We start from the raw sequence: 229633 nt of genomic DNA on the forward strand, positions 1-229633 counted from the left end.
GCTGAACCCCATCAAACTGGTCGGGTTCGTTCCCGAAACCGAAGTCAATCGCGTGTACCCTGATGCCGAGGCCGGTGCGCGGCTGGTCACCGGTGAGACCGTGGCCGGAAAAGTGACCTTTATCAGCCGCTCGTCCGACCCGACGACACGCACCTTTCAGGTCGAAATCGAAGTGCCCAACCCCGATCTGAGCATCCGTGACGGGCAAACCGCCACCATCATGATCTCCTCGAAAGGGGCGAAGGCGCATCGCCTGCCGCAATCGGCGCTGACCCTGAACAACGAGGGCCAGCTGGGTGTACGCGTCGTCGGACCGGGCAACGTGGTGGAGTTTGCCCCCGTTAAACTGCTGCGGGACGAGGTCGGTGGCGTCTGGGTTTCGGGCCTGCCTGAACAGGCGGACGTGATCGTCATGGGGCAGGATTTCGTGACTGCGGGCGTGAAGGTGACGCCAACCTATAGTGAGGCCGAACAATGACCGGTATCGTCGACTGGGCCGCCGAACGGGCCCGAATGGTTCTGGCGTTCATTGCGCTGTCGCTGATCATCGGCGGCTTTGCCTATTGGAGCCTGCCCAAGGAAGGCGAGCCGGACATCGAAATTCCGGCCCTTTTCGTTTCGGTCCAGTTTCCCGGCATTTCCGCCGAGGACAGCGAAAGCCTGCTGATCAAGCCGATGGAAACCGAACTGGCCGATCTCGACGGGTTGAAAAAGATGACGTCCACGGCGGCGGAGAACTATGCCGGGATCGCGCTGGAGTTCGAGTTCGGCTGGGACAAGACGGCGATCATGGCCGATGTGCGCGACGGCATGAACGCCGCACAGGGCAAGTTTCCGGACGGCGCAGAACAGTATTCGATCAAGGAAATCAACTTTTCCGAATTTCCCATCGTCATCGTGAACCTGACCGGCGCCGTGCCCGAACGCACGATGGCGCGCATCGCCAAGGAACTGCAGGACGATCTGGAATCGCTCGATGCGGTTCTGGAGGCCGGGATCGCTGGCAACCGCGACGAGATGCTGGAGGTGGTGATCGACCCCCTGCGTCTGGAAGCCTATAATGTCACCGCGATCGAGTTGATCAACGTGGTCCAGAACAATAACCAGCTGATCGCCGCCGGTGAGGTTGAAACCGATCAGGGGACGTTCTCGGTCAAGATCCCCTCCTCCTTCAAAACGCCGCGCGATGTCTATGCCTTGCCGGTCAAGACCAACGGTGACCGGGTGGTCACCCTGGGAGAGCTGGCCGAGATCAACCTCACGTTCGAGGACCGCAAGGGCACGGCGCGGTTCAACGGTGAAAACACGGTTGCCTTGCAGGTGGTCAAGCGCAAGGGGTTCAACCTGATCGACACCGTCGCGCTGGTCAAAGAGACCATCGCCAAGTCCGAATCCAAGTGGCCGCCCGAATTGCAGGCCGCCGTCGAACTGGGCACGTCCAACGATCAGAGCCGCGTTGTCGGATCCATGGTGAGCCAGCTGGAAGGATCGGTTCTGACCGCCATCGCGCTGGTGATGATCGTGGTGCTGTCGGCCCTGGGCAGCCGGGCGGCGTTGCTGGTCGGGTTCGCGATCCCCACATCGTTCCTGTTGTGCTTTGCGTTCCTGGCGGTGATGGGCGTTTCGATTTCCAACATCGTGATGTTCGGCCTGATCCTTGCCGTGGGCATGCTGGTCGACGGGGCCATCGTTGTCGTTGAGTATGCCGACAAGCGGATCAAGGACGGTATCGGGCCGATGCATGCCTATGTCGAAGCGGCACAGCGGATGTTCTGGCCGGTTGTCTCGTCGACCGCCACAACGCTCTGTGCGTTTCTGCCGATGCTGTTCTGGCCCGGTGTTCCGGGGCAGTTCATGGGCATGCTGCCTGTGACGCTGATCTTTGTCTTGTCGGCCTCGCTGGTGGTGGCGCTGGTGTATCTGCCGGTGATGGGCGGTGTCACGGGCCGGATGAGCCGCGTATTCGGCAATATCTCGGACGCCCTGCGCCGGCGCCTGCCCTGGGTGGCGCGGGCCGCGCTGGTGCCGGTGGCCATGTACACCATGTTCGTGGGCGCGATGCAGGTGTTGAACCCGGCATATATTCTGCCGGCGGGCACCGGGGCGATGCCCGGATCGCTGATCGGAGCGATGATCTTTCTCTTCGGCTCGTTCGCGGCGTCGGTCACGCTGGGCGCCGCCAAGATCGAGCGAAAGCCGCGGGAAATCCGCTCGGGCCATCAACTGACTCCGTTTGGCTGGATCATTCAGACGATTGCGGGCAATCCAATCATGCCTCTGGTCTCGATCGCCACGGTGTTTGCCGGGGTGTTCTATATTGCGTTCATCCTGTTCCCGGCCAATTCCAAGGGGGTTGAATTCTTTGTGGAATCCGAACCGGAACAGGCCACCGTGTTCGTGCGGGCCCGGGGCAATGTCTCGCTTGCTGAATCCGACCGAATGGTGCGCCAGGTCGAAGACGTGATCCGCGCCCACCCTGCCGTGATCAACGTCTTTGCCTTTGCGGGCGATGGCGGTCTGGACACGGCTGGTCCCGGCGGCAGCCAGGCCCCGCCCGACACCGTGGGCCAGGTGCAGTTCGAAATCATCCCGTGGGAGGACCGCCCCAAGGTAGACGAACCGTTCCTGAACGGGCGGTTCAGCCGTGCCGTGACCGCGCCCGATTACGACGGCGATTTCGTGATCGACCAGCTGACCGCCGAACTGGTCAAGCTGCCCGGCTTCGAGGCGGAGATCCTTGCGCTGGAACAGGGGCCCGGGTCGGGCAAGCCGGTGCATCTACGGGTCAAGGCCGATGGCTGGGACGATCTGACGACGGCGGCGGAACTGGCGCGCGCGCAGTTCGAAAAGACACCGGGCCTGATCCTGATCGAAGACAGCCTGCCACTGCCCGGGATCGACTGGCAGATCGACGTCGACGTGGAACAGGCCGGGCGCTATGGCGCGGATGTGGCCACGGTGGGCGCGATGGTGCAACTTGTCACGCGCGGCATGTTGCTGGACACCATGCGCGTGGACACAAGCGACGAAGAGATCGAAATACGCGTGCGCCTGCCCGACCAGGACCGGGTTTTGAGCACGCTGGACACGCTGAAGGTGCGCACGTCGGACGGTCTGGTGCCGCTGAGCAATTTCATCACCCGCCAGCCGGTCAAGAAACTGGAATCGATCAGCCGTGTGGATCAGCAGCGGTATTACGATGTGAAGGCGGATGTCGTTAAAGGCGTGTTGTTGTATTCTGCGGTTCCATTGGATGACAATGAACAGCCTAATGACGACGGCGCCATTTCGCTGGGGTTCGGCTATCAGCTGACCGATGAAGACATTCAGAACGGTGAGCCAAGCAATCTTGTCATCACGCGCAAGCTTCCGTGGTATATGGCCTGGTTCTCCGAACCGCAGAAGACATATCACAATGTTCCCAATGCCGGTGCCGACATTTCGCTGAGCGAGATCGCCAAGACGATTTCCGAAGGCAAGGCACAGCTAAAAATCGTTCCTCTTAACGCAAACGAGCGTATCGCTGCCCTTACCGAATGGCTGGATACCAATCCCCTGCCCGCAAGCGTGACATGGGAATGGACCGGCGATCAGGAGGAACAGGCGGAATCCGGTGCCTTCCTGCAGAACGCGTTTCTGGGTGCGCTGGGTCTGATGTTCATCATCCTGCTGGCGCAGTTCAACAGCTTTTACAACGCAACGCTGGTTCTGCTGGCGGTGGTCCTGTCCACTACCGGTGTTCTGATCGGCATGATGGTGATGAGCCAGCCGTTTTCGATCATCATGACGGGCACCGGCATCGTTGCCTTGGCCGGGATCGTGGTGAACAACAATATCGTTCTGATCGACACCTACCAGGAATACGCCCGCTATATGCCCCGGATCGAGGCCATCGTGCGCACCGCCGAGTCGCGTATTCGTCCGGTGCTGCTGACGACAATCACCACGATGGCGGGTCTGGCCCCGATGATGTTCGGGCTGAGCCTTGATTTCATCGGCGGCGGCTACAGCATCGACAGCCCCACGTCGCTGTGGTGGAAGCAATTGGCGACCGCTGTGGTGTTCGGTCTGGGCATCGCGACGGTTCTGACGCTGGTGGTCACCCCGTCGTTCCTGGCGCTGCGGGTGTGGATCACGACCTACATTGGGTGGTTCGCGCGAATGATCGCCCGCATCACCGGCGGCGCCACGAGCCGCACCGCCCGTGACATGCGTCTGCGCCGGTCGGCCAGCAACCTGCCGGCGACCGAAATTATCTGGGATCTGGATGAGCCGGTCGTGGCTGACGAGGACGCGACACCCGGTCCGGACGATCACAAACCCGAAGCAACGGCCCCGGATACGGCGCAGAACGAAGACACCCCGCCGCCGGGCGCGATCAAAGCCGCCGAGTAAGCGCAACGGCCCAACGCGGGGGCATTGGCCCCCTGCGTTGGGTCGTCAGGCCGCTTCGTCCGCCTGCTGACGGCTCCACAGATGGGCATAGCGGCCATTGCGGGCCAACAGTTCGTCATGGGTGCCCAGTTCGACGATTTCACCCTGATCCAGAACGACGATCTGATCGGCCTCGGCAATGGTGCTGAGCCTGTGGGCGATGGTGATGACCGTGCGCCCTTCGCCCGCGCGTTCGAGGGCTGATTTGATTTCTTGCTCGGTATCGCTGTCGAGCGCGCTTGTCGCCTCGTCCAGCAGCAGGATAGGCGGGTCCTTGAGCAGGGTTCGGGCGATGCCGACACGCTGTTTCTCACCGCCCGAAAGTTTCAGACCGCGTTCGCCAACGGCGGTGTCATACCCCTGGGGCAGCGACTGGATAAAGTCATGGATCTGCGCGGCGCGGGCCGCGTTTTCGATGTCGTCCTGCGTGGCGCCATCGCGGCCATAGGCGATGTTGTAGCGGATCGTGTCGTTGAACAGCACGGTATCCTGAGGCACCACACCGATCGCGGAATGCAGACTGTCCTGTGTCACGTCGCGCACGTCCTGCCCGTCGATCCGCAAGGCGCCGCCGGTCACGTCGTAAAAGCGGAACAGCAGCCGCCCGATGGTGGATTTACCCGATCCGGTCGCCCCGACGATGGCGACGCTTTTGCCGGCGCCAACATCAATCGAGACCCCTTTCAGGATTTCCCGGTCGCTGTCATAGCCAAAGCGCACGTTGTCCAGCGTGATATTGCCGCCATTGACCACGAGGTCCGGCGCGCCGGGTTTGTCCGAGATCTCGGCCGGCTGATCCAGCAGATCGAACATTTCGCCCATGTCGATCAGGGCCTGACGGATTTCGCGGTAGACGGTGCCAAGGAAATTCAGCGGAATCGTGATCTGCATCATGTAGGCGTTGACCATGACAAAGTCGCCCACGGTCAGCGCGCCCTGCTGCACCCCCAGCGCGGCCAGGATCATGACCCCGACCAGACCCGTGGTGATCAAAACAGATTGACCAAAGTTCAGGAACGCCAGCGAAAACGCGGTTTTCAGCGCCGCGCCCTCATAGCCCTTCATCGCGACGTCATAGCGGGCGGCCTCGCGTTCTTCGGCCCCGAAATACTTGACGGTTTCATAGTTCAGAAGGCTGTCGATCGCCTTTTGATTGGCGTCGGTGTCCTGGTCGTTCATCTCGCGGCGCAGTTGCACGCGCCATTCGGTGACCTTGAAGGTGAAGGCCACATAAAGCGTGATGGTGACAAGCACGATGGCCAGATACCAGGCATCGAACAGGACCGTCAGAATGCCCGCGACCAGCGCCAGTTCCAGGAACAGCGGGCCGATGTTGAACAGCAGGAATCGCAGCAGGAATTCAACACCCTTGACCCCGCGTTCGATGATGCGCGACAGGCCCCCGGTCTTGCGCGTGATGTGATAGCGCATCGACAGGCGGTGAATATGGCGAAAGGTTTCCAGGGCCAGCTGGCGCAGCGCGCGTTGTGCGACGGGGGCAAAGACCGCATCGCGCAATTGCTGGAACCCGACCGACATCATGCGTGACACACCATAGGCCACGGTCAGCCCCACCGCCCCCAGCAGCAGCGGGGAAACGCCCTCGCCCGCCAGCGTATCGACCGCGCCCTTATAGAGGATCGGCGTATAGACGGCGATCAGCTTTGACGCCACCAGCAGAACCAGCGACACGACCACGCGAATGCGCAGTCCCCGATTGTCCTTGGGCCAGAGATAAGGGGCAACTTTGCGCAAGGTGCGCCATCCGGACTTGCGGGCGGTCCGGTCAGTTTCTGGGTCGGCTTGGGTCATGCGAAATCCTTGGCGTCCGCCTTTCACATAATTCGCGGGCTCGACGTTGACCAGTGCCGGGCACACAAAGTTTTCACGTCATCGCAACAGGGCGTGAGATCAGTCGGGGATTAAAAAGACCTGACCGGGATAGATCAGATCGGGGTCGCGGATATTGTCGCGGTTGGCCTCGAACACCCGGACATAGAGGACCCCGTCGCCATACCTTTCACGCGAGATCGCCCAAAGCGTATCGCCTGCCTGAACGGTGACGGCGCGCACCGGCGGTGTTTGTGTTGCCCCCGCCTCGACCGAGGGCGGGTTCAGCACCTCGGGCGCTTCGCGTTTGAAAGGGGTTTCAAGCCGGCTGAGCACCGCGCCCGTGGCGTCCAGCTCATCCAGCCGCAGGGTATAGACCCCCGGCGCAATACCAACGAGTTTGCCTTGCCATTTGCCCGCCGCATCGGCATCGACATCGGCAACCGGGTCATTGTCCAGATAGACCCGCACGAGGGCGCGGCCGGTGGCGCGCCCGCTGAGCAAAACCGCCCCGGTCTCCGAATAGCCGATGGTGTCCAGTACGACGCGGTCCATCGCCTCGGGGGGCTGGGGCGTAGCCGGTTGTACCAGTTCCACACCGTCCTTGCCCGCGCGCAACACGGCGACAGGGGCCGGGGTGGGATCGATCGCGCGCGGGGTATCCACCGCCGGAATGGGCTGGGGTTCATCGACCGTGGGGGCCATTGCCGTGACCACGGGCGGTTGGGCACTCTCCGCGGCCGGCTCGGCGGATGTCTCAGCCATGTCGCGCGACACAACCGGTGCACCTTCATCTTCGGTCTGGACCAGCCCGGACACTGCGGCGGCCCCAACCGCCGCGATGGTCGCGGCAACGCCCGACCCTTCCTCAGGTGACGGCGCAGGCTGGGGCGTTTCAGCGGCTGGCGCGACCTCGGCCAGGGTCTGGTCGGGGCCTGCCTCTTGGGTTTCGGGCATGTTGGGCGGTTCAGGGGCGGTTTGGGCGACCGGCTCGGAAACGGGTGCTGCGGTCACGGTGTCTTGTAGCGGGGCGGCAGGTTCAGGAGTCGCCTCGGCCACTGCGGCGATCGGGGCGAGGATGATCTGATCCTCGGACATCGCGGTTTGATCGCCCAAGGCGGACGACAGGGTCAGAACACGCGCGGTTTTGACGGGCGGCAAGGACAGGAAGGCAACGAATTTGCCGGTGCTGTCGGTAGTGGCGGTGCCGATGGCATCGCCGTCCGACAGGATCGTGACACCAGAACCGGGCGCGGCGGTGCCTGCGACCAGCGTTGTGCCATCGGGTTCGACGCGTACCACATCAAACCCCGGGATCGCCAGATCTGGCAGGGCAGCCGGGGCTGGTACCGGATCCACTGTCTCGACCGGGGCTTGCGTCTCGGTGGGCTCCTTGCGGGCCTCCGGTTCGAGCGTGGCTGCGGCGGGTTCGGTGGCTGGCGCAGGTTGCGCAGCATCGGGCGGGACCGGGGCAAGCGCCTGCACGGCGGGGGCCTCGTCGTCGGCCCGGTCACCGGGCAGAAGGCCCGCGTAATAGAGCCCGCCGCCGATCACAGCCACGGTCGCCCCGGCTGTCAGCCACAGCCAGATTGCCTTGCCACCATTGGCACTGAATGCCATGTTTTCCCTCCCCAGGAGCGGTCATTCCAACCGCATAGTTGAGCAAGTCTAGCAACCGCGCTATCAGGGGTCAAAGCACCTTAGCGTGCCCCCCGACACCCCAGCGAAAGGTTCGCCCATGAACGTCAAATCCATCTGTGTGTATTGTGGATCGCGGGTCGGGGCAATGCCGGGCTATGCGCAGGATGCAACCGCGCTTGGCACCGCGCTGGCGCAGGAAGGCTGGCGGCTGGTCTATGGCGCGGGCGACATCGGGCTGATGGGCGAAGTGGCGCGCGCTGCACAGAGTGCGGGCGGCGACACGTTCGGCGTGATCCCGGCGCATCTGGTGGCTTCGGAAGTCGGGAAAACCGACCTGACCCAGTATATCGTTACTGAGACCATGCACGAGCGCAAAAAGGTCATGTTCATGAACGCCAATGCGGTTGTCGTCATGCCCGGCGGCGCCGGATCTCTGGACGAGCTGTTCGAGGTGCTGACATGGGCGCAGCTGGGCCTGCATGCCAAGCCGATCTTGATCCTGAATTCGAACGGGTATTGGGATCCGTTGATCGCGCTGATTAATCATGTGATCGATCAGGGGTTTGCGGATGCCTCGCTGGTGGATTTCCTGACCGTCGTCGACACGCCCGAGGCGGCCATGGCAGCCCTGCGCGCAGCCCTGTCCTGACGCAAAAGCGCCACCGAATAGAGGGCAACCGCGGTCCAGATCATCAGAAACGTGGCGGCGTGCCACGTGGTGAAAGGTTCACCAAACAGCACCACGGCGGTGAGGAACTGAAGCGTGGGGTTGGAATATTGCATGAGACCGATGGTCGACATGCGCACCCGGCGCGCCGCATAGGAAAACAGGATTAGCGGCAGGGCCGTCACCGGACCGGCAATCATGATATAGATGCTATCAAAGGCGTCGTGACCGAAAGTGGCCTTGCCCTGCCCGTAAACATAGGCAAAGATCAACGCCACGACCGGCAGGAACATTACCAGCTCTGCGGTTACCGACACCAGTGCATCCGCGTTCATCCGTTTCTTGATGACCCCGTACCAGGCAAACGACACGGCCAGCACCACCGATATCCACGGCAGCATGCCCATGCCCACCGTCAGCACCAGAACGGCAAGACCGGCCAGCAGCACGGCGATGGTCTGAAGCGTGTCCATCCGCTCTTTGAAGAGAACCCGGCCGAGCAGAACCGCCAGAAGCGGGTAGATGTAGTAGCCAAGGCTGCCTTCGGTATTGCGCCCGACGGCGGTGGCGAAAATGATCAGAAACCAGTTCAGCGATATGGCGCCGGCAGCCAGCGCCACGTTGCCCGCGTTGCGCGCCCCGCGCATGGTGTCGCGGACCCGACCCAGGCGGCCCTGGATCAGCAGAATGCCGGCATAGAACACCAAGGACCACATCACCCGGTGGGCCAGGACCTCTTCTGACGGGATATGGGCCAGAGGTTTGTAGATCAGCGGCATGCAGCCCCAGATCGCGCAGGCACCCGCCATTGCCAGAATGCCCTTTTGCGCCTCGCCCATGCCCTGCCCCTTGCCCAGCGGATGGGCAAGCCTTGGCACCGGGGTGTCACAGGGTCAAGCGGTGAGAGTCACAAGAGTGATTTCTGGCACCACGCGAAAACGGACCGGCAGGACGGAACAGCCGATACCGCCAGAGGTGACCCGGTGTTCGCGCGTCACGAACGGTTCGCCCATATGCCGGGCCGCGACGACGGCAATGCGCATCCGCAGGCCGGGTTCAACGAAGACCCTGCAAAGCGTAGCAAAAAGGCCTGCCAGGATCACTCCCAGCAGGCCCTTGATGAATTTACGTCTACTCAGTACGCGCTTACATGCGCGAGGCAACGTTTTCCCAGTTGACCAGATTGTCGAGGAAGTTGGTCAGATAGGCAGGACGCTTGTTGCGGAAATCGATGTAGTAGGAATGCTCCCATACGTCACAGCCCAGCAGCGCGGTCTGACCAAAGCACAGCGGGTTCACACCGTTTTCGGTCTTGGTCACCTTCAGGCCACCGTCGGTGTCCTTGACCAACCACGCCCAGCCCGACCCGAACTGACCGGCACCAGCGGCCGAAAAGTCTTCCTTGAACTTGTCGACCGAGCCAAAGCTTTCGGTCAGCGCCTTTTCCAACTCGCCCGGCATCGCACTGTTGCCCGGCCCCATCATTTCCCAGAACTGGTTGTGGTTCCAGAGCTGGCTGATGTTGTTGAAGATACCATTCTGGGCGACCGCGCCCTTGTCATAGGTGCCGACGATGATCTCTTCCAGCGACTTGCTGTCCCATTCGGTCCCTGCGATCAGCTTGTTGCCGTTATCGACATAGGCCTTGTGGTGCAGGTCGTGGTGGTATTCCAGCGTCTCTTTGGACATGCCTTTGTCGGCCAGAGCGTCATGGGCGTAAGGAAGATCAGGTAGTTCGAATGCCATTGTTTGGGCCCCCTTGGACTTGCTTGAATTGACTGAGATGTAACTGAGCGCGTTAGCGCCCAGCGTCAAGTCTCTTAGTCAGATGTTCTGCCATGTTGGCAGTTCTGTTATGACACCGTACCCGCGGCAATAGCTTTGTGGGCAGGTGTGGGGCCGTTCATTTGAACAAGCTGTTCTTAATTATCTTGCACTTGCCCTGTGCGCGGGGGCGATTGTCGAAAAAATGCAAAAAAGCCTTTTCAACTACAACCAGAGTTCTTTGATTCATTGTCAAGGTATAGCTGACATGTTCCTTCATGTTCACGTTCCCTACATCAAGGTTTCTAATTTCCCAATCGAGCCGAATTGATTTTTCACTGTGCCTGGAAAATTTTGCGGCGATTGGTCTCTGGAACTGATTATGAATGATGCCGTCGAGAACCAGTGCCTTTCCTGCTTTTTCATCTATGGAAAAAATGACCCTTTTGGGAATCCAGTTCGATCCATCATCTTTCACAGTGCAGTCATAAGTTTGCGCAAGTCCGGCGTTTGCGAATGAAAACAGTGATATAGCGGCTACGGCAGCTAGCAGTTTCAACTTGACATTCTCCTTAAAAATCACAGCCAGATGTTTACGTTTCGACCACGTAAACACTGGTTTCCTTGTCATAGGCTGATGGATGGTTTTCCCTTCAAACTCCTGAAAGGAGCAGGATTTCTGGAGCCATTCATCGCTGACATCATCGCAACGCCCATGAAACAGCGCTAAAAAACTCCACAATACTCGCCTCACTGTATTCCCTTGACGCACAATAGCAACAGTTGAATATGGAGACAACAATTACCCCGAATTAAACTCTACCCTTGATTGAACACCTCAACCTCTGATCCCGGCTGTGCTGCCATTTTCAGAATCCCTATCACATAGGCTGCGACTGAATGGAAACAGACGATGCAAAAGGTATCGGCGCCTCCATCCAGAAGGCGGCAAGCACCTGTGCGATGCGGGTGCTTAGCATCACGCCGGACGGCTCAGGCCGCTCTATTTTTGCCGGATGCATTTGCCTTCGCCCTGCGGGGAAGAATTGCCATTTTCCGCAGGCACGGCCGTATAGATGATCTTGCCGGTCTTGAAATTCAGCAGGGCCCGGTATTGGGCTGCATTGTGAGCGCCTGACTCCGCACCAGTCCTTTTTCTTACTTCCCAGATGAATTGGTAGGTCCGGGCGCTGCTTTGGGAAAAGCCCACCTTGATCGGTTTTCCATAGGACTTGTGAATGTAATCATCATAGGCCTCGGCCGATTTCCGGTCCGGCGCGATTTCCAGGACGATCTCATTCGGGATCCAACCCACGTGGGAATGCGAATCCAGATCGCATCGATAGATTTCCGAAGCGGCCGAAGTCGCCCCAAATGACACTGCGAAAGATGCCAGAATATATAATATTTTCAAACCAGTACCCTCAATCAAAACAACATCACGCCAGCGATAATGGGTTCGCAAACGTCGCATAGGCCCGGGCCTGTTTCGTCCACAGTTAGCAGGACACAACAGACCAGACGGTACCCCGGTCAGGTTTCATGAGAAGATGACGTCTTGGATGCGGCAGGAAGACCGCGAGATCCGGTCACGCGGAAATGGAAATATTATTCCGGTGGATTGGACCCTTCATACTCAACAAAACACTGAACTTAAGGCAATTGTCGCAAGCCTAGGTACAATACTGTGCCAAGACAAGCCTGCTGATGAATTGGTTCACGTGATCCGAAGAAACGCATGCATTTCGGTCACTTTGGGTTTTCGAATGGAACAGGAACCCAATGCGCAATCGAATTGGAAAAATCCGGTTTGATTATCCGGCACTTCGATGGTGTGGATCAGAACGCACCAACCTCGCTCCCCTGCTGTGCGGCGACCTTGAGAATGCCGAAAACATACTCCGCGACCGAGCGGAAACAGACAATGCGGAACGTCTGGTCATCCTCCATCCAGAATGCGGCAGGCACCTGGGCCATGCGCGTGCGGCGCATCATGCCGGGCGTGAAAGCATCCGGCGACAGGTCCACGGGGCAAAGCTTGGCCACCACCTCGCGGGCATGGGGGCCCGACACGCGGAACATGGCGCGCGCGTCCGAGACGTTCACGGCCAGCGCATGGGTCACGGCCAGCGCGGCACTCAGGGTCGCCAACCGGGTTTCGACCTCACCGTATGGGCACAGCACCAGCAACTCGTCAGGCGACATCCAGCACAGGGCGCTGTCGCCCTTGAGCGAGCAGGCGTTCATCTTGGGCAAGGCCGCGCCATCCGCAGCGGCGCTGGCGGCCTTTTTGACGGCGGCAACCGACATATCCCCGCGCAGGGTGATCATGCCCTGAAGGCCAGTTTCCTCGACATGGGCGATCCCGTTAAACCGGGCATGGTTCAGGGCGCTGATGGGTTCAGACATTCTGTTTCTCCCCGTCCTTGTCATAAAACACCGGATCGACGATCCGGGCGGTGTACACGGTGCCGTCGGTGCCGGGGAACTCCAGCACCTCGCCCATGCGGTCGGGTCCGTGCAGGACCAGCCCCATGGCGATGCCCTTGCCCAGCGTCGGGGAGTGGTAGGTCGAAGTCACCCGCCCTTGCATGTTGCGCTGACCGTTGGCATTGCGCCCCTCGGCCACCGCATAGGCGCCGTCCGGCAGGACCGACCCGTCCAGCGTTTCCAGCCCCACCAATTTCCAGCGGTTGGGGTCTGTCATATGGCTGCGCGCCTGGGCGCGTTTGCCGATATAATCCTCTTTCTTCTTCGATATCGCCCAGTTCAGGCCCAGATCCTGCGGGATCACGGTGCCGTCGGTTTCATCCCCGATCATGATGAACCCCTTTTCCGCCCGCATGATATGCAGCGCCTCGGTCCCATAGGGCATAACGCCAAACCCCTGCCCGGCCTCAATCAGCGCCTTCCAGAAGGCGAGGCCCTGCGACGCGGGCACGGCGATTTCGTAAGACAGTTCACCCGAGAAGGAGATGCGATAGACCCGCGCGTCAAAGTCGCCGATCTTGCCGTCTTTCCATTCCATGAAGCCAAGCGCCTCGGCGCTGAGATCCATGCCGCCCAGCTTTTCCAGAACCTTGCGCGCATTGGGTCCGACAACAGCGACCTGCGCCAGTTGTTCGGTCACGTTGGCGACATAAACCTTCCAGTCCCACCATTCGGTCTGCAGCCATTCCTCCATATGGGCATGGATGCGGTCGGCCCCGCCGGTGGTGGTGTGGCACAGGAACGTGTCCTCGTCGATCCGGGCGACAACGCCGTCATCGCTGAGGAATCCGTTTTCGCTGCACATCAGGCCATAGCGGCATTTGCCCGGTTTCAGCGTCGACATCATGTTGGTGTAGAGCATGTCGAGGAACTTGCCCGCGTCGGGCCCCTTGACGATGATCTTGCCCAGGGTCGAGGCATCGAGCAGGCCAACGTTCTCGCGGGTATTGGTCACCTCGCGCATGACCGCGTCATGGGTGGATTCCCCGGACCGGACATAGGCATAGGGACGGCGCCAGTGGCCAACCGGTTCCCAGTCTGCGCCGTTGCTTTCATGCCATTTGTGCATCGGCGTCTGGCGTACGGGCTGGAACACCTGGCCGCGCGCCTCGCCGCCGATCGCGCCCATCGAGATGGGGGTATAAGGCGGGCGAAAGGTGGTCGTTCCAACGGCCGGGATGTCCGCATCCAATGCATTAGCCAAGGTCGCAAGACCATTGATATTGCTGAGCTTCCCCTGATCCGTTGCCATGCCAAGCGTTGTGTACCGCTTGGTATGCTCGACACTTTCATAGCCTTCGCGGGCGGCCAGTTGAACATCCGTGACCTTCACGTCGTTCTGATAGTCCAGCCAGGTTTTCGAGCGCAGATCCTGCTTGGCATGTCTGGGCATCAGCCAGACGGGTTCCATCGCGGTCTCGGGGGCCGGATCGGCGGACACGGCCTTGGCACGGTTCAACTTGTACCCGGCGGATTTGGCCGCGTTGCGCCCTGCGGTGACCGCATCGGGCAGGATCGCGTCCAGCGTCATATGGCCGTTGGACGCGCCTGCGGCGGACACGAACCCCTCGCCCTGCGCGCCAAGCGGCGGGCGGTCGGGATCGGGGCGGAAATGGGCCTGCGCCGCATCCCACAGCAGTTTGCCGCCGCAGTGCGACCACAGGTGAACCACCGGCGACCAGCCGCCGGACATCGCCACGGCGTCGCAGGCCACCTCTTCAAGGGCACCGCCGGCGCCGGTTTGTGCACAGATCTGGATTTTGCGCACCCGTTTGCCGCCCGTGACCTTGCCGACGGCGCGGCCACAGTCGATGCGGATGCCCAGATCGCGCGCCTCGGACATCAGCACGCCGCCACCCGAGTCGCGCGCATCAAGGATGCGCAGCACATCGACCCCGGCACGTTTCAGGCAGATCGCGGTGCGATAGGCATCGTCGTTGTTGGTGGCGACAATCACACGCTGCCCCTGCGAAACACCATAATTTACGGCGTAATCGCGCATGGCCGAGGCCAGCATGACGCCCGGAACATCGTTCCCGGCAAAGGACAGAGGCCGCTCAATTGCACCAGTGGCGGTGATCACCTGCGCCGCGCGGACCCGCCACAGACGGTGGCGCGGACCTTGCATTTTCGGCGCGTGGTCGGTCAGGCGCTCGTAGCCCAGAACATATCCATGGTCATAGACCCCCGCCCCCATGCAGCGCGTGCGCATCGTGACATTGGGCATTGTCGACAGTTCGGAAACAGTTTGTTCCACGAACTTATCCACGGGGCTGCCGTTAACCATTCCGCCGTCAACCGGTGCGCGCCCGCCCCAATGGGCGGTCTGTTCCATCACTGTGACGCGTGCGCCCGTCTCGGCGGCCGCCTTGGCCGCCTGCAGCCCGGCAACACCGCCGCCGATCACCAGAACATCGGTAAAATGATAGAAATGTTCATAGGTGTCGCCATCTCGATCCTTGGGCGCCGCACCCAGTCCGGCCGATTTGCGGATGAAGGGTTCATAGACATGTTTCCACAGCGGGCGCGGATGGATGAACATCTTGTAATAGAAACCCGCAGGCAGGAACCGCGACAAGTGTGTGTTGATCGCGCCCACGTCGAATTCCAGCGATGGCCAGTGGTTCTGGGATTTCGCGGTCAGACCATCAAACAATTCGGTCGTGGTCGCGCGCTGGTTGGGTTCAAAGGAGGCGCCCTCGCCCATGTTCATCAGCGCATTGGGCTCTTCCGCCCCGCTGGCCACCACGCCGCGCGGTCGGTGGTATTTGAACGACCGCCCCATCAGCATCTGGTCATTGGCCAGCAACGCCGAGGCAAGCGTATCACCTGCAAAGCCCTGCAACACCTTGCCGTTGAAGGTGAAAGTCATCGGTGTGGACCGGTCGATCAGACGGCCCATTTCGGGCAAACGGACGCTCATACGCGGCTTCCTTCACATGTCTCGAGGGTCATCCGAACTGTCTCCAGGTCCAGCCGGGAACCTTGGCCGAGATTTTCTTGCAGATGTCCTTGGGCGGTTCGGTGGTCTGGGCGGGATAGGTGCCATAGACCTCAAGCGTCACGGTATTGCGCGCGGCGTGAAACCACTTGCCGCACCCATAGCTGTGCCGCCAGCGTTCGAAATGCACGCCCTTTGGGTTTTCGCGGGCGAACAGGTAATCGTGAAAATCCTCGTCCGAGGATCCGGGGCCGTGGCGCGTCAGATGCGCCTCGCCGCCAGCGCCCAGTTCGGATTCATCGGCCTTTACGCCACAATAGGGGCATTTAAGGATCAGCATGGCAAGGTCCCCTGATCTGCGCGCACACAAAAGGCGGACGCCAGAAAGCGCCCGCCCAAGGTGGTGTTGCAATCGTGAGTGGAGTTATTCGGAAACCGTCCCTGCGGGGACAGCCGGTTCGGCCGCGGGGGCCGTTGTTTCGGCAGATGGCGCGACAGCGTCGGACGCGGTGCCGGAGTCGATCGGTGCAGGCGTATTTCCTGCCGACACAATGAGGAACAAAAGCACCGCGGCAACGGCAATTGCACCGATAATCCAACCGGCGCTGCTGCTTTTCTGGACGTTCGTGTAATCAGCCATATCTGGCCCTCCTTGGTGTGTGAGGTCAGATTGGACGATGACGAATTAAGAACAATATCGGCGGAAAACCCCGCATTGTTTCGGCAATCCATGGCCGGAACAGCGTGCCCGCCCCGGCCATTTCCAGCCGGTTCCGAGTCAAAAGGACGGTCCGAACACATATCGGAGGCCCGCTTCCGTGGAGAAAATTGCGACGGGCACGAAAAAAGATGGGCACGAGGCGAGCCCATCTTGAACCGTTTACCATACGTTTCGAGCGCACCGCTGGGTGCGCCGAAATCTGTGTCAGTTGCCTGAAACTTCGCCTTCGATGGCTTTGCCGCCGGGCAGTTCGATGCGGATGTCAGGCTGGTCGGCCGCAGGAATGCCGCCGCCAAAGATGAACCACGCGAGAACGCCCAACGCGACGACAACACCGCCGAGGATGAACGCGAGCGCGCCGTTACCGGAGTTCGATGTGTTGCTTGTTTGGTCAGACATTGTGATCCCTTTCGATTGTTGATCTTCGACAAGACAACATTCGAAAGGTCAAAATGGTTCCCGTATTTTTCCGGTGCCATCAATGCGCCACCCCTGCCGCGACGCTTTCGTCGATGAAACGGCCCTCGGCAAAACGTTCCAGACCAAAGGCATCGGTCAGCGGCGACTGGCCCTTGGCCATCAATTCGGCCATGCCCCAGCCTGACCCGGGGATGGCCTTGAACCCGCCGGTGCCCCAGCCGCAGTTGATGAACACGCCCTCGACCGGGGTTTTCGACAGGATGGGCGAGCGGTCACCGGTCATGTCCACGATCCCGCCCCACTGACGCAGCATTTTCAGGCGTGAGATCATCGGGAAGGTTTCGATCAGAGCGCGCACGGTTTCCTCGATATGATGAAAGCTGCCCCGCTGGGTATAGTTGTTGAACCCGTCGGTGCCGCCGCCGATGACCATTTCGCCCTTGTCCGACTGGCTCATGTAGCCGTGCACGGTGTTGGCCATGACCACCACATCCATGCAGGGTTTAATCGGTTCGGACACCAGCGCCTGCAGCGCAAGGGATTCGATGGGCAGACGGAACCCGGCCATTTCGGCCAGATGCCCGGAATGGCCCGCCACAACGATGCCCAGCTTGTCACAATCGATCGGGCCCTTGGTCGTTTCGACCCCGCGCACGGTGCCGTTTTCGGTGCGCACGCCCGTCACCTCGCATTTCTGGATGATGTCCATGCCCATGTCGGAACAGGCCCGCGCATAGCCCCAGGCCACCGCATCATGGCGCGCGGTGCCGCCGCGCGGCTGCCAGAGCGCGCCCAGAACCGGATAGCGCGGCCCGTCGATGTTGATGATCGGACACAGCTCCTTGACCCGGTCGGGACCGATGAATTCGGTTGCCACCCCTTGCAGGGCGTTGGCATGGGCGGTGCGCTGATAGCCGCGGATTTCATGCTGGGTCTGGGCCAGCATCATCACGCCACGGGGGCTGAACATCACGTTATAATTCAGGTCCTGGCTCATCGTTTCATACAGGCTGCGCGACTTTTCGTAGATCGCGGCCGACGGATCCTGAAGGTAGTTCGAGCGGATGATCGTTGTGTTGCGCCCGGTGTTGCCGCCGCCCAGCCAACCCTTTTCGATCACCGCCACGTTGGTGATGCCGAAATTCTTACCAAGGTAATAGGCAGTGGCAAGGCCATGCCCCCCGGCCCCCACGATGATCACGTCATAGCGGCGGCGCGGTTCGGGGCTGCGCCACGCGCGTTCCCAGCCCGTGTGATGGCGCAAAGCTTCGCGCGCGATGGCAAAGGCGGAATAGCGTTTCATCTCAGAGGCCCCCGGGGTTGGATTCGCTGCATTATGATCATACCTAGCGTTCTGAGCGACACCGCCAAAAAGAGGATACTCTCGGCGGCGTTTTTTGTCGGGTTTGCGACATGCGGCAATTTTCGCATGCCAAACCGGCAACTGTGGTGCTAGTCGTGATTTTCCGGTGTCACCAAAGGCTGCGACACCGCCAGAGCAGGAGAGATGATGTCATTCTGGATCGTAGCGTCGGGCATGGCGTTGATTGTTGCGGCCCTTTTGGGCCTTGTTTTGTTGCGCGGACGCGGTGCGGCCGCACCGGCGGCGGCCTATGACATTCAGGTTTACAAGGATCAGCTGAGCGAGGTCGACCGCGATCTGGCCAGTGGCGTGATCGGCGAGGCAGATGCCGAACGCGTGCGCACCGAGGTGTCGCGCCGCATTCTGGCCGCCGACGCGCAATTGCGCGCCGCCGAAACCCGCGCGGGCGGAACACCGGGCGGCACCGCAGGGCTGGCGGTCCTCGTGGCCGCCCTGCTGATCGGCGGCAGCCTGTTGATGTATCAGCGCCTTGGGGCGCCGGGCTATGGCGATCTTGCGCTGGCATCGCGTATCGAAATGGCGGAAGAGGCACGGGTGAACCGCCCCGATCAGGCCACCGCCGAAGCCGGCCTTCCGCCCCAACCGATGCCAGAGAACCTGCCCGAGGATTACCTGGCCCTGGTTCAGAAATTGCGCGACACGGTGGCCGAACGGCCCGATGATGTGCGCGGACATGCGTTGCTGGCCCGGCACGAGGCCGCCACCGGCAACCTCAAGTCGGCTTATGAGGCGCAGGGACGCGTTCTGAGCCTCAAGGGCGATGAGGCCACCGCACAGGAATACGCCGATTACGCGGATATGATGATCCTGGCCGCGGGCGGATATGTCTCGCCCGAGGCCGAAAATGCGCTGCGTGCCACCCTGACCCGCGACCCCAAGAACGGGATCGCTCGGTACTACTGGGGTCTGATGATGGGCCAGACGGGCCGCCCGGACATGGCGTTCCGGGTCTGGAACGCCTTGCTGCGCGAGGGTCCGGCGGATGCACCGTGGATCGGCCCGATCCGCGAACAGATCGAAGGAGCAGCACAGCTGGCCGGCGTGGATTTCGAAATGCCCTCCGAAGACGCCCCGTTGCGCGGCCCGTCGGCGGCCGAGATCGCGGCAGCGGGCGACATGTCGGGCGACGAACGCCAGCAGATGATCCGTGGCATGGTGCAGAACCTGTCGGACCGGCTGGCCACCGAGGGTGGACCGCCCAACGAATGGGCGCGGCTGATTTCGGCACTGGGGGTTCTGGGCGAAAAAGACCAGGCGCAGGCCATCTATGACAACGCACGCGAGGTGTTCGCCGGGGATGATTCCGCGCTGAGCACGGTTGCGGATGCGGCCGAACGCGCGGGGCTGGGCCAGTGATCCACGACTCGTTCGAGGATTTCGCCGCCGCCTGCCCGCCCTATGCCGCCCTGATCGGGCTGGATCTGGGCGACAAGACGGTGGGCGTGGCGGTGTCGGACCGGATCGGCGCCGTGGCCACCCCGCTGGAAACAATCAAGCGGCGCAAATTCACGCTGGACGCCGCGCGCCTGCAGGAAATCATTGCCGAGCGCGAGGTCGGCGGCATCCTGTTGGGCTTGCCCCGCAACATGGACGGCTCCGAAGGCCCCCGGTGCCAGTCCACCCGCGCCTTCGCCCGCAATCTGGACCGGCTGGTGGACCTGCCGATCGGGTTCTGGGACGAACGGCTGAGCACGGTGGCCGCCGAACGGGCGCTTCTTGAGGCGGATACGTCACGCAAACGTCGCGCCGAGGTGATCGATCACGTCGCCGCCAGCTATATCCTGCAGGGGGCGCTGGACCGGATGCGCCATCTGAAAACCCAAGGTCACAGCGCATGAGCACACCTGTCTGGAAACGCAACGAGATTGAATCGCCCTGCGTGCAGATCTGTGTCGTGCACCCGACCGAGCGGATTTGCACAGGCTGTTACCGCACCACCGACGAGATCGCCCGCTGGTCACGTATGACACCGCAGGAGCGCGCCGAGATCATGGCCGCCCTGCCCGAACGCGCCCCGCGTCTGGCCAAACGCCGCGGCGGGCGGACAGGACACATCGAACGATCAGGGCGAAATTGATCGAAGCCTCAAATCGTGCTATGATTAAGTTTTAATATCAACCATTTTTGACAAGTTTCCAATGGCTGGAATCCCGGCCTGTTGGTGTATTTAACGTCAGCTTTTCTGACGCAAAACAGCATTGGAGAAATCATGACTTGTGATTGCAGCAACTTTGAACGAGGGCGCTGGAGCAACGGTCAGCAAACGATTTTCTGGGCCGTTAATTCCCGCTGCAAGAAACGCACGATTGAATGGCCAGTCGGATTCAGCAGCAGCGATCTTGAGGCCATTGAATTTGACGAAATCGGCGGCGGCGAAGTTCAGGATATCCCATCGGGAGAATTCGGGCAGGCTTTGCTTTTTGAAAAGCTTGCCAAGGTCCTGGATGAGACACCGATTGACGGCGAGGATCCGGAACTTGTCCGGGCGAGTCTTGCCGAGTTTCTGAAGGCTCCAGGAGGCAATCGCGTTTCAATGTGCTGTGTCAAATATTCGCTGCGCTGGTTGCCCATCGGGTTCCGGGCGGGCGAATTGGTGCGGCTTAAAAAATTCACCGTCGGGGGTGACAGTTTTGGTCCCTACCCGGCTTATGGCATCCCGGGCCCGCCCGCCCGACCGGTCGCACAGACCCACGTTGGTGACCTTTGCAAATCGAACGCTGACTGCGACACGATTACAACGCCGGTTCTTGAATTTGACGTGACACGGGGCGGTGCGGGAGCCGCAGGCGCAACGACACCTTTGGGAACTGTCAGCGGCTTTAAGACCTGTCGGCTAAGCGCAACGGAATGAAACCGGGCGACCAGCGAGTTCAGGATTAGTACCCCAGCGCCTTGCGCAGCATGTTGATCGCAACCAGCGTCAGGAATACGGCGAACACGCGCTTTAGTGGTTTGGGGTCCATCGAATGGGCCAGTTTCACACCGATGGGTGCGGTGATCAGTGTCATGCAGATGATCACGAAGAAGGCAATGAAATTCACTGCCCCAACGGTCATAGGTGGCCGGTTGGCCGGATCAATCGGCAGGAACAAAAACCCCAGAACAGACGGCACGGCAATCAGAACGCCAAAGCCTGCCGCCGTGGCCACGGCGCGGTGGATCGGGACGTTGAACAGGCTCATCAGCGGGACGCCGAAACTGCCCCCGCCAATGCCCATGAGGACCGACATGAACCCCATCAGCGGGGACATGAGGATCCGTCGTATCCCGGTTGGCATGGCATTGCCCAACCGCCATTCGGATTTCCCGAACCCCATATAAAGCCCAACGATGATGCCCAGCACGCCAAACACCGCCTGCAAAGTGGTCGAGCGCAGTGACGAGGCCACCAGCACCCCGACCAGCGCACCCAGCGCGATGCCCGGGGCCCAGGTGCGCAGGATGTCCCAGTCGACCGCGCCTTTCTTGTTGTGGCTGTGAACTGATCTGAGCGAGGTGACGATGATCGTGGCCAGCGAGGTGGCCAGGCACATCTGCATCAGTTGATCACCCTCATAGCCGAGCGTCTGAAAGGCATAGAAAAAGGCCGGGACAAGAACGATACCACCGCCCACGCCCAATAAGCCCGCCAATACGCCGGCAACCGCGCCGATGATCAGCAACAACACCAGCATCTGCACCAGCAACATGGTTTCGGGCATAAGGACCTCCTGCAAAGTTTTGGGTATCTACACCGCCTGCGCCTGTCCCGCCAGTGGCGGCACCAGTGCCAGCGCGGCCAGCACCAGATCAGGCCCGGCATCTGGTTTATGGGCGCCCTCGGACAGCATCCGACGCCAGGCCCGCGCGCCGGGGCGTCCGGTGAACAGGCCCAGCATGTGGCGCGTGATCTGATGCAGTTTTCCGCCCTCTGTCAGGTGTGCGTCGATATAGGGGATCATCTGATGCACCACGTCATGGGCATCGCGCACTTCGCCCGTGCCAAAGATCACCGGATCCGCGGCCGCCAGAATCGTCGTCGGATCGTGATAGGCCGCGCGCCCGATCATGACGCCATCCAGACTGGCATCCAGAAACGCCTTGGCCTGATCCAGCGAAGTGATGCCGCCGTTGATCGAAATGTGCATCGCCGGGAACAGCCCTTTCATCTGCATCACGAGGTCATAATCCAGCGGCGGGATATCGCGGTTTTCCTTTGGGCTAAGCCCCTGAAGCCAGGCCTTGCGCGCATGGATCGTGACCCGGTCGCACCCGGCGGCCCCGATACGGGCCAGAAATTCGGGCAGCGCCTCGGCCGGGTTCTGATCGTCCACGCCGATGCGGCATTTGACCGTGACATCCACATCCACCGCCGCGCGCATGGCCGACACGCAATCGGCCACAAGGCCGGGCCGTTCCATCAGCACCGCGCCAAAACTGCCCGATTGCACCCGGTCCGAAGGGCAGCCGCAGTTCAGGTTGATCTCATCATATCCCGCATCCGCCCCGATTTTCGCAGCCTGCGCAAGTTCCTTCGGGTCCGACCCGCCCAGTTGCAGGGCCACGGGATGTTCTTCGGGGCTATGATCCAGCAAATGCAGCGCCCCACCCCGTACCAGAGCGGGCGAGGTTACCATTTCCGTATACAGGAGCACCTCGCTACTCAGCAGCCGATGCAGATAGCGGCAGTGCCGGTCCGTCCAGTCCATCATGGGGGCAACGGACAATCGCGCTGCCACAGTGGCTGCGGTGTTGGGCATTCTTGGGTCTCCTCGGTCCGCGAACAACTCCTTCGCATCCATGTTGTGCATACTATGCACACGAAAAGCCGCAGACCATCCCCCCAAGAGCAAATACAAGCTAACGGCGGCAATCGGGAGGGTTGGCCCTAAATCAATTGTTTTGAACGTCACAAGAAGCCAGATACTAGGATTCTCAGAAGTCTTTGATGGTCGCACACAATTGTTTTGCTCAAGGCATGTGTTCGCGTACCGCTGACCTGTTAATCCAGGGGCAAACTGTTCGTAATCCTCCAGCGACAAAGCTGGAAGTGACAAGGCCAGACGCAAATGCTGACATTCCTGCACAACCCGGCGAATTCTCGGATAGAGAACACTCAATTGGTTTTCGCTGGCGCGACGAAAAATAGAAATGGTCCGTTTTATTGGACGGTCTCGCGGCGTTTCCAGAGTGTATCCGGGATGGGTTTCACGCTGCCTTGAATTGCTCTTGTTCATCAAGCGTTTGGACTATTGCTGAATGAGCCATCTTTAGCACTCTCATTTTCTGATCGTCTTGATGGTAACAATGCAAAGATTTTTGTCAGTATATCACTTCAGCGTACCCGTCGCGGAACCTGTCAACCACCATCCGCAACAAATCCGGCTTTCTCGATCGCTGCGATCGCACAGGCCTCATCATTGTCGGAATTGTCACCCGTAATGCCAACCGCGCCAAGAATGACACCATCTTGCTTTATCAGAACGCCGCCCGCCACAGGCACCAACGACCCTTCCGACAAGGCATTCATTGCTTGGATGAAGAACGGTTCGACCTTTGCTCTTTCATACAAAGCCCGCGACCCAAGCCCCATAGAAACAGCGCCACGCGCCTTGCCCTGTGCGATCTCTGGTCTGAGGTTGCTGGTTTTGTCCTCACGCGCCAGCGCCAAAAGGTAGCCGCCACTGTCCAGCACAGCGATAGTGAGAGGTTTCAGACCGTTGTTTCTGCGCCATTCAAGGCAATCACTGATGATGGTTTGTGCCTGCTGCAAGGTGAGGGTCATCGGAATCGTCCTTTCTCGGGATCGTTTCAAGAGGTGAAATTCACGGTGCCAGGCATCAAGGCCATAGGGCTTTTCGCTTGGTGTGTCGCTTATGAAGCAATAACAGTTCGAGACTGGATGAGCGCCTCAATCTGCGCAGTTTCATAGCCCATCTCGGCCAAAACTTCTCGACTGTGTTGACCCAATAGAGGGGCGGCATGATCTACGCTTGCAGGTGTGCGGCTGAACTTCACCGGATGGCCAATCGTTTCAACCTTACCTACGGTCGCATGATCCACTTCTACAATCATCTCACGGGCGCGGGCCTGTGGATCCGCATGCATTTGCAGGATATCATTGACCGGTCCGGCGGGAAGCTGCGCCTCTTCCATGCGGTCTAGCCAATTCTCGGTTGTATCCTGCATCAGATATCCGTTCAGGATCTCGATCAGTGCAGGCAGGTTGCGGGCGCGGTCTGCATTGGACGAGAACCTCGGATCGTCGTTCAGCTCAGGGGCTGAAATCACATCGAGAAAGCGAAGCCAGTTGCTTTGGTTCGCGGCCCCTACGTTGATCCACCCATTGCTGGTCTGAAACGCTTGATAGGGCGCGTTGAGAGGATGCGCAGACCCAAGGGGTTCAGGTTTTTCACCGGTCGCAAAAGCGATTGCAGACTGCCAATAGGTCTGCACGATGGCCGCTTCGAACAACGACGTGTCGACCTTTTGGCCCAGCCCGGTCTGCAGCATGTTCGCATAGGCTGCAGACACGCCCATCGCCCCCAAAATTCCAGCATTGATGTCAGAAATAGGCGCGGCGACTTTGACTGGGGGACGGCCCGGTCCCTCGCCCGTGATCGACATCAAACCAGACATACCTTGGGCGATCAGGTCAAACCCCCCGCGCTCCGCGTAGGGGCCGGTGCGGCCAAAGCCTGAGATTTCGCAGTAGATCAGTCGCGGATTGACCGCTGCCAAATCCTCGTAGGACAGCCCCAACTTTTCCATCGTCCCTTTGCGGTAATTCTCGATCACAACATCAGCATTAGCCAGAAGCTTGCGCAAGATGTCGACGGCCAGCGGGTCTTTCAGATTGAGCGAGATGCCGCGTTTGTTTCGGTTCATCATCATGTAGGCCGCTGCTTCGCCACCAATCTCGGGCGGCACGAAGCGCCTGCTGTCATCGCCGGTGGGTTTTTCCACCTTTATGACATCCGCGCCCATATCGGCCAGCATCAGCCCGCAGACCGGCCCAGCCATGATATGGGCCAGCTCAATGACACGCATACCTGTGAGCGGCCCCGACTTCGTGCTCACTTGCCCGTCCATACCGGTTTCTTCTTTGCCAGGAACGCTTCCATGCCGATGCGGAAATCATCGCTCATGTAGCAGGACACGATCAGATCGGAATCTTCGACTTTCGACGCGGCCCGATTGCGACGCAGCGCTTCCTTGGTCGCGCGCAGGGTCAAGGGCGCCATCCCGCCGACCCTGTCGGCCAGTTCGGCGGCGCGTTTCATCATGGCGTCTTCATCTTCGAGGACTTCGCTCACCAGCCCCACGCCGAGCGCCTCATCCGCCTCGATCAGCCGCGCGGTAAAGATGATCTCGCGGACCCGTCCGGCGCCGATCAATTCGGACAGGCGCGCAAGGTTTCCGGCCGCCAGGCAATTGCCCAAGGTGCGGGCGATTGGAAACCCGAACTTCAAGCTGGCCGAGGCAATCCGAATATCGCAGGCCGCAGCAATGGAGCCTCCGCCTCCCGTGCAGGCCCCGTTTATCGCGGCGATGGTCGGCACAGGACAGCGCTCAACAGCCTCCAGAACAGCATCGATCTGGTGTTCATAATCCAGCGCGTCCTGCGGTTTATCAAAGGCGCGAAACTGCGTCATGTCGGTCCCTGCCGCAAAGGCCTTGCCCCCTGCGCCAGAGATCACCACTGCGCGGACGGACCCGTCGGTGGGCATCTCACTGCACAGTTGGGCGAGCCGTTCGTACATGCCAAAGGTCAGCGCATTGCGGGCTTGAGGCCGCTGGAAGGTGATCCACAGGATACCATCGCGCAAAGCGTCCGTGATTTCGGCGGGTTGGTCATTCATCTGTAAAAATACTCCACAAGGAACATCGGTACCGACGGCACGTAGGTACACAGCATCAAGACCGCCAGCAGCACGCCGACGAACCAGATATTCACCTTGGACACTTCCCAGATGTTGGCACGTGCCACCGAACAGGCGGTAATCAGGACCGATGCCACAGGCGGCGTTTGCTGCCCGATTGCAAGATTGAGGGTGACCACCAGCCCGAAATGCACCGGATCAATGCCAGCGGCTGTGATCAACGGGATCACGATCGGGATCACCAGAATGATGGCTGCGGCAGAATGCAAAAAGAACCCGATGACCAGGAAAAAGAAATTGAGGATCAGCAGGATCGCCCATTGCTGGGTGGTGATCGACAGGATGCTTTCGGCCAATTGTTGTGGAATTTGCGCCCGGGTCAGGAACCCGCCCATCAGCACCGATGCCGCCACAAGCAGCATGACAACCGCCGTCTGGATCCCGCCATCCAGCATCGCGCGGCGCAGGTGACCGAAGTCGAGGTTCCCGTACCATGCAGAGACAACAAGGGAGGCCAAGACTGCAAGCCCTGCCGCCTCGGTCGCGGTGACATAGCCGCCAAAAATCCCGCCCAGGATGATCACCGGCAGCGTGAAGGCGGGCAGCGCGTCGATGAACGTCTCGCGAAGGCGGGAGAGACGGAAAGCTTCTTCGGTGGGGAAATCGTACCGCTTGGCAAAAAGGTAGGCCACCAGCATCAGGCCCCCTGCCCCCAAAAGGCCCGGCACGACGCCCGCGACGAACAACTGCTCAACCGATGTATTGGCCGAGGCGGCATAGAGGATCATTGGGATCGAAGGGGGAATAATGATGGCAAGTGACGCGGAGGATGACGTGACAGCGGCGGAGAATTCTTTGCTATAACCGCGCTTTTTCATTTGCGGGATGAGGATCGACCCCATTGCCGCCACATCTGCCACGGCAGAGCCCGAGATTTCCGCGAAGAACAGCGAGACCCCGATGTTGACCATGGCGAGTCCGCCACGGATGAACCCGATGATCGCGGTGACGAAATTGATCAGCCGGTCAGTGATCCCGCCCGCGTTCATGATGGCCCCCGCCAGCACGAACATCGGGATCGCAATGAGGGAAAACTTGGTCGAACCGTCGTACATGTCCAACGCGATCGTCACGAGACTGTCCGGCCCTTCGGTGAAGAGCAGACCGAGGACACCGCACATGGCCAAGGCGACAGCAATCGGGATGTTGATGCAGATCATGATCAGCATCGACGCGAATATGGTGGCCATCAACATTAGACGCGATCCTTGTTCTTTTCGAGTTCGGCTTCGACCTCTTCCTCAATCTCGGCATGCTCAAGCGAAATGCCCGCAGCGGTGAGTTTGAGGTATCCGGGAAGGCTCAGGATTTGACAGATCATGAAAAGGATGGCGCCGATCGGAATGACGGATTGAGTAAACTGAATGGGCACCCATGTGAGCGAGATCAGCGTGTCACCAGCGAGAACCTCAAGCACCTGAAGACCGGCGCGCGCCATCAGAAAGAAGAAGATCAGGACAATGACTTCGCCCAGCAACAAAGCCGCAACGCGGAGTTTTGCCGGCAGGGCAAGCAGAACAGTGTCAAAGCCGATGTGACGCCGATGCAGGGCCGCAAGGGCCGAGCCATAATAGGTAATCCACGCCAGCATGATCGCGGCAACCTCGTCATACCAGGAAAAACTTTGCCCCATAAGCCGCGCCAGAACCGCCACCGTGACGACCAGCGTCAGAAGGACCATCAGGCTGATGGTGATCCATTCTAGAACCCTGCTCAGCGCACGGTTGATCCGTGACAGCGTTGGGTAGGCTTCATTTTCCATGCCGACTGACCTGTTGGATAGCGCACATCCCGCCCGTGCACGTTATCGGCCGGAGGGAGCACCTTTTTATTTTTTAAAGAAGAAACGTGCGGCGGGTGATGTCCGCCGCACAGCCGATAATCAGCCGGACTTGCCAAGACCGAGGACGGTGTCGATCATTTCCTGACCGCCTTCGACTTCATCTGCGAACTGCTTGTAGATCGGCGCGGATGCCTCGATGAACGCCGCCTTATCGGCTGTGTTTACTTCCACGCCCGCATCTTCAATGACCTTCAGCAGGCTCGCTTCCAATTCGGCCGCCTTTTCGTAGGTGAAATCCTGCGTCTGGTTGGCGCAATCTGTCAGACCTGCCTGCATCTCGGGGGACAGGCCATCGAATTTCTTCTTCGACATCAGAATGTATGCCGGGGTGTAGACATGGCCTGTGACCGACAGGTACTTTTGAACTTCCTGAAACTTGGCCGAAGCGATCTGTGCATAAGGGTTTTCCTGACCGTCTATCACGCCGGTCTGCAAAGCGGTGAACACGTCGGAAAAGGCCATCGGCGTCGGGTTGGCGCCGTATTCCTGGAACATCTTCAGGCGCCATACACCGTTTGGTGTACGCAACTTGATACCGGCAAGATCGGCCGGCACGTTGATGGGGCGCACGTTGTTGGTGATGTTCCGAAAGCCGTTTTCGGCCAAACCCACGATGTGATAGCCATTTGCGTGTGCCGCGTCCTGAAACACATTCATCATTGCGCCCTGGACCCGGCGCATGTGGTCACGGTCGGAGATGATATAGGGCATCTCGAAAATACCGAAGGCATCGTCGACCGACGACATCACCGAGGAGGGCAGCGAGAAATCGACCTGACCCAGTTTCAGCTTTTGCAGAAGTTCCTTGTCTTTACCCAATTGCGATGAGCCGAAGGTCTGAACTTCGACCTTGTCGCCCATCGCGCCGTTTACGCATGCGGCGAAATTGTCGACCGACGCCTCAAACAGCGAGCCCGGCGCGCCGACGTGTCCGAATTTCATGGTCATATCGGCCGCAAAGGCGCTGGTGGCCATACCAATAGCGGTTGTTGCGGCAAGAAGTTTTGCGATTACTTTCATGAGGTTCTCCTCCCAGAGATCTAGCTGTTGTAACTGTTTCTTCTTATTAATTGCCCAATTTTTAGGGGCTTTGATCCTAGTCCAGTAGGGCCATCGCCGCTTGGACCCCGCCCGTCTCGTGCGGCACATTCGCCTTTTTGAGACCCATTTCGACCCCTCCCAGAGTTGCAATCAGCATCAGATCGTTGAAGTCGCCCAGATGGCCAATACGAAAGACCTTGTCGGCCACTTTGGACAGCCCGTTCCCCAACGATATATCATAATGCTCCAGAGTCGTCGCACGGAAGGCATCCGCGCTGTGCCCTTCTGGCAGCTTGACCGCTGTCAGCACTCCGCTTTCCTCACCTTGAGTGGCGCAAAGCACCTCAAGCCCCCAAGTCCGCACCGCCGCACGGGCCGCAGCACCGTGGCGCGCATGGCGGGCAAAGACATTCTCCAACCCTTCCTCGTGCAGCATATCAACGGCCTCGTTCAGGCCGTAGAGCAGGTTTGTGGCGGGCGTATACGGGAAATAGCCGGTCTTGTTTGGCCCCACCATGTCGGCCCAATCCCAATAGGACTTTTGCAGCTTTGACGTTTTGTTCGCCGCCAACGCCTTGGCACTGGCTGCATTGAACGACAGGCCCGGTGGCAGCATCAGGCCCTTTTGCGAGCCGGACACCGTGACATCCACACCCCATTCATCGTGCCGGTAGTCCAACGAGGCCAGACCGGAGATCGTATCCACCATGAACAGTGCAGGATGACCCGCATTGTCGATGGCCTTGCGTACGGCCGCGATGGGCGACACAGAGCCGGTCGAGGTCTCGTTATGCACGACGCAGACCGCCTTGATCTGGTGTTCTCTGTCTTCGGCCAGATAGGCTTCGATCTTGCCTGGCTCCGCCCCGCCCCGCCAATCGCCTTCAATGAATTCAGCCTGCAGCCCCAACTTTTCGGCCAACTTTTTCCACATGGTCGCAAAGTGACCCGTTTCAAACATCAAGACCCGGTCCCCGGGTGAAAGAGTGTTGACTAGCGCAGCCTCCCAAGCACCTGTGCCAGAGGCTGGGTAGATGAACACGTTCTCCTTCGTCTTGAAAATCGTCTTCAGACCATCCAACGCCCGCAAGCCCACCTTTGCGAAATCAGGACCACGATGATCGATGGTTTGCTGCCCTATCGCGCTCAGAATGCGGTCGGGTACGGCGCTTGGCCCGGGAATTTGCAGAAAATGGCGGCCAGCTTTTCTCATGACACTCCGTCCCTTGTCCTAAGTGCTCAATGTCGACCAGGGCAGCTGCCGTCGCATTGCACTTTTGCTTTTCGGTTGCCCCAGCGTAATTTTGAATTCATAATTAAGTCAATTGAAATAATCGCACTCACACCCAACAAAAACAGTGGATAGGACATGCCTCAGTTCGCCGAAGCCCTGAAGAAACGCGTTCAGGGTGATGTCATGTTCGACAGCTTTTCACGGGGTCGCTATGCGACGGATGCGTCGCTTTACCAGATGATGCCGCTTGCCGTTCTGTCGCCGAAATCAGAAGATGACATCAGCGCGGCCATAGACATCGCGGGCGAACAAGGCGTGCCCCTCCTGGCGCGTGGCGGCGGGACTTCGCAATGCGGCCAGACTGTGAACGAAGCGTTCGTTCTGGATAACACACAGTATTTCAATAATATTCTTGAGCTGGACGTCGAAGGCCAAAGATGCGTCGTGCGGCCTGGCATTGTGCTTGACGACTTGAACCGCGCTCTGAAACCGCATGGCCTGTGGTTTCCGGTCGATGTCTCGACAGCCTCTCGCGCGACCATCGGAGGTATGACGGGGAACAACTCCTGCGGGGGCAAATCCCTGCGTTACGGCATGATGCGCGACAACGTTTTGTCCATTGACGCCTTTCTGGCTGATGGCAGCAAACATCACTTTGGGCCTGTCGATGCGGCCCCCTCCCCTGGCTTGGCAGCGCTGACCGAGGATCTGCTCAAGCTGGGTGCACGCGAAGCCACCGAGATTGACGCGCGATTCCCGAAAGTCATGCGCCGCGTGGGCGGGTACAATATTGACGCTTTGGTGCCCAAGAATACGAACAACAACCTTGCCCATCTTCTTGTAGGCTCAGAAGGGACGCTGGCCTATTCCACAGCGATTGAGCTGAAACTCTGGCCGATCCTCTCCGAGAAAGTTCTGGGTGTCTGTCACTTCCCTACCTTCCATCAAGCGATGGATGCCGCCCAGCATCTGGTTACGCTGAACCCTCAGGGTGTTGAATTGGTCGATGCCACGATGATCGCACTGGCCCGCGACATCCCGATGTTCCGCGAGACCATCGAAGAATTCGTGACAGGCAAGCCCGACGCCCTCCTTCTGGTCGAGTTCGCCGAAGAGGACCAGAGCCTGCATGTTCAGAAGCTCAAGCAGCTTGAAGAAATGATGGGCGATCTTGGGTTTTCATGGTCCGGCAGCGGCAAGGGCTGGGGCGGCGTGACCGCTGTGCCCGACCCCAAGATGCAAGCGCGCATCGCTGATCTGCGCAGTTCCGGCCTGAACATCATGATGTCGATGAAGTCCGAAGGCAAACCCGTGTCCTTTGTAGAAGACTGTGCCGTCGAATTGCCCGACCTCGCCGCATACACCGCCGGCCTTACGGATATTTTCGAGAAACATGGCACGCGCGGCACATGGTATGCGCATGCGTCGGTCGGATGTCTTCACGTGCGTCCTGTTCTGAACCTCAAGCTTGATCAGGACGTCAAGAAGATGCGCGCGATTGCCGAGGAATGCTTTGATCTCGTTGCAAAATATAAGGGTTCGCACTCGGGCGAGCATGGCGATGGACTGGTTCGGTCAGAATTCCACGAAAAGATGTTTGGCGCGCGCATGGTTGCCAGCTTTGGCGAGGTGAAAAAGCGCTTTGACCCCAAAGGACTTTTCAACCCCGGCAAGATCGTCGACGCCCCCAAAATGGACGACCGCAGCCTGTTTCGCTATGGCCCTGCCTATCGCGTGCCGGATTTCCAGACAGGCCTCGACTGGTCTGAATGGCCAGGCAACGGAGGTGGGTTTCAGGGCGCCGTCGAGATGTGCAACAACAACGGCGCATGTCGCAAACTCAAGGGCGGTGTGATGTGTCCGTCGTTCCGGGTGACCCGAAAGGAACAGGATCTGACCCGCGGACGCGCAAATACCTTGCGGTTGGCCATATCGGGACAATTGGGGCCAGATGCGCTGACATCGGATCAGATGGCCGACACGATGAAACTCTGTGTCTCCTGCAAAGGCTGCAAGCGTGAATGCCCCACCGGAGTTGACATGGCCCGGATGAAAATCGAGGTGCAATCCGCACGGGCCAGGAAGAAGGGGATCAGCCTGCACGACCGGCTGGTCGCCTATTTGCCGCGCTATGCCCCCTGGGCTTCGCGACTGTCTTTCGTGGCAAACCTGCGCAACAGCCTGCCGGGTCTTGCCAAACTGACCGAGAAGGTCACCGGATTCACAGCGACACGGGACCTGCCACGATGGAGCGCACGACCCTTCAAGGACGCGGAAGTCGTGCAAGCGGCCTCTCCCAAGGCGGTCCTGTTCGCTGACAGTTTCAATCGGTACTTTGAGCCGGAAAACCTGCGCGCGACCGTCAAGGTTCTTGAGGCGGCAAATGTCCCTATTCACCTGGCTGCAGCGCCCAAAGGCGAGCGGCCATTGTGCTGCGGCCGCACGTTCCTGTCTGCAGGTCTGGTGGATGAGGCAAAGCAAGAGGCGCAGCGGCTGGTCGATGCCCTGCTGCCCTATGCGCAAAAAGGAGTCCCGATTATCGGACTGGAACCCAGCTGCCTGCTGACCCTGCGCGATGAAATCCCCGCGCTGCTGCCCGGCAAGGACACAGAGCTACTCGCCCAGCATGCGCGTATGTTGGAGGAATACATCGCCGATCAGGAGGACAACCCGGATTTCGAGCTTCCACTGACCTCCCCGGCCCCCAAGGTCCTGTTGCATGGCCACTGCCATCAAAAGGCGATGGGTGTGATGTCCAGCATCGAGAAAACACTTTCTCGGCTGCCTGATACTGAGGTCGAAGTGGTCGAGACAAGCTGCTGTGGCATGGCTGGCGCATTTGGATACGGCGTGGAGACCCACGAAGTTTCGCGCAAAATGGCGGAGCTGGATCTGGCACCCGCGGTCAGGAAAGCGGCAGAAGATACATTGATCGTTGCAGATGGAACATCCTGTCGCCACCAAGTGGCCGATACGACCGCGCGCAAACCAATCCACGTTGCGCGCCTTCTTGAACTGGCCCTGCAAAGGTGAGGTAAAGCCCCCAATGATGCGAGCGACACAAGACCAAACAATCACGCGTAAGTCGTTGCATCACGAGTTGGTGGACCGTCTTCAGACACTGATTATCAATGCGGAACTGGAACCGGGCAGCAAAGTACCTGAAAAACTCTTGTGTGATAAGTTTGGCGTCTCCCGGACCCCGCTCAGAGAGGCCCTGAAGGTTCTCGCCTCAGATGGATTGGTCCGGCTTGAACCTAACCGCGGGGCGTGGGTCACTCAGGTCACGAAACAGGAAGTTGAAGAGGTTTTTCCCGTCCTTGGCGCGCTGGAAGCTTTGTCTGGCGAACTGGCCTGCAAGCACATCACCGACACCGAAATCGAAGAGGTGCGTGCCCTGCACGACCAAATGATGCAAAGTTACCGGAACCGGGACCTGAATACCTATTTCAGCATCAATCAGAAGATCCATCGCGCCATTCTGCTTGCTGCCAGAAACAAGACTTTGACCACCTCCTGTCAGGCGCTGTCGTTACGCATGCAACGGGCACGCTATCTGGCGAACATGACGGAAGGGCGATGGTATGATGCGGTGCAAGAGCATGAAAAGATATTGGAGTATCTCGTAGCGAAGGATGGCCCAAAATTGGCATCAACCCTGCTTCATCACATGGATGCCAAGCGTGCTTCCGTTGTGAGATGGCTTCAAACGCGCGAGGCGACAGACAGTCCGTAAGGAACGTGTCTGTGTGCCTGGTTCAGAGTCTATGGTGATAACAAGCCACTTGATGCTTGCCCCTTGCAACGGCGAAACGTTCGCCAAAGCGCGACGCGATGCGATCCCGGGATGCACATATGCTGCACACAGCGGCATTTTAGCTAGTTGAAATAAATATAGCCGCCAAATCCATCATCGAGGCCACGGACAGGCGGAGTAATCCCCCATATTTGCGGGGGCTTGGTCGCAGAATTTGCGCGGCCAATCTCAGTTTCTGGGCGGGGGTTATCCCGCCGTTACCCATGTTGGGGCGCTCGTTGTTGTAAGCCCAGAACCACTGGGTGGCACTCTGCTGCACCTCCTCGATGCTTTCAAATATGTAGAGGTCCAGCCATTCGTGCCGAACAGTCGGTGACATCAAGAAGAACGGGTTCGGTCATAAGCATTCCTCCGCGGCGTCCACCGCCAGTCTGACCAGTTTTGGGAAGTGCTGCACCCGGGCCATCGAATGGGCCGAGGCCGCCTGACCACGGATCACACGGCCCTTGATCCCGTGAAAGATGGCCGCCAGCCGAAAGAAATTGAACGCGACGTAGAAAGGGTAATCCGGAATCGACCTGCGGCCCGTCGCAGCGCAGTACTGCGCAACGTAGTCGACCTCGGTCGGGATGTTCAGGCGGGCAGGATCTACGTTCCCGAGCCCGGCGACGATCTCGGGCGGCATCCGGTACATCATCGCGTGATAGGTGAAATCCGCAAGCGGGCACCCCAGCGTCGAAAGCTCCCAGTCCATAACCGCAATCACGCGCGGCTCGAAGGGATGAAAGATCAGGTTGTCACAGCGATAGTCACCGTGGACGATCCGGGTTTGCGTGGTTTCGGGGATCGCCGAGGGAAGCCAGTCGACCAGCTTGTCCATGCCAGGATCGCGCCCGGCATCGGTATCCGCCAGATAGGAACGGCTCCACCGGCTGATCTGCCGCTCAAAGTAATTGCCCGCACGGCCGTAATCGCCCAGCCCGACAGATTCGGGGTCGATCTGGTGGAGCCGTGCCAGTGTCTGGTTCATCGCCGAGAAATACGCGGGCCGCTCTTCGGCAGGTACCTCCGGAAAGGTCGCGTTCCAGAAAATACGTCCCTCCACCATGTCCATGACGTAGAACCAGCTGCCGATGACGCTTTCGTCGGTACAGAGCCCATGCACCTTGGCGACCGGGAAATCGACGCGGGAAAGAGCGGTTAGTACGCGGGCCTCGCGGTCGACGGCGTGCGCGCCCTTGGCCAACGCGCCTGTCGGCTTGCGGCGCAACACGTAGGTCTTTCCCGGCGTCGCGAGTTGGTAGGTGGGGTTTGACTGCCCACCCTTGAACTGGCGCACGGACAAGGGCCCCTTGAACCCTGCGACATGTGTCTCCATCCACTTTGTCAGAGCCGCCACGTCAAAGCCGAAACCCTCGCGCACGGGCGTGGTTCCGGTATTGGCTGCAGCGCTGACGGCAGAGGATGTCATCCCGCGTGCTCTGATTTCCAGTCCCGCTTGATCTTCTTGGCAAGGCTCCATTTGTGAACCTCGGTCGGGCCGTCGTAGATCCTGAACGCGCGGATTTCGCGGAATACCTGTTCGACGATGGTGTCGGCCGTGACGCCCTGCCCGCCCATGCACTGCACACAGCGGTCCGCCACGCGCATCAGCGCCTCGGACACCGCGACCTTGGCCATCGAGCTTTCCGGCCCGCCCTGCGCGCCGCTGTCAAGAACATCCGCACACCAGTAGATCATCAGTTCGGCCTGTTTGAGGTCCATGAGGTTCTCAGCCAGCATGAAACCCACGCCTTCGTGGTCGATCAGCTGCTTGCCAAAGGCCATGCGCCGGTTGGCGTAATCTGTCGCGATCTCATGGGCGCGGACGCAGGCCCCCAGCCAGCGCATGCAATGGCTCAGCCGCGCCGGCGCAAGGCGGACCTGCGCGTATTTGAACCCCTCGCCGGACTCGCCCAGCATCTGGGTGGCGGGAATGCGCAGGTTGTCGATGGTGATCACGGCATGACCGCCGGGCATGGAGCTGTCGATGGTATCCATCACCCGATCGATCCGGATCGCGGGGTCGGGCAGATCGACAAGGAACATGCAGGCACCATCATCGGATTTGGCCATGATGATCCCCATCCCCGCGCCATCCGCGCCGGTGATATAGGTCTTGCGACCGTTCACCACCCAGTGATTGCCGTCCATTTGGCAAGTGGTCAACATCATTGAAGGATCGGAGCCCGCGCCGCCGTCCTCGGCGGGCTCGGTCATGAAAAAGGCGGTGCGCATGCTCCCATCTACCATTCTGGTCAGAAATCGCTCTTTCAACTCCGGCGAGGCGACCTTGCCCAAAAGGTACATGTTGCCTTCGTCCGGGGCGCAGGTGTGGCAGGCCAAGGGCCCCAGCGGCGAAAGGCCCGAACGCATCAGAACGGCGGCGGTTTCGCGCTGTGTCAGATGCCCGCCATCGTCGAGGATGTGCGGGGTCATGACCCCCGCCTCGCGCGCCAGAGCCTTCATCTCGTCCGCCAAGTCCTCTGACGGGCCATGGCCGCCAAGGCGCGGATCGCGCTCAAAGGGAACGACAGTCTCGCGGACGAAGCGTTCGACCTTGTCGGAAATTTCGAGCGCCCGGGCCGATACCCCCTCTCGTTGCAGCAGTTTACTCATTCGGATCAATCCCGTTCTTTTGCGCCGAGCGATACGTCCGGCCGGTTGGTTTCAGGTTTCTGGCTTCACTGACAAGACGCACGATCACGGGTCCGCAAAGCCCAGGTCTTCCTTGATCTGACGTTTGAGGATCTTGCCGTTGGCGTTGCGGGGCAAAGACGTCTCAAGCAGGGTGTAGCTTTCCGGGCATTGGTAGTCGGCCAGTTGAGCCGCGCATGCCGCGGCCACTGCCGCCTCGTCGGCCTGTCCCGGCTTAACCGACAGAACGGCATGCACACGCTCGCCCAGAATGGGACAGGGCTTGGCGACCACGGCGGCCTCGATCACGCCGGGGCATGCGGTCAGCACGCTTTCCACCTGCGCGGTGAAAATCTTGTGTCCGCCGCGGTTGACCATGTCCTTTTTCCGGTCATGCACATAGACGAAACCTTCCGCGTCCACCGCCCCGATATCCCCGGATTTCCAGAACCCGGATACAAATTCGCGTGCGTCCGCCTCGGGGTTGCGCCAGTACCCCGGCACCACCATTGCGCCCCTGATCCAGAGCTCTCCATCCTCGCCTGCAGGCGCCTCGCGCCCGTCCTCGTCCATGACACAGATCTCGGCCCCGGGCACGGGGCGTCCGACCGAAAGCCGCCGCGCCGCCGTCTGATCCGCAGGCATCACCGTCGCCGGCGAGGTCAGTTCCGTCGCCCCATAGGCGTTCATCAGTCCCAGACCCGGCAATGCACTGGCTAGCCGTTCGATCGTCGCGGCGGGCATGGGCGCACCGCCGTATCCGCCGACCCGCCATGCCGACAGATCATAGTCGCTCAGATCGGCCTGATGCAGGCAAAGGTTGTACATCGCAGGCACCATAAGGGAACAGGTCATCCCCTCTCGTTCCGCACAGTCGAGAAACTTGGCGGCCTTGAACTCGCGCATCACCGTAATGGTGCCCCCGGCACGCACCAGAGTGTGAATTCCCGCGACAAGCCCAGTCACGTGGTTCATCGGCACCACGACAATGGTTTTGTCGCTTGGACCCAACTGCATCGTGGTAACGAAATTCGTCGCAGAGTGAACGATCCCTAGGCCCGTCAGCATCGCGCCCTTGGGTACGCCGGTTGTGCCTGAGGTATAGAGAATGGTCGCGACCTCGTCTTCTGAGACATCGACGGGTTTTGTCAGCGGGTCAGACCGACGCAGGTCTTCGTAATCGGCAAAGCCCTCGGCCTGCCCGACTGAAATACGCCGCTTGAGATTTGGGGTTTCGTCCGGTCGTGGCACCAAATCGGCGAATTCAGCTTCCACCACCAATGCGATGGCGTCCGAGTTCAAAAGCGCGTGCCGAATGCCGGGCATCTGGTCTCGGATGCTCAGCGGGACGGTGACCGCGCCCAAACGGGCGGCGGCAAATGTCAACACAACGAACGGCACGCCGTTCCCAAGCAGCATCGCCACCCTGTCGCCCTGTGCCACGCCCTGCGCGGCCAGACCTGCGGCAACCCGCCCGACCTCCTCGTCAAACTGTGCATAAGTCATCCGAGTGTCGTCGCAGATCAGAGCTTCATTATCTGGATGGTGTGTTACTGCCTCTTGCAGGAGCCCGTGCACATTGCGCGGACGTTCCGCGTAGCAATCGACCACCCGGTCACCATAGTGGAGCTCACGGCGCAATCGCATTTGCGTAGTCATACAGCAGGTCCCCTTCGTTTCGATCCAGCCCGAAATCCTTTACCTTTTGCGCAGGTTTGAACAAATCTCATTGCACCTGGCTTTGTTCGACCAGCCGACCGGCCGCACCCGCGATGGGTTTGTCCAGCGGCAGGCCTGCGAGAATATAACCTCTCTTGAAGTCGTCGATGTGCCGCGTCATCCAATCGCGCGCTGTTTCGGCATCCCTGGCGCGGATCGCCTCGATAACGTGATGATGCGCAACCACCTGACGTGACATCGCCTGCGGAAGTTTGGGGATCAGCGCGTCGATTCCGCTGTAAAGGAGGAAACCGATGGGCTCACGTGCAAGCTGCAGCACCCGGTTCTTGCTGGCCGCAGCGACACGCGAGTGAAAGGCCGTATCGATCTCGACAGAGGCATCCCCCTGCCCCTCAGCGGCCATGAGATCGCGCTGTATCCTGTCCAGTTCGGCGATGTCATCTGCATCCGCATGGCGTGCGGCCAGTTCCGCGGCAAGCGGTTCAGTCGCAATCGCGACACTCCATAATTCGTCGAAGGTGACATCCAGCATGCTGAGCGCCCGGGTCTGCCGGGAGGAAAGCTCTGCCATATGCGGGATGCTGACCACCATTTTGCGCGGCGAAACCCGGCGCACGAAGCCTTCGCTCTCCAGCCGACGTATCCCCTCGCGGACGGTGGAGCGGTTGACGTTGAACATGCTTGCCATCTCGACCTCTCCAGGAAGCCGGTCGCCCGGCTTGATCGAGCCGCTGAGAATCTGCGCTTCGATTTCGCTGGATACCTGTTCGTAGGCATGTTTGACACGCAATGTTTTCGGTTTGAGTGGCATGAGTGACCTATCACTGCGCGCGATGACGCGAATACCGATGACTGATTGGGATAGGTGCGGCTATAGGCATCCTTATGACGTCTCTGCCAGTGTTTGATCGATGACATTCACCTTGATGATCTCACCGCGCTCAATGACGCTCTCCCGTTGAAGAAGCTGGAGCGAATGGCTGAGTTCCGACTGTGCTATGAGGACGGAGAGCCCCTCCCCTTTCAAGGACGTGATGACTTCCGAAATGCGCTTGGCCAAAGCGGGGGCGACACCCTCGAAAGGCTCATCAAGGAGCAGTAGTTTTCGACCGGCGATCAACGCCCGACCGAGCGCCACCATCTTCTGCTGCCCACCGGAAAGAAGCAGCGCCTTGCGCGGCGCCATCTCGGTCAATTCGGGCATCAGATTATAGACAAACGCCAGACCTTTCTGACCGTCGATCTCCTTGTTCACCCACGCGGGCAAAAGCATGTTCTCCTCAACAGTGAGATCAGGCACCAAACGACGGTCTTCCGGCATATAGCCAAACCCCAGTTGCGCACGTTGGCGTGGCGGCATGTTCGAGATGTCCTCACCATTCCACAGCACCCTGCCCGCTGCCAGGTTGGCCAGCCCCGTGATAGTGCGCATGACCGTGGTCTTGCCTGCCCCGTTTCGCCCGACAAGCCCCATGCGTTCGCCGGTACCAACCTCCAGACTGACACCACGCAGGATCGGCGCGGCCTGGATGCTTACTTCTACGTTTTCAAGCTTCAAGGTCATGCGGGCGCCCCCGTCACATAGCGTTGCACTTCAGGATCTGACAAGACTTCGTCCGGTGCATCGTCCGCGATGATCCGTCCGTCATAGAACGCCAGCACGCGTTCGGAGTAACGTGTCACGATGTCCATGTCGTGCTCGACGAAAATGACGGTCACGCCAGCCGATCGGAGCGCCTCCATCACCAGATCCATGATCGGAAATTTCTCGTCCGCCGCGACCCCGGAGGTTGGCTCATCCAGCAGCATGAGCTGCGTGTCCCCCGCCATGGCCATGGCAATATCGAGCAGCTTCTTGACACCGCCCGACAGTTCCGGGATCAACCGGTCACGATGCTCAGCGATATTGAAGCGTTCCAGCGTCGCGATGGCCCGTTCGCGCGCGTCCCGGTCGTGCGCCTGCCGCAGAAACGATGGCCCCTTGGGACCGTGGATGGCGTCGGCCACCAGCATGTTTTCCTCTACGGTCAGTTCGTTGCACAGCTGCGCGATCTGAAAAGAGCGATGGATGCCCATGCGGGTGATCTGCCGCGGGGCCATGCCGATGATATTTCGGCCACCAAAGTTGATGGTGCCTGCGTCGGGCCTGATATAGCCCGTCACCATGTTGACGAAAGTGGTCTTGCCCGCCCCATTGGTCCCGATCAGCGAATAGACCGCGCCTTCGGGCACCGTTACCGAGATATCTTTGGCAGCAGTGACCGCCCCAAAAGACTTCTGGACGTCACGAACCTCGAGAACAACGTTGCTCATGCCTTGTTTCCTTTCGGACGGCTGACAAGGGATCCCAATCCGTTGGGCAGCACGACGATCACCGCAAGCAGGAATATCCCGAGCGCCAGTTGCCATGTGTTGGGAAAGTAGAGGTTGGAGAACGACCGGACGAGTTCAAGAATGATCGCCGCGACAAAGACCGCTGGCACGGAGAGGTATCCCGCGAGAATGGCGACAAAGACGAATTCGCCCGACGTGGTCCAGAAGGCGAGTTCCGGGTCCACATGGCCCAGCGCGAGCGCCGCAATGGTGCCGCCAACGCCGCCAAGGACGGCGCCAAAGACATAGTTGTACGTCATGATGTTTCGCACCGACGCCCCAAGATATTCTACCCTGAGTTCATTGTCCCGGGTCGCAAGCGTGAGCAATCCGCGCTCACTGTCAAAATAAACGCGCATCAACGTACCGGCGATGACCACGATGACCACCACGTAGAGGTAAAGCGCTGTTTGCAACGGGCGGCCTTCCGGGGCCCAGCCCAGGAACGTCGGTGCCGCGATATTCAGCCCGTCGGTCCCCCCGATAAAGCTCATCTTGGAAAGTGAACCGTATAGCACCATCGACAGGGCCAGTGACAGCATCGCGAAAAAAATACCTCGGTAATTGGACAATAACGGCCCGAAAGCGATCCCGACCAGCAGGCAGATCGCGGCGCTGAGCAAGGTCAGCAGGAAGATATCGGACACCCCGAAATTGTTGGCGACAAGGGTCGCCGTGTAGGCACCAAGGCAATAATAAAGCCCCTGTCCGAATGAAACCACGCCGCCCCGCATCATCCCGACGATACCGAGGCAAACCAGCCCTTTGGCCAGGGCCATGGCGCAAAGGAACATTGCCCAGTCGGGCAAGACCACCGAACCTGCGGCCAGAACGGCAAGGGCGACGATGGCGCTGATGATAAGATTGGACTGCATCAGATTTTCCTCGCCTGGGTTTTAGCGAACAGCCCCTCGGGCCGGAACAGCAGGACGATGGCCATCACGAAGTAGATGATGAACAGCTCGGCCTCGGGCAGCAGGTGCACGGATGCCGCCCGGCTGATACCCACCATCAACGCGCCGATGGCGGCGCCAGGCACGGAGCCCAGGCCTCCGATGATGACAACCGCAAAGGCCACGATGATAACGTTGACCCCCAGACCGGGTGTCACCGAAATCATCGGCGCGGTCAGCGCGCCCCCCAGAGCCGCCAGAAACGCGCCTGCCGTGAAGGCCCCAAGATAGATGCGCTGAACGTTCACACCCATGGTCTGGCTCATCTCGGAGTCGTGGATCACTGCGAGGACGACCTTGCCGATCTGCGTGCGATTGAGCGTCAACCACACCGCCAGACCCACGATAATGGCCGCGGCGATCACCGCGAAGTCATAGCCGACGTAGAACAGCGGCCCGATCTCGACATCGCCCAAGAGCGTATAGGGCTCATATACGAAATAGGGGTTCACGCCCCAGATCAGCTTCATCACGTCCTCAAGGATCAGAAAGACCGCATAAGTCACCAGAACGTTCAGCACCTCGTCGCGGCCGTAGAAGAACCGCAGGAGACCCCGCTCCAGCAGGGGGCCGAGGACGAGGGCAACCAGCACAGCGGCAAGGATCAGGGCCGCATAGCTGCCGTAGGGAAACACCTCGCCCCCAGAGGCGAAATAGGCCCCGACGAGTGAGGCGGATGCATAGGCGCCGATCGCATAGAGGCTGCCATGCGCAATGTTGAGAATATTCAGCACGCCGAAGACGAGCGTCAGGCCGACGGAGACGATAAACAGCCAGCCAGCGTAAATCAGTCCATCGACAAGGATGGTTGCCGCAAGATCCATGGGTCGGGTGTCCGTGCGTTTTTCATGAAATGACGGCCCGCCGCGGGGCTGCGGCGGGCGGTTTCAGTTTCAGTGGCTCAGTCGCACTGCGCGCCAGGGAAACCCTGTGCGATCCACTCTTGGGACTTCATGCCATCCGGCGGGTTCACGCAGCGGGCGTCGTAGTATTCCACGTCCACCAGCTCCATCTTGCCCGCGTCGGCGTTCCACTTCGTCGTACCGATGGCGTTGGGCTGGATCGCTTGATGACCGCCGGCAAGCGCCATTTCGATGCGGCCCGACGGGGCATCCCAGGACAGCCCTTTCATGGCGGCGGCCAGCTCTTCGCTGGTCGGCTTGTTGCCGCCATTCTCGGCCATCGCCTTTTCAATGCCGGTTTTCAGACCGAAAAGCGCCTGCCACATCCGGAAGGGCGCCTGAACCGGGAAGGTATCGTATTCGGCCTCATAGGCGTCCCACATCGTGTCGGTCAGTTCCTTCAACTCGCCGCCGCGTGCATGGGCGGCCAGACCGTTCACGCCGCGCGCACCGAGGAAAATGCCATCGGGCATCTTGTTCTGAAGCTGCGGGATCACGTGGTCACCCGCCGCGAGCGCAAGCTGGGCCCGCTTGTGCAGTCCGCGCGCCGTTGCCTGGATGAGGAAGCCTTGCAGGTCTCCGCCCCAGTTCGAGGAATGCACCAATGCAGGCTTTTCACGCAGAAGCGCCGAAATCTCGGTGCCGTACTGACCCGCGCCGAATTTCGGGAATAGCGCCGTTTTCACCTCGGCATCCGGATAGATCTGCTTCATTGCGCCGGTAAAGTCAGCCCAGCTGTCCTGACCCCAGGCGTAGTCCTGGTTCAGGCCGGCAAAGCTTGGCACATCGAAGTTGCGCGATTTCAGGTAACGGGCAAGGCTGACGTTATCCATCGTGGCGTGGGCAGCCGTGCGGAACACATATTCATAGCTGCCATCCTCAAAAACCCGCGGCGTGCCGCAATCATAGAGGATCGTGAAGGCTTTCAGCTCATCCGCGACGGGCGGAATAGCCAGGCAATCGCCCGAGGACACATAGCCCACGACAGCGTCCACTTCTTCACGCTGCACGAGGTTGCGGAACTCCTGAACCTGCTTGGTGGCACCGCCGGCTTCGTCCACGACGACAACCTCGATGTTCATGCCGCCAAAGCCTTTCTGGTCGTAAGGCGCGGGCAGTTTGCCGCCCTCGTTCAGCATATCGACCAACAGCTTGCCGCCGTTCCAGGCGGGCACACCAAAGCTTTCTGCCGCCTGGCCGGACAGGAATGTAATCACGCCGATTTTAAAGGTGTCGTCTTGCGCGGCCGCCGGTCCGGACAATCCGGTCGCCAATGCCATCGCCGCAAGCGAACCACCAATTTTGGATTTAAGTGTCTTCATGGTCTCCTCCCAGAAACATAAACGGACCGGTCAGCTTACAGGGGCGAAGATCGCGACAGCCTGCTCCATACGCGGAAAATGCCGCGCACCGCTGTCACCAATACCCCCAGGTTGACTCAATTAGTGTCCTATTGTTGGACACTGTGTCCAAATTTACCCTGCGTCAAGCCGGAATTGGTTGTTCACCGGCATCAGGCCAGCCGGGGCCGCCCCTAGCGCGCATTGACGGAGGTCAATGAACGCGGAACGCTTTGGTGTAGGCTCCAGACAACGCGGTTTTCGCCGTCGGACACAAGGAACAGGCAGTGCCAGCAGATATGCATTTCAGCCTTCCCAGGGCATTGGGCTACTTCGTCGGCGGGCTCTGGACGGCCTGGGGCGGACGGAAACGCATCGAGGCCAAGCAGCTCCGCAACCTGCGGCGTCTCGTGGAAAAGGCGCGGCGCGAGTCCCCTTTGTTTCATCGGCTCTACGCAGATCTTCCACCCTCGAACGAGGTCGCACTGAGCGATCTGCCGGTGACCCGCAAACCCGATCTCATGGCGGAGTTCGACGACTGGCTGACGATACGTTCCCTTCCCCTCGAAAGGGCCCGCGAACATCTGCGGAATATCGACAAGGTTGGCGTCCCGATCGACGAAGTTGCCGTTTTCCAGACCTCCGGAACATCGGGCGAACCCGCGGTTATCGTCCTGTCCTCATCCTTCGTGGAATATGCCTATGGCATCATGCTGGCGCGCTTTGAGCGGTACCATTGGACGCTCATCCGCGAGGTTCGCAAGCTCGGGCCGAGGGTGACGATCACCGGTGGCAACGGCCACTTCGCCGGAAACGGGTTCAACAAGCTGGTGCAACGGCTGTATCCGGCCCTGGCGCGGGGGTTGGGCCTGACCTTCATCGAGGCCGAACAGCCGATCGATCGGCTCGTTGAAAAACTGAATGCAATCCCGAATGTCGCCTGGATCGTGACCTACCCCAGCATGCTGGCCATCCTCGTGCGCGAAAAGGAGGCCGGGCAGCTGCGGATCGCGCCTGCGCTTTTCACCACGGGTGGCGAGACGCTGACGGACGATCTGCGCGCGCGGGTCGCGCTGGCCTTTCCCTCGCTGAAATACGGCATTTCCGACCCCTATGGCAGCACCGAATGCCTGGCGCTGTCGTTCGAGTGCAGCCATGGGCGCAAGCACGTGAACGAAGATTGGGTCATCCTTGAGGCGGTCGATGCGGCGATGCGGCCCGTTCCCGATGGTACCTTGTCCGAGACCGTGCTGCTGACGGTGCTCGCCAACGAGGTTCAGCCCTTCATCCGATATGATCTGGGCGACTGTGTTCGGTTCCATACGGCCCCCTGCCCCTGTGGGTCGCCGTTTCGCAGTTTCGAGGTGGAGGGACGCCAGGCGACGCTCATCCGCGTGGGCGACGTGACGCTGTCGCCGCTGGTGTTTGACCTTGAGCACGAACGCGCCCGGCGTATCCAGCTGGTTCAGACCGACGAGAAGGATTTCGAAGTGCGCATACAGCTGGCCGACGCGGCGGCGGGGGATGTTTTTCAAGAGGTCATCGGTGCGGTGAAACAGGTGTTTCGCGATAATGGCGTGGAGGACGTTGCAGTACGGGAAAGCAAAGCGCTTCCCGCATTCACCGCCAGCGGCAAATTCCACGAAGTTGTGCCATTGTGCAGCGCCGACGCCTCTGGAGCCTGACGCGCACCACGGGCCCGGACGCCGGCTTGGATCCCGGTCCGGCAAACAGGCTTGCGCGCGGCAAGGGATCGGCCCGCTAATGCGGGCCGACGCCATCGTCAGGACAGGTGATGAACCTCTTGCAGACCATAGACCTGCACCGGCAGCCCTTCCATGCGGGCCTTGATCTGCAGCGAGAGAAACTGCGAATAGTGCCGGGACTGGTGCAGGTTGCCACCATGCATCCAAAGCGCCTCTTGCTGCGTAGGTTTCCACATGTTGCGTTGCTCGCCCTCCCAAGGCCCCGGATCCTTGGTCGTGTCCGAACCAAGGCCCCAGACCTTGCCCACCTTGTCTGCCATCTCGGGGCCCATGAGATCCGCGAGCCATCCGTTCATGGACCCATAGCCCGTCGCATAAACGATCAGGTCCGCATCAAGATGCTTGCCGTTGTCCAGAATGACCCCGGTTTCGTCGACTTCCTCGACTTGCCCGCGCTCAAGCTTGATCTTGCCGTCGATGATCAGCTGGCTGGCACCGATGTCGATGTAATACCCTGACCCGCGCCGCAGGTATTTCATGAACAGGCCCGAGTCGTCATCGCCCCAGTCCAGCCAGAACCCTGCCTTTTCAAGACCTTCATAGAAGCCCTTGTCACGCTCTTTCATCTCGGCATAGGCCGGGATCTGGAATTCGTGCAGGATGCCATAGGGCAGCGAGGCAAAGATCAGGTCCGCCTTTTCCGTAGTCACGCCCGCTGCCACGGCCTCTTCGGAATAAAGCGCGCCAAGGCCCACCTCCATCAGAGTGTCCGACCGCACGATATGCGTGGACGAGCGCTGCACCATGGTCACATCGACATCGTTTTCCCAAAGCGCGGCGCAGATGTCATGGGCAGAGTTGTTTGAGCCGACAACAACCGCTTTCTTGCCCTTGTAGGCATCCGGTCCGGGATGCTGCGAGCTGTGATGCTGATCGCCCTTGAACTTGTCCATGCCCGGAAACTCGGGCATGCGCGGTTTGCCCGACATGCCCGTCGCCATGACAAGCTGCTTGGGCTTCAGGACGACCTCTTCACCGTCGCGGTCCACCACCACGGTCCATTCCCCGGTCGCCTCGTCATACTGAGCGGATTTGGCGGTTGTCCGGCTCCAGTAGTTCAGCTCCATGACCTTTGTGTACATCTCAAGCCAGTCGCCGATCTTGTCCTTGGGGCTGAAGACCGGCCAGTTCTCGGGGAACTTGATGTAGGGCAGATGGTCGTACCAGACCGGGTCATGCAAACAGAGCGACTTGTAGCGGTTGCGCCAACTGTCGCCAGGCCGGTCATTCTTTTCCACGATGATCGTCGGCACGCCCAGTTGCCGCAAACGCGCGCCAAGGCCAATTCCGCCCTGACCGCCCCCGATGATCACGCAGTAGGGCTGGACGGAATAGCCAAGATTGGCTTCCTCTGACTCGCGCTCTTCTTTCCAGGTGGTGCGGTTCTTGCCTGCACCGTGTTTGGCCCCCGACGGACGTGCCGTGCCCTTGGGCTCCTCGTACCCCTTGAGTTCGACCATGGTGGTCAGCAAGGTCCAGATCTTGCCGTCTCTGAGCCGGACCAGACCGTAGCCGCGCGCCAGATCCGCTTCGAAGTTGATCCAGGCGGTGACGACACCGTCCTCCTCGGTCGGGACTTCGGTCTCATCCAGCGCCCACCCCGTGGGTTTGATCAGGGGCAACTGGTGCCGCAGCATGTCGGCAACTTGGTCCCTGCCCTCCATCGTCTTGAGATTCCATGTGAAACTCACAAGATCCCGCCAGTAACAATCCGCCTCAAACATGTCGGCGACCTTTTCGATGTCACCGGATTCAAGGGCCTTTCCAAAATCATTCAGAAACGCCTGAGTTTCGCTTTGCAGTGTCGAGTCCAGCATATCTTCCTCCTTGAAAGGTGCTTACGCGTTGGGAGGGTCATACGAGTTTCAAAAAAGCCCCGGTCCACCTCCCTCGGGCCGGGGTCTGCAAGCTATCCGTCCTCCACCCATCCCGCTTGCTTCAGCATCCGCAAAAGGTCTTCCGCCGAAAAGGCGATCGAACTCGGCTTCATAGAAGACGAGCCCTGGGATTTCCGGGCGATGTCCAGCGCCCGTTCCCGAGAAAGTTGCAGGGGCGCAGATGGCAGACCACTGCGTCGCGCCCAGTCGGCCAGCCCGTCGATGCCTGTGCCCAGCGCAGCGCTACACCAGCTGTCGATCTCTGACAGACGCACGTCCAACTGCGACCCGGCGGGTGCGGCATCGCGGCTTGCACGCAAGACAGGGGGCAAGAGCAGACCGCAGATCAGCCCATGGGCCGCTCCGGTTTCTCCGCCAAGGACCCCGGCGATGCCATGCACCGCGCCCAACCCGGCATTTGCCAAGGCCAATCCGCTGTTGAAGGCCACAAGCGCAAGATCGTCCCGCGCGTCCGCATCCTCGGCCCGCACCAGCCGCGCAAGCGCCGCGAACCCACGCGGAATGGCATCGCGGCACAACGCATCCGTGACCGGATTGGCGCGGTTCGACAGGTAGGGTTCGATCACCTGCGTAACAGCATCAAGGCCAGAGGCCAGCGTGACATCCCGCGGCGTCCCGTCGGTCAGAGACGGGTCGATGATCGCCAGTCGGGCCAGCATGCGCGGATCCCGCAGCGAAACCTTTCGGCGATGCTCCGGCACGGCGATGACCGCATTGCGCGTCGCCTCGGACCCTGCCCCGGCGGTCGTCGGCACCGCGACGAACGGCAACGGCATGGCCACCAGGGGCTTGCCCCGGCCCACGACCTCAAGGTGTTCCAGCGGATCAGGATCGGGCGCGGGCAACAGCGCGGCCAGCGCCTTGCCAAAGTCAAGCGGGGCGCCGCCGCCAATGGCGAGCACCGCATCCGGGGCAAAGGCACGCGCTCGTTCCAGGCCCGCAATCAGCCCTTCAAGATCAGGCTCGCTTGCGCAACTTTCCTCAAGGCACTCTGCCCCGGCGTTGGTCAACGCATCAAGCAGCGGCTCGGCGCGGGTGCGAGACCTCCCGCGCACGATGACCAACCTACGGCCCAATCCCAGGATTTCAGGAACCGCGACCAAAGCCTCGCCGCGACCAAAGCGGATGCGCGTGGGCAGGAAGAGGTCAAACGAAGCGGTCACAGGTCAGGCGAGACCTTCCACTCCCGCAGCTTGTAGACCTTGCCCGGGCGCACCCGTTCCTTGTTGTCGGGCTCGGCCAAACGACGTTTGAAGGAATGGATGGGTGTAGCCATCTCGTCGATACGCACCTCGACGACTGAGGGACCATCATGGGCAAAGGCCTCGTCCAGCGCCGCGCCAATCTGGTCGGGTTTGTCCACGTAAATGCCCTTGAGCCCCATGGCCGAAGCCGCTTTGGCATAGCCGGGCACAGCGCCCTGCGTTTCCAGATCGACCGAGATCGTCTCACCGAAATAGAACTTCTGCCAGAAGTTGATCCAGCCAAGCTTGCCGTTATTGATCACCACGTTCACGACGCGCTGATTGTAGACCGCCATGGTCGCCAGCTCGCCCACGGTATAGGAAAACCCGCCGTCGCCCGCGACGGTCACCACGCGCGCACCCTTGGGTATCACGGTGGCCGCCCCAATGGCACCGGGCACCGAATACCCCAGTCCCCCCTGACCGCGGGCGTACAGAAACTGCCGTCCGGGTTTCTTTGCCGGGATATAGCCCGCGATCCAGCCTGCCGAGAAGGACGCATCGGAAACCACCACGTCATCCTCACCAAGGCGCGCGGCGATTTCCTTCATCACGACAGGGGGCTGTACGGGAATTTTGTCCGAGGCCATTTCGGACGCTTTGATCGCGTCGTTCTCGGCCTTGACCTCGGCGATGCGCGCCGCCCAGTCGGGATTGGCACCCGAGCGGTCGCCGATGACGGCGCCCAGCGCGCGGATCGTCTCGCGCACATCGCCCAGCAAGGGAACGGTCGGGCGGAAGGTACGGCCATGCTCCAGCGGGTCGATGTCGATGGTGATCGATGCCTGTTCAGACGTCGGCAAGGTCCAGTTCATGCCGGTGTTCTGGCTGACTTTTGAGCCGCACCAGATTGTCAGATCGGCTTCGGTGATCAGGTCGATGGCGGCCTTCGAGCCAAGCGGGTTCAGAACCCCCGCCGCGTAGTCGCGGGTTTCCGGCACCGACCCCTTGCCGGTCAGCGACGTGACGACCAGGCCGCCCAGCTTGTCGGCAAAGGCAGTTACGTCCTCGGCAGCGACCGAGCCGTGCACCCCGCCGCCGCAGACCAGCGCCGGTCGCTTGGCCTTCTTTATCAGCGCAGCGGCCTTTTCGATTTCCGAAGGCGGCGCGACCGAGCGCAGATAAGGAATATGCACGGTACGGTCATCGGTAATGGCCTTCAGTTCGTCCGGATCCCAATCGGCATCGAAAATGTCATGCGGAATGACCAGCGCCACAGGTCCGGGGCGTGGCGCCGTGGCGATACGGAAGGCGGTGCGCACCATCTCGGGCAGGCTGGCCAGCGTCGGCACCTGAAAGGCGTCTTTGCAGCATGTCTTGAAAAATGCCACCTGGTCAAAGCCCTGTGACGCGATCCCCTTTGTCTTGAGCGACAACCAGTCCAACGGCACGTCGCCGATAATGCCGACCATGGGCACCGAGGCGTTCAACGCTTCGAGGAACCCGGCAGGCAACAGGTTGGCTCCGGGGCCAACAGTGACGTCACAAACGCCGACCTTGCCGGTTACACGGGCATAGCCGTCGGCGGCATAGGCAGCGTTGCGCTCGTCGCGCATCAGGACGTGTTTGATTTGGTCGGGACGACGCAGAATTGCGTCATGCAACGCGGTGGTCTGGCCACCGGGCATGCCGAACACCTGCTCTACCCCGTAGTCGATCATCATCTCAACGATGAGATCGCCTGCGTGTTTCAGAGGGATTGTCATGGCTGTCTCCTTCCGGCCCTTTGTGACCGGGTCATGCTGCTGGCAAAGGTGGTGAGTTGAGAACCCACCCCACATTTTCGTTTCGTGTGGGTTGTCGACGCACCGCCTGCCCGTTGCGGGAAAGGTTGGTCCGGCGACACAAGGCCGCCGGACCGGTTGGTACTATTCGTTCCAGGACTTGATCAGCTCGTCATAGGCGACGGTGACCGGCTCTTCGTCCTCGTTGTCGAGCTTGGCCTTGGGCGAGCCCGGCTGGCTGAGCCAGTATTCCGGATCCTGCTCGTCGTTCAGCTTGGGTCCGATGTCGCCCATGATGCCTGCACGTTCGAGACGGCTCAGCACCTTTTCCTGCTCTTCACAGAGGCTGTCGAGCGCTTCCTGCGCGGTCTTGTCCCCGCTCAGAGCATCCCCGATGTTCTGCCACCACAGCTGTGCCAGCTTGGGATAGTCCGGCACGTTGGTGCCCGTGGGCGACCATGCCAGACGGGCCGGAGAGCGATAGAATTCGATCAGGCCACCCAGCTTGGGCGCACGATCGGTGAAGTGCTGGCTGTCGATGGTCGACTCGCGGATGAAGGTCAGGCCAACGTCAGCCTTCTTCAGATCCACGGTCTTGGAGACAACGAACTGCGCATAGAGCCATGCGGCCTTGGCGCGGTCGACCGGAGTCGATTTCATCAGCGTCCAGGAACCGGCATCCTGATAGCCGATCTTGGTGCCTTCTTCCCAGTAAACGCCATGTGGTGAGGGGGCCATGCGCCACTTGGGCGTGCCATCCTCGTTCATGACCGGCAGCCCCGGCTCTACCATCGAGGCGGTAAAGGCGGTGTACCAGAACATTTGTTGCGCCACAGTGCCCTGGCTTGGCAGTGCGCCGGCCTCGGCAAAGTTCATGCCAGCGGCGGCGGGCGGTGAATACTTCTCCAGCCATTCCGCGGCCTTGGTGATAGCATAGACCGCCGCGGGCGAATTGGTCGCGCCGCCACGTGCCACGCAGGACCCCACGGGCTGCGAGTTCTCGTTCACCCGGATGCCCCATTCATCGACCGGCAGGCCGTTGGGTTCACCCTTGTCGCCCATACCAGCCATGGACATCCACGCGTCAGTATAGCGCCAGCCAAGCGAGGGGTCTTTCTTGCCATAGTCCATGTTGCCAAAGACATCGCCGTCATGGCCGAGATGGCTTAGATCGCGACCGTTGAAGAACTCGGCGATGTCCTCATAGGCCGACCAGTTGACCGGGACGCCAAGGTCATAGCCGAACTGCGCCTTGAAGTCGGCCTTGTTCTTTTCGTCGTTGAACCAGTCATAGCGGAACCAATAAAGGTTCGCGAACTGCTGGTCGGGCAGCTGATACAATTTACCGTCAGGACCGGTGGTAAAGCTGGTTCCGATGAAATCGTCCAGGTCCAGTGTCGGCAGCGTCACGTCCGCGCCTTCGCCCGCCATCCAGTCGGTCAGGTTGCGCGCCTGCTGATAGCGCCAGTGGGTGCCGATCAGGTCGCTGTCGTTGATATAGGCATCATAGATGTTTTCGCCCGACTGCATCTGGGTTTGCAGACGTTCCACCACGTCGCCTTCGCCGATCAGGTCGTGGGTGACCTTGATCCCGGTGATGGCGGTAAACGCAGGTGCCAGCACCTGGCTTTCGTATTCGTGCGTGGTGATGGTTTCCGAAACGACCTTGATCTCCATGCCTTCAAAGGGCTTGGCCGCATCGACGAAGAACTGCATCTCGGCTTCCTGCGCCGCGCGGTCGAGAACGGAAAGGCCCCCGATTTCGTTGTCGAGGAAGTCCTTCGCCTCGTCCATCCCGGCAAATGCCGGTACGGACAGCACCATCGTCAACGCTGTTGTTGTCATGAATATTCGGTTCATAGTGTCCTCCCTTGGATTCGAACCTTCGTAAAATGCTCGTTCCCCGCGTCTCGTTGGATGGAGCGGGTTAAAACTCAGACTTTCCAAAAAACGATCGCCGCGTAGACGGCGCAGACAGCCATAGCCCACGGCTGATCGCCCAACTCCAGGCCCAACCAGGCAATGTTGATGAAGGCAGAGCCCAGCAACGTGATGAACAACCGGTCTCCGCGCGTGGTCTCAATCCCGAGGATGCCCACACGGGGAGTTTCGGGAAAGCGGATCGCGAGCAGGGTAAAGACCACGAGGATTGAGCCGATGACCCAGAAGAACAATGCTATCGGGAAAGACCACGCCATCCAGCCACCTTTGACCATCTGTTCGGTCCAAAGCCATTCGCCAGCATCGCGCGGCACAAAATTCATCAACAATCCAAGGATAACCAACAGCACCGCTGCGGTAACGAGGTAGGTCGTTGTCCAGCGGTTCCTGGTCATCACACCCTCCCCAGGGCAAAGCCCTTGGCGATGTAGTTGCGCACGAACCAGATCACGAGCGCACCTGGGATGATCGTCAGCACACCCGCCGCGGCCAGTGTGCCATAGTCGAGCCCTGTCGCAGATGAGGTCCGCGTCATTGCAACGCCGATGGTTTTCACATTGGTCGAGGTCAGCGTGCGGCTCAGCAGCAGATCGACCCATGAGAACATGAAGCAGAAGAAGGCTGCCACGCCGATGCCGGACGAAATCAGCGGCATGAAGATACGTGTAAAGAACCGCCCCCAGCTGTAGCCATCGATATAGGCAGTCTCGTCGATCTCCTTGGGCACGCCCCGCATGAAGCCTTCGAGGATCCAGACCGCCAGCGGTACGTTGAACAGGCAATGCGCCAGCGCCACGGCAATGTGGGTGTCAAAAAGACCAATCGAAGAATAAAGCTGAAAGAATGGCAGCGCGAAAACGGCAGGCGGCGCCATGCGGTTGGTCAGCAGCCAGAAGAACAGGTGTTTGTCGCCTATGAAGTTGTACCGTGAAAACGCATAGGCAGCCGGAAGCGCAACTGTCACGCTGATGATCGTGTTGAGGATCACATATGTCAGGGAGTGGACATAGCCCATGTACCACGTCGGGTCTGTCAGGATCTCGGTGTAATTTCCGGTTGTCGGGTTCTCGGGCAGCAGTGTCATCTTGTTGAGAATTTCGACATTCGGCTTGAAACTCATGTTCATCAGCCAATAGATCGGCACCAGCAGGAACAGAAGGTAACCTACCAGCACGGCATAAGACACAACGCGGCGCAGGCGCGGGTTGTCCGTTCCTATTGTGGGCTTGGTTGCGGGTACGGACGTCATTCGCTGCGCTCCTCTTCCCGGTCGAGGTTCACCATGATCGTGTAGAACGCCCAGCTGACCAGCAGGATCACAAGGAAGTACATGATCGAGAAGGCGGCAGCGGGGCCAAGGTCGAACTGCCCAAGCGCCATCTTGACCAGATCAATGGACAGGAAAGTGGTGGTAGAGCCCGGGCCACCGCCGGTGACGACGAACGGCTCGGTATAAATCATGAAACTGTCCATGAAGCGCAGCAGAACGGCAATCAGCAACACCCCTTTCAGTTTCGGCAATTCCACATAGCGAAACACGGCCCAGCGGCTGGCCTGATCGATCTTGGCAGCCTGGTAATAGGCATCCGGAATGGATTGAAGGCCGGCATAGGCAAGCAGCACCACAAGCGAGGTCCAGTGCCAGACATCCATGACGATGACGGTGGTCCAGGCGGCGCTCGCATTCTGACCGAGGTTGAAGTCGATCCCAATCTGGCCAAGCGTATAACCCAGCAACCCGATATCGACGCGGGCAAAGACCTGCCAAATCGTCCCCACCACGTTCCACGGGATCAACAAGGGGAGCGCCATCAAAACCAGGCAGACAGAGGCCCAGACGCCTTTTTTTGGCATCGAAACCGCCACCATGATGCCAAGCGGCACCTCAATGGCAAGGATCGCGCCGGAAAAGATCAACTGTCGCTGGAGCGCTCCCCACATGCGATCGCTGTCGAGCACTTCTTCGAACCACTCGAAGCCGACCCAGAAGAAGATGTTGTTACCGAAGGTGTCGTTGAACGCGTAGTTCACCACCGTCATCAGCGGCAGGATGGCCGAAAAGGCCACAAGGATCAGCACCGGAAGCACCATGAACCACGCGCGGTTGTTCTGCGTTTTGTCCATCACGCGGCTCCTGTGTTGTTGGACTCAATGCGCCAGTCGTCGACAAAGACGCCGATCTGCGCGGGGGCAAAGATCACATGGCTGGCGTCCGCCGGAACCGGGTGGCCTTCGGGCAGCACGACGTTGATACCGGTGCCCGCAAGGTCTGCGCGCACGATACGGTGGCGGCCGACGTCCTCGACCCGTTTGACGCTGACGGGCACGCCGCCCTGGTCCGTAAAGCTGACAAACTCCGGGCGAATGCCGATTTGGGTGCGGCCATTTGCTTTGGCGTATCCGCCCGCCAGGGGCACGGCATGGCCTGCCACCCGCGCTTGGTTTCCGTCAACTTCGGCTTCAAGCAAGTTCATCCCGGGCGAGCCGATGAAATAGCCCACAAAGGTATGACCCGGCTTTTCAAACAACTCATCCGGGGTGCCAAGCTGCACCACCCTCCCGTCGTGCATGACCACCACCTTGTCGGCAAAGGTCAGCGCCTCGGTCTGGTCATGGGTCACATAGATCATCGTGTGACCGAACTGGCGGTGCAACTGCTTGAGCTGGGTGCGCAGCTCCCACTTCATATGCGGGTCGATCACGGTCAGCGGCTCGTCGAACAGGATCGCGTTCACATCCTCACGGACCATGCCGCGCCCAAGCGAGATTTTTTGCTTTTCATCCGCCGTCAGCCCCCGCGCCTTGCGCTTGAGCTGATCCTGCATGCCAATCATCTGCGCGATGTGTGCGACGCGTTTGGCGATATAGCCCTTGTCCATTCCGCGATTGCGAAGCGGAAAGGCAAGATTGTCGCGCACGCTCATGGTGTCGTAGACGACCGGAAACTGGAACACCTGAGCGATGTTGCGCTCGGTCGTCGGTGCTGCGGTGACGTCCTGCCCGTTGAACAGGATTTGCCCCCGCGTCGGCACCAAAAGGCCCGAGATGATGTTGAGAAGCGTGGATTTGCCGCAACCAGAGGCACCCAGCAGCGCATAGGCTCCGCCGTCCTCCCAATCAAGGTCGATGGTTTTCAGCGCAAAGTCGTCCTCGCCGCCGGGTCGGGGCAGATAGCTGTGCGCCAGATCTTTCAGTTCGATACGCGCCATGTGCCCCTCACGCAGCCTGCGCATAGGCGGCTGGCAAGGCCAGCATCCCATCCGCGTCGAAAAGATAAACATGCTCCGGCTCGAGCCAGAGATCGATCTCGGTTCCCGAGTCGAAGTGGTGGACGCCATGGATCAGCGCCACCCAGCTGTCCTCGCCATGTGTCAGGTGCAGGAAGGTTTCCGATCCGGTGATCTCGGCAATACCCAGCGTGCATTTGAACGCGATGGCATCGCCGCTGTGCGCCGTCAGCCGAAGATGGTTAGGGCGGAAACCGGCGCGGTAGGACCCGTCACTGAGTTGTGAAAATCCGCCGTCCGCCGGGGCGTTGATGCCCTCGCCAAAGCTGAGCACGTGCCCCTGTTTATGACAGGGGCAGAAATTCATCGGCGGGTCGGAGTAAACCCGTGCCGTTATAGCATCCCTCGGGTTGCGATAAACGTCCGGCGCAGGCCCGAATTGGGTAATCGCGCCTTCCCACATCGTCGCGGTGTTGCCGCCCAAAAGAAGCGCCTCTTCCGGTTCGGTCGTGGCATAGACAAAGATTGCGCCGCTTTCCTCGAAGATGCGGGGAATTTCCGCCCGCAATTCTTCGCGCAGCTTGTAGTCAAGGTTGGCCAACGGCTCGTCCAGCAGCACAAGATCGCTGTCCTTGACCAGTGCACGCGCCAGCGCGCAGCGTTGTTGCTGGCCGCCTGAAAGCTCAAGGGGCTTGCGGTTCAACATCTCGGTCAGATGCAGCATTTCGGCAGTTGAGCGAACCGCCTTGTCGATCTCGGCGCGGCTCTTGCCCATCAGCTTCATCGGTGAGGCGATGTTGTCGTAGACGGTCATGGACGGATAGTTGATGAACTGCTGGTAGACCATCGCAACCTTGCGGTCCTGAACACGCATGCCGGTGACGTCCTTGCCATGGGCATGAACCGAACCGGTGGTTGGCGTATCCAGCCCCGCCATCAGACGCATCAGCGATGTCTTGCCCGACAGGGTTGGGCCAAGCAGAACATTCATTGTGCCGGGATGCAGGGTCAAATCCGTGGGGCGGATATGTTGCTTGCCCCGTACGGATTTGGAGACGCCTCTGAGTTCAAGCATGTGCTGCCTCCGCTGCCATCATCGCCCCGGCCATTGCGTCACGGAGCGCGCAATATTTGGAATATTTCGCCAAATGCCCTGCACCGCGTTCGCCATTGACCTCATGGCGACGGTCGATCGCCGTCATGCCGTCGATTGCCGCAGCAAGCGACGGATAGGCCCCTGCTCCGGTCGCCGCACAGATCGCCGTGCCAAGCGCGCCGAATTCCGAACCGCGAGGCACCTCGACCGGCAGCCCCAGAATATCCGCGAACATCTCGGACCAGTAGCGGCTGTTGGTCGCTCCGCCTGTCATGCGAATAACCTCGGGCCGCGCCGCATCGGGACCGGTCAGGGCGCGGTCGATATCGGCCTTGTGGGCAAAGACGATCCCTTCGAACACCGCCAGCATCATCTTTTCGAAGGTGGTGCGCGCGGTCATGCCCACCAATCCGGCAGGGGCCCCTTCCGGTCCGCCGAAGAGATAGGGAAAATACATCGCCGTTGTGCTTTGTCCCATGACACTGCGCACCGCCTCGTTCACCGTGTTGTAGATGTCGCCACCGGTCAATCGGCCGCCGTGCTGCAGCATCGTCTTGACCACCCATTCGAGGTTCGAAGCCGAGGTCGCGGAGGCATCCACCGACAGCCAGCCGCCCACCGGATAAGCAAATTGCAGCATCGGCATGGCGTCTGTCTTGGGCTTGTCGGGATGCAGCGTCGCAGCGATTGAGAACGTGCCAGCGACCACGCTCATCTGCTCCGGTCGCGTGACCCGCGACGCCATGGCAGACGCAGACATATCCACTGTGCCGCGCACGACCGGCGTGCCTTGTCTCAGACCGGTCAGGGCGGCGGCCTCGGCACTGACATGGCCCGCGATCTCCTCGGATCGCCCGACCTCAGGAAGTTTCGACCGCCAATCCTCCATCCCGAGAATGCGCAGCGTGTCGTCCGAATAAGTGCCGGTGGAGACATCGAGAATGCCCGAACTGCCTGCGTCGGTGAAATCGGTGGACAGGTCGCCGCACAGACGCCCGCGCAGAAAGTCTTTGCAGAAGGACACCTTGTAGGTTTTCCCAAGCACCTCAGGCTCGTGGCGTTGCAACCACCCCAGGAGCGCAAGGCTCATGCCCGGCCAAACCGACTGTTGCGTCAGGGGTGCAATCTGTGCCGCGCGCCCATCCTCGGCCCATTCGGCCAGCAACTCTGCCGTACGACCGTCGGTTGAAACGATGCCCGGCCGCACCGGATTTCCTTGGCGATCAAGCAGATACAGTCCGCTCCCGTATCCCGACACACTGATCGCCAGAACGTCGCCGGGATCGGTACCGCTTTGCTCAAGGACAGCGCCGATCGCATCCGCCGCGGCGCGCCACATCGCATCCGGATCCCGCTCTGTCCAGCCCAGGTTCGGAAACACCGTCACGTTATGACTGCGGGCGCAGGCCAGCTCGTGACCGGACAGGTCGAACAGCGCAGCCTTCGTCATCGTGCCACCGGCATCAACGCCGATCACGCATTCCCCCATTGTCTCCTCCCTGTTGACGAACTATGGACCCGAGTCGCCAACTTGTAATTATGAGTTGAGCGTAGCTGCGGCTCGGCACATGTCAAGAACTCTGAAATACATTCCAAATACCGTATATTTGACCAAAATTGCGCCGCATTGCAGCAAATCGCTAACTTCTGCGGCACTGCTTGTAATTACAACTTTGCACGGGCACTCTAAAGGCCACGTATCGAGAATCGGCCGAGATGGAGGGGCCCGCGATGCGAAGCAGGGCGGATTTACTGGACCGGCTCAGGACCGGCTCGCCCCCCGAGGTGCTGATAATCGGTGGGGGCATAAATGGCGTGGGCGTGTTTCGCGACCTCGCAGCGCAGGGCGTGCCCGCGCTTCTGGTCGATGCCGGCGATTTCTCCTCCGGGACCAGCGCCGCGCCGTCACGGCTGATCCATGGCGGGTTGCGATACCTTGAAACCGGAGAGACCGGTCTGGTGCGCGAGGCCCTTCTGGAGCGCAACCTATTGTTGAAGAACGCCTGTCACATCGTGCACCCGCAACCTGTGTGGATCCCGTTGCGAAGCTGGTTCGGCGGGGCACTGTCGTCTGTTCTGCGGTTCCTGAAGCTGAAGAAGACTCCAGGGCGCAAGGGCGCCGTTCCGGTGGCGATGGGGCTGAGCGTTTACGACCTGTTCAGCCGGGCCCATCGCACGATGCCAACGCACAGGGTACTAAGCGCGGCCCGTGCCAAGCAGGAGATGCCGGCGCTTGCCGGAGACATCAAAGCGGTGGCGGAGTTCTACGACGCCCGCATCAGCCACCCCGAACGGCTTGTGCTGGAACTGGTTGCCGATGCCGAAACTGATTGCGAAGCGGCGATGGCGATCCCCTATCTCGCCGCAGGGGCGAACAATGCCGGGTGCATCACCTTGCATGATAAACTGTCGAACGAGACCTTCTCGGTCACGCCCCGCATTGTGATCAACGCGGCCGGGGCATGGGTGGATCGGGTACAGGGCGATCTGGGGATTCCGGGCCGGCTCATGGGCGGCACGCGCGGGACGCATCTCGTGATGCGAAACAGCGACCTCGCAAAGGATCTGGGCGGGCGCATGCTGTATTTTGAAACGCATGATTTTAGGGCCTGCCTTACCCTGCCGCTGGATGCGGACCATGTTTATGTCGGCACCACGGATATCCGCGTCGACGACCCCGACGACCGGCATTTTTCCGAAGAAGAAATCGACTATATCTTTGACGTGCTGCGCCCGGTCCTGCCCGGCGTGGACTGGCGGCGCGAAGACAGCGTTTTCACCATGGCAGGTATCCGGCCCCTGCCGTTTCAGGACGGGTCGGTGAAAGCAACCGGCGCAATCAGCCGCGACCACCGGATCGAGCGGTTTGCACCCGCGGAAGATCGCCCCTTTGAAACCCTCACCCTTGTCGGTGGCAAATGGACAACCTATCGCGCCTTTGCGGAGCAGGTCACGGATTTGGCGATTGGCCTGCTGGACCATGCAAGGCGAACCGATACCCGAACCCTGGCCATTGGCGGCGCGCGGGGGTTTCCCTGCGACGAAACGGAGCGCGCCAGATGGCTTCGGGAACTGGCTGCGCGTACCGGGCTGGACATGGAACGTTGCGCAGTTCTGGCGGGGCGCTACGGTGTGGCGGCCGAGGCGTTTGTATTTGAAGAAAGACGGGAAAACAGAGCCTTGAGTGTGGTTCAAGGCTACTCGCTTGCAGAAATCGAACGGATCTGCCAGCACGAGCGCGTAAACCGACTGGACGATATCGTCATGCGCCGAACCCTGATGGCTTTCGAGGGCCAGACATCCCTACCCGCCCTCGAAGAAGTGGCAGACATCGCTGCCCAAGCACTTGGATGGGACGCCGCCGAACGCAGCATGCAACTCGAGGCCACCATAAAGGCCTTGCGCGCCAATCACCGAGTAGACATCGCATGAGCAAGCACGCCCGAACGACCGCCAGAAACAGCGCATTGGACAGGCTGGCACAGATTGACCCTGCCGCTGACCGGTCTGCGGCTGTGCCGCTCTGGCTTCAAGTCAAGCAGGCGATGTCCAGACATATCATTGATCAACAACTCAGCGAACACGCGCGATTGCCCTCGGAATCCGAACTGTGCAAGCATTTCGAGGTGTCCCGAACCGTGGTGCGCGAGGCCCTGGCCCAGATGGTTTCCGAGGGCCTGATTTACCGGTTGCAGGGCAAGGGTGCCTTTGTCCGCGGCCCGCGGCAGGATCAGAGTTTCGTCAGTTCTACCGTCGGGTTCAGTGGCGAGCTGGAAGAAAAAAGCCTGTCGGTCACGCGCCGGGTGCTACGCCAGGAGGTGACCATGCCCTCCGAGCGCATGCAGCGTTTCCTCAAGATTGGCGCCGATGAGCCGGTGGTTGTCATCGACCGGGTCCTGAGTGTCGAGGGCGTTCCGCGTGCCATCGTGCGATGGGCAATGCTGGCGCATGTGGTGCCAGGCCTGGAAACACGTCCGCTGCAGAACGTGTCACTTTACGATACGATTTCGCGCCAATACGGGGTCAAGCTTGTGCGGGCAGAACGCTGGATCGAAGCGGTATCGCTGACCCGAACCGATGCCGACCTCCTGCGGGTGCCAAAGGACAAGGCTGCCTTGTGCGTTGAATCCGTGGGGTCAAGCAACACCCAGCAAGCCATCGAATATTACACCGCTCTGTACCTCACGGACCATTCGCGCCTGCGTCTGGTCGTCAACGGACCATCATAGGAGACAGCGTGGCATGGGCAGTCGAGAGCTTTTGATCGGGATCGACGCCGGGACGTCTCTCATCAAGGCTGTCGCCTTCGACCTCACCGGCCGTCAAGTCGCCACGGCCAGCTGCAAAAACACCTCTATACCCTTGCCAGACGGCGGCGTGGAACAGGACATGGGGTGGACCTGGCGCGACACCGCCGCAGTCATCGCGGACCTGGGCACCCGGATCGACCGGCTGTCCGACCGGGTGATCGGCCTGGGCGTCACCGGGCAAGGTGACGGCACCTGGCTGATAGACGGTGCCGGACGTCCGGTGCATGACGGGTGGCTCTGGCTCGATTCACGCGCAGCAAGGGATGCAGAACGGCTGCAAAAGAGCGACGTGATTTATCAACGGACCGGCACCGGGGTGAACACATGCCAGATGCGCAGCCAGTTGGCCTGGATGATGCGCGAAGCGCCTTACTTGCTGGAGTGTGCCGAAACCGCTTTTCACTGCAAGGACTGGCTGTATTTCAAACTCACCGGCGTCCGCGCCACCGACCCGACCGAGGGCGTCTTTACCTTCGGCGATTACCGCACGCGGGATTACTCCGATGCCGTTCTGGACGCGCTCGGGCAGACTGGTTTGCGCCGACTGCTCCCGCCGATCCTCGACGGATCCCGCGATACGCACCCCCTGACATCCGAGGCGGCCAAGTTGACCGGTCTGCCGGCCGGTCTGCCTGTATCATTGGGCTATCTCGATATCGCATGCACGGCCCTTGGGGGTGGGCTGGTGGACCCTCGGGCAGAGGCCGGGGTTTCAATACTCGGCTCGACCGGTGCGCATATGCGCTATGTGCCCGATGCACACAGAGTCACGCTGAACAAGGACCGTTCAGGCTACACGCTGGCATTGCCCGGGCAGGCCTATGCGCAGTTGCAGACCAACATGGCGGCAACGCTGAACCTCGACTGGATTCTCGGGCTGGCGGCTCAGATTCTGACACGGGCCGGCGTGGATCGCTCCCCCGACGATCTGCTGCAAGACCTCGACGCACAGGTGATGGGCGCGCGACCGGGTGCCGCGCTCTTTCATCCCTATATCTCTGCCGCCGGCGAGCGCGGCCCCTTCACCAATGCCAGTGCCCGCGCGAGCCTGACCGGGCTGGACCTGCGCACAGGCTGGGATGACATTCTGCGTAGCGTGTGTGACGGTCTCGTCTTGGCCGCGCGGGATTGTTACAGCGCCATGGGGCCGATGCCGCGCGAAATCCGTCTGAGCGGAGGCGCGGCGCGCTCCGCTGCCCTGCGGCGCTTGTTGGCGTCGGCGCTGGGTGTCCCTGTTCGCACCGTGGCCCAGCCCGAGGCAGGCGCCGCAGGTGCCGTCATGATCGCCGGGCTGGCACTTGGCATCTTCCCCGACGCCGAAAGCGCGACGCGCGAATGGGTCCATCCGCTGCTTGAGCTGCCGGCAGAACCAGAACCCGACCTCACCGCCACCTTCGATGCGCTGTATGACGCCTATCTTTCCACAAGGTCCGCCCTGCCCCCGGTCTGGGCCGCGCAGGCCAGGATGCAGGAGCGGCTCAAATGACGACCGAGGTGGCGATTATCGGCGACCGCTTCATGCGCTCCGAGGTCTTTGCAGAGGCGCTGATCGCTGCCTGTGGCACGTCAGTCATGTGCCAGGGGCTCGATTTGCCGTGGCCGGATGAACCGATGGAGCACGGCTATGCCATCCCCGGGATGGAGGGACTCAAGGAATATATGGGGGACCCTGATACGGTGCTGACTCACATCGGCGCCGCCCCGGTGCTGGTCACGCACCTGGCACCGATGTCGCGGGCGATGTTTGCCGCCCTGCCCGGTCTTCGGCTGGTGGCCGTGGCGCGCGGTGGGCCGGTCAATATCGACATGGCGGCGGCGGCAGATCACGGCGTGCGGGTGGTCAACGCACCCGGGCGCAATGCCTCGGCCGTGGCCGAGTTCACCATTGGCGCGATCATCGACCAGACGCGCAACATCACCACGGGCCATGACGCCCTCAGGCAGGGCATCTGGCGTGACGATCTCTACCGCTCCGATATGGCGGGCAATGAGCTTTCCGACATGACCGTGGGTGTGATCGGATATGGCCATGTCGGCCGTCGGGTGGTGCGCCTGCTTCGCGCTTTCGGCACGCGGGTGCTCGTAACTGACCCTTATGTGCGGCTTGACCCCGTGGATGCAGCTGATGGCGTGATCCATTGCGCCCTGCCCCAACTCTTGGCGGAGGCTGATGTGGTCACCCTGCATCCGCGCGTCACCGACGAGACCCGCAACATGATCAACACAGAAGTGCTCGCCGCGATGAAACCCGACGCGGTGCTCATCAACACGGCCCGCGGGCCTCTCATGGACTATGACGCGCTGCTGGATGCCCTGAACACCGGCCATCTGCGCGGCGCCATGCTGGACACGTTCCCGATCGAGCCGCTGCCGCAGGATGCACCGCTGTGCCTCCACCCCAAGATCACGCTGACGCCGCATATCGCCGGGGCGTCCCTCAAGACAGTCAAGATCGCCGCGGCTCAGGCCGCCGAAGAAACCCGACGGTGGCTGGCAAATGAGCCTCCGCTGAACCCATGCTGACAGGAGACCACAATGGACCAAGCCGAAAAAGACCTGCGTCAGGCCCTCATCGACCAATGCCTTTTCATGAATTCCAGCGGCCTAAATCAGGGCACGTCCGGCAATATCTCGGCCAGATACGGTGACCGGATGCTGATCACCCCCTCTGCCACGCCCTATGACAAGCTGACGCCAGATATGATCGCCTCGATGCCCTTTGGCGCGGAATACGGCACCTGGGACGGGCCGCTGAAACCCTCGACCGAATGGCGGTTTCACTTCGACATCCTGAAAAATCGCACGGATATGGGGGCGGTGGTACACGCGCATCCAACCTACTGCACGGCACTGGCCATCGCCCACAAGGAGATTCCGGCGGCGCATTACATGATCGCGGCCTTTGGCGGCACCAATGTGCGTTGCGCGCCCTTTGCCCGGTATGGCACGCCGGAACTCTCTGTGCTGGCCATCGAAGCGCTTGAGGATCGCACCGCCTGCCTGCTGGCCAATCATGGTTCCATCGCGATGGGCGAGGATCTGGACAAGGCGATGTGGCGTGCGATCGAACTGGAGACGATCGCGCGGCAATACTACCTGTCACTGGCCATCGGCCCCGTGATCCTGACCGACGCCCAGATCGAGGAGACGATGAAAGGCTTCAGCAGTTACGGCGTGCAGGACGACTACAAGGATATCGCCGCAGGCACCCCGCTGGAAGGAAAGGCCTGATCCATGGACACGGTCGATCTGCTGGTGATCGGGGGCGGCATCAACGGCGCAGGACTGGCCCGCGACGCCGCCGGCCGGGGCCTGTCTGTGATGCTGGCCGAAAAGGACGATCTGGGGCAAGGCACCTCTTCACGTTCGGGCAAGTATATCCATGGCGGGCTGCGGTATCTTGAGTATTACGAATTCCGGCTGGTGCGCGAGGCGCTGATCGAACGCGAGGTGGTGTTGAAGGCAGCACCACAATTCACCTGGCCCCTGCGTCTGGTGCTGGTGCATAGTCCCGCACAGCGCCCGCGCTGGCTGATCCGGCTGGGACTGTTCCTTTACGATAATCTCGGCGGGCGCAAACGTGTGCCGGGAACAAAGGCGGTGCGGCTTGATCAGGCACCCGAGGGCGACGTGGTGCGCGACGCTTATACCCACGCCTTTGCTTATCACGACGTTTGGGTCGATGACGCGCGGCTGGTGGTTCTGAACGCTCTCGACGCGGCACGGCACGGCGCGCGGGTTTTTCCGCGCACCCGTGTGGCCTCGGCCCGGCGCGATGGCGCGGAGTGGCTCGCGACGCTCGAGGGGCCGGACGGGCCGCAGGACATTCGCGCCCGCGCCATCATCAACACCGCCGGCCCCTGGGTCGAGCAGGTGCTGGGGAATGTCGCCGGGGTGAACTCCTCCAAACACATCCGACTGGTCAAGGGGAGCCATATCGTCACCAAACGCTGGTGGAAGGGTAACCACGGTTATGTCCTGCAAGCCCCTGACAAGCGGTTGATCTTCGTGAACCCCTTCCAGGACGATCTCGCGCTGTTCGGCACCACCGACATCCCCTTTGACGGCGCGCCCGAGACTGCCGAGATCGGTCAGGACGAGGTTAACTACCTGCTGGACATCCTTGAAACCTATTTCAAAAACGCGCCAAAGGCCGATGATATCCTTTGGACGTATTCCGGCGTGCGCCCGCTCTTTGACGATGACGAGGCCAAGGGGGCCTCGGCGGTCACGCGCGACTATACGTTCGAACTGGACGGTGGAGGCGACCGCGCGCCGATCCTCACGGCCTTTGGCGGAAAGCTGACCACCTATCGCAAACTGTCCGAGGCGGCGCTGGCACAACTTGCCCCGCATTTCCCGAAGATGGGCAAGCCGTGGACCGAAAACGCGCCTTTGCCCGGCGGCGACATGCCCGGTGCGGATTTCAACGCATGGTTCAGCGGCTTCCGCGACCGCTGGCCCTGGTTGCCGGAACCGCTGGCACTCCACCTTGCCCGCGCCTATGGGACCGAGGCCGACCAATTGCTGCAAGGGGCTGGCAAACTGAGCGATATGGGCCAGCATTTAGGCTGCAATTTCTATGCCCGCGAGGCGGAATGGCTCTGCACGCAGGAATGGGCCGTCAACGCTGAAGACCTGCTTTTCCGCCGCACGAAGCACGGGGTCTTCTTGAGTGACGACGAAAGGGCCAAGGTGGCGACCTGGCTGGAAAGCCGGTCCACTTGACTGTTCGGCAAGAGCGCATTTTCTGTCACAGGCCGAGATCGTGACAGACGGGACCCGTGCATGGCTGTTTCTTTTGCCGGCCTTCGCGGTGCTGGCCCTGGTCGGCGCAATCCCGGTTGCGATCAACGCCTGGCATTCCTTGTTCGATATCTTCACGCTGGACGACAAATATTGGGTCGGCCTTGAATGGTATAAAGAGCTCCTCGGCTCGAAGCGGTTTTACGAAAGCTTTGGACGCAGCCTCGCGTTTTCGGCCGTGATCCTCGCGGTACAATTCCCCCTCGGCGTGTTCATCGCGTTGAACCTGCCCAGATCAGGTTGGATGCGGTCCCTGGGCCTGGTCTTGCTGGCGGTGCCATTGGTGGTGCCGTGGAATATGATCCCGTCGATCTGGCTCAGCCTGATCAACACCGAAACGGGCTATGTGGGGCGCGTGATGGCCTGGGCCGGAATCGCCTTCGACTACAAGTTCAACGCGCTGCACACATGGATCTTGATGGTTGTCATGGACACATGGCACTGGGTCGGGCTGGTCGCAATCCTTGCCTGTTCCGGGCTTGCCGGCATACCGCAAGCCTACTATCGGGCCGCGGCCATTGATCAGGCCACACGTCTGCAGGTATTCCGCCACATCGAAATGCCGAAACTCAAGGGCGTGCTTCTCATGGCCTTGATGTTACGCTTCATGGACAGTTTCATGATCTACACTGAGGCCTTTGGCATCAACGCGGGCGGCCCCGGCACAGCGACCGCGTTTCTTTCGCTGGATCTTGGCGAAGAGATAAAGGCCTTCAACTATGGCCCGGCGGCAGCGCGCTCGGTGATGTACTTCGCGGTCACACTCATGATCGCATTCGCCTTCTGGCGCGTGATGGCCGCGGAACGCGCCATCGTGGAGGAGGCGCCCTGATCCGTGTCCTGCAAACCTTGGGTTTTCTGGCGCTGGCCGGGTTCATCCTCCTGCCCCTGGCACAGGTGGTCCTGCTCAGCTTTGTCTCGACCCTGCCGCGCGACGACATTACCAAGGGCAGCCTGACCCTGCTGAACTATTTAAATGTTTTCAGAACAGAAAGGCTGGCTGCCTCGCTGGTCAATTCCACAGTCTATGTCACGCTAAACGTGGCATTGTGCATCACGGTCGCCCTGCCCGCCGCCTATGCGTTCTCGCGGTTTCGTTTTACTGGCGCAAGAGCTGCTTTCTTTGCCCTGCTCGCGTTCCGGGTCACGCCGCCTGTCGTGCTCTCGCTGCCGGTCTTTCTGGTCTTTTCCAAGGTGAACCTCCTGAACACCCCGATCGGCGTGGCGCTGGCCCATTGCGTCTTCAACATACCCATCGCGATCTGGATCCTCGAAAGCTTCATATCCGCCGTGCCGCGCGAATTCGACGAGGCCGCCTTTCTGGACGGCCACTCGACCGGTGGCTTCATCCTGCGCCGCCTGGTTCCGGTGATCGCCCCCGGGATCGGAGCAGCGGCGTTCTTTTGCTTCACTTTTTCATGGGTCGAAGTGGTTTTTGCCCGCACGCTGACCATCACCGATGGCAAACCGATCACCACGGCGATCACCAGCCTGTTCGGCTTCCGCACGGATATCGGGCTGGTCATGGCGATGACGATGCTGTCCCTTGTCCCGGGGCTGGCCATGATCTGGTTTGTGCGCAATCACATCTCGCGGGGGTTCACCATCCGCGTTTGACGTTTGACCGGCTGGACCGTGCCCGCACCTGACATCATGTGCTTGCACCTGTTCAAATGCCGCCAACACCCGGCCATCCGGCCCGGTTCAGCCCAGAGCACCGTCCGAGAAATAATCCGGATACTCGGCACGGATGGATTCCACGCGGCTGATCGTGCCCGACAAATGCGCGCGCACGGCGCTTGCGGCCTTTTCTGGATCGCCGGATTCGATGCCGTTCAGAATGGCCTCGTGGGCCTCGACGATGTCCCGGGCCTTGCCCTCTCGCGGCAGTTCGAGCCTTTGGCAACGATACAGATGCCCCAGCCGGTCAGTCAGCATTTCGTGCAGCGACACCATGCCGACAGCCTCGAACAGGCTGCGGTGAAAATCGCGGTCGAGATCCGCGAAAAGGTCCATCTGATCGCCCGCTTCCATCAGGGCGCGTTGCATTTTGAGAATACCCCTGGATCGTTTCAGCGCCGTGTGATCGGTGTCGGCGGCAAGCCTGCGGACCACTTCGGTTTCGACGGCGACGCGCAAGAAATGCGTTTCGGACAATTGCCGCGAGTCAATCGGTGCGACGATGGTCTTGGATTGCGGGTAGATGCGCACCAGACCGTCCTGCCCCAGCCGCTGCAAGGCATCGCGAACCGGCGTCTGGCTTACGCCGTATTCGCGGGCAATGTCGTTGCGGCTCAGCACGGCACCGGGCGGCAGGTCAAAACTCAGGATGCGTTCGCGCAATGCGGTATAGACGCGATCTGGCGCGCCTGTCGCGGGACCGCCCTGCACCGGTCTGGCGGACTCTTTTTTCAGCGAAGCTGCGATCATGCGCTCTTCTTTTCCTTTGGCAATTTTCCGGCTCTGCACCGATGCCATAAAATTTAAGAAATTGCGACAATTAGTCAACTAATATATTAGTGTTTTAGCCTTGCGGTCGGGAGGACACAGGCAAAGCTGAACCTACGGGAGGAAATCTTATGAAAATCAAGACACTGGGCGTGGCTCTTGCTGTTGCCACACTGGGAATCGGTGCGACTGCAGCTTTTGCGGCGGATCGCGTTCTGAAAATCCAGACCTCGTCGAATGCCAGCCACGCGTCGCTGGCTTATCTGAACAAAGAGTGGGTTCCCAAGCTCGAAGCCATGACCGGCGGCGCGTTGACTGTGGAACTGCTGCCCGTCGATGCAGTGGTGCCGCGCCGCGAAACCGCCGAGGCGATTGCGGTGGGCATCCTGGATGGTGACCTGACATCGATCAACTATTTCGCAGGCATCGATCCTGCGTTTGCCCTGATGGGCGACCTCATCGCCGGTTATGACAGCGCCGACCAAATTCAGGCCTTCTGCGCGCAGGGCGGCGGCAAGGAAATGCTGCAAAAACTGTATGACACCCATTTCCCGGGCGTCCATGTGATTGGGTGTGGCGCATATGCGCGCGAGGCGTTTGTGTCCAAGGTGCCGATCCGTGGCGTCGCGGATTTCAAGGGCGTCAAGGTTCGATCGCCCGAAGGGCTGGCCGCCGATGTGTTCAAGCGCGCCGGAGCGGCACCTGTGTCGATGTCCGGGTCTGAAACCTATGGCGCACTGGAAAAGGGCGTGATCGACGCGGCCGACAATTCAGCCTATGCCAACAATGATGCGAACGGCATGCACAAGATCGCCAAGTATCCGATCTTTCCCGGCATCCATTCCACCCCAATCCTGCAATTCACCGTCTCCGAGGCCGTTGCCGATGAGCTGACCGAAGCGCAGATGGTGGCGTTGGAAACCTGGTACCTTGCTGCTTACAACGGCCTGCGCCAGCACTTTGAACGCCTCGACCGGCAATTGGTGGCACGTGACAAGGCCGCCGGTGAAATCGAGGTCATCGACTGGCCGCAGGAAGAGCGTGATAAAATGCGTGTGATTGCTCAGGAAGCCTGGGCCGATTTCGCGGCTGGCTCTGACCTCGCGAAAGAAGTGTTCGACGCGCATGTCGCCTTCATGAAGGAAGCAGGTCTGCTGTAACGCTTGGCCGCTTTCATCGACAGGGGCGTGTCCGGATCAATCGCGGACACGCCCACCCAGACCGCCAAACACCATAATCTAGACCGCCCCGAACAGGGCCGCGGCCGGGAGAGGAACACCTGAGATGACGCGCAATCTGGATGACGCGCTGGAGCACACCGAGATCGAGATCGGCGCGCAGGACCCCCTTCAGGAAGAAAGCGACCTGCCCTGGGACCAGTATACTCCGGTCGAACATGTCAGCCACATCACCGGTATCGCCATATCGACCTTTTATCTGGTCGCGGCCCTTGCCACCCTCTGGGAGGTCTTTTCCCGCTATGTCCTGAACCAGCCCACCTATTGGGCGTTCGAGACTGTCATGGTCACGGTTGCCGCCGCCTGGATGCTGTCGGCGGGCTATGTGACGATGAAAAAGCGCCATATCGCCATTACCGTGATCCACAACCTTGCCAGCCCGACACAACGTTGGTGGCTTGAACTGTTCGCGATGTGTGTCGGGGTCGTGGCGCTCTACATGCTTTTGACAGACGCCTCGATCCGCGCCTATGACAGCGTCCTGAGGGTTGAAAAATCCGGTTCGGCCTTCAACTCACCGCTGCCGATGATGATGAAGGGGCTGATGGTCACCGGCGCCTTCATGTACCTGGCGCAGTTGATGATGAACCTGCATCGGCATTTGACAAGCCGCGCGGCCCGTCTGGCGGTCAAGATCGTCGGCGCCTATTTCGTCATCTATTTCATCGCGGCGTTCCTCTCCCATGTGATGGATGTGCAGGTAGCCTCGGTTTTTTCGGATTTCGTTTCCGGGATCGGCAAATCGATGGATCCGTCCAAGGCGCTGAACCTGCGCGGCATGGATCTGGGTACGATCTCGCTCATCATGGTGCTTCTGCTTGTCGCCCTTATGATGACGGGCATGCCGCTGGGGATTGTGACGCTGTTTGTCTCGGTCATCATGGCGGTTGGCTTCTTCGGACCGCGCGGGCTGTTTCTGGTGTCGTCCAACGCGGTCGGCCTGCTGGAGCATTACAGCCTTGTCGCGGTGCCGTTCTTTGTCCTGATGGCCTCGATCCTGGAACGCGCCGGAATCGCCGAAGACCTGTTTGACGCGATGAGCATCTTTGCCGGCAACCTGCGGGGCGGCGTTGCGGTGCAGACCACCGTGGTTGCGGTGATCCTTGCGGCCATGTCCGGCGTGATGGGCGGCGAGATTGTCATGCTGGGCCTGGTGGCGCTGCCTCAAATGTTCCGGCTGGGCTATGATCGCAAACTGTCCATCGGGCTGATCTGTGCCTCCGGCGCGCTGGCGACGCTGATCCCCCCGTCCATCATCATGATCGTTTACGGCCTCGCGGCCGAAGTCGGCATTGGCGATCTGTTCATGGCTGGGGCCATTCCGGGCATCATGCTGGCGGTTTTTTACGCGGGTTATGTGCTGATCCGGGTGAACCTGAACCATTCGCTGGCCCCCACGGCTACCGAAGTGGCCGCGTTGACCGGCGAAAACCGCAAGCTGTCGCGTGAACGGATGACAGCCGTGCTGCTTTGCATCCTTCTCATTGGCGCCGTCATGGGCTCGATCTACGGCGGGGTCGCCTCGGTCACCGAAGCAGCGGCCGTGGGATGTGTCGGGGCGCTTTTCATTGCCGCCGTGCGCAACAAGTTCAAATGGGAGGTTTTGTCCGCCGCCATGCTGGGCACCATGACCACAGTTGGCACGATCATCTGGCTGGTTCTGGGCGCGGTGAGCTTCGTGGGCATCTTCAACCTCGTTGGCGGTGGCGACTTCATGCGGTCCCTGTTCCTGGATCTCGGGTTGAGCGCGATGGGAACCGTTCTTGTCATGATGCTGATCCTGATGGTGCTGGGCACGTTCATGGAATGGATCGCCATCGTTCTGATCACCGTGCCGGTCTTTGCGCCGGTAATCATGACCCTTGCCCCCGAACTGGGCCTGACCGAAGACCAGGCCAAGATCTGGTTCGGCATCCTGTTCGTGATGAACATCCAGATCTACTTTCTGTCGCCGCCCTTTGGCCCGGCCTGTTTCTGGTTGAAATCCGTGGCGCCGAAGGATGTGACCCTGCAGGAAATCTTCATCGCTGTTCTGCCTTTCATCGGGTTGCAAATCGTCGGGCTAATGCTGGTGATGTACTTCCCGCAGATCGCCCTTTTCCTGCCTGAACTTCTGAACTGAGGAGACTGACACAATGATCGGACGCGACAGTCACGACGACATCAATGGTTACGGAATTTGGCCTTGGGTATTGGGCCTCGTCCTGGCGGGGGTGATCATTTATCTGATGTTTGCCTACGCCCAACCGATTTCCTGAGGAGCAAACCATGCCGAAGAAACCCGAAGACCTGCGCTCTGCCCGCTGGTTCGCACCTGATGACCTGCGCTCGATGGGCCATCGGTCCCGCGCGATGCAAATGGGGTTGGATGGCGCGGACTGGGAAGGCAAACCGGTTATCGCGATCATCAACACCTGGTCGGATCTGTCGCCCTGCCATCATCACCTGCGCGACCGCGCGGAATTTGTGAAGAAAGGCGTCTATCAGGCCGGAGGCATGCCGGTCGAGATGCCGGTGCATTCCTTTTCCGAGCAGTTCCTCAAACCTACCTCGATGCTCTACCGCAACATGGGCGCGCTGGAGGTGGAAGAGACGCTGCGGTCTCATCCGATCGACGGGGCCGTGCTGATGGGCGGCTGCGACAAGTCCACGCCGGCGCTGGTCATGGGCGCGGTCTCCATGGACCTGCCGTTCATCTTCATGCCGGCGGGCGCGATGCTGCGGGGCAATTACGCAGGACAAAAACTGGGCTCGGGCACGGACGTCTGGAAGTATTGGGACGAACGCCGCGCCGGCACCATCACCAAGGAACAATGGGACGGCGTTCAGGGTGGCATCGCGCGCAGTTATGGCACCTGCATGACAATGGGTACGGCCAGCACCATGATGAGCATTGCCGATGGCTGGGGCCTCACCCTGCCCGGTGCCTCGTCGATCCCTGCCCCGGATGCGGGGCACAAGCGCATGGCCGCCGCCTGTGGCCGCCGCGCGGTTGAAATGGTCTGGGACGACCTCACGCCTGACAAGATCATGACCTGGGAAAGCACACGCAACGCGGTCACGGTCGCCATGGCCACCGGCTGTTCGACCAATGCGATCATACACCTGATCGCGATGGCGCGCCGGGCCGGGATTGACCTGACGCTCGACCATCTTGACGAGATCGGCCATACCACGCCGGTGCTCGCCAACATCCGACCGTCCGGGCAAGAGTACCTGATGGAAGATTTCTTCTATGCCGGCGGCCTGCCCGCCCTGATGAAGGAACTGGGCGACAAGCTGGACCTGTCGGTAATGACAGTGAACGGGCAGACGATGGGTGACAACATCGCCGACGCGGTCAACTATAATGACGACGTGATCCGCCCGCTGTCCAATCCGGTCTATCACGAAGGGTCATTGGCAGTGCTGCGCGGAAACCTCGCGCCGGACGGCGCGGTGATCAAACCCGCCGCAATGGATCCGAAATTCCAGAAACACCGTGGCCCCGCCATTGTCGCCGACAGCTATGCCGAGCTGAAAGAGATCATCAACGACGAAGATTACCCGATGACGCCCGACCACGTGCTGGTGCTGCGGAATGCGGGCCCGCAGGGCGGCCCGGGCATGCCCGAATGGGGCATGATCCCAATGCCCAAGGCGCTTTTGAAACAGGGCCACCGCGACATGGTTCGGCTGTCGGATGCCCGCATGTCCGGCACCTCTTACGGGGCTTGCATCCTGCATGTGGCGCCCGAGGCATTCATCGGCGGTCCGCTCGCCCTGATCAAGACCGGCGACATCATCGATGTCGATATCCCTGCCCGCACGTTGAACGTGGCAGTCCCGGACGAAGAACTTGCCACCCGCCGCGCCGCCTGGACGCCCCCCGCTCCTCGGTTTGAGCGTGGATATGGCAAGATGTTCAGCCAACATGTCGAGCAAGCCGACAAGGGATGTGATTTCGATTTCCTGCGTACCGATTATGGGGCACCGGTTCCGGAGCCCGAGATCAACTGATGCAGGACATTCGCAACGCACTGACAGGGATCTCGGGCATCCTCGTGGCGCCATACGACAAGAACGGCGCGCTCTCCCCTTCCCGCCTGTCGCCAATCATTGACCGCGCCATCGCTGCGGGTGTCGATATCCTTGTTGCCAATGGAAATACCGGAGAGTTTTACGCGCTGGACGAAACAGAGGCGCAGCGGTTCTGCACCAGCGCGGTCGAACAGGTTGCGGGGCGCGTGCCGCTTTTTGCCGGGATTGGAAGGGGTATCGTGGAGGCGACGCGCGCTGCAAAGCAGGCGCGCAATGCCGGGGCTGATGCGTTGATGATCCACCAGACGCCTGATCCTTTCGTCAGCCCCCGAGGCTATGAGGAGTACGTCAAGCGCGTGGTCGAGGCCGGTGACGGCCTGCCTGCCATGCTGTACCTGCGCAACGACGCCATCGGGACCGACGCCATCGCGCGCCTGACCGCGATCGACGGAGTGGCCGGTGTCAAGTGGGCCACGCCCAACCCGATGAACCTGGCGCGCGCGATCGCTGCAACTGATCCCGCAGTCATCTGGGTCGGCGGTCTGGCCGAAGTCTGGGCCCCTTCCTTTTGCGCCGTGGGCGCACGTGGGTTCACCAGCGGGCTGATCAATGTCTGGCCGGAACGCGCGGTTGCGATCCGCGATGCATTGGTAGCCGGAGACTATCCCCGGGCCAATGCGCTCATATCGGACATGCGCGTTTTCGAGGATATCCGCGCCGAAGAAATGGGTGGGACCAATGTGACAGGTGTCAAAGCCGCGCTGGCTCTTCAGGGTATTGATTGCGGGGCCGTGCGTCCGCCGGGGGCCTGGCCGCTGACCGATGCGCAGACCCGGCGCCTGTCAGACTTCATGCGTAACAACGACCTCATCCCGTAGAGTGAGCGTCGCAGCCTCAACACTTCAAGGACAACTTCGCCATGACAAACTATCCATTGAAACCCGCAACCAAGGAAAAACTTGAACAGGTCTCGGTCGCCACGCTGGCCACGGCCCTGTTCAAGCGCGGGTTGCGGCACCAGGTGATCCAGGACGTACGTCCGGTCAAACCCAAGGGGCGCAACATGGTCGGCCCGGCCTTTACCCTGCGCTATATGCCCGCGCGGGAGGACCGCAACCAGCTGGTCGAGTTCCGCAACCCCAAACACCCGCAGCGCCACGCGATTGAAACCTGCCCGCCGGGTCACGTCATGGTCATGGACAGCCGCAAATCAGCCACTGCGGCCAGCGCGGGCGATATCCTGATCACGCGCCTCATGATGCGCGGCGGCGCGGGTGTGGTGACGGATGGGGGGTTCAGGGATGCGATGAACATTGGCGATCTGGACATGCCTGCCTATCACAACCGCCCGTCCAGCCCGACGAACCTGACGACGAACGAGGCGATTGCCATCAACGAGCCCATCGGATGCGGCGACGCGCCTGTTTTCCCCGGCGATATCGTGGTGGGCGACGACGACAGCGTCATCATCATCCCCGCCCATCTGGCTGACGAAGTCGCCGATGAAGCCATCGAGATGACAGCCTACGAGGATTTCGCGCTCGAACAGGTGAAAAACGGCGAGACCATCATCGGCCTCTACCCCGCGACCAAGGAAGAGAACCTTGAACGCTTCGCCAAATGGCGCAAGGCAAACAACCGCTGATCGCTTGCGCACGGGCCGCCACAGATACGACGTTTCTGAACGAACCGGTCAGTGGCCCGGCCCACCCGCTTTCCGTCCGTATGCCTGATCCGCGAAGGCCGCGTTCAGGTCACTGGGGGCTCTGTCAGAGAAATCCGCTAACGCCCGTGCCTTCCCTTTCACCGGACGGGCGCCGCGGCGCTGACGTTGAAACGCCCCGGCACGGCCCATTGACCTGATCCACCCTCTCAATCGGCGGATAATTGCCAGCCAGCGCGCCAGGAAACCGCCGTCTGCCACCCCTCCGGCCCTTATTTGCTTATCTCGCAATGGTTGTGCCGGACGCGACTTGTGGCCCCCTTGACTCGAATCCGGGTTTGGCGGAACGTCTTGGTATTAGATATAAATCGAGACGTGTTTAGAAATTGTGCTGGCGATGCCACTGGCACACGCGGGAATACTTTTGCGTGTGTTTCGGCCCTGCCCCGATGTCTTTGGTAAAGACGGGTCAACGTTGTTGTAGCAAGTTTTGTTTTGCGATGGACCCGTGCGGGCGCCTTTGCCGTTCGCGACCAGAATTCAGGATTTCGGACTTTCTGCGCGTCCTTGATGCAAGGAGCATCCAATGGCTGTCGCAGTGTCCTATCCCGGCGTCTATATTCAGGAAGTCCCCTCCGGCTCGCGCGCGATCGCGGGCGTTCCCACATCCATCGCGGCCTTCGTGGGCTATACCGCCCGCGGACCGGTCAACGATCCGGTACAGCTGTTCAGTTACGCCGATTTCGAGCGCAAGTTCGGCGGTCTTCATCTGGACAGCCCGCTCAGCTATGCGGTCAACCATTTCTTTCTGAATGGCGGCGCAACGACCTGGGTCGTGCGGGTCGCATCAGGGGCGGTGCCCACCGAAATCGCAATGCAGACGGCAGGTGGCACACTGACCCTGACGGCCATCGCCGCGAGCGAGGGGACCTGGGCCAACGCGCTGGTCCTGACCGTGGATTACGACACCGCAAACCCCAACGAAAGTTTCAACCTCACCGTGACCGAATTTGTCGAGCGTGGCGGCCGGATGGTCCCCGCCCGGACCGAAGCGCACCGGAACCTGTCGATGTCCACCACTGCTGCCACCTATGCCCCCACGGTCATTGAGGCGGATTCAAATCTGATCACGGTGCGCGATGAAAACGCCGGAGGCGCGATCCAGGGTGAATCCCGATCCGGTCCACTGACCGACGCGGTTGCGAGTGATCTCGACGACGATGCGCGCCGCCTTGCGATATCAATTGACGGCGGGCCGTTTTATGAATTCGACCTTTTCGCCGCTGGCGGCAGCCTTGCCGATCTGGACGCGATCAGGAACGCGATCGACACGATCGTGCCGACGCTGGAGCCTGCGAACATTGGGTTTTCGGGCTTTGCCTGTACCATCGACAGCGGGTCACTGGTGGCGACGTCGGGGTCGACCTCACGCGACAGTTCGGTCCGCTTCCGCCGGGCATCGATGCGCAGCGCCACCGCCCTGCTCAAATTGGGCCTGGCCTTTGGCGGGCGCGAGATTCACGGCTCGTCCCCGACCCGGCCCGCCGCAAGCGGAACACTGGGTGAGCGGATCGACGATTTTTCGGCGGTGACCTTCGCGGACCCCGAACAGATGACCGTCACGCTGTTGGATTCGGCAGGAACCACGGTGGATACCGAAACCGTCACCCTCAACCGCACGGCCGCGCCCGTGGTCGACGCCCCCACCAGCCTTGCCGAGGCGCGCAGCCTGATTGAAACGGCATTGCGCGGGGCCAGCCACGAGGCGATTTCATCCGCCTCGGTCGGCACGGTGGACGGCGCGCTGGTGGTGCGGGCGGGCGGGCCTGACGCGTCGCTGCGGCTGCAACTGTCGGGCGCCGGGGCCACAAGCCTTTTGCTGGATGCGGGATCGGGCGCGGCCGAGAACGTCGCGGGGTATCAAATGGGCATCGGCCCGACCGTGGCATTCCAGCAAGGCGCGGTCGGCGGCGACGATGGCAGCGTGCCCTCGGACACCGAGATCCAGGGATCGCTCGCGCAAAAGAGCGGGCTTTATGCGCTTGAGGATGTGCGCGACCTCAACATCATTAACCTGCCCGAGGTTAATGACGCGGGGGTTCTCGCCAATGCGATCACCTATGCCGAAGACCGCCGCGCGATGATCCTGATCGACATCGACGACTCGGACAATAATTTCGAAAAGGCCCGGGCGTGGATAAACGATCCGGCCAATGCGGGTCTGCGCCACAAGAACGCCGTGGTCTATTTCCCGCGCGTTTCGATGCCCGATCCGCTGCAGGGAAACCGCCCGCGGTCCTTTGCCAATTCCGGGCTGATGGCCGGGCTTTACGCGCGCACCGATGCCTCGCGCGGGGTCTGGAAGGCCCCCGCCGGGATCGAAGCACGGCTGCGCGGGGTCACCTCGCTCGATTATGTGCTGTCGGATCAGGAGAATGGCGTGCTGAACCCGCTCGGGCTCAACTGTCTGCGCACCTTCCCGGTCTTTGGATCGGTCAGCTGGGGGGCACGCACGATGGTGGGCGCCGATGCGCTGGCCAGCGAATGGAAATATGTTCCCGTGCGACGGCTGGCGCTGTTCATCGAGGAAAGCCTTTATCGCGGCACCCAGTTCGTCGTGTTCGAACCCAATGACGAGCCGCTCTGGGCTCAGATCAGGCTGTCGGTCGGAACCTTCATGAACAACCTGTTCCGGCAGGGCGCCTTTCAGGGGGCAACCCCGCAGGAGGCGTATTTGGTCCGCTGCGACAGCTCGACCACGACCCAGGCCGATATCGACCTCGGGATCGTCAATATCGTCGTGGGCTTCGCGCCGCTGAAACCGGCCGAATTCGTCGTCATTCAGATCCAGCAGCTCGCCGGGCAGAGCCAGAGCTGAGCCAAGGGAGGCCGATAAATGGTAGAATTCAGTGTCAATCCGCAGCGCTTTGACCCGTACAAGAACTTCAAGTTCCGGGTGAAATGGGACGGTCGCTATGTCGCGGGGGTCAGCAAGGTCGGCGCGTTGAAACGTTCCACCGAAGTGGTCGAACACAGGGTCGGTGGCGATAGCTCCACCAGCCGAAAATCGCCCGGACGCTCCAAGTTCGAGGCGATCACGCTGGAGCGCGGGGTCACGCATGACACCGATTTCGAGGCCTGGGCCAACCTGGTCTGGAACGTCGAGGCGGGTCTTGGCGCCGAGGTATCGCTCAAGGATTTCCGCAAGGACATCATCATCGAGATGTACAACGAGGCTGGCCAACTGGCGATCGCCTACAAGGTGTTCCGGTGCTGGGTTTCGGAATTTCAGGCCATGCCCGAGCTGGACGCCAACGCCAACGCGGTGGCGATCCAGACGATCAAGCTGGAAAACGAGGGCTGGATCCGCGACCTCGAGGTGGTGGAACCGACCGAGCCCTCCTTCGCGGGCGGGTGAACGCGGCCTAAAGGATCAAATGGATGGGACGTGGACTAAGCGCAGAGGCAGTGCTCGCCGCCTGGGAAGCGGGCGTGCGCCGCGGGCCGCTCGACCGGGCGCTGACCCTTTTGTGGGCCGGTGGCCAGGGCGAGGTCGCGGCCGACCTGCCCCTGTCCGAGCGCGACCGGCGATTGCTGGACCTGCGCGCGGCGACTTTCGGACCGGGGCTGGACTGCATGGCCACCTGCCCGGAGTGCGGCGCCGAGGTCGAGTTGTCGCTGGACGCCGGAATGCTGGCCGGGGCGCTGGCCGCCCCCAACGGATCCGCGGTCAGGGTCGGCGGGCGTGACATCGCTCTGCGCCCGTTGACCAGCCGGGACCTCGCCGCCGCGCAGGGCGTCGAGGCCGAGGCGCTGCCGGGGTTTCTCCGCGCACGGCTGGCCCCCGATAGTGGCACGCTGGCCGAAACGGACACCAAAGCGCTGGATGCCGAAATCGAAGCTCAGGCGGCGGCGGCCGAGGCGCTGTGCCGATTGTTCTGTCCGGACTGCGGCGCCGACTGGCGCGAGGCGTTCGATATCGCCGCGCATTTCTGGTCCGAGGTCGAGGCCGCAGCATACCGGACGCTTGGCGAAGTCGCCGAACTTGCCCGCACCTATGGCTGGAGCGAGCCCGAGATCCTGGCCCTCTCGCCTGTGCGGCGATCGGTCTATCTGCGCCTTGCGCGTGACGGGACATGACCGCGCTCGCCCGCCTCCTGGCCCGGGCGACCGGTCAGGCCGACGCCGGACTACGCCCGCGCCTGCCCGCACGGTTCGAGGCGGGCGGAGGTGGTGACACGGTCGGTTTCGAGACGATTACCGAAGAAACCATGGCCACCCCCACGGATGCGCCCGCGCCTTCGGCGCGCGCCGACACATCTGTCCGGCAAGGCGAAACGCCATCGCCGCAGGCGTCACCGCGCGCCGACGCGGCGCCATCCCTCCGCCGTTCGGCCCAAGTGCACGACACATCGCCCCGGTCGGCATCTGTCCCTGGCCCCGCGCCGCACCCGGAACCGCCATCGCCGCTTTTGCCGGAAACCGCGACCCGCCGCGAGGCGCAACCGCCAATGGCGCCGCCACCGCCGGACGCTACTCCCGCCGGTGAGACCACAGGCCCGTCCACCCACGCCGAGCACCCTGACCCGACGCCACAGCCCCGCCAGCCCATCGACCCGGCCCTTGGGCCCCTGCCCGAACGGCTGCAACCCCTGGCCCCGGCAGAGCCGCAGCCTGCCCCGCACGAAATGCATCTTGATCAGGCGATGCCCGGACCCACGCCGCGCCGCGCGGGCGCCGACACCGCCGCCCCTGCGCCGCCCGACATCACCGTCCATATCGGGCGCCTTCACGTGGTCGCCCAACCGTCGAAACCCCGCTCTGCGCCAGAGCGCCCGCAGCCGCGCCGCGCCACTGCGACGCTTGGGGATTACCTGCGCGGCAAAGAGGATGCGCCATGAGCAACGTGCTCGCCATCTCGGCCGTGACCCAGCTTCTCAAGAGCCTGATCCACGACGCGCTGATCGAGGGCGACGCGAGCCAGATGCTTGGGGCCGATTTCTCGGTCACCGCCCTGCCCCCGGACCGCGTGGTGGTCGAAGCCGGCGAAGCGCAGGGCAACCAGCTGAACCTTTTTCTGCACCGGGTCACGCCGAACGCGGCGCTGCGAAACACCGATCTGCCCACGCGCGATTCCAGCGGCCGCTTGTCCCGGCGCCCGCGGCTGGCGCTTGACCTGCATTACCTGCTGACCTCGGTTTCGGGCGATCAGCTGAATGCCGAGACGCTTCTTGGATATGCAATGCAGCTGTTCCACGAAACCGCGATTATCCCCCGCACCGTGGTGCGTGATGCGCTGTCGGCAGCGATTGCCGGCGACACCAGCCCGCCAGCCGCATGGTTCGAAGATGCCGTGCGCCTTGCCGATCAGCTTGAGCTGGTCAAGATCACGCCGCGCACCCTGTCGATGGATGACATGTCGCGTATCTGGACCGCGCTTCAGACCAGTTATCGCACCACGGTCGCCTATGACGTGTCGCTGGTGCTGATCGAGCGTGAAATCCCCACCCGGCCCGCCTTGCCGGTGCTCAGCCGCGGCGGCCTGCGTGACCCTGACACCCTGCGCGATCCCGGCGTGACAGTGTTGCCCGACCTGTTTTCGGGCGTTCCCACGTTGATGGAGATCGAGCCGTTGGACGGCCAGCAGGTGATGCGGCTGGGCGGGCGGGTCGCGCTGAATGGAACCGCGCTCGACCGGGGCACGGCCACGGTGCATTTCACCGAGACCGAGACCGGCCGTGTCCTGCAACTCGCCCCGCTTGCCCCGTCGCAGCCCAACAAGGTTGTGTTTGAACTGCCCTCGGGGCCGCCGCGGGCGCCGGGCGATCCGCTCGAGGATACCGGGAATGATCCGGGCGCCTGGCGGATCGGTGCCTATTCCGTGGCGCTGCATGTGCTGGGCGCGGATGGGCGCGACCTGGCAACAAACGCGCTGCCGATCGCGCTGGCGCCCGCCGCGACCGCCGCCGCCGCGCCAAGCGCGGGGGGCACGACGATCACGATGACCTGCGCCCCCCGGATCCAGCCGGACCAAAGCGTTGCGATCCTGCTTGGCCAGGACATGATACTGGTCCCGTCCCCGGCCACCCCGGCCAGTTCGGCCGAGGCCGAGTTCGCCGGGTTCACCTCGGGCGCTGCGGTGCCTGTCCGGCTGCGCGTCGATGGCATCGACAGCCCGGTGATCGACCGGATGGCGGAACCGCCGGTTCTTGAAACGGTGACGATCCCATGACCGTTGAAACCCCCATTCCCGACACGGCCGAGGCCGCAACCGAAGCAATGCGCGCCGCGCTGGCCCGCCATTGCGCAGCACTTGCCGACCGCGTGGCCGACCCATCGGCGCCCCCCGGCGCCCTACCGCGCGACACGGCAACGGGGTCGGCGCTTGAGGCCGCCGCCGGGCTGTTCCGGCTGACCCCGGTCGAGCGTGATCTTCTGTGCCTTGCCGCCGGTCCCGACCTGCATGCCGGGCTGGCAGACGCCGTCGCCAATGTGACCGGCGGGGTGCGGGCCGATGTCTCGCTGGCGCTGGCGCTGTTTGGTGCGACGGCCTGGACCGCGCTCTGCCCCGCAGCGCCCCTGCGCAGCCACCGCTTGCTGACGGTCGAGGGCACGGGGCCGATGTTGCGCTCGGGGCTGGGCGTGGACGAGCGGGTCCTGCATTTCCTGATGGGGCTGACCTATCTCGATTCACGGCTCGAAGGGCTGGTTCATCCCGTGCCGCTGCCCTCTGCCGCGCCGGTCGGCGCCGCCGGAGAGGCCGCGCGCGACATTGCCCGCGCCTGGGACAGCGCCGCCAGAATGCCGGTGCTTTTGCTGGCCGGGTCCGATGCCGCGACCATCCGGACGGCGCTGGCCGCTGCGGCGGCGAACCTGGGCCTTTCCCTTTACCGTATCGCGGCGTCCGACATCCCGAGCGACTGGGCCGAGCGCCACGCCCTGGCCCTTTATCTTGACCGCGAGCTTGTGTTCTCGGACGGAGCCATTCTGATCGAAACGGGCGAGACAGGCGCCGAGGCGGCACAGGCGCTGGCGGATCTGCTGCGCGGCCCCACCGCAATCGCGGGCGAGGACCCCGAACCACCCGAACGGGCACCGCGCCTGCGGATCGAAACTCCGGTCCCCGATGTCGCCGAGCGGCTTGCGATCTGGCACGAGGTGCTTGGCCCCCCGAGGGCCGCGGCGCTTGGCCCGACGCTGGAGCGGCTGGCGGGCCAGTTCGGACTGGACCGCTCGGGCGTGCTGGCGGCGGCTGACATGGTGCCACCGGACCCGGCGCCGGAAACGCTGACGCCCGCGCTCTGGCAGGCCGCGCGCGTTCAGGGGCGGCGGCGGCTCGACGGGCTTGCCCAGCGGATCGATTCACGCGCCGGTTGGAATGACCTTGTGCTGCCCGCGACGCTTCTGGCGCAGCTCCATGCTCTGGCCGTCCATGTCCGTCACTCCTGGCAGGTGGGCGAGGTTTGGGGCTGGCGCGACAAGAGCCCCCGTGGCCTGGGGGCGGCGGCGCTTTTTGCCGGGGCGTCGGGCACCGGCAAGACGCTGGCCGCCGAGGTGATCGCGGGCGAACTGGCGCTGGATCTCTACCGCATCGACCTCAGCCAGGTGGTCAGCAAGTATATCGGCGAGACCGAAAAGAACCTTGCCCGTGTCTTCAGCGCCGCCGAGGAAAGCGGCGCGATCCTGCTGTTTGACGAGGCTGACGCCCTGTTCGGAAAACGTTCCGAGGTCAAGGACAGCCACGACCGCTATGCCAATATCGAGGTGAGCTATCTGCTTCAGCAGATGGAGGCCTATCGCGGGCTTGCGATCCTCACGACGAACCAGAAAAGCGCGCTGGACCAGGCGTTCCTGCGCCGGTTGCGCTTTGTCGTCACCTTCCCCTTCCCCGATGCGCAGGCCCGGGCCGAAATCTGGGCGCGCATTTTTCCTGCCGCCACGCCCACCTCGGGCCTTGATCCGCAGCGGCTGGCGCGGCTGAACCTGTCGGGCGGCGCGATCCGATCGGTCGCGCTGAACGCAAGCTACCTTGCGGCCGAGACCAACGGGCCGGTCACGATGGACCATCTGCTGGCCGCCGTGGAGCGGGAATACGCCAAGCTTGAGAAACCCTTTACCGCAGCGGAACGGAGGGCGATCGCATGACCCGCCAGCGTCTCCGCCTGACAATCGATGCGCTGACCGTCGAAGGGGGGCGGCTGTCTGAACGCGCGCTTGCCCGCGCCATCGAAACGGCGCTGGCCGAGCGGCTGGCCGATGCCACGGGGCCGCTGCGGCCCGAGGGCGGGGCGCTGGAACGTGTCGATGCCAGCGCGACCCCTGCCCCGCGTGAGCGCCATCCCGAACCGGCCATCGGCCGCGCGGTGGCGGCCGCCGCGCATGGAGTGCTGAAACGATGAGGGCGCGCATCCCCGATATGGCCGACCCGGTCGGCACCGCAGTGCGCGCGGCCCTGGCCACGCCGGGGCGCAGCCTGGCACAGGACACGCGCGGGTCGCTGGAAACGCGGCTGGGGGGCGATCTGGGGCGGTTGTCGGTCCATCGCGGACCCGAGGCCGACCACGCCGCCGACCGGCTGGGCGCACGCGGCTTTGCCGTGGGACGTCATGCGGTTCTTGCCTCTCGTGCCGCGCCCGACACACTGGCGCACGAGGCCGCCCACGCCCTGCAACAGGATATGGCAGAACCGCGTGGAACGGTGCCGATCCTTCCGCACGCGGCCCCTGCCGAAACAGAGGCCCGGTCTGCCGCCGCCGGCCGCGGACCCGTCCGTGGCGGGCATTCCGCCTTTCTGGGACGCGACCGGGTCAGCCCCGGGCGGCTGGAAGAGGTCCATCGCGGCGTCCGCGTCGAAGGGCCGCCGCGCACGACGTCGACCGGCGCAACAGCGCCCCGGCTTGCCTGGGTGGCCGGAGATTTCAACACCGCCGGCAGCACCGCGCACCTGATCCATGGCGAAGCCCGCCAATATCTGATGTCGCGCTCAGTCCCCACCTCCAGCGGCGGGCCGACCAACGATGCGAACCTGGATGCGGACGCCTTGGTCATGCATCGCCAGGTGCTGGATTATTATCCCCAGATCCCCTCGCGAATGTCCGACACGGAATTGCAGAGCCGTGTGCACCTGACCACATCGACCGCCGCCACCGGCAGCAACGCAGGCCTGCGGGACTGGACCGACAATTTCATCGGCGTGCTGTCGCCATCGGCCAACCAGTATCAGATCAACTTTTCCGACAGCGATTATCGCGCCATGGTGACCGACCTGATCACCAATGCCGACACCCGCCCCCGGATTGCGGCGCGTCTGGCGCATCATTCGGGGTTTGCCATGGGCACCGGGCGGGGCCGCTCGGTCTTTGTGCATCCACGAGTCAGCGCAACGCGCCGGCAGCTCACCCTGATCCACGAAATCATCCATGTGTACCGGCACGATGCCTATCAGACCTGGGTGGACGCCTCTCTGGACGAGCTTCACTATAACGAAGGTCTCACCGAATGGCTGACACGCCAGGCGATGACACCGGCTCAACTGGCGCAGCGCGGATCCAGCAGCTATGACCAGCGCGTCAACACCGTGCAGTCGCAGATCGCGCAGCATGTGTCCGAGGACGGGATCGCACGTGCCTTTTTCCGGGGCGAGGTCTGGCGTCTGGAAACGCGCAGCGACGAGGCGCGGGCGGCATTTGGGACACAGACCGGAATTGCCGCAAGCGGGACGCGCGCGCAGGAAATCTCGGCTTCGCGCAGTTCTGGTGGCTATTTTCAGACTGTAAGGCCCGAGAACCATTATCGCTTTATCAACCTGGGCGTGGATGAATCCCGGCCCAAGACACGCCATGTCGAGGCGTTCCGCGAGGTAAAGCGCGATCATCTCGACCCCGAACCTGCGCGCAGGGTCCGGTTTGTGGGCCATGCGTCCGGACCCGGCAGCGAGGCGCATAACGATACCCTGTCCGAACGACGCTCGGTCGCGTTCTACCGCATGGCGCAGCGCGAGGGCCTGCCCTGGGCGCGGCTGGCCGATGCGGACAGCCCGCCCCATTTCGGCGAAGCCCGCCCAAGCGTCACCGAAGCCGATGCCGACCCGATCGCACGCGCGATGAACCGACGGGTGGACATGTTCCTTGTCGATGGAGGGGGCCCATGATCCGTTCCCCGCTCCAATCAGTTTTCGACGTCACACCGGCCCCGCCTGCCACGATCCAACGTGCCGCCTGCTCGGACTGTGCCGCCGAGGACCGCATGGCCATCCAGCCCAAACTGACGCTGTCCCGCCCCGGCGACCGCTATGAACAGGAGGCCGATCACATCGCCGACAGGGTTGTTTCAACGCGGCCGATGCCACTGACCGGGCCTTTGCCGGTCACCTCTCTGGTACAACGTCAAACCGAGGGCGAGGAAGACCAAGAGGAAATGGTGCAGACCAAGACCTCGCAAGCCGGCGGTTCCCTGGTACAGCGGCAACCTGAAGAACAAGAAGAAGAGGAAGAACTGGTTCAGGCCAAAGAGACCGGAACCGGCGGTTCCCTGGTACAGCGCCAGCCGGAAGAGGAGGAAGAAGAGGAAACGCTGCAGGCAAAACCGGCGGGCGGGGCGCGCAACTTTGGCGCGCTGGGGCATGCCGCAGCGGCGGTGGCCACCGGCGGGCGGTCGATGACGCCAGCCGAGCGCGCGTATTTCGAACCGAGGTTCGGCCGGGATTTTTCAGGTGTTCGCCTGCATGACGGCCCGCGCGCGGCCGAGGCGGCGCGGACCATCGGCGCGCGGGCATACACGCTCGGCTCTGACATCGCCTTTGCCGCCGGGCAATACGCGCCTGACACGCAAACCGGCCGCCGCCTGCTTGCACATGAGTTGACCCATACCGTTCAGCAGGCCGGCACCGCCGGAGCCGTGCATCGCGTCGTTCAGCGCGATCTGCCCATCGAACCGACGCATCGGGCCGACCCGCTGAGGCGGCTGTCGGCAGTTCAGGTGCGCCGCGCGATCCGGTTCAACACCAACCGGTACGATCCCGACAGTATCAGGCTGATCCAGCAGGTGGTGGGCGGCAATGCCACACCGCAGGGCGTGATGACCGAAAGCATCGTTCGTGCCATCACGATCCTGCAGCGGGATTTCGGTCTGCCGCAGACCGGCCGGGTCGGCTCGCAAACCTTTGCGCTGATCAGCCGTCTCAACCGGGCCAGCCGCGCACCGACCGGGCCGGGCGATTGCCTCACCCGGTTCAGCGTGGCGACGGTGAACAATTTCCAGGAGGAGTACACCTCCAACCCGGTCGTCAGGGACATCCTTGCCCGGTTCATCGTGCAGGCGCGGTTTGAACCGCGTTGCCGGTGCCAGGATTTCGAGTACCGCCAATATATCTGCGGCACCGTTTTCCGCCGGCCACCGCCGGTGGCGATGGGGGGCCCGGCGGTGCAGACGCCCACCCGCATGAACGGGGCATTCCGACGGATTCCCGGAGGCCGTCTGCCGCGCTGTGGCGGTGCCATCACTCACGAAGACGGGGACACACGAGCAGGGGCTGGCGTCGGGCCGAATTACGGCCACCGCAATCAGGGCGAAGGACCCAACGACCGTTATCTGCCGAACCGCGCCAACGGGTGCGAGTATCGAGGCTATGATGTGGTGGGCCTGCGCAACATCAGTCTCGCCGCATTTATCGGCCATACCTATCACTTCGACCTGCAGTTTCGCGGCGAGATCATCCAGCAACATCAAGGCGCTTCGCGGCAAGTGGCCGAACGGCAATGGAGGCTCAGACGCAATGTTACCCTGTAAGCGCTTCATTGGAACGGCCGGGTCACCGGCCGCACAAAATCCCCCCCATTTCGCCAATTTGACCGGGGGGAAACCGGCATGACCCGCGCAGCACCCATCCCCGCCCCCGAGTCCCTGCCCGCCGCGGCGACGATCCAGCGGGCCTGCGCCTGCGCCGGCAAGGATACCCCCTGCCCCAGTTGCGCCGGAGAGGACCGGCTGCCGATCCAGCCCAAACTGGCGCTTGGGCGTCCAGGCGACCGGTATGAGCAGGAGGCCGACCAGATCGCCGAGACCGTGACCGCCGCGCGCCCGACACCGCTGACCGGGCCCTTGCCGGTGACGCCGCTGATTCAGCGTCAGCCCGTGGAGGAGGAAGAAGAAGAGGAAACACTTCAAACCAAATCAACCGACTCGGGCGCGCCCACACGCGAGGCGATCACATCAGCCGCCGCCGCGGTCGCCGGTGGCGGGCGGCCCCTGTCGCAGGATGAACGCGGCTATTTCGAACCACGTTTTGGACGGGACCTGTCCGCCGTCCGCCTGCACGAAGGTGCCCGGGCCAGGGCGGCGGCGCGCGGGATCGGCGCACGTGCCTATACGCTGGGCCGCAACATCGCGTTCGCCCAGGGCCAGTATCAGCCCGAAAGCCGCGCGGGCCGCCAGTTGATCGCGCATGAGATCACCCACACCATCCAGCAGGCGGGCGCCCCCGCCCTCTCTCTCCAGCGGACCGAGTCGGGTGGCACCTGGGGCGGGTTCTGGCGCAATATCGGGGCGGCCTTTTCGATCGGCGCGTATTTCTCGGACGAAGACCTCGAAGCCTATCTCGATCAAATCACCGAACTGGGCGGGCCCGCGCTCGATTACGACAGTGACAACAAGGCGCTGGAGATCGCCAAGCGCATCAACCAGGACTTCCCGCTTTATGGGCACGAGGACACGGTCGATCTGCGCAAGATACTGATCCTCGACATGCAGGACGGCGCAACGCTGGGCGATGAGGAAAGGGCGATCCTTGGCCTGCTGACCTCGCTCGATGCGCTTGAGGTGATGGAGCTTTTCCGCGGCCAGAACGCGCTGAGTGTCGAGGCCCTGCGCTCGGACATCGACGGCGACAACCTGGACGAGCTGGACATTTTCCTGAACGCGATGGGCCTTTCTGCCGAAGGGCTGGAAGAACGTGCCGCCGACGAAAACTGCACCCCGGACGAGCGCACGGCAGTCCGCCAATCTGTCAGGCTGAGCCAGACCGATATCGACGCGGCCATCGGGCATCTGCAGACCTCGCCGCAGGCCGCGCAGGTCCGGCACAGTTTTTTCCTGGCTTTCCGCGTCGACACGCCATCGGGCGCACAGATTTCGGAGATGACCGCAAAGTTGCGGGCGGTCCGCCAGGGGACCGAAAACGCGCATTACATTTGCGATCATGGCGAAGAAACTTCGAGCCTGTGTAACCGCAATGCCCGGGGCTATTCCTCGCTCGGGCCCGGCGGGCGCGGGATCGGCCTCTGCTTCATGGCGCGGACGACCCCCACCGGCGAAGCCGCGCAAGCGGGCGCCGAGGAGACCGAAGAGCGTAGCCGTGAAGAAGACCGGTTCAACCTTGCCGCCGAACAGAACGACGCCGTGCGCAGCATGCTGATCACCCACGAGGCGGCGCATTTCTATCTGAACGTCGATGACAACGGCTATTTCACCGATACCTGTCACGAGACGGATTTCGCGATGACCTGCCTCAATGGCACGCAGGAAAACTGCGGCACCTCCGGGCGCGGGCCGGACGACCGGTTCGACAACGCCGATTCCTATGCCTGTTTCGTGCATTACCTCGCCCGTCTGGCCGATTTCGGCCAGCCCGGAGCGGAACGCGAGGAAGAGGAAGAAGCCGCCGAAGAGGAGGAAACGCTGGAAGAGCGGGCCGAGGCGCTTCGGGGCGGGAACCTTTCCCTTCGGGTTCATTATCCCGGCGCCCTCATCGACGTCGGGCAAACCATCTATCTTGCGAATGAAGAAGCGTCCGAAACGATCGTTTTGATGGGCGAGCCCGAGAACAGCGGCTTTTCGCATGAATGGTCGCTTCAGGCGGGTGGTGAGACCCTTCCACTCACGGAAACCACCACCAACCTGGGCCGCCCCGGCACCTTTGAGGTCAATTACAGCGCCGCCACGGTGCCGGAAGCCACCAAGGAACGGCTGCGGGAGATGGCCGAAGGCGGCACCGAGCGTGGCGAAATCGTGGTCCGCAGCACGATCTATCGCGGCGCCCCCGAAACGTCGCAAGTGGAGACAAGGCTCAGGGTCAATTTCCAGACCGAGTTCGAGGAGTTCTGGTTTTGATGAGGATGAACGAGGAGCATAGAAAGACATGACCGGCTTTCCCCGATCTCCGAAACTGACCCGGGCGGGACTCGTCCTGATCGAGCCTGAAAGCGGGGCGATGACCCGCACCATCGCCCTGCAATACGCCGCCGAAACGCTGACCCGGTCGGTCAAGGCGCAGGCGGTCGAGGCCGAGGGCGACCGCTCGCATCCGTTGCGGCTGACCGGACCTGCGGTTGAAACGATCAGCTTTGACGCCGAAATGGATGCCACCGATCAGCTGGAATTCCCCGATCAGCACCAGGCGGCGGTCGAAACCGGGCTGCTGCCGGCGCTTTCTGCGCTTGAAAGTCTGGTGCAGCCCACTGTCGCCCAGTTGGAACGCCAGAACACGCAGCGCAAAAGCGGCAGCTTCAGCATCACGCCCGCTGAAACCGCGCTGGCGCTGTTTGTCTGGAGCCGCAGCCGGGTTGTGCCTGTCCGGCTCACCGAGATCTCGATCACCGAGGAGTTCTTTGACCCCGCGCTGAACCCGATCCGCGCCAAGGTGAGCCTGTCGCTGAGGGTGCTGAGCATTGATGACCTGGGCTTTGATCACCGGGGCGGCGGGCTGTTCATGGCCTATCTGCAGGGCAAGGAGGCATTGGCCGCCCGCGCCACCGCCGGGCAGCTGGGTGAACTGGGACTGGAAGGAGTGCCATCATGAAGAATCCGATTCAGGCCATGTTCGAGGCGGGAGTGGTCGAGCAGACCGATTTCCCGCCCGAAAGCCGCTATCACGGGGTGAAACGCACGCAGTTTACCGGGGCGGATGGCGTGCCGATCCCCTATCTGAAGCGCCGTTTCTCGCCGCCGCCCGAAGACTTTGCCCTGCGCCATGTGCGGCGCACCAAACAGGGCGAACGGCTGGATCAGATCGCGGCCGCCGAAATCGGCAGCCCCGACATGTTCTGGATGCTTCTGGACGCAAATGGCGCGCTCTGGGCCGAAGAGCTGGAGGCCCCCGACGCCGAAGTCCGGATCACGCTGCCCCGCGGCGTACCGGCCCCCCAAGAGGAGTGACGCAGACATGATCAAGGGCATCGACCTCACTGTGCTGTTCGGTCCGGGCATTCCTGTCCCGGCCCCGGCTTCTGTGGTCGAGGCCCTGCAATCGGTTTCCATCGAGGAAAACGCGGGCGAAACCCAAAGCGGCTTTGATCTGACTTTTTCGGTCGAAAAGGATTCACCGCTCAATACCATCTTTTTGCTTTCGGGCGGTGCGGCATTGCCGATCCTGCGGGTGGCGCTGATCGCGACGATCAACGGACGCGCGACACCGCTGATCAACGGGGTGATCACGCGCACACAGATTTCGCCCGGTTCGGGCGGATCGCCCGCGCAGCTGCGCGTTCAGGGCAAGGATTTGACCGCGGCGCTGACCATCGCGGATTTCTCGGGCCTGCCTTATGCGGCCATGCCGCCCTTTGCACGCGTCGGTCTGATCCTGGCGAAATACGCCTGGCTCGGGATCATTCCGCAGGTCATCCCCTCGCTGGAGGGTCCGCCCCTGCCCACCGACCGGATGCCGCGCCATCAGGATACCGACCTCGCCTATATCCGGATGCTGGCGCGCGAGGCGGGGTATACCTTTTTCATGAAACCGGGGCCCGCGCCCGCGACCAGCTTTGCCTATTGGGGGCCCGATATCCGGGTCGGCGAGGTGCAGCCCGCGCTGACCGTGGATTCGGGCAGCCCGACCAATGCCGAGGAACTCAGTTTCACCTTCAACAAGGACGGCACCGAAATTCCCGTCGTATTCATCCAGAACCCGCAGACCCGGGCGCCGATCCCGATCCCTATTCCCGGCACGATCCCCTTCATGCCGCCCCTGGGCCTTGTGCCGCCCCTGCCCCCCAACATCGCGCGGCTGCGCGACACGGCGCGGCTTGATCCGCTGCAAGCGCTGGTCCGTGGCTTTGCGCACGCGGCACAGCACTCCGATGCGGTGTCCGGCAGCGGACGGATCGACGTTTTGCGCTATGGCCGCATCCTGCGGGCGCGGGCGCTGGTCGGGGTGCGCGGCGCGGGCGCGGCCTTCGACGGGACGCATTACGTGGACAGCGTCACGCACGAGATACGGCGCGGCAGCTATACCCAGAGCTTCACCCTGAAACGCAACGGGCTTTTGCCCACACAGGCATCGGTGTCAGCATGACGGAACGCTACTACGGAAAATACCGCGGAGTGGTGGTGAACAACGTGGACCCGATGGTGACGGGCCGCATCCAGGCGATCGTGCCGGATGTATCGTCGGTGGCGCTGACCAGTTGGGCCATGCCCTGCCTGCCGATGGCCGGCATCCAGACCGGCAGTGTCGCGATCCCGCCCATCGGCGCCGGTGTGTGGATGGAATTCGAACGGGGTGATCCCGATTATCCGATCTGGACCGGCGGCTTTTTCGGCTCGGCCGCCGAAATGCCGGCCCTGCACCAGCTGACCCCACCCGGCGTTTCGGCGGTCACGCTGCAGACGATGCTTCAGAACGGGGTCACGGTGACGGACCTGCCCGGCCCGACGGGGGGCATCGTGATCAAGACCCCCGGCGGCGCGTCGCTGATCGTCAACGACACCGGCATCTACATCCAGAACGGCCGCGGGGCATCGATCACGCTGGTCGGCCCCACCGTCACCGTCAACAACGGCGCGCTGACCGTGATCTGAGGAAAGGAGACCACACATGCCCGGACCCATTCTGCATCTCGGCGCCACCGTCACCTGTTCTCATGGTGGCCAGGCAATGCCGACGGCCCCCTTTGCCCGCGTTCTGGTGTCGGGCCAGCCGGTTGCGACGCAGGCCGCACCCTGGGTCGTGGCGGGCTGTGCGTTTGTGCCGCCCGGCGGCAACGGGCCTTGCGTGACCGGCACCTATGTCACGGCCGCCACCCGGGTCCTTGCTGGCGGTCAACCGGTGCTTTTGATGGACAGCATGGCGACCTGTTCCCCGACCGGCACGCCGCTGATCCCGGTGCAGGCCCAAACACGTGTGGTGGGGAGCTGAGCGAAATGCAGATCGATTTCCCATATCATTTCGACGGCTCCGAGCGCACGGCGCGGGCGCGCGAGGCCAAGCATATCCGCGACATGATCGAACAGATCCTGTTCACCAATCCCGGCGAGCGGGTGAACCGGCCCGAATTCGGGGCCGGGATTCTGCAACTTGTCTTTGCCGCCGCCAGTCCCGAGGTCGCAGCGACCGCCGAATTCATGATCCGTGGCGCGTTGCAGCAGCACCTGGGCCAGCGGATCGAGATTCACGCCGTTGAAACCGAGGCCGAGGACGCCCTGCTGAGGATCCGCATCTCATACCGGTTGCTTGGTCACGAGGGGACCGAACTGGCCGAATTCGAGCTGGAGACGGGAACATGATCTATCACTGCTGCGATCCCCGCCGACGCGAACTGGTTCTGGCGAACCCGCCGCACAACGGAATCGACTTTCTCGAGGTGCTGGATGGCGAAGTGCCCGACACCACGCTGCGCCAGCGCACGCTGCTGTTGCGCTTTCTGCGCCCGCCCCCTGCGCTCAGCGTCGAAAACCTTGAACTGACGGGCGGCGAACGGATCACCGATGTCGACATCGCCTGGGTCACCCCGGCGGACGCCCCCGACACCACCCTGACCGAGGACTGGCTCGAAGACCTGCTGAACGAGATGAGCGCCGAAGCTCAGGCAAACACGCTGGTGATCCGCACAAATTCTCACGGCGATCACGCGACCTATACGCTGAGGCTGGTGAAACCGTCCGATACGCTGTCGCCCCCCGACGGGATCGACCGATTGCTGTCGCAGATCGACTTTTCCTTCAAGGTCGAATGCGAGACCGAGTTCGATTGCGCCCCCCGGATCGACTGCCCCGAAGAGCCGGGCGAGCGCCCGGTCATCAGTTACCTGGCCAAGGATTACCACAGTTTCCGCCGGTTGATGCTGGGACGGATGGCGCAGATCATGCCCGACTGGAAGGAACGCAGCCCCGCCGATCTGGGCATCGCGATGGTCGAACTGCTGTCTTATACCGGCGACCGGCTGAGCTATGCCCAGGATGCGGTGGCGACGGAAAGCTATCTGGCCACCGCGCGGCGGCGGTCCTCGATCCGGCGGCACGCGCGCCTTGTGGATTACAGGATGCATGACGGCGGCAATGCGCGGGTCTGGGTCCAGTTGCAGGTCTCCGCCGAGGTCACCGCCACGGCAAGCGAGTTGCAGTTTCTGACCCGCATCCCGGGCTTTGATCCGGTGCTGGCCCCCGGCCTGCGCGAACGGGCCTTTGACCGCGCCCCCGAAGTGTTTGAGCCGCTGCATGGGGGCACGTTCTATCCCGCGCACAACACGCTCGATTTCTATACGTGGGGTAGCGGCGAATGTTGCCTTGCGACCGGGGCCACGCGCGCCACGCTTGCCGGGGATTACCCAGACCTTGCGCCGGGCGACATCCTTGTCTTTGCCGAGCGTGTCGGCCCAAGGACCGGTCGGGCAGCGGATGCCGACCCGACGCGGCGCCACGCGGTCAGGCTGACCGCCGTGCAGGCCGGCCTTACCGATGACCTGCCGCTGGAACCGGGCGCCCTGCCCGCACCAATCACCGAAATCCGCTGGGCCGAGGAAGATGAACTACCCTTCCCGTTTTGCCTGTCGGCCACGCTCGACGACGCGGCGGGCGGCGGGACGGTGACCGAAGTCTCGCATGCGCTTGGCAACATCCTGCTTGCCGATCACGGGCGCAGCGTGACGGGCGAGGTGCTTGCCCCCGTGCCCCAGCCGCATCTAAGCGTCGTGCCCGATGCCACCGGGGACCCCTGCGACCGGCCCGACCCAGTACCGGTGCCGCCCCGCTATGCCCCGCTTCTGAACCTTGGTCCGGTCACACGGGCCACAGTCACCCGCGACAGCGAAACCGGCGACACGGTGCCCTATGATCCACTGACCACCCGATCAGCCTATGCCGCGCTCGCCCAACCGCTTGAGGCGCGCGCAACAACGGTATCGCTGACCGACGACAGTGCGGCCAGCGACGATTGGCAGGCCCGGGCGGATTTGCTGAATTCCTACCCCGAAAGCCGCCATTTCGTCGTCGAGACCGAGCGCGACGGGCAGGCAAGGCTGCGCTTTGGCGATGACGTGAACGGGCGGCGACCGAACGCGGGCACCGGGTTCTCCGTTGCCTACCGGGTCGGCAACGGGACGACCGGCAATATCGGCGCGGGCGCCATCACCCATGTCATCACCGACAAGGGCGGGATCGACAAGATCACCAACCCGATGCCCGCGACCGGCGGGATCGCCCCCGAGAGCATGGAAGAGGTGCGCGCGGCGGCACCCTTTGCCTATCGCCGTCAGGAACGCGCCGTGACCGAGGCCGATTACGGCGAGATGGCCCGCCGCCACCCCGACGTTCAGCGCGCGGTCGCCACCTTTCGCTGGAACGGGCATGGGCACACGGTCTTTGTCACCGTGGACCGTTTCGGCAACCGCCCGGTCACGCCGGAATTCCGCGCGGAACTGGCCGAATTCCTCGATCGGTTCCGCATGGCCGGGTATGACCTGCGGATCGACGCGCCCCGGTTCGTCGCGCTCGAACTTGCGCTGTTCGTCTGCGCCGGCCCGGATCATTTCCGCAGTCAGATCAAGCGCGAGGTGCTCGAGGTGCTGGGCACCGCACGTCTGCGAGACGGTCGTGCCGGGTTGTTCCATCCCGACAATTTCAGCTTTGGCGATTCCGTCTGGCTGAGCCGGATTTACGCCACGGTGATGGGCGTCGAGGGGGTCACCTCGGTCAAGGCCACTACCTTCCGCCGCCGCGGCACCACCGCGACGACCCCCCTTGCAGACGGGGTCATCGAAATGGGCCGGCTTGAGATCGCACAGTGCGAGAACGACCGGAATTATCCCGAACGCGGCTCTGTCGCAATCACCATGGGAGGAGGCAAATGAGCGAGCCACCGATCCGCATAGGCCACCCGGACCACACCGCCGAAAAGCAGGACAGCTGCGGCTGCTGCGAGGGCGTGACGCTGTCCACGGCCCGGCCCGTCACCAACCGCCCCAACCTGAGCGCGATTTCCTACCGCTCCGGGGACCATGCAAGTTTCAAGGCGTCGATGAAGGCCCGCCTGGCCTCGTCCACGCTGCCTGCGCTGGCCCGGCTGGGCACCCGCGACGACGATGATTTCTCGATCGCGCTGATCGACGGCTGGGCGACGGTGCTTGACGTGCTGACCTTTTACCAGGAACGGCATGCGACCGAGGCCTATATCGGCACCGCGACAGAACGCTTTTCGATCAACGAAATCGCCCGGCTGATCGGGTACCGCCTGCATCCGGGATCGGCAGCCGAAACCGATGTCGTGTTCCAGATGGAGGACCCGCCCGGTGCCGAGCCGGATGTCGAAGAACTGATCATTCCCGAAAGCACCCGGGTCCAGAGTCTGCCCGGCCCCGACGAAGACGCGCAGGTGTTCGAGACGCTGGCCGATCTGGACGCCCGCGTCGCCTGGAACAGAATGCAGCCACGTCAGAACAGGCGTGTCGCGGTGGATGCGGGCAACGCAAACGGAACATGGCTTGCCGGTCAGGCCACCGGGCTGGCGCCCGGTGACGCGGTCCTGATTGTCCACCCTGACCGGTTGGTGGGCGCCTCGGACCTCTGGGCTTTCCGGCGTCTGACCAGGGTCGAACCCGATGCCGATCTCGACCGCACCCGGATCGAGTGGGAGGATGCGGTAAGCGGGATAAGCCCCGCAGGCGAAACCGCGCCCGTCCACAAGGTCTTTGCGCTCAGACGGCAGGCCTCGCTCTTTGGGTATAATGCGCCCCTGCCCGCGATGCTGCACGAGGACACCCGCGAAGCCTTTGGCTATACGGAAGCGACCGGCGGCGTTCCAGACAATTCGCCCTCTCCGATCATCGGCGACTTAGGTGATTTCGGCGACTGGGATTTCACCTATGAGCAATCCGATACCCGGATTGTCCTCGACACGGTCCATAAGGAATTCGTCAAGGACGGCTGGGCGGTGATGACCGCGCCCGGTATCTCGCCCCGGCTCTATCAGATCGACAGCGCAGAGGCCGATGCCGAGGCACGCTACGGGATCAGCGGACGCGCCACCGCGTTCGATCCCGATCTGTCCGGCTGGGTCGCGGACTTTGCCGGAAAATATCGCCGCGTTGCGGTCTATGGCGGCAGCGAAGAGCTGGATCTGGCCGAAACGCCCGAGCGCACATTCCTCGTCGGCACGAAAGTCGACCTCGACACAAAGATCCCCGATCTGCCCGAGGACCGGGTGGTGTACCTCAAGGGGCGCCGCGCCCAGGTCGAGATCACAGCCTCCGAGTTGACGGTCCTGCGCCTTGACGGCAGCACCGACGACCTGCCCCGCGACACCCGGATGACCGTCCTGCTGGTTCTGTTCTTTCCGCTGTTTCCGTTCTTCGGCGGCTGGCTGATGACCGACCCGGACGGCAAACTTGCCTTTGTCTGGTCTTGGGTCTGGAATTTCCGCATCGTGCCGGCGGACGAGGACGCGCCGATGATCACCCTGCGCAACGAGGTGACGGAAATCGATCAGTCCGATCCCCTGCGCACGGTTCTGACGCTCAAATCCACCATCTTCGAACCCCTGGACCGGGTCAGCACGGTGATCCACGGCAATGTCGCCCGAGCCTCGCACGGCGAAGGCGCATCCGAAATCCTGGGCGCGGGCACCCCGGCGCAGCCGTTCCAGCGGTTCGCCCTCAAACAGGCGCCGGTCACGCATCTGGTGGCCTCGACCGAAAACGGTGTGGCCTCGACGCTAAAGCTCCGGATCGACGGGGTGGAATGGCAGGAGGTGCCCGACCTCTATCAGCGCGGCGCCACCGCGCGGGTGTTTGCAACGACCCTGTCGGATACCGGCGAAACGACGGTGCGCTTTGGCGACGGGGTGTCGGGCGCGCGCCCGCCTGCGGGCCGCGACAACATCGAGGCCGAGTACCGCAGGGGGCTGGGCAAGGCGGGCAATCTGCGCGCCGGTCAGCTGTCACTTGCCATCGACAAGCCGCTGGGGCTGAAGGAGGTCGTCAATCCCTTCGCAGCGACCGGCGGATCGGACGCCGAAACCGAGGACGCAGCCCGGCGCAACGCGCCGATCTATACCCTGACGCTGGGGCGCGTGGTGTCGATCACCGACTACCGGGATTTCGCGCTTGGCTATCCGGGGATCGCGCGGGCCGACGCGCGCTGGATCTGGCAGGGAGAGACCCGGCGCATCGTGGTGACGGTCGCGGGGGATGACGGTGCAGCGGTGCGCCAATCCGGCCCCCTGTTCAAGGCGCTCCGCGATGCCTATCGCGAATATGGCGATCCACTGGTCGGGTTTGACCTGCTGTCTTATCAATCTGCAAAGTTCCGCCTCGGACTCAAGGTTGCGGTGGACCCCGCGCATGACACTGACACGGTGCTTGAAGCGGTCGAAACAGCCCTGCGCGCGGCCTATGCGTTCGACAACCGGGATTTCGCCCAGCCCGTCGCGCTGGCAGACGTGGCGGCCAAGGCCCATGGCGTCGCTGGCGTCGTTGCGGTGGATATCGACCGGCTCTACAGCGAGACGGGTCCGCAATCCGAGGTCACGGATCACATGTTGCTTGAATCCCGCACCGGCCGCTCGAACAACGAGGGCACGCTGTTCGCGGCCGAAATCCTGACCCTTTCGGATGCGCCCTTCGACCTGCTGGAGGTGATGTCATGACCCGGATCACGCCCGAGGCCCTTTATGGGCTCATGCCTGCGATCTACCGGATCAAGGACGCCAAGGAGGGCGAACCCCTGCGCGCGTTGGTTTCGGTTCTGGCCCGCGAAGGCGCCGTGGTCGAAGAGGATATCGAACAGCTTCTCGATGACCTTTTCATCGAGACCTGTGCGCCATGGGCGGTGCCCTATATCGGCGGGATCGTCGGATACCAGGCGCTTCATTCCGTCGAAGGGCTGACCGCAGGCAGCCGGGCCGAAGTCGCCAATACCATCGCCTATCGCCGTCGCAAGGGCACCGCCGCGGTGCTGGAACAGCTGGCCCGCGATGTGACCGGCTGGCCCGCAAGCGCGGTGGAATATATCCAGCGCGTCGCCTGCTGCCAGCACATGAATGTCACACGGCCCGAGGCCCAGACCACCGCAGATCTGCACAACCCGCTAGACTTGGAAAAGCTGGGCACCGCGTTCGACATGGTCGCCCGATCTGCAGATGTGCGTTCGATCACGCAAAGCCCCGGGCGCCAGAGCATCGGCGGGCGGCACAACCTGCCCAATATCGGGATCCATCTGTGGCGCCTGCAGGCGATGCGGCAGACGGATGTGCCGACGACGCCGGTGGGCGCGGACGGGCGGCGGTATCTCTTTGATCCACTTGGGGCACCCCGGCACCTGACAAACCGGCAAGAGGCCGAACGCGAGATCACCGCGCTTGCCGGACCTGTGAACGTGCCCGGCGCGGTGACGCGGCGGATGCTGGACGCGCGCCCGTCTGCCTGGGTTCGGGGCGTGGATCCGGGCGGGCTCAAGGCGTTTGACATCTTCGTCGACGGGGCAGCGCTGGCGGTTGAGGACATCGTTGCCTGTGATCTGTCCGATGACGGAGCGGGCTGGAACCATTCGCCCCATGACGCCGATCCTGTCGGGAGTAACCGACCGGTCCGCGTCGACCCGGAACTGGGGCGCATCGCCTTTCCGGACGCGCCATCAGGCGAGGTCCGGGTCAGTTTCCACACCGCCTTTCCTGCCCCCATCGGCGGCGGCGAATACAACCGCGCCGACAGCCTGCCACCGCCCGACGGCGCGGGTACTCTGATCTCCTATCCCAATGGCACGCACGCGGATTTGCAGGCCGCGCTGGACGCCATCGGCCCCGAAGGCGGCATCGTCGAGATCACCGAGAACAACATCTACACGGCACCCGCCACGATCACCGCGCCGGAAGGCGCCGAGATCGGGTTGCGCGCCGCCGATGGGGTGCGCGCAATCCTGCGCGGGTCCGATCCCATCGAAATCAGCGGGGCCGAGGACTCCCGTGTCACGCTGAACGGTCTGGTCCTGGATGGCTGCCCGCTGCATGTGCTGCCCGATGGCGACGACATTTCGCTCGCCTCGGTCGATCTTGCCCATGTCACGCTGATCCCGGGACTGTCCTTTACCAGCGACGGACGGCCCGCCAGCCCCGGCGCCGAGAGTTTGCGCCTGGAAACGACCGGCGTGGAACTGGGCATTTACCGGTCGATCCTGGGCCCGATCCGGATGACGGACACGACAAACCTTGAGATGGAAGACAGCATCGTGGACGCCGCCGCGGATGATCCCGCCGACAGCGCCGAAGGGCTGGCCATCGCAGGGCTGGACGGAGAGGACAGCGCCGCCGGCGCGCTGACCATCCTGACCTCGACGGTGATCGGGCGTGTCTTTGCCCGTGCGCTGCCGCTGGTTTCGGATGCGATCCTGTTTGCCAGATCGGCAAGCCCCGGTGCGGCGCCGATCCGCGCGCAGCGGCGTCAGGACGGATGCCTGCGGTTTACTTATGTCCCCCATGGCTCGATCACGCCGCGGCGGTTCCGGTGCCAGCCACAGCTGGCCATCGACGAAGCCATCGCCGCCCGCGAGGCCGAACTTGGCGGCCCGGTGCCACAGGCCGAGCGCGACCTGATCCGCGCCCGCATTCTGCCTTGGCTGGTGCCGTCCTTTACCGCGCTTTCGGCGAGCGCACCCGCCTATGGCCAGCTTCGGCGCAGCGCACCGGCGCAGATCCGCAAGGGCGCCTCGGACGAGGGCGAGATGGGCGTTTATCACATGTTGTACGAGCCGCAGCGCGAAACGAACTTGCGCATCCGGCTCGACGAATATCTCAGATTCGGCCTTGAGGCCGGGCTGATCTTCGAAACCTGAACCAGGAGGGAACCAAAGATGAGCGGCGACTACAGCAAGGACAGTTTTGACGCGCTGCGCGACTTTGCCGGGGTATTCCTGCAACAGGGGCGCCCGGTGCTGGACTCGGACTGGAACGAGATGGTGAAGCTGCTTGACCGGCGCATCCGTGCGGGCACCGTCGACACCATCGGCCGGGCGGTGGTGCCGCTGGAAACGGAAAACGGATTTCACATCCGCCATGGCACCGACGGGCTCGAAATCGGGCCCGGGCGGCTCTACCTCCACGGGATGCTGGTTGAGAACCACGGACCAGCCGATTTCGCCGCCAGCGGCGAGGCCGGGCTTGACGCGCCGGTCTTTGATCGCGGCACGGGGGACGAGATCACCGACCCGCTGGGCGTGCTGGACGAAATGGTCTCGCCGCTTGAGGGGTATCTTGCCTATGACGCCCAGCCCTATTGGCCAACGCCCGAAACCCTCCCCGAAGAGGGCGGGCCGTTCCTTGCCTATCTTGTAGGCTGGCAGCGCGAGGTGACGCCGGTCAAGGACCCCTCGCTGCTAGACCCCGCGCTTGGCGGCGTCGACAGCGCGACACGCTGGCAGACGGTCTGGCAGGTGCGTTTGCTGGGGGGCATCGGCGACGGCGCGACCTGCGCAACACCCGAGGAAGACCTGATCGGCTGGGACGCGGTCATGGCCCCCTCGACCGCGCGCCTGACCACGGACACGGCTGATGTGGACACGCCAGAGGACCCCTGCCTAGTGCCGCCGACCGACGGGTATACCGGGCTTGAGAACCAGTTTTACCGGGTCGAAATCCACAGCGTCGGCCAGACCGGCGCGCAAGAGGACGCCTGGTTCAAATACTCGCGTGAAAATGCCTCAGTCGCGGCATCCATCGAAAGCTTTGGAAGCCCGGCCAACACGATCATCGTGCGCACGCTTGGCCGGGACGATCTGTTGCGGTTCCATGAAGGAAACTGGGTCGAAATCACCGACGATCACCGCGAGTTCAATCATCAGTCGGGTCAGATCCTGAAAGTGACCAAGGTCAACGAGGACACCCGCGAGATCGAGCTTTCGGGCACGATCGATGCCGATCTGATCCCCACCGATGCCGGTGACGATACCGCCAAGGCGCGTCATTCGCGGCTGATCCGGTGGGACCAGCACGGCACGATCCGGCAACAGGATGCCGCCGGGAACTGGGTCCTCTGGTGGGATCTCGACGCTGATAACGGCGGCGCGCCCGACGGGGTGATCCCGGTCCCGCCCGCCGGCACGGTCCTGATGCTGGAATCGGGGATCACCGTTGAATTTTCGACCGCCGCGGGCCCCGGCCGATACCGTGAGATGGACGCCTGGAGTTTCTGGGCCCGGACCGCGGGCACCCAGATCGAACCGCTGACAAACGCGCCTCCCGACGCCGCTCAGCGCCATTACACCCCGCTGGGGATTGTCACCTTCCCGGATGTGCCGGTGGATGATTGCCGTACCTTCTGGCCCCCCGAAATCGTGGCGGGCGACGGATGTGCCTGTTCGGTCTGTATCACGGCGGACTCGCACAACTCCGGCAGTTTCACCATTCAGGACGGGATCGATCAGGTGGCCGAGGCAGGCGGCGGGACCGTCTGCCTGGACCCCGGCCGTTATATGCTGAGCCAGACGATCACGATGGAAAACCTTTATGGCGTAACGCTCAAAGGTCACGGCATCACCACCGTGCTCGACTATCGCGGGGCGACGGACAGCGCGATCCAGGTCTCGACCAGCATCGACGTTCGCGTCGAGGATCTGGCCATCCTTGTCGAACCGGAAAGCGCCGGATCGACCGCTGCCGGCCCGACGCCCGGCCATGGTCTGACGGCGCGCCACACGGCCACGCTGGCCCTGCGGCGCCTCGCCATCGTTGTCGGTGCAACCGGGGACGAACGGCAGGATCACGGGATCGAACTCGAAGGTTTGGTGCTTGCCGCCAAGATCGAGGAATGCCTCGTCGCCGCGCCCTTTGCACTGGGCTCACTTGCCGCCATCCAGGGGCTGACCAAAAGCGTTGGCGCCGCAGAGGCGGATGACGCGCCAAGCTGGCTGGCCCTGGGCGAGGTGCGCCTGCTGGACAACGTGTTCTTTTCCGGGCGCAGCGCCATCCGTCTGGGCGGGCTTGCCTTTGGGATGTCACCGACGATCATGGCGCGCAACCTGCTGACGGGGATTGAATCCGGTGTCGCGCTGGACTGGGCCGAAATGCCCACCGGCGGCACATCAGTGGAAAGCAACAGCATCCTGTCGAGCGGCCATGCCGCGATCGTCGGCGTGAACGAATTACGGTTCGAGAACAACACGCTCAGCGGCGGCCCGATCGGCGGCGACGGGCTTGTGCTGATCCCGAATGTCGTACCCGAAGCGCCGCTTTCTGCGCAGGTGATCGGCAACCGCATTTCGGATCTGGGGGGTGTGGGCCTGCGGATCGCTGCCAACTACGACCGCTTGCTGATCAAGCGGAACATGATCCGTAATTGCGCCTTTGCGGGCATCAAATCCGAAGAAGGATATCTGGGGCGTCACCTTTCCCTTGAGGATAATGTGATCAACAACATTCCGGGCGCGCCAAACGGTGCGGGGGCTGCGGGCATCGCCATCCTCGGCGTTCTCGAAGGTCAGGCGCGCGGCAACTCGATCAGCGTGATCGGCGCGGAAATGCCCGACGGGTCACTGACTGCCGGAATTGCGATGCAGGGAATCGTCGCCATGGCGATCGAGGGCAATTCGATCTACGAGATCGGCCCCGACAGCCCCGAAGCGCAATCCTGGGGTGTCGTTGTGCGCCCGCCCCTGTTCCAACTGGGCGTCACCGGCAACCGGATCGACGGCACCGCGACGCGGATCGACGAAGCCAACGCGTGGAAGGCGATCGAGATCGGCCTGGCCGAGGATATCGACGCGCTTGGCGAGGGCGCGGACCTGCCCAATTCCTTCACAGGGGTTGAAAGCTCGATTCCCGGTGGCAGTGCCGAAGCGATGGCCTTTGCCGAGGTCGGCGGCATGCTCTATGCCATCTCGCGGGTGGATGCCCGTGCGGTCGTGCCGCTGCGCCCGGTCCAGGTGTCGGTCACCGGCAATCAGGTGATGCACTTTGCCCCGTCGCTGGCCGCATCCGTGGCCATCGCGGTGCGTGGCACCGCCGCCGTCGATCTCAGCCATAACCAGCTTGATCTGATGGGCGGCTCGAACCTGGCCGCGCAAGTCGCGGTGTCCGGCAACCGGATCACCGCCAGTTCCAACTCGATCCGCCACCGGCGCGACGAGGGGCTGTCGCTGCTGCTGTTCGCAGGGGCCGCCACGCCCATCGGCAACATCACATCCGGCAATATCCACATCGCGCCGGGCGGGCTTCAGCCGCCCTTCGATGCGCTCAACATCATGAATGCCTGACCCGCAACAGGAGGGAAAAAGACATGGCAAACAAACTTGCGAAACTTGGACGCGAACGCAGCCTGCGGACGCTGGCCCAGCGGCTCTTTGTGATCGACGGGCCGGACGCGACTGAAAAACTCCGTCACGCCGAGGCGGCGCTTTTGCGCGCCAATCCGGATCTTGCCAAACCCGAGGGTTTTTCCTCGGGCAAGCGGGTGATCGTGCCGGGCGACATCGGACTGGCGGCAACCGATCGGGTCGAAAAAACCGGGGAAAGCGCGTCGGGGCTTTTGGACGAAACCGGTGTGCGGCTTGATCTGGCGGGCAAGGCGTTTGCCCAGCGCTTTGACGCCGCAGGGCGCGCGGACGCGGCCAAGCTGGAAAAGATCGCCGATCGCACCTTTGTCCGGAATCTGCGAAAGGCCCTGCCCGAGACGGCCGCGATCCTGCCCAAGACGCGCGAAACACTGGGCAAACGCGCCGAGGAGGATAAGGACCGCGCCGAGCGGTTCAGCAAATCCATCGCCGAAGCACAGGAAATGCTGGCCGCCCTGCGCGCCCTTGCCGAGCGCCAACGCTGACCCGTCACGCCCCCTCTTCGGGCACGGTACAAATCGTGGCCAGCGCTTGCAGGTTCCGGTCGATCGGGGCCGCGCCGATATCTGAGGACAAACGGGCAAAAAACGGGCCGTAAACAACCCCGTACCGTGTCACGTAGCTGCAAAAGAACGCGTCCAGAATGAGCGCGTCGCACACCCCGGAGGACCGGCAATAGGCAACTTCGTCAAAGAACACCTGCACCCGGAACAGCGCCTGATCCACGTCGGTCCGATCCGGACGGTTCGGATAGGTGGCGTTGATGAAATTTGCATAGGCGCGCGGCGACATCGCATTGTCTGCGACAAAAGCCGCAAAATCCGGATAGTCCTTCCAGTATTGCAGCAGGCGGGTTCGCGCCGCGAGAAGATCATCCGCGCCGAACCGTTCGATATACCCAAGCGATTGCGCCTGGCGTGCGGCCTGCGCGCTGCTGGCGCGGTCGTCAAAGTATTTCCAGACCCCGAAAACCGCGATGGCCGTTGCTATGATCTTGAGGGCGAATTCGACCTGGGCCTTCATTGTTCGGCCTCGATCCGGCAGGCGTCGGGATAATAGCGAACAACCGTGGCCCCCTCGGGCAGGGTCAGTCCCGACAGGCACTCCATCTGCCCGCTTGTCAGCGCCACAAACCCGTCCAGCGCGTCGCCCTCTTGCAAGGTTACGGTCGGCACCTCGTTCGTCAGCGTGCTCAACAGGCTGTCACCGCTCTGGGGCGGACAATTTCCGGTGACGACAAAGGCCGGATCGCCCATTGCGCGATAGGTCTCAAGATGTGCCAGAATACAGGCCAAATCCTCAGCCGATACACGATAATAGGGCGCCTCATCCGCAGTGGCCCATCCCGCAGCCAACGCAAACGCCAGGCTAAGTCGCACCATGTCTCTCTCCCCTCATATGCAGAATCGGAACGCTGCCGCCAGCTTGTCACGGGCGATGGCGGACAACACCATTTTCGCCCGATAATACCCACCCTCGGCCCGGCTTACGAGGTATCCAACCTCAAGTGATCCGGCTGTCTCCAGTCCAGATACGGACACCCTGTCCAACGCCACCTCGATATAGCTGAACGAAGCGTCCGCGTGGATCTTCACCGATTGCGCCTTGAGCGTGCGGGTGCCGAGAATTACGGTAATCTCCCCGGTGGGCGAACTTGTCGCCTGCAACCAGTTCTGATCCGCAGTCAGCCAGAAGTGCGGCTGCCCGTTGCGGCAGTAGGCGTTGAGCCTGTTGATATGGTCATAGGCCCGCGTTGCATCCAGCCGATGGCTGACGGCCATGATCCCGTTGCCATGGGGTATCAGGTCGAACGGTCCAAACCCCTGCGGGGTGACCAGATCGAATTGGGCAAGGTCGTCGACACTCGGGAAATGCATGGCGTCGCTGGGCGTGTTGCTGGCGGCGACGAAAATGCGCGGATCAATCCCCATCTCGACCAGGTATTCGATCAGCAGTGCCGAAATCATCTGTCCACTGGCCAGACCGCCCTGCCCCGGCAGATCGCGCCCGCCCGGCAGGGCCACCCGGTGAAACCCCAGACGTGCGGTGCGTGGCACATGCCGCACCACGCCGCCGACAAAGGCATAGGCACAGGCACTCAGACAGTGTCCGTCCTCCAGCACGTTGTCGAACCGGAGATACCCGTCATAGACCTTGAATTGCGCGCGCCCGACGACCGTATGCAACTGCTTGTTGCGGATCATGCGGCCCAGTTTCAGCCCGGCCTCAAGATTGCCGCCGGTGCTGTTCAGCAGAACCTGATATCCGAACAGACCTTCGCTGTCCCAAAACGCCTGCACCCGCTCGGGCGCGGCCGCGTCGATCGGACCATCCAGGATCAGATAACAGGACTCCTCGGCATTCGCGTAACATTCGTTCTGGATGCTCAGCGTCTGTGCCCGCGCCGCGCCACCTGCCAGCAGCAGGATCAGAAGGATGACAGGAACGCGGAAAAGCATCTGGCCCTCCTCAAATACACAGCCGGAACGCAGCGTCCAGCATCTTGCGGTCGGTGGCGTCCAGCCTGATCAGTGCGTTAACCTGGAACACTCCCCAGTCGAATGAACTCTCGCCATAGCTGGCCCCCAATGTCACGGCGTCCCGAAGCAGGGACAGATGATCCGGCCTCAGGACGAATTCGATGTAATTATGCGCCGCGTCGGCGCGCAGGGTCACCTTTTCGGGAGGGGCGCGGCTGGTCCCCAGGCTCACGCTTCTCGTGCCCTTGGCAATTTCGCTTTGCGGCAAAAGGCTCTCGTGCGTGGTCAGTATGATTCTGGGGCGGCCCGCCTGGCAATATGCGGTCACCTTGATGACGTCGTCGCGACGGCGCGGCGCCTCTTTCCGGTCGCTGATCGCGATGACACCGGCGCCATAGGGTTCCAGCCTGAAAGGCCCAAAGCCCTCCGGCGTGACAAGGTTAAAGCGTTCCAATTCCAGCCGGGTCGGATAATACATCTGCGCAACGGGCGTATTGCCCGCAGCGACGAAGATACCGGGGTTTATCCCCATCTCGGCAAGATATTCGATCAGGAGCGCCGAAATCTGTTGCCCGCTTGCCAGCCCGCCCTGCCCCGGCAGATCGCGCCCGCCCGGCAAGGCAACCCGGTGAAACCCCAGCCGCGCAGCCTGTGGCACATGACGCCCCACGCCACCGACAAAGGCATAGGCACAGGCGCTGGCACAGGCCGCGTCGTCCAGAACCTCGACCCACGGGCTGAATTCAGTGACGCGGGAAAAATCGGCGCGACCGACCCGCGTGCTAAACCCCTCGGCGCGGATCATCCGCCCCAGTTCCAGCCCGGCCGCAAGGTCACCGCCGGTGCTGTTGAGCAGAACGCTATGCCCTTTGGCTTCAGCCAGAAGTGCTTGGAACCGTGCGGGCACGTCCTTGTCCAGCCGCCCATCGACGATCAGGTAGCATTCCTCTCGTACGAGGCCCAATTCGCAGGCGGCGCTAATCCGCGTTTCATCTGTACGCGCGGCGCTGGCCGCAAAAAGCAGGATCAGGGTTAACTGCAGTATCATCGCGCCCTCTTTCAACGTCCCCCTCCTACGCTCCATCATCCTGCATCTCATGCAACAGGACCCAAAGCCCCCAGGCCCCCCAAAGGGTGATCAGAGGCAGCACGACCCAAAACGCCGTCGTATCGAGCGCCCACCCCTCGGCGCCCTCGGCGGCCGTGGCCGCGGCCAGCGAGACGACGGGCCAGTAGACCGTAATCCCCAACGCGGCGGCAAGAAGAACCCGGCCCCAATTGCGTCGCAGAAAATGGCCGACAAGTCCGGCCAGCAACAAGGGCGCATAGGTGACAAGATCACCAAACGCAAAGGCCCACCAATAGGCGACCCCGATTTTCGTCACCTGTTCGACAGATTCCTGCGTGCCCATGTCGACACCCAGTTGATAGTCAAAGGCCGGGATCAGCTGCGCATAAGCCAGATAGACAAGGAATGCCCAGCCGGTGATCTGCAACAGCCCCCAGGTTCTGCGCTTTGGCGGATTTGCCGGGGCGGCCATGTCAGATCGTCATCAGGTCGCAATGACCAAAGCCCTTCCTGTAATCGAGCAGCGAGATCACGATCGGATCGATCCGGAAAATGGCAAGCTCCACACTGCCGTCGGTGAGGGCATAGTCCGGTATTTGCGGAAATTTCCGGAACATCAGTGCACCGACTGCGTCGATTTCCTTTGGGTCCTTCACCTTGGTCGCGCGCCCGCCAAGCGACAGCCCGACGATGTCGTCCCAGGTTTCGTAGGGACGGTTGATCGTCAGGGACACCTTGTCGTTCAACGCAATGTTGCGGGCCTTCTGGCTGTCGGTCGAGGTTCCGAAATAGATCGTCAAACCGTCGTTCATGTAGCTGACCGTGGTCGCTTGCGGAAATCCGTCTTCGCGCACGGTGGCGATTGTCATGTCATCCGTGCCGTCGATGATGGCTATGATCTGGTCTTTCATGGCCTGGTCCATCGTGGTGCCTCCCATTTCGTGATCAAATCAAAATCATTAGATCACATTGGTGCGAATTTGGGTTTGACGCAGATCAGTCCGCCGGCCCCCGGGCTTTGGTAGGGTCAAGATAACGCAGTTCACCCGGACGGCATTTGGCACGGGCTTGCGGATCCTGACGGCCGGGCACGGCCGCAAACGAAAGAGGGCCCGACATGAACGGTGCGATCTTTTACCAAAGCAAATACAGCAGCACGGCGAATTATGCGCAGTGGATTGGCGAGGCAACAGGTTTGCCGGTGTTCGACGTGACGAACCCCGGCGCCGATCCGTCGGACTATGACTTTCTCGTGCTGGGCAGCCCCATTCTTTATTTCAAACTGCTGTTCCGTAAATGGGTGCACCGGAATGCGGCCGCCATCACAAGCCGGCCCACGATCCTGTTCAGTGTATCGGGCGCCGGACCCGGACCAAAGCTGGACAGCTGGCTGGCGAAATGCCTGCCAGAGGATGTTGTCGCCCATGTGCATCATGTCGGCTTGCGTGGCAGGTCGAACCACGATGACCTCGGCTGGTTCGACTGGCTGATGCTTTTGGTCTGGGGGATGATGAACCCGGATCGCAAATCGGCCAGGGATGAGCAGCACGGCTTTGACTATATGGACAAGTCCAGCATTCAGCCGATTGTCGAGATGATCGCGAAACTGCAGAAAGGGGAAACGATCCCATAGGCTTGGACCGCATGATTCAACGATGGAATGCCACGCCCCCCGACCGATTGATCGAAGTCAAAGCATCTTGCCGCCCGAGAGACCACACTTGCACCAGCGCGGCATCGGCCGGGCGACACGGGCACATGCAACAAACGGTCGTGGAACATGTCGGGAAACCCCCTTGGAACACAGGTTGTATCGGTCGGCGCACAGGGGCTTGAAGGGGTTCTGCGGGTGCCTGCCGGGGCGTGTGCGCTCGTCATATTCGCCCATGGCGCCGGCAGCAGCCACCTGAGCACGCGTAACAACCACGTGGCCGACGTTCTGGGCCGGCGCGGCATTGCCACGCTTCTCTTTGATCTTCTGAGCGAGGCCGAGGCGGCGGACCGCGCCAATGTCTTTGACGTTGCCCTGCTCAGCCACCGGATGATCGATGCGATGGATTGGGCGCGTTCGAATCCGGATATTCCCGATCTGCCGCTTGGCCTGTTCGGATCCAGCACCGGCGCGGCGGCCGCGCTGGTTGCCGCCGCCCACGCGCCTTTCGACGTTGGCGCCGTTGTGTCGCGCGGCGGACGGCCCGACATGGCCGCCGGAGCCCTGCCCAAGGTCCGCGCCCCGGTCCTGTTGATCGTCGGGGGGGCCGATACGCAGGTGATTGACCTCAACCGGGCCGCCGCACAGCATCTGACCTGTGAACACCGGATCGAAATCGTTCCCGGTGCCACGCACCTGTTCGAAGAGCCCGGTGCGCTTGATCAGGTCATTGAGCTTGCCGGGGACTGGTACCTGACCCATCTGAGCGCCCCCGGACAATCGCCACAACAGCCGGAGAGTTCGACCTGACGCAATGACGCCGCGCCCCGGCGGTGGCCGGGACCATATGCAAGGAGACACCCGTTGACCTGGGACACGATCAGAAAATCGCCCGAGGACAAGGCGCGGGCCACCCTGCCCGATCCTGATCTGGCGCGGGCGAGCTTCAGCTGGGAGACGGCGCAGACCTTTGTCGACGGCCTGCCCGGTGGCGGTCTCAACATCTGTTACGAGGCGCTGGACCGGCATGTCGAAGGTGGACGCGCCGATCAGCGTGCCATGCGCTGGCTTGGACAGGATGGCGAGACGCGCGATTTCACCTATGCCCAACTGCTTGAGGGGGCATCGCGGTTTGCCGGCGTTCTTGCGCAGCACGGGATCGGCAAGGGTGACCGAGTCTTTTCGATGATGGGGCGCACGCCGGATGTATATTTCGCCGCCCTCGGCACATTGCGCGCGGGCGCGGTATTCACCCCGCTGTTTTCGGCCTTCGGGCCCGAACCCGTCCGCATGCGGATGGAGATCGGCGCTGCAAGCGCGCTGATCACCACCGAAACGATTTACCGTCGCAAGATCGCCAGTTGGCGCAGTGAAATTCCATCGCTCAAACTGATCCTGATTGTCGGGGATGATGCGCCCGAGGAGTGCGTGGCGCTTGGCCCCGCGATGGCCGCCGCGCCGGACCGGTTCGACATCATCCCGACCCGGCCCGAGGATATGGCGCTGATCCATTTCACATCGGGGACGACGGGCCGGCCCAAGGGCGTCGTGCATGTACACCAGGCCGTGGTCGCCCATGCGGCCAGCGGGCGCTATGCGCTCGAGATGCGGCCCGAAACCGTTTACTGGTGCACCGCCGATCCTGGCTGGGTCACCGGCACGTCCTATGGCATCATCGCGCCACTGGTGAACGCCACCTCGATCATCGTGGACGAGGCGGAATACGATCTGGAACGCTGGTACGCGACACTGGAACGCGAAAAGGTAGAGGTCTGGTACACCGCCCCCACCGCGATCCGCATGATGATGCGGGCGGGGAAAGACGCGGCCGCAGGATATGATTTTCAGAACCTGAAGTTCCTTGCCAGCGTGGGCGAACCGCTGAACCCCGAGGCCGTTGTCTGGGGTCAGACCGTGTTTGGCCGGCCCTTTCATGACAATTGGTGGCAGTCCGAAACCGGCAGCATCATGATCGCCAATACCGCTGCTATGGACGTCAAACCCGGATCAATGGGCAAGCCGCTGCCGGGGATCGAGGCGGGCATCGTGGATACCGGCGGCGCCACCCTGCGGCTGTGCAAGACCGGAGAGATTGGCGAACTGGCCCTGCGCCCGGGCTGGCCCTCGATGATGCGCGCCTATCTGAACGAAGAGGCGCGATACGCCAAGGTGTTCCGCGACGGATGGTATCTGTCCGGTGATCTGGCGATGCGCGATGAGGATGGATATTTCTGGTTCGTGGGCCGGGCCGATGACCTGATCAAATCCTCCGGGCATCTCATCGGCCCATTCGAGGTGGAAAGTGCGCTGATCGAGCATGAGGCCGTGGCCGAGGTCGGGGTCATCGGCATTCCCGATGAAACGGCGGGCGAAGTGGTCAAGGCCTATGTGGTTCTCAACCCTGGTCAGACCGCGTCACCCGAGCTTGAACGCACGTTGCGCGGATTTGCCCGCAAACGTCTGGGACCCGCCGTTGCACCCCGGGAAATCGTGTTCCGTGAAACCCTGCCAAAGACGCGGTCGGGCAAGATCATGCGCCGCCTGCTCAAGGCGCGTGAACTGGGCCTGCCCGAAGGGGATATCTCGACATTGGAGAGTGATGAATCATGACCGGACCCGACAAAGTTCATCTTTCGCGCGCGCATGTGCGGGACCTGCTGACGCATATGATCCGCATTCGCAAATTCGAAGACAAATGCGCCGAGCTCTACACGCAGGAAAAAATTCGCGGGTTTTTGCACCTCTATGACGGGGAAGAGGCGATCGCCACGGGAGTGATCCCGCTTTTGACGGAAGAAGACCGGATCGTCGCCACCTATCGCGAACATGGCCATGCGCTGGTGCGCGGGGTGTCGATGACATCGGTCATGGCTGAAATGCTGGGCAAGGCAGCCGGGTGTTCCGGCGGGCGCGGCGGGTCGATGCACCTGTTTGATGCGGCGACGAACTTTCACGGCGGCAATGCGATTGTCGGGGGCGGATTGCCCATGGCCGGGGGGCTGGCCCTGGGCGACAAGATGCTTGCGAAGAACGCGGTGACCGTCTGTTTCTTTGGCGAAGGCGCCGTGGCCGAGGGCGAGTTTCATGAAACCATGAACCTTGCCGCACTCTGGCAGGTGCCGGTGCTGTTCGTCTGCGAAAACAACGGCTATGCGATGGGAACGGCGCTGGCCCGCTCGGAAGCGGAAACCGACGTGCATGCCAAGGCAGCATGCTATGGCGTTGCGTCCGAGGTCGTGGACGGGATGGACGTGGTGGCCGTGGAAGCGGCGGCACGACGCGCCCTGACGCAGGTCCGCGAAACCTCCACCCCTTATTTCCTGGAATGCCGGACCTATCGGTTCCGCGCGCATTCGATGTTCGACGCACAGCTTTACCGCGACAAGGCCGAGGTCGAGGAGTGGCGCAGGCGCGGTCCGATCGTCAAATTTCAGGGCTGGGTCCTTGAAAACGGGCTTTTGCATGAGAGCGACATTTCCGAACTTGAGGCCGGGATCGACGCCGAGATCGCCGACGCGGTCGCCTTTGCCGAGGCCGCGCCGGTGGAGCCGATTGAGGACTTGACCCGTCACGTGATGGCCGAAGACCGCCCGGCGCCGCCCCCCCCGATCGCCCCATCGGGCGAAACCTATGAAACCACCTATCGCGACGCGGTGCGCGAGGCCCTGCGCGAGTCGCTGATCGGCGATGAGCGTGTTTTTCTGACCGGCGAGGATGTGGGCGCCTATGGCGGCTGCTATGCGGTGTCCAAAGGGTTGCTGGACGAATTCGGCCCCGACCGCATCCGCGATACGCCGCTGTCGGAGTCCGGATTTACCGGGTTCGGTATCGGGGCGGCCATGGCCGGGATGCGCCCCATTGTCGAGTTGATGACCGTCAATTTCAGCCTGCTTGCGCTGGATCAGATCATGAATACCGCCGCCACGCTGCGGCACATGTCCGGCGGGCAGTTCGGCGTGCCACTGGTCATCCGCATGGCAACCGGCGCGGGCAAACAGCTGGCCGCGCAGCATTCGCATTCCCTTGAGGGATGGTACGCGCATATCCCCGGTTTGCGGGTTGTTGCCCCCGCCACGCTTGAGGACGCGCGCGGCATGCTGGCCACGGCGCTTGCCGACCCCGATCCGGTTCTGATCTTTGAAAACGCTCTGCTCTATAACCAGACTGGCGTGCTCGACAAAAACACCGGAGCCGTGGACATCGACCGCGCCGTGATCCGGCGGGCCGGGCGCGACGTGACGCTGATCACCTATGGCGGATCGCTGAACAAGACGCTGCAAGCCGCCGACATGCTGGCGAAGGACGGGATCGAGGCCGAGGTCATCGACCTGCGCAGCCTGCGGCCACTGGATACCGAAACCCTGACCGCATCAGTCGCCCGCACCCACCGCGCGGTCGTGATTGACGAAGGCTGGTGCACAGGATCTCTGGCCGCCGAGGTGGCCGCCCGGATCGGCGAGGCCGTGTTCTGGACTCTTGACGCGCCGGTTGGCCGGGTCTGTTCCGCCGAGGTGCCGATCCCCTACCCCAAACATCTGGAAGACGCCGCAATTCCGCAGCCGCCCGCCATCGTGGCCGCAGCGCGGGCGACGCTGGGCAAGGGGTAGACGGATGGGAACCTTCACCATGCCCTCGCTCGGCTCAGACATGGAAGCGGGGCAGTTGACCGAATGGCTGGTTGCGCCGGGCGACCGGGTGTCACGCGGCGACGTGGTTGCGGTCGTAGAAACCCAGAAAGGCGCCATCGAGGTTGAGATTTTCGAAGATGGCACTGTCGAAACCCTGATCGCCCGGCCCGGAGAAACGCTCGCCGTAGGCGCCCCGATGGCCGAAATCAGCGTCGAGGGGGCGGCAAAGACGGCCCAGCCCCCCGAACCCGTCGCGCCAGCGCCAGCGCCCGCAACGGCACCACGGGCGCCGGAACCCGCCCCCGCGCCGCCAAGGGCCGAAGGGGCACCGCCCCCCTCTTCACCCGCTGCGCGCCATCTTGCGCAAGAAACAGGGATTGATCTGGAAACCCTCAGCGGCAGCGGCCCCGGCGGGGCGATCCTGCGGGCCGATGTTGAAAAGGCCACCGCTGGCGAGGCACCGCGCGCGGCGACGCGTGGGTTTGACCTCACCGCGATGCGCGCTGCTGTCGGCGCCGCGATGAGCCGGTCGAAACGGGAAATCCCGCATTACTATCTGGCGCATGACATCGATTTGCAGCGGGCGGCGGATTGGCTGAGCGACACAAACGCCGAGCGCGAACCGGCCAGGCGCATTCTGATGCCTGCGCTGTTCCTCAAGGCCACGGCGCTGGCCGCCGGGCGGGTTTCGGGGTTCAGCGGGCATTTCACGGATGACGAATTTCACCCTGCCCCCGAGGTGCACGCGGGTCTCGCCGTGGCACTGCGCGGGGGTGGCCTGGTTGCGCCCGCCCTGCGGGACACGGCGCAGTTGTCGCTTGATGATCTGATGGACAGGATGCGCGATCTGGTGGCGCGGGCGCGGGCCGGCCGGTTGCGCAGTTCCGAGGTGACGCAGGCCACCCTGACGGTGTCGAGCCTGGGCGATGGCGGTGTGGATGCCATGACCGGGGTGATCTTTCCACCCCAGGTCGCGCTGATCGCCTTTGGCGCGCCGCGCCCCTGTGCGCGCCCGACCGCGGACCGGATCGAAATTCGCGAAACGGTGACGGTGACGCTGGCCGCCGATCACCGCGTGAGTGATGGCCGGCGCGGCGCGCGATACCTCAAGGACATCGAGACCCTGCTGCAAAGCCCGGAGGAATTATGAAACCCGACGAGATCCGAAAAATCTTTCTTCAGGAACTGACGTTCATTGCGCCGGATATCGACCCGGAGACCGTCAGAGGCTCAGATCATCTTCAGGATGATCTTGAGCTTGATTCCATGGACATTCTCAACCTCGTGGCGGCCATCGACAAGCGGCTTGGCGTGTCGGTGCCCGAAATCGATTACCCGCAGATCGAAACCCCCGACAAGGCGGTGGAGTATCTTGCAGGCAAGCTTGGATAGATCGGGGCCGGACGACTGAATGTCACCGGCCCCTGACCGGGTTTCGCTGCGTTAAACGGGAACAGCGCCCTTGCTTTTGGTCATGCTCTTGGCGCGTTTGGTGGCCTTTTCGATCCCTTCTTCGCTGGCCTGCATCTCTGCCCGGGTCAGGTGCCCCGCACAACGCGACCACATATCGAACCATTCACGGAAATCCTCCGCGACCCGCTCCATCGAATGGGTCTGCCATTCTGCCAGGGCTTTCGTGGTCTTTGCCGGGTCTGCCACGCCGGACATGGCAATGCCCTTGGCGATATCCATTGCCGTACGGGTCGCGTCATGGCGTCTTTCAAACCAGTGCTGGGCAAAGGCTTCGGTCTCTTTCAGGATATCATCCTGCGCTTCCCAGAAATGCTCAACCTGGGGGCCAACCATCGGATTGAACCCAATAATTTCCTGCGTCTGTTTGAACATTTCTGTCATTGCGGACTGTGCGGACTGCGATCTTGTCATCTGATTGCTCCTATTGTGGGGGAGGTTGGACTCACAACTCATGTCACCAGCTTTTATTCTCACAGCATTCCACTTAATGCTCATTAACTTTCGTAAAAGCGCGAGGGAAATATGTGGCGGCAATCCGCCTAACCGTTCCACGCAAATTGTTAGGAACAACGACCTGAAGTGCCCGCAATCCTTTGATGGGAAACAATTCTATTGTTAATCAAACAGGGGTGCGGCGAGATGGAATTTTTCTTATCTTGGATTTGATGTTAATCAATACGTTGACACCCGGCGCGTCGCACAATTTCTTTGGAAGCGTACCATTCGCACCGGCCCTTTTTGCTGACCTGTTATATTTACCTGTTTTCAGACAAATCGACGCCCCGTCAAATTCAAGGATACTGCAGCCATGAACACGCTCTCCTGGAAAGGCAATTCGGTCCATGGTGGTATCCGTTCGGTTCCTCCAGCCGTTGGCGCGCGCTTAAAACAGGATCTGCGCAGTGCGTTTGGTGACCGCCTACAGCATTTCGAATCCGGCCGGCAAATCCTGCTGGAGGGCGAAAAGAGCGGTCTCGTATTCTATGTGACAGAAGGCTGGCTGGCCCTGTCCAAATCGCTTCAAAACGGACAGACGCAGATCATCGATTTCGCGATCCCCGGCGATATCGTCGATCCGGCTTCGGCCGATGGGACAACATCGGCCATCACGGTCGAGGCACTGACCGCAGGGGCAGCCCTTGTGATGCCATCAGAAAAATGGGAGCGCTCGGTTCAGGGAAATTCGGACCTGCACAAGACCCTGCACAAGTCTGACGCCGCAAGAGAGGCGCGCCGGGCCGAACGCATGTTGCGGCTGGGCAAGGGCACGGCCGAGATGCGCGTGGCCTATGCGCTCATTGAATTTTGCATTCGTCTGGGTAGCGGGCGTGACACGGACCAACCGACATTTCACATCCCGATCGTGCAGCAGCAACTGGGCGATTTTGTCGGGTTGTCATCGGTTCATGTGTGCCGGACCATGCGGCGCATGACGCGCAATAACATTCTGGAAATCACCGACCACATGGATATCAAGATTCTCGATCCCCAAGGTCTGGCGGAAATCGCAGGTGTCGATCTGGAGAGTCTGCGGGCAGAAATCCTGCCGAAGGTGGTCTAGGTCCCCAGCGCGGGACCTTTGCCCGATCCATCACCGCCTTTCGACGATTTCACCCAGCGTTTCGCCTGCAAGGTGTTCCGAGTAGTTTTCGGCGATGTGATCCAGGCACAGCGTGCCCACCAGTGCGCCCTCGGTATTGCAGACAGGCAGATTTCGGATCTGGTGATCGCTCATGATCACGGCCGCGTCTTCGACAGGTTGCATATCCAGGCATTTGATGATGCCGCGGCTCATGAAATCGCCAACCGGATAATCTTTTGACAGGGTTCCGGCGGCGACAAAACGGGTCACGATGTCATGGACGGTCAGCACACCAACCATGCCCTCTGTATCCATCACGGTCAAAAACCCTGTATTCCGGTCACGCATCCGCACCGCAGCACTTACAATGCTCTCGCGAACCGAGACCGTCACCGCAGGTTTTCTCATTATGTCACGTATCATTATTTCGCGTCCTCTCTTCGTGACCGCCGCAATCGGGCGCAGCGTCAGCGCGTCCACCCAAGGCAGGCCGGTCAGGACCGGGGGCACTTTCCGTTTGCGGTGTGAAAGACGTCTGTAGATCATCTGAGCCCTGCAACAGCGGTCACGAGGAGTTTTCGTATCGTCTTGCAAGTGTAATCCTCATCCCGATGGTGCCGGACCGCTTTAACCCGCAGCAATCCCCGTGCAGTTTTCACGCGCAAATTTCGGTATGAATGCGTGGAAAGAGCATACTGTCGCGCGTTGCAGGGCGGCAGAAAACGGGTTTGATCCTGATCATTGAGACATCGCCATCGCAAATATAGCGTTACACTAAGGGTGTGAACCACACTGGGCACCACATGGACAGATCGAGAGGCCATCGTTGACGGAGTATCCGAACATCGGTCACATTTCCGCGCTGACGGGCGGTATCGCCGATATTCGGTTCACGACGGATTTGCCGGCAATCGGGACGCGGCTGGTGACCCTGACCGATCCGGAAATGACGATCGAGGTGGTCAGCCTGACAGGAGAGCACATTGCTCGGGGCCTTGTGCTGAACCCGGGAGCGGGGCTGTGTTGCGGCGCTGCTGTGCGTGATACGGGCAAGCCGCTGACAATGCCCGTCGGGGACGCGTTGCTGGGCCGGATGCTGAACGTGTTTGGCGAGACGATAGATGGCAAGCCCCCGCTTCCTGACATGAAACGCCGTTCGATCCACGGTACCCCGGTTCCCCTATCCGACCGGCGCGTCGAGGGCGAAATGTTCGAAACCGGGATCAAGGCCATCGATCTTCTCTGCCCGCTGGAACGGGGCGGTAAGGCGGGCCTGTTTGGCGGTGCCGGCGTCGGCAAGACCGTTTTGATCACCGAGATGATTCACAACATGGTGGCGGAATACGACGGTGTCAGCCTGTTCTGCGGGATTGGGGAACGCTGCCGCGAGGCCGAGGAAATCTATCGCGAGATGGAAGCGGCGAATGTTCTGGACCGCACGATCATGGTGTTCGGCCAGATGAACGAAAGCCCCGGTGTGCGGTTCCGTGTCGGTCACGCCGCCCTAACCGTCGCCGAATATTTCCGCGACGACAAACGCCAGAACGTCTTGCTTTTGATCGACAATATCTTTCGCTTTGTTCAGGCCGGGTCCGAGGTCTCGGGCCTCTTGGGACGTATCCCCAGCCGCGTCGGGTATCAGCCCACCCTGGGCACCGAACTGGCCGAACTTGAGGAGCGCATCTGTTCGACCAGCCGTGGCACCATGACCTCGATCCAGGCCGTTTACGTGCCCGCCGATGATTTCACGGACCCGGCAGCAACTCACACGTTTAAGCATCTATCCGCGTCCATCGTCCTGTCGCGCAAGAAAGCGTCCGAAGGGATTTATCCGGCCATTGACCCGCTGAAATCCTTTTCCAAGATACTGACCCCGGGATCGGTAAAAGATGACCACTATCGCATCGCCTGGCAGGTCCGACACACGCTGGCCGAGTATGATGAACTCAAGGACATCATTTCCATGCTCGGGCTCGAAGAACTGTCGGTTGCGGATCGCGCAACCGTCCGCCGGGCGCGGCAGTTGGAGCGGTTCCTGACTCAACCTTTCTTTTCGACCGCCCCCATGACGGGCAAGGAAGGACGGTTCGTTCCCCTGAAGGAAACTCTGGACGGGTGCGAAAAAATCCTCTCGGATGTCTATGCGGATCACGAGGAAAGCGACTTTTACATGATTGGATCCATCGCCGACCTGTCACGGCAGGCGCAACCGGAGGCAACGGGCGATGCGGCTTAGGATCGTGACTCCACGGGATATCCTTCTGGACACGCAGGTGAACTGGATCAGGGCCGAGGCCCCCAACGGGGCGTTCGGGATGTATCCGCATCACATCGATTTCGTGTCCCAGCTTGTTCCCGGCCTTATCGTCTATGGGGTGAACGAGGGCCTGACCAGATATGCCGGCACCGGCTCCGCGACACTGGTCAAACACGATCAGGATGTGCTGGTCTCAACGCATAACGCGGTGCTGGGCGACGATCCGGGCACGGTTCAGGAACTGGCCACCGAAACATTCCACCAGATCGCAAACGTGGAGCGTCAGGAACGCTCGGCACTGGCCCGTCTTGAAGCCGAGATGATCAGACGGTTTCACGAACTGGAAGAGCACATGTTATGACCCGGGATGAGGAAACGCCCCTTGCCGAAGACGAAGCCGCACAAATCGTGCGCAAGGCGGAACGGATGAAGGAATTGAAGAAAAAACCCCAGAGAAACGCCCTCTACGGGCTGGGCATGTTCGGACTGGTGGGGTGGGCCGTTGCAGTGCCAACCGTCCTGGGGGCGGTGATCGGTCTCTATATCGATGCGCGCAGCACGTCCGGGATTTCGTGGACCTTGTCTTTGCTGCTGGCCGGAGCCGCCCTTGGGTGTCTGAACGCCTGGTACTGGGTTCAGCGGGAAGGGCATGATGACTGAGGAACAAACCCGACAGGAGACAGCGACATGACGATGACTGAGGCACTCGCCCTGGCTGCCGCTTTTGCCGGGGGTGTCGGCCTGGGCGCGCTCTACTGGGTCTTGCTCTGGGCCGGTGTGCGGGGGTTCATCACCGGGCAAAGCTGGCGGACCTTCGCCGCGATGACCCTGTTGCGTTTGGCGCTGCTGGGCGCGGTAGCGGCCCTCGTTCTGATGTCGGGTATGGGCGCCCCCCGGTTTGCAGCCATGGCTGTTGGCTTTCTCGTCGCGCGGATGACCGCGACGCGCGTGGCCCGGCCGGACCAGCGGAGCGGCTGAGCGATGGATATCAACCCGGACAACTGGATCGTACTGACATGGCAGGGCTGGCAGCTCAACGCGACAATCGCCTTTACCTGGGTCGTGATGGCCGTACTGGTGATCGTGTCCTGGGCCATCACATCCCGCCTGTCGGACAACGAAACCGTATCGCGCTGGCAGGTGATGCTTGAAGTTATCGTCACCGGCATCCGCGATCAGATCTCGGAGGTGGGAACCGAAGAACCGGATCGCTACCTGCCCTTCATCGGCACGCTGTTCCTGTTCATCGCCACCGCCAATATCATGGGGCTGATCCCCGGTTTCCGGCCGCCAACCGGGTCGCTGTCGACCACCGCCGCGCTGGCCATTTGCGTGCTGATCGCTGTGCCGCTGTTTTCCATCGCTCGCCAAGGCGTGCGCCGCTATCTGGGCACCTATCTGCGGCCCAGCCCGCTCATGCTGCCGTTCAATATCATCGCCGAGATTTCCCGCACCATCGCCCTGGCCGTGCGCCTTTATGGCAATGTCATGAGCGGGACGGTCATCGCCGGGATCCTGCTGAGTGTCGCGCCGTTCTTCTTTCCGATCATGTTGCAGCTTCTGGGCCTGCTGACCGGACTTATTCAGGCCTATATCTTTGCCGTTCTCGCGATGGTCTACATCGCCTCGGCGTCGCGTGCACAGGTGCGCGACACCGCCCCCCCGCCCCCCGAAAACCCCAACCAGAAAGGAGATTGAACATGGATGCGCAAACATGGATTGCCGTTGTGTCGATCGTGACCGCCGGGCTGACCATCTCGATCGGATCGATCGGACCGGCCTTTGCCGAAGGGCGCGCTGCCTCGCAGGCGCTTTTGGCGCTGGCACAACAACCGGATGCCGCCAATACGATCACCCGCACGCTGTTTGTGAGCCTCGCCATGATCGAATCGACCGCCATCTACTGTTTCGTGGTGGCGATGATCCTGATTTTCGCAAATCCCTTTGCCGGGCTTGCGGCGGACGTCGCAGGAGGCTGACGCGGTGCAACTGGATTGGCTTACAATCGCGGCGCAGATCGTCAATTTCCTGATCTTGATCTGGCTGTTACAGCGTTTTCTTTATGCGCCTATCACCGATGCGATGGCGCGCCGCGAAGAGCGAATCCAAAACCGGATGGCCGCGGCCCTGAAAGGGCGCGAAGAGGCCGAGCAGGAAGCCGAAACGCTCCGCCAGGCCCGGCAGGCACTGGCCGAATCCCAAGACGCCGAAATCCGTCTGGCGCGCAAGGAGGCCGATGCGCTGCGCGCCAAACTCCAGGCCGAAATCCGGGAAGAGATCGGCCAGCGACGGCTGACCTGGCTGGCCCAGCTGAAGGAGGACCGCGCGGATGTCATGCACGACATCAGGGACCGGCTCTATCAGCAGGTGTTCGATGTGGTGCGCCGCGTTCTTGCGGATTTCGCCGATACCAGCATCACCCATCAGCTCGCGAACGTGTTTATCGACCGGTTGGCCGCTCTGGACAAAGACGAACGCGACCGCCTGTCCGGCGAGGCGGCCGACCTCAAGGACCATGCCGTGGTCGAAAGCGGTCTGGACCTGCCGCCCGAAAGCCGGTCCCGGGTGACCCGCGCCATCCACAAACATGTGGCCGATGGGCTTGATGTCGATTATGGCATCGATACCTCCCTTCTTTTGGGTATCCGGCTGACGCTTGGGGATCTGACCATCGAATGGTCCGCCGCGCGCCATCTGAAACACCTTGAAACCGCAGTGAGCGAAGCAATCGAAGCCGAACTGGCCGAGGCCCGGCGGTGACGGCCTTTGACGACATATCGCGCAGCGTTCTGTTTGATCGTTTCGACCGGATCCTCGATGACGCGCAACCGGCGCTGGAGATCGAAGAGATTGCGCAAGTGGTCGACGTGACCAATGGGGTTGCCCGCATTCGCGGGTTTGGCAGGCTCTGCGCCGACGAACTGGTCGTCTTTGCCAATGGCGGGCTCGGTCTTGCCTCCAGCATCGGCGAGAAACAGACCGGCGTCATCGTTCTGGGCAGCACCGACGGGATATTCCCGGGCGACCGCGTCCGGCGCACCGGGCGCGTTGCCGAGGTTCCCGTCGGCGACGGGTTGCTGGGGCGGGTTGTCGATGCCTTGGGGAGACCGCAGGACCGCCAGGGCGCGCTCTACCCCGAGGACCATCTTCCGGTGGAACGTCCTGCCCCGCCGATCATGCACCGTGCCCCCGTCGAGATACCTTTGCAGACCGGGATCAAGGCGATCGATGCCGCCATCCCGGTCGGGCGCGGTCAGCGGGAACTGATCCTGGGGGACCGGCAGACCGGCAAGACCGCCATCGCGCTGAACGCCATCCTCAATCAGCGCGACACCGGGGTCGTTTCCATCTATTGCGCCATCGGTCAACGCGCCTCGGCTGTTGCCCGTGTGATCAAGACGCTGCGCGAGCATGGAGCGCTTGAGCGTACGATTGTCGTTGTCGCCAGTGGTCAGGAGGCGCCGGGCCTGCAATTCATCGCCCCCTATGCGGCGACGACCATGGCCGAACACTTCATGCACCAGGGGCGCGACGCGTTGATCGTCTATGACGATCTGACCAGCCATGCGCGCGCCTATCGGGAACTGTCGCTTTTGCTGCGCCGCCCCCCGGGGCGCGAAGCCTATCCCGGCGATATCTTTCATATCCATGCCCGCCTTCTGGAACGCGCGACCCGGCTTCGGGGCGAACAAGGCGGCGGATCCCTTACGGCCTTTCCCATTATCGAAACGCAGGCCCAGAACATCTCGGACTATATCCCGACCAACCTCATTTCGATCACCGACGGGCAGATTTATGTTTCGCCGAAACTGTTCGACAACGGGCAGTTGCCGGCCATCGATATCGGTCAGTCGGTGTCGCGCGTGGGCGGCAAGACGCAATTGCCAGCCTATCGCGCCGTGGCGGGCGATCTGCGGCTTTTCTATGCGCAGTTCGAAGAGCTTGAGACCTTTGCCCGGTTCGGCGCCCAGATCGACAGCGCAACGCGCAGCAAACTGGTCCGCGGCCGCCGTGTCCGCGAGGCGCTGAAACAGAAGGAATTCGATCATCTGGATGCGCCCGACCAGATCGCATTCCTACTGGCGGCCACGACCGGTGTGCTGGACGATGTGCCGGTGAATCAGATGGCCGAGGCCGAAATAACCGCCCTCAAAGCGGTGCGCGCTGCCTGTGGGGCGATCCGGCAAAGCCTTGCCAACGGCAATCCGCTGCTTGAAACGGACCGGGCTGACCTGATCGCCACGATGACCGCCGCGCTTGAGGATCTGCGAACGGAAAACGGGGTGCGTTAGCGGATGGAAAGCCTGGAATCCATTTCCGCCAAACGCGCAACAACAGACGAGGTCCGCGCCATCGTCCGCACGATGAAGGCGCTTTCGGCGGCCAGCATTCACAGCTACGAACGCGCCCGCGAGGCGGTGAGCGAATACGAAAACACCATCGCGCTGGGCTTGCAGATCCTGTTGCGGGGCAGCACCCGGCCCCAGTTTCCACGCCCGGCCGCCAAGGGGCGGCCAGCGCTGATCGTGATCGGCTCGGACCGGGGTCTGTGCGGGCGGTTCAACGACAGGATCACCGGACAGGCCATAGAAACGCTTGCGCAGATGGCCGCCAATGGGGACAACCCTTTTCTGGCCGTCTCCGGCCTTCGCGCCGCCACCCGGCTTGAGGCCGCCGGGCATGTGATCGACCACTTCTTCGACCTTCCCGGATCGGTGACGGGCCTGTCGGAAACGGTCAGGACGATGACGCAGGCCAGCGAAGCGTGGTTTACCCAAGGCACGGTCAGCTCGGTTTCTATTGCATTCAACCGCCGGGGCCCCGAGGGGATGGCCCTTCCAAGGGTGCGCACGCTGTTTCCGGTGTCTGACGCCTATCTTGACGATCTCGCCCGCAGGCCATGGATATCGCGCAGCCTGCCGATGTATCGCATGGACCGGGACGCGCTGTTTTCCTGGCTGATCGAACAGCATCTGTTCGTGGTTCTCTACCGCGCGCTTGCGGATTCTCTGGCCAGCGAACATGCCTCCCGGCTGGCCGCCATGAAAAGCGCCGAAAAGAATATTGAAGAGCGCCGCGATGCGCTGACCTCGCAATATCGCCATACCCGGCAGGAAACGATCACCCGCGAACTGCTTGACGTGATCGCGGGGTACGAAACGACCCATGGTGAGGGATGACTGACCTGATCCGCCGGGCGATCAGCCCAAAAGACGCGTCATGATCGCGCGGGATCGGTCCATCGCGTCCTCTCGCGACGCTCCGAATGTGAGGTGATGACAACCCGTTCCCGTCGACAGACTGTAGGGGGTCAGAAACACGGTCCCCGTGCTCAGATCCGATGACGGACGGACATCGGCGAACTCTCCCAATACCTCGTCGAACCTGCGGGGTGCGAAAGCCAGATCGTTGCGCTGCACGATGACATGCGGCGGTCGGGTGCGCCCACCGGACAAAAGGTTGATCAGGGTCATCGGAACCGACACCCCGCCCCAGCGCCCGTTGCATTCGATCCAGTGCAGCCGCGCCCGATCCAGGCTTTCGCCATAGGCGATGGCATCAAAACTGCACCGTCCGTAATACCCAAGCGCCTGAAACAGCAGGGCCAACCGCACCCCGTCCAAGATCAACTCGGCGCGCAAATGGTCTGGCAAATCGGCCTCGACCGCGCCGGCAAAGGCATGCTGGTCGCCTTCCAGAACCTGTTCGTATACCCCCTCGATTACCGGTGTTTGGCCTGCCGGCGGAATCCACGTCTGAACCGAAGGGCTTGTCAGGGCATTGAAATCCCAGACCTCGATCGCGACTGGGAACGGGGGTGGCCATCCCAGAACGGAAAGTTCCTGACGCAGAAACGCGTGGATGTCGCGCGCCGTCATGGACCGTAAGTCGGCACTTTCCAGAACCACGTTGCCCGCCGATCCCGCGCTGTCGGGGACCTTCACGACGATACGGTCCCATTTGCGCGACATGTCCCTGACATGCCCGGTCAGGGCCGAGGTCGACTGTGCCGTGCGTTTGGGCGGCACGGCCTCTTTGCCCAGCAGACGGGCGGCAACCGCGCCAAACCACAGCTTGTTGTTCACCCTGCGGGACAGAACCGGCGGCGGGCCCGCCACATGGACAGAATGACCGCTTTCGGCGCTCAGACGTGCGGCAAGCGCCCAGATGGTCCCGGTCGTGTAATGCGCAGCCAGCGTGGCACCGTTAGTGGCGCGCACAAAGGCCAGCAGTTCTGCGTAAACATCGCTGTCCCGCAGGCACAGCTGTGCCACCGGATTGCGCTGCCCATCCCGCTCGGTTCGGACTTGGTGATAGCGGATGTGCGGCGCGCCCAGTGTCAGTTTCTGATAGGCCTCGAATTCGGGAACCTGGGACCCGCCAACCAGCACCAGATCACCATCGCGGGCCAGCCACCCCAGGCGATAATCCAGTTGGCCTCGACCGACAGTCATCAAAAGGGGGATTTCGGCGGTATCCCCGATCAGGATCGATGCGGCATTGCCATGCCCGATGTGGACCCGATCGCCAAAACCGGAAACGTCCCCGATGCGCGGATCGGACCGGGCAATTTCATCCGCCAGTCGGAGGATCCGGCTGTGCATTTCAGGCGCAACCGCGACCGGGCCGATGGCCGGTCCGGCCCAACAGGCCGGCATCCCCTGCGCTAGTGGTGGGGAACGGTTGTCCGTGGCACACATGAATTACGCCCCTTTCGATCCGGCGTCAGCCATAGCACGCCAGGCGGCACACAGGATTGACGGAAGTCAAAGAACTCCGCGTTGGGGGCCGATATGTACGGGACACCCGGAATAAAGGAGCTGACCCGTGTGCCGCCTTTACGCCATGCGCGCCAACGAGCCCACCCGCGTTGAGTGCAGCCTTGTCAAATCGCAAAACGCCCTGATGCAACAAAGTCAGGGTGACGCCGAAAACCTTGTTCACGGTCATGGATGGGGCGTTGCCGATTACAAGAACGGCGCACCGATGGTCGAGAAACAGACCTGGGCCGCGTTTCACGGCGAACATTTCGCCAAGGCGGCGGCGCGGGTCTATGCCCATACGGTGGTTGCCCATGTGCGCCGCGCAACCGTCGGGGGCACATCACCGGAAAACACCCACCCCTTTCACCACGGACGCTGGATATTCGCCCATAACGGCACAGTGCCAAATTTTGCCGAGGTGCGGGACAGGATGATGCCGCATATCGACCCGCTTTTGCAAAATGACATCAAGGGGACGACCGACAGCGAGCATATTTTCTATTTCCTGCTGACGATACATATGGCCAATCCGACAATGCCCATGCGCGAGGTGGCGGGCATCGGGTTGGACCATATCGTCAACTGGTCGAACGAGGTCGACCCGTCGGCAAAGATCGGTCTGAACATCATCATGACCGACGGCAAGGACCTTGTCGGATCACGGATGGGTCGGACGCTGTGGCAACTGGTGCGCGAAACCGTGGATGTGTGTCCGATCTGCGGCAAGAAGCATGTACACCATGAACACGATCAGGAGTATCGCGCGGTCGAGATCGCGTCGGAACCGATCACGGACGAGAACTGGCAGGAGTTGCCGGATGGTGTCGTGTTTTCAGTAGACGAGGATTATTACCTGCTGACCGAACCGCTTGCGAAATATCAGTCGCGCACTCAGCTGTGACAATCGGATCGCCGCTCAGGTCTGGGGCATGCCCTTAACCCGCATATGATTTTTTTTGCGCGGCAATGCGGAAGTGCGCGTTGGCCCCGCCATAGCCCTGATACCCGTCACGGCGGTGCAGGATTTCGAAAAAGAACCCGTCGGGTGCTGGTTTCGAATAGATCTGACAAAACGCACCGTTTTCATCTTCGTCATACAATATGTTGCTGGCCTGCATCCGCGCCAGAAGGTCACCCCCCAGCGTGAACCGCGCGGCCAGATCCGCGCAATAGTTTCTGGGCGTGCCGAGCGGTTCAAACCCGCGTTCTGACAGGTTGTCTGCCGTGGCAAAGATGTCATCACAGGCCAGCGCGATATGCTGCACCGCCGCCCCAAACGTATCGGCTAAAAAACCGCCCGCCAGTGTGCGGTGCGTTTCGGCCCCGTTCAGCGTGATGCGCAATGCCCCGTCACGCGATGACAGCGCCTGTGAGCGCACCAGCCCATCGGGGTCGATCACATCGACCATGGGTGATTTTTTCATGTCGAAGATCGATGTGTAGAACAGCGACCAGCTGAGCATTTCGTCAAATGTGGTCGTCTGGGCGATGTGATCCACATGGCTCGCCCCTGCCCCTGTGGCCTGTTCGCCGGTCGGGCGGAATTCAGTGGTCCAGACCTCCGACAGGGTGTCGTCGAGAAAATACATCAGGCTGCCGCCCAGCCCGCGTATGGCCGGAATGTCCAGTTCGCCCGGCCCGATGGGCTGATGAAAGGGTTCAGCCCCCAGTGCGACTGCGCGCTCTACCGTATCAGACACCGAAGCCACCTGAAGCCCGATGTCGCAACTGCAGGTCGCGTTCGGCGGCACGCTCGCGCAGTTCATGAAAATCCGCCGCCGCGCGGTCGATCCCGCCGAGGGCTTTGGGGTGCGCGCTGGAACTGAACAGGACCAGCTCCGCGCCCAGTTCCTGCATCAGGTCGAACTTGCGTTCGGCCCGGTCGAACGGCTTGGCGCGCAGCGGTTCGGGCAGACCTTCAAAATCGCGAAACGGCTGGAACAGGGTAATTTCCAACCCGTGATCGCGGATCAGGTTGCCCGCATCTCGGGGGCTGCCGTCATCGGCGATGAAATCTGTTCGAAAATCTCGATCCCATCGAAACCGGCGGCGGCGATCGCCTCAAGTTTTTCCCGCAGGTTGCCCGAGATCGCGACTGTGGCGATCGAGGTTTTCATACCTATTCTCCGTCATGACTGCAGGTCGCGGCGCAGGCGTGTTTCTTCCAGCGGCAGATCGGCAAACAGTTTCTAGGCGTGGACACCCTGATAAAAGAACAGCTCCCACCCGGAGACGATGGTCAGCGCTTCGGCTTTGGCGCAGTCCCGGTCCACAAGACGCAGATCACTGACGCCCAGTGCGACCAGTCCAAAGGCCACAGCACGCCCGACCCCGCAGGTGCCGATCATCAGAACCGCACCGGGCGGCGACTGCCCGCGAACACGGCGATAGGCGGCGATGAACCCGCTGTAATCGGTGTTTTAACCGCGCGGGCCGTCCGGCTGGAACACAACCGTATTTACCGCCCCGATCGCACGTACCAGCGGATCGTCGATCCGAACCTTTTGGGCGGCGACCTCCTTATAGGGAAAAGTGAAATTCGTCCCGCGATACCCCTTTGCGGCGAGCGAGGCAAAGAGCGCATCAAAGGCCTGCCCCTGTTCTTTCGGGATCAGCCGGTCATATTGCACGACGCGGCCGTTCTGCGCCCCGGCCAGAACATGCAGGCGGGGCGCTTGCGACACGGCGATATTATCACCAATCAGGCCTGCAAGGATGTCCGGGGCTTGTGTCATTTCGCGGGAAGGCCCCCGGCCCGCTCTGCAGCGGGCACCGATATTTCGCCGAAAACCCAACGCTGCATTGGGGACCTTCCGGAATGTCTGAATGGACGCCCTGGCCCCAAAACCGTGTCAGATCAACGTTGCCTGACACCGAAAGTGAGGTCGAATGGCGAAAGGCCTAACGACCTGACTTCATCGCGGCGCCAATCGAAAGGTGTACCTCCCGGCGCATGTCCAATGCCGGTAAAAACAATCACATTGACCAGTTGACGGACACGGACCTGAACCTTGCGGCTATCGGGCTGAAACACAACAACCTTTACGAATCATCATGGTCCGGTGCACCCTTCAAGGCATTAATTGTGTATTATGTCCTATTGATGCGGTTATACCGCGTGCAACTTTTTAATGTTCCTTTTCAGAATTCGAGCCCGTCATGCAATTCATTGACCAGTCGTCAGCATACAACCGAAAATCCATTTCGCTTCAGCAGGCCATTGCCACCGAACGCGCGACGCTGAATGCGGATCCGGATGCCGATAAGTTGGTCATCTGCTTTCGCCCCGAACTGAAAATCGCCATCGCCTTTGATCACGACATCGATGAGCGGGTCAATTTCAACGACCTGCCAACGCCGGACAAGCTGGACCTGCTGATCGACGATCTGCTTCCAAAATTCTTTCATCCCGATCTATTGCGCCTGTCCGGGCGTGAGGAATGGTATGTGCGTTTCCTGGTCGATGGATCGGTCGAACGGACGCTGCATCTGGATGATCGAGGCCTACACGATGTGTCCGGTACCGATGTCACCCCTGCGATCGAACTGGAAACCGACGTGGTAACCCTCCTGGCGATCCTGCGGGCCGTGATCGCTGATTTCCACCTGCGCAGACCGCCGTATCCCAGCCTGCCCGGCAGCGACGATGACGAAGAGGTCAGCGGGAGCTGACCGCCCCACGGGATTCACCGGAAAGAAAACACCTATTTGTCCTTCAGCCAGTTAGCGAAGAAACGATTTTCTGCTCCCCGTTGACAAACCCGACTAAAATAATCAACATTAAGCCAGTCCAGCCACCCCGGTCTGCATCCGGGCAAGCCCGATCCCATTATCAGGAGCACCCCCATGCAGACGTCCCACGTCTCCCCGCCTGCCGTTTCCGCGCGTGATCTGTCACGGGTTTCGGCACCGCCTGTGCACCAGGCCGATCAGCTGACCAACGGCGGCACCTTGGCTCATATTCAGCTGGCCGATCAACTTTATACCCTGCGCATCACCCGCGCGGGCAAGCTGATTCTGACCAAATGACCGCGCCGCAGACACACCGGGGCGGCGCGCCGGTCGGGTATATTTCCGATCTTGACGCGGTCGAGGCCAGCGTCGTTCTTTACCTGCGCCTCTGGCACGATGGCGCCGCCGGGCAATCCCGGATGTGGAACGATTTCGCCCGTCTGCTTGGACCGAAGACCGGACGCCGCGCGCTCAGATCTTTTGAACAATTATGCGGCCTGTGCGCACGGCACGGGCGGCGTCCGTTCCTGCGTCACGATGTGGTGTGTAAATGTCTGGGTGCGGATGAGGCCTGTCTGGCGCAATTCATCTCGGCTGCGGCTCAGGGCGATCGAAAGGACGCGATGTTGATTGCGACCTTGCTGGTTCGGGCCGATGTGGCGTCAAGCCTTGTCGCCCTGGCCGAGGCAGTCGGGCTGGCCTTGCAGAGAATGACGCTCGAGGCCCTGCCCCATGAGCACACTGTCGGCCCCCGGTTTTCGCCAGTCGGTCCGACGCTGCACTAAGGTGCAGCGTCGCGTTTCTTGATCAGCGGCCGTAGTTGCGGAAAGTTCCGCGAATGTCCGGACCGATGCCCAGCCAACCTTTGAGCACCGCTTCGAGATGCTGGGTCACGCGGGATTTCTGCGTAATCCCCTGTTCCGCCGCAGCAATCGCCGAACTCCCGACCAAAGCGGACAGATCGGCGCGCATGGGCGTGGCCGGCGTCAGTTCGGTGCCGGTGCGTGCATCAACCAGTTGCGCGATGAAACTGATGTTGTGCACCGCACCGGGTGCGCGCGCGCGCGTCTTTGGGGTGACCCCGTGAAATTCAGTCACGACGATATTGAGCACCGCGTTCCGCCCACCCCGCAAGGGGGCCACCGCACGTTTGGCGGCGGTATCGACAATGGCCCGGACCTGCGCACGTCGGTCGCCCGGCGGATCACCGTGCCAGACAATGTCGGCGTCAGGCGTAAACGAGTTCTGGTTGGATACCGTAAGGGTGTCCGGCACCGAAACGCGAACCGACGAAACCCGTAACGTGCGTGTCACTGCCGGGTCCAGAGGCGCCCCGTAATCCACTGCCCATGTCACCGCACAGGCCGCCAGAAAGAAAACCGCAGCAAAGGCCGCAAGCGCGGCTTTCAAAATCCGGACCCCTGCGGAGGGTGCGAATTGAAGCGAGGTCGTTACCATACGAGTCTCCAGACTTTCACAGTTCACCGATTGCCTGCCTAGATACACAAACACGGAGCACCGCACCATAAGAAGGCGCGGCTTAATATTTCATTGTGCCATTCGACGCACAAAATGTGGCTATCCGGCCAGTTGCGGCAGGTAAAGGACAATTCCCGGGAAGGCGACAAGCAAGGCAATCGTGACCCCATCGGCCACGAAGAACGGCGTCACTCCTCGGAACACGTCCTGAACGGTCAGGTCATCGCGGACCCCGGCCACCACAAAACAATTCAGCCCGATGGGCGGCGTGATCAGGCAGAACTCGGCCATTTTCACCACCAGAATACCGAACCAGATCGCACACATTGGACCGCTCATGCCGAACGTGCTGTCCGCGGCGGACACGAATTCGCCGCCATTGAGCGCCATGACAGCCGGGTAGACCACCGGCAAGGTCAACAGAAGCATGCCGATGGCATCCATGAACATGCCCAGCACCGCATAGGCCAGCAGGATACAGATCAGGATCATCATTGGCGACATATCCAACCCGGTGATCCAGTCGGAAAACGCGGCCGGAAGTTCGGCAAAACCGAGAAACCGCACATAGATCAGAACACCCCAGATGATGGTAAAAATCATCACCGACAGTTTGGCGGTTTCCATAAGCGCCGCCTTCAGCTCGGGCCAGCGCATGCCGCGGAAAATGGCCATGCAAAACACGATGAATGCCCCGATGGCGCCGCCTTCGGTGGGCGTGCCCAGTGCTTCGCCAAAGGGGTTGTAGACAAAGAAGATGATGATCACGACAACCAGAACGATGGGCAGCGCCGCAGGCAGGGACGCGAACCGCTGGCCCCAGGTAAAGCCACGCACAGGCGGGCCCACATTCTTGAAGACCATGGCAATGCCGACGATCAGCGCACCATAGACCACCGCGGAAAACACACCGGGCAAGAACCCGGCCAGCAACAGCATGCCGACATTCTGTTCGACGATGATCGCGTAGATGACCAGGATGGCCGATGGCGGGATCAGCGAGGCCAGTGTGCCACCTGCGGCCACCACCCCTGCGGCGAATTGTTTGTTATAACCGATCTTCAACATCTCGGGGATGGCGATACGGGCAAAAACCGCCGAAGTCGCGACCGAGGCGCCAGACACGGCAGCAAACCCCGCCGTTGCAAAAACGGTCGAGACAGCCAGCCCCCCGGGTACCCAGGCGATCCAGCGCTTGGCGGCCTCGAACAGGGCCCGTGTCAGGCCGGCGTAATAGGCGAGGTAGCCGATCAGGATAAAGATCGGGATCAGCGAAAGAACGTCGCTTTGCACCTTGGAATGCGGGATTTGTCCGGCCTGTTTGATGCCGACGGTCATGGCCCATCCCAGATGGTCCCATCCGAAATCGCGCTTGGACCAGAAAATCAGGATCAGCCCGATCAGTCCCGCCAACCCCGCGGCAAACCCCACGCGCATCCCCAGCACGACCATCGCCAGCATGCCAGCCGAGACCCAGATACCCAGTTCTATCGGTTCCATGGTTTATCCCCGCTCGCTCAGCTGTTCGGCTTCGGCTGCGGCCTGACTGGCGACATCCTGAATCATCGGCACCGCGGCGGGGGCCTCAAGCCCAAAGACGAAGGCCCGCCCGAACCCCCAAAGCTGCAACACCAACCGCAGGCTGAGAATGCTGAAGGCCAGTGGCGCAAGCATCTTGGCCGGCCAAAGCGGCAGGTTGATATCGATCGAGCTGTCGCCGCTCCAGTATGGCGCGTTCCAGTTGATCGCACGCACAGCGTGTTCCCATGTGCCCCAGACCAGGGCCAGCATCAGGATCAGGATCAGAAGCACCGACAGGAACTCAGCCGCCCAGAGCAGACGCCCCCGCAGACGACCGATCAGGATGTCCATGCGGATGTGTCCGCCGTCGCGCTGAGTAAAGGAAATGCCCATAAAGGCAATCAGGGGCATCGCCTGTTCGATCAGGTCGATATATCCTGCAAGCGGCGCGTTAAAGAAATAGCGCCCCCCCACGTGAACAACGGCCAGAACCATCAGGCCAAAAACGGCAAGTCCACTGGCCAGCGCCAATAACCGCTCGACGCGCAGCAGCGCCCGATCCAGACGACTGACGAGACTGCCGTCTTCCAACACGGCGGAGGATCCGGCCATGGGGCTACTCCCTGAAATCTATTGAAACGGGCCGCACCTGACGGTCAGGTACGGCCCATGACTGCGGCCTTAGTTGATGCCGCGGGTCTCGTTCAGTGTCTTGATCACCAGATCATAGAGCTCCTGACCGGGCAGGCCCTGCGCTTCCATGTCCGCAACCCACTTTTCCCGGATCGGGTCAGCCGCAACACTGCGGAATTGCGCCAGGGTCTCATCCGAGAATTCGACCTTTTGCACGCCTTTTTCTTCCAGGATCGCATCCCAGCGCTTCAGCAATTCGGCATAGTTGGCCAGGTAGTGGTCGATTGATTCACTCACCGAGCTGTCCAGCGCTTCGCGGTGTGCGTCGCTGAGAGCGTTATAGGCATCGATGTTGACAACAACCGGGCAGTTCACGGTGCCGGGGTTCAGGTTAGCGGTCCACCAGTCGGCCTCGTTGATCGTACCATAGGACAGGTGCGCATGCTGCGCGAAGGCGACCGTGTCAACAACGCCGGAATCCATCGCCTGGAACGCTTCGGTGGCTGTCACGGATGTGGGAACGGCGCCAACCGCCTCGAAGGCATTACCGATGCCACCGGTGGCGCGCACGCGCATTCCTTTGAATTCGCTCAGCTCATCGCGGGGTTCGCCCTTGCCGACGATATTGTACTGCGGCATCGGCGAGGTCATCAGCAGCTTGGCATTCCAGCGCGCCAGATCCTTTTGAACCGCCGGATGCGCATAGACCGCGTGGCTGACCGCCACTTCCTCGGCCAGGGTGTTCACACCGATGAACGGCAGTTCCAGCACGGTGATCGTCGGGTTCTTGTCGCGGTGATAGCCGGCGCAGAACTGGGCCATTTCAAAGGCGCCGATCGAGATGCCATCAAGGTTCTCGCGGTTCTTGGACAGGCCGCCATAGCTGACGTTCATCGTGAATTCGCCGCCGGTTTTCTCGCTGACCAGTTCGGCCAGTTTCTCGACATGTTCGGTAAAGGCACGGCGCTTGCCCCATACTGATACGTTCCACTCAACGGCCATGGCTTCGGCAGTAAAGCTCATACCAATGGCGGCGGCGACAGCGCCGGTCAGCAACTTGTTCATTGAAAATCTCTCCCTTTATGCGCCCCATTCTCCGGGCGCTTGCGGCGAAAGCTAACCTGCAAGTGAAGCGGTGCCAAGCCCCCCAAACCGATCCCCCGGTACAGGGACCGGCGTGAACTGCGGTATTCCGGCGGCGCTGCCCCCGACACCCTCCAAAGGTCGCGAAACAAAATGTCACACCGCCGTTTTGGCCCCGGTTGACGCTGCGACAGGGTGATCAGGGAGAAATTGACCAATCCCGGCGGCCGAACCTTTGACAGTCAAGACGTTATTCCAAAACGACAATTGCGAATGTACTGCTGTCAGATTGACTGCTTTCTACAATCTTGCGAAAAAAATTTACAAGCAAATCGTTTTATTTCGGCGCCTTATTCCTTTATTTTCAGACCCGGCTATTATCTCGCCTCAGGGGGATATGTCCGGCCATGCTGGGCCGAGGACATATCGCTGGCCATTCAGTTACCAGGCAGAGGGAGGAGCCTCTTATGACCAACACTGCGCAATCCGACAAGACACAGTCCACGGTTTACCCGCCGTCTGCCGAGACAGTCGCACGGGCCCACGTGAACGAGGCCAAGTACAACGAGATGTACGCCGCGTCGGTGAACGACTCGGAAGGCTTCTGGACCGAGCAGGCCCAGCGGGTCGACTGGATCAAACCCTTCACCCAGGTCAAAGACGTCGATTTCACCTTGGGCCAGGTCAAGATCAACTGGTTCGCGGACGGTACGCTGAACGTATCGGCCAACTGCATCGACCGTCACCTGGAAACCCGTGGCGACCAGACCGCGATCATCTTTGAACCCGATGATCCGAACGAGGCCGCCCAGCACATTACCTATAAGGAACTGCATCGCCGCACCTGCCGGATGGCCAACATCCTGGAATCGATGGGCGTGCGCAAAGGCGACCGGGTCGTGATCTATCTGCCGATGATCCCCGAAGCCGCTTATGCCATGCTGGCCTGTGCCCGCATCGGTGCGATTCACTCGATCGTTTTTGCCGGCTTCTCGCCCGACGCGCTGGCGGCCCGGATCAACGGGTCCGAGGCCAAGGTCGTCATCACCGCCGACCATGCCCCGCGCGGCGGTCGTCAGACACCGCTCAAGTCCAATGCCGATGCGGCACTGCTGCATTGTTCGGACAAGGTGAAATGCCTTGTCGTCAAGCGCACCGGCGGCCAGACAACATGGGTCGATGGGCGCGACTACGATTACAATGAAATGGCGCTTGAAGCCGATGATTACTGCAAGCCCGCCGAGATGAACGCCGAAGACCCGCTTTTCGTCCTCTACACCTCGGGATCGACGGGTCAGCCCAAGGGCGTCGTGCACTGCACCGGCGGCTATCTGGTTTATGCCGCGCTGACCCATGAGGTGACGTTCGATTACCATGATGGCGATGTCTACTGGTGTACCGCGGACGTCGGCTGGGTCACCGGGCACAGCTATATCGTCTATGGCCCGCTGGCCAACGGCGCGACCACTCTGATGTTCGAAGGGGTGCCGACATACCCCGATGCCAGCCGGTTCTGGCAGGTCTGCGAAAAGCACAAGGTGAACCAATTCTACACCGCCCCCACCGCCATTCGCGCGCTGATGGGTCAGGGAACCGAGTTCGTCGAGAAATGCGATCTGTCCTCGCTGCGCCTGCTGGGCACCGTGGGCGAACCGATCAACCCCGAGGCCTGGAACTGGTACAACGACGTCGTCGGCAAGGGCAAATGCCCCATCGTCGACACCTGGTGGCAGACCGAAACCGGCGGCCACATGATGACCCCCCTGCCCGGGGCCCATGCAACCAAACCCGGCGCGGCACAGAAACCGTTCTTCGGCGTTCAGCCCGTCGTTCTTGACCCGCAGTCGGGTGAGATCATCGAAGGCAACGGCGTCGAGGGCGTTCTGGCCATCAAGGACAGCTGGCCCGGCCAGATGCGCACCGTCTGGGGCGATCACGAGCGGTTCGAGAAAACCTATTTCTCGGATTACAAAGGCTACTACTTCTCGGGCGACGGCTGCCGCCGCGACGCGGACGGCGATTACTGGATCACCGGGCGCGTCGATGATGTGATCAACGTCTCGGGTCACCGGATGGGCACGGCCGAGGTCGAAAGCGCGCTGGTCGCCCACGCCAAGGTGGCCGAAGCCGCCGTGGTCGGGTACCCGCACGAGATCAAGGGCCAGGGCATCTATTGCTATGTAACCCTGATGAACGGCGAGGAACCCTCGGACGATCTGGTCAAGGAACTGCGCACCTGGGTGCGCACGGAAATCGGCCCGATCGCGTCACCGGATGTCATTCAGTGGGCACCGGGTCTGCCGAAAACACGTTCGGGCAAGATCATGCGCCGTATCCTGCGCAAGATCGCCGAGAACGATTTCGGTAGCCTTGGGGATACGTCGACCCTGGCGGATCCGTCGGTTGTCGATGACCTGATCGCAAACCGCGCGACCAAGGGGTAACCGACATGGATGCTGCCGTAACAACCACGCCCGCCGTTCTGATCCTGCTGGGGCCTCCGGGCGCGGGCAAGGGCACGCAGGCCCGGATGCTGGAACAGAAATTCGGTCTGATCCAGCTGTCGACCGGTGACCTTCTGCGCGCCGCTGTTGCGGCAGGCACCGAGGCAGGCAAGGCCGCCAAGGCCGTAATGGAAGCGGGCGAGCTGGTCAGCGACGACATTGTCATCGCCATCCTGCGCGACCGTCTGGCCGAACCCGATTGCGCCAAGGGGGTCATCCTCGATGGCTTCCCGCGCACGACGGTTCAGGCACAGGCGCTGGACAAGTTGCTGGCCGAAAGCGGCCAGCGCATCAACGCCGCCATCAGCCTTGAGGTGGATGACGCCGCCATGGTGACCCGCATCTCCGGGCGCTTTACCTGCGGCGATTGCGGCGAAGGCTACCATGACACGTTCAAGGCACCCAAAGTGGCCGGAACCTGTGACAAGTGCGGCAGCACCAACATGAAACGCCGCGCCGATGACAATGCCGAAACGGTCGCCAGCCGGCTTGAGGCCTATCACGCTCAGACCGCGCCGCTGATCGCCTATTACCGCGACAAGGGTGTGCTGGAGTCGATCGACGCCATGGGCGATATCGATGCCATCGCACGCGATATGTCCGCGCTGGTCGAAAAAGCCACCGCCTGATGAAACGGAAATGACCCGCCCCCACGGGCGGGTCATGGACAATCCTGCCCGCGCATGGCACCTGAGCGTTCAGGAACCCTAACGCGCGAAACAATGTCCGACACTGTCTTTTCCCCCGGCCCCGGCAACGAACGGCCCTATCGCGATGCGTTGGGGTGTTTCGGCACGGGTGTCACCGTGGTGACGACGCTGGGGCCGCGCGGACCCGTCGCAATGACGGCCAATTCCTTTTCCTCCGTCTCGCTCGACCCGGCGCTTGTCCTGTGGTGCCCCGGGAAAAAGTCACAGCGCCACGACGTGTTTGTCGGGGCCGAGCGTTACATCATCCACATCATGGCCGAAGATCAGCAGGATCTCGCCCTGCATTTTGCCCGCACGGGCGAAGCGTTCGAAACTGTGGACTGGGCCCCCACGCCCGACGGGCTGCCAGTACTGGCCGGATGTCTGGCCCGGTTCGAATGCCGCCGCGTTGCCGTGCATGACGCGGGCGATCATTCTATCGTCGTGGGCCAGGTCGAACAGGCCGCCTATCGTCCGGGACAGGGGCTGATGTTCAAACGCGGGCAATACGGCGGGTTTCTGGGGTTGGAATGAACAGCGCCCCAGCCCTGGACCGAAAATCCGTTCTTGCCGGATTTCCTGACCGGCAGAATAGTTACCGGCTCGCTTTTACATCGTTACTGAGTTTGAAACATCAAATGACTTTGATCATCACGTCACATATCCGACCCAAAACTTAGAAATGGAAAAAAGGACCTTGGCACAGCGTGAAGCCAGGGTCTCGATTAAGCCCGATGTGACGGATACTGCGCTGGCTTTTAACGGCAGCGCTGCGCAGGGAGCGGACATTACATCGTCCAGCCTGTCTCCAAAGTTCAATATTGAGGGCGGCGTCGATGTAGCTCTGCGTCCGCCACGCCTGCCTGTCGCCACAGCGGCCCAGCTTATCGCGGGGTCGAACCTGATCGTCAGGGAGCCCTGATGGTTGAGCGCTTCGTTACAGGTTGGTTAGTTCCCAGTCTTGCAGGTCGGAGGTGTCGGTCTGTTCATGCATTCCGGTTATCACGCTGGATGCACGAGATGAGTCTGTCATGGGAATTGTGCAAGAGAGCCCTCTACCGGTATGTTGATCCCAACGGGAAACAGCGTGATTATGGAAAACCAGTTTTGAAGATGGAGGGGGCTCAATGCCTTGGCCTGTAGACGAACAATATGTCGTGGAATGCGAACGCAATTTAGGTATCAGTCTGCCAAAGTCATACCGAGCCTCGATGATTGCCGAAAACGGTGGCGAAGTAATCTGCGACAACGATACGTGGAAATTGCATCCGATCTGGGACAAGTCCGACAAGAAGCGTCTCAAGAGGACAGCAAATGATGTGCTCCGTGAAACAAAAGCCATGCGGGCTTGGTCAGGGTGGCCAGACTCGGCTGTTTGCATTGCCGGGAATGGAACAGGTGATGCATTGTTATTTTTGGCCAATGGCAGCGATTGCGAAACGGCAATACACCGTTGGAACCATGAAACAGGGCAAACAAAAAAAATCCAAGACGACTTCTCAAAGCTGAAAAGAGCTTAGGGTGTCATTCTACATTCGGCCGGAGCAGACCCCAATGACCCCGCGTCCGGGTTCAGACAGTCGCCTCGCCTGACCCGAGAGTCCGGTCATCGCTTCAAATAGAACGAGGGTCCGCTCCCTCCGCATCGCTGCCGGTCAGTGGCGCGGGATCGACTGTACGGTCCGGGTCAGAATTGCCAGACGTTTGGACCAGAACGGCACGTCAGACTGGCAGGGTATGATTCAGAAAGGCCGTTCATCACGTGAAAGATGAGGGACGCTCACACTCGGCACGGGCTGAACGCCGGCCTCACTCGTCCAGCGATCCGTGCACCGCGAACTGGTCGATCCCCGCCTCTTGCGCGGCGATGGTGCGATAGGTTTCCTTGACCCCTGCCTCGGTCAGGTCGCGCGCGACGGTGATCAGGGTGTTGGGATCGTGGTCTTCGCACAGGTCGGCCATATGCGCGATCTCGTCCTGGGCCACGGGCAGCGCCGCCTCAAGCGACGGCGCGCCATAGACATCGACGAAATGCTGCGCCAGCGCCTGTGTCAGTGCGTCGACCTCGGCCTGTTCCACCTGTGTCACGGCAACAAATGTCACCCGGCCAAAGGTTTCGATGCCCAGCCAGCCATTGGCAAAGGCCTGTCGCGCCTTGCCTTCCAGATCGCCCTGCCCCCAGTTCGAAAACTCGAACCCGCCGGAAATGCACCATTCTCCGGTGCGGGCCGGAGAGTGAAAGACATTCATGTCGCTTTCGTCGAAATGGATTGCGCGGGCCAGTTTCATGACGGCTCTCCCAACAGGTGGCTCATCGGTATCAGATGGGTTGTCTTGTCGTCGCGGATCAGCATGCCGAACCGGTCATCAACGCCCAGAAAGGTACCTTTGTGGCCCTCACGTTCCACGGGTTCGCCCACGCCCAGCAACAGCCCCATCCATTCGCTGTGCAGCGGCGCGTTGCCCTCGTCATCCCAGCGGTTGATCCAGACCAGCGTGTGGCGCGCCCAGCTTTCGAGCAGGTGAACAGGGTCCACCTCGGCACAGCCTTCGTCATAAAGCGCCGTGACATCCGGATTTTCCCCCGGATCAGACGCGGTTTGAAGGATCGGCACATCCAGCGCCACGACCAGCCAGTCGGGCACCGCCACCGGATCATCGGTTGACGCCGCGACCCGCAGCGCACCACAGCCCGCGCCGTTGACCTTGATCGCGCCGTCCCATGTCAGATGCACCGCCACCTCGGGCGGGGCCAGTGCGCCCAAGGCGTTCTGAAATCCGACGGCACAGACCGGCAGCATGGCCATGGCCTCCTCAAGCGGAACCTCGGGCGCGAACACGATGGCCGCGCGCAGGCGGTCGGCCTGAACGTTGTGCACGACCGTGCCCCCGTCACACCCCAGCGCCGCCATGGCACAGGCCTTGGCCATCGGATCGGCCGCGCCGGTCACGGCAACGCCGCGCATCAGCGGCGGAAATGTCGGCTCGCCGCTCATGCGTAGCCCTTGGCCACCAGATCCCGCGCCACGGCGCGGAACGCTACCGCCTGCGGGCTGTCGGGTTTGCTGACCACAATCGGCGCGCCGCCATCCGCCGCAAGACGGATATCCAGATGCAGCGGGATTTCGGCCAGGAGCGGAACGCCCAGCTTTGCCGCCTCGGCGGCGACACCGCCGTGGCCGAACACGTGCTCCTCGTGCCCGCAGTTCGAACAGATATGCGTCGACATGTTTTCGATCATGCCCAGAATCGGTGTCTTCATCTGGTTGAACATATCAATGCCCTTGCGCGCATCCAGAAGCGCTACATCCTGTGGCGTGCTGACGATGATCGCGCCATCGACGGCGAATTTCTGGGTCAGGGTCAGTTGCACGTCGCCGGTGCCCGGGGGCAGGTCAATCAGCAGCACATCCAGCGCGCCCCATTGCACCTGAAGCATCATCTGCTGCAACGCGCCCATCAGCATCGGGCCGCGCCAGACAACCGCCTGATCCTCGTTCGTCATCAGGCCCAGCGACATCATGGTGACACCATGGTTGCGCATCGGCAGGATCGTCTTGCCATCGGGCGAGGCCGGCCTCCCGCTGACGCCCAGCATGCGCGGCTGCGACGGGCCGTAAACGTCCGCATCCAGCAGGCCCACACGCCGCCCTTCGGCGGCCAGGGCCACGGCCAGGTTGGCGGCGACGGTGGATTTGCCCACCCCGCCCTTGCCCGAGGCGATTGCCACGATCCGGTCCACACCCGGCACCTTTTGCGGGCCTTCCGGTTCGGCCTTGCGCCCGGCTTTCAGATCGGGCGGCGGCGCCTTCTGGCTGTGGGCGGTCATCATCGCCGATACGCTTTTGACCCCCTCCATCGCCTTGATCCGCGCCTCGGCCTCGGCGCGGGCGGGTTCCATCACCTGCGCCTGTGCCGGGTCGATCTCAAGAACGAAGCGAACGGCGCCGTCTTCGACCGTCAGCGCGCGCACCAGGCCCGCCGCGACAATATCGCTGCCTGAAACCGGGTCGGTGATCTGTTTCAGCTCTGCCAGAACCGCGTCACGTGTGGTCATGGATCAGTCATTCCCCTGAATTGTGCCGGTCACCACATGGTGCACGTCCAGACCGTCGATGGTCAGAACAACCCTGGCCTCGTAACGCTTGCCTGCGGTGTCGCCCGCCTTGCGCAACCCGTCCTCGATGGCCTGCTGGCTGGTCACGCCGACCTGCTTGAGGAACTTGCGCATCGACATGTTGAAATCGTCGCTCATGGCGTTTCTCCTTTGGATGACTTCAGAACAATTGACGCAAACCGCCTTGCCCCCATAGGCTTGGCCTCATGCGTATGTTGCTGTTGTGCCTGACACTGGCGCTGTCCGCCAGCCCCCTCTCGGCCCAGGATACCCTGGGCCTGAGCGCGCCGGATGCGGTGCGCGACAGCGGGTTGCTGAAACACCTGTTGCCACGCTTTTCGCTGAAAACCGGCGTTCGGGTGATCGACGATGCGAGCGGCGCGATGATACTGGCCCCCGATCCGCCCGGTGTGCCGGTGTTTCTGGGCAACGGAATCATCTATCACCTGCGGATTGGCGATGACCCGCGCGCGGCGCAGTTTCGCGACTGGCTGACATCGGACATCGGCAAACGCACGGTAGAAAGTTTTCAACCGGACGGTACGGCGCTCTACTCGGCCAGCATTGACGTGGCAAAGGTCGTCACCGCCCCCGAGATCAGCGGCGACGCCGCTCTGGGGGCCGTGTTGTCGCTGAAACACTGTGGCCGCTGCCACGTTGTCGGCACCGTCAACCAGATGAACGGGATCGGATCGACCCCGTCCTTTGCCGTGCTGCGCAGCCTGCCCGACTGGAACAACCGGTTTGAACAGTTCTTTGTCCTGCGCCCGCATGGCGCCTTTACCCAAATCGCCGACGTGACTGAGCCGTTCGACCCGGAACGCCCGTCGCCGATCGTGCCCCTGCACATGACGCTGGACGATCTGGATGCCATTCTCGCCTATGTGGCGGCTATCGCGGCGGCTGATCTTGGGGCACCGTTGCAAACTCAGTGATCCCGCCGCTTTGAAAGATAATCATCCGTGGTCCGCACCCGCGGACGCTCTCCGCCCTCAAATGGGTTGTTTTCACTGTGAAACTGGGCATTTACGCGGCAATTATCACACATCTGGATCATCCGTGCCTGATCCGAGGTGGCAAACATCGGATGGTTTCCGGCCAGCTTGTCCATGATCCTGTCAATGGTCGATTTCACCCCGAACAACGCGCCGCATTCGATGCAGGCAAACGGTTCTTCCTCGTTCAGCACCTGTTGCGACAGCGCTTTGTCACTCAAATCCAGTTGCGGCTTCAACGCGATGGCGTTCTCGGGGCAGATGGTGGCACACAGCCCGCATTGCAGGCAGGCATCCTCCTGAAACCGCAGTTGCGGCATGTCCGGGTTGTCCATCAGCGCCCCCGACGGACACAGCGATACACAGCTCAGACACAGGGTGCAGGCGTCCGTATCGACCAGAACGGCCCCATAGGGCGCGTTCTCGGGCAGCGGCAGAGGGGCGTCGGCGTCGGGGTTCAGGGCTTGAGCGGACAGGCGGGCGATCTGGCGACGATTGCCCATCGGCATGACCGGCTGAACCGAAACAGGTTTCTTTTCATAAGCATAGAGCGCGTCGCTCATCCGGTCCGTGTCTTGTTCATCCAGCAGGTTCAACCGTCCATCGCCTGCTATGGCCGAGGCCAGCGCCTGTTCCCGCTCCAGCGCGTCGCGCTCGGTCGTCGGGGCCAGCAGGATATCGACCGATGCAAAGCCATGGGCAAGTGCGGCCAGCATTTCGGCATGTCCAAACCCGGAAATGACCGGTAGTTCCAGCGGGATCACATCTGCGGGCAGACCGCGGCCAAACCGGGCCGCAAGGCGGATCATCTCGGCCCCATGGGCATCATGCACCAGCAGCCGCGGCGCGGTGCCGCCAGAGGATGAGAAAGTTCGCGCAAGTGTCTCCAAACGCATTAAAAGATTGGAAACGGGAGGATCCTGATAGGTGATCGCCGTTGACGGGCAAAGCGCCGCGCAGGCCCCGCACCCGGCGCAGATCATTGGGTCGATTGCCACATGATCCCCGTTCGGTGTGATGGCCCCGGTGGGGCAGATGTCCAGACAGTTCGAACACCCGATCTGTTCGGCACGGGAATGGGCGCAAAGCGACTCCTCAAGATTCACGTAAAGCGGTTTTTCGAAAGTACCGGTCAGTTGCGCCGCCTCGAACGCGATGCGCGCGACGGCCAGCGGATCACGCGGATCGGCCCGCAGGTATCCTTCGCGCTTGTGCGGGGCGGGCACCATGGCGGCGTTGCCCGTCAGATCGATCACAACATCGCAGTCGGATGTGCCGCCATCCCGCGGGCTTTCCATGGAAAACCCGCCGCGTCCGGTCGGATCCAACTGCTCAAGCGCGTCGATCTTAACCTGAAAACCACCCAAGGCACCGATCACCCGTTTCAGGCGTCCGCGCACGGTATCAAAGGCCCGGCTAACCGGCGGCTCCTCTGCGTCGGTGATCAGGGCGGTGACGGCCAACAGGCCCGAAAGCTGTTCGGCAAGCGGCAGGATCACGTCCCCCGGCCCTGCGATCAGGCATGTGCCTTCGGAGATCACGTCGAGCGAACGGACCGGCGCCGCCGGCAGCAGCGACTCGGCCACCAGCGCGGCCATCTTGGGCCCGGCATCGTCCGCCTGATCGGACCACCCGGCCCTGTCACGCAGATCGACGAAGGCCGGCGGCTCGGCCCCGAGTTCATCGGCGAGCGCCAGGAACACCTCCTGCTCCTGGGTGCAGGCGATCAGCACATCGCGCCCCGCCACCATTTGTGCGGCCGCGTCGATCTGTGTGGTGCAAAGCGCGCTATGTATGCGCGAACACTTGACATCACAGGCGGCGCCAATGCGTTCGCCGTCAGGCGCCTGCGTGCCCGCACAGTCGCATAAAATCAACGACTTGGTCATTCAATCCTCCCCAACGGCGCCTGACGTCGCAGCCCGCCGAACCGTCGCACCCTAGACACAAGCCCCCGTCGCGGTAAAGCCTGTGATCTTTCGGCCCGATGGCCTGTTTCCCCATCTTTACGAGCGCCCCACGCAGAAGTGAGCCATGCGCCCACCCCGACGATTCAATCCGCCTTTTTCAAAGGTTAGCCCTGTTTCGCATCCGGCTTCCAGCGGAATTGGTCTGAAAACCTGAGCAATTTCGGCTAAAAGGGTTGGCGGTTGCTGATTTCTGTCACATAGTTCCCCCAAGGGCGCCGACAACGAGCGCCCGTTGGGGAGACTGAAACTTGACCAAGACCGGCGCTGTGCAGATCGAGATGCCACTGGGCGTGGTGATCCGCCGCATGCCCGGCGTGACCCGCTGGGCCAAGTGGCATTGGCGCGCGGTTGCGGTGCTGCCCGGGGCCGCACCGGGCGACTGGTTGGAATTGCGCCGCGAAGGCGATGCAATCGAATACCACGCGGCCACCCTGCCCCTGACTCTCCATTCAAGCGATACCGAGGCCTACCTGGCCAACCTGTCGGATCATATTCCGTCGATCTACGTGGTGTTGCGGGACGAAGCCGAGGACGAGGCGCCCTTGCAGGCCGTTCTGGTGACGGCCTCGCCCTATGAGGGTCAGGATTACGCCGACAGCGGCGAAGAGATCGTTGAAAAGGTCCCGATGAGCGAGGGGCTGATCGCCTGGGTGCGCGATTTTGTTCTTGAGCATCACGAGGACGAGGAATTCATCAAACGCCGGCGCGACAGGAAACGCGTGGACCTGCGCGAGGATGGCATCGGGGATGCGCGGATCCGGCAGGCTGCCGACGTCTATCGCGCGCCCGGAAAGCGGGTTGTGCAATGAGCCGGGGCGGAGATTTCTGGTCGCGCCGTCAGGCCGCCGTTCAGGCCGAGGAGGAGGCCGCCGTCGCGGCCGAGGCCGACCGCGAGGTCGAATCCCAGCGCGCCGAGATGGAAGCGCGCGAAGATGCGGAAATCCTGGCCGAGCTGAACCTGCCCGACCCCGACGATCTGAAACCCGGCGACGATGTCAGCGCCTTCATGGCCAAGGTGGTGCCCGACCGGCTGCGCCGCCGCGCGCTGCGTCAGCTTTGGAGGCTGAACCCGGTGCTGGCCAATATCGACGGTCTGGTCGACTACGGCGAGGATTTCACCGACAGCGCCACGGTGGTCGAAAACCTTCAGACCACCTATCAGGTTGGCAAGGGCATGCTGGCCCATATTCAGGAAATGGCCCGCCAGGCCGAGGCAGAGACCGAAGACGACGCATTGCCCGAGGCCGAGCCCGAGATCGAAACCCCTCACGATATGGCGCTGGCGGAGGAGGAAACACCGCCCCCCGCCGCCGAAGCTGAAACGCCGAATCCCGAGAGGGCAGACGAAAACCCCGACGAAAGTCTATACCCGGCGACAGGCGCTACGCGTCGAATGCGTTTTGCGTTCGACGATACTGCGGATAAGCTGACACCAACAACAGGGACGACATGAGCGAAACCGCCGAAAAGACACCACAGACGCCCGTGGCCGAGGAAGACCGGCTGCGCGCGGATTTGTATAATTTTCTGGGGCTGTTGCTGGCGGGCCCGCCCGATCAGCTTTTGCTGGATCAAGCCGCTGGCCTGAGCGGCGACGACAGCGATCTTGGTCAGGCGATCCAGGGTATTGCGAGGGTCGCCAAGGTCACCAAGCTCGCTGCCGCCGAACGCGAATTCAACGCGCTGTTCATCGGGCTGGGCCGGGGTGAACTGCTCCCCTATGCCAGTTATTACCTGACCGGGTTTCTGAACGAAAAACCGCTGGCGCAGCTGCGCGGCGACATGGCGGCACGCGGCATCACCCGCGCGCCCAATGTGTACGAGCCCGAGGATAACATCGCCTCGCTCATGGAGATGATGGCCGGAATGATCGTGGGCCGCTTTGGCACGCCTGCGACCCTTGAGGATCAACGCACATTCTGGAACCGCCATATCGGCCCCTGGGCCGGACATTTTTTCACGGATTTGGAAGGCGCGAACAATTCGGTGTTCTATGCCTCGGTCGGCGCTGCCGGGCGGGTGTTCATGGACATTGAAAAAGACGGCTTTCGAATGACGGCGGGGTGACCTGCCTTTCACCGGCACGAATTCGTGCCACAGCGCGAAACGGAGAAGGAGACGATCCGATGAGCAAACCCAAGGATGACGGCACAAGTCGCCGTGATTTCCTGAAACTGGCCGGAACCGCAGCCCCCGCTGCCGTTGCTGCCGCCGCCCTGAGCGGGACCGAGGCCGAAGCAGCCGAGCTGCCGGTCAACGAAACCCGCATGCAGGACACCGCGCATACCCGCGCCTATCTGGACAGCGCCCGGTTCTGAACCATCGGACGATGTCACCCCCGGCAAAAGGTTGCGTGACGCCCATGCGCCGGTTTTTTGAGAAGTACCAAGCCAGCCGGATGAACCGGTCAGCACGGGAGGAAACGAAACATGCTTAGGAAAAAGACCAACGGGGTTGCGCGACGCCCCCAGCGGACAAGTATCCTGTCCCAGGTCGGCGAGAAAACCGTCGATCGCCGCGCATTCCTGCGCGGATCGGGTCTGGCCATTGGTGGTCTGGCCGCGATCAGTGCCACGGGTGGCACGGTTACAAAGGCTTCGGCACAAACCGCCGCCGACAACGCCGTTCAGACGGTGAAATCGGTCTGCACCCACTGTTCGGTGGGCTGTACGGTTGTGGCCGAGGTTCAGAACGGCGTCTGGACGGGTCAGGAACCCGGCTGGGACAGCCCGTTCAACCTGGGCGCCCATTGCGCCAAGGGCGCATCGGTGCGCGAACATGCCCACGGCGAGCGCCGCCTCAAGTACCCGATGAAGAAAGAGGGTGGAGAGTGGAAGCGCATCAGCTGGGAACAGGCGATCAACGAGATCGGCGACGGCATGATGAATATCCGCGAAGAAAGCGGACCGGATTCCGTGTATTGGCTGGGATCGGCCAAGCATAACAACGAACAGGCCTATCTGTTCCGCAAGTTCGCCGCCTATTGGGGCACGAACAACGTGGACCATCAGGCCCGGATTTGCCATTCGACCACCGTTGCGGGTGTTGCGAACACATGGGGCTACGGCGCCATGACCAACAGCTATAACGACATCCATAATTCCAAGGCCATCTTCATCATCGGCGGCAACCCGGCCGAGGCGCACCCCGTCTCGCTGTTGCATGTTCTGAAAGCCAAGGAACAGAACAACGCGCCGCTGATCGTGTGCGACCCGCGGTTTACCCGCACGGCCGCCCATGCGGATGAATATGTGCGCTTCCGTCCGGGCACGGACGTCGCCCTGGTCTGGGGCATCCTGTACCACATCTTTGAAAACGGGTGGGAGGACAAGGAATTCATCCGCACCCGTGTCTGGGGCATGGACCAAATCCGCGAGGAAGTGGCCAAATGGACCCCCGAAGAGGTGGAACGCGTCACCGGAACACCGGGCAGCCAGCTGCGCCGCGTGGCCCGGACCATGGCGAACAACCGCCCCGGCACCGTGATCTGGTGCATGGGTGGCACCCAGCACACCAATGGTAACAACAACACGCGGGCCTACTGCATCCTGCAGCTGGCCCTCGGCAACATGGGCACCAGCGGGGGTGGTACAAACATCTTCCGCGGCCATGACAACGTGCAGGGCGCGACCGACCTTGGCGTTCTGTCCCACACCCTGCCCGGCTATTACGGCCTTTCGGGCGGCGCATGGGCTCACTGGGCCCGTGTCTGGGAAGAAGACGCAGATTGGCTGAAAGGTCAGTTCGCGACCGTCAAGGACAAGGACGGCAAGGACAAATCGCTGCAGAACCTCACCGGTATCCCGGTGTCGCGCTGGATCGATGGCGTTCTCGAAGACCCGGACAACATGGACAACCCCAACAAGGTGCGCGCCATGGTCCTGTGGGGACATGCGCCCAACTCGCAGACCCGGATGAAGGAAATGAAGACGGCGATGGAGATGCTGGACATGCTGGTCGTTGTCGACCCGTATCCCACCGTTTCGGCCGTTCTGCATGACCGCACCGATGGTGTCTATCTGCTGCCGGCAGCGACGCAGTTCGAAACCCGTGGCTCGGTCACAGCCTCGAACCGAAGCTTCCAGTGGCGCGACCAAGTGGTGCAGCCGCTGTTTGAATCCAAGCCAGATCACGAGATCATCGGCATGTTTGCGAACAAGTTCGGCTTTGCCGACCGGCTCTTCCGCAATATCGAGATGGAAGACGAAAACACGCCCAACGTTGAAAGCGTTCTGCGCGAAATCAACAAGGGCATGTGGACCATCGGCTATACCGGTCAGTCGCCTGAGCGCCTGAAACTGCACATGGCCAACCAGCACACGTTCGACAGAACGACACTGCAGGCCGTGGGCGGACCGGCGGATGGCGATTACTATGGCCTGCCGTGGCCCAGCTGGGGCACCGCGGACATGAAGCACCCGGGCACGCCGAACCTCTATGACATGTCCAAACCCGTGGCCGAGGGTGGTTTGACCTTCCGGGCGCGCTTTGGCGTGGAACGGGACGGTGACAACCTGCTGGCCGAAGGCGTCTATAGCGTGGGCTCGGAAATCCAGGACGGATATCCGGAATTCACCATGGCGATGCTGCGCGATCTTGGTTGGGACAAGGACCTGACCAAGGCGGAGTGGGCTATAATCGAAGCCATCGCGACTGGCAATTTCGAGGGCGAAGCCGCTCTCAATCTGGCCGATGCCGATTACGAGGACGGTGAAACCCCTGACGCCATCGAAGCCAGGTGGTCGACTTCGGGCGAAGCGATCGGCAAGATCAACTGGAAAACCGACCTTTCGGGCGGCATCCAGCGGGTTGCAATCGCACATGGCTGCGCGCCTTTCGGGAACGCCAAGGCCCGCGCGGTTGTCTGGACCTTCCCCGATCCGGTGCCTGTCCACCGCGAGCCGCTTTATACCCCGCGTCGCGATCTGGTCGCCGACTATCCAACATACGAGGACCGCAAGTTCTATCGCTTGCCGACCATGTATGCGTCGATCCAGAAGAACGACTTTTCCAAGGACTATCCGATCATTCTGACATCGGGGCGTCTGGTGGAATACGAGGGCGGCGGCGACGAAACCCGGTCCAACCCGTGGTTGGCCGAGCTTCAGCAAGACATGTTTGTCGAAATCAATCCACGCGATGCCAATAACCTTGGCGTTCGGGACGGCACACAGGTCTGGGTTGAAGGCCCCGAAGGCGCCAAGGTCAAGGTCATGGCCATGGTCACCAACCGGGTCGGCAGCGGCGTGGCCTTCATGCCGTTCCACTTTGGCGGCCATTTCGAGGGCAAGGACCTGAGGGACAAATACCCCGACGGCGCCGACCCCTATGTGCTGGGTGAAAGTACCAACACCGCCCAGACATATGGCTATGACTCAGTCACCCAGATGCAAGAGACCAAAGCGACTCTCTGCAAAATCTGGTCAGCGTAAGGAGGAGACGATCAATGGCGAGAGCAAAGTTTCTATGCGACTCTGAGCGCTGCATCGAGTGCAATGCCTGCGTAACGGCCTGCAAGAACGAGCATGAAGTGCCCTGGGGCATCAACCGCCGCCGCGTGGTGACCATCAACGATGGCGACCCCGGCGAGAGGTCGATTTCCGTGGCCTGCATGCACTGTTCGGACGCGCCCTGCATGGCGGTGTGCCCGGTGGATTGCTTCTACCAGAACGAGGAAGGCGTGGTCCTGCACTCCAAGGACCTGTGCATTGGCTGCGGCTACTGCTTTTACGCCTGCCCGTTCGGCGCACCGCAATACCCACAGGCCGGCAACTTCGGCTCGCGCGGGAAAATGGACAAATGTACCTTCTGTGCCGGTGGCCCGGAAGAGACCCATTCGACCGCCGAGTTTGCCAAATACGGACGCAACAGAATCGCCGAGGGCAAACTGCCCATCTGCGCCGAGATGTGTTCGACCAAGGCCCTGTTGGCGGGGGATGGCGACGTCGTGTCGGCCATCTACCGCGAACGTGTCGTTGCCCGTGGTTTCGGGTCCGGCGCCTGGGGCTGGGGCACGGCCTATGACCAGAAGGGTGGCTGACCTAAAGCAACGCCCGATAAGGCAATAGCAAACAGGAACGCCCCGGCCCAAAGCCGGGGCGTTTCGTTTTGCGATGGGCAAAAGGGCCCCGAATACCCTGAGTGCGCATAAAAAAAACGCCCCGCCGTTAGGCGGGGCGTCTGTTACGCGGCTTCGGCGCACGAGGTAGGACCGCCAAAGCCTGCGGGTCTTAGAAACCGAGAACCAGTGACACACCAAAGCGATTGTCGGTCGACTCGCGACCCGGTGCCGGATCGGTGTTATACTCAGTCCGATAGCTGACACGGGTGGACAGGCTGTCGGTCATCTTGAAGTTCACACCCAGATCGTTCGTCAGCAGTGTGTTGACGTCAGATGTCAGAACTTCGGTGTCATTGGTCAGCGACATGGTACCGGTGAGTTTGTAGTAGAACCGCGAAGTACCAAGGAAGGCGGCTTCGGTGGTATCAAAGCCGGTGATGTCTTCATAATACCGCGCACCTACGCCACCCTGAACACGCCATGCGACGTTTTCGTCATTCAGGATCCGGTAGCCTGGGCCGAAACCAACAAAGGCGTCGCGGGTTTCACCGGGCACCGGTGCGCCACCAGGCACTGCAGGGGCCGTGAAGCCGTCGAACTCATAGCGGCCTACTCCGAACAGGTAGAAACGATCGGTAAAGTAGTAGCTGCCTTCGTAGATCGCAAAGAAGTTCTCTTCGTTCTTAACGTCGTTGGCTTCACCGTATTCGGCCGCAAAGCCAAATGTGTGGCTCCAGTCGTTGATGCCATAAGTCAGGCGGCCCGCACCCGAAAGTTCTGCGGTATCGGTGTTGCCGCTGGCGGACGAACCGGTCAACGCGAGCGATCCGCGCCAGCCTTGCGCCACACGGTTCGCGCTGTAACGTTCGTCGTCGTCGCCACGCTCCAGGTCGTCTTTCGCTTCGTCTTCGATGTCCTCGATACGGTCTTCCAGGCTGTCAATTCCGGTCAGGCCGGTCTGGGCGACTGCGGGCGCGGCCATCATCGCAACCAGTGCGGAAGCAGCGGTGAATTTCAACAGGTCATTCATCTTTTTGATCCTTTCTCTAGATCGATGAACCCGCCAAAGCGGGAGTTGCAGCATCTCTGCTGGAACCGATCTAAAGGCTGACAAAGGATAACGAAAATTTATTATAATTATCGTTAAAGACAGTGATGCTCATGTTAAGTGAGGAATTTTGGAAAGTTTCGGCAAAATCAATCCGTTGTAGTGTTGTGGCCGGACCTTCCATTTGCCGTCCCGAGGATCAGAGAGGCCCCTTCCTCGTCACTAATGTCGCTCAGTTGTTGCAGAACCGTCACTTGATCTTGCACAAGTTCGGAAGCCACCCGGTCCAGCAGGGCAAACGCGGCATCCTGCAGCGTCGGTTCTATGTCCAACCGCCAGACCAGCCAGACCGGATAGGGGAAACGATGGGCGTCCGGAACGAGGTAAAGCCGCCGCTGGTCCAGAAACCGCTTGGCAAATCGCGCTGGCAGATATCCGGCCTTTCCGCGGGTCATCATGTATTCGGCCACCATGGCGCCAAGACTCATGGTCAACCCGCCCTCCATGAGTTGCGGAAGTTCGAGCGCATGGGCCTGGATGAACTCCGGCCCCCAATCGACCAGCACATAGTTATCCGCTCCGGGCATCGCACCATCGCTCCACGGGGCAACCATGACCAGTTCATCGTCAAGAACCTGCCGCGCCATCAGGCCGGGGCGCATTTGCGGGCTATAAAGCAGCGCGGCGTGCATGATGCCGTCCGTCAAGAAACGGGTAAGCCGCTCGGGCATGCCAAGCTCAGCCCGGACATGCAGATCAGGCATCTGTGCGCGCAACAGGTCGATCCAGCGGAACCCAAGCCGGGGCCAGAGAGAATATTGCGCGCCAAGTGTCAGCGAACGGGTAAACCCTGGCGGCAAGGCGATCTGGGTGCGCGCCTCTTCCCAAATTTTCAGAATCGAGAGTGCATATCTTTCAAAGGCGGCACCCTCGCGCGTCAAAACGGCACCTGCCTTCGACCGGGAAAAAAGGGGTTTCCCCAGAGTATCCTCAAGCCGCGCGATACGCAGCGACACGGCTGACTGGGTAACGAACAACCTTTCGGACGCGGCCACGAATGAACCGGTGCGGGCCACTTCAAGAAAAGAACGGATCAGCGTTATATCCATACCTCTAAATGCCAGCGTCTCGATATTCGCACAATGGTCTAAGCGTCTTCGACGAAACAATGGACTGCAGGCTGATACAACAGACAATTCACTGGAACTCTTCCCATGACACCTCGGCGCCGCTACTCTAAAAGATGTCTGAAACAGGGAGCTTTAGCATGCCGAGACTACAAACGTTGCTCATGGTGCTTGTGTTTGTTTTCACCGCCAGCGCCGTTGCTGCACAATCCGGCCCGGAAGACCCCGCCAATACGCCGACCGCGACAGAACGCGCAGCCACCGGCGGTGCGCAAACACTGGAAGATATCCTTGCCCGTCAACGCGGTGAAAAGGTCGATGACACCTTCCGGCGTGACGCGACCGGAGATCCCGACAGCGCTGCGGGCATCGCCGCGCAACTGGGGACGCTGGGCGGCGCCTCGGATGCTGAAGTGTTCCGCGCGCTGCGCTATGGCACTGCGGATGTCACTGTGTCTTCGCATGGTCCGGCGGCAAATGTGCTGATCCAGGATGGCGGCATGTGGTGGCTGCAGTTCCGGCAGGGGCCGCTGGCCACCTATGGCACCTACCTTCTCGGCGGTATGATCGTGTTGCTGGCGGTGTTCTACCTGATCCGCGGCCGCATCCGCATCGACGGTGAGAAAACCGGCCAGAAAATCCTGCGATTCACCTCGTTCGAACGCTTTGGTCACTGGCTGTTCGCGGGCAGTTTCCTTGTTCTGGCCCTGACCGGCATGATCACCCTCTTTGGCCGAAAGGTGCTGATCCCAGTCTTCGGGCACGAAATGTTCTCCACCCTCGCCATTGCCTCGAAATGGGTGCACAACAATATCGCCTGGGCCTTCATGCTAGGGCTGGTCATCGTCATCGTGAACTGGACGCTGCACAACATCCCCAACAAGCATGACCTGAAATGGCTGGCCGTCGGTGGCGGGCTGTTCTCCAAGAACAGCCATCCGCCCGCGCGCAAATTCAACGCCGGTCAAAAGCTGATTTTCTGGGGCTGCGTGGTGCTGGGCCTGTCGATCAGCGCCTCGGGTCTGTCGCTCTTGTTCCCGTTCGAACTGCCCATGTTCGCCAAGACCTTTGCGCTGCTCAACTCATGGGGCATTTCCGACCTGCTGGGTCTGGGCGCCCTGCCCGAGCAATTGGCCCCGCATGAGGAAATGCAATTTGCCCAGCTATGGCATTCCATTGTCGCCTTTGTCTTCATGGCCATGATCATCGCCCATATCTATCTGGGCAGTATCGGCATGGAGGGCGCGTTTGATGCCATGGGGACCGGAGAGGTCGAATTGCAGTGGGCCCGCGAACACCACGGATTATGGGTGGACGAGGTCGAGGCGAAAGAGGCCGCAAGCGGCGCGGCCACGCCCGCCGAATAGGCCATGCGCAGCTTCGCGGCGCTGCTGATCGGGATTCTGCCGTCGCTTGCGGCGGCGGATTTCTTCACGCTCAAGGGCCACGGCGGCCCGATCATGGATATCGCGGTGTCGCCCACGGGCCAGATCGCCACCGCCAGTTTCGACAATGCCATTGGTGTCTGGACCGGCACCACGCCGCAGTGGCTGGATGGGCACGAGGCTGCGGTGAACGCCGTCGCGTTCTGGGGCGACCGGTTTCTGCTTTCGGCAAGCGATGATTTCACCGTGCGCTTCTGGCCCAGAGCCGGCAGTGCAAATCGCGAACTGGGCACCCATGCCGGCAAGGTGACGGCCCTTGCAACCTCCCGCGCCGCCGGGCTGGTCGCGTCGGCCAGTTGGGACGGAACCATCGGCCTGTGGCCCTTGTCCGCGGACTGGGCCCGCGCGCTCTATCCGCCGTTGCAAGCTCCGGAACCCAAGGTTCTGCGCGGCCATGCGCAGGGAGTGAACGACGTGGCCTTTTCGGCGGATGGCAAGCGGCTCTATTCCGCGTCGGTCGATGGCACGATCCGGCTCTGGGATGTCGCATCGGGGACGGAACTGCACCAGGTCCTCAGCCACGGGTTTGGCGTCAACAAACTGGTCCTCAACCCCGACGCGGGCTGGCTGGCCTATGGCGCGGTGGACGGGGTAACCCGGCTGATCGACATCGAAACCGGCGCGCAGATCGCCGATTTCACGCTCGACCGCCGCCCGATCCTGGCGCTGGCCCTGTCGCCGGATGGCGCGCGCCTCGCCGTGGGCGATGGCGAAGGCTATATCATGGTGATCGACACCGACCAGATGCGCATCGCGCGCGATTTCCGCGCCACCCTGCGCGGCCCGGTCTGGGCGCTGGCCTTTTCGCCGGACGGAACGAATATCCATGCCGGCGGGCTGGACGACGCGATGTACAGTTGGCCTGTCGCCTCTCTGGATGAGCACGAACAGATGGCCACGGACGAGCGGACGTTCCTCAAGGACCCGGATAAAATGGACAATGGTGAGCGACAGTTCGCGCGCAAATGCTCGATCTGCCACAGCCTGACACCCGGCAGCGCACGGCGCGCCGGCCCCACATTGCATGGTGTTTTCGGACGGCCCGCCGGCAGCGTGCCTGACTATCATTATTCCGACATCCTTGACGGGTCTGATATCGTCTGGGATGAAACCTCCATCAACGCGCTGTTCGATCTGGGACCGGACCACTACATTCCCGGCTCCAAGATGCCGATGCAGCGTATCACCGACCCGGACGATCGCGCCGATCTGATCGCCTATCTGCGCCGGGCCACAGCAACAGAGACCAAGCCATGAAAGCGATGTTTGCCGCCTTTGCCACGATGATCGTCATTGCCATCGCAGCCCCGTTCATATTGGAGCAGATCGGATTTTCCGCCGCTGACCGCACGACCAGCACCGCCGTGCGGATCGACTGATCCGTGCCCGAATACCTGACGACACGCGAACTGGCCGATCTTCTGCGCATCGGTGAACGCAAGGTCTATGACCTTGCCGCCAACGGCGAGGTGCCCTGCGTGCGCGCCGTGGGCAAGCTGCTGTTTCCGCGCGGCGAAATCACCGCATGGCTGGCCGCATCCCGCAGCGGCCCCGAGGTGGCCGACCCGCCCCTGCCCCCCATCATCGCCGGAAGCCACGACCCCCTGCTCGACTGGTCCCTGCGCGAAAGCCGCTCGGGACTGGCCAGTTTTTACGACGGTTCCTATGACGGGCTGACCCGGCTCAGCGCCCGCACCGCGCAGGCCGCCGGCCTGCATATCCGCGAAGAGGACGGCTTCAACCGTACCGCCCTTCGCGCGGCCCTGGGCGAAGCTCCGGTCGTTCTGATCGAAATCGCCCGCCGCCAGAGGGGGTTGCTCCTCACGCCCGGCCTCACCGACATTCAGGACTTTGCCGACCTGAAAGGCCGGCGCGTGGTCTTGCGACAGGACAGCGCCGCTTCGTTGCGCGAATTCGACGCCAGGCTCGAAGCGGCGGGCCTGACCCGCGCCGACATCGACGCCCTGCCCGCGCGCGCGCGTACCGAAGAAGAACTGGCCATCACCCTGCATGACCAAAAGGCCGAGGCCGGGTTCGGCCTTGGCGCGCTCAGCGGTCTCTATGGCCTGGGCTTTGTGCCCCTGTGCCAGGAACGGTTCGATCTGGCCATCTGGCGGCGCGCCTGGTTCGATGACCCGTTGCAGAACCTGTTCGCCTTTCTGCATTCCAAGGCCTGTGCCGCCCGTGCCGCCGAAATGGGCGGTTACGACCTCAGCGGTCTGGGCCGCGTGCATCACAACGGCGCCAGTGGATAACCCGCCGCTTCATCTTGCTAGAAAACTCCCGCCGGAGGCTTGCCCGAAGGGCAATCACCGCGCCGCGTTGGGAAAGAACAACTGCTGCCCGTCGCGCCTGTACCCCGCAATCGCCGCCTGCCCCGCATCCCCGGTCAGCCAGTCGATGAACGCCTGACCTTCGCGGGCCTTGACGCCGGGGTGTTTGTCGGGATCCACAAGGATCACGCCATACTGGTTGAACAGGCGCGCATCCCCCTCGACCAATATCTCCAGCCCCTCCTTGTTGCCAAAGGCAATCCAGGTGGCGCGATCGGTCAACACATAGGCCCCCATCCCTGCGGCGATGTTCAGCGTTGCCCCCATGCCGCTGCCGGTTTCGCGATACCACCCGCCCGACGCCTCCGCCACATCCAGCCCCGCGGCCTTCCAATGGCGCATTTCCGCCTTATGCGTTCCGCTGTCATCCCCGCGCGAGGCGAAGGGTGCCTGCGCCGCGGCAACGGCCTGCAATGCGGCCACGATGTCAGACCCGCCCCTGATGCCAGCCGGATCGGCGACCGGGCCGACAAGGACAAAATCGTTATACATCACGTCAAACCGCTCAACGCCGCCCCCTTGGGCCACGAATTTCTCCTCGGCGGCTTTGGCATGCACCAACAGCACGTCGCCATCTCCGTTCTGTGCATTGCGAATGGCCTGACCTGTGCCGACCGCCACCACACGTACCTCGATCCCCGAAGATTCGGTGAACCCCGGCAAAATCGCCTCCAGAAGCCCCGAATTCTGCGTCGAGGTGGTGGATTGCACCACGATGAACGGGGTCTCGGCACTGGCCAGACCGACACTCAGAACCAAAGGAAGAACGCGCAGAATCAACGCGCGTGTCAGCAAACGGAACATTCCAAAGTCTCCATATTGATCGGATATTTACAGAACCAAGGCCCCTGACAGAAACCGTCGCGCGGCCAGCGTGGCCGGGGCGTCGAAAAAGGCGTCGGCGGACCCATGTTCGGCCACCTGTCCGCCTTGCATCAGGACGATGTCGTGGCCAAGGCGCCGCGCCTGTCCAATGTCATGTGTGACCATCACGATCCGCGTGCCACGCCGCGATGCGGCCATTATCAGGGTTTCAATGGCTTGGGTCGCGGCCGGATCCAGTGCGCTGGTGGGTTCATCCAGAAACAGAACCGTCGGATCGGTGGCCAGCGCCCGCAGAATGGCGAGGCGCTGTGCCTCGCCCCCCGAAAGGCTGCGCGCGGGTTGCCGCGCTTTGGCGGCCAACCCGCCCTCGGCCAGAAAGGCATTGACCCGGTCGCGCCGCAATCCGCGGGGCACACCCCGTCGCCGCAGCACGTAATCGAGATTGGCCGCAACCGAGCGGCGCAACAGAACCGGGGTCTGAAACACCATCGCCTGATCCGCGCGGTGGCTGGCGTTCAACGGGGCGCCGTCCTGCCAGACGCGTCCCTGATCGGGGCTGATCAGACCGTGCAGACACCGCAGCAACAGGCTTTTGCCGGCGCCGTTGGGACCAAGGATTAGGGTCGGCCCCGGCCCTTCAAGACAGAGCGCATTAACATCCAGCAGGGATTTCCCCTTGCGCCTGATGCGCAGGTCCCGCGCTTCGATCCGCAGGGAATGTCCGGACTGAAAATCACGCATGAAGCAGCTCTTCGGTTTGGCTGTGCTGGGCCAGCAGGCTGACGGTGGCGGTCACGGTCACCGCGATGCCAATCAGGATCGCCCCCAGCGCAAGGGCAAGGGCCAGATTGCCTTTTGAGGTTTCCAGCGCGATGGTCGTGGTCATGACGCGGGTGACGTGGTTGATGTTGCCACCGACAATGATAACGGCACCCACCTCGGCGATGGCCCGTCCGAACCCGGCAAGAAGCGCGGTCAACAAGGCCAGCCGACCGTCCCACAGCAGCGTCGGGACCGAGGCCAGCCGGGAAATACCAAGGCTGCGCAACTGTTCGGCGTATTCATGATCCAGAGTTTCCACCGTTTGCCGGGTCAGCGCCGCAATGATCGGGGTCACCAGAAGCACTTGGGCGATGATCATGGCCGCAGGCGTATAGAGCAACTGCAGCACCCCAAGCGGTCCTGAACTGGACAGGGACAGATAGACCAGCAACCCGACAACCACGGGCGGCAGGCCCATCAGGGCATTCATCAGGATGATCGCGGCCCGGCGGCCCGGAAACCGCCCAACGGCCAGCGCAGCCCCCAGCGGCATGCCGATCACCGCGGCGATCAGCACCGCCAGCAGCGACACCTGCAACGACAAGAGCACGATGCTCCATAGTTCGGAATCGCCCGTCAGGATCAACGCCATCGCCGACTTGAATTCTTGCGAAAAATTCTGCATTATTTACAGAAACCCCCCAAATTCCGCATATGAATCAAATTATTGCACGGTTTGCACAGGAAAACACCCATACATTCGTGTGGGTCCAAATTTTTCTGTGATGCAGCCCCGCGCTGGCGGCACTGACCCGCTCACAACCCACGTCTGGGCCGTAACGTCAAAATGCCCAACCTGCGTGAGCGCAAACATCCACAAGAGCAACTGACAAATCGCTGGAAATATGGTAAATGAGGCGCACAAGCACATTTCGCTTGTTCTGCCAAAATTGGAGAAAGTTCTTATGAAAAAACTTCTGCTCAGCACAGCTTTTGCGCTTGGGGCAAGTATGGCGTCGGCGGCAACGCTTGATTTTACCGTACTTGGGTCAGGTGACATCGGCTCTTCCACGGCAAGTATTGCCGGGGCCAATATAACCAGTTCCGCATCATCGCTGTTTGTCGGTGCTGGACCTGCGGCCCCCAACAGTATCTGCGCTTTCAACCCCGCTTCGTTCAGCTGTGACAATGACCTGGAAATCGACTTTACCGACGCTGTCCAGAACGTCACGTTCGAACAAGGGTTCTGGTCCGCTGGCGATCTGATTGACATTTATGTCTATGACGCATTTGACGCACTGGCCGGTGTTTACACCATCAACAGTGCAGCGGATGTCGATCTGTCGGGCTTTGGTGTGATTGGAAGCCTGTTCTTTGATGATCAGTCGACAGCTCAGGGCGTGGCCTATGGCAACATCACCTATGAGGTGGCCAATGTTCCGCTGCCCGCCAGTGCGGCGCTTCTGGTTGGTGCACTTGGGGTGTTTGGCGCGATGCGCCGTCGTCGCAAGGCCTGATTTCAGACCAAGGCACATGAAAAGGGCCGCCCGACCGGGCGGCCCTTCTTTGCTCGCCCAATACGCTGATCAGTTCAGCGCCGCATCGGTGATGGCGTGCGTCCAAGCGCCATCGGGCCGCGCGGTGATCACCGGATCAGACCCGCCCGAAAGCAGCGATTCAACCGTCCGCTCGTAATCGGCCATGTCCAGCGCGCCGTTCGACCCCGCGGTCAGTTTGGCGATTTCGCCCATCATGCGTTTCTGATGCTTTTCTGTCTGGGCGCCGGTTTCATCATATTCCAGAACGATCTCGGCGGCTTCGTCCGGGTTTTCTTCGGCGTATTTCCAGCCCTTCATTGCCGCGCGCACAAAGCGCACCAGCTTGTCCACCTCGGCCGCATCGTTCAGCTTGTCCTCAAGCACGTAAAGCCCGTCTTCCAGAGTGGCGACGCCCTGGTCTTCGTATTTGAAGGTCACCAGGTCGTCGGGCGCCAGACCGGCGTCGATCACCTGCCAATATTCGTTATAGGTCATGGTCGACACGCAATCGGCCTGTTTCTGCAACAGCGGATCGACGTTGAACCCCTGTTTCAGAACCGTCACGCCACCGTCGCCCCCATCGGTGGAGATGCCCAGCTGGCTCATCCAGCTGAGAAACGGGAATTCGTTGCCGTAAAACCAGACGCCCAGCGTCTTGCCGGGGAAATCGGCGGGCGTCTTGATGCCCGTTTCGGCCCGGCAGGTCAGCATCATGCCCGAGGATTTGAACGGCTGCGCGATATTGACCAGCGGCAGGCCCTTGTCACGCGCGGCCAGCGCGGCAGGCATCCATTCGACTGTCACGTCGGCCCCGCCCCCGGCGATGACCTGTGTCGGGGCGATGTCGGGACCACCCGGTTTGATCGTGACATTCAGGTCCTCCTCGTCGAAGAACCCTTTTTCCTTGGCCACGTAATAGCCTGCGAACTGGGCCTGCGTGACCCATTTCAACTGCAGCGTCAGATCATCTGCCGCCTGCGCGCCGCCGGCCAGCATCGCCAGCCCAAGCACCGCGCCAAGTGTGTGTTTCACCTTCATTTGAACAACCTCCATGTTGTCGTTGTTGTCATTGTCGTTACCCCCTGCGCTGGGACGGGTGCCAGAATGTGACCCACCGTTCCACCAGCGCGACGAGACCGTATAGAACCGTGCCGGTCAGCGCCGACACCACGATTTCCGCCCAGACCATATCGATGCCCAGACGCCCCACCTCGGTCGAGATGCGAAAGCCCATGCCACGGGTCGGCGATCCGAAATATTCCGCGACAATCGCCCCGATCAGCGCCAAAGTGGCCGAAATCTTGAGCCCGTTGAATATGAACGGCATGGCCGCCGGCAGACGCAGCTTGGTCAGCGTCTGCCAGTAGCTGGCGGAATAGGTGCGCATCAGATCCTGCTGCATCCGGTCGGTGGCGGCCAGCCCCGCCAGCGTGTTCACCAGCAGCGGAAAGAACACCATCACCACCACGACCGCCGCCTTGGAGTGCCAGTCGAACCCGAACCACATCACCATGATCGGCGCGATCCCGACAATCGGCAGGGCCGCGACGAAATTGGCCACCGGCAGCAATCCGCGCCGCAAAAACGTGCTGCGATCAATGGCGATGGCCGCGACCAACCCAGCAGCGGCCCCCATGACCAGCCCCGTCAGCGCGCCCTTCAGAACCGTCTGGACAAAGTCGATCCACAGGATGTCGGTCGAGGTTATGAACCGCGCATAGATGGCCGAGGGCGCTGGCAGGATTGCAGGTGGGATATTGAACAGCCGCACGGCCAGTTCCCACAGCAGCAGGATCACCAGACCAAACCCCACTGGCCAGGCGATCTTCTGAATGCGTGACGGTTCGTTTCTCATGCCTCGCGGACCCCCATCATGCGCCCGGCGATTTTTTCAACGCCGGTCACGATCCAGATCAGCATCGCCGCCAGAATGGCCGCCGCGAAGAGGGCGGCCCACATGATCATCGGTTCCCCGAACTGCGATCCGATCAGCATGCGGGCGCCCAGCCCGGCAATGGCACCGGTCGGCAACTCCCCGACGATGGCCCCCACCAGCGCCGCCGCAACGGCGATTTTCAGCGAGGCAAAGAAATACGGCATCGAGGACGGCAGGCGCAGTTTCCAGAACACCTGCGCCGGGCTGGCCCCATAGGTGCGTAGCAGGTCCAGTTGCATGGCCGTCGGGCTGCGCAGCCCTTTGACCATGCTGACCAGAACTGGGAAAAAGCTCAGATAGGCGGCAATGATCGCCTTGGGCACCATCAGACTGTTTGCGCCCATGGCATTGGTCAGCACTACGATCATCGGCGCCAGCGCCACGACCGGAATCGTCTGGCTGATGATGGCCCAGGGCATCAGCATCAAATCCATCACCCGGCTCAGCACGATCACAACCGCCAGAGCAATCCCCAGAACGATGCCCAGGGCAAATCCGGCCATCGTCGCCTGCAAGGTGATGAACCCGTGATACACAAAGCTGCGTTTCGAGGTGATCTTCTTCTGGAAGGTGCCCTTATAGAGTTCAGACGCGACCTGGTGCGGCGCAGGAAGACGAGCGCGGTCCTGGCTCATCGTGTCCCTGAACACCTCGCTCAGGGTTGGCGTGGTCCCCGCCCGCTCGGCCTGATCCATGGTCCAGGCGCGATTCATCAGGAACGATCCGGCGTACCAGATCACCAGAAGGGCAACGACCACCACCGCAATGGGGCCCAGGTTGCGCAAGACCCTAGTCATCACCATGCCCCGCACGCAGCCCCTCGCGGACGCGATGGGCGATTTCGATGAACTCGGGCGTGTCGCGAATTTCCAGTGGCCGTTCCCTGGGCAGCGGGCTTTCGATCACGTCCGTGATCCGCCCGGGCCGCGGGCTCATCACCACGATCCTGGTGCTCAGATAAACCGCCTCGGGGATCGAATGGGTGACAAAGCCGATCGTCTTGCCCGTACGCCCCCACAGCGCCAAAAGCTGCTCGTTCAGATGGTCGCGCACGATCTCGTCCAACGCGCCAAAGGGTTCGTCCATCAACAGGATGTCGGCATCAAAGGCCAGCGCCCGCGCGATGCTGGCCCGCTGTTGCATCCCGCCTGACAACTGCCAGGGATATTTCCCACCAAACCCTTCTAGATCAACCAGTTGCAGGACCTTTTGCACACGGTCATCCTGCTCGGCACGGGAAAACCCCATGATCTCGAGCGGCAGTTTTATGTTGCCCGAAATCGTGCGCCACGGATACAAACCCGCCGCCTGAAACACATATCCATAGGCCCGGGCCATCCGCGCTTCTTCGGGGCTGACCCCGTTCACAGTAATGGTGCCACCCGTGGGCTGTTCCAGCGCCGCCATGACGCGCAGAAAAGTGGTTTTCCCACAGCCCGACGGGCCGATAAAACTGACAAAATCCCCCTTGTCGATGCTCAGGTTCACATCCTTCAGGGCATGAACCGGGCCATCGTTGGTCTGAAAGGTCAGGTCAAGGTTCTTGGCTTCTATTACCGGCATTCTTCGCCTTTAATTTTTTGCTTTCTTTTCAAACGGCTGCCAGTCACTTCTCAGACCCCCGTCGCCGGGATTCCCGTCCGCTCAACCGGACGCGGCGCGGTCAGCTCTTTCCAACTGCTCAGCGCTTTGTTCACCGCCGTATTCGGTTCGCGTTTCACAAATTTCCCATGCCCTTCCTCGGTGCGGATCTCTCCGTCCATCACCGCCACTTTGCCGCGCGTCAGGGTGTATCGCGGCAGGCCTTTTACCTTTTGCCCCTCAAACACATTGTAATCGATCGCCGATTGCTGGGTGGCTGCCGAGATCGTTTTTTCCTTTTCCGGATCGAGAACAACAAGGTCCGCATCCGCCCCCACGAGAACCGCGCCCTTTTTCGGATAGCAATTCAAAATTTTCGCGATATTGGTTGAGGTTACGGCAACAAATTCATTCGGCGTCAGACGCCCGGTGCCAACCCCATGTGTCCACAACATCGGCAACCGATCCTCAAGGCCCCCGGTGCCGTTCGGGATCTTGGTGAAATCCCCCACACCATAGCGTTTCTGGTCCGTTGTGAATGCACAATGATCCGTCGCCACCACGCTGAGCGAGCCCGACTGCAACCCCGCCCACAGGCTGTCCTGATGCTGCTTGTTGCGGAACGGCGGGCTCATCACACGCCGCGCTGCATGGTCCCAGTCTTTGTTAAAATACTCACTTTCATCCAGTGTCAGATGCTGGATCAGCGGCTCGCCCCAGACACGCTTGCCCTGCATGCGCGCACGCCGGATCGCCTCGTGACTGTCCTCGCAGGACGTGTGCACGACGTACAGCGGCACACCCGCCATATCCGCGATCATGATGGCGCGGTTGGTGGCCTCGCCCTCCACCTGCGGCGGACGGGAATAGGCATGCGCCTCGGGGCCTGTGTTGCCCTCGGCCAACAGCTTGGCCGACAGCTCCGCCACCACGTCGCCGTTTTCCGCATGCACCATGGCAATGCCGCCCAGTTCGGACAGACGCTGGAACGAGGCGTAAAGCTCGTCATCGTTCACCATCAGCGCGCCTTTATAGGCCATGAAGTGTTTGAACGTGTTGATCCCGCGTTCCTTGACCACGGTTTCCATCTCGTTGAACACCTGCTCACCCCACCAGGTCACCGCCATGTGGAAGGAGTAATCGCAATTGGCGCGGGTGGATTTGTTGTCCCACATCTGCAAGGCGTCCAGCAGCCCCTGGTCCGGGCTGGGCAGGGCAAAATCCACCACCATCGTTGTGCCGCCCGCCAGCGCTGCGCGGGTGCCGCTCTCGAAATCATCGGCGCTATAGGTGCCCATGAACGGCATCTCGAGATGCGTATGCGGGTCGATCCCGCCGGGCATCACGTAACACCCCGTCGCGTCCAGCTGCTCGTCGCCCTTCAGATCGGGGCCGATTTCCGTAATCACCCCGTTTTCAATCCGCACATCTGCCTTGTACGTCAGGTCGGCGGTGACAATGGTGCCGTTCTTGATGACTGTGGACATGTCCGTTCTCCTATTCCTTCAGACCGAAGCGTAACACCCGATCGCATCCCCGTGCACGCCGATGTCGAGCGGTCCGAAATCGCTCTCGACGCATAATGAAAAATATCCCGCCGTCGGCAGATAGATCACCCGATAAGACCCGTCAGACCGCGTCACGGACCAGCATTTCTGCGTGATCCCTCCCGCGAAATTCACCGTCACCTGACGCGGCTCACGCAGTTGGGCGCGAAAGGCCGCAAGCGTATTGCGCGCCATCAGATCCGCCGCGTCAAAGGCCGCGATTTCGCGGGCGATCAGCGCCTTTATGTTTTCGGCTGTGGACGCATCAGACATGACTGCCCTTCATCTTGCCAAATAAACTCCGGGGGCATGGGGGCTGGCCCCCATTACTCCACGATCTCCGCCGTCTCGACAACCGCATGGAACAGAACATTGGCCCCCGCCGCCGCCCATTCCGGGCTGATCTCTTCGGCCTCGTTGTGGCTGAGCCCGTCCACGCAGGGGCACATGACCATCGCCGTCGGCGCCATCCGGTTGATCCAGCAGGCATCATGTCCTGCCCCCGAAATCAGATCGCGGTGGGAATACCCCAGACGTTCAGCCGCCTTGCGCACGGCTTCGACACATCCCGCGTCGAATTCAACCGGATCGAACCCGCCGACCTTTTCGAATTCGACGCTCAATCCCATGTCGTCACAGATTTTCTGCGCCTCATCGCGCAGGCGGGTCTCCATGTCGTCGATCACGCTCAGAATTGGTGACCGGAAATCGATGGTAAAGACAGCTTTGCCCGGAATCACGTTGCGCGAATTGGGATAGACATCGATATGCCCGGCGGCGCCCACCGCATGGGGGGCGTGCGACCAGGCAATTTCATCGACCTTTTCAAGGATACGCGCCATGCCCAGTCCGGCGTTCTTGCGCATCGGCATGGGGGTCGACCCTGTGTGACTGTCCTTACCCGTCACGGTGACCTGCATCCAGCTCAGGCCCTGACCATGGGTGACGACACCGATATCCTTGCCCTCGGCTTCCAGAATGGGCCCCTGTTCGATGTGCAGTTCGAAAAAGGCATGCATCTTGCGCGCGCCGACCTCTTCCTCGCCGCGCCACCCGATCCGTCTCAGTTCATCCCCAAAGGCCTTGCCTTCCGCATCCTTGCGGTCATAGGCCCAGTCCTGCGTGTGTATGCCCGCAAACACGCCCGATGCCAGCATCGCCGGGGCAAATCGCGTGCCCTCTTCGTTGGTCCAGTTGGTGACCACGATGGGATGTTTGGTCTTGATGTTCATGTCGTTGAGGGTGCGGATAATCTCGAGCCCGCCGAGCACACCCAGGACCCCGTCGTATTTTCCGCCCGTCGGCTGAGTGTCCAGGTGACTGCCCACATAAACCGGAAGCACGTTCGGATCGGTCCCTTCGCGCATCGCGAACATATTGCCCATCTGGTCCAGCCCCATGGTGCAGCCTGCCGCCTCGCACCATTTCTGAAACAGCGCCCGCCCCTCGCCATCTTCGTCAGTGAGGGTCTGGCGGTTGTTGCCGCCCGCGACGCCGGGGCCGATCTTGGCCATTTCCATCAGGCTGTCCCACAGGCGCGCGCCGTCGATTGTCAGGTTCTGGCCCGGTGCTGTCATGATGCTGTCCCCCTGCGGATTTTCCGGATCGTTCGGTCTGATTTGACCAACTGGTCAAAGCAACGCTATCACGGCTTAGAGAGCAGTCAAGAAAATGCCACACCACCCGGCATTAATCGCACCGCAAAACGCCGCCAAATTAGGCAGTCCAGGGAACCGGATCGGCCAATGACCCAGACACGCATTCAGCAAAAGAACAGAACCGCCATTCTCGAGGCGGCGCTGGACGTCTTTTCCCAAAACGGATTTCGCGGATCGACCGTCGATCAGATCGCCGCCGCCGCCGGGCTGAGCAAGCCGAATCTGCTCTATTACTTCCCCTCGAAAGAGGCGATTCACGTCGCCCTTCTGGATGGGTTGCTGGGCACCTGGCTCGACCCGCTGCGCGCGCTCGATCCGGCGGGCGACCCGCTGGGCGAAATCCTGGCCTATGTGAACCGCAAACTTGAGATGAGCCGCGATTATCCCCGAGAAAGCCGCCTGTTTGCCAATGAAATCATCCAGGGCGCCCCGCGGATCGGTGCCGAACTGAGCGGCGCGTTGAAACAGCTGGTCGATGAAAAGGTCGCGGTGATCGAAGGGTGGATCGCCCAGGGGCAGATCGCACCGGTCAACCCCTATCACCTGATCTTTTCGATCTGGTCACTGACCCAGCATTACGCCGATTTCGACGTCCAGGTGCGCGCGGTTCTGGGCGATGCGGATTCCGATCCCTTCCCCGAGGCGCAACACTATCTGGAACAGCTTTTCGGCAAGATGCTGCGCCCTGACGCATAACCGGCAAACACCTGCCGAATTAATTGCGCAATCTTTGCATGTTGCGGTCACAGCGCCCTACCAAGGTACAGCCAGACCTTTTAAAAAAACGGGCGGGATTTGCATAGTGACCTTCGACAACACACAACCAACGGCCTCGGACGCGCTCAGCCTGACCGAGCTGGATCTCTATCACCTGATCATGGACTATCGCGCCGCCAACGGCCTGGATGCGATCCCTTTGTCGCTGAACCTCACCACGACCGGAGGGCGTCACGCGGCCGACACGCTCTATAATATCTGGCAGGCCGGTCTGTCCCTGCCCCAGGGCGCGAACCTGCACAGCTGGAGCGACGCGCCGTATTATTCGGATCACAGCGACCCTGATGTCATGTGGTCCGCTCCCACCCGGATCGGCACCAATTACACCGATTACGGGTTCGAAATTTCAGCCGCCGGATACTCGGGGATCGAGGCGGCGCTCAACGGCTGGAAAGGATCCTCCGGGCACAACGACGTGATCCTGAACAATGGCATCTGGGCCAATTCCAACTGGAACGCCATTGGCATCGGGGTGGAAATCGATACCTCGGTTTCGAATTACGGCGGCAAGATTTACCACGTCTGGTTTGGACGCAGTGCCGATCCCGACGGATCGAGCCCGATCACCGGAACCACCGGCACCGACACTGTCATCGGGACCCAGTTCGCCGATACCATTCTGGGCCGGGGCGGCCGTGATGATCTGGTCGGGGACGCCGGTCATGATGTGATCAAAGGCGCGGGCGGCAAAGACACGATCAAGGGCGGCGCAGGCAAGGACAAGCTGATTGGTGGCGCGGGCAATGACGTGATTTTCGGCCACAACGGGCGCGATGTCCTTGACGGCGGCACCGGCAACGACGTGCTCAAGGGCGGCGCCCATAAGGATGTTTTCATCTTTCGCGCCAATTTCGGCGAGGACCGGATCAAGGACTATGACGGCGACAAAATCCGCATCAAGGCCCCGGGCGAGGCCGCGAGCGAGGCCGAACTCAGCGCCGCGCTCAGCGACCAGAACGGCAATGCGGTCTATGACCACCTGAACGATGGTGAGAACGTCATCATCTTTGAAGGCGTTAGTGTCGCCTCACTGGATCTGAGCCTGTTCGACCTGGGCTGACCCCGCCCCCTATTCGGCCGCCTGGGCCGAGGGGTTGTTGGGATGCGTCGTCCAGTTGGCGTATTCCTCCTGCACGACCTTTCCGGTGCGCGGATCAACCTCGCCCGGTTTCATCGGCACCATGGAAATGCAGTTTTCGACCGGGCAGACATCGACGCACAGGTTGCAGGCAACGCATTCCTCGTCCTTGACGGTAAAAGTGCGCCCTTCGTCCATTGCGATGGCCTGGTGCGAGGTGTCCTCGCACGCCGCGTAACAGCGCCCGCATTTGATGCAGGCATCCTGATCGATCTTGGCCTTGGCGATGTAGTTCAGGTTCAGATACTGCCAGTCGGTCACATTGGGCACCGCGCGGCCCACGAAATCGGCGGTTGAGACGTATCCCTTTTCGTCCATCCACTGGCTGAGACCGGCAATCATCTCTTGCACGATCTTGAAACCATAGGTCATCGCGGCGGTACAAACCTGCACATTCCCACATCCCAGCGACATGAATTCGGCCGCGTCCCGCCAGGTGGTCACCCCGCCAATTCCGCTGATCGGCAGGCCCCGGGTTTCCGCGTCGCGGGCAATTTCGGCAACCATGTTCATCGCAATCGGTTTCACTGCCGGGCCGCAATATCCCCCATGGCTGCCCTTGCCGTCGATCGACGGTTCGGGACTGAACGTATCCAGGTTGACCGAGGTGATCGAACTGATCGTGTTGATCAGCGACACCGCATCGGCCCCACCCGCCTTGGCCGCGCGCGCCGGATAGCGCACGTCGGTGATGTTCGGTGTCAGTTTCACGATCACCGGCTTGGAATAATACTGTTTGCACCAGCGCGTGACCATTTCGATATATTCGGGCACCTGCCCGACGGCGGCGCCCATGCCCCGTTCCGACATGCCGTGCGGGCAGCCAAAGTTGAGTTCGATCCCGTCCGCCCCGGTGGCCTCGACCTTGGGAAGGATATCGCGCCATGCGCCTTCTTCGCAGGGCACCATGATCGAAACGATGATCGCCCGGTCCGGGTAATCCTTTTTCACCCGCGTGATTTCTTCCAGGTTGGTTTCCAGCGGCCGGTCAGTGATCAACTCGATATTGTTGAGCCCCAGCAACCGCCGGTCGGCCCCATAGATCGCCCCGTATCGCGGCCCGTTCACGTTCACCACCGGCGGCCCTTCCGAGCCAAGTGTCTTCCACACGACACCGCCCCACCCGGCCTCGAATGCGCGGCGCACGTTGTATTCCTTGTCGGTCGGCGGGGCCGAGGCCAGCCAGAAGGGATTGGGGGATTTGATGCCCAGGAAGTCCGTTGTCAGATCAGCCATGTCAGCCTCCGTTTCACAGGGTGTCCTGTGGTTAACCCATCAATGTCGCGTGAATATCCATCGCCGCATCGCGCCCTTCGGCGACGGCCGTCACGGTCAGGTCATCACCGCCGCTGGCGCAATCGCCCCCGGCCCAGACGCCCGCGACGGAGGTGCGGCCTGTCTCGCTCACCGCGATCTTGTTGCCATTCAGGTTCAGCCCATCCGGTGCATCCAACAAGGTCTGACCGATGGCCTTGAACACCTGATCGGCGGTGATGCGCACGGTTTCGCCCGTGCCCACCAGTTTGCCGTTTGCAGTGGTGGTATATTCCAGCTCGATCTCGGCCGCCGCGCCATTGCCATGCACCGCGACGGGCTGCACGTTGTACATCAGCCGCACGCCTTTTTGCGCGGCCAGATCTTGTTCGAACCGGCTCGCGCCCATGGCGTCGCGCCCCCGGCGATAGGCAATGGTGACGGTGTCGGCCCCCAGCAGTTTGGATTGCACCGCCGCATCCACCGCTGTCATGCCGCCACCGATCACCACCACGTTGCGCCCGACCGGGAGGGTGGTCAGATCGCTTGCCTGCCGCAGTTCCGCAATGAAATCGACCGCGTCGCGCACACCGGTCTTGTCCGCCCCGTCGGCGCGCAGGGCGTTGACCCCACCCAGACCGATGGACAGGAACACCGCATCGTGGGCATCTCGCAAACCGGCCAGCGTCAGGTCGCCGCCCAGCGCCTTGCCGGTCTGAATGGTGATGCCACCGATTTTCAAAAGCCAGTCCACCTCGGCCCCGGCAAAGCCGTCGGTGGTTTTATAGGCGGCAATGCCGAATTCGTTCAGACCGCCGGATTTGGCGCGCGTCTCGTACACTTTTGCCTCATGCCCCAGCATGGCCAGGCGATGCGCACAGGCCAGACCCGCCGGCCCCGCGCCGACCACGGCCACACTCTTGCCCGTCGAAGCGGCGCGCTGATAGGGATGGCCCCCCTTGGACATCAGCGTGTCCGTCGCAAAGCGCTGAAGCCGGCCGATTTCAACCGGCTTGCCCTCGGCCGTTTCGCGCACACAGGCCTCTTCGCACAGGGTTTCGGTCGGGCAGACGCGGGCGCACATGCCGCCCAGGATATTCTGGTCAAAGATCGTTTTTGCCGCGCCCTCGGGGTGGCCCGTCTGGATCTGGCGGATGAATAGCGGGATGTCGATGCTCGTGGGACAGGCCGTCACGCAAGGCGCATCATAGCAGAAATAGCAGCGGTCGGCGGCGACCGCGGCTTCGTGCGGGGCATAGGGGGGATGCAGGTCGCTGAAATTGTCTGCAATCTGATCGGCGGGCAACCGACCTGCCACGACCCCTGACGCCATCTGACCTTTTGCCATCGTCATCTCCCTGACTGCCGTTTTTTGTTGCCACCAGACTGCCACAGAAAAATTTTTTATCAATTGGTAAATTTTTGAAATCTGCAATTTCCTGCCTTGGGCCGGTGCCTATGTGCAAAATTTGGGCACTCCAACGTTCTGTGGGCGGCATTGCGGGGTTGGGATCGGCGGCAGTCTTAGCGTAACGTCCCCAAAACAAGATTCTATCAGGGAGAGAGACATGGAATTCACATTCAAGGCAATTGCGCGCGGCGCAGTGGCAGCCGGAGCATTGGCACTGGCCGCCGCCCCCGCCGTGGCCAAGGACTTCAGGCTGGGGCTGATCACCCCACCGCCGCATGTCTGGACCAAGGCCGCCGAAGCCTTTGGCGCCGAGTTGGCCGAAAAGTCGGGCGGCGCGCATTCGCTGACGGTGTTCCCGGCCCGCCAATTGGGCAACGAGGCGCAGATGCTTCAGCAGATGCAGACGGGTGCGCTGGACATGGCGTTCATGACCGTGGCCGAAGTCTCGAACCGCGTGCCCAACATGGGTGCGTTTTATGCGCCCTATCTGGCCAATGACATCTCGCATGCTGCGGCGATCCTGCGGTCGGACACGGCCAAGGGGATGCTTGCCGTTCTGCCGCAAGAGGCGGGCGTCGTGGGTGTCGGGTTCGGCAGCGCGGGCATGCGCCAGATCCTCAGCCGGGGCGAGGTGAATTCTGCCGAGGACCTGAAAGGGCTCAAACTGCGGATCACGCCGTTCGATCCGATCCTTGATTTCTATAACCTGCTGGGCGCGGCGCCGACGCCGATGCCGCTTCCGGCGGTGTATGATGCGCTGGCCAATGGGCAGGTCGATGCGATCGACATGGATGTCGAACTGATCAACGTGCTGAAATACCACGAACATGCGGATACGATCGTGATTTCCAATCACATGATGTTCCCGATGGTCGGCCTGATTTCGGCCCGCGTCTATGCCGGGCTGTCCGCCGAGGACAAGGCCATGATCACCGAGTTGATGGCCAAGCACGTGGACAGCACGCTGGACGTTTACATCGAAAAGGAAAACGGCTGGACCGAGGCGCTCAAAGATGTCGGCAAGACCTTCAAGACGGTTGATGCGTCCTTTTTCGGCGATGTCATGGGCGCCTGGGAAGAGATCTGGGCGGCCAAGGCCCCGTCCCTGCCCGATCTGCGCAAGACGGCCGACGCGCTGAAGTAACCCTTTTATCCAGATACGCGGCGGGCCGGGCGCGTTCCCGGCCCGCCGCGTTCATTTGAAAGCCTGTTCCTGCTCTATCGCCTGTCCTCTGCCTGGGCCCGTGTCGAGATTTTTGCCGCTGCGACGCTGGCGGCCTCGGTCACGGGGCTGATCCTGTTGAACGTCATTACCCGTGCCACCGGCAATGCGATCTATTGGGTGGATGAGGCGGCGATTTACGCCATGGTCTGGATGACCTTTCTGGCCGCCTCGGCCGCGTTACATTTCCGGTCCTCCATTGCCGTTACCGTGGTGCAGGAATTTGTCCCCGCGCCCACGGCCCGGATACTGGGCCGGGCGGTGGACATCGTGGTGTTCCTCTTTGCCTGCCTGCTGGTCTGGGTCTGCCTGCGCTGGTTCATGCCGCTGCAACTGGCGCAGGCCGGGTGGGACGTGAAGCAGTTTCAGGGGGCAACCTTCAACTTCATCTATGCCGAGCCGACCAATACGCTGGGCATCAAAAAGGTCTGGGTCTGGCTGGCGATGGTGCTTTTCACCTTTGGCGCAGTGCTGCATTCGGCGGCGAACCTGTTCCACCCCGCCCCGACAGAGGGAGCGCCGCAATGACCCCGTTTGTCTTTGTCGTTCTTCTGTTCGGCTCCGTTCCCATCGCGCTGGTCCTGGCGCTGACCGCCCTTTGGTACATTTACGAAAGCGGGAATACCGTTCTCTATGACAGTTTCGCCCAGCAGATGTTTTCAGGGGTGGAAAACTATGGCCTGCTGGCGATACCCCTGTTCATCCTGACGGGTGAGTTGATGAACGAAGGCGGCATGACCCAGCGCCTTGTACGCGCGGCGCGGGTGTTCGTGGGCGGGTTTCGCGGTGGTCTGGCCTATATCAACCTGCTGGCCAATATGTTCATGGCCGCGATCATCGGGTCGGCCGCCAGCCAGATCGCTGTGATGAGCCGGGCCATGGTGCCCGCGATGAAGGACGAAGGGTATGACCCCGGCTTTGCCGCCGCGACCACCGCCGCCGGCGGGTTGCTGGCGCCGGTCATTCCGCCGTCGATGCTGTTTGTGATCTACGGGGTGCTGGCGCAACTGCCGATTGGCGATCTGTTCATCGCCGGGATCATCCCGGGCATCCTTCTGGCCGGGTCCTTCTTTCTGGTGGTTGCCCTGATCGGTCTGGTTCAACAATTCCCCAAGGGACAATGGATGACCCTGCCCGAGGCGTTGGCGGCCCTGCGCGCCGCCCTTCCCGCCTTTCTCATTCCGCTGGCGATTGTCGGGGGTATCGTGTTCGGCATCGCCACCCCGACAGAAAGCGCGGCGGTGGCGTCGCTGATCGCCTTTGCGGTGGGCTGGCTGATCTACCGTGAGATTTCGCCGCGCGATCTGGGCGCGCTGTTCGTGCGCACGGCAACCAATTCCTCGCTGGTGATTTTCATGATCGCGGCGGCCAACGTGTTCGGCTGGGTGGTCATCTACGAAGAACTGCCGCAAAAGCTGGCGGCGTTCATTTCGACCGTGACCTCCGATCCGTTCGTGTTCCTGCTGATCGTGAACCTGTGCCTGCTGTTCGTGGGGATGCTGATCGACGGGATCGCGGCGCTGATCCTTGTCACCCCGATCCTGTTGCCGATTGCGATGAACACCTATGACATCAACCCGTTCCATTTCGGCGTCGTGATCTCGCTGAACCTGGTTCTGGGCCTATTGACCCCGCCGGTGGGCGTTGGCCTTTATATCGCCTCGGCCATGTCAGACGTTCGGCCCTTCAGGATCTTTGCGGCCCTGTGGCCGTTCCTTTTGGCCGTTACCGTCGTTCTTGTCCTGCTGAGCTATTTCCCGATCCTGAGTACGGCGCTGATCTGATCCGGACTGTGCCGGGCACTTGGCCAGATAGGCCTTTCGGAAAAGGTCGATTTCGACCTCATGGACCTTTGGCGTCCTGTCCTGTGCCCATCGACCAAGTCGGAATGCCAGGGCGGTTGCGTGATCATAATAGCTCATCTTCTGTCCTCCGGAGTTGGAGGGACAGGCAATCAAAACCCTGCTGACACCCTGTTGTCAGCAGGGCGTGATATGATGTCAGCATCATCACGAAAGGGTCCGTCATGCGCCGATCGAACCGGCTGTTCGAGCTTATCCAGACACTGCGCGGTGCGAATGAACCGATGACCGCGCGCGACCTTGCGCAACGGCTTGAGGTGTCGCATCGCACGATCTATCGCGATATTGCCGCGCTACAGGCGATGCGCACCCCGATCGAGGGCGAAGCGGGAATTGGCTATGTCATGCGCCGGGGATATGACCTGCCACCGCTGAACTTCGATGCAGAAGAAATCGAGGCGCTGCATGTCGGCCTGTCGATGCTGGCCCGGACCGGCGACAGCGCCCTGCAACAAGCGGCGGCGCGGGTCTGTGGCAAAATCGAAGCCCTGCAGTGTGAGGCCGATTGGCTGCAGGTGGCGCCCTGGGGCGCACCCGCGGACGATCCGGCGCGCGGCTGCGTATCAGTGGCCGTGTTGCGCGACGCGGTGCGGCAGGAACGCAAGCTGCGCCTGACATATCGCGATGAGCAGGACACAGAGACCCGGCGCACGGTCCGCCCTGTGGCCGTTGTCTATCACGTCGACAGCGTGCTGCTAGCGGGCTGGTGCGAGATGCGGGGCGGATTCCGCCATTTCCGCGTGGATCGCATCTGGGCCTGCGAGGTGAGCGAAGATGGTTTTGACGGTCAGGGCAGCGCCTTGCGCCAACTCTGGCTGGAAGAAAACCGGTTTGCACCGGACGCGGCACAGGCTGGGCAAGTCATCATGGAATGATTATTCCGTGCCGGTTGAAACGCACAGCATCGGTGCTGAGGTCGTCATAGGTCAACTGCACGTCGATCAGTTGCACGCTGCGCAGCGGGAATGTGCGATAGGGCAGACCGTCGCTCTCCAGAATGGCGGCGGCGGCCGCTTGATCGACATGACACTCCGGCAGCGGCCAGACCTCGGGCTTGGCGCCGTTCAGACCGATGCGGATTTCCAGAAGGCCACAGCGCCAGGACCAGAGGTGCGTGACATAGAGCAGGTCCTGCCCGCCGTATTCGCGCACCGATATCCAGTTGGTGCGCGTGGCGTTCAGGATGGGTTTCACCTCAAGCGCTGTCAGAAAGCGCCCGGTCGCAACCTGCGGTTCGGCCTTAAGCTCGGTCGATGGCGGCGTACCTTTGGGTGCCGGAAAGGCAGGTGACGCGGCTACGTCTCGCGTTGGTTCCGGTTTTTCATCGGATTGCGCGGGTGTCATCGCGGTCTCGGCAGGCGCTGGCGCGGTCGGAGCGACCACGGCCGCCGCAGGTGCCGCCGCCAGTGCGCTGTCGCCGGGCGCGGAATGGTTGGCCGCGGATTGCGCGGCCCCCGCCAGAAAAACCATAAATAGCTCAAACATTTCGACCCCTCGCAAATCGCCCGAAACCGGGAATAGGACTATCGGTGCAAATGCAGGGTTTTGGGTTGGGCGGAACCGCCCTATACTGCCCGCAAAATGCAGTTGCCGCACAAAAACCAAGCGGCTGGAACCAATATGGCAAAGAAACAGGCACCGCGCCAATCCTTCAATATCGTGGTGGTCGGCCAATCCGGGCGGCTTCAGTACGAATGCCTGCTGTTTGCGGCTTCGCTCCGGCATTGCGCGCCTGATTTTTCAGGGCGACTGTTTGTGGCCGTGCCTCAACCGGGACCGCAATGGGACAACGACCCCAGCATTCACAATGGTGACGTTCTGGAGGCGCTGGAGCAATTGGGCGCCGAAATCCTGCCCTTTGAAAACAGGGTGTTTGGTCAGCACTACCCCTATGGCAACAAGATCGAAGCCTTGCAGGCCCTGCCCGAAGGTGAACCGTTTGTCTTTTTCGACAGCGACACATTGATCACGGGTGACATCAACCGGGTACCTTTTGACTTTGACCGGCCCGGCGCATCGCTGAAATGCGAAGGCACATGGCCCGAACCGACCCTTTATGGCCCCGGCCACGAAGGCATCTGGAAATCGCTCTACGACAAGTTCGGCCTTGATTTCGAAAGCAGCCTGGACCTGTCCCAGCCTGACGGACACTGGCGGCGCTATCTGTATTTCAACGCCGGGTATTTCTTTTATTCCTGCCCGCGCAAGTTTGGCGACCGGTTTCTGGAATATGCCAAATCGATCCGCGACGACGCGCCCGAGGAACTGGTGTGCCAGTCGCTTGATCCCTGGCTGGATCAGGTCGCGTTGCCGCTGGTGATCCATTCCTTCGGCGGCGGGCGCGATGCCCTTCCCGATGGGTTGCTGGACGGAGAAATATCATGTCATTACAGGCACTTGCCCCTGCTATATGCGCGTGAAAGCGATCATGTGATCGACGTGCTGGAAACCGTCGCGGCCCCCAACAAGCTGAAGAAGGTTCTGAAGCAGCACGAACCGATCAAACGCACCGTGTTTCAGAAACGCGGACACAAGGTGCGGGCGCTGTTTGATCAGAACCACCTGCCGCGCCGCGAACAGGCTATCCGCAACAAGATCAAATCCGAAGGCTTCTGGATGCGCTGAGACTCCACTGCCGTGGATTGTCAGGCCAGATGCAATGCCCTACTCCTGTGCCAACGCATTTTTCAGGGAGAGACATCCATGACCGACGGACCAACATACGGTTTTGACACATTGCAGATTCACGCCGGCGCGCGCCCCGATCCGGCGACAGGTGCACGGCAGACGCCGATCTATCAGACGACCGCCTATGTGTTCCGCGATGCGGATCACGCCGCCGCGTTGTTCAACCTGCAAGAGGTCGGGTATATCTATTCGCGCCTGACCAACCCCACGGTTGCAGTTCTGCAGGAACGCATCGCCACGCTTGAGGGCGGTGTCGGGGCAGTCTGTTGTTCGTCGGGCCACGCGGCGCAGATCATGGCGCTCTTCCCGCTCATGGCGCCGGGGCGCAACGTGGTTGTGTCGACCCGTCTTTATGGTGGCACCGTCACGCAGATGAGCCAGACAATCAAACGCTTTGGCTGGTCCGCCAAGTTCGTCGATTTCGACGATACCGATGCCGTGGCCGCCGCGATTGACGATGACACGCGGGCGATCTTTTGTGAATCGGTTGCCAACCCGGGCGGGTATGTCACTGACCTCAAGGCGATTTCAAAGGTGGCCGATGCCGCCGGTCTGCCGCTGATCGTGGATAACACCAGCGCCACGCCTTATCTGTGCCGCCCGTTTGAACATGGCGCGTCGCTGGTTGTGCATTCGACCACCAAATACCTGACCGGCAACGGCACTGTCACGGGGGGCTGCGTGGTCGACAGTGGCACGTTTGACTGGTCCGCATCCGACAAATTCCCGTCACTCAGCGCACCTGAACCCGCCTATCACGGGCTGAAGTTCCACGAAACATTCGGGCCGCTGGCCTATACGTTCCATGGCATTGCGATTGGTCTGCGCGATCTGGGCATGACGATGAACCCGCAGGCCGCGCATTACACCTTGATGGGGATCGAAACCCTGTCCCTGCGGATGCAGCGCCACGTGGAAAACGCCGAGGCGCTGGCCAAGTGGCTCGAGGCGGATGACCGCGTGGACTACGTGACCTATGCCGGTCTGGAATCCTCGCCCTATTACAAACGCGGGAAAGAGATTTGCCCCAAGGGCACCGGCGGGTTGTTCACCTTTGCGGTCAAGGGCGGCTATGACGCCTGCGTCAAGCTGGTGAACGAGTTGGAGATCTTCAGCCACGTGGCCAACCTGGGTGACACCCGGTCGCTGATCATCCACTCGGCCTCGACAACGCACCGCCAGTTGACCCCTGAACAGCAGGAAGCGGCAGGGGCCGGACCCGGCGTTGTGCGGGTGTCCATCGGGACCGAAGATGCCAAGGATCTGATTGCGGATCTGGACCAGGCGCTCAGCAAGGCCTGCGCCTGAACCCCAAGATGGCAGGGCCGTACCACCGGCCCTGCCCCTTTTTCGCGGTTAGTTGTCCGCGATTTCAAACACCATCGACACATTGGCCGACAAGGTCACCTCGCCCGGGGCGACAGGCACCCCACCGCCGCGTGCAGCGGCCGCCATTTCCATCATGACCGGACCGCGCGCGCCCGCCTCGGAAATCGACTGGACCGGGCCCAGGGTCACGCCTGCCGCCTCGGCCAGCAGGCTTGCCTTGGCGATGGCGTCACTGACCGCGCGGCGGCGGGCCTCGTCCGTCAGCGGATCGGGGTCCTGCATCCCGAATTGCAGCCCGTTGAACTGATTGGCCCCGTCTTCCATCACCGCATCCAGGATCAACCCAAGCGCGTTGAGATCGCGCACCCGGACCATGACCATGTTGCTGGCGACGAAACCGGTGATCCTGCGCTCTCCGTCCGAGGATATGGGACGGTTGGACCAGACCGGGTTCAACGAAAGTTGCTGGGTCTGAAGATCGCGGGGCGAAATGCCCAGCCGGTCAAGCCGTTGCAGGATCGTGGCGACAGACGCCGAGGTCTGATCCATTGCTTCTTTCGCGGCCTCTGATTCGTGGGTAACCCCCAGCGTTATGACGGCCATATCGGGTTCGGCTTCGACCCGGCCTTCGCCGGTAACGGTGATCTGTCGCGCGGTGTCGTCGGCGGCCAGCGCCGGACCCGAGAATGTCAAAGCCACGAGGGCGGCGGCAAAGATACGGTGTTTCACAGATACTCTCCTTTGTACCGCCCCAACATGAGCGGTTCCCGGCCAGCGCTGCAACCGTTCAGTCATGTCTTTTCCTTTTCCTCGGCGAAGTCCTGCTTTATGGTTCGGACCGCAGGCAAGATGCCCTTAAACTTCCGGCGAGGCGGGCGCTGCCGGAATAGAATGGATGGACGAACCGCTGGATGAAACCGGGTTTTGCGCTCTCACTTTCCTTTGACGGGATCACGCTGCTGCATCGTGCAGCGGGCGGCTGGCGTCGCGTGGGCGAAACCGCGCTGGACGCGAGCGATCTGACGGGGGAGTTGGCGGTGCTGCGGGACAAGGCGGGGACGCTGTCGGACGACGGGCTGCGCAGCAAGATCATTTTGCCCAATGACCAGATCAAATACCTAGAGGTGGAAACCGGCGGACGCCAGGGCCAGGACCTTCTGGATCATGTGCGCGACGTTCTGGATGCGGCGACGCCCTATTCGGTCGATGATCTGGCCTATGACATGGCGCCTGAGGGCGACGTGATGCACATCGCCGCCGTTGCGCGCGAGACGCTGGCCGAGGCCGAAGCCTTTGCTGTCGAGCATGAGTTTGCCCCGGTCAGCTTTGTTTCGATCCCGGGCGATCAGCCCTACCCGGGCGAGCCATTTTTCGGCACGACCGAACACGCGGCCACCATATTGGACGGCGGCGCGGTCGAACCGGACGGCATTGCCGTGGTTGTGACGGGCGAGGCCGAATACCCGGCGATACAGGAAGAGCCGGCCCCGGACATACCGCCTGCCCCCGTGACGGGCCCTCAGCAGCCGAACGTGGCCGAACCGGAAGACTTGTCACCGCAAGATACAGCCCCGGACAAGCCGCCCGCCCCCGTGACCGAAACACCGGCTCCGGAAAAGGCGCCGCCACTGCAATTGGGAACCAGCTTTGCCAGCCGTCGAAGCGGCGGAACAGGCGCAGCACCGGCATTGGACGGGGCCAAGCGCGCAGGCGCTGACACCGCGTCGGTGCGGCCCGTGGCAGCCTCAAGCCCGCGGATCACCTTTGACGCTGAGCCCGAGGCAAAGGACCCGGACACCGGGACAACCGCCCCGGCATCGGGCACGATCACCTCGCCGGTTCTGGACATCCCCGAAGGCCCGTCCGAGGCAGAAACCCGCGCTGGGCTGGGTGGGTTGCTGAGCCGTCACAGGACGAAAGAAGCCATGGCCGAAGCGGCCCTGGCCCCCGTCGTCGCGGATACGGCGCCCGCCCTGCCGACATCGCAAGTCCCGAAAACCGAAACCGCACGGATGACTGTGTTCGGTGCCCGCGAGGACGTTGTGGTCGGCGGCAAGCCGAAACACCTGGGATTGATCCTGACTGCGCTGCTTTTGCTGTTCCTTGCCGGCGTGGCACTGTGGGCGAGCCTGTTTCTGGACGACGGTCTTGCCGGTCTGCTGGGGCCAGACGAAAAAACCACCGAAGTTGCCCTGGCCCCCTCCCCCGAGGCCGAGCCCCCGGTCACAGACGCACCGGTGCCCGCCGTTCAGGACACCGATCCGCAAACACCGGGAGCGCCCGAGACGGGTGGCCCCCCAGAACAGGCGGTCACACGGGACAGCGCCCCGGCCATTCAACCCGAACCGGACGGGCCGGTTCTGAGCGATACGGATGTGGCCGTTCTGGATGCCTTGCGCTCGGCCACCGAAACGCCGCAAGACACAGACCTGCAGATGAGCCTGCCCGATGACGGGACCGAGCCTGACACCGATGCCATTGAAACCGCCGAGGAAGACGCCCTTGAGGAGGCAGCTGCCCGCTATGCCGCGAGCGGAATCTGGGAAACCGCGCCTCAGTCGCCCGAAACCCCGGCGATCATCGGGATGGACGATGTATTCATTGCCGCCATCGACCGGACGGACCTATCCCAGGATGCCGTTGCCCTGCCCGAGTCCGACAGTTTCGACACCGATGCGCCGGTGTCCAGCCTGAATTCTCCGACGGCGGCGGGAACCCGGTTTGCATTGGATGCACGCGGATTGGTGGCGCCGTCGCGCGATGGCACGCTCAACCCCGAAGGCGTCCTTGTTTTCGCCGGGAAACCCGCGCGTGTGCCCCCTGCCGTGCCAGTGCGGTTCGAAACCGAGCCGGAAACCAATGCGCTGCGCGATCGCCTGGCCGAGGTGCGTCCGCGCCTGCGCCCCGGCAACCTGTCGGAACGTGCCGAACGCACCCAGCTGGGCGGCCTGACGCGCATCGAACTGGGCGAGGTGCGCCCCAAACTGCGGCCACGCTCAATCCAGGAAAACCAGGTCGTCGAGGAACCGGAGGCCGCGCCCACCGCGCAGGCAGTTGCCGCGTCCCGACGCCCCGACGCGCGCCCGCGCAACTTTGCCGCTTTGGTCCAGCGCGCCCAATCGGCACCGAAGGCAATCGAGGTCGCGTCGGTTGCGCCGCGCACGGTCAAGCCCAGCATCCCCTCATCCGCGTCGGTCGCGCGGCAGGCGACGCTCGACAATGCCATCAACCTGCGCCGGATCAACCTGATCGGGGTCTATGGCACGCCCTCGAACCGGCGCGCCCTCGTTCGCCTGCCCAGCGGTCGGTATAAAAAGGTGAAAGTCGGGGATTCCATCGACGGGGGCCGCGTGGTGGCGATTGGTGACAGTGAGTTGCGCTATCAGAAAGGTGGCCGCAACCTGACCCTGAAAATCCCCAGCGGCTGATCCCACATGAATAAGCCGCCCGGCCTGTCGGCGGGCGGCTTTGGATGTCCTGTCTTGACCCCTGTTTTACTCGGCTGCGATTTCACCGTTGTCGATCTGCTCCTGCTCGATGGATTCAAACAGCGCCTTGAAGTTCCCTTCGCCGAACCCATCGTCGCCCTTGCGCTGGATGAATTCGAAGAAGATCGGCCCGATCACGGTTTTCGAGAAAATCTGAAGCAGGATCTTGGTTTCGCCCCCGTCAACAACGCCTTCGCCGTCAATCAGGATGCCGTGTTTCTTCATCCGGTCCAGCGGTTCGTCATGCCCCTGCACCCGGTCCTTGGACAGGTCATAGTAGGCGTCGGGCGGGCCGGGCATGAACTTGATGCCCTTTTCGGCGATGGCATCGGTGCTGTCATAGATATCATCCGTGCCAACTGCGATGTGCTGGATTCCCTCGCCCTTGTATTTTTTCAGATAGGCGACGATCTGGCCGGTTTCGCCCCGGTCCTCGTTGATCGGAATACGGATACGCCCGCAGGGCGACGTCAACGCCCGGCTGAACAGCCCGGTGAACTTACCCTCGATGTCAAAGAACCGGATTTCACGGAAATTGAACAGGTTTCCGTAGAAATGGAACCACTTGTCCATATTCCCTTTGAACACGTTATGCGTCAGGTGATCGAGATAAAAGAACCCCACCCCGCGCGGTTTCGACTGGGCCAGCCATTCGAATTCTTCGTTATAGGGGGAGGTGTCATAATACTGGTCGATAAAATAGATCAGCGACCCGCCGATGCCCTTGATGGCGGGCACGTCCATCGTTTTATCCGCCCCTTCATAAGGTTCGGCCCCCTTTGACACCGCATGTTCGAATGCGCGGTGCGCATCCACCACGCGCCAGCCCATGGACGGGGCACAGGGGCCGTGTTCCTCGACAAATCGGGCGGCAAAGCTGCCCGGTTCGGCGTTCAGGATATAGGTGATGTCGCCCTGTTGCCAAAGTTCGACATCCTTGGATGTGTGACGCGCCACCAGCGCATAGCCCATGCGCGAAAACAGGTCGCGCAGTTCTTGCGGTTCCGGATGCGCGAATTCGACAAATTCAAACCCATCCGTGCCTGCGGGGTTTTCGTCGCTGATTTGTGACTTGGGTGCGTTATGCGGAAATGGGCCCATTTTCGTGTCTCCGATCGGGAATCTGTTCGCTTTCGGCATGATACCGCGCATTGCCCGCTGAATTTGCGCATTCTTTGTGTGCATCTCCTGATTAAATGCGGCTATACCGCATTTAATCTCGAAAAACCGAGGAAGTTGCGCATTTGCTGGACGATACTGATACCCGCCTGTTGGCCGCACTGCAAAAGGACGCCCACCTGACATCGCATCAGTTGGGTGAAATGCTGAACCTGTCGCCCAGCCAGGCCGGTCGCCGCCGTCAGAGGCTTGAGGCCGAAGGGTACATTCAAGGCTACAGCGCGCGCCTTGATCCCGCGCGGCTGGGGTTGGCCGTGCAGGGGTTCGTGCAGGTGCAACTGGGCACCCACGGCCCCGAACAAGCCCAGAGTTTTGCCCGTCTGATCCGATCGCGCCCGGAAATCACCAGTGCCTGGACCATGACCGGCGAGGCCGACTACCTGCTGCGGGTTTATTGTGAGGACCTGCCCGCACTGAATGCGCTGATCCATGATATTCTGTTGGCCCATCCCGCCGTGGCCCGCGTACAAAGCCAGATTGTGATGGATCAACTTAAACGCGACGCCCCCCTGCCCACCTGATCCCCCGAAAGGACCAAAATTCATGGAAAGCTTCCTCTACCAGGCGTCAATCTATCTGGCGGCCGCGGTGATCGCGGTGCCAATTGCCGCCCGTCTGGGGCTGGGGTCGGTTCTGGGCTATCTGGCGGCGGGGATCATGATTGGTCCGGTTCTGGGGCTGGTCGGAACCGAGGCGCAGGAATTGCAGCATTTCGCCGAATTCGGCGTGGTGATGATGCTGTTCCTGATTGGCCTGGAACTGGAACCACGCGCCTTGTGGGATATGCGCCACCGGCTGATCGGGTTGGGCGGATTGCAGGTGACCGTCAGCGCCCTTGTCCTGATGGCGGCCGCAATGGCGGGCGGTCAGCCCTGGACCGTGTCGCTGGCCATCGGGCTGGCCTTGTCCCTGTCATCTACTGCGATCGTGTTGCAGACGCTGTCCGAAAAGGGACTGATGCGCACGGGTGGCGGGCGATCGGCCTTTTCCGTTTTGCTGACACAGGACATTGCGGTGATTCCGATCCTTGCCCTGTTGCCGCTGTTTGCGGTGGACGCCATTGCCTCGATCACCCACGACGGGTCAATCTCACTCGCCGTCAACGCGGACAAGGCCGGCCATGGCAGTGTGCCATCCCTGGTCGAAGGGTTGCCCGGATGGGGCGTAACGTTGGTGACGCTGGCGGTTATCGGCAGTGTCATCCTGGCGGGCATCTATCTGGCGCGCCCGGTGTTCCGGTTCATCCACGCCGCGCGCCTGCGTGAGATGTATACCGCGCTGGCGCTGCTGATCGTGGTTGGAATTTCCTTCCTGATGACTCTGGTCGGATTGTCGCCCGCGCTGGGTGCGTTTCTGGCCGGCGTGGTTCTTGCCAACAGCGAATTCCGGCACGAATTGGAAAGCGACCTTGAACCGTTCAAGGGGCTGCTGCTGGGGCTGTTTTTCATCACGGTGGGCGCGGGCATCAACTTTACCGCCTTCTTTGCCGACCCCGGCGACTTGGTCGGACTGGCCCTGCTGGTCATCCTGGTCAAGGGTGTGATCCTTTATGTGCTGGGGCGCGCTTTCAATTTGCACGGGCGGGACCGGTGGCTGTTCACCTTGTCGCTGGCGCAGGCGGGTGAGTTTGGCTTTGTCCTTCTGGCGTTTTCGGTGCAACAGGGGGTGGTGCCGCGCGATGTGTCGGAAAAACTGTTGCTGATCATCGCGCTGACCATGCTGATCACGCCGCTTTTGTTCATCCTATACGACATGATTTCACGCCGGATGCGCGACAGCGGCCCGAAACACGAACCCGACGAGATTGACGAGGAAGGCCCCGTCATCATCGCCGGCATCGGGCGCTTTGGGCAGATCGTGAACCGTCTGGTCCAGGCAAGCGGGTTCAAGACCATCGTTCTGGACCACGACATGGAAACCATTCAACTGATGCGCCGGTTCGGGTTCAAGGGGTTCCTTGGCGATCCAACCCGGCCCGAGTTGCTGCGCGCGGCTGGCCTGCCCAAGGCACGGGTTCTGGTGGTGGCAATGGACGACAAGGACAAGGCGACCCGACTGGTGGAATATGCCCGCCGCCAGCGCCCCGACCTTCACATCGTGGCGCGGGCCTATGACCGCAACCACGTGTTTCAGCTCTATCGCGCCGGGGCCGACGACATCGTGCGCGAGATGTTCGATAGTTCGCTGCGCGCGGGGCGCTATGTTCTGGAGAACATCGGCCTCAGCGAATACGAGGCCGCGACCGCCGAACAGACATTCTATGCCCATGACCGGGATGCCGTGCGCCAGCTGGCCGAGGTCTGGGACCCGAACGTGCCCGCCAGCGAGAATTCCGCCTATATCGCACGCTCGCGCGAGCTGCAGAAAGAGCTGGAGGTTGCCCTGCTGAACCGCGCGCTCAAGGAAGAGACCAAGCGGGCCTAACCGTCCGACACACCCGCCTCTGCAAAGGTGGCCATACCGCTGTGACAGGCGATGGCACCTTTGAGGATATTGATCGCCAATGCGCCACCCGACCCCTCGCCCAGACGCAGGCCGAGGGACAAGAGCGGCTCTTTGCCCAGCTTTTCAACCAGCGCGGCATGAGCGTTTTCGGCCCCGCGGTGCCCGGCCACGGCATGATCCAGCGCATCGCTCGCGATATTCTGAAGGCAGGCCGCCGCAGAACAGCAGATGAACCCATCCAAAATGACCGGAATACGCAGGATGCGTGCCGCAGCGATTGCCCCCGCCATGGCCGCAATCTCGCGCCCGCCCAGACGGCCCAGAACCTGCAACCCGTCCGGCGCATCGGCACCATGCAGGGCAACGCCCTCTTCAACCACGCGGGTCTTGATCGCCAGCCCGGCGTCATCGACCCCGGTGCCGCGCCCGGTCCAATCGCCCGCCTCGCCGCCGAAAAGTGCGGTGCAGATCGCCGCCGCAGCCGTGGTGTTGCCGATGCCCATTTCACCCACCACCAGCAGGTCGGCGTCCGGGTCGACCGCTGTCCAGCCCGCGCGCAGAGCGGCAAGGCAGTCGTCCTCCGACATGGCCGGGGCCTTGGTGAAATCCGCCGTCGGGCGGTCAAGGTCGAGCGCATGCACATCCATGCGCGCGCCGACCGCCTTGGCCAATTGGTTGATCGCCGCACCGCCATGCTGAAAATTCAGCACCATCTGTTCGGTGACCGCCGCCGGAAAGGCCGAAACGCCCTGATCCGTCACACCGTGGTTTCCGGCAAAGATGATCACCTGCGGGGCGGTGATGTCGGGCCGCTCATCACCCCGCCACGACGCGTACCAGATCGCAAGATCCTCAAGCCGGCCAAGGGCACCCGGGGGTTTGGTCAACTGACCATTGCGGGCGGTTGCGGCCTCGGCGGCGGCAATGTCCGCGCCAGGGGCATCGGCCAGAAGGGTGCGCAAAGTGTTCAGGTCGGAAAGATCGGGCAGCATTGAAAGCCTCGTTGCAACATCGTTGACTGCGGTGTTTAACCGTTGAGCCTGACGCCACAACCCCGGAAAGGCCCGGTGAATGCGCAAAACCGACACTAACGCGACAGCGACGCGCCCTGCCCCGCATCTGGACTTTGTGGTGGCCTGCCTGTTGCTGACGCGCCTTCCGTTGCCCCGGCTGCCGGATCAGGCCTTTGCCCATCAGGCGCGGGCCGTCTGGGCCTTTCCTCTGGTGGGGCTCCTTGTCGGGGCGCTGGCCGCCAGTGCGGGCTGGGCCGCTCTGGCGATCGGGATGCCTGCCGGGGTCGCGGCCGGGGTGATCCTGAGTGTTCAAATCATCCTGACGGGTGCGATGCACGAGGACGGGCTGGGTGACACGGCCGACGGGCTGTGGGGCGGACATACGCCCGAGCGGCGGCTGGAGATCATGAAAGACAGTGCGATCGGCACCTATGGCGTGCTGGCGTTGCTCCTGTCGCTGGGTCTGCGCTGGATCGCATTGACGGCGCTGGTCCCCTTGGGACTGGGCACGGTTGTCGCCGTGGCGGCCCTGTCACGCGCCGGGATGCCCACGGTGATGGCCGCCCTGCCCCATGCGCGCAGCAGCGGCCTGTCGCACCATGTGGGCGCCCCAAGCGGTGCGATTGCCGGGATTGCCATTGCTCTTGGCGGTGCAATTGCCCTCGCCTTGTGCGGACCGGCAATCCTTGCTCCGACGGTTGCGGCGGGTTCAGCTGTTCTTGCCCTCGCCCTGATCGCGCGGGCCAAGATCGGCGGTCAGACCGGTGACATTCTGGGCACGGCGCAGCAACTTTGTGAAGTGGCGCTGCTCCTGGGCCTGGTTGCACAGCTGTAATCGCGCAGGTCAGTCGGTCGTTCTAAGCCGGCTTTTCTGCACCAGCCAGACCGCCAGCAACGGCGCAGCGGTCCCGATCACGGCGACGACGATCAGCAACTGACCCAGTTCGGAATAATCCGCGGGCACCATAATCGTTCCGTCGGCATCGCGCACCTGACGGGCCACTTCATAGATCTGGTTCAGGTATTTGGTAGACAGGCTGCTGGCCGACAGCGCCAAGTTGGTGAACGAGGCCATAACCGCGAAAAACGTCGCCTTGAGATGCGTAGGCGCGTTCCGGGCAATCCACGCAAGCATCGGGATCATCGCCACCTGCCCCAAAGGCGATTCAACCGCCGTGTCCATGATGGCAATGAACCGGGCATCGACAATACCGCCGGTCATTGGCGCGGTCACCTCGTGCAGCCCATAGTAAAGCCCGATGTTGGGCAGTGACAGGACCCCCGCCACGACGCTGAGCAGGATGACAATGCTGGTGATCGGGCGCCGTGCCATCATCGGGCGCAGAACGATGATTCCCACAAGGGTCAGAACCGAGGTGATCAGGGAAAGGACCGACAGGAATTGTTCGTCAAATCCCAACTCGTCAATTTCAAACCAGGTATAGCCTGCCCCGGGCAGGGGCACGGCGCGAAAGATGAACACGATGATGGCCGTGCCCACCAGCGCGCGTGCCTGCGGCAACGGAAGAACGCGGATCAACTGGCGCATCAGGAACAGAACCACGGCCATGGACCCGGCAAAGACAAGCTCTTGCCCAAAGCTGATGCCGGACAGCCCGATGGCGAGGGACAGCGCCACGAAAACAGCTCCGCCGGTAAAATACCAATGGTTCAGTTTCGGCGGGTCCTCGGGCCGGTCCAGCGCGGCGGCGATTTCGGTGCTTGAAACCCCACGCGCCTGCAAGGCCGCGCGCGTGCGGCGGCGTTGCACAGTGGCCAAAAGCACGCCAGACACCGACAGGGCCGGAATGGCCAGCGCCATCAGGTAGATGCGGCCATAGATTTCGACCTTTTCGGGCTGGGTCAGGGTCTCGACCCCGGAAAACATGATGATGTTCAACAGAGCCACCGCAACGGTGCCGGAAATCAACGCGAACCGCCCCAGCGTCTGCATGGTCGTGTGCATGATTTTGGAGCGGTCTTCGGGGATGGGCGTACCGTCACTGTCGAGCTTGGGCACCGCTTCGACCGACATCGCATCGGCCACTGCATCCTGAACGACATAGCCGCAGGGCGACAACAGGACCGCGATTACAAACCAAGCCGAAACCGGCAGCATTGCCGCCATCCACTGGGTGTGCTGGATCAGGAAAAACATGATCAGCAGGCTAGCCGCGATCAGCCCCGCGCCGAGGTAGACAAGCAGCGCCTTCCACCTCCAGATCAGATCGACCAGATGGCCCAGCGGCATTTTCAGCGCCCAGGGCAGCCCGGCCCAGAATGACAGCCCGGCCAGAAAGGCCGCGGACAATCCAAGGTAATCCTTGACGAAAAAGGCGCCCACAATGGCCGTCAGACCGGACACACCGGCCGAAAAATAGATCATCAAAGGCGGCAGAAAGGACCAGCGCATCTGCCGGCCCAGTTCCAGAACGATCCGGTCAAACCAGCGGGGAACGGCAATGCCCGTCATCTGTGTCCTCGTCTGTGATCCGTGGTGCGCCAGGCTCCGCTCGTGGGCCGCGCGATGCCACGTTCCCACAAAAAAACCGCGCCCGAAAGCGCGGTTTTCTCAGATTTTCATATCAGCTTTCGCTCAGGCGGCCGCGCGTGACGTCAGAACATCGCCTACCTGTTTCGCGGCCAAATCTTCGTCACCGCCGCCAACGGCCGCAACTTCGCGGGTCAGGCGTTCGAGTGCTGCTTCGTACAGCTGACGCTCGGAATAGCTCTGTTCGCGCTGATCGTCGGTGCGGTGCAGGTCACGCACCACTTCGGCGATTGAAATCAGATCGCCCGAGTTGATCTTTTGTTCGTATTCCTGCGCCCGGCGGGACCACATGGCGCGCTTGACCTTGGCCTTGCCCTTGAGGGTCTTCATGGCCTGGCTGATCACGTCCGGCGAACTGAGCGACCGCATCCCGATTTCCGTGGCCTTGTTGGTCGGCACGCGGAGCGTCATCTTGTCCTTTTCAAAGGAGATGACAAACAGTTCCAGCGTGATCCCGGCGACTTCCTGTTCCTCGATCGAAACGATCTGACCGACACCATGCGCCGGGTAGACAACGTATTCATTCGGACGAAAATCGAGTTTTTTCGACTTGCTCATTCAGGTCTTCCTTGTGTTCCGGTGCACGTCGACGACAGAAACGCCGCGTCGGGGCACGTAAATGTCCCGACGGGCAGTATGTCTGTCTACGCTTGACCACCCCAATCTGAGTGAAAGATGGGGTCGATACCGGTTGTTTCCATCATTTGTAACGAAAATATATCACAAAAAGGGCGATTCCCAAAGTTACCTTGGGAATAATTTCTCTCAACACGCCCGTGCGGGGATGTTCGCCACCCCGATTTGGGACTGCTCACCGCTGCGACGTGACTGGCGATCAGCCGCCTTCGCCGGGCTTTTCGGAAAAGTACTTGTCCAGCTTGCCGGTTTCGCCATCGCGTTCCTCGGCTTCGGGCAACGGGTCCTTGCGGGTGATGATAACAGGCCACATTTCGGAATACTTGCGGTTGAATTCAACCCATTTTTCCATGTCCGGCTCGGTATCTGGGCGGATGGCGTCAGCCGGGCATTCGGGTTCACAGACACCGCAATCAATGCATTCGTCCGGATGGATCACCAGCATGTTTTCACCCTCATAGAAGCAATCCACGGGGCATACCTCGACACAGTCGGTGTATTTGCAGGCAATGCAGTTGTCGTTGACGATATAAGTCATGTGCGGCTTTCCGTTTCACCCTTCCGACCGCCTAGCTAAATCAGCACCGCCGGTCATTCAAGCATTACAGAGTGGGAAAGACAGAAGTCTCGAAACTTTGACGCTGGTGCGGGTAAATTTTTCGTCAGACACCGGTTGGGGGCGATGCCGGTTCCGCACTGCCCCGTCGGCGCAGTCAGTTGTCCCCGCGCAGCGCGTCGATCGCGCGGCGATCGCGTTTGGTCGGGCGTTCGCCCACCCGCTGCGGGGCCGGTTGCGGGGCCTCATCCGGGGGCGTCATATCCTCAAACAGGGTTTGCGCCTCATTCGCCGGGCCGCGTCGCACGCCCATGGCCGCCACCTTGATCACGCGCACGCGGTGGGCCTGCGCAAAGGTCAACACATCCCCAAGGCTGATTTGAAAGGCCGATTTCTGAACGCGTTCACCGTTGACGCGCACGTGCCCGCCGCTGACCTGTTTGGCGGCCAGCGAGCGGGTCTTGAAAAAACGCGCGTGCCATAACCATTTGTCCAGACGCAGTTTTTCAGGTGCGTCAGGCATTTGCGTTACTTGCTGTCTTTCAGCCCCATGAGGGCGGCCGCAAAGGGATTATCCGGATCGATTTTCTTTTCCGGACGCGGCGGCCGTGCCGAGAAGGACTTGGCCCCCTGCTGTTGCGGGCGTTTGCCCTGCGACTTGCCACGGGGCTTGCCTTCGCCACGAGGTTTGCCAGCGCCACTGTGCTGCCCTTTCGGGCGCGCGGGACGGCCCCAGGTGAAGGTATAGAACACTTCCATTTCCGGGGCGTCGTCCACGGTCTCGGCCGGCGTTTCGCCCGCGACCTCTGCCGGGGCGGCTTGGGGGTCCTCGGCCGGGGTTTCGGCCTCGGCGGCCGGAGCGGCATCCGGAGTTGGGTCGGCCGGGGCGGCCTCGGGCTCTGCCGCGTCGCTGGCGGGCGTTTCTGCCTTGGGCACGGCAGCTTCGGTCGCCTTGACCTTGACCCGTTCACCGCGCTCGGCGTTATAGCCAAGCCCCTGCATCAGGTCGGCAAATTGATCCAACGTCATGCCGGTGATCGACAGCATGTCGGCCTTGGCCTCAAACCCTGCGCGGCTGTTTTCGGCGCGCAACATGTCAGCCAGTCGTTCAAGCATGTCGATGCGAATGGCGCGTTCGCCCGCCGGGCGATACCCGCACATGGTATGATAACCATCGGGCGCGGATGCATCGGTGGGCACGGTCACCAGCCCGGGAGGCGGAGATTCAGGGAAATCCTGCAACCCCTTGGACAGCGCCCAGAGCACAAGACGCAGGCGGGTCGGCGCCGGTTTCAGCAGAAGCGGCATGAAAATGGTGAACTGGCCGAAACGGATGCCATGCTTGCGCAGGCTGCCCCGCGCGTCCTGATCGAGGTCTTTCACCTCTTGCGCAACGTCCGCGCGCGGCAGGATGCCCAGGGATTCAATCATGCGGAACGCAAAACCACGAGCAAGCCCGGTCAGTTCTTCGTCACGCTGAAGGGTCAGCAGCGGTTCAAACAGGGCCGCAACCTTGCGATCGATGAAATGCTGCAAGCGGCGTTGCACCTTTTGTGCGACGTCGGGGCCAGCCACGTCATCGACAAACACCTCGACCTGCGGTTTCAGCGGGTCCGCACCGGCGACCAGCTTGCCGACCGCATGTTCGCCCCACATCAACCCACCCTGTTCGGTAAAGTCGATTTCGGTATCGGGGGCATTGTAAAACCGGTCGGCCCGCAAATGAAATTGCGGCGACAGCGCCTGCAGCGCGGCGGATTTGATTGCCTTTTCCTCGGCCCCGGCGGCGCCCTTGTCGGGGCTGAACCGGAAACCTTCCAAACGACCGACGAATTCGCCTTCGACGGTCACTTCACCATTTTCGTTCACTTCGGCCAAAAGGGCCTCCTTTTGTTTGAGCCGCCGCAAAAGCACAGAAGTGCGGCGATCCACAAATCTTTGGGTCAGACGCTCATGCAGAGCGTCCGATACCCTATCTTCTACCGCGCGGGTCTGCCCGCGCCAATGGCTTTCGTCACGAGTCCAGCCCTTGCGCTGTGCGACATACGTCCATGTGCGGATATATGCCAACCGTTTACTGAGCGTGTCGATGTCCCCGTCGGTCCTGTCTATCCGCTTGATCTGGCGGACAAGCCAGTCATTCGGAACGGCGCCGCGTTCGAACAGGTGTTCGAAAATGGCTGACAAAAGGTTGGCATGTTCGCCGTGGCTGATGCCGCGAAAATCAGGAATGCGGCACACATCCCATAACAGGCGAACCGATTGCCCATCACTGGCGCGGGCCGCGATTTCGGCCTGTTGGGACAGCGATTTCAGCGCCATCAGATCATCCGCTTCGCGCGCCTTGATCAGGTGTTCGTTCTCCGGGGGGTGTTCCAGAGAATGGATCAGGCTGTTGATCGTGCCGAATTGCAGCGCCGGATTGCGCCAGTTAAGCTTTCTGAGCGGGGCAAACCGATGCTCCATGATCGCCTCGGCCACGCCATCGTCCAGCGACGGGGCCTCGCCCGTGACACCGAATGTCCCGTGGGACATCCCCCGCCCTGCGCGCCCGGCGATCTGGGCCAGTTCGTTGGGGGCGAGCGGCCGCATGCGCCGCCCGTCGAACTTGGTCAGCGAGGAAAACGCAACGTGATCAATGTCGAGATTGAGCCCCATGCCGATGGCGTCGGTGGCCACCAGGTAATCCACCTCGCCATTCTGATAAAGATCGACCTGAGCATTGCGCGTGCGGGGCGACAAGGCCCCCATGACCACCGCTGCACCGCCTTTCTGACGGCGGAGCAACTCGGCGATGGCATAGACATTTTCAACAGAAAACCCGACTATCGCACTCCGTCCCGGCATACGACTTATCTTTTTGGAACCTGAGTACACCAATTGGGACATCCGCTCGCGACGGTGGAACCGGGCCTCGGGCACAAGGGCCTGGATGGGGCCTCGCATCGTGTCGGAGCCCAGAAAAAGCGTCTCGTGCAGCCCGCGCGACCGCAGCAGGCGGTCAGTGAAGACATGCCCGCGTTCCGGGTCGGCGCAAAGCTGGATTTCATCGATGGCAAGGAAATCGCACCCCATGCCTTCGGGCATCGCTTCTACCGTGCAGACCCAGTATTGGGTGCGGGGCGGAACGATACGTTCCTCACCGGTGACCAGCGCCACGACCGACGGGCCGCGCACGGCGACGATACGGTCATACACCTCGCGCGCCAAAAGGCGCAGCGGCAGACCGATCACGCCGGTCCGATGGCCCAGCATGCGCTCGATTGCGTAATGCGTTTTACCTGTATTGGTCGGGCCCAGAACGGCCACGACCTGCGATGACCCGGTCACTGTTGGTCCCCTGCCCTGATCGAATGGCGTTACAGAGATGTGCCTTCGATGCGCGGCTTCAACCGCTCGAGTGCCTTGGATACGTCCTCGTGGTGTGGATGTATAGACTTTACCCGCTGATAAATCTCATAAGCACGGGCATCCTGTCCGTACATTTCCAGAATCGCCCCGACACCGAACATGGCGTTGTAATTGTTGGGGTTCAGGGCCAGCGCCTGTTCCAGATCGGCCATTGCCGGGCCGAACATTGACCGGGAAAAATAGGCGGACGCACGTGCGCTCCAGCCCTCGGCGAAATCAGGCGCATGATCAGTAAGCGCTGTAAAATGTTCGATCGCGGCGCGGCCGTCTTCCAGTTCAAGGGCGTCGCGCCCCCGTTTCAGCAGCAAATCAACCGAGGCTGATCCGCTTTTGCTCCACAGCGCCTGCAGTTGCCGTTCGATTTTCCGGGACCCGGCCGCGTCGGATTTGGCCAAAGCGTCCAGCAGCGCCGACTCATCCTGAAGATCGGCGGTTTGTGCGGTCAAAGGTAAGGAATTCATGACTATGAGGCAAAGTGCCGTCACGATACCTTTGAGATTGGGAAGAACAATGCTCATAACAGTAAAGAGTGTAACGTGACGCGTGGCAAAAGCCAGACCAAGACGTGTCAAAAAATCATGAGGGTTCTCTATGAGCGATATTCTTGAACAGGCTACGGCCGAACTGAACAACAAGATGAACGGCGTCGATTTCGACGGCACGGCAAAGTTTGCGATTGCCGACGTCGGCTCGATCATGCTGGACGGCAACGGCGCCCGCGTGGGTGACGAAGACGCGGACGTGACGCTGAACGCCGATGCCGACACGTTCCAGTCCATTTTCGAAGGCGACCTGAACCCGACCAGCGCGTTCATGAGTGGCAAGCTGTCGATTGACGGCGACATGGGCAAGGCCATGCAGCTGGCGGCGGTGCTGGCCTGATGGATCTGACGCCGGCTCCGTTTCACGAAGACATTGCCGGCGGGCCTGCGGGTGGTGCTGCCTATTGGCGCACCACCTCGGACGGCCTGCGTATCCGGGTCGGCTTTTGGCCGGCCAAGGACGCCAAGGGAACGGTTCTGCTGTTCCCCGGCCGCACGGAATATATTGAAAAATATGGCACAACCGCCGGTGAATTCACGGCGCGCGGATATGCGACGGTTGTCATTGACTGGCGCGGCCAAGGTTTGGCCGACCGCCTGATCGAAGACCGCCGCATCGGCCATGTGATCAAATTCACCGACTATCAAAAAGACGTCACCGCCGCGCTGGAGGTTGTGCGCGCCCTGAACGTGCCTGAGCCGTTGCACCTTGTGGGGCACTCCATGGGCGGCGGTATCGGCCTGCGCGCCGCGCTGGAAGGGTTGCCGGTTCAGACCTGTGCATTCACCGGCCCGATGTGGGGGATCTACATGGCGCCATTGATGCGCCCGTTTGGTTATATCCTGCCCCGCGTTGCCGACATCGTGGGTATGGGAACACGCCTGCCCCCCAGTACCCGCTTTGAAAGTTACGTTCTGGCCAATCCGTTCGAAGGCAACATGCTGACGACGGACCCTGAGATGTTCGATCTCATGAAAACCCAGCTTGAGGCACAACCCGAGTTGAGCCTGGGCGGTCCCAGCCTGATCTGGCTGCGCGAGGCGCTGGCGGAATGCAAATATCTGGCGCGCCAGCCCGCTCCGAACCTGCCCTGCGCCACCTTTCTGGGCGAAAACGAGAAGATCATCGACTGTGCCTCAGTCCGGGACCGCATGGCCAGTTGGTCCGGCGGCTTGCTGAACGTGGTGCCCGGGGCCGAGCATGAAATCCTGATGGAGGCACGGCCAATCCGCAATCGCGTTTTCGATCAGCTGGAAAGACTGTTTTCGGGTCAGATGACCGTGGGAAGCCCTGCAAAATCTGCCTGATACCATCTGGTTTCGGCGCGCGACCAGACTAGGTTTGGTCCATGTCCCATGCTGCGGTTCTAACCTTTACCCCCAACGGCATCTATTGCCCTGCCGGCGATTTCCACATCGATCCGTGGCGCCCGGTCGACCGGGCGCTGATCACCCATGGGCACGCCGACCATGCCCGGCCGGGGCATCACCGCTATCTGTGCACGACGCCCGCCGCACCAGTGGTCCGCCAGAGACTGGGCGACATCACGCTGGAAACCGTTGAGTATGGCGAATCCCGCAAAATTGGCGGCGCGACGGTGTCGTTTCTCCCTGCCGGACATGTTCCCGGATCGGCCCAAATCCGGGTTGAGGTAGGTGGTCAGGTCTGGGTCGCCTCGGGCGATTACAAGCTCGAAAGCGACGGGGTAAGCGAACCGTTTGAAACGGTGCCCTGCCACAGTTTCATCACCGAAAGCACCTTTGGCCTGCCGGTGTTCCGCTGGCAGTCCCAGCAGGAGGTTGCGCGGGAGATCAACGATTGGTGGGCGCAGTGCCAATCAGATGGGCGCACTGCGATTCTGGGCGCCTATGCCCTGGGCAAGGCACAGCGCTTGTTGCACATGCTTGATGCGTCGCGGGGGCCCATCCTGACCCATGGTGCGGTCGAAAACGTCACACAAACCCTGCGCGCGCAGGGGCTGACCCTGCCGGACACGGTGCAGGTGACACCGGATCTGGACCTCAAGGCCCATTCCGGTGCGCTGGTGATGGCCCCACCCAGTGCGCTGGGAAGCAGTTGGGCGCGCCGGTTCGGCCCGGTTTCAACCGGCTTTGCAAGTGGGTGGATGCAGATGCGCGGTGTGCGGCGCCGCCGGTCGGTGGATCGCGGGTTCGTCATGTCAGACCATGCGGATTGGACCGGCCTGAACCATGCGATCAAAGAGACCGGCGCGGAAAATATCTATGTGACCCATGGGTACACCGAGGTTTTCAGCCGATGGCTGAATGACAACGGATGGAATGCGAGGATCGTCCCCACCGAATTCGGCGTGGATGAGGATGACCAATGAAACGGTTTTCCGAACTCTTTCGCCAGATAGATCAGACAACGCGCACCACCGCCAAGGTTGCCGCGCTGGCCGCGTATTTCAGCGAGGCACCGGAACAGGACAGGCTGTGGACGATCGCCCTGTTTTCCGGGCGCCGCCCCAAGCGGGCCGTCACCACCACCCGGTTGCGGGAATGGGCGGCGGACCATGCCGGGCTGCCCCTGTGGCTGGTCGAGGAAAGCTATCCGGTTGTGGGGGACCTGGCCGAGACCATCGCCCTGATTCTGCCCCCTGCCAAGGCCACATCGGACGAAGCGTTGACCTATTGGATCGCCTTTCTGAAATCCCTGTCCGCTTTGGATGATGAAGATCGCAAAGCCGCCATTCTGGACGCGTGGGACCGGTTGAAGACCACTGAACGGTTGGTGTTCAACAAGCTGATCACTGGCGGCTTTCGCATTGGCATCAGCCAGAAACTGATGACCCGCGCCCTAGCCAAGGCGACCGGAAAGGCGGAAAGCGAACTGGCCCATCGGTTGATGGGCAACTGGACCCCCGACACGACGACCTGGCACGATCTGATCGAGGCTGAAGACGCCAGTGCCGATGCCTCCCGCCCCTATCCGTTCTACCTCGCCTATGCGCTGGAAGACGAACCGCAGGCCCTGGGACAGCCCGAGAATTGGCGCGCGGAATGGAAGTGGGATGGCATCCGCGGCCAATTGGTCGTGCGCGACGGCGCGGCCTATGTCTGGTCGCGGGGTGAAGAATTGATCACCGACCAGTTCCCCGAGTTCGGGCGCTGCCCGGATTTCATTCCTGATGGCACCGTTCTGGACGGGGAAATTCTGGTCTGGGACGGAACCGCGCCGAAGACCTTCAATGCCCTGCAAAAACGGCTGGGGCGCAAAACCGTGTCAAAGGCGCTGTTGCGCGATGCTCCGGCCATTCTTTATGCCTATGACCTGCTGGAATATCAGGGCGAAGATATGCGCGCCCTGCCCTTTGCCCGGCGCCGCGCCCGGGTGGAACAGCTGGTCAGCGCGCTGCCCAGTGATGCGCCGGTGCGCCTGTCGCCGCAGGTGTCTTTTGATGACTGGGCCGATCTGGCCCGCCATCGCGCGGACGCCCGCGAGGCACGTGCCGAGGGGCTGATGCTGAAACGGGTAGACAGCCCCTATCTGTCGGGGCGCAAAAAGGGCGACTGGTGGAAATGGAAGCTGGACCCGCTCAGCATCGATGCGGTGATGATCTATGCCCAGTCCGGGCACGGGCGGCGGTCGAACCTGTTCACCGATTTCACCTTTGCCGTCTGGAACGGCAACGATCTGGTCCCGTTTACCAAGGCCTATTCGGGGCTGTCCGATGCCGAATTCTACCAGATCACCACCTGGGTGAGCAAGAACACGCAACAACGCTTTGGCCCGGTTCGCCAGGTCACGCCCCATCATGTGTTCGAAATCGCGTTCGAGGGCATCCACGAAAGCCCGCGCCACAAGTCCGGCGTTGCCCTGCGGTTTCCCCGCATGGCGCGCTGGCGCAAGGATAAACCGGTGCAAGAAGCCAACACGCTGGACGATCTGAAAGACATCCTGAAGGCCTATGGCTAGGCCATCGCTTGTGAAGGGCGGGTGTTCGCCCTAAGTGTCATGGCAACGCTATAGATGAGGTGACTTGATGTTCCAGCTTCCCTTTCCCGTTCGCGATGCCAACGCCGACACCGGCGGCAAGAATCTGGGCGATCTGCCCGAGTGGGATTTGAGCGATCTTTACACCAGCACGGACGCGTCCGAGCTGAAACGCGATCTGGACTGGCTGGAACAGGCCTGTGCCTCGTTCGCAACCGATTACGAGGGCAAACTGGCCGATCTGGATGCCGACGGCCTGCTGGACTGCGTGTTGCGCAATGAAAAGATCACCGGGATCGCCGGGCGGATCATGTCCTTTGCGGGCTTGCGGTATTACCAGCTGACCACCGATGCGGACCGGGCGAAATTCATGTCCGACTGTCAGGAAAAGATCACCAATTACACCACACCGCTGGTGTTTTTCACGCTCGAGTTGAACCGGCTGGACGATGGCGTTCTGGAGGATCATTTCGCAAAGAACGCCGATCTGGCGCGCTATAAACCGGTGTTTGACCGTATCCGCGCGATGAAGCCCTATCAGCTGAGCGACGAGCTTGAGAAATTCCTGCATGATCTGGGTGTTGTTGGCGATGCCTGGGAACGTCTGTTTGATGAAACCATCGCGGGGCTTGAATTCGTGGTCGATGGCGAGCCGCTGAACATCGAAGGCACGCTGAACCTGTTGACCGACCCGAACCGCGAAAAACGCGAACTGGCGGCCCGAGAACTGGCCGACGTGTTTGGTGAAAACGTCAAGACCTTTGCCCGCGTGCACAACACGCAAGCCAAGGAAAAAGAGGTGATCGACCGCTGGCGCGGCATGCCCACCCCGCAAACCGGCCGCCATCTGAGCAATGATGTCGAACCCGAGGTGGTCGAGGCCCTGCGCAGCGCGGTTGTCGCCGCCTACCCCAAGCTGAGCCACCGGTATTACGAGCTGAAGCGCAAATGGCTGGGGCTGGACAAGATGCAGGTCTGGGACCGCAACGCGCCCCTGCCGATGGAAGACCCGCGCATCGTCGACTGGGATCAGGCCGAGAAAACAGTGATGGACGCCTATAACGCCTTTGATCCGCGCATGGGCGACATCGCCGAGCCGTTTTTCAACAAGGGCTGGATCGATGCCGGCGTGAAACCGGGCAAGGCGCCGGGCGCCTTTGCCCACCCCACGGTGACCGATGTACACCCTTACGTGATGCTGAACTATCTGGGCAAACCGCGCGATGTGATGACGCTGGCCCACGAACTGGGCCACGGCGTGCACCAGGTTCTGGCCGCAGGTCAGGGTGAAATGCTGTCCTCAACCCCGCTGACACTGGCCGAGACTGCCTCCGTGTTCGGGGAAATGCTGACCTTCCGCAAGATGCTGGACGGCGCCGAAACCGACGCCCAGCGCAAGGTTCTGCTGGCCGGCAAGGTCGAGGACATGATCAACACGGTCGTGCGCCAGATCGCGTTTTACGATTTCGAATGCAAACTGCACGAGGCGCGCCGGGGCGGTGAACTGACCCCGGATGACATCAACGCGCTGTGGATGTCGGTCCAGGGTGAATCCCTTGGCCCGGCGTTTGAATTCATGGACGGGTATGAAACCTTCTGGGCCTATATCCCGCATTTCGTGCATTCGCCGTTCTACGTCTATGCCTATGCGTTCGGAGATGGCCTCGTGAACGCGCTCTATTGCGTTTACGCCTCGGGTGTTGACGGGTTCGAGGACAAGTATTTCGACATGCTCAAGGCCGGTGGATCGCTGCACCACAAGGAATTGCTCGCCCCCTTCGGTCTGGATGCGTCCGACCCCAAGTTCTGGGACAAGGGTCTGAGCATGATTTCGGAGATGATTGATGAGTTGGAAGCGATGGAGGGGTGAATTCGTTGCTGATGAGATAAGCTTTGTCCGCTCTGCGGACGAACCTGCCGTTCGCGGCAGCCGCGAGAAATCAAGTCAGTTCAAACCCCGATTAAACCCAACGGCAGGAACCGGTCATTCGCGGCAACTGAGTCCCGATAGAGCACAACATCGGAAAGCCGACATTCCGTAGTCCCAGTCCCGGAATTCAGCATGAAACGAAGGATTCTGACGGCCTCATCGCGCGAAAGATATCCAAGGCCGGATTCTGGCACAAATCCCGTAGCGGTCGGTGAATGGTGTCGACATTGGGGAGATAGACTGCGATAGATCGCCCCTTTCTGCCATTTCCCTTACCTGGAGTTTTCCCGTGTTGCTCAAGTTGACAACTTGCCTAGTTTACTCTGCAACGCAAGCTTGCGACGCTCTGCTTCAGATCGAACCGACCACCGATGGCGGACAGCGTTGTGAGAAGTCGCGCTTGTTGCTCCTTTCGGGTTCGAACGTCCGACAGCTTGAGGGCGAGGATGCCATAGGTGTGCGCAGGTGGGTTTCCATCGGTGAGCAACTGGACTGCTATTACGAGTCGCAAGTGGAGGTCGTCAGACCCTCGATTGATCTGTCCCAGCTTCAGGAAACGCCCCGAGATCAGCTTCCCGGCTCTGTCATTCAGTACCTGATGCCGTCGCGCTATTGCCAGTCTGACCTGTTTCAGGAGTTCACGGCCGCTCAGTTCGGGGGCCTGACAGGTGGCGCGTGTGTGCTGTCGATGAATGATTGGGTCGCGTCCAACTTCTGTTACGACATATTTACAAGCAATCCGGGCACCACCGCGACCGACAGTTTTGCCGCCCTGCGCGGGGTTTGCCGTGATTACGCGCATGTTCTGATTGCTTTGGTGCGCGCCGTGGGCATTCCTGCGCGATTTGTCAGCGTATACGCACCGGACGTCGAACCGCAGGATTTCCACGCGGTGGTCGAGGTATTTCTTGAGGGTGATTGGCATCTTGTCGATCCGACGGGAATGGCACAGCCGACAGACATTGTCCGGATTTGTGTTGGCCGTGATGCGGCGGATGCGTCTTTTCTGACGTCCTACGGTGTGTTGAGCCTGCAAGAGCAAAGCGTTCAGGTGCAGCGTATGCCAACTTAACGGGCGCCTCTTTGTCCGCTGTGTCAAATGGTACCACGCAGCGCCGAAATAGACCGGGCCAATATTGTGTCGTGAACTTTTCCCGACTAGAGCTTGCTGCGCAGCGCTCTGCTGCCCTCTCTGTCGTGGATTCGAAATGACTTATTGCGTTGGCCTTTACCTGAACAGTGGCCTTGTTTTCATGTCCGACACGCGTACCAATGCTGGGGTCGACAACTTCTCGACGACGAAAAAGATGTTTTCCTGGGAGGTGGAGGGGGATCGCGCGATCACCATCATGACGGCAGGCAACCTTGCCACCACCCAAGCCCTGATCAGCATCCTTGAAGAACGCTCCAAAGTCCTGACCGAGCGCAAGCCCACCATCCTAGAATTGCCCACGATGTTCGAGGTCGCGCGCTTTGTGGGCGCAACACTCAAGCAGGTGATTCAGGGCGGCGGTGAAGATGGTCAGTCCGCAACATCCGCCTTCAAAGCGTCCGTGATCGTAGGCGGCCAGATCAAAGGCGGAATGCCCACGCTGTTTTTGGTCTACCCTGAAGGAAACTTTATCGAAGTGACCGAGGATGCCCCGTTTTTCCAGATTGGCGAAACGAAATACGGCAAGCCCATCCTTGTGCGCGCATACGATCCGGACATGAGTTTCGAGGATGCGATCAAACTATTGATGGTGTCCTTTGATTCGACCATCAAAGCTAACCTCTCCGTCGGGCTGCCGCTGGATATCCAGCTTTATGACGTGGACAGCTTTACACTGGATACACAGCCGCGTGTGACGGTCGAAGACTCTTATTTCCAATCAATCAGCACAGGCTGGGGCGACGCATTGCGCAACGCTTTGATGCATTTGCCCAGTTACGAACGCAAGTAACGCTGCGGCCTTAATCTAGCCGGCAATGGCGACATCCACCGCTTGCGTGTTCTTTTGTCCTCCAGAGGACCTGAGGTGTCCGCGCACCGGCGAGACATCGGAATAGTCGCGCCCATAGCCCGCAACGATGTGGTCCGTTCCGACCAGCGTGGCATTGGTTGGATCATATTCGATCCACCCCTGTTCCGGTCCGCACCAGGCCCGTGCCCATGCGTGCATCGCATCGGCTCCCTCAAGGTTGACGCCTCCGGGCGGAGGAAGTGTGCGCAGATACCCGCTGACATAACCAACCGGAATGCCAAGCGATTGCAGGGCAATGATCATGATATGGGTGAAATCCTGACAGACCCCGCGGCGCAGGCGAAAGGCATCCGGCGCGTCCGTATCCACGGTTGTGGCCGTTGCATCAAAGGTCATCGCGTCATGCAGCGACTTGCCGATGCGGATCACATTTTCGACGGCACTTGCGTTTGGTTCGTAAAGGTCGTGCGCAAAATCACGGATCGCTGTGTCAGGTGGCAGGCGCGGGCTTGGCCCAAGAAAATGCAGGGGCGATTCAGACCCCAGATCGGTCAGGGCGTTACAGGTCGACCGCAGCTGCGCAACATCTGGTGACACGTCTTGCCAAGGCAGGGGCGGGTGCATTTCGACATGGCACGACAGTTTGATCGACATCTCCGAATGTTGATCGCGATGCGCACAGGAGTGCGTTGTATTGCCGAAAAAATCGACAGCCTCGGCGCGGGACTCAGGCTCTGGGAAAATCTCGAGCAGATGCGTCGTCAGGCTTTGCCGACCCGGCAACGTTCGGGGCAAAACGCGGATCAAATGGCGGCTGTTGGCTGCCGGGCGCTCGTAAAAATGGGCGATTGTGAGGCGGATGGAATAGATCATCGGTCAGGCCAAGTGATACGCATTGAGCGTGTCAGATATGGCCCAAATGTCCGATTTGACCTGCGACAGGACCTCGGGCGATATGACCGCAGGCTCGCTGGTCGCCAACTGCGTTTCGAGTAGCAAGACCTGGCGCGCCACATGGCTCATGTAGTGGTCTTCGTGTTGGGTGGGCAGGTTGGCAATGTGATCCTTGCTGCGCGTGATGTGATAGCGGACAGCGCGCGGATTACTCGGGTCAAGCGCCAGCAGGTCTATGACCGACTCGGCACTGGCGGCAATCTGGAACCGGGTTCGATGCGACACGATGCTGTCCCCTACTTCCAGCGCAAGGTCCAGCGCGCCGCTTGACGGCTCTGCCGAAAGGCAGGCGGCCAACAACTCGCACATATTCGCCGCGCGCTCTAGCGAGATGCCGAGGCTCAGGAACCGCCAGCCGTCCGAGCGGTACATGTTTTCGTGCACAAGCCCTGCAAACCCGGCGACCTGACGCAACAGCCTGCTGATCTGGACTGTCGTATCCTCCAGCGGGACGTGCTGGGCATCAAGCGCCTTTGCGTCCGTCACCAGACCGCGCAGGGCCATCATGCCATCGGGCGAAAAGCGGTCACTGATCCGCGACGCCGATTGCAAGGCCAGTCCCAAAGGCTCGCCAAACCGCGCGGCCATGGCAGACGCGTTCGGCGCCGTGCCGCCCATCAGATGCTTGCGGATGAAGGCGGGCATTGTTTCACTGTGATCGGCCCCGTCGGAAATCCGTGCGAAATAGGCCCGGAATATGCGCATGTTCTGTTCAGAACGTTCGACATAGCGGCCAACCCAAAACAGGTTGTCCGCCGCCCGGCTGGGCAAAAGCGCATGGGTCAGACTTCTGGTCACGGCGGTTTTCGACACCGACAACAGAGTTGGTGTCTTGACCTGTCTTTGGCTTTTCACCCAGACATCCGCCACCTTGCCACCGCGCTGCATGGCGAGAGCCTTGGCATCGTCGCCCGCGCTGATGCGCGCATACCCTCCGGGCATCACGGCCCACCCCTCTTCGGTGCGCCCCATCGAGATGCGGATACACATGGGCCGCGCAACCAGCCGGTTGTCTTCCCAAACCGGTGTGGTCGACAATGTCACGGCCTCTTGCCCGACAAGTCTGTGCCCGTTGCTTTTGAGCAGATCCGCCAGTTGCTGCGCATGTGGCCCGTCGCCCAGATCACCAAATGCCGTCGTGTGAGGGTCGGCCATCAGCGGTACGGTCGAAAACGCATCTCCCACCACCATCCGCGCGCTGTTGGCGATCACATGGTCACGCTGACTGTCCTGCCCACACCACCATGTCGCGATGTTGGGCAGGGCCAGCCCCCGTCCCAGATGCGTGCGTGCAATTTTCGGGAAAAACGCCATGAGCGCGCGCGTTTCCAGCACGCCGGCACCGACCATGTTCACCGTTCTGAGCGCGCCGGTGCGGATCGCCTCGACCAGACCCGCCGCGCCCAACATCGACGATGAATCCAACTCCAAAGGGTCAAACATCGCGCTTGGCAAGCGGTTCCACAACAGGCTGACGGGTTTCAACCCCGCCACTGTGCGCACCATGGCCTTGCCGTCCTGCACAATCAGGTCTTCGCCTTCGACCAGCAGAAGGCCCAGATAGCGCGCCATATAGGAATGTTCGGCATAGTTTTGGTTCATCGGACCTGGCGACAGCAACGCGACCTCGCCCGAGGTTCGCCCCTTGATGTCCATCAGTCTTTGCTGAAATTCCTGAAAGTACCCGGCCAGCCTTTGGATATTCGCGCCTTTAAAGAAGTTCGGAAACACTCGAGTCATTGCAATACGGTTCTCGATTGCAAACCCCGCCGTCGAGGGCGCCTCGATAAGATCGCTGATCACCCACCATTTCCCATCCGGCCCACGCCCGATCTCGAAAGACAGCGTGTTCAGAAGATGCTCGCCATCTTTGCCGACCCCGACCATCGGGCGCAGCCATGCCGGGTTTTGGCTCAACAGCTTTGCGGGCAACTGGCCAGATTCGACAAGGGTGTTATCGCCGTAGAAATCCCGCAATATGTATTCCAGTAGGTCCGCCCGCTCGATCAACCCGTCGGAAATGACCTGCCATTCGTCTTCGCCGATGATCACCGGGATGTGGCTGAGCGGCCATTCCCGTTCGGTAGACAAGGTTTCATCATATTGGCGGAACAGTACCCCGGCATCGCGCAAATACTGATCACCGCGCGAAAAGCGCAGTGCCAGTTCTTCGGGAGACAGTCGGCTGAGGTGCTCAAAGAAAGGCACCCAGACTGGTTTGACCGTCCCGTCCGGGAGCAGCATTTCGTCGTTATGCGTCGCACCCTGAACGTTGTAAGCCGCAAGCAACGGGTGCCTGGTCTGGCTGGCAGTTGAAGGCTGCGGTGTTTGCATCTGCTACAAGCCCGCCCTGCGGCGCAAGTCCAGTGTCATCGGGAATTCGGGGTGTGGCCGCTCGGGCGTGGGCGGCACGCTTCCCGCACTGTGTCCCATTTTCTCAAACCTGCTCAATCGCCGCGCCTCTGCCTCGTTGCCGTTCACGGGAAAGGTATCAAAATTGCGCCCGCCGGGGTGCGCCACATGATAGCGGCACCCACCCAGCGACTTGCCCGTCCACGTGTCAAAGATATCAAATGTCAGCGGCGCGTCGACTTCAAGCACCGGATGCAGCGACATAGCCGGTTTCCAAGCTTTGTAGCGCACACCTCCAACCCGCGTCCCATTGGTCGCGGTGGGTGTCAGCGGGACGCAGCGCCGATTGGCTGTGACCGTATAGCGATCCGGATTGGCCCCCGTCAGTGTCACCTGAAGCCTCTCGGACGAGCTGTCGGTATAGCGTACAGTGCCACCGATTGCGCCAGTTTCCCCCATCACATGCCACGGCTCGAGCGCTTGGCGCAATTCCAGCGTTATGCCCTCATAGGTGACCTCTCCGCAGAAGGGAAAGCGGAACTCGGCCTGTGCCTTGAACCAGTCGGGATCAAATGCCATTCCGTGGGAGCGCAAGTCGGCGAGCACTTCGAGAAAGTCCTCCCAGATGAAGGCGGGCAGCATGAACCGGTCATGCAACGTCGTGCCCCAGCGTGTCAGATTACCACTGATCGGGGCCTCCCAACAGCGCGCGATGATCGCCCGCAGCAGCAATTGTTGCGCAAGGCTCATGCGCGGGTTTGGCGGCATCTCGAAACCGCGGAATTCCACAAGGCCCAGTCGCCCGGTCGGTCCATCGGGCGAGAACAACTTGTCGATGCAAATCTCGGTGCGGTGGGTGTTACCGGTCACATCAATCAGCGCGTTGCGCAGCAGACGGTCGGTCAGCCACGGTGGCGGGGGCGTGTCATCACCGGGCGGCCAGATCTGGTCCAACGCGATCTCAAGCTCGTAAAGACCGTCATGGCGCGCCTCGTCGATGCGCGGCGCTTGGGATGTCGGGCCGACAAAAGTGCCCGCAAACAGATAGGACAGGCTGGGATGGCGCTGCCAGAACAGGATCAGGCTTTTGAGCAGATCGGGGCGTCGCAGGAACGGGCTGTCCGCAGGTGTGGCCCCGCCCACAACCACGTGATTGCCGCCGCCCGTGCCGGTGTGTCGGCCATCCGTCATGAATTTGTCGGTGCCAAGACGGCATTGCCGCGCCTCTTCATAGACGGTTTGGGTCGTGTCGACACAGGCCCCCCAGCTGGCAGCCGGGTGGATGTTCACCTCGATCACGCCGGGATCCGGGGCGATGCGCATCACTTCGACGCGAGGGTCATGGGGTGGTGCATAGCCTTCGATCAGCACCTTGCGCCCGGTGGATGTGGCGGCGGCCTCGACGGCGGCGATCAGCTCAAGATAGTCTTCAAGCGTTTCCACGGGGGGCAAGAAGACGCACAGGCGCCCATCGCGCGGCTCGACCGAGATGGCCGTGCGCACCCGCCCACTGAGATCGCCAAGGATCTGTTCAACTTGTGCCTGCCCGGCACTGCCTTGGGTCCGTTGTGCGACCGGCTGTTCCGGTGCGACGTCCGGGGGTACGGGCGGGGACAAAGGCGCGCGTGGTTCGGTCGGGTCTTGCGGGGTAATGAAGAGAAGGTCGCTTTTGGGTACATGCGGCAACGTGCCAAGCGGTAGGCGGTAGCCGACAGGGCTGTCTCCGGCCACCAGAAACACCTTGCCCCGGCGCAAGTCCCAGACTTCGGACATCCACCGACTTGACGCACGCGCCTGCCAGCGTTGCACTGGCAACACATAGCCCGCCGGGGTCGTAAGGCCGCGCTCGAACACTCTGGCGATACGCGTGCGTTCTTCGGGATCTGCCAGTTTGGAGTTTTCGGGCGTCACATTGGCAGGCAGATTGCCTTCCTTGATGATCCATTCGGCGGGGTCTTCAAAGGCGGGCAAAACGTTCTGCGTCGGCACCTCAAGACGGGCCGCGATGGCCGTCAAAAGGGCTTGGGCGTCGTCCGGGCCGACATCTTCGTTTGTGTCTTCCTGTGCAAGCAGATCGGGATTGTTCCAGATGGGGTGACCGTCCTTGCGCCAGTACAGCGAGAATGTCCAGCGCGGCAGCGTCTCGCCCGGATACCACTTGCCTTGACCGTAATGCAGGAGCCCCCCGGTGGAAAACTTATCCTGCAAGCGGCGCAGCAGCTTGTCAGCCAGCCCGCGCTTGGTCGGGCCGACGGCATCCGAATTCCACTCGGCACTCTCGAAATCATCGATCGATACAAAGGTCGGCTCACCGCCCATGGTCAGGCGCACGTCAGCCGCCTCAAGGCGCTTGTCCACGGCATGGCCGAGGGTGTTCAGCGTCTCCCACGCCTCATCCGAAAAGGGTTTGGTGATGCGCGGATGTTCTGCCGTGCGCGTCACCTGCATGTCGAAGGCAAACTCAACATCGGCAACACTTGCCACGCCGGAAATCGGGGCCGCGTGGCGGTAATGCGGGGTGGCCGCCAGCGGTATATGGCTTTCACCCGCCAACAATCCGGATGTGGGATCAAGTCCGACCCAGCCCGCGCCGGGCAAATAAACCTCGACCCAAGCGTGCAGATCGGTGAAATCCTTGTCCGTCCCGGCAGGACCATCCAGTGCCACAAGATCTGGTTTGAGCTGGATCAGATAGCCTGAAACAAAACGCGCAGCGATCCCGAGGTTGCGCAGCACCTGCACCAGCAACCAGCTGGAATCGCGGCAAGACCCGGCAGCGCGTTCCAGGGTGGTTTCAGCGGTCTGAACCCCTGGCTCCATGCGGATTTCATACGTGATTTCTTTCGCCAGACGCATGTTCAACCCGACAAGGAAGTCAATCGTGACCATCGGTTCGCGCGACACGGATACAAGGAACGCCTCAAGCCGCGGCTTCACGGGATCGCGTTGCAAATAGATGCTCAGGTCCGGGGCGATGTCATCATCGTAGCGAAAGGGATAGTCCTTGGCGCTGTCTTCGACAAAGAAATCAAACGGGTTGTAGACAGACATGTCTGCGACCAGATCCACCTCGATCTTGAATTCGCGCACAGGTTCGGGAAACACGAACCGCGCCAGCCAGTTGCCGTAGGGATCTTGTTGATGGTTCACGAAATGGCCTGCGGGCGACACCGTAAGGCTGTGCGATATGACGCGCGTCCGCGAATGCGGGGCTGGGCGCAGGCGGATCGACTGCGGGCCCAAAGTGACCGGTCTGTCGTATTTGTAATGCGTCAGATGGTAGATGCTTGCGGTGATTGACATGAAGGCTCTCCTTGACAGTACAATGGACAAGGTGCTGCATCGCAGCAACGGCCAATTCGTTGGCGCACAGACCTTTTTGCACCAAACGGCGCGTTCTAGCCTGCCTCGCTGCGTTTCTAACCATCCATCGTGCAATTTGCAAAACAGCCACTAGATAGCGCATCCGGTTGCGGAACTGACAGAAATTCATCTGAAATGGCCTGACGATTTGTATGCTCCTGGATTTGCAGACCCTGGGCCCGTGAATTTTGGGACGAGGCGGCAAGGACAATGTCCCTGTGTTTGACTGGCCATAATCCAAAATCCGCGTCTCGACTTGGTGAATCACCGTGAATGGCAGGTATGCCCCCATCCTTCGTTGGGAGATCGTCCGTGCCTGCCTTCGTCGTTGCGCTGCATGCAAGGTCGGCCCTGATCCCAAAAGAACACCTAAACAAGCGTGACCGTCAATTTGTGGCCTTATCCTGCAATCTGTTGGTCGTTCATCATTAGGATTGATACGAAGGGCACCACGTTGCTGAATATCGGAGGGTATAATGCGGGTTTTCTTTACAGGCGGAAGCGGCAAGGCGGGCAAATGGGCCATTCGGCATTTGCAAGCCTGCGGCCATCGTGTGACGAATGTCGATCTGGTACCCTCAGGGCTGGACTGCTCTGAGCTATTGATCGACCTGTGCGACGCGGGCCAAGTGATTGGAGCCATGTCCCAGTTCACGGAAGGCGCAGAGCTGGACGAGGGCACGGGCGTTCCAACTTACGACGCCGTTGTGCATTTCGCTGCCATCCCGCGTGTCATGATCGGTACCGATGGGGAGTGTTTTCGGCAGAACACCGTGACCACCTACAACGTGATCGAGGCCGCAGTGAAACTCGGAATTCCGAAGGTCATTTTCGCGAGCTCCGAAACGACCTATGCCGTTTGCTTTGCCGATGGGGAACTCAAACCGCATTTCGTGCCAATTGATGAGACCCACCCGACGGTGCCGCATGACAGTTACGCAATGTCCAAGGTCTGCAACGAAATGACTGCCAAGTCTTTTCAGGCGCGGAGTGGTACGGACATCTATGGGTTGCGGATCAACAATGTTATCGAACCGGACGAGTATGCCAAGATGTTCCCGGCCTTCATGGAGAATCCGGCACTGCGTCGCCGCAACATATTCGCCTATATCGATGCGCGCGATCTAGGGCATATGGTGGATTGTTGCTTGAAGACTGGCGGTCTGGGCTATGAGGTGTTCAATGTCTCGAATGACGACATGTCAGTTGGAATCACTTCAGACAAGGTGATTGAGCGGTTTTATCAGGGTGTTGAGGTTCGAGGTGAGATGGGCGCGGACGAGACGTTCTATTCAAACAAGAAAGCCAAGGAGTTAGTCGGCTTCTTGCCCAAGCATTCCTGGCGAGATGTGTTGGGATGAGTGGCTTTGGGCTGTTTCGTGCGCACTCGTTTGATGTGATGCGGCGAATGACCGCTCCGGGAAAACTGACAGCTGTGCCGTATGCGCAGTTCAATGGCCGACTTAGGCCGCAAATGCTGCTGGCAAATTGCGGCATAAGCAACATGCTGCAACAGCGAAGCCGGTAGGTATGGGCTCAAACCGGTCGTTCCGCAGCAATCCCAGCCTCACTTCAACTGACTGTCCTTTGACCCCCGCCGGTTGATGCCGCCGCGGGCCTTGAAACTGCTGTCGCGGTCCTGTTGGCAGTCGATGCACAGCTTCACGCCCGGGATCGCCTTGCGTCTTGCCTCGGGGATCGGCTCCTCACAGTCGGCGCAATGGGTCAGGCTTTCGCCCGACGGGCCCTTGCGGGCCTTGAGGCGGGCCAGTTCATCCTGAACCGAGGCTTCGATCTGTTCGTTCACCGCGCCGTCGCGCGCCCATCCGCCTGCCATGGCATCCTCCGTTTGGTAGACGGATCATAACCCACCCAAGCATTTCGTCAAAGTCCGGTGGCCAGCGCAAACACCTGATCGATCGCCACCTGCGTTCCGCGCGAAAATTCCAGCGGACAGGCATAGGGCGCGCCGGTTTCAACGCTATGGCCAAAGGCCTCGACCTGGTGGACATAGTGATTGTCCGACGGAAACCGCTTGCTGCGCGTCTCAAGCCCGCCACGGTGCAATTCGACACGCGCCTGCCCAAAGACACCGGCATTGAAGGGCGTAACGAGGCGGATCAGCCCCTTTTCCCCGTGAAACACCATTTCCTGATGCGCGTGCATCCGGGTCGACACATAGCAGGAATATGTCGCTGCACCGATGTGCCCCGTGACCTCGGCGAAAACATCCACATCGTTTTCCATCCGCGTGCGGGCAGAACTCACCGACAGCTCGGCCCCCGTGACATAGCGGGCAGACCCGATGGTATAGACCCCGATATCGCGCAGCCCCCCGCCCCCGGTTTCGGGAAGGTTGCGGATATTCTGCGTATCGGTGCGATTGTCATAGCTGAACGCGCCGGTAACATGGACCAGCGTGCCAATGTGCCCCTCGTCGATCAGCTGTTTGGCCCAGTGCCATTGCGGGTGGTGCACGATCATGAACGCCTCGGCCGCCAAAAGGCCGGTCTGGTCGCGCAGGGCAATCAAATCATCAAATTCGCCCGCCTGCAGGGTCATCGGCTTTTCGCACAGCACGTGTTTGCCCGCCTCCAGCGTGCGGCGCGACCACTCAACATGCAGATGGTTGGGCAGCGGGATGTAAACCGCATCGACATCCGGATCAGCGAGGAGATCCTCGTATGTGGAATGCACCATCAGGTCGGAACAAAACTCCAAGAATGGCGCGGCCTTGTCCGTGTTCGATGTCGCCAGGGCGGTAAGGTTCGCGCCGCGCGCCCTGTGAATGGCCGGCCCCATGTGCTTCAGCGCGAAATTCGACGCCCCCAGAATTCCCCATCGCAGTGTCATGTCCGTTTCCTATTCTGATTGCTCGGTCCCACACTGGCGCATATAGCGTCGCGTCACCATTGCGTTTCTACCCAACACGCTTAGCCTGCCTTCAATCATTTCAGCGGGGAGGATGAGATGCGCAGATTAGTCAAATGGCTGGGCCGGCTCGTGATGCTGGTGCTCGTGGCAGTCGGGGCGTTCCTGTTCTTTGCGCCGGGATATGTCGAACGCGGGCGCAACAAAGTGATCGAACACGCCCCCTATCCTGTCAGCGCCGAGGCACAGGCCCTGCACGACAGCCTGACCGTTGGCGACTGGCATGCCGATAGCCTGTTGTGGAACAGGAACCTGGCCAAACGCGGCAGTTATGGCCAGGTCGATATTCCCCGCTTGGTCGAAGGCGGCGTGGCCCTTCAAGTCTTTACCGCCGTCACCAAAAGCCCGGCCGGGCAGAACTATGATCAGAACTCGGCCGAGACGACGGATAACATCACCTTGCTGGCGGTGGGGCAGTTGTGGCCGATGCGGACCTGGGACAGCCTGCTGGAACGGGCGCTCTATCAATCGGAAAGACTGCACAGGGTTGAACAGGCCATTCCCGACACGCTCAGGATCATCCGAACGCGCGCTGATCTGGAGGCCGTGTTGCAGGCGCGGGCCAATGGCCAGACGCTGGTTGGGGCCATTCTGGGCATCGAAGGGGCCCATCCCCTTGAGGGCGATCTGGGCAACCTCGACGCCATCGAAGCCGCCGGGCATCGCGTCATCGGATTGCAGCATTTTTTCGACAATGAACTGGGCGGGTCCCTTCACGGCGAGGGCAATCACGGCCTTACCGAATTCGGCCGCACCGTCGTGGCGCAGATCGAAAAGCGCGGCATGGTTCTGGACGTGGCCCATTCCAGCCCCCAGGTGGCCTGGGACGTTCTGGACATCACCGATATGCCCATCGTCGTAAGCCATACGGGCATTCACGCCCATTGCCCGGTGAAACGCAATTTTCCCGATGATCTGATGCAGGCGATTGCCGCCACCGGCGGGGTGATCGGCATGGGGTACTGGGCCGAAGTCGCCTGCGATGAGATCACACCGGCGGGTATCGCCAAGATGATCAAGGCCGCGATTGCCGAGGTGGGCGAGGATCACGTCTCGCTTGGGTCGGATTTCGACGGCTCGGTCGAGACGGGTTTTGATACGGCCGAACTGCCTGCGCTGACTCATGCCCTGCTTGAGTCTGGTCTCAGTGAGGTGCAGATCCGCAAGGTCATGGGGGAAAACATGCTGCGCGTTCTGCGTGAAAGGCTGAATTGACAAAATCACCGCACATCAACGGGCGACCGACAAAGCGGCGTGCATGCCTGACCGATCGGAATTAAACGGTGACGTTCTTTGAGTGAAGGTGCCACGCGCCCGAATTCTATAATCCGGGCTGGGTGGCCATCCACTGAAAGGTCAGTTTATGCGCTGAAAATTCCGGGTATCCGCACGCATATTGTAGAGTTTTCCAGCGTATTGCTGATAAAAAATGACATCCATCCAATCCTGTGGCCTGTACGCATCCGGATCAAAGGGCCGATCCACAATTGCACACAGCACGATCGACGCATCTTCGTATCCCGACAAGGTGCGCCAATGCGCAAATTCTGACCGGCATGTTGCGTCACCGTCGGCAAGAGGCGTTTCGTTGTCGGCGGGGAAAACCACGCCGATCATTCCATCGGGCGCATTTGGCAAGGATGCCTGGATACGGCAGAGCATTGGATTGATCAGGCTGAGACCGTCGCCCGTCGCGATAGTTTCGCGCCGGGGTTCAACGCAAGATTCCAAATCAACGCCGGATTTGATGGGCAGGTCGCCTGCGTTATACTTTTCATAAAATTTGCCCAATCTGTTGACCCTTGGCACGGGTGTGAAGCGGTTTTTGTCAAAGGCAAAGCTGTAGGGCACGAAGGTTTTGGGATCATCCCGGTCAGTAAATGTGAATGCAGTTCCGTGAAACGACAGGCGCCCGAACCGCACACTGCCGTCAAATGTGCGATGTCCCATCAAGATCTCCTCGTCCGAGGTGATCAGGGACAGGCCATCAAAAAGTGACGAAACCAGAATGGTCAGAGGACTTGGCCTGCCGTCATCCTGCGGGATGGACGCCATACCAATTGCATAAAGAAAGAGACAAATTCCAAAAATCCACATCAGTTTGAGCAATTTGTTCAACATGACACCACAACCAAAACGACCTGTCCGGTTTCAATCTGGTCAAAAAGTCAGGCGTTTTTGCGGCAAATCGAAAAGTCTGAGTTCAACGAAATAAAGCACATCGGTGTGAGTTTACCACGCTCTGAATTTCGCGGACTGCGCCAACGTGCAAACAATGAAGCTGGTCCGACAAAAAACCCCGCCTGACAAGCAGGCGGGGCTTCGAATTTGGACCGGTCCCATGCGGTTACGCGGTGGCCATCATTCCCTTTTCGCGGGCAAGATCGCGCATTTTCTTCTGCAGCTTTTCGAATGCCCGCACTTCGATCTGGCGGATACGTTCGCGGCTGACGCCGTACTCTCCGCTCAGGTCCTCAAGCGTGACGGTTTCCTCGGACAGGCGCCGTTGGGTCAGAATGTCCTTTTCGCGGTCATTCAGGACGTCCAGCGCCTGCGCCAGCAATTCCCGGCGCGCCTCAAGTTCGTCGCGGGCCTCGTAATCGCTGGCCTGGTCGGCATCTTCGTCTTCCAGCCAGTCCTGCCATTGCATGGTCCCCTCGCCTTCGGAGCCGACGGTCGCGTTTAGCGACGCATCGCCCCCCGACATGCGGCGGTTCATGCTGATTACCTCGGCCTCGGTCACGCCCAGATCGGTTGCGATCCGTTTGACGTTGTCCGGGTGCATGTCACCGTCTTCCAGCGCACCGATCTTGGCCTTGGCTTTGCGCAGGTTGAAGAACAGTTTCTTTTGCGCGCTCGTGGTGCCCAGTTTCACCAACGACCAGCTGCGCAGGATGTATTCCTGGATGCTGGCGCGGATCCACCACATTGCATAGGTCGCCAGACGGAACCCTTTTTCCGGGTCAAACCGTTTGACGGCCTGCATCAGGCCCACGTTCGCCTCGGAAATCACCTCGGCCTGCGGCAATCCATAGCCGCGATATCCCATGGCTATTTTCGCCGCGAGACGCAGGTGTGACGTGACCATCTTGTGCGCGGCTTCTGTATCTTGTTCCTCGACCCAGCGCTTGGCCAGCATGTATTCTTCTTCCGGCTCCAAAAGCGGGAATTTGCGAATTTCCTGCATGTACCGGTTCAGACCGCCTTCGGGCGTCGGTGCCGGCAGATTTGCATAGTTTGCCATGTATCTGTCCCCTCCCAATGTTTAAGGGCTTAACATGCATATGGGCACGTATTCTGCCCTTTTCAAGGGTGCTGCTGCAATATGAGATTTAATATTCGATTACGAAAGAGATGTTGTGGTGCATTCACGCGCATGTGCTGTTCATGACAGGATCGATTATTCCGCCGGTTTCGACAAAGTATCAATCAAATCAACCATATCCTGCGGCAAAGGGGCGCTGAAACGCATATTTTCTCGGCTTATCGGGTGCTCAAAGCCCAAAATCGCGGCATGCAGCGCCTGACGCGGAAAACTCCGAATGGCCTCGGTTGCCGCCCCGCTCAGCGCCCGCAGCGGCAATTTCCGCTTGCCCCCATAGACCGGGTCCCCGATCAGCCCATGGCCCGCGTGGGCCATGTGCACGCGGATCTGATGGGTGCGCCCAGTTTCCAGCCAGCATTCCACCATCGCAACAACGGGCGGCGTTCCGAACCGGTCGATCACGCGCACCCGCGTCACCGCATGGCGCCCGCCGTGAAACAGGACCGCCTGTTTCTGGCGATCGGTCTTGTGGCGGGCCAGTTGCGTGGTCAGGCGCAGGATATTGCCGGGTTCAAAACTGGTGCCCTTGATCCCGCGCAGACGGGGGTCATTGGCGTCGGGCACCCCGTAGCACAACGCACGATAGGACCGCTCGACCGTGTGCGCCTCGAACTGGGCGGCCAGGCCCTGATGGGCGGCATCCGTTTTGGCGACCACCAGCAGGCCGCTGGTATCCTTGTCGATGCGATGCACGATTCCGGGGCGTTTGACGCCCCCCACTCCGGACAGGTCGGCGCCGCAATGATGCAGCAGTGCATTGACCAATGTGCCTGACGGCGCGCCGGGGGCCGGGTGCACAACCATTCCGGCCGGTTTGTTCACAACGATCAGATCATCGTCCTCGAACACCACCTCAAGCGGTATCTCTTCGGGGCCAATGTGGCTCTCTTCCGGGGCATCGATCACGATTTTGACGGACGCGCCCTCGGCTACCCGCGCCTTGGCATCCGTGACCACGCCGCCATCAACCGAAACCGCACCCGTTTCGATTAGGCGAGCCAGACGGGTGCGCGACAAGGAGGCATCAAGAGGCACATCCCGCGCCAGCGCCTTGTCCAGGCGCGCGGGCGGGTTTTCCGCGATCGTGAATTCAACCTGACGGACGGGCATGACGGAACCTCAATGAAAAAACCGGCGCAACCAAGGTAAGGCGGCGGATGTGGCTTGCGGGCTTTTAGTGAGTGTCGCCCGGTTTGTCATCCGTTTCTCATCCCGGAGGCCTTAACTGGCCCTCGCCGGAACGCCGAGTCGGGACGGAATATGATCCGCCGAGCGCCAATTCAGGGAGATCGTGGAAAATGGCGAGCCCACCCTGAGTTGCCTCATTTTGGTCCAAAAACCACCAAAGGTTGTGGTTAATTTTTCTGGATACCGACACGAATCGCCTTTGTTTCAGGCGTCTCGCCAAGTTTACCAGTGCCCTGCATGTTAGTTGACCCAGTTAACCTGAGGATAACCATGAAAAAACGTGGCATGAACCGACCAATGTTTGACAAGCTTTCGCTTGCCATGATCCGACTGATCATCTCGTCCTACTTCATCGCAATCAGCCTTGGGCAGATCGATGGGCTCACACCGGGCTACATATTCCAGGGCTGGCTCGGCAACGATCTGGCCGAAATACTGGGGGTTTCGATCATGGCCGGAACCAGCCTGTTCATCTTTTTCGGCTTGTTCCTGCGGTTCTCCTGTCTCTATCTGGCACTGCTGGTTTTGTCGTCATCCGTGGCCGAAAACATCTTTGCCAAAGGCATGGCATCGCCAGAGGCCCTGTGGAGCGATGTGGTCATGGTGAGCGTTTTGCTGCTGCTTTATGGCGGCATGACACGCCAAGGCCTGTCCGATAGCGCCCTGTTGCGGTTGTTCCGCAAGAACCGCCGCATTCATCCGACCGAGCGGGTCGAACCGCGCCGCATACGAAACGCGACCACCCCAGCACGCCGGCTCAACGTGATCGAATATGCTTCGATCCGCGAAAATCTGAACGGACGGACCGAGCCGGAGCCGGAAGTGACCAATATATTTTCCGAAACCGAAGCCGCGGCGGGGTGAAACGCCCCGTCGCCGTCCCCGGCCGCGCTTGAACTGGCGCATCCTGCAAAAGCGCCGTATCAAGACGCGACTGCGGGTTTCCGCGATGGCAAATGAACCGGGCGGGCATGACCGATCCTTATGAACCAATCGAAGAACCGGCCAACCTGCGCTTTTTGCGCCGGTTGGTTACCGTTCTGACCTCCGTGATGATTTTGGGGCTTTTGGTTGTCGTCACCCTGCTTGTCATGCGTTTCTCGTCATCGGCACCTGTCGTTCCCGACTCCATCACCCTGCCTGACGGCGAAAAAGCCGACGCATTCACCATGACCGAGCGATGGTATGGCGTGGTCGTCAACAACGGGCGTCGGATATTGATCTTTGATCGCCGGACCGGGAAACAGATTCAGGACATCGTGGTGACCAGCCCCTGACTCCCAAAGGTGCTTCCGCGCAGTCTTTGTAGCACCGTGCAGGCGTCCCCAAACATCGGACCCCCGCGTCTTTCCTCAAATGTAAAACAAGTCACTCGTTACGCTTACGCGTCGTGTCACAAACTACACCTGACGCTATATAGAGTCAACTTAGGGGCGTTTGATTATCTGGGAAATCTCGGCAGCGTTGTATGGGCACTGCAAAACACAGCGACGCCGCCAATCGTTTCACTGCCAGAAGTGTGGGTGGTACCACCTCCCCGGCTCGAACGGGGGACCTCTTGATCCACAATCAAGCGCTCTAACCAACTGAGCTAAGGCGGCACTGGGGTGCGATTTAGACAACACACACTATGAATGCAAGGGGGTTAAATATCAATCCGGTCCTTTGTTTGGCCCGGGCAGGGAACCGGCCGTTGACGATTTCCGGGTCGAGACACGAACGCCCCCTGCCCGGTTGACACACCAAGCACAGAGCACGCTTGATTCTCGGGACGCCCCAAGCTAGCAGAAGTCTTCTTTGGCGGAGTACCGAAATGGGTATCAACAGCGAACGCGACATCGAGGCAAACATGCAGATCGGCCCGACCGACAAGGGCATGGTGCGGATATATATCGAGTCTCAGGGAATCGAAGTACCGATGGATTTCGACCCCGAGGAAGCCGAGGAAATCGCGGACGAAATTCGCGCCGCAGCCAAGGCAGCGCGCAGCGTCAAACGCTGAATCCGGGATCGCGCAGGGCCTGCAGGCGCCGCGCGGCGTGGGCTGCAAATTTCTGGATCATGACCTTTCGGCGGGGCGCGGCGAGTTTTTCCTCGGGCGCCATGCGGATGATTTCACCGTCATAGGAATCGGCGATGATCAACCCCGTTTCATGCGGCAACAGATCGGTCGGGAAATCCTGATCGACCGCCCAGAAATAGCGATCACACCATTCCAGATACCCCTGCCATTTGCAGTCGCTCTGAAAATCGGCGCGGCTGGATTTGCATTCGATCACCCAGATTTCACCCTTGGGCCCCAGCCCCATCACATCAACCCTGAGCCCCCGGGTCGGCACGAATTCCTCGACCGACACAAAGCCGTGACTGTGCAGCAGCCGGGTGACGCCGCGCGCCAGCAACTGGCCGGGGGCAAGGGATGTAAGGCTCAGATCGCTCATGCCTGAAAGCATGAACAATACGTGAACATTTTTCAAGACCTCTCTGTGAACGACACGTCCATTCGCCAAACATCGGGCGCTGTCATCACTCAGGAAATATATCGGAGGCGCATGGCGGCGTCGCCCTTGTGCCGGGGTCGGCATCGCCCTATGTCAGGGGGTGGCGGGTTCTGCCCTTCTTGTGCACGGTTGCATTCCGGTGGCCTTAAGCAAATCCGAGGGAGCTGGCTCTGTTCGGACCCTGGTCCGTTTACCTGGCGCCCACCTGTATATACAGGTCCTCGGGAATCAGAACCGCACGGTTGACTGGTGGTCCCGCCGCTTGAACCGCCCTTACAGGTGGTTCTGTTTTTTCTCGGCAGGAACAGGGATGGGGCGGAATTCGTGCACCAGCGGCGAGCCGCCGTGACGGTTGTCGTCCTCACGTTTCGCAAGGGACATGATCGCCCAGGCGAATTGCACGCCGGCAAAAACGATCCCATTCATGAACCACAGCATGAACAAGGCCAACAGCCCCGCATCGGACCCCACGATCAGCGACCGCAGGTTCTGAACGTCGAACCACAGCAGAATGCCAACGAATACGGCGGCAATGCCGAACCCGATAATCACGTTGCGGATATAAAGGCTGATCAGTTTTGGCATGACGGGTCTCCGGTCAGGTTGAGCGCGTCTTCCCCTTTAAAGTAAGACATCGCCAGTGACATGGAAGGGGAAAACCGAAAATCGCGGCGCATTGCCGCTTGGCTGCGTGGAAATCCGCCGGAACCGACACAAAATCAGGCAGATTTACAGGGGCGCAGGTCGCCAGTTCACACCCGCGATTGTCAGAACGCTTCGGGGCGCGCCTCACGTGCCATGTGGTCGAGCACGGCATTGACGAATTTTGGCTCCCGCCCCTCGGGAAAAAAGGCGCGTGCCACGTCGACATATTCCGAAATGATGACCTTGGGCGGAGTCGTGGTCTGGGTCAGCTCGGCCCCGGCGGCGCGAAACAGGCCGCGCAGGGTGGGGTCGATGCGCGCGATCGGCCATTTCGCCACAAGGGCGCGATCGGTCATCTGGTCGATCGGCGCCTGATAATTCACCGCGTCCTCGATCAGTTTGGAAAACAGATCGACATCGCCCTCGATCATTTCATCGCCTTCATAGGTCGCACCAAAGCGATGATCGAGAAACTCGGCAATCACCTGGCGGCTGCTCTGACCCGAGTGTTCCATCTGAAACAGCGCCTGCACGGCATAAAGCCGCGCGGCCGATTTCATCTTGCGTTTCTGATTGCCTGAAGGGGCCGATTGCGAAGTGGTCATACCGTTCGGGTTCCGTCATCATCGCCTGCGAGGAGATAGGACTCGGACGGGGGTTTGAACCCGATTCCCTTGCCCTGGGCGCCCCACTTACGGGTGAGCGCAATCAGATGCAAGGCCGCCGCGGCCGCGCCACCGCCTTTGTTCTGACCGCCCGGTTCGGCGCGGACTTCGGCCTGTTCGCGATTCTCGACGGTCAGGATACCGTTGCCGATGCACAGCCCGTTCAGCCCCATCAGCTGAATGGCGCGGCTGCTGTCGTTGCAGACCGTTTCGTAGTGCGTGGTTTCCCCCCGAATGACACAGCCAAGTGCGACGAACCCATCAAAATTCGACGTGCGATCCGCGATGGCGATGGCGGTGGGAACCTCAAGCGCTCCGGGCACCTCGACCAGGTCCCATGTTCCGCCTGCGGCCTCGATCTCGGCCTTGGCGCCGGCCACCAGATCGTCGGCGATGTCCCTGTAATACGGGGCGACCACGATCAACAGTTTGACCGGCTTATCAAACTCTGCCCGCGGCGGTGTGTAATGCGTTTCGCTCTGGGCCATTCAAGCCTCCTTCAGGATCGGGCGGGTGCCCGAGATGGTCAGGCCATAGGCCTCGAGACCGACATAACGGGTTTCGGGTGAATCCGTCAAAAGCACCAGTTCATTCAGCCCCAGCTTGGACAGAATCTGCGCCCCAAGGCCAGTTTGCTTGATGGTGCGGGGGCCTTCCTCCTCGGTCGCATAAAGCGAATGGCGTGGCTGGCGGAACAGGCACACAACGCCCCGCCCCTCGGCGGCGATCAGTTCCATGGCCCGGGGCAGTTCGCGCGCGGATTTGGGGCCCAGCCCCAAAACATCCGACGCCTCGTGCAGGGCATGTGTCCGGGTCAGGACCGGTTCCGGGGTCGTGATGTTGCCCTTGATCAGAACCACATGTTCAACGCCATGCGTCTGGTCGGTAAAGATGCGCATTTCCCAGTCCCCGCCGAATTCCGACGTGACCGTATCGCGCGATGTTTCATCGACCAGATTGTCGTTGCGGCTGCGATAGGCAATCAGGTCCGAAATCGTGCCGATTTTCAGCCCGTGCTGGGCGGCAAATTCGACCAGGTCGGGCAGACGGGCCATCGTGCCGTCGTCTTTCATGATCTCGCAGATCACGCCCGACGGGTGCAGCCCGGCCAAGCGCGAGATATCGACCGCAGCCTCGGTATGGCCCGCGCGCACCAGAACGCCGCCGCGCCGCGCGCGCAACGGAAAAACGTGCCCGGGCGTGGCCAGGCTGGCCATCGTGTTCTTTTCGTCAATGGCGGTGGCGATCGTCAGCGCCCGGTCCTGTGCGGAAATTCCGGTGCTGACACCTTCGCGCGCCTCGATCGAAACGGTAAAGGCAGTTTCGTGACGGGACGAGTTGTTGACCGCCATCATCGGCAGGCCCAGACGGTCGATACGTTCGGACGTCATCGGCAGACAGATCAACCCGCGCCCCTGCGTTGCCATGAAATTGACGGCGGCGGCATCGGCAAATTCGGCCGCGATCACCAGATCACCCTCGTTTTCCCGGTCTTCGTGATCGACCAGAATATACATGCGGCCCTGGCGGGCCTCTTCGATGATGTCTTCGATAGGGCTGATGGCGTCGCGCAAGTTGGCCTCGACCGGACCGGGGGTTTCAAAGCTCATGGCCGTCACTTTCCGTTGTGTCGCCCAGCAGATACCCCAGCGACACAGGGTTGGCCAGAGAAGGAGACGCAGCGTTCAGACGGCCTGATGCGTGAAATACTGATCCGCCCGCAGATACCCGGCGGCCTTGGCGGCGGTGGTCCATTCGTTTTCAAGCGGCGCATCGCCAATGATCAGAACCTGATTGCCGGGCAACCGGTTGTGGCGGATGAACCCCGCCAGCCGTTGACGCATATCGCTCCAACTGTCGGTCAGGCGTGGCGCGGCCGCGGTCGCGTCCAGGACGGGATTGGCCTGCAAAACGGCGGGGGGCGTGTTGGGCGCATGGACCAGCGACAGTTTCGAGGCGGATTTGATCGCCCGCAAGGCGCGATCCTCAGCATCGGGCATCCGCGCGCCGTTGCCGATGATACGTAGCGCATTGGAGGAAAACAGCAGCCCCAAGATATCCTGCCCCGAGGCCTGACGGATACTGGCATAAGTCTGGTAATCAAGGCCCAGTTCGGCGGCGCGCTTCACACGCATCCGCACGATCATCAGGGGCATTGTATTGGGCATCAGTTTTTGCTGGGCACGGCGCCATTGATAACTGCGCCATTTGTGCCCCCGCTCCATCGTGGGGCCGTTGTTATGCCCAATGCCTGCCGCCATCATTCCACCTCGTTCAACCGCGCGACATAGCGCGCCAGCGTATCGATCTCCAAATTCACGTGGTCGCCAATGGCCACGTCGCCCCAGGTCGTGAAGTTCTTGGTATGGGGAATAAAGTTTATCCCGAAATCGCAGCCGTCAACATCATTCACCGTCAACGAGGTGCCATTCAGGGCCACAGACCCCTTGGGTGCTATAAAACGCGCCAGTTCCCTGGGCGCGCGCAGGGTCACGCGGGTGCTGTCGCCTTCATCGCGCACCGCGATCACCTCGGCCACACCATCGACATGGCCCGAAACGATATGGCCGCCCAGTTCATCCCCGACCTTGAGCGCGCGTTCCAGATTGACCCGTTTTCCGACGGTCCATTCCGATAGGTTGGTTTTTGCGACCGTTTCGGCACTGATCTGAACGTCATACCAATCCGGCCCCAGGTCGATCACCGTCAGGCAAACGCCGTCACTGGCAATCGAGGCCCCGATATCGATGGTTTTCGTGTCATACCCGGTCGAAATGCGCGCGCGCAAATCGCCCTGCTGGTCCAGTTCGGTCACCGTTCCGATATCGGTGATAATTCCCGTGAACATGTCTGCGCCCCTTTCATCAACCTTTCCAATGAGGTATCGACGCCGTGCACCCGGGGCAAGCCCCAGATATTGCGCAGACCATCCCCATCAGCCATAGTTTGGCCCAACAGCCCCGATAAGGACCATGCAAAGCCATAAGGCAGCACGGTATGGATATGACGACGACACCCCCACCTGACCGGGTCTTTTTGTTTCTTCAGGGGCCGCATGGCCCGTTTTTCAATGCCTTGGGGCGGATGTTGCGCGCCGCGGGCGTGTCGGTCTGGCGTGTGGGCTTTAACGCGGGCGATCAGGCCTTCTGGCGGGATAAATCGAGCTATCTGCCCTTTCATGGCAGCCCGGAGGAATGGCCTTCGACATTCGAAAAGCTGATCGGCGAGCGCAAGGTCACCGATATCGTCCTTTACGGCGACATCCGGCCGATCCACGCCCAGGCCATCGCAATCGCCAAAGAGCGGGGCCTGACCATCCATGTGTTCGAAGAAGGGTACATGCGCCCCTACTGGGTGACCTATGAGCGGGATGGATCAAACGGGCATTCACGACTGATGGATATGTCAGTTGCCGACATGCAAGAGATGCTGGCGCAATCCGATATCGAGGCGCCCCTGCCCCCGTCCCATTGGGGGGATATGCGCGAGCATATTTTTTATGGCGCACTCTATCATTGGCATTTGATGTTCCGAAACCGCCAGTATCGCAATTTCCGCCCGCATCGCGACCTGCCCGTAACCGAAGAATTCCAGCTTTACCTGCGGCGGTTGCTATTGATGCCGGTGCACGCGCTGGGACGTCTGCTGGCCACTCGCCGCATCCGCAATGGCGGCTTTCCCTATCATCTGGCGCTTTTGCAGCTGGAGCATGACAGTTCGTTTCAGGCCCATTCGCCCTTTGCCACGATGACGGATTTTCTGTCCACCATCATCCAAGACTTTGCCAGGGGTGCTCCGCGACACCACCACCTGGTGATCAAGGCCCATCCATTGGAAACCGGGCGCGTGGCCCTTCGCCGTGAAATTGCGGCCCTCGCGCGCCACCATGGTATTGCCGATCGCGTGCATTTCGTGCGCGGCGGCAAACTGGCCCGGATGCTGAACGATGCGCGCAGCGCGGTGACCGTGAACTCAACCGCCGGACAGCAGGTCCTGTGGCGCGGCATCCCGCTCAAGGTGTTTGGCCGTGCCGTCTATGACAAACCCGAATTCGTGTCGCACCAGCCGCTGGACGAGTTTTTTGCCGCAGCAATCCGCCCGGACACCCGCGCCTTTCTGGACTATCGGCGGTTTCTTCTTGAAACCAGCCAGGTGCCCGGCGGTTATTATTCCGCCAAGGGCCGGCATCAATTGCTGCGTCTGGTGGTCGATATGATGCTGAGTGACCAAGATCCGTATGACGCGCTCAAGACAGGCACAGCGGCACCCCGGCAACAGTTGACCCAAACCGCATGACGGAAATGCGTCCGGGTACTGGATTCATTTCGCGCAGTCCGGTAGCTTGCCGGAAAAATACCCGGGTTACGAATAATTCCAGGTCGAGGAGACCGAGCATTGACATCCGCTTCTGATCGCTGGGCAAAGCCCATTGCGCTGATGGCTGTACTTGGCCTTCTGGCGGCATGCGGCCTTCCGCAGGTTGGGCCGAACAAGCGCCAAATCTACGCTGGCTCCGTGCAACGGGCCGGCAATGCGCATGTTGTGACGGTGAATGACCGGGTGACGCGGGCCACTGCGGTTATACCGGCTCTTGGCTTTTCCAGTTCTTTCGAAACCGCAGCCCGGCTGACATCCGATACGATCCGGCCTGGCGACGTTCTGGGTCTGACGATCTGGGAAAACGTCGATGACGGGTTGCTGGCGGGCGAAACCGGGAACGCGACCGTTCTGGAAGAAGTGCAGGTCGACAGTTCCGGCCATATCTTCGTGCCCTATGCGGGGCGGGTCCGGGCCTCGGGCAATACGCCCAACCAATTGCGCGAAATCATCACCACCCGTCTCGAAGATCAAACCCCCGAACCGCAGGTCGAAGTGCGTCGGATCGCCGGTGACGGTTCCACCGTTTCTTTGGTCGGCGGGGTCGGCGCGCAGGGCGTCTACCCGATCGAGCGTCCCACACGGACCCTTTCGGCCATGCTGGCGCAGGCCGGTGGCGTCGTGATTGAACCGGAAATCGCCCAGATCACCGTCATTCGCGGCGGTCAGCGCGGCAAGATCTGGTTTAACGACCTTTATGACAACCCGCGTCTGGACATCGCCCTGCGTGGCGGCGACCGCATTCTGGTCGAAGAAGATACGCGCGCCTTTACTGCCCTTGGTGCGACCAGCCAGCAGGCCCGTGTGCCGTTTGAATCCCAGAACATGTCCGCGCTTGAGGCGATTGCCCAGGTCGGCGGACTGGTCGCGACCAGTTCCGACCCGACGGGCGTGTTCGTGCTGCGCGACGAACCTGCACATATCGCCAACGACGTGCTGGGGCGCAACGACCTTACGGGGACGCAGCGGCTCATCTACGTTCTCAACCTGAAAGAACCCAATGGGTTGTTCATGGCGCGTGATTTTGTCATTCGCGACGAAGACACGCTCTATGTGACCGAGGCGCCCTATGCCCAGTGGGCCAAGACCATTTCGTTGTTCTCGGGCGCGCTGACGCCCTTTGCCAGCGCAAAGACATTGTCAGGTAGCTGATCATTGTTGACCGATACGGATCGGCAAAAAGCCGGGGGCGAAAACCCCCGGCTTTATGTTTACAACGGCGGGTTTCTGTTTGAACGGCGTTTGCGGCGGATGCTGTACCTGGCCGGATACCGGTTGCGGATCGGACTGCCCGGCGAAAACGACATGGTTGGCGTCTGGGGCAACAGCCCGACGGCGCACCGGGGCCTGAGCATCGCGCAAAAGCGTGAGGTTCCGGTTCTGCGGGTCGAAGACGCGTTCCTGCGTTCGATGTTTCCGGGCCGGGCGGGCGAACCGCCTGTCGGTCTGCACCTTGATCGGTCTGGAGTGCATTTTGATCCGTCCACGCAATCCGATCTGGAACAATTCCTGAGCACCGCCGCGCTGGATGACACCCATCTTTTGAACCGCGCCCGCGAGGCGATGGCCCGGATGCGCGAACATCACCTGAGCAAATACAATGCCTTTGATCCGGACGCCCCCCTGCCCGATCCGGGCTATGTTCTGGTTGTGGATCAAGCACGCGGGGATGCCTCGGTCACGGCAAGCAACGCCAGCGACGTCATCTTTCGCGAAATGCTGGTTTTTGCGCAAGAGGAACACCCCGGTGCCAAGGTCGTGATCAAGACCCATCCGGAAACGCAGAACGGCTATCGTCCGGGGTATTATTCACAGGCGGATGCCAACCGGCGCGTGACCGTTCTGGACACCCCGGTCAGCCCCTGGGCCCTGCTTGAGGGGGCGGTCGGGGTCTATACCGTGTCCTCGCAACTGGGGTTCGAGGCGATCGTCGCCGGGCACAAGCCCCGGACATTCGGGCAGCCGTTCTACGCGGGTTGGGGCCTGACGCAGGACGAATACCCGGTGCCCCGCCGACAGCGGATCCTGACGCGCCCACAGCTGTTTGCCGCCGCAATGATCGAATACCCGTTGTGGTATGATCCGTTCCGCGACGAACTCTGCGAGCTGGAAACCGTCCTCGACAATCTCGAGGCGCAGACCCGCGCCTGGCGGCAGGACCACAATGGCTGGATCGCCAGCGGTATGCGCCTGTGGAAACGGCGCCCACTGCAAAATATGTTCGGACGCCAAAAGCGCATGATCTTTACCGATGATCCGGACCGCGCGGCCGCCGCGGACCGGCCGCACATGATTTGGGCCGGCAAGGCAGAGGATGGTCAGACGGTCGTGACGCGCATCGAAGACGGGTTTCTGCGGTCACGGGGCCTGGGAGCGGACCTGGTTCCGCCGTTGTCGTTGGTCACTGACGATGTGGGAATCTACTACGATTCGACGCGGCCCAGCCAGTTGGAACACCTGATCAAGATGCGCGAGGAAATGCGCCCCGCACAAGACCACCGCGCCGAACGGCTGATCGCCGCGCTGAACGCGCATCACCTGAGCAAGTACAATCAGGGGGTGCCGCCGAAGCTCTTGCCGGATGGACATCGCATTCTTGTCCCCGGACAGGTTGAGGACGACGCCTCGATCCTGAAAGGGGCTGGCGTGGTGCACAGCAACCTCGATTTGCTGCGCGCGACACGCGACGAAAACCCGGATGCGGTTATCCTTTACAAACCCCACCCGGATGTCGAAGCCGGGCTGCGTGCGGGGGCAATCGACCCCGAGGGACTGGCCGATGTAGTTCTGTCAAACACGGACCCGGCGTACCTGTTGGATCAGGTGCAGGAGGTCTGGACCATGACCTCCCTTCTGGGGTTCGAGGCGCTGTTGCGCGGCGTTCCCGTTACCACATTTGGCGCGCCGTTCTATGCCGGATGGGGGCTGACCCGTGATCTTGGGGATATTCCGGAGCGGCGCACGGCGCGGCCTCGTTTGACCGGTCTGGTTCACGCCGTCCTGATCGATTATCCGCGCTATATGGACCCGGTGACCGGATCGCCCTGCCCTGTCGAGGTGATCGTCGACCGTCTGGCCAGCGGCACGGGGGCCCGTCGGGGCCTTGCCAACCGCAGCCTGTCAAAATTGCAGGGGCTGTTTGCCACATATGCCTACTTGTGGCGCTGACGCATCCGTGCTCAGAGCAAAGGCCGCCGCCAATGATGCATCACGTCCGCCCCAACGGCGCGGGTTTCGACCAGATCGAACCGTGAGGCCGCGTTCAGATCCTCCAGCCCCAGGGCGCCAATCGCGGGCAGGCCTTCGGCACCGATGGCCAGCCCGGCGTTGAAAACCATCAATTCGTCAACCAGATCCGCCGCCAGCAAAGAGGCCGCCAGCGCGCCCCCGCCCTCGCAAAAGACACGGGTCAGCCCGGCCTGCCCCAGCTGGCGCAGCATATCGGCCGGGTCCACCTGAGTGCCGATCAACTGGCAGGAAAACAGGCGCGCGCCCAAACCTTCCCAAGCGCTCAGGCGTTCGGTATCGGCACTGTTGCCGTGGCAAAGCCACAACGGGATATCCTTGGCGCTGCGGGCCAATTGGCTCATCAGCGGCAGATCCAGATGGCGCGAGACCACAATCCGGACCGGCTGTTCGCTGATCCCGAGATCGCGCACGGTCAGCGACGGATCGTCGGCCCGTGCGGTTCCGGCCCCGACCACGACCGCGTCATGGCGCGCGCGCAGCGCGTGCACCTCGCGTCGAGCGTGCGGGCCGGTGATCCATTTACTTTGCCCTGTGGCTGTCGCGATCCGGCCATCCAGGCTACTGGCCAGCTTGAGCGTGACAAGCGGTCGGCCCTGTTCGGTCTTTAGGAAGAACCCGGCGTGATCACGGGCGGCCTGATCGGCAAGAACCCCTGTCGTGACCTCGACCCCGGCGTCGCGCAACGCGGCAAACCCCTGACCGGCAACACGGGCATCGCTGTCTTCGATCGGGGCGACGACCCGCGCGACCCCGGCAGCAATAAGCGCATCGCAACACGGGGGGGTTTCACCATGATGAGCACAGGGTTCCAGCGTGACATAGGCGGTTGCCCCGCGCGCCGCCTGCCCCGCCTGGGCCAAAGCCTCGGTTTCTGCGTGGGGGCGTCCGCCCGGACGTGTCCAACCACGCCCGACAATGCGCCCGTCCCTGACGATGACGCAGCCGACGGCCGGGTTGGGCCAGCACCGGCCCTGCCCCCGTCGCCCCAGCGTCAGGGCCAGCGCCATGAATCGTGTGTCGGTGTTGCTCACTCGTCCAGCTGGGTATGCGGGCGCAATTCGCTGACAAAATCCTCGAAATCATCAGCCGCCTGGAAATTCTTGTAAACGCTGGCAAAGCGCACATAGGCCACGGTGTCGATCCGCGCCAGCGCCTCCATCACGATCTCACCGATCTTGTTGGACGCAATGTCGGTTTCCCCCATGCTTTCCAACCGGCGAACGATGCCCGAGATCATCTGGTCGATGCGTTCGGGTTCAATCGGGCGTTTCTGCATCGAGATGCGGATCGAGCGCTCCAGCTTGTCCCGGTCAAAGTCTTCACGTTTGCCGCTGGACTTGATCACCACCAGATCGCGCAATTGCACGCGCTCATAAGTGGTGAACCGTCCGCCACAGGCCGGACAGAACCGGCGGCGGCGGATGGAAACGTGATCTTCGGCCGGACGACTGTCTTTGACCTGAGTGTCGATATTGCCGCAAAACGGACAGCGCATGCCAATCCCCTATGTTTTCTGCCTTTTTGGGGTCTGCGCCCCTTTTATCCACAGCCACTATAGGGAGTCTGTCATGCGTTGTGTAGTGTATTTTCCACTCTACCACATACTGTGTCATGCTGCGCCAAATGGTGGGGCATCTGCTTGGTTTCAAATCAACAATCGGCGGCGATCAGCGGGTATCGTGCCGGCGCGCGGATTGTCTTGCCCGGCGTCCGGCGTGGCCCCATCATCAAGGACATCCACAAAAGGGGAGAGGAACCATGAGTGTTGCACGGGTAACCGAAATTTCCGCAACTTCCACGAAAAGCTTTGAAGACGCGGTGGCCAATGGAATCGAACGCGCATCGGAAACCCTGCGCGGTATTTCCGGGGCCTGGATCAAGGAACAGAACGTCTGGGTCAAGAACGGCAAGATCACTGAATACAAGGTCAACATGATGGTGACCTTCGTTCTGGATGATCAGGCCTGAACCAGAAAATGCGCCGCCACTTGCCGCGTGTGGGGCGCCTGGCGGTGTTCGAACAGGTAAATCCCCTGCCATGAGCCCAGCACCGGCCGCCCGGCCTGAACCGGAATGCTGAGCGATACGGGCAGGATCGCCGCCTTGATATGGGCAGGCATGTCGTCTGCGCCTTCCATGGTGTGGCGCAGATAGGACATTGACGGATGGGTTGCGTCCGGGATGAGACGCTCCAGAAAGGATTGCAGATCGATCTGCACATCCGGATCGGCGTTTTCCTGGATCAGCAGGGAACAGGATGTGTGGCGCACGAACAGGGTCAAAAGACCACTGCCCGCCCCATTGGCCTGAAGCCAGTCACGCACCT

Annotated in this window: 213 protein-coding genes, 1 tRNA gene and 2 pseudogenes (2 of these 216 only partly in view); 109 read left to right on the top strand and 107 right to left on the bottom strand. The window is 61.5% G+C overall.

Annotation, left to right across the window (positions count from 1 at the left end; all coding sequences use genetic code 11):
* Positions 1 to 478, top strand: partial view of an efflux RND transporter periplasmic adaptor subunit gene (locus tag ACXYMO_RS03510; protein ID WP_458877264.1) — the 3' end only. It extends 770 nt beyond the left edge of the window; 478 of the gene's 1248 nt are visible here — the last part of the coding sequence; its start codon lies off the left edge, out of view; the stop codon is at positions 476 to 478.
* Positions 475 to 4395 carry an efflux RND transporter permease subunit gene (locus ACXYMO_RS03515; RefSeq protein WP_458877265.1) on the top strand — a complete coding sequence of 1307 codons (3921 nt, stop codon included), beginning with the start codon at positions 475 to 477 and terminating at the stop codon, positions 4393 to 4395. Before ACXYMO_RS03510 ends, ACXYMO_RS03515 begins: the two co-directional genes overlap by 4 nt.
* A 45-nt stretch (positions 4396 to 4440) precedes the next feature.
* Here ACXYMO_RS03515 and ACXYMO_RS03520 read toward each other — a convergent pair whose 3' ends face one another.
* Both ACXYMO_RS03520 and ACXYMO_RS03525 read right to left on the bottom strand, forming a co-directional pair.
* The gene (locus ACXYMO_RS03520; RefSeq protein ID WP_458877266.1) at positions 4441 to 6246 is read right to left on the bottom strand and encodes an ABCB family ABC transporter ATP-binding protein/permease; all 1806 of its coding nucleotides are present in this window, start codon (positions 6244 to 6246) and stop codon (positions 4441 to 4443) included.
* A gap of 99 nt (positions 6247 to 6345) precedes the next feature.
* On the bottom strand, positions 6346 to 7884 hold the full coding sequence (locus ACXYMO_RS03525) for a LysM peptidoglycan-binding domain-containing protein (protein WP_458877267.1): 1539 nt from the start codon (positions 7882 to 7884) through the stop codon (positions 6346 to 6348).
* Positions 7885 to 8002: 118 nt separating this feature from the next.
* Here ACXYMO_RS03525 and ACXYMO_RS03530 point away from each other — a divergent pair, with 118 nt between their 5' ends.
* Complete coding sequence (locus tag ACXYMO_RS03530; RefSeq protein ID WP_458877268.1) at positions 8003 to 8554, top strand: LOG family protein; 552 nt, start codon at positions 8003 to 8005, stop codon at positions 8552 to 8554.
* Here ACXYMO_RS03530 and rarD read toward each other — a convergent pair.
* The 11 genes from rarD to ACXYMO_RS03585 all read right to left on the bottom strand — a co-directional run bounded on the left by rarD (position 8461) and on the right by ACXYMO_RS03585 (position 18211).
* On the bottom strand, positions 8461 to 9450 hold the full coding sequence (rarD, locus tag ACXYMO_RS03535) for an EamA family transporter RarD (protein WP_458877269.1): 990 nt from the start codon (positions 9448 to 9450) through the stop codon (positions 8461 to 8463). The genes ACXYMO_RS03530 and rarD overlap by 94 nt on opposite strands.
* A gap of 15 nt (positions 9451 to 9465) precedes the next feature.
* Positions 9466 to 9615 carry a hypothetical protein gene (locus ACXYMO_RS03540; RefSeq protein WP_458877270.1) on the bottom strand — a complete coding sequence of 50 codons (150 nt, stop codon included), beginning with the start codon at positions 9613 to 9615 and terminating at the stop codon, positions 9466 to 9468.
* Between the two features lie 103 nt (positions 9616 to 9718).
* On the bottom strand, positions 9719 to 10318 hold the full coding sequence (locus ACXYMO_RS03545) for a superoxide dismutase (RefSeq protein ID WP_458877271.1): 600 nt from the start codon (positions 10316 to 10318) through the stop codon (positions 9719 to 9721).
* A 157-nt stretch (positions 10319 to 10475) separates the two neighbouring features.
* Positions 10476 to 11135, bottom strand: a complete 660-nt coding sequence (locus tag ACXYMO_RS03550; RefSeq protein ID WP_458877272.1) for a hypothetical protein — start codon at positions 11133 to 11135, stop codon at positions 10476 to 10478.
* Positions 11136 to 11339: 204 nt separating this feature from the next.
* The gene (locus ACXYMO_RS03555; RefSeq protein ID WP_458877273.1) at positions 11340 to 11801 is read right to left on the bottom strand and encodes a hypothetical protein; all 462 of its coding nucleotides are present in this window, start codon (positions 11799 to 11801) and stop codon (positions 11340 to 11342) included.
* A 374-nt stretch (positions 11802 to 12175) separates the two neighbouring features.
* A complete protein-coding gene (locus tag ACXYMO_RS03560; protein WP_458877274.1) occupies positions 12176 to 12745 on the bottom strand; it encodes a sarcosine oxidase subunit gamma in 570 nt (189 codons plus the stop codon).
* Positions 12738 to 15749, bottom strand: a complete 3012-nt coding sequence (locus ACXYMO_RS03565; protein WP_458877275.1) for a sarcosine oxidase subunit alpha family protein — start codon at positions 15747 to 15749, stop codon at positions 12738 to 12740. Before ACXYMO_RS03565 ends, ACXYMO_RS03560 begins: the two co-directional genes overlap by 8 nt.
* Before the next feature lie 28 nt (positions 15750 to 15777).
* Positions 15778 to 16107, bottom strand: coding sequence for a sarcosine oxidase subunit delta (locus ACXYMO_RS03570; protein WP_458877276.1), 330 nt, complete (start codon positions 16105 to 16107; stop codon positions 15778 to 15780).
* Between the two features lie 84 nt (positions 16108 to 16191).
* Complete coding sequence (locus ACXYMO_RS03575) at positions 16192 to 16407, bottom strand: hypothetical protein (protein WP_458877277.1); 216 nt, start codon at positions 16405 to 16407, stop codon at positions 16192 to 16194.
* 285 nt (positions 16408 to 16692) lie between these two features.
* Positions 16693 to 16887 (bottom strand): hypothetical protein, encoded by a 195-nt coding sequence (locus ACXYMO_RS03580; RefSeq protein ID WP_458877278.1) that lies wholly within the window; start codon positions 16885 to 16887, stop codon positions 16693 to 16695.
* A gap of 79 nt (positions 16888 to 16966) precedes the next feature.
* Positions 16967 to 18211 (bottom strand): sarcosine oxidase subunit beta family protein, encoded by a 1245-nt coding sequence (locus tag ACXYMO_RS03585; protein ID WP_458877279.1) that lies wholly within the window; start codon positions 18209 to 18211, stop codon positions 16967 to 16969.
* 204 nt (positions 18212 to 18415) lie between these two features.
* Between ACXYMO_RS03585 and ccmI the strand changes: the two genes are divergently transcribed.
* The 4 genes from ccmI (at position 18416) to ACXYMO_RS03605 (ending at position 21143) form a co-directional block, all read left to right on the top strand.
* Positions 18416 to 19648 carry a c-type cytochrome biogenesis protein CcmI gene (gene ccmI, locus ACXYMO_RS03590; RefSeq protein ID WP_458877280.1) on the top strand — a complete coding sequence of 411 codons (1233 nt, stop codon included), beginning with the start codon at positions 18416 to 18418 and terminating at the stop codon, positions 19646 to 19648.
* On the top strand, positions 19645 to 20130 hold the full coding sequence (gene ruvX, locus ACXYMO_RS03595) for a Holliday junction resolvase RuvX (protein ID WP_458877281.1): 486 nt from the start codon (positions 19645 to 19647) through the stop codon (positions 20128 to 20130). The genes ccmI and ruvX overlap by 4 nt, the downstream gene beginning before the upstream one ends.
* Positions 20127 to 20369 carry a DUF1289 domain-containing protein gene (locus ACXYMO_RS03600; RefSeq protein ID WP_458877282.1) on the top strand — a complete coding sequence of 81 codons (243 nt, stop codon included), beginning with the start codon at positions 20127 to 20129 and terminating at the stop codon, positions 20367 to 20369. The genes ruvX and ACXYMO_RS03600 overlap by 4 nt, the downstream gene beginning before the upstream one ends.
* Before the next feature lie 84 nt (positions 20370 to 20453).
* Complete coding sequence (locus ACXYMO_RS03605; RefSeq protein WP_458877283.1) at positions 20454 to 21143, top strand: hypothetical protein; 690 nt, start codon at positions 20454 to 20456, stop codon at positions 21141 to 21143.
* A gap of 25 nt (positions 21144 to 21168) precedes the next feature.
* Here the strand turns inward: ACXYMO_RS03605 and ACXYMO_RS03610 are convergent, their stop codons facing one another.
* From ACXYMO_RS03610 to ACXYMO_RS03650, 9 genes are all read right to left on the bottom strand, one after another.
* Positions 21169 to 21993: a sulfite exporter TauE/SafE family protein gene (locus tag ACXYMO_RS03610; RefSeq protein WP_458877284.1), complete on the bottom strand. Its 825-nt coding sequence runs from the start codon at positions 21991 to 21993 to the stop codon at positions 21169 to 21171.
* A 27-nt stretch (positions 21994 to 22020) separates the two neighbouring features.
* A complete protein-coding gene (gene dusA / locus ACXYMO_RS03615) occupies positions 22021 to 23031 on the bottom strand; it encodes a tRNA dihydrouridine(20/20a) synthase DusA (RefSeq protein ID WP_458877286.1) in 1011 nt (336 codons plus the stop codon).
* A gap of 599 nt (positions 23032 to 23630) precedes the next feature.
* Positions 23631 to 24056 (bottom strand): GlcG/HbpS family heme-binding protein, encoded by a 426-nt coding sequence (locus ACXYMO_RS03620; protein WP_458877287.1) that lies wholly within the window; start codon positions 24054 to 24056, stop codon positions 23631 to 23633.
* Positions 24057 to 24145: 89 nt separating this feature from the next.
* Positions 24146 to 25363 carry a CaiB/BaiF CoA transferase family protein gene (locus tag ACXYMO_RS03625; protein WP_458877288.1) on the bottom strand — a complete coding sequence of 406 codons (1218 nt, stop codon included), beginning with the start codon at positions 25361 to 25363 and terminating at the stop codon, positions 24146 to 24148.
* Positions 25348 to 26133 carry an enoyl-CoA hydratase/isomerase family protein gene (locus ACXYMO_RS03630; RefSeq protein ID WP_458877289.1) on the bottom strand — a complete coding sequence of 262 codons (786 nt, stop codon included), beginning with the start codon at positions 26131 to 26133 and terminating at the stop codon, positions 25348 to 25350. The genes ACXYMO_RS03625 and ACXYMO_RS03630 overlap by 16 nt, the downstream gene beginning before the upstream one ends.
* Positions 26130 to 27410, bottom strand: a complete 1281-nt coding sequence (locus ACXYMO_RS03635) for a TRAP transporter large permease (RefSeq protein WP_458877290.1) — start codon at positions 27408 to 27410, stop codon at positions 26130 to 26132. Before ACXYMO_RS03635 ends, ACXYMO_RS03630 begins: the two co-directional genes overlap by 4 nt.
* A complete protein-coding gene (locus ACXYMO_RS03640) occupies positions 27410 to 27976 on the bottom strand; it encodes a TRAP transporter small permease (protein ID WP_458877291.1) in 567 nt (188 codons plus the stop codon). Before ACXYMO_RS03640 ends, ACXYMO_RS03635 begins: the two co-directional genes overlap by 1 nt.
* A gap of 120 nt (positions 27977 to 28096) precedes the next feature.
* On the bottom strand, positions 28097 to 29077 hold the full coding sequence (locus tag ACXYMO_RS03645; RefSeq protein WP_458877292.1) for a TRAP transporter substrate-binding protein: 981 nt from the start codon (positions 29075 to 29077) through the stop codon (positions 28097 to 28099).
* Between the two features lie 76 nt (positions 29078 to 29153).
* Positions 29154 to 30311, bottom strand: coding sequence for a pyridoxal-phosphate-dependent aminotransferase family protein (locus ACXYMO_RS03650; protein ID WP_458877293.1), 1158 nt, complete (start codon positions 30309 to 30311; stop codon positions 29154 to 29156).
* 156 nt (positions 30312 to 30467) lie between these two features.
* On the opposite strand from ACXYMO_RS03650, the gene ACXYMO_RS03655 reads away from it, so the two are divergent.
* Entirely contained in the window at positions 30468 to 33365 is a 2898-nt protein-coding gene (locus ACXYMO_RS03655; protein ID WP_458877294.1) for an FAD-binding and (Fe-S)-binding domain-containing protein, read from the top strand.
* A gap of 13 nt (positions 33366 to 33378) precedes the next feature.
* Entirely contained in the window at positions 33379 to 34068 is a 690-nt protein-coding gene (locus tag ACXYMO_RS03660) for a GntR family transcriptional regulator (protein ID WP_458877295.1), read from the top strand.
* Positions 34069 to 34306: 238 nt separating this feature from the next.
* On the opposite strand, the pseudogene ACXYMO_RS03665 reads toward ACXYMO_RS03660, so the two are convergent.
* From ACXYMO_RS03665 to ACXYMO_RS03710, 10 genes and pseudogenes are all read right to left on the bottom strand, one after another.
* Positions 34307 to 34459: pseudogene (locus ACXYMO_RS03665) on the bottom strand (integrase core domain-containing protein); the annotation flags it as partial.
* Positions 34460 to 34486: 27 nt separating this feature from the next.
* Positions 34487 to 35560 carry a phosphotransferase gene (locus ACXYMO_RS03670; protein ID WP_458877296.1) on the bottom strand — a complete coding sequence of 358 codons (1074 nt, stop codon included), beginning with the start codon at positions 35558 to 35560 and terminating at the stop codon, positions 34487 to 34489.
* The gene (locus ACXYMO_RS03675) at positions 35557 to 36747 is read right to left on the bottom strand and encodes an acyl-CoA dehydrogenase family protein (protein WP_458877297.1); all 1191 of its coding nucleotides are present in this window, start codon (positions 36745 to 36747) and stop codon (positions 35557 to 35559) included. Before ACXYMO_RS03675 ends, ACXYMO_RS03670 begins: the two co-directional genes overlap by 4 nt.
* 84 nt (positions 36748 to 36831) lie before the next feature.
* Entirely contained in the window at positions 36832 to 38412 is a 1581-nt protein-coding gene (locus tag ACXYMO_RS03680) for a class I adenylate-forming enzyme family protein (RefSeq protein WP_458877298.1), read from the bottom strand.
* Positions 38413 to 38491: 79 nt separating this feature from the next.
* Positions 38492 to 39256, bottom strand: coding sequence for a FadR/GntR family transcriptional regulator (locus ACXYMO_RS03685; RefSeq protein ID WP_458877299.1), 765 nt, complete (start codon positions 39254 to 39256; stop codon positions 38492 to 38494).
* Positions 39257 to 39328: 72 nt separating this feature from the next.
* A complete protein-coding gene (locus tag ACXYMO_RS03690; protein WP_458877300.1) occupies positions 39329 to 40009 on the bottom strand; it encodes an ABC transporter ATP-binding protein in 681 nt (226 codons plus the stop codon).
* Entirely contained in the window at positions 40006 to 40758 is a 753-nt protein-coding gene (locus ACXYMO_RS03695; protein WP_458877301.1) for an ABC transporter ATP-binding protein, read from the bottom strand. The genes ACXYMO_RS03690 and ACXYMO_RS03695 overlap by 4 nt, the downstream gene beginning before the upstream one ends.
* Complete coding sequence (locus tag ACXYMO_RS03700; protein WP_458877302.1) at positions 40755 to 41693, bottom strand: branched-chain amino acid ABC transporter permease; 939 nt, start codon at positions 41691 to 41693, stop codon at positions 40755 to 40757. The genes ACXYMO_RS03695 and ACXYMO_RS03700 overlap by 4 nt, the downstream gene beginning before the upstream one ends.
* Complete coding sequence (locus ACXYMO_RS03705) at positions 41693 to 42595, bottom strand: branched-chain amino acid ABC transporter permease (protein WP_458877303.1); 903 nt, start codon at positions 42593 to 42595, stop codon at positions 41693 to 41695. The genes ACXYMO_RS03700 and ACXYMO_RS03705 overlap by 1 nt, the downstream gene beginning before the upstream one ends.
* 77 nt (positions 42596 to 42672) lie before the next feature.
* On the bottom strand, positions 42673 to 43995 hold the full coding sequence (locus ACXYMO_RS03710; RefSeq protein ID WP_458877304.1) for an ABC transporter substrate-binding protein: 1323 nt from the start codon (positions 43993 to 43995) through the stop codon (positions 42673 to 42675).
* 305 nt (positions 43996 to 44300) lie between these two features.
* Here ACXYMO_RS03710 and ACXYMO_RS03715 point away from each other — a divergent pair, with 305 nt between their 5' ends.
* Positions 44301 to 45698, top strand: coding sequence for a phenylacetate--CoA ligase family protein (locus ACXYMO_RS03715; protein ID WP_458877305.1), 1398 nt, complete (start codon positions 44301 to 44303; stop codon positions 45696 to 45698).
* Positions 45699 to 45796: 98 nt separating this feature from the next.
* Here the strand turns inward: ACXYMO_RS03715 and ACXYMO_RS03720 are convergent, their stop codons facing one another.
* The 10 genes from ACXYMO_RS03720 to ACXYMO_RS03765 all read right to left on the bottom strand — a co-directional run bounded on the left by ACXYMO_RS03720 (position 45797) and on the right by ACXYMO_RS03765 (position 58398).
* The gene (locus tag ACXYMO_RS03720; RefSeq protein ID WP_458877306.1) at positions 45797 to 47596 is read right to left on the bottom strand and encodes an NAD(P)-binding domain-containing protein; all 1800 of its coding nucleotides are present in this window, start codon (positions 47594 to 47596) and stop codon (positions 45797 to 45799) included.
* Between the two features lie 92 nt (positions 47597 to 47688).
* Positions 47689 to 48840 (bottom strand): iron-containing alcohol dehydrogenase, encoded by a 1152-nt coding sequence (locus tag ACXYMO_RS03725; RefSeq protein ID WP_458877307.1) that lies wholly within the window; start codon positions 48838 to 48840, stop codon positions 47689 to 47691.
* The gene (locus ACXYMO_RS03730) at positions 48837 to 50627 is read right to left on the bottom strand and encodes a thiamine pyrophosphate-binding protein (RefSeq protein ID WP_458877308.1); all 1791 of its coding nucleotides are present in this window, start codon (positions 50625 to 50627) and stop codon (positions 48837 to 48839) included. Before ACXYMO_RS03730 ends, ACXYMO_RS03725 begins: the two co-directional genes overlap by 4 nt.
* Positions 50628 to 50789: 162 nt before the next feature.
* Positions 50790 to 52505, bottom strand: coding sequence for an ABC transporter substrate-binding protein (locus tag ACXYMO_RS03735; protein WP_458877309.1), 1716 nt, complete (start codon positions 52503 to 52505; stop codon positions 50790 to 50792).
* A 74-nt stretch (positions 52506 to 52579) separates the two neighbouring features.
* Positions 52580 to 52981: a DUF2160 domain-containing protein gene (locus tag ACXYMO_RS03740; protein ID WP_458877310.1), complete on the bottom strand. Its 402-nt coding sequence runs from the start codon at positions 52979 to 52981 to the stop codon at positions 52580 to 52582.
* Positions 52981 to 53712, bottom strand: a complete 732-nt coding sequence (locus ACXYMO_RS03745) for a carbohydrate ABC transporter permease (RefSeq protein WP_458877883.1) — start codon at positions 53710 to 53712, stop codon at positions 52981 to 52983. The genes ACXYMO_RS03740 and ACXYMO_RS03745 overlap by 1 nt, the downstream gene beginning before the upstream one ends.
* 119 nt (positions 53713 to 53831) lie before the next feature.
* Positions 53832 to 54710: a carbohydrate ABC transporter permease gene (locus ACXYMO_RS03750; protein WP_458877311.1), complete on the bottom strand. Its 879-nt coding sequence runs from the start codon at positions 54708 to 54710 to the stop codon at positions 53832 to 53834.
* Positions 54710 to 55795, bottom strand: coding sequence for an ABC transporter ATP-binding protein (locus tag ACXYMO_RS03755; RefSeq protein WP_458877312.1), 1086 nt, complete (start codon positions 55793 to 55795; stop codon positions 54710 to 54712). Before ACXYMO_RS03755 ends, ACXYMO_RS03750 begins: the two co-directional genes overlap by 1 nt.
* A gap of 7 nt (positions 55796 to 55802) precedes the next feature.
* Positions 55803 to 56888, bottom strand: a complete 1086-nt coding sequence (locus tag ACXYMO_RS03760) for an ABC transporter ATP-binding protein (RefSeq protein WP_458877313.1) — start codon at positions 56886 to 56888, stop codon at positions 55803 to 55805.
* Positions 56881 to 58398 carry an FGGY-family carbohydrate kinase gene (locus ACXYMO_RS03765; RefSeq protein WP_458877314.1) on the bottom strand — a complete coding sequence of 506 codons (1518 nt, stop codon included), beginning with the start codon at positions 58396 to 58398 and terminating at the stop codon, positions 56881 to 56883. The genes ACXYMO_RS03760 and ACXYMO_RS03765 overlap by 8 nt, the downstream gene beginning before the upstream one ends.
* Before the next feature lie 242 nt (positions 58399 to 58640).
* Between ACXYMO_RS03765 and ACXYMO_RS03770 the strand changes: the two genes are divergently transcribed.
* The 8 genes from ACXYMO_RS03770 to ACXYMO_RS03805 are packed head-to-tail and all read left to right on the top strand — an operon-like array spanning position 58641 to position 67642.
* Complete coding sequence (locus ACXYMO_RS03770; RefSeq protein ID WP_458877315.1) at positions 58641 to 60341, top strand: glycerol-3-phosphate dehydrogenase/oxidase; 1701 nt, start codon at positions 58641 to 58643, stop codon at positions 60339 to 60341.
* A complete protein-coding gene (locus tag ACXYMO_RS03775; RefSeq protein WP_458877316.1) occupies positions 60338 to 61138 on the top strand; it encodes a GntR family transcriptional regulator in 801 nt (266 codons plus the stop codon). Before ACXYMO_RS03770 ends, ACXYMO_RS03775 begins: the two co-directional genes overlap by 4 nt.
* 13 nt (positions 61139 to 61151) lie before the next feature.
* Positions 61152 to 62705, top strand: a complete 1554-nt coding sequence (locus tag ACXYMO_RS03780) for an FGGY family carbohydrate kinase (protein ID WP_458877317.1) — start codon at positions 61152 to 61154, stop codon at positions 62703 to 62705.
* A complete protein-coding gene (locus ACXYMO_RS03785; RefSeq protein WP_458877318.1) occupies positions 62702 to 63742 on the top strand; it encodes a 2-hydroxyacid dehydrogenase in 1041 nt (346 codons plus the stop codon). The genes ACXYMO_RS03780 and ACXYMO_RS03785 overlap by 4 nt, the downstream gene beginning before the upstream one ends.
* Before the next feature lie 12 nt (positions 63743 to 63754).
* The gene (locus tag ACXYMO_RS03790; RefSeq protein ID WP_458877319.1) at positions 63755 to 64450 is read left to right on the top strand and encodes a class II aldolase/adducin family protein; all 696 of its coding nucleotides are present in this window, start codon (positions 63755 to 63757) and stop codon (positions 64448 to 64450) included.
* A 3-nt stretch (positions 64451 to 64453) separates the two neighbouring features.
* Entirely contained in the window at positions 64454 to 65947 is a 1494-nt protein-coding gene (locus tag ACXYMO_RS03795; RefSeq protein WP_458877321.1) for a glycerol-3-phosphate dehydrogenase, read from the top strand.
* A 40-nt stretch (positions 65948 to 65987) separates the two neighbouring features.
* Positions 65988 to 66857 carry a carbohydrate ABC transporter permease gene (locus ACXYMO_RS03800; protein WP_458877322.1) on the top strand — a complete coding sequence of 290 codons (870 nt, stop codon included), beginning with the start codon at positions 65988 to 65990 and terminating at the stop codon, positions 66855 to 66857.
* Between the two features lie 17 nt (positions 66858 to 66874).
* Positions 66875 to 67642 (top strand): carbohydrate ABC transporter permease, encoded by a 768-nt coding sequence (locus tag ACXYMO_RS03805; protein WP_458877323.1) that lies wholly within the window; start codon positions 66875 to 66877, stop codon positions 67640 to 67642.
* Between the two features lie 87 nt (positions 67643 to 67729).
* Here ACXYMO_RS03805 and ACXYMO_RS03810 read toward each other — a convergent pair whose 3' ends face one another.
* Entirely contained in the window at positions 67730 to 68455 is a 726-nt protein-coding gene (locus tag ACXYMO_RS03810) for a GntR family transcriptional regulator (RefSeq protein WP_458877324.1), read from the bottom strand.
* Positions 68456 to 68604: 149 nt separating this feature from the next.
* Between ACXYMO_RS03810 and dctP the strand changes: the two genes are divergently transcribed.
* The 27 genes from dctP (at position 68605) to ACXYMO_RS03945 (ending at position 104400) form a co-directional block, all read left to right on the top strand.
* Entirely contained in the window at positions 68605 to 69633 is a 1029-nt protein-coding gene (dctP, locus tag ACXYMO_RS03815; RefSeq protein WP_458877325.1) for a TRAP transporter substrate-binding protein DctP, read from the top strand.
* A gap of 124 nt (positions 69634 to 69757) precedes the next feature.
* Positions 69758 to 71833, top strand: coding sequence for a TRAP transporter large permease subunit (locus ACXYMO_RS03820; protein ID WP_458877326.1), 2076 nt, complete (start codon positions 69758 to 69760; stop codon positions 71831 to 71833).
* 13 nt (positions 71834 to 71846) lie between these two features.
* Positions 71847 to 71969: a dihydroxy-acid dehydratase gene (locus ACXYMO_RS03825; RefSeq protein ID WP_458877327.1), complete on the top strand. Its 123-nt coding sequence runs from the start codon at positions 71847 to 71849 to the stop codon at positions 71967 to 71969.
* A 10-nt stretch (positions 71970 to 71979) separates the two neighbouring features.
* Entirely contained in the window at positions 71980 to 73710 is a 1731-nt protein-coding gene (araD, locus tag ACXYMO_RS03830) for an L-arabinonate dehydratase (protein ID WP_458877328.1), read from the top strand.
* Complete coding sequence (locus ACXYMO_RS03835) at positions 73710 to 74609, top strand: dihydrodipicolinate synthase family protein (protein ID WP_458877329.1); 900 nt, start codon at positions 73710 to 73712, stop codon at positions 74607 to 74609. The genes araD and ACXYMO_RS03835 overlap by 1 nt, the downstream gene beginning before the upstream one ends.
* A gap of 41 nt (positions 74610 to 74650) precedes the next feature.
* Entirely contained in the window at positions 74651 to 75376 is a 726-nt protein-coding gene (locus ACXYMO_RS03840) for a ribonuclease activity regulator RraA (RefSeq protein ID WP_458877330.1), read from the top strand.
* A gap of 604 nt (positions 75377 to 75980) precedes the next feature.
* Positions 75981 to 78272, top strand: coding sequence for a phage tail sheath C-terminal domain-containing protein (locus ACXYMO_RS03845; protein ID WP_458877331.1), 2292 nt, complete (start codon positions 75981 to 75983; stop codon positions 78270 to 78272).
* Between the two features lie 18 nt (positions 78273 to 78290).
* Positions 78291 to 78812: a phage tail protein gene (locus tag ACXYMO_RS03850; RefSeq protein WP_458877332.1), complete on the top strand. Its 522-nt coding sequence runs from the start codon at positions 78291 to 78293 to the stop codon at positions 78810 to 78812.
* A gap of 23 nt (positions 78813 to 78835) precedes the next feature.
* On the top strand, positions 78836 to 79534 hold the full coding sequence (locus tag ACXYMO_RS03855; protein ID WP_458877333.1) for a hypothetical protein: 699 nt from the start codon (positions 78836 to 78838) through the stop codon (positions 79532 to 79534).
* Complete coding sequence (locus tag ACXYMO_RS03860) at positions 79531 to 80295, top strand: hypothetical protein (RefSeq protein ID WP_458877334.1); 765 nt, start codon at positions 79531 to 79533, stop codon at positions 80293 to 80295. Before ACXYMO_RS03855 ends, ACXYMO_RS03860 begins: the two co-directional genes overlap by 4 nt.
* Entirely contained in the window at positions 80292 to 81626 is a 1335-nt protein-coding gene (locus ACXYMO_RS03865; protein WP_458877335.1) for a DUF4255 domain-containing protein, read from the top strand. The genes ACXYMO_RS03860 and ACXYMO_RS03865 overlap by 4 nt, the downstream gene beginning before the upstream one ends.
* Complete coding sequence (locus tag ACXYMO_RS03870; RefSeq protein ID WP_458877336.1) at positions 81623 to 83539, top strand: ATP-binding protein; 1917 nt, start codon at positions 81623 to 81625, stop codon at positions 83537 to 83539. The genes ACXYMO_RS03865 and ACXYMO_RS03870 overlap by 4 nt, the downstream gene beginning before the upstream one ends.
* A complete protein-coding gene (locus ACXYMO_RS03875) occupies positions 83536 to 83793 on the top strand; it encodes a hypothetical protein (protein ID WP_458877337.1) in 258 nt (85 codons plus the stop codon). The genes ACXYMO_RS03870 and ACXYMO_RS03875 overlap by 4 nt, the downstream gene beginning before the upstream one ends.
* Positions 83790 to 85544 carry an eCIS core domain-containing protein gene (locus tag ACXYMO_RS03880; RefSeq protein WP_458877338.1) on the top strand — a complete coding sequence of 585 codons (1755 nt, stop codon included), beginning with the start codon at positions 83790 to 83792 and terminating at the stop codon, positions 85542 to 85544. Before ACXYMO_RS03875 ends, ACXYMO_RS03880 begins: the two co-directional genes overlap by 4 nt.
* A complete protein-coding gene (locus ACXYMO_RS03885; RefSeq protein ID WP_458877339.1) occupies positions 85541 to 87181 on the top strand; it encodes an eCIS core domain-containing protein in 1641 nt (546 codons plus the stop codon). Before ACXYMO_RS03880 ends, ACXYMO_RS03885 begins: the two co-directional genes overlap by 4 nt.
* Before the next feature lie 78 nt (positions 87182 to 87259).
* Positions 87260 to 89500, top strand: a complete 2241-nt coding sequence (locus ACXYMO_RS03890; protein ID WP_458877340.1) for an eCIS core domain-containing protein — start codon at positions 87260 to 87262, stop codon at positions 89498 to 89500.
* A gap of 28 nt (positions 89501 to 89528) precedes the next feature.
* Positions 89529 to 90188, top strand: coding sequence for a hypothetical protein (locus ACXYMO_RS03895; protein WP_458877341.1), 660 nt, complete (start codon positions 89529 to 89531; stop codon positions 90186 to 90188).
* A complete protein-coding gene (locus tag ACXYMO_RS03900) occupies positions 90185 to 90544 on the top strand; it encodes a hypothetical protein (protein WP_458877342.1) in 360 nt (119 codons plus the stop codon). The genes ACXYMO_RS03895 and ACXYMO_RS03900 overlap by 4 nt, the downstream gene beginning before the upstream one ends.
* A gap of 7 nt (positions 90545 to 90551) precedes the next feature.
* A complete protein-coding gene (locus ACXYMO_RS03905; protein ID WP_458877343.1) occupies positions 90552 to 91679 on the top strand; it encodes a hypothetical protein in 1128 nt (375 codons plus the stop codon).
* A complete protein-coding gene (locus ACXYMO_RS03910) occupies positions 91676 to 92185 on the top strand; it encodes a phage baseplate assembly protein V (RefSeq protein WP_458877344.1) in 510 nt (169 codons plus the stop codon). Before ACXYMO_RS03905 ends, ACXYMO_RS03910 begins: the two co-directional genes overlap by 4 nt.
* Before the next feature lie 16 nt (positions 92186 to 92201).
* Complete coding sequence (locus tag ACXYMO_RS03915) at positions 92202 to 92522, top strand: hypothetical protein (RefSeq protein ID WP_458877345.1); 321 nt, start codon at positions 92202 to 92204, stop codon at positions 92520 to 92522.
* Positions 92523 to 92527: 5 nt separating this feature from the next.
* Entirely contained in the window at positions 92528 to 92890 is a 363-nt protein-coding gene (locus ACXYMO_RS03920; RefSeq protein WP_458877346.1) for a GPW/gp25 family protein, read from the top strand.
* Positions 92887 to 95451 (top strand): putative baseplate assembly protein, encoded by a 2565-nt coding sequence (locus tag ACXYMO_RS03925; protein WP_458877347.1) that lies wholly within the window; start codon positions 92887 to 92889, stop codon positions 95449 to 95451. The genes ACXYMO_RS03920 and ACXYMO_RS03925 overlap by 4 nt, the downstream gene beginning before the upstream one ends.
* The gene (locus tag ACXYMO_RS03930; protein WP_458877348.1) at positions 95448 to 98243 is read left to right on the top strand and encodes a putative baseplate assembly protein; all 2796 of its coding nucleotides are present in this window, start codon (positions 95448 to 95450) and stop codon (positions 98241 to 98243) included. Before ACXYMO_RS03925 ends, ACXYMO_RS03930 begins: the two co-directional genes overlap by 4 nt.
* Entirely contained in the window at positions 98240 to 100423 is a 2184-nt protein-coding gene (locus ACXYMO_RS03935) for a hypothetical protein (RefSeq protein ID WP_458877349.1), read from the top strand. The genes ACXYMO_RS03930 and ACXYMO_RS03935 overlap by 4 nt, the downstream gene beginning before the upstream one ends.
* A gap of 18 nt (positions 100424 to 100441) precedes the next feature.
* Positions 100442 to 103837 (top strand): DUF6519 domain-containing protein, encoded by a 3396-nt coding sequence (locus tag ACXYMO_RS03940; RefSeq protein WP_458877350.1) that lies wholly within the window; start codon positions 100442 to 100444, stop codon positions 103835 to 103837.
* 23 nt (positions 103838 to 103860) lie between these two features.
* On the top strand, positions 103861 to 104400 hold the full coding sequence (locus ACXYMO_RS03945) for a hypothetical protein (RefSeq protein WP_458877351.1): 540 nt from the start codon (positions 103861 to 103863) through the stop codon (positions 104398 to 104400).
* Between the two features lie 4 nt (positions 104401 to 104404).
* Here ACXYMO_RS03945 and ACXYMO_RS03950 read toward each other — a convergent pair whose 3' ends face one another.
* Genes ACXYMO_RS03950 through ACXYMO_RS03975 form a run of 6 tightly spaced genes read right to left on the bottom strand, consistent with a single transcriptional unit; the run spans position 104405 to position 108387 of the window.
* Entirely contained in the window at positions 104405 to 104938 is a 534-nt protein-coding gene (locus ACXYMO_RS03950) for a hypothetical protein (protein ID WP_458877352.1), read from the bottom strand.
* Positions 104935 to 105297, bottom strand: a complete 363-nt coding sequence (locus tag ACXYMO_RS03955) for a hypothetical protein (protein ID WP_458877353.1) — start codon at positions 105295 to 105297, stop codon at positions 104935 to 104937. Before ACXYMO_RS03955 ends, ACXYMO_RS03950 begins: the two co-directional genes overlap by 4 nt.
* A gap of 12 nt (positions 105298 to 105309) precedes the next feature.
* Positions 105310 to 106374: a COG3904 family protein gene (locus ACXYMO_RS03960; protein WP_458877354.1), complete on the bottom strand. Its 1065-nt coding sequence runs from the start codon at positions 106372 to 106374 to the stop codon at positions 105310 to 105312.
* Positions 106375 to 106384: 10 nt separating this feature from the next.
* Complete coding sequence (locus ACXYMO_RS03965; RefSeq protein WP_458877355.1) at positions 106385 to 107443, bottom strand: COG3904 family protein; 1059 nt, start codon at positions 107441 to 107443, stop codon at positions 106385 to 106387.
* Between the two features lie 25 nt (positions 107444 to 107468).
* The gene (locus ACXYMO_RS03970; RefSeq protein WP_458877356.1) at positions 107469 to 107936 is read right to left on the bottom strand and encodes a hypothetical protein; all 468 of its coding nucleotides are present in this window, start codon (positions 107934 to 107936) and stop codon (positions 107469 to 107471) included.
* Position 107937: 1 nt separating this feature from the next.
* Positions 107938 to 108387, bottom strand: coding sequence for a pyridoxamine 5'-phosphate oxidase family protein (locus ACXYMO_RS03975; protein WP_458877357.1), 450 nt, complete (start codon positions 108385 to 108387; stop codon positions 107938 to 107940).
* Between the two features lie 194 nt (positions 108388 to 108581).
* Between ACXYMO_RS03975 and ACXYMO_RS03980 the strand changes: the two genes are divergently transcribed.
* The 6 genes from ACXYMO_RS03980 (at position 108582) to ACXYMO_RS04005 (ending at position 115135) form a co-directional block, all read left to right on the top strand.
* The gene (locus ACXYMO_RS03980) at positions 108582 to 109097 is read left to right on the top strand and encodes a flavodoxin domain-containing protein (protein ID WP_458877358.1); all 516 of its coding nucleotides are present in this window, start codon (positions 108582 to 108584) and stop codon (positions 109095 to 109097) included.
* A 147-nt stretch (positions 109098 to 109244) separates the two neighbouring features.
* Entirely contained in the window at positions 109245 to 109925 is a 681-nt protein-coding gene (locus ACXYMO_RS03985) for a dienelactone hydrolase family protein (protein ID WP_458877359.1), read from the top strand.
* A 54-nt stretch (positions 109926 to 109979) separates the two neighbouring features.
* Complete coding sequence (gene acsA / locus ACXYMO_RS03990; protein ID WP_458877360.1) at positions 109980 to 111725, top strand: acetate--CoA ligase; 1746 nt, start codon at positions 109980 to 109982, stop codon at positions 111723 to 111725.
* On the top strand, positions 111722 to 113722 hold the full coding sequence (gene pdhA, locus ACXYMO_RS03995) for a pyruvate dehydrogenase (acetyl-transferring) E1 component subunit alpha (protein ID WP_458877361.1): 2001 nt from the start codon (positions 111722 to 111724) through the stop codon (positions 113720 to 113722). Before acsA ends, pdhA begins: the two co-directional genes overlap by 4 nt.
* A 4-nt stretch (positions 113723 to 113726) precedes the next feature.
* Entirely contained in the window at positions 113727 to 114893 is a 1167-nt protein-coding gene (locus tag ACXYMO_RS04000) for a dihydrolipoamide acetyltransferase family protein (protein ID WP_458877362.1), read from the top strand.
* Positions 114890 to 115135: an acyl carrier protein gene (locus ACXYMO_RS04005; RefSeq protein ID WP_458877363.1), complete on the top strand. Its 246-nt coding sequence runs from the start codon at positions 114890 to 114892 to the stop codon at positions 115133 to 115135. Before ACXYMO_RS04000 ends, ACXYMO_RS04005 begins: the two co-directional genes overlap by 4 nt.
* 51 nt (positions 115136 to 115186) lie before the next feature.
* On the opposite strand, the gene ACXYMO_RS04010 is transcribed toward ACXYMO_RS04005, so the two are convergent.
* Complete coding sequence (locus ACXYMO_RS04010; protein WP_458877364.1) at positions 115187 to 115627, bottom strand: hypothetical protein; 441 nt, start codon at positions 115625 to 115627, stop codon at positions 115187 to 115189.
* A 397-nt stretch (positions 115628 to 116024) separates the two neighbouring features.
* On the opposite strand from ACXYMO_RS04010, the gene ACXYMO_RS04015 reads away from it, so the two are divergent.
* Complete coding sequence (locus tag ACXYMO_RS04015) at positions 116025 to 116777, top strand: Crp/Fnr family transcriptional regulator (protein WP_458877366.1); 753 nt, start codon at positions 116025 to 116027, stop codon at positions 116775 to 116777.
* A gap of 30 nt (positions 116778 to 116807) precedes the next feature.
* On the opposite strand, the gene ACXYMO_RS04020 is transcribed toward ACXYMO_RS04015, so the two are convergent.
* On the bottom strand, positions 116808 to 117344 hold the full coding sequence (locus tag ACXYMO_RS04020) for a CBS domain-containing protein (RefSeq protein ID WP_458877367.1): 537 nt from the start codon (positions 117342 to 117344) through the stop codon (positions 116808 to 116810).
* Between the two features lie 280 nt (positions 117345 to 117624).
* On the opposite strand from ACXYMO_RS04020, the gene atpD reads away from it, so the two are divergent.
* The 9 genes from atpD to ACXYMO_RS04065 are packed head-to-tail and all read left to right on the top strand — an operon-like array spanning position 117625 to position 124235.
* Positions 117625 to 119034, top strand: a complete 1410-nt coding sequence (gene atpD / locus ACXYMO_RS04025) for a F0F1 ATP synthase subunit beta (protein WP_458877368.1) — start codon at positions 117625 to 117627, stop codon at positions 119032 to 119034.
* Positions 119024 to 119416 (top strand): hypothetical protein, encoded by a 393-nt coding sequence (locus ACXYMO_RS04030; protein WP_458877369.1) that lies wholly within the window; start codon positions 119024 to 119026, stop codon positions 119414 to 119416. Before atpD ends, ACXYMO_RS04030 begins: the two co-directional genes overlap by 11 nt.
* Positions 119413 to 119715 (top strand): AtpZ/AtpI family protein, encoded by a 303-nt coding sequence (locus ACXYMO_RS04035; protein WP_458877370.1) that lies wholly within the window; start codon positions 119413 to 119415, stop codon positions 119713 to 119715. The genes ACXYMO_RS04030 and ACXYMO_RS04035 overlap by 4 nt, the downstream gene beginning before the upstream one ends.
* Positions 119716 to 119742: 27 nt before the next feature.
* Positions 119743 to 120033, top strand: a complete 291-nt coding sequence (locus ACXYMO_RS04040) for an N-ATPase subunit AtpR (RefSeq protein ID WP_458877371.1) — start codon at positions 119743 to 119745, stop codon at positions 120031 to 120033.
* Between the two features lie 3 nt (positions 120034 to 120036).
* Positions 120037 to 120753 (top strand): F0F1 ATP synthase subunit A, encoded by a 717-nt coding sequence (locus ACXYMO_RS04045; RefSeq protein WP_458877372.1) that lies wholly within the window; start codon positions 120037 to 120039, stop codon positions 120751 to 120753.
* Positions 120754 to 120755: 2 nt separating this feature from the next.
* Entirely contained in the window at positions 120756 to 121034 is a 279-nt protein-coding gene (locus ACXYMO_RS04050) for a F0F1 ATP synthase subunit C (RefSeq protein WP_458877373.1), read from the top strand.
* Positions 121035 to 121038: 4 nt separating this feature from the next.
* On the top strand, positions 121039 to 121815 hold the full coding sequence (locus ACXYMO_RS04055; protein ID WP_458877374.1) for a F0F1 ATP synthase subunit B family protein: 777 nt from the start codon (positions 121039 to 121041) through the stop codon (positions 121813 to 121815).
* The gene (locus ACXYMO_RS04060; RefSeq protein ID WP_458877375.1) at positions 121812 to 123347 is read left to right on the top strand and encodes a F0F1 ATP synthase subunit alpha; all 1536 of its coding nucleotides are present in this window, start codon (positions 121812 to 121814) and stop codon (positions 123345 to 123347) included. The genes ACXYMO_RS04055 and ACXYMO_RS04060 overlap by 4 nt, the downstream gene beginning before the upstream one ends.
* A gap of 3 nt (positions 123348 to 123350) precedes the next feature.
* Positions 123351 to 124235 (top strand): F0F1 ATP synthase subunit gamma, encoded by an 885-nt coding sequence (locus ACXYMO_RS04065; protein WP_458877376.1) that lies wholly within the window; start codon positions 123351 to 123353, stop codon positions 124233 to 124235.
* 21 nt (positions 124236 to 124256) lie between these two features.
* On the opposite strand, the gene ACXYMO_RS04070 is transcribed toward ACXYMO_RS04065, so the two are convergent.
* On the bottom strand, positions 124257 to 125756 hold the full coding sequence (locus ACXYMO_RS04070) for a preATP grasp domain-containing protein (protein ID WP_458877377.1): 1500 nt from the start codon (positions 125754 to 125756) through the stop codon (positions 124257 to 124259).
* 127 nt (positions 125757 to 125883) lie between these two features.
* Between ACXYMO_RS04070 and ACXYMO_RS04075 the strand changes: the two genes are divergently transcribed.
* Positions 125884 to 126720, top strand: a complete 837-nt coding sequence (locus tag ACXYMO_RS04075; RefSeq protein WP_458877378.1) for a class II glutamine amidotransferase — start codon at positions 125884 to 125886, stop codon at positions 126718 to 126720.
* Between the two features lie 15 nt (positions 126721 to 126735).
* Here ACXYMO_RS04075 and ACXYMO_RS04080 read toward each other — a convergent pair.
* From ACXYMO_RS04080 to ACXYMO_RS04090, 3 genes and pseudogenes are all read right to left on the bottom strand, one after another.
* A pseudogene (locus tag ACXYMO_RS04080) lies at positions 126736 to 127936 on the bottom strand (bifunctional sugar phosphate isomerase/epimerase/4-hydroxyphenylpyruvate dioxygenase family protein).
* A gap of 72 nt (positions 127937 to 128008) precedes the next feature.
* The gene (locus ACXYMO_RS04085) at positions 128009 to 128167 is read right to left on the bottom strand and encodes a hypothetical protein (RefSeq protein ID WP_458877379.1); all 159 of its coding nucleotides are present in this window, start codon (positions 128165 to 128167) and stop codon (positions 128009 to 128011) included.
* 72 nt (positions 128168 to 128239) lie between these two features.
* The gene (locus ACXYMO_RS04090) at positions 128240 to 128554 is read right to left on the bottom strand and encodes a hypothetical protein (protein ID WP_458877380.1); all 315 of its coding nucleotides are present in this window, start codon (positions 128552 to 128554) and stop codon (positions 128240 to 128242) included.
* A gap of 424 nt (positions 128555 to 128978) precedes the next feature.
* On the opposite strand from ACXYMO_RS04090, the gene ACXYMO_RS04095 reads away from it, so the two are divergent.
* From ACXYMO_RS04095 to ACXYMO_RS04105, 3 genes are all read left to right on the top strand, one after another.
* The gene (locus ACXYMO_RS04095) at positions 128979 to 129491 is read left to right on the top strand and encodes a hypothetical protein (RefSeq protein ID WP_458877381.1); all 513 of its coding nucleotides are present in this window, start codon (positions 128979 to 128981) and stop codon (positions 129489 to 129491) included.
* Between the two features lie 174 nt (positions 129492 to 129665).
* Positions 129666 to 129848: a hemin uptake protein HemP gene (gene hemP, locus ACXYMO_RS04100; protein ID WP_458877382.1), complete on the top strand. Its 183-nt coding sequence runs from the start codon at positions 129666 to 129668 to the stop codon at positions 129846 to 129848.
* A complete protein-coding gene (locus tag ACXYMO_RS04105) occupies positions 129845 to 130336 on the top strand; it encodes a hypothetical protein (protein ID WP_458877383.1) in 492 nt (163 codons plus the stop codon). The genes hemP and ACXYMO_RS04105 overlap by 4 nt, the downstream gene beginning before the upstream one ends.
* Positions 130337 to 130358: 22 nt before the next feature.
* Here ACXYMO_RS04105 and ACXYMO_RS04110 read toward each other — a convergent pair whose 3' ends face one another.
* From ACXYMO_RS04110 to ACXYMO_RS04125, 4 genes are all read right to left on the bottom strand, one after another.
* A complete protein-coding gene (locus ACXYMO_RS04110) occupies positions 130359 to 131009 on the bottom strand; it encodes a DUF6778 family protein (protein ID WP_458877384.1) in 651 nt (216 codons plus the stop codon).
* A gap of 120 nt (positions 131010 to 131129) precedes the next feature.
* A complete protein-coding gene (locus tag ACXYMO_RS04115; protein ID WP_458877385.1) occupies positions 131130 to 132530 on the bottom strand; it encodes a TRAP transporter large permease in 1401 nt (466 codons plus the stop codon).
* 3 nt (positions 132531 to 132533) lie between these two features.
* Positions 132534 to 133163 carry a TRAP transporter small permease subunit gene (locus tag ACXYMO_RS04120; protein WP_458877386.1) on the bottom strand — a complete coding sequence of 210 codons (630 nt, stop codon included), beginning with the start codon at positions 133161 to 133163 and terminating at the stop codon, positions 132534 to 132536.
* A 69-nt stretch (positions 133164 to 133232) separates the two neighbouring features.
* Complete coding sequence (locus ACXYMO_RS04125; protein WP_458877387.1) at positions 133233 to 134249, bottom strand: C4-dicarboxylate TRAP transporter substrate-binding protein; 1017 nt, start codon at positions 134247 to 134249, stop codon at positions 133233 to 133235.
* A gap of 485 nt (positions 134250 to 134734) precedes the next feature.
* Between ACXYMO_RS04125 and acs the strand changes: the two genes are divergently transcribed.
* From acs to ACXYMO_RS04145, 4 genes are all read left to right on the top strand, one after another.
* Positions 134735 to 136711, top strand: coding sequence for an acetate--CoA ligase (gene acs, locus ACXYMO_RS04130; protein WP_458877388.1), 1977 nt, complete (start codon positions 134735 to 134737; stop codon positions 136709 to 136711).
* 5 nt (positions 136712 to 136716) lie between these two features.
* On the top strand, positions 136717 to 137400 hold the full coding sequence (locus ACXYMO_RS04135; protein WP_458877389.1) for an adenylate kinase: 684 nt from the start codon (positions 136717 to 136719) through the stop codon (positions 137398 to 137400).
* A 93-nt stretch (positions 137401 to 137493) separates the two neighbouring features.
* Complete coding sequence (locus tag ACXYMO_RS04140) at positions 137494 to 137994, top strand: flavin reductase family protein (RefSeq protein WP_458877390.1); 501 nt, start codon at positions 137494 to 137496, stop codon at positions 137992 to 137994.
* A gap of 593 nt (positions 137995 to 138587) precedes the next feature.
* Complete coding sequence (locus ACXYMO_RS04145; RefSeq protein WP_458877391.1) at positions 138588 to 138980, top strand: SMI1/KNR4 family protein; 393 nt, start codon at positions 138588 to 138590, stop codon at positions 138978 to 138980.
* Between the two features lie 289 nt (positions 138981 to 139269).
* On the opposite strand, the gene ACXYMO_RS04150 is transcribed toward ACXYMO_RS04145, so the two are convergent.
* From ACXYMO_RS04150 to ACXYMO_RS04165, 4 genes are read right to left on the bottom strand one after another with little or no spacing between them, the layout of a single operon-like run.
* Positions 139270 to 139749, bottom strand: coding sequence for a DUF6505 family protein (locus tag ACXYMO_RS04150; protein ID WP_458877392.1), 480 nt, complete (start codon positions 139747 to 139749; stop codon positions 139270 to 139272).
* Positions 139746 to 140456 carry a biotin/lipoate--protein ligase family protein gene (locus ACXYMO_RS04155; protein ID WP_458877393.1) on the bottom strand — a complete coding sequence of 237 codons (711 nt, stop codon included), beginning with the start codon at positions 140454 to 140456 and terminating at the stop codon, positions 139746 to 139748. Before ACXYMO_RS04155 ends, ACXYMO_RS04150 begins: the two co-directional genes overlap by 4 nt.
* Positions 140453 to 141517, bottom strand: coding sequence for an Mrp/NBP35 family ATP-binding protein (locus tag ACXYMO_RS04160; RefSeq protein WP_458877394.1), 1065 nt, complete (start codon positions 141515 to 141517; stop codon positions 140453 to 140455). The genes ACXYMO_RS04155 and ACXYMO_RS04160 overlap by 4 nt, the downstream gene beginning before the upstream one ends.
* Before the next feature lie 3 nt (positions 141518 to 141520).
* Entirely contained in the window at positions 141521 to 141715 is a 195-nt protein-coding gene (locus tag ACXYMO_RS04165) for a DUF6494 family protein (RefSeq protein WP_458877395.1), read from the bottom strand.
* Between the two features lie 68 nt (positions 141716 to 141783).
* On the opposite strand from ACXYMO_RS04165, the gene ACXYMO_RS04170 reads away from it, so the two are divergent.
* The gene (locus tag ACXYMO_RS04170) at positions 141784 to 142512 is read left to right on the top strand and encodes a hypothetical protein (RefSeq protein WP_458877396.1); all 729 of its coding nucleotides are present in this window, start codon (positions 141784 to 141786) and stop codon (positions 142510 to 142512) included.
* On the opposite strand, the gene ACXYMO_RS04175 is transcribed toward ACXYMO_RS04170, so the two are convergent.
* Complete coding sequence (locus ACXYMO_RS04175) at positions 142506 to 144461, bottom strand: 4Fe-4S binding protein (RefSeq protein ID WP_458877397.1); 1956 nt, start codon at positions 144459 to 144461, stop codon at positions 142506 to 142508. The two genes, ACXYMO_RS04170 and ACXYMO_RS04175, sit on opposite strands and share 7 nt — an antisense overlap.
* A gap of 359 nt (positions 144462 to 144820) precedes the next feature.
* Here ACXYMO_RS04175 and ACXYMO_RS04180 point away from each other — a divergent pair, with 359 nt between their 5' ends.
* The 6 genes from ACXYMO_RS04180 to fdh3B all read left to right on the top strand — a co-directional run bounded on the left by ACXYMO_RS04180 (position 144821) and on the right by fdh3B (position 150582).
* Positions 144821 to 145351 (top strand): DUF3305 domain-containing protein, encoded by a 531-nt coding sequence (locus tag ACXYMO_RS04180; RefSeq protein WP_458877884.1) that lies wholly within the window; start codon positions 144821 to 144823, stop codon positions 145349 to 145351.
* Positions 145348 to 145995: a DUF3306 domain-containing protein gene (locus ACXYMO_RS04185; protein WP_458877398.1), complete on the top strand. Its 648-nt coding sequence runs from the start codon at positions 145348 to 145350 to the stop codon at positions 145993 to 145995. The genes ACXYMO_RS04180 and ACXYMO_RS04185 overlap by 4 nt, the downstream gene beginning before the upstream one ends.
* Positions 145992 to 146609, top strand: a complete 618-nt coding sequence (locus ACXYMO_RS04190; RefSeq protein ID WP_458877399.1) for a TorD/DmsD family molecular chaperone — start codon at positions 145992 to 145994, stop codon at positions 146607 to 146609. The genes ACXYMO_RS04185 and ACXYMO_RS04190 overlap by 4 nt, the downstream gene beginning before the upstream one ends.
* A 59-nt stretch (positions 146610 to 146668) precedes the next feature.
* Positions 146669 to 146860 carry a ubiquinol-cytochrome c reductase iron-sulfur subunit N-terminal domain-containing protein gene (locus ACXYMO_RS04195; RefSeq protein ID WP_458877400.1) on the top strand — a complete coding sequence of 64 codons (192 nt, stop codon included), beginning with the start codon at positions 146669 to 146671 and terminating at the stop codon, positions 146858 to 146860.
* Positions 146861 to 146971: 111 nt separating this feature from the next.
* Positions 146972 to 149974 carry a formate dehydrogenase subunit alpha gene (locus ACXYMO_RS04200; protein ID WP_458877401.1) on the top strand — a complete coding sequence of 1001 codons (3003 nt, stop codon included), beginning with the start codon at positions 146972 to 146974 and terminating at the stop codon, positions 149972 to 149974.
* Positions 149975 to 149988: 14 nt separating this feature from the next.
* On the top strand, positions 149989 to 150582 hold the full coding sequence (fdh3B, locus tag ACXYMO_RS04205; RefSeq protein ID WP_458877402.1) for a formate dehydrogenase FDH3 subunit beta: 594 nt from the start codon (positions 149989 to 149991) through the stop codon (positions 150580 to 150582).
* Between the two features lie 190 nt (positions 150583 to 150772).
* On the opposite strand, the gene ACXYMO_RS04210 is transcribed toward fdh3B, so the two are convergent.
* Both ACXYMO_RS04210 and ACXYMO_RS04215 read right to left on the bottom strand, forming a co-directional pair.
* The gene (locus ACXYMO_RS04210; protein WP_458877403.1) at positions 150773 to 151633 is read right to left on the bottom strand and encodes a DUF481 domain-containing protein; all 861 of its coding nucleotides are present in this window, start codon (positions 151631 to 151633) and stop codon (positions 150773 to 150775) included.
* Between the two features lie 167 nt (positions 151634 to 151800).
* Positions 151801 to 152760, bottom strand: a complete 960-nt coding sequence (locus tag ACXYMO_RS04215; protein WP_458877404.1) for a LysR family transcriptional regulator — start codon at positions 152758 to 152760, stop codon at positions 151801 to 151803.
* Between the two features lie 158 nt (positions 152761 to 152918).
* Between ACXYMO_RS04215 and ACXYMO_RS04220 the strand changes: the two genes are divergently transcribed.
* Genes ACXYMO_RS04220 through ACXYMO_RS04235 form a run of 4 tightly spaced genes read left to right on the top strand, consistent with a single transcriptional unit; the run spans position 152919 to position 156478 of the window.
* The gene (locus ACXYMO_RS04220) at positions 152919 to 154145 is read left to right on the top strand and encodes a formate dehydrogenase subunit gamma (protein ID WP_458877405.1); all 1227 of its coding nucleotides are present in this window, start codon (positions 152919 to 152921) and stop codon (positions 154143 to 154145) included.
* 3 nt (positions 154146 to 154148) lie between these two features.
* Positions 154149 to 155480, top strand: a complete 1332-nt coding sequence (locus tag ACXYMO_RS04225; RefSeq protein WP_458877406.1) for a c-type cytochrome — start codon at positions 154149 to 154151, stop codon at positions 155478 to 155480.
* Positions 155477 to 155602 (top strand): hypothetical protein, encoded by a 126-nt coding sequence (locus tag ACXYMO_RS04230; RefSeq protein WP_458877407.1) that lies wholly within the window; start codon positions 155477 to 155479, stop codon positions 155600 to 155602. The genes ACXYMO_RS04225 and ACXYMO_RS04230 overlap by 4 nt, the downstream gene beginning before the upstream one ends.
* Before the next feature lie 3 nt (positions 155603 to 155605).
* The gene (locus ACXYMO_RS04235; RefSeq protein WP_458877408.1) at positions 155606 to 156478 is read left to right on the top strand and encodes a substrate-binding domain-containing protein; all 873 of its coding nucleotides are present in this window, start codon (positions 155606 to 155608) and stop codon (positions 156476 to 156478) included.
* A gap of 54 nt (positions 156479 to 156532) precedes the next feature.
* Here the strand turns inward: ACXYMO_RS04235 and ACXYMO_RS04240 are convergent, their stop codons facing one another.
* The 3 genes from ACXYMO_RS04240 to ACXYMO_RS04250 are packed head-to-tail and all read right to left on the bottom strand — an operon-like array spanning position 156533 to position 158828.
* Positions 156533 to 157360, bottom strand: coding sequence for an ABC transporter substrate-binding protein (locus tag ACXYMO_RS04240; RefSeq protein ID WP_458877409.1), 828 nt, complete (start codon positions 157358 to 157360; stop codon positions 156533 to 156535).
* A gap of 27 nt (positions 157361 to 157387) precedes the next feature.
* On the bottom strand, positions 157388 to 158122 hold the full coding sequence (locus ACXYMO_RS04245) for an ATP-binding cassette domain-containing protein (RefSeq protein ID WP_458877410.1): 735 nt from the start codon (positions 158120 to 158122) through the stop codon (positions 157388 to 157390).
* Positions 158115 to 158828: an ABC transporter permease gene (locus tag ACXYMO_RS04250; protein ID WP_458877411.1), complete on the bottom strand. Its 714-nt coding sequence runs from the start codon at positions 158826 to 158828 to the stop codon at positions 158115 to 158117. The genes ACXYMO_RS04245 and ACXYMO_RS04250 overlap by 8 nt, the downstream gene beginning before the upstream one ends.
* Positions 158829 to 159108: 280 nt before the next feature.
* On the opposite strand from ACXYMO_RS04250, the gene ACXYMO_RS04255 reads away from it, so the two are divergent.
* Positions 159109 to 159660, top strand: coding sequence for a VPLPA-CTERM sorting domain-containing protein (locus ACXYMO_RS04255; RefSeq protein WP_458877412.1), 552 nt, complete (start codon positions 159109 to 159111; stop codon positions 159658 to 159660).
* 69 nt (positions 159661 to 159729) lie between these two features.
* Here the strand turns inward: ACXYMO_RS04255 and ACXYMO_RS04260 are convergent, their stop codons facing one another.
* The 7 genes from ACXYMO_RS04260 to ACXYMO_RS04290 are packed head-to-tail and all read right to left on the bottom strand — an operon-like array spanning position 159730 to position 166322.
* The gene (locus tag ACXYMO_RS04260) at positions 159730 to 160719 is read right to left on the bottom strand and encodes an ABC transporter substrate-binding protein (RefSeq protein WP_458877413.1); all 990 of its coding nucleotides are present in this window, start codon (positions 160717 to 160719) and stop codon (positions 159730 to 159732) included.
* Positions 160720 to 160756: 37 nt separating this feature from the next.
* Positions 160757 to 161536 carry an ABC transporter permease gene (locus tag ACXYMO_RS04265; protein WP_458877414.1) on the bottom strand — a complete coding sequence of 260 codons (780 nt, stop codon included), beginning with the start codon at positions 161534 to 161536 and terminating at the stop codon, positions 160757 to 160759.
* Positions 161533 to 162402, bottom strand: coding sequence for an ABC transporter permease (locus ACXYMO_RS04270; protein ID WP_458877885.1), 870 nt, complete (start codon positions 162400 to 162402; stop codon positions 161533 to 161535). Before ACXYMO_RS04270 ends, ACXYMO_RS04265 begins: the two co-directional genes overlap by 4 nt.
* Positions 162403 to 162406: 4 nt before the next feature.
* A complete protein-coding gene (locus ACXYMO_RS04275; protein ID WP_458877415.1) occupies positions 162407 to 163180 on the bottom strand; it encodes an ABC transporter ATP-binding protein in 774 nt (257 codons plus the stop codon).
* 50 nt (positions 163181 to 163230) lie between these two features.
* Positions 163231 to 164685, bottom strand: coding sequence for a dihydropyrimidinase (gene hydA / locus ACXYMO_RS04280; protein WP_458877416.1), 1455 nt, complete (start codon positions 164683 to 164685; stop codon positions 163231 to 163233).
* Between the two features lie 18 nt (positions 164686 to 164703).
* The gene (locus ACXYMO_RS04285) at positions 164704 to 165018 is read right to left on the bottom strand and encodes a hypothetical protein (RefSeq protein WP_458877417.1); all 315 of its coding nucleotides are present in this window, start codon (positions 165016 to 165018) and stop codon (positions 164704 to 164706) included.
* Between the two features lie 53 nt (positions 165019 to 165071).
* A complete protein-coding gene (locus ACXYMO_RS04290; RefSeq protein ID WP_458877418.1) occupies positions 165072 to 166322 on the bottom strand; it encodes a Zn-dependent hydrolase in 1251 nt (416 codons plus the stop codon).
* A gap of 168 nt (positions 166323 to 166490) precedes the next feature.
* On the opposite strand from ACXYMO_RS04290, the gene ACXYMO_RS04295 reads away from it, so the two are divergent.
* The gene (locus tag ACXYMO_RS04295) at positions 166491 to 167099 is read left to right on the top strand and encodes a TetR family transcriptional regulator C-terminal domain-containing protein (protein WP_458877419.1); all 609 of its coding nucleotides are present in this window, start codon (positions 166491 to 166493) and stop codon (positions 167097 to 167099) included.
* A 106-nt stretch (positions 167100 to 167205) separates the two neighbouring features.
* On the top strand, positions 167206 to 168240 hold the full coding sequence (locus ACXYMO_RS04300; protein WP_458877420.1) for a hypothetical protein: 1035 nt from the start codon (positions 167206 to 167208) through the stop codon (positions 168238 to 168240).
* 9 nt (positions 168241 to 168249) lie between these two features.
* On the opposite strand, the gene preA is transcribed toward ACXYMO_RS04300, so the two are convergent.
* Together preA and ACXYMO_RS04310 are read right to left on the bottom strand one after the other, a co-directional pair.
* Positions 168250 to 169554, bottom strand: a complete 1305-nt coding sequence (gene preA / locus ACXYMO_RS04305) for an NAD-dependent dihydropyrimidine dehydrogenase subunit PreA (protein ID WP_458877421.1) — start codon at positions 169552 to 169554, stop codon at positions 168250 to 168252.
* Positions 169555 to 169585: 31 nt separating this feature from the next.
* Positions 169586 to 170920 carry an NAD(P)-dependent oxidoreductase gene (locus ACXYMO_RS04310; RefSeq protein ID WP_458877422.1) on the bottom strand — a complete coding sequence of 445 codons (1335 nt, stop codon included), beginning with the start codon at positions 170918 to 170920 and terminating at the stop codon, positions 169586 to 169588.
* Positions 170921 to 171140: 220 nt separating this feature from the next.
* Between ACXYMO_RS04310 and ACXYMO_RS04315 the strand changes: the two genes are divergently transcribed.
* The 4 genes from ACXYMO_RS04315 to ACXYMO_RS04330 all read left to right on the top strand — a co-directional run bounded on the left by ACXYMO_RS04315 (position 171141) and on the right by ACXYMO_RS04330 (position 174942).
* Entirely contained in the window at positions 171141 to 172127 is a 987-nt protein-coding gene (locus tag ACXYMO_RS04315) for a TRAP transporter substrate-binding protein (protein ID WP_458877423.1), read from the top strand.
* Positions 172128 to 172253: 126 nt separating this feature from the next.
* Complete coding sequence (locus ACXYMO_RS04320) at positions 172254 to 172733, top strand: TRAP transporter small permease (RefSeq protein WP_458877886.1); 480 nt, start codon at positions 172254 to 172256, stop codon at positions 172731 to 172733.
* Entirely contained in the window at positions 172730 to 173989 is a 1260-nt protein-coding gene (locus tag ACXYMO_RS04325) for a TRAP transporter large permease (RefSeq protein ID WP_458877424.1), read from the top strand. Before ACXYMO_RS04320 ends, ACXYMO_RS04325 begins: the two co-directional genes overlap by 4 nt.
* Before the next feature lie 242 nt (positions 173990 to 174231).
* Positions 174232 to 174942, top strand: coding sequence for a helix-turn-helix transcriptional regulator (locus ACXYMO_RS04330; RefSeq protein WP_458877425.1), 711 nt, complete (start codon positions 174232 to 174234; stop codon positions 174940 to 174942).
* Here ACXYMO_RS04330 and ACXYMO_RS04335 read toward each other — a convergent pair.
* Positions 174932 to 175552, bottom strand: coding sequence for a hypothetical protein (locus ACXYMO_RS04335; protein ID WP_458877426.1), 621 nt, complete (start codon positions 175550 to 175552; stop codon positions 174932 to 174934). The genes ACXYMO_RS04330 and ACXYMO_RS04335 overlap by 11 nt on opposite strands.
* Before the next feature lie 135 nt (positions 175553 to 175687).
* Here ACXYMO_RS04335 and ACXYMO_RS04340 point away from each other — a divergent pair, with 135 nt between their 5' ends.
* Both ACXYMO_RS04340 and ACXYMO_RS04345 read left to right on the top strand, forming a co-directional pair.
* The gene (locus ACXYMO_RS04340) at positions 175688 to 176692 is read left to right on the top strand and encodes a hypothetical protein (RefSeq protein ID WP_458877427.1); all 1005 of its coding nucleotides are present in this window, start codon (positions 175688 to 175690) and stop codon (positions 176690 to 176692) included.
* Between the two features lie 78 nt (positions 176693 to 176770).
* Positions 176771 to 178063 (top strand): O-acetylhomoserine aminocarboxypropyltransferase/cysteine synthase family protein, encoded by a 1293-nt coding sequence (locus ACXYMO_RS04345; protein WP_458877428.1) that lies wholly within the window; start codon positions 176771 to 176773, stop codon positions 178061 to 178063.
* A gap of 48 nt (positions 178064 to 178111) precedes the next feature.
* Here the strand turns inward: ACXYMO_RS04345 and ACXYMO_RS04350 are convergent, their stop codons facing one another.
* Positions 178112 to 178813 (bottom strand): SIMPL domain-containing protein, encoded by a 702-nt coding sequence (locus tag ACXYMO_RS04350; RefSeq protein ID WP_458877429.1) that lies wholly within the window; start codon positions 178811 to 178813, stop codon positions 178112 to 178114.
* 182 nt (positions 178814 to 178995) lie between these two features.
* Between ACXYMO_RS04350 and ACXYMO_RS04355 the strand changes: the two genes are divergently transcribed.
* On the top strand, positions 178996 to 181512 hold the full coding sequence (locus ACXYMO_RS04355) for a hypothetical protein (protein WP_458877430.1): 2517 nt from the start codon (positions 178996 to 178998) through the stop codon (positions 181510 to 181512).
* 66 nt (positions 181513 to 181578) lie between these two features.
* Here ACXYMO_RS04355 and hppD read toward each other — a convergent pair whose 3' ends face one another.
* Positions 181579 to 182673 (bottom strand): 4-hydroxyphenylpyruvate dioxygenase, encoded by a 1095-nt coding sequence (hppD, locus tag ACXYMO_RS04360; RefSeq protein WP_458877431.1) that lies wholly within the window; start codon positions 182671 to 182673, stop codon positions 181579 to 181581.
* Positions 182674 to 182816: 143 nt separating this feature from the next.
* Here hppD and ACXYMO_RS04365 point away from each other — a divergent pair, with 143 nt between their 5' ends.
* Both ACXYMO_RS04365 and ACXYMO_RS04370 read left to right on the top strand, forming a co-directional pair.
* Positions 182817 to 183272: an Lrp/AsnC family transcriptional regulator gene (locus ACXYMO_RS04365; protein WP_458877432.1), complete on the top strand. Its 456-nt coding sequence runs from the start codon at positions 182817 to 182819 to the stop codon at positions 183270 to 183272.
* A gap of 22 nt (positions 183273 to 183294) precedes the next feature.
* Positions 183295 to 185175 (top strand): monovalent cation:proton antiporter-2 (CPA2) family protein, encoded by a 1881-nt coding sequence (locus ACXYMO_RS04370; protein WP_458877433.1) that lies wholly within the window; start codon positions 183295 to 183297, stop codon positions 185173 to 185175.
* Here the strand turns inward: ACXYMO_RS04370 and cobT are convergent.
* Entirely contained in the window at positions 185172 to 186188 is a 1017-nt protein-coding gene (cobT, locus tag ACXYMO_RS04375) for a nicotinate-nucleotide--dimethylbenzimidazole phosphoribosyltransferase (protein WP_458877434.1), read from the bottom strand. The genes ACXYMO_RS04370 and cobT overlap by 4 nt on opposite strands.
* A gap of 79 nt (positions 186189 to 186267) precedes the next feature.
* On the opposite strand from cobT, the gene cobS reads away from it, so the two are divergent.
* Positions 186268 to 187044, top strand: coding sequence for an adenosylcobinamide-GDP ribazoletransferase (gene cobS, locus ACXYMO_RS04380; protein WP_458877435.1), 777 nt, complete (start codon positions 186268 to 186270; stop codon positions 187042 to 187044).
* A gap of 9 nt (positions 187045 to 187053) precedes the next feature.
* Here cobS and ACXYMO_RS04385 read toward each other — a convergent pair whose 3' ends face one another.
* From ACXYMO_RS04385 to ACXYMO_RS04410, 6 genes are all read right to left on the bottom strand, one after another.
* Positions 187054 to 188682: an MFS transporter gene (locus ACXYMO_RS04385; RefSeq protein WP_458877436.1), complete on the bottom strand. Its 1629-nt coding sequence runs from the start codon at positions 188680 to 188682 to the stop codon at positions 187054 to 187056.
* A 123-nt stretch (positions 188683 to 188805) separates the two neighbouring features.
* Positions 188806 to 189318 carry a CarD family transcriptional regulator gene (locus ACXYMO_RS04390; RefSeq protein ID WP_458877437.1) on the bottom strand — a complete coding sequence of 171 codons (513 nt, stop codon included), beginning with the start codon at positions 189316 to 189318 and terminating at the stop codon, positions 188806 to 188808.
* Between the two features lie 277 nt (positions 189319 to 189595).
* Positions 189596 to 189934 (bottom strand): ferredoxin FdxA, encoded by a 339-nt coding sequence (fdxA, locus tag ACXYMO_RS04395; RefSeq protein WP_458877438.1) that lies wholly within the window; start codon positions 189932 to 189934, stop codon positions 189596 to 189598.
* A 175-nt stretch (positions 189935 to 190109) separates the two neighbouring features.
* The gene (locus ACXYMO_RS04400) at positions 190110 to 190475 is read right to left on the bottom strand and encodes an RNA-binding S4 domain-containing protein (RefSeq protein WP_458877439.1); all 366 of its coding nucleotides are present in this window, start codon (positions 190473 to 190475) and stop codon (positions 190110 to 190112) included.
* A 5-nt stretch (positions 190476 to 190480) separates the two neighbouring features.
* A complete protein-coding gene (locus tag ACXYMO_RS04405; protein ID WP_458877440.1) occupies positions 190481 to 193282 on the bottom strand; it encodes a helicase-related protein in 2802 nt (933 codons plus the stop codon).
* 29 nt (positions 193283 to 193311) lie between these two features.
* The gene (locus tag ACXYMO_RS04410) at positions 193312 to 193881 is read right to left on the bottom strand and encodes a tetratricopeptide repeat protein (protein ID WP_458877441.1); all 570 of its coding nucleotides are present in this window, start codon (positions 193879 to 193881) and stop codon (positions 193312 to 193314) included.
* 73 nt (positions 193882 to 193954) lie between these two features.
* On the opposite strand from ACXYMO_RS04410, the gene ACXYMO_RS04415 reads away from it, so the two are divergent.
* The 7 genes from ACXYMO_RS04415 (at position 193955) to ACXYMO_RS04445 (ending at position 201736) form a co-directional block, all read left to right on the top strand.
* Entirely contained in the window at positions 193955 to 194245 is a 291-nt protein-coding gene (locus ACXYMO_RS04415; protein WP_458877442.1) for an SCP2 sterol-binding domain-containing protein, read from the top strand.
* Positions 194245 to 195213: an alpha/beta hydrolase gene (locus tag ACXYMO_RS04420; protein ID WP_458877443.1), complete on the top strand. Its 969-nt coding sequence runs from the start codon at positions 194245 to 194247 to the stop codon at positions 195211 to 195213. Before ACXYMO_RS04415 ends, ACXYMO_RS04420 begins: the two co-directional genes overlap by 1 nt.
* 41 nt (positions 195214 to 195254) lie before the next feature.
* A complete protein-coding gene (locus ACXYMO_RS04425; RefSeq protein ID WP_458877444.1) occupies positions 195255 to 196256 on the top strand; it encodes a ligase-associated DNA damage response exonuclease in 1002 nt (333 codons plus the stop codon).
* The gene (locus ACXYMO_RS04430; protein ID WP_458877445.1) at positions 196253 to 197845 is read left to right on the top strand and encodes an ATP-dependent DNA ligase; all 1593 of its coding nucleotides are present in this window, start codon (positions 196253 to 196255) and stop codon (positions 197843 to 197845) included. Before ACXYMO_RS04425 ends, ACXYMO_RS04430 begins: the two co-directional genes overlap by 4 nt.
* 67 nt (positions 197846 to 197912) lie before the next feature.
* Complete coding sequence (locus ACXYMO_RS04435; RefSeq protein ID WP_458877446.1) at positions 197913 to 199733, top strand: M3 family oligoendopeptidase; 1821 nt, start codon at positions 197913 to 197915, stop codon at positions 199731 to 199733.
* A 460-nt stretch (positions 199734 to 200193) separates the two neighbouring features.
* Entirely contained in the window at positions 200194 to 200865 is a 672-nt protein-coding gene (locus tag ACXYMO_RS04440; protein WP_458877447.1) for a transglutaminase-like domain-containing protein, read from the top strand.
* A 136-nt stretch (positions 200866 to 201001) separates the two neighbouring features.
* Entirely contained in the window at positions 201002 to 201736 is a 735-nt protein-coding gene (locus ACXYMO_RS04445) for a peptidase (RefSeq protein ID WP_458877448.1), read from the top strand.
* 15 nt (positions 201737 to 201751) lie between these two features.
* On the opposite strand, the gene ACXYMO_RS04450 is transcribed toward ACXYMO_RS04445, so the two are convergent.
* From ACXYMO_RS04450 to ACXYMO_RS04460, 3 genes are read right to left on the bottom strand one after another with little or no spacing between them, the layout of a single operon-like run.
* Positions 201752 to 202630: a transglutaminase family protein gene (locus tag ACXYMO_RS04450; protein WP_458877449.1), complete on the bottom strand. Its 879-nt coding sequence runs from the start codon at positions 202628 to 202630 to the stop codon at positions 201752 to 201754.
* A 3-nt stretch (positions 202631 to 202633) separates the two neighbouring features.
* Positions 202634 to 205045 (bottom strand): circularly permuted type 2 ATP-grasp protein, encoded by a 2412-nt coding sequence (locus ACXYMO_RS04455; RefSeq protein ID WP_458877450.1) that lies wholly within the window; start codon positions 205043 to 205045, stop codon positions 202634 to 202636.
* A 3-nt stretch (positions 205046 to 205048) separates the two neighbouring features.
* A complete protein-coding gene (locus ACXYMO_RS04460) occupies positions 205049 to 208366 on the bottom strand; it encodes a transglutaminase family protein (RefSeq protein WP_458877451.1) in 3318 nt (1105 codons plus the stop codon).
* A 536-nt stretch (positions 208367 to 208902) separates the two neighbouring features.
* Here ACXYMO_RS04460 and ACXYMO_RS04465 point away from each other — a divergent pair.
* Entirely contained in the window at positions 208903 to 209787 is an 885-nt protein-coding gene (locus tag ACXYMO_RS04465; RefSeq protein ID WP_458877452.1) for an NAD-dependent epimerase/dehydratase family protein, read from the top strand.
* Between the two features lie 206 nt (positions 209788 to 209993).
* On the opposite strand, the gene ACXYMO_RS04470 is transcribed toward ACXYMO_RS04465, so the two are convergent.
* Positions 209994 to 210263, bottom strand: coding sequence for a DksA/TraR family C4-type zinc finger protein (locus tag ACXYMO_RS04470; RefSeq protein WP_458877453.1), 270 nt, complete (start codon positions 210261 to 210263; stop codon positions 209994 to 209996).
* Between the two features lie 47 nt (positions 210264 to 210310).
* Positions 210311 to 211279, bottom strand: a complete 969-nt coding sequence (locus tag ACXYMO_RS04475) for a Gfo/Idh/MocA family protein (RefSeq protein WP_458877454.1) — start codon at positions 211277 to 211279, stop codon at positions 210311 to 210313.
* A gap of 117 nt (positions 211280 to 211396) precedes the next feature.
* Here ACXYMO_RS04475 and ACXYMO_RS04480 point away from each other — a divergent pair, with 117 nt between their 5' ends.
* Entirely contained in the window at positions 211397 to 212572 is a 1176-nt protein-coding gene (locus tag ACXYMO_RS04480; RefSeq protein ID WP_458877455.1) for a dipeptidase, read from the top strand.
* Between the two features lie 141 nt (positions 212573 to 212713).
* On the opposite strand, the gene ACXYMO_RS04485 is transcribed toward ACXYMO_RS04480, so the two are convergent.
* From ACXYMO_RS04485 to ACXYMO_RS04495, 3 genes are all read right to left on the bottom strand, one after another.
* On the bottom strand, positions 212714 to 213478 hold the full coding sequence (locus ACXYMO_RS04485) for a hypothetical protein (RefSeq protein WP_458877456.1): 765 nt from the start codon (positions 213476 to 213478) through the stop codon (positions 212714 to 212716).
* Positions 213479 to 213704: 226 nt separating this feature from the next.
* Complete coding sequence (gene rpoH / locus ACXYMO_RS04490) at positions 213705 to 214601, bottom strand: RNA polymerase sigma factor RpoH (protein WP_458877457.1); 897 nt, start codon at positions 214599 to 214601, stop codon at positions 213705 to 213707.
* Positions 214602 to 214757: 156 nt separating this feature from the next.
* On the bottom strand, positions 214758 to 215792 hold the full coding sequence (locus tag ACXYMO_RS04495; RefSeq protein WP_458877458.1) for an RluA family pseudouridine synthase: 1035 nt from the start codon (positions 215790 to 215792) through the stop codon (positions 214758 to 214760).
* 399 nt (positions 215793 to 216191) lie between these two features.
* On the opposite strand from ACXYMO_RS04495, the gene ACXYMO_RS04500 reads away from it, so the two are divergent.
* Both ACXYMO_RS04500 and ACXYMO_RS04505 read left to right on the top strand, forming a co-directional pair.
* Positions 216192 to 216734: a hypothetical protein gene (locus ACXYMO_RS04500; protein ID WP_458877459.1), complete on the top strand. Its 543-nt coding sequence runs from the start codon at positions 216192 to 216194 to the stop codon at positions 216732 to 216734.
* 107 nt (positions 216735 to 216841) lie between these two features.
* The gene (locus ACXYMO_RS04505; protein ID WP_458877460.1) at positions 216842 to 217147 is read left to right on the top strand and encodes a DUF6476 family protein; all 306 of its coding nucleotides are present in this window, start codon (positions 216842 to 216844) and stop codon (positions 217145 to 217147) included.
* Between the two features lie 247 nt (positions 217148 to 217394).
* Here the strand turns inward: ACXYMO_RS04505 and ACXYMO_RS04510 are convergent.
* A tRNA-His gene (locus ACXYMO_RS04510) sits at positions 217395 to 217471 on the bottom strand.
* 212 nt (positions 217472 to 217683) lie between these two features.
* Here ACXYMO_RS04510 and ACXYMO_RS04515 point away from each other — a divergent pair.
* Positions 217684 to 217872: a DUF6324 family protein gene (locus tag ACXYMO_RS04515; RefSeq protein WP_458877461.1), complete on the top strand. Its 189-nt coding sequence runs from the start codon at positions 217684 to 217686 to the stop codon at positions 217870 to 217872.
* Here ACXYMO_RS04515 and ACXYMO_RS04520 read toward each other — a convergent pair.
* The 7 genes from ACXYMO_RS04520 to ACXYMO_RS04550 form a co-directional block, all read right to left on the bottom strand.
* A complete protein-coding gene (locus tag ACXYMO_RS04520; RefSeq protein WP_458877462.1) occupies positions 217862 to 218311 on the bottom strand; it encodes an MmcB family DNA repair protein in 450 nt (149 codons plus the stop codon). The genes ACXYMO_RS04515 and ACXYMO_RS04520 overlap by 11 nt on opposite strands.
* Before the next feature lie 333 nt (positions 218312 to 218644).
* On the bottom strand, positions 218645 to 218956 hold the full coding sequence (locus ACXYMO_RS04525; RefSeq protein ID WP_458877463.1) for a hypothetical protein: 312 nt from the start codon (positions 218954 to 218956) through the stop codon (positions 218645 to 218647).
* Between the two features lie 182 nt (positions 218957 to 219138).
* On the bottom strand, positions 219139 to 219621 hold the full coding sequence (gene nusB / locus ACXYMO_RS04530; RefSeq protein ID WP_458877464.1) for a transcription antitermination factor NusB: 483 nt from the start codon (positions 219619 to 219621) through the stop codon (positions 219139 to 219141).
* Positions 219618 to 220169 (bottom strand): 6,7-dimethyl-8-ribityllumazine synthase, encoded by a 552-nt coding sequence (locus ACXYMO_RS04535; protein WP_458877465.1) that lies wholly within the window; start codon positions 220167 to 220169, stop codon positions 219618 to 219620. The genes nusB and ACXYMO_RS04535 overlap by 4 nt, the downstream gene beginning before the upstream one ends.
* On the bottom strand, positions 220170 to 221291 hold the full coding sequence (ribB, locus tag ACXYMO_RS04540; RefSeq protein ID WP_458877466.1) for a 3,4-dihydroxy-2-butanone-4-phosphate synthase: 1122 nt from the start codon (positions 221289 to 221291) through the stop codon (positions 220170 to 220172).
* A gap of 75 nt (positions 221292 to 221366) precedes the next feature.
* Positions 221367 to 221942, bottom strand: coding sequence for a hypothetical protein (locus ACXYMO_RS04545; RefSeq protein ID WP_458877467.1), 576 nt, complete (start codon positions 221940 to 221942; stop codon positions 221367 to 221369).
* Positions 221942 to 222529 (bottom strand): riboflavin synthase, encoded by a 588-nt coding sequence (locus ACXYMO_RS04550; RefSeq protein WP_458877468.1) that lies wholly within the window; start codon positions 222527 to 222529, stop codon positions 221942 to 221944. The genes ACXYMO_RS04545 and ACXYMO_RS04550 overlap by 1 nt, the downstream gene beginning before the upstream one ends.
* A gap of 155 nt (positions 222530 to 222684) precedes the next feature.
* Between ACXYMO_RS04550 and ACXYMO_RS04555 the strand changes: the two genes are divergently transcribed.
* From ACXYMO_RS04555 to ACXYMO_RS04565, 3 genes are all read left to right on the top strand, one after another.
* Positions 222685 to 223977, top strand: coding sequence for a capsule biosynthesis protein (locus ACXYMO_RS04555; RefSeq protein WP_458877469.1), 1293 nt, complete (start codon positions 222685 to 222687; stop codon positions 223975 to 223977).
* Between the two features lie 141 nt (positions 223978 to 224118).
* Entirely contained in the window at positions 224119 to 225210 is a 1092-nt protein-coding gene (locus tag ACXYMO_RS04560; protein ID WP_458877887.1) for a polysaccharide biosynthesis/export family protein, read from the top strand.
* Positions 225211 to 225213: 3 nt separating this feature from the next.
* Positions 225214 to 227226, top strand: coding sequence for a capsular polysaccharide biosynthesis protein (locus tag ACXYMO_RS04565; RefSeq protein WP_458877470.1), 2013 nt, complete (start codon positions 225214 to 225216; stop codon positions 227224 to 227226).
* Positions 227227 to 227237: 11 nt separating this feature from the next.
* Here ACXYMO_RS04565 and ribD read toward each other — a convergent pair whose 3' ends face one another.
* Both ribD and nrdR read right to left on the bottom strand, forming a co-directional pair.
* Entirely contained in the window at positions 227238 to 228338 is a 1101-nt protein-coding gene (gene ribD / locus ACXYMO_RS04570) for a bifunctional diaminohydroxyphosphoribosylaminopyrimidine deaminase/5-amino-6-(5-phosphoribosylamino)uracil reductase RibD (protein ID WP_458877471.1), read from the bottom strand.
* Positions 228335 to 228802: a transcriptional regulator NrdR gene (nrdR, locus tag ACXYMO_RS04575; protein ID WP_458877472.1), complete on the bottom strand. Its 468-nt coding sequence runs from the start codon at positions 228800 to 228802 to the stop codon at positions 228335 to 228337. Before nrdR ends, ribD begins: the two co-directional genes overlap by 4 nt.
* Before the next feature lie 263 nt (positions 228803 to 229065).
* Here nrdR and ACXYMO_RS04580 point away from each other — a divergent pair, with 263 nt between their 5' ends.
* Positions 229066 to 229275, top strand: a complete 210-nt coding sequence (locus ACXYMO_RS04580) for a dodecin family protein (RefSeq protein ID WP_458877473.1) — start codon at positions 229066 to 229068, stop codon at positions 229273 to 229275.
* On the opposite strand, the gene ACXYMO_RS04585 is transcribed toward ACXYMO_RS04580, so the two are convergent.
* Positions 229266 to 229633 carry the 3' portion of a secondary thiamine-phosphate synthase enzyme YjbQ gene (locus ACXYMO_RS04585; RefSeq protein WP_458877474.1) on the bottom strand. 58 nt of this gene lie beyond the right edge of the window, so only the last 368 of its 426 coding nucleotides appear in the window; its start codon lies off the right edge, out of view; its stop codon occupies positions 229266 to 229268. The two genes, ACXYMO_RS04580 and ACXYMO_RS04585, sit on opposite strands and share 10 nt — an antisense overlap.

The sequence above is a fragment of the Arenibacterium sp. CAU 1754 genome, from assembly GCF_054482635.1.

Bases quoted from the DNA above. Each gene is read 5' to 3' on its own strand.
- ACXYMO_RS03855 (WP_458877333.1), top strand. From the start codon at position 78,836: ATGGGACGTGGACTAAGCGCAGAGGCAGTGCTCGCCGCCTGGGAAGCG.
- ACXYMO_RS03845 (WP_458877331.1), top strand. From the start codon at position 75,981: ATGGCTGTCGCAGTGTCCTATCCCGGCGTCTATATTCAGGAAGTCCCC.
- ACXYMO_RS03680 (WP_458877298.1), bottom strand. From the start codon at position 38,412: ATGCGATTGCGCCGTGAGCTCCACTATGGTGACCGGGTGGTCGATTGC.
- nrdR (WP_458877472.1), bottom strand. From the start codon at position 228,802: ATGCGCTGTCCGTTTTGCGGCAATATCGACACTCAGGTCAAAGACAGT.
- ACXYMO_RS04500 (WP_458877459.1), top strand. From the start codon at position 216,192: ATGATCCGACTGATCATCTCGTCCTACTTCATCGCAATCAGCCTTGGG.
- ACXYMO_RS04330 (WP_458877425.1), top strand. From the start codon at position 174,232: ATGCGCCGATCGAACCGGCTGTTCGAGCTTATCCAGACACTGCGCGGT.
- ACXYMO_RS04525 (WP_458877463.1), bottom strand. From the start codon at position 218,956: ATGCCAAAACTGATCAGCCTTTATATCCGCAACGTGATTATCGGGTTC.
- ACXYMO_RS04135 (WP_458877389.1), top strand. From the start codon at position 136,717: ATGGATGCTGCCGTAACAACCACGCCCGCCGTTCTGATCCTGCTGGGG.
- ACXYMO_RS04285 (WP_458877417.1), bottom strand. From the start codon at position 165,018: ATGTCTGATGCGTCCACAGCCGAAAACATAAAGGCGCTGATCGCCCGC.
- ACXYMO_RS03980 (WP_458877358.1), top strand. From the start codon at position 108,582: ATGAACGGTGCGATCTTTTACCAAAGCAAATACAGCAGCACGGCGAAT.
- ACXYMO_RS03585 (WP_458877279.1), bottom strand. From the start codon at position 18,211: ATGAAACGCTATTCCGCCTTTGCCATCGCGCGCGAAGCTTTGCGCCAT.
- ACXYMO_RS04125 (WP_458877387.1), bottom strand. From the start codon at position 134,249: ATGAACAAGTTGCTGACCGGCGCTGTCGCCGCCGCCATTGGTATGAGC.
- ACXYMO_RS04295 (WP_458877419.1), top strand. From the start codon at position 166,491: ATGACCCAGACACGCATTCAGCAAAAGAACAGAACCGCCATTCTCGAG.
- ACXYMO_RS04160 (WP_458877394.1), bottom strand. From the start codon at position 141,517: ATGACCACACGTGACGCGGTTCTGGCAGAGCTGAAACAGATCACCGAC.
- ACXYMO_RS03770 (WP_458877315.1), top strand. From the start codon at position 58,641: ATGCGAAGCAGGGCGGATTTACTGGACCGGCTCAGGACCGGCTCGCCC.
- ACXYMO_RS04140 (WP_458877390.1), top strand. From the start codon at position 137,494: ATGTCCGACACTGTCTTTTCCCCCGGCCCCGGCAACGAACGGCCCTAT.
- ACXYMO_RS04580 (WP_458877473.1), top strand. From the start codon at position 229,066: ATGAGTGTTGCACGGGTAACCGAAATTTCCGCAACTTCCACGAAAAGC.
- ACXYMO_RS03955 (WP_458877353.1), bottom strand. From the start codon at position 105,297: ATGGTGCGACTTAGCCTGGCGTTTGCGTTGGCTGCGGGATGGGCCACT.
- ACXYMO_RS03660 (WP_458877295.1), top strand. From the start codon at position 33,379: ATGATGCGAGCGACACAAGACCAAACAATCACGCGTAAGTCGTTGCAT.
- ACXYMO_RS04410 (WP_458877441.1), bottom strand. From the start codon at position 193,881: ATGAGCATTGTTCTTCCCAATCTCAAAGGTATCGTGACGGCACTTTGC.
- ACXYMO_RS04430 (WP_458877445.1), top strand. From the start codon at position 196,253: ATGAAACGGTTTTCCGAACTCTTTCGCCAGATAGATCAGACAACGCGC.
- ACXYMO_RS03985 (WP_458877359.1), top strand. From the start codon at position 109,245: ATGTCGGGAAACCCCCTTGGAACACAGGTTGTATCGGTCGGCGCACAG.
- ACXYMO_RS04165 (WP_458877395.1), bottom strand. From the start codon at position 141,715: ATGAGCGACGATTTCAACATGTCGATGCGCAAGTTCCTCAAGCAGGTC.
- ACXYMO_RS04345 (WP_458877428.1), top strand. From the start codon at position 176,771: ATGACCGACGGACCAACATACGGTTTTGACACATTGCAGATTCACGCC.
- ACXYMO_RS03965 (WP_458877355.1), bottom strand. From the start codon at position 107,443: ATGATACTGCAGTTAACCCTGATCCTGCTTTTTGCGGCCAGCGCCGCG.
- ACXYMO_RS03700 (WP_458877302.1), bottom strand. From the start codon at position 41,693: ATGCAGTCCAATCTTATCATCAGCGCCATCGTCGCCCTTGCCGTTCTG.
- ACXYMO_RS04260 (WP_458877413.1), bottom strand. From the start codon at position 160,719: ATGAAGGTGAAACACACACTTGGCGCGGTGCTTGGGCTGGCGATGCTG.
- ACXYMO_RS04015 (WP_458877366.1), top strand. From the start codon at position 116,025: ATGAACACGCTCTCCTGGAAAGGCAATTCGGTCCATGGTGGTATCCGT.
- ACXYMO_RS03840 (WP_458877330.1), top strand. From the start codon at position 74,651: ATGACAAACTATCCATTGAAACCCGCAACCAAGGAAAAACTTGAACAG.
- ACXYMO_RS03545 (WP_458877271.1), bottom strand. From the start codon at position 10,318: ATGGCATTCGAACTACCTGATCTTCCTTACGCCCATGACGCTCTGGCC.
- ACXYMO_RS04435 (WP_458877446.1), top strand. From the start codon at position 197,913: ATGTTCCAGCTTCCCTTTCCCGTTCGCGATGCCAACGCCGACACCGGC.
- ACXYMO_RS04245 (WP_458877410.1), bottom strand. From the start codon at position 158,122: ATGCGTGATTTTCAGTCCGGACATTCCCTGCGGATCGAAGCGCGGGAC.
- ACXYMO_RS04370 (WP_458877433.1), top strand. From the start codon at position 183,295: ATGGAAAGCTTCCTCTACCAGGCGTCAATCTATCTGGCGGCCGCGGTG.
- ACXYMO_RS04180 (WP_458877884.1), top strand. From the start codon at position 144,821: ATGCCACTGGGCGTGGTGATCCGCCGCATGCCCGGCGTGACCCGCTGG.
- ACXYMO_RS04090 (WP_458877380.1), bottom strand. From the start codon at position 128,554: ATGACACAAGCCCCGGACATCCTTGCAGGCCTGATTGGTGATAATATC.
- hppD (WP_458877431.1), bottom strand. From the start codon at position 182,673: ATGGGCCCATTTCCGCATAACGCACCCAAGTCACAAATCAGCGACGAA.
- ACXYMO_RS04145 (WP_458877391.1), top strand. From the start codon at position 138,588: ATGCCTTGGCCTGTAGACGAACAATATGTCGTGGAATGCGAACGCAAT.
- ACXYMO_RS03925 (WP_458877347.1), top strand. From the start codon at position 92,887: ATGATCTATCACTGCTGCGATCCCCGCCGACGCGAACTGGTTCTGGCG.
- ACXYMO_RS03610 (WP_458877284.1), bottom strand. From the start codon at position 21,993: ATGCCCGAAACCATGTTGCTGGTGCAGATGCTGGTGTTGTTGCTGATC.
- ACXYMO_RS03705 (WP_458877303.1), bottom strand. From the start codon at position 42,595: ATGGATCTTGCGGCAACCATCCTTGTCGATGGACTGATTTACGCTGGC.
- ACXYMO_RS03780 (WP_458877317.1), top strand. From the start codon at position 61,152: ATGGGCAGTCGAGAGCTTTTGATCGGGATCGACGCCGGGACGTCTCTC.
- ACXYMO_RS03695 (WP_458877301.1), bottom strand. From the start codon at position 40,758: ATGAGCAACGTTGTTCTCGAGGTTCGTGACGTCCAGAAGTCTTTTGGG.
- ACXYMO_RS04065 (WP_458877376.1), top strand. From the start codon at position 123,351: ATGGAAAGCCTGGAATCCATTTCCGCCAAACGCGCAACAACAGACGAG.
- ACXYMO_RS03865 (WP_458877335.1), top strand. From the start codon at position 80,292: ATGAGCAACGTGCTCGCCATCTCGGCCGTGACCCAGCTTCTCAAGAGC.
- ACXYMO_RS03820 (WP_458877326.1), top strand. From the start codon at position 69,758: ATGACGCGCAATCTGGATGACGCGCTGGAGCACACCGAGATCGAGATC.
- ACXYMO_RS03895 (WP_458877341.1), top strand. From the start codon at position 89,529: ATGACCGGCTTTCCCCGATCTCCGAAACTGACCCGGGCGGGACTCGTC.
- ACXYMO_RS04420 (WP_458877443.1), top strand. From the start codon at position 194,245: ATGGATCTGACGCCGGCTCCGTTTCACGAAGACATTGCCGGCGGGCCT.
- ACXYMO_RS03710 (WP_458877304.1), bottom strand. From the start codon at position 43,995: ATGAAGACACTTAAATCCAAAATTGGTGGTTCGCTTGCGGCGATGGCA.
- ACXYMO_RS04325 (WP_458877424.1), top strand. From the start codon at position 172,730: ATGACCCCGTTTGTCTTTGTCGTTCTTCTGTTCGGCTCCGTTCCCATC.
- ACXYMO_RS03875 (WP_458877337.1), top strand. From the start codon at position 83,536: ATGACCCGCCAGCGTCTCCGCCTGACAATCGATGCGCTGACCGTCGAA.
- ACXYMO_RS04315 (WP_458877423.1), top strand. From the start codon at position 171,141: ATGGAATTCACATTCAAGGCAATTGCGCGCGGCGCAGTGGCAGCCGGA.
- ACXYMO_RS04150 (WP_458877392.1), bottom strand. From the start codon at position 139,749: ATGAAACTGGCCCGCGCAATCCATTTCGACGAAAGCGACATGAATGTC.
- ACXYMO_RS03975 (WP_458877357.1), bottom strand. From the start codon at position 108,387: ATGGACCAGGCCATGAAAGACCAGATCATAGCCATCATCGACGGCACG.
- ACXYMO_RS04115 (WP_458877385.1), bottom strand. From the start codon at position 132,530: ATGGAACCGATAGAACTGGGTATCTGGGTCTCGGCTGGCATGCTGGCG.
- ACXYMO_RS04255 (WP_458877412.1), top strand. From the start codon at position 159,109: ATGAAAAAACTTCTGCTCAGCACAGCTTTTGCGCTTGGGGCAAGTATG.
- ACXYMO_RS03575 (WP_458877277.1), bottom strand. From the start codon at position 16,407: ATGGCTGATTACACGAACGTCCAGAAAAGCAGCAGCGCCGGTTGGATT.
- ACXYMO_RS04105 (WP_458877383.1), top strand. From the start codon at position 129,845: ATGACCGCGCCGCAGACACACCGGGGCGGCGCGCCGGTCGGGTATATT.
- ACXYMO_RS03530 (WP_458877268.1), top strand. From the start codon at position 8,003: ATGAACGTCAAATCCATCTGTGTGTATTGTGGATCGCGGGTCGGGGCA.
- ACXYMO_RS04110 (WP_458877384.1), bottom strand. From the start codon at position 131,009: ATGGTAACGACCTCGCTTCAATTCGCACCCTCCGCAGGGGTCCGGATT.
- ACXYMO_RS03945 (WP_458877351.1), top strand. From the start codon at position 103,861: ATGGCAAACAAACTTGCGAAACTTGGACGCGAACGCAGCCTGCGGACG.
- ACXYMO_RS03720 (WP_458877306.1), bottom strand. From the start codon at position 47,596: ATGCTGGACTCGACACTGCAAAGCGAAACTCAGGCGTTTCTGAATGAT.
- ACXYMO_RS04390 (WP_458877437.1), bottom strand. From the start codon at position 189,318: ATGAGCAAGTCGAAAAAACTCGATTTTCGTCCGAATGAATACGTTGTC.
- ACXYMO_RS03750 (WP_458877311.1), bottom strand. From the start codon at position 54,710: ATGGACAAAACGCAGAACAACCGCGCGTGGTTCATGGTGCTTCCGGTG.
- ACXYMO_RS04550 (WP_458877468.1), bottom strand. From the start codon at position 222,529: ATGTTCACGGGAATTATCACCGATATCGGAACGGTGACCGAACTGGAC.
- ACXYMO_RS04535 (WP_458877465.1), bottom strand. From the start codon at position 220,169: ATGGCCCAGAGCGAAACGCATTACACACCGCCGCGGGCAGAGTTTGAT.
- ACXYMO_RS03930 (WP_458877348.1), top strand. From the start codon at position 95,448: ATGAGCGAGCCACCGATCCGCATAGGCCACCCGGACCACACCGCCGAA.
- ACXYMO_RS04560 (WP_458877887.1), top strand. From the start codon at position 224,119: ATGGCTGTACTTGGCCTTCTGGCGGCATGCGGCCTTCCGCAGGTTGGG.
- ACXYMO_RS03880 (WP_458877338.1), top strand. From the start codon at position 83,790: ATGAGGGCGCGCATCCCCGATATGGCCGACCCGGTCGGCACCGCAGTG.
- ACXYMO_RS04335 (WP_458877426.1), bottom strand. From the start codon at position 175,552: ATGTTTGAGCTATTTATGGTTTTTCTGGCGGGGGCCGCGCAATCCGCG.
- ACXYMO_RS04085 (WP_458877379.1), bottom strand. From the start codon at position 128,167: ATGATCGGCACCTGCGGGGTCGGGCGTGCTGTGGCCTTTGGACTGGTC.
- ACXYMO_RS03540 (WP_458877270.1), bottom strand. From the start codon at position 9,615: ATGCGCATTGCCGTCGTCGCGGCCCGGCATATGGGCGAACCGTTCGTG.
- ACXYMO_RS03560 (WP_458877274.1), bottom strand. From the start codon at position 12,745: ATGTCTGAACCCATCAGCGCCCTGAACCATGCCCGGTTTAACGGGATC.
- ACXYMO_RS04190 (WP_458877399.1), top strand. From the start codon at position 145,992: ATGAGCGAAACCGCCGAAAAGACACCACAGACGCCCGTGGCCGAGGAA.
- ACXYMO_RS04505 (WP_458877460.1), top strand. From the start codon at position 216,842: ATGACCGATCCTTATGAACCAATCGAAGAACCGGCCAACCTGCGCTTT.
- ACXYMO_RS04000 (WP_458877362.1), top strand. From the start codon at position 113,727: ATGGGAACCTTCACCATGCCCTCGCTCGGCTCAGACATGGAAGCGGGG.
- ACXYMO_RS03870 (WP_458877336.1), top strand. From the start codon at position 81,623: ATGACCGTTGAAACCCCCATTCCCGACACGGCCGAGGCCGCAACCGAA.
- ACXYMO_RS04455 (WP_458877450.1), bottom strand. From the start codon at position 205,045: ATGCAAACACCGCAGCCTTCAACTGCCAGCCAGACCAGGCACCCGTTG.
- araD (WP_458877328.1), top strand. From the start codon at position 71,980: ATGCCGAAGAAACCCGAAGACCTGCGCTCTGCCCGCTGGTTCGCACCT.
- ACXYMO_RS03685 (WP_458877299.1), bottom strand. From the start codon at position 39,256: ATGCCACTCAAACCGAAAACATTGCGTGTCAAACATGCCTACGAACAG.
- ACXYMO_RS04385 (WP_458877436.1), bottom strand. From the start codon at position 188,682: ATGACGGGCATTGCCGTTCCCCGCTGGTTTGACCGGATCGTTCTGGAA.
- ACXYMO_RS03580 (WP_458877278.1), bottom strand. From the start codon at position 16,887: ATGTCTGACCAAACAAGCAACACATCGAACTCCGGTAACGGCGCGCTC.
- ccmI (WP_458877280.1), top strand. From the start codon at position 18,416: ATGATGTCATTCTGGATCGTAGCGTCGGGCATGGCGTTGATTGTTGCG.
- ACXYMO_RS03760 (WP_458877313.1), bottom strand. From the start codon at position 56,888: ATGCTTGAACTCAGAGGCGTCTCCAAATCCGTACGGGGCAAGCAACAT.
- ACXYMO_RS04545 (WP_458877467.1), bottom strand. From the start codon at position 221,942: ATGGCGGCAGGCATTGGGCATAACAACGGCCCCACGATGGAGCGGGGG.
- ACXYMO_RS03900 (WP_458877342.1), top strand. From the start codon at position 90,185: ATGAAGAATCCGATTCAGGCCATGTTCGAGGCGGGAGTGGTCGAGCAG.
- ACXYMO_RS03640 (WP_458877291.1), bottom strand. From the start codon at position 27,976: ATGGAAAATGAAGCCTACCCAACGCTGTCACGGATCAACCGTGCGCTG.
- ACXYMO_RS04470 (WP_458877453.1), bottom strand. From the start codon at position 210,263: ATGGCAGGCGGATGGGCGCGCGACGGCGCGGTGAACGAACAGATCGAA.
- ACXYMO_RS04155 (WP_458877393.1), bottom strand. From the start codon at position 140,456: ATGAGCGGCGAGCCGACATTTCCGCCGCTGATGCGCGGCGTTGCCGTG.
- ACXYMO_RS04230 (WP_458877407.1), top strand. From the start codon at position 155,477: ATGAAAGCGATGTTTGCCGCCTTTGCCACGATGATCGTCATTGCCATC.
- ACXYMO_RS04210 (WP_458877403.1), bottom strand. From the start codon at position 151,633: ATGAATGACCTGTTGAAATTCACCGCTGCTTCCGCACTGGTTGCGATG.
- ACXYMO_RS04050 (WP_458877373.1), top strand. From the start codon at position 120,756: ATGGATGCGCAAACATGGATTGCCGTTGTGTCGATCGTGACCGCCGGG.
- ACXYMO_RS03645 (WP_458877292.1), bottom strand. From the start codon at position 29,077: ATGAAAGTAATCGCAAAACTTCTTGCCGCAACAACCGCTATTGGTATG.
- nusB (WP_458877464.1), bottom strand. From the start codon at position 219,621: ATGACCACTTCGCAATCGGCCCCTTCAGGCAATCAGAAACGCAAGATG.
- ACXYMO_RS03675 (WP_458877297.1), bottom strand. From the start codon at position 36,747: ATGAGTAAACTGCTGCAACGAGAGGGGGTATCGGCCCGGGCGCTCGAA.
- ACXYMO_RS03765 (WP_458877314.1), bottom strand. From the start codon at position 58,398: ATGGGGGAATGCGTGATCGGCGTTGATGCCGGTGGCACGATGACGAAG.
- ACXYMO_RS04415 (WP_458877442.1), top strand. From the start codon at position 193,955: ATGAGCGATATTCTTGAACAGGCTACGGCCGAACTGAACAACAAGATG.
- ACXYMO_RS03860 (WP_458877334.1), top strand. From the start codon at position 79,531: ATGACCGCGCTCGCCCGCCTCCTGGCCCGGGCGACCGGTCAGGCCGAC.
- ACXYMO_RS04095 (WP_458877381.1), top strand. From the start codon at position 128,979: ATGCAATTCATTGACCAGTCGTCAGCATACAACCGAAAATCCATTTCG.
- ACXYMO_RS04475 (WP_458877454.1), bottom strand. From the start codon at position 211,279: ATGACACTGCGATGGGGAATTCTGGGGGCGTCGAATTTCGCGCTGAAG.
- ACXYMO_RS03515 (WP_458877265.1), top strand. From the start codon at position 475: ATGACCGGTATCGTCGACTGGGCCGCCGAACGGGCCCGAATGGTTCTG.
- ACXYMO_RS04225 (WP_458877406.1), top strand. From the start codon at position 154,149: ATGCGCAGCTTCGCGGCGCTGCTGATCGGGATTCTGCCGTCGCTTGCG.
- ACXYMO_RS03970 (WP_458877356.1), bottom strand. From the start codon at position 107,936: ATGGCCGCCCCGGCAAATCCGCCAAAGCGCAGAACCTGGGGGCTGTTG.
- ACXYMO_RS04480 (WP_458877455.1), top strand. From the start codon at position 211,397: ATGCGCAGATTAGTCAAATGGCTGGGCCGGCTCGTGATGCTGGTGCTC.
- ACXYMO_RS03850 (WP_458877332.1), top strand. From the start codon at position 78,291: ATGGTAGAATTCAGTGTCAATCCGCAGCGCTTTGACCCGTACAAGAAC.
- ribB (WP_458877466.1), bottom strand. From the start codon at position 221,291: ATGAGCTTTGAAACCCCCGGTCCGGTCGAGGCCAACTTGCGCGACGCC.
- ACXYMO_RS04400 (WP_458877439.1), bottom strand. From the start codon at position 190,475: ATGCCTGACGCACCTGAAAAACTGCGTCTGGACAAATGGTTATGGCAC.
- ACXYMO_RS03905 (WP_458877343.1), top strand. From the start codon at position 90,552: ATGATCAAGGGCATCGACCTCACTGTGCTGTTCGGTCCGGGCATTCCT.
- ACXYMO_RS03810 (WP_458877324.1), bottom strand. From the start codon at position 68,455: ATGATCGCAGCTTCGCTGAAAAAAGAGTCCGCCAGACCGGTGCAGGGC.
- ACXYMO_RS04450 (WP_458877449.1), bottom strand. From the start codon at position 202,630: ATGATCTATTCCATCCGCCTCACAATCGCCCATTTTTACGAGCGCCCG.
- ACXYMO_RS04175 (WP_458877397.1), bottom strand. From the start codon at position 144,461: ATGACCAAGTCGTTGATTTTATGCGACTGTGCGGGCACGCAGGCGCCT.
- ACXYMO_RS04045 (WP_458877372.1), top strand. From the start codon at position 120,037: ATGGATATCAACCCGGACAACTGGATCGTACTGACATGGCAGGGCTGG.
- ACXYMO_RS03745 (WP_458877883.1), bottom strand. From the start codon at position 53,712: ATGAACATGAGTTTCAAGCCGAATGTCGAAATTCTCAACAAGATGACA.
- ACXYMO_RS03950 (WP_458877352.1), bottom strand. From the start codon at position 104,938: ATGAAGGCCCAGGTCGAATTCGCCCTCAAGATCATAGCAACGGCCATC.
- ACXYMO_RS04290 (WP_458877418.1), bottom strand. From the start codon at position 166,322: ATGACAGCACCGGGCCAGAACCTGACAATCGACGGCGCGCGCCTGTGG.
- ACXYMO_RS03520 (WP_458877266.1), bottom strand. From the start codon at position 6,246: ATGACCCAAGCCGACCCAGAAACTGACCGGACCGCCCGCAAGTCCGGA.
- ACXYMO_RS04040 (WP_458877371.1), top strand. From the start codon at position 119,743: ATGACGATGACTGAGGCACTCGCCCTGGCTGCCGCTTTTGCCGGGGGT.
- ACXYMO_RS03940 (WP_458877350.1), top strand. From the start codon at position 100,442: ATGAGCGGCGACTACAGCAAGGACAGTTTTGACGCGCTGCGCGACTTT.
- ACXYMO_RS03650 (WP_458877293.1), bottom strand. From the start codon at position 30,311: ATGAGAAAAGCTGGCCGCCATTTTCTGCAAATTCCCGGGCCAAGCGCC.
- ACXYMO_RS03740 (WP_458877310.1), bottom strand. From the start codon at position 52,981: ATGACCAGGAACCGCTGGACAACGACCTACCTCGTTACCGCAGCGGTG.
- fdxA (WP_458877438.1), bottom strand. From the start codon at position 189,934: ATGACTTATATCGTCAACGACAACTGCATTGCCTGCAAATACACCGAC.
- ACXYMO_RS04200 (WP_458877401.1), top strand. From the start codon at position 146,972: ATGCTTAGGAAAAAGACCAACGGGGTTGCGCGACGCCCCCAGCGGACA.
- ACXYMO_RS03785 (WP_458877318.1), top strand. From the start codon at position 62,702: ATGACGACCGAGGTGGCGATTATCGGCGACCGCTTCATGCGCTCCGAG.
- ACXYMO_RS04495 (WP_458877458.1), bottom strand. From the start codon at position 215,792: ATGCCCGTCCGTCAGGTTGAATTCACGATCGCGGAAAACCCGCCCGCG.
- ACXYMO_RS03525 (WP_458877267.1), bottom strand. From the start codon at position 7,884: ATGGCATTCAGTGCCAATGGTGGCAAGGCAATCTGGCTGTGGCTGACA.
- ACXYMO_RS03755 (WP_458877312.1), bottom strand. From the start codon at position 55,795: ATGGCGCGTATCGAACTGAAAGATCTGGCGCACAGCTATCTGCCCCGA.
- ACXYMO_RS04425 (WP_458877444.1), top strand. From the start codon at position 195,255: ATGTCCCATGCTGCGGTTCTAACCTTTACCCCCAACGGCATCTATTGC.
- hydA (WP_458877416.1), bottom strand. From the start codon at position 164,685: ATGTCCACAGTCATCAAGAACGGCACCATTGTCACCGCCGACCTGACG.
- acs (WP_458877388.1), top strand. From the start codon at position 134,735: ATGACCAACACTGCGCAATCCGACAAGACACAGTCCACGGTTTACCCG.
- ACXYMO_RS03960 (WP_458877354.1), bottom strand. From the start codon at position 106,374: ATGCTTTTCCGCGTTCCTGTCATCCTTCTGATCCTGCTGCTGGCAGGT.
- ACXYMO_RS04465 (WP_458877452.1), top strand. From the start codon at position 208,903: ATGCGGGTTTTCTTTACAGGCGGAAGCGGCAAGGCGGGCAAATGGGCC.
- rpoH (WP_458877457.1), bottom strand. From the start codon at position 214,601: ATGGCAAACTATGCAAATCTGCCGGCACCGACGCCCGAAGGCGGTCTG.
- ACXYMO_RS03655 (WP_458877294.1), top strand. From the start codon at position 30,468: ATGCCTCAGTTCGCCGAAGCCCTGAAGAAACGCGTTCAGGGTGATGTC.
- ACXYMO_RS04220 (WP_458877405.1), top strand. From the start codon at position 152,919: ATGCCGAGACTACAAACGTTGCTCATGGTGCTTGTGTTTGTTTTCACC.
- ACXYMO_RS04445 (WP_458877448.1), top strand. From the start codon at position 201,002: ATGACTTATTGCGTTGGCCTTTACCTGAACAGTGGCCTTGTTTTCATG.
- ACXYMO_RS04515 (WP_458877461.1), top strand. From the start codon at position 217,684: ATGGGTATCAACAGCGAACGCGACATCGAGGCAAACATGCAGATCGGC.
- hemP (WP_458877382.1), top strand. From the start codon at position 129,666: ATGCAGACGTCCCACGTCTCCCCGCCTGCCGTTTCCGCGCGTGATCTG.
- ACXYMO_RS03670 (WP_458877296.1), bottom strand. From the start codon at position 35,560: ATGACATCCTCTGCCGTCAGCGCTGCAGCCAATACCGGAACCACGCCC.
- ACXYMO_RS03620 (WP_458877287.1), bottom strand. From the start codon at position 24,056: ATGACCCTCACCTTGCAGCAGGCACAAACCATCATCAGTGATTGCCTT.
- dctP (WP_458877325.1), top strand. From the start codon at position 68,605: ATGAAAATCAAGACACTGGGCGTGGCTCTTGCTGTTGCCACACTGGGA.
- ACXYMO_RS04170 (WP_458877396.1), top strand. From the start codon at position 141,784: ATGCGTATGTTGCTGTTGTGCCTGACACTGGCGCTGTCCGCCAGCCCC.
- ACXYMO_RS04310 (WP_458877422.1), bottom strand. From the start codon at position 170,920: ATGGCAAAAGGTCAGATGGCGTCAGGGGTCGTGGCAGGTCGGTTGCCC.
- ACXYMO_RS04520 (WP_458877462.1), bottom strand. From the start codon at position 218,311: ATGAGCGATCTGAGCCTTACATCCCTTGCCCCCGGCCAGTTGCTGGCG.
- ACXYMO_RS04340 (WP_458877427.1), top strand. From the start codon at position 175,688: ATGGCAAAGAAACAGGCACCGCGCCAATCCTTCAATATCGTGGTGGTC.
- ACXYMO_RS04070 (WP_458877377.1), bottom strand. From the start codon at position 125,756: ATGTGTGCCACGGACAACCGTTCCCCACCACTAGCGCAGGGGATGCCG.
- ACXYMO_RS04035 (WP_458877370.1), top strand. From the start codon at position 119,413: ATGACCCGGGATGAGGAAACGCCCCTTGCCGAAGACGAAGCCGCACAA.
- ACXYMO_RS04355 (WP_458877430.1), top strand. From the start codon at position 178,996: ATGAAACCGGGTTTTGCGCTCTCACTTTCCTTTGACGGGATCACGCTG.
- ACXYMO_RS04195 (WP_458877400.1), top strand. From the start codon at position 146,669: ATGAGCAAACCCAAGGATGACGGCACAAGTCGCCGTGATTTCCTGAAA.
- ACXYMO_RS03625 (WP_458877288.1), bottom strand. From the start codon at position 25,363: ATGGACGGGCAAGTGAGCACGAAGTCGGGGCCGCTCACAGGTATGCGT.
- ACXYMO_RS03790 (WP_458877319.1), top strand. From the start codon at position 63,755: ATGGACCAAGCCGAAAAAGACCTGCGTCAGGCCCTCATCGACCAATGC.
- ACXYMO_RS03735 (WP_458877309.1), bottom strand. From the start codon at position 52,505: ATGAACCGAATATTCATGACAACAACAGCGTTGACGATGGTGCTGTCC.
- ACXYMO_RS04030 (WP_458877369.1), top strand. From the start codon at position 119,024: ATGCGGCTTAGGATCGTGACTCCACGGGATATCCTTCTGGACACGCAG.
- ACXYMO_RS04555 (WP_458877469.1), top strand. From the start codon at position 222,685: ATGACGACGACACCCCCACCTGACCGGGTCTTTTTGTTTCTTCAGGGG.
- ACXYMO_RS04185 (WP_458877398.1), top strand. From the start codon at position 145,348: ATGAGCCGGGGCGGAGATTTCTGGTCGCGCCGTCAGGCCGCCGTTCAG.
- ACXYMO_RS03890 (WP_458877340.1), top strand. From the start codon at position 87,260: ATGACCCGCGCAGCACCCATCCCCGCCCCCGAGTCCCTGCCCGCCGCG.
- ACXYMO_RS03935 (WP_458877349.1), top strand. From the start codon at position 98,240: ATGACCCGGATCACGCCCGAGGCCCTTTATGGGCTCATGCCTGCGATC.
- fdh3B (WP_458877402.1), top strand. From the start codon at position 149,989: ATGGCGAGAGCAAAGTTTCTATGCGACTCTGAGCGCTGCATCGAGTGC.
- ACXYMO_RS04250 (WP_458877411.1), bottom strand. From the start codon at position 158,828: ATGCAGAATTTTTCGCAAGAATTCAAGTCGGCGATGGCGTTGATCCTG.
- ACXYMO_RS04265 (WP_458877414.1), bottom strand. From the start codon at position 161,536: ATGAGAAACGAACCGTCACGCATTCAGAAGATCGCCTGGCCAGTGGGG.
- ACXYMO_RS03565 (WP_458877275.1), bottom strand. From the start codon at position 15,749: ATGAGCGTCCGTTTGCCCGAAATGGGCCGTCTGATCGACCGGTCCACA.
- preA (WP_458877421.1), bottom strand. From the start codon at position 169,554: ATGGCTGATCTGACAACGGACTTCCTGGGCATCAAATCCCCCAATCCC.
- ACXYMO_RS03775 (WP_458877316.1), top strand. From the start codon at position 60,338: ATGAGCAAGCACGCCCGAACGACCGCCAGAAACAGCGCATTGGACAGG.
- ACXYMO_RS03630 (WP_458877289.1), bottom strand. From the start codon at position 26,133: ATGAATGACCAACCCGCCGAAATCACGGACGCTTTGCGCGATGGTATC.
- ACXYMO_RS04010 (WP_458877364.1), bottom strand. From the start codon at position 115,627: ATGACAAGATCGCAGTCCGCACAGTCCGCAATGACAGAAATGTTCAAA.
- ACXYMO_RS04240 (WP_458877409.1), bottom strand. From the start codon at position 157,360: ATGTTCCGTTTGCTGACACGCGCGTTGATTCTGCGCGTTCTTCCTTTG.
- ACXYMO_RS03915 (WP_458877345.1), top strand. From the start codon at position 92,202: ATGCCCGGACCCATTCTGCATCTCGGCGCCACCGTCACCTGTTCTCAT.
- dusA (WP_458877286.1), bottom strand. From the start codon at position 23,031: ATGCCCAACACCGCAGCCACTGTGGCAGCGCGATTGTCCGTTGCCCCC.
- ACXYMO_RS04005 (WP_458877363.1), top strand. From the start codon at position 114,890: ATGAAACCCGACGAGATCCGAAAAATCTTTCTTCAGGAACTGACGTTC.
- ACXYMO_RS03825 (WP_458877327.1), top strand. From the start codon at position 71,847: ATGATCGGACGCGACAGTCACGACGACATCAATGGTTACGGAATTTGG.
- ACXYMO_RS03690 (WP_458877300.1), bottom strand. From the start codon at position 40,009: ATGACCTTGAAGCTTGAAAACGTAGAAGTAAGCATCCAGGCCGCGCCG.
- ACXYMO_RS03835 (WP_458877329.1), top strand. From the start codon at position 73,710: ATGCAGGACATTCGCAACGCACTGACAGGGATCTCGGGCATCCTCGTG.
- cobT (WP_458877434.1), bottom strand. From the start codon at position 186,188: ATGCTGCCCGATCTTTCCGACCTGAACACTTTGCGCACCCTTCTGGCC.
- ACXYMO_RS03600 (WP_458877282.1), top strand. From the start codon at position 20,127: ATGAGCACACCTGTCTGGAAACGCAACGAGATTGAATCGCCCTGCGTG.
- ACXYMO_RS03795 (WP_458877321.1), top strand. From the start codon at position 64,454: ATGGACACGGTCGATCTGCTGGTGATCGGGGGCGGCATCAACGGCGCA.
- ACXYMO_RS03635 (WP_458877290.1), bottom strand. From the start codon at position 27,410: ATGTTGATGGCCACCATATTCGCGTCGATGCTGATCATGATCTGCATC.
- ACXYMO_RS03885 (WP_458877339.1), top strand. From the start codon at position 85,541: ATGATCCGTTCCCCGCTCCAATCAGTTTTCGACGTCACACCGGCCCCG.
- ACXYMO_RS03920 (WP_458877346.1), top strand. From the start codon at position 92,528: ATGCAGATCGATTTCCCATATCATTTCGACGGCTCCGAGCGCACGGCG.
- ACXYMO_RS03910 (WP_458877344.1), top strand. From the start codon at position 91,676: ATGACGGAACGCTACTACGGAAAATACCGCGGAGTGGTGGTGAACAAC.
- ACXYMO_RS04275 (WP_458877415.1), bottom strand. From the start codon at position 163,180: ATGCCGGTAATAGAAGCCAAGAACCTTGACCTGACCTTTCAGACCAAC.
- ACXYMO_RS04485 (WP_458877456.1), bottom strand. From the start codon at position 213,478: ATGTTGAACAAATTGCTCAAACTGATGTGGATTTTTGGAATTTGTCTC.
- ACXYMO_RS03730 (WP_458877308.1), bottom strand. From the start codon at position 50,627: ATGACAATCCCTCTGAAACACGCAGGCGATCTCATCGTTGAGATGATG.
- pdhA (WP_458877361.1), top strand. From the start codon at position 111,722: ATGACCGGACCCGACAAAGTTCATCTTTCGCGCGCGCATGTGCGGGAC.
- ACXYMO_RS04120 (WP_458877386.1), bottom strand. From the start codon at position 133,163: ATGGCCGGATCCTCCGCCGTGTTGGAAGACGGCAGTCTCGTCAGTCGT.
- ACXYMO_RS04215 (WP_458877404.1), bottom strand. From the start codon at position 152,760: ATGGATATAACGCTGATCCGTTCTTTTCTTGAAGTGGCCCGCACCGGT.
- ACXYMO_RS04020 (WP_458877367.1), bottom strand. From the start codon at position 117,344: ATGATCTACAGACGTCTTTCACACCGCAAACGGAAAGTGCCCCCGGTC.
- ACXYMO_RS03570 (WP_458877276.1), bottom strand. From the start codon at position 16,107: ATGCTGATCCTTAAATGCCCCTATTGTGGCGTAAAGGCCGATGAATCC.
- cobS (WP_458877435.1), top strand. From the start codon at position 186,268: ATGCGCAAAACCGACACTAACGCGACAGCGACGCGCCCTGCCCCGCAT.
- ACXYMO_RS04460 (WP_458877451.1), bottom strand. From the start codon at position 208,366: ATGTCAATCACCGCAAGCATCTACCATCTGACGCATTACAAATACGAC.